This is a genomic window from Lacinutrix sp. Bg11-31, assembly GCF_002831665.1.
GTDB lineage: Bacteria > Bacteroidota > Bacteroidia > Flavobacteriales > Flavobacteriaceae > Lacinutrix.
In genome coordinates this window covers 2,537,545-2,768,230 of the sequence record NZ_CP025118.1, presented here as the reverse complement: position 1 = coordinate 2,768,230, position 230,686 = coordinate 2,537,545, and the positions used below count along the sequence as shown (strand labels likewise).

Sequence of the window (230,686 nt, the reverse complement as noted above, 5' to 3'; positions counted from 1 at the left end):
AATAAAATTAAAACGCGCTCAAAACTGAGTGCGTTTTTTATTTCATATAAATTTAGTAAACATTATTATTTACAATATTTTTGTAATTAACACACAACTCTCAACAACACAACAACAATGAGTGATGCTTTAAAACACGAATGCGGAATTGCGCACATTAGGCTTTTAAAACCATTAGAATTCTACAAAGAAAAATACGGAAGTGCTTTTTACGGAGTGAATAAAATGTATTTACTGATGGAAAAACAGCACAATCGTGGACAAGATGGTGCAGGATTTGCAAGTATTAAATTAGATACTAAACCAGGAGAACGTTATATAAGTCGCGTGCGCTCTATTGAGCAACAGCCAATTCAAGATATTTTTGCGCAAATTAACGAGCGTATTAATAATGAATTAGAAGCGCACCCAGAATACAACGATAGCGTAGCGCTTCAAAAACAACATATTCCATATATTGGCGAAGTGCTTTTAGGTCATGTACGTTATGGAACGTTTGGTAAAAATAGTGTAGAGAGTGTGCATCCATTTTTACGTCAAAATAACTGGCAACATAGAAACTTAATACTTGCAGGTAACTTTAACATGACCAATGTAAAAGAGCTGTTTAGTAGTTTAGTCGAGCTTGGGCAACACCCAAAGGAATATACCGATACTATTACCATTATGGAGAAAATAGGACATTTTCTTGATGATGCTGTTAGTAAAATTTATAAAAAATTAAAAAAAGAAGGTTATAAAAAAAGTGAATGCTCACCATTAATTGCAGAGCGATTAAATGTTGCTAAAATACTTAAAAGAGCCGCAAAAAACTGGGATGGTGGTTATGCAATGGCAGGAATGTTAGGTCATGGAGATTCTTTTGTTTTACGAGATCCTTCTGGTATTCGCCCAGCTTATTATTATAAGGATGATGAGGTTGTTGTTGTCGCTTCAGAACGTCCAGTTATTCAAACAGTATTTAATGTTGAGTTTGATGATGTTAAGGAATTAGACCCAGGTCACGCCATTATTACTAAGAAATCTGGCGAAGTTGCTATTACGAAAATTCTAGAGCCTTTAGAGCGTAAAGCTTGCTCTTTTGAGCGTGTTTATTTCTCACGTGGTAGTGATGCAGAAATTTACCAAGAACGAAAAATGCTTGGAAGGTTATTAATGCCAGAAGTTTTAAAAGCCATTGGAAACGATACAGCAAACTCTGTGTTTTCTTATATTCCTAATACAGCTGAAACTTCTTTCTTTGGAATGATTGAAACTGTTGAAGAGCATCTAAACGAGCGTAAAACGCAAGCCATATTAAATGGTGATGGAAAGTTAACAAAACAACAGGTTATTGATATTTTAAAAGAAAGACCTCGTATCGAAAAAATAGCCATCAAAGATGTAAAACTAAGAACATTTATTACAGAAGATAGTAGTCGAGATGATTTAGTTGCTCATGTTTACGATGTTACATATGGTGTAATTAAACCAACAGACAATCTTGTTATTATAGACGATAGTATTGTTCGTGGTACAACGTTAAAGAAGAGTATTATTAAAATGATGGATAGATTGCATCCTAAAAAAATAGTAGTTGTTTCTTCTGCACCACAAATACGCTTTCCAGATTGCTATGGTATTGATATGGCAAATTTAGAAACACTGGTTGCTTTTAACGCTGCTTTAGAACTATTAAAGGATAATAATAAATACGATTTAGTAGAAACTGTTTACCATAAATGTAAAGCACAAGAAAACTTAGCAGATAAAGATGTAAAGAACTTTGTAAATGAAATTTACGATCAATTTACACCAGAAGAAATTTCAGCAAAAATATCTCAGCTTTTAAGTGACGAGTCTGTGAGTGCAGAAGTAGAAATTATTTTCCAGTCTGTAGAGAATCTTCATAAAGCATGTCCTAAAAATTTAGGAGACTGGTATTTTACAGGAGATTATCCAACAGTAGGAGGAAATCGAGTAGTTAATAGAGCGTTTATTAACTTTTTCGAAGGCAATAAAGAGCGTGCTTATTAAGCGCTTATTTCACTTTAACTAAAATAGTTGCTTTTAATCTGAAAGATTTCCTAGCTAACTATCTTTAATATACATTTATATTACCATAACATAAGTAGGTTAAGTTCATGGTAGATTTGGGGCAAAAAAGTCGAACTCTCGTTCGGCTTTTTTCATGATTTATTGTTTATTTTATAGAAGTAGCGCTTTATATAGTTGAATATCAATTTATTCGAGAGTATCGACCAAGTGTAATTCAGCAGATATATTTACCATTTATCTAAAAAAATATTTTTATTAAAAACACTTCGTTATATTTGAGCTTACCATAACATAAGTAGGTTAAGTTCATGGTAGATTTGGGGCAAAAAAGGTGAACTCTCGTTCACCTTTTTTATTTGAAAAAAAATGAGATTCTCTAATATTTACAGATTCATTTTTAAATCAAAAAAAGCTGCTCTTGGAACAGAACTGCTTTTAAATAATTATTGGACTCTCAGTCTAATGAGGCACTAGTATCTCTAACCAACTAAAATAACCTAAAACTTATAACTAATACCTGTATAAACTCCAATAATATATGGTTTAAAATTACCTGAGGTTTCATTGTAAGCATTAATTTGATACTTGAAAGTAGGTTCTAAATTTAATTTAATAGCATCACTAAACTTGTAATCTATACCTATTCCAACATTTGCACTAAAGCTTACATTATTAATATTATTAGCCTCACCAATTTTTGTTTTTCTATTATCTACTTCGGTTACAACCTCGTTATCATTTAAAATGAATGTACTAAATCCGCTAATTAAATTTAATCCAAAACGGTTTCTTACAACTGCATATTCAAGTTCTAAAGGCACTTCTAGATAACTTAATCGCTGACTTAAAGATGAGGTTGTTATGTCGTTTATAAAACTAACTTGTTGAATAGAGATGCTATTAGAGCTTATAACAGAGGTGTTTAATGCTTGAGAAGTTGGTGTAAAATTTATATTACGCAAAGAGGAACTACTAGATGTACTAGCTACATTTTCGTATACAATTACGTTTGCTGTATCATAACTTAAGTTTAATTTATTAATTCCAGAACGTATTTTTAATTTGTTGTTTAAAGCATAACTTACATTAATACCATAACTAGTATTAATCTCTCCATTTTTAGGGTTGTCAATAAATTGATCGTGAATGTGAGAACCTTTGCCAAGAGTATTATAGTAAACAGGTGCAACATTTGTGTTTACCGACCACCTGTTTACTTTTTCTTCTTCTTCCTCATCAAGATCTTCATTCTTGGCAAGAGCCTCTTCGATAGTGTTAGACGAGTTTGCGCTGTCTGGTTCTATCAGTTTTTCTTCTTCTTCCTTTTCTTTTTCAATATTTGTTGTTGCAACAGTTTTATTAGGTGCTGCAATACTGTTATCTAAAACATCTAATGCTTTCGTATTTTTTTTAGTATCAGCAACAGTAGTAGTAGCAATTTTGTTTTCAGAATTATTGCTATTAGAAATTGTATTATTGGTTATTGTACTACTGTTAAGCGCATTGTTATTTCTAGTATTTATAGAACTAGCCTGCTCATGCTTTTTTAAATTGTTCGCAGTATTTAAAGCATTTTCTTTTCCTAAATTAATAATAACATTATTACTATTAGAGTTGTTATTCTGGTTAGTTAAATAAGTATTAGAATTTTTATTATTTTCTTTTGAATAGCCTTGTGTATAAGGAGATTTTGAACTTAAATTATTAACGTTAGTTTTTGTTTCTTTTGAGTTCTTATTACTTTTTGAATCATTTTCACTTGTAACAATTACTGTGTTATTTATTGATTGGTTTTCGTTGTTAATATTATTTTTTTTATTGTCTGAAATCTTTTTGTTTTTAGTTGTAACAGTGTTAGAAGAATTAGTAGGGTTTTCGCTTATGGAGCTGTTATTAGCATCTGTAACAATAGTATTACTATTTTCGGTGTTCTCGTTATTAAAAACTAAGTTTCCTACGGTAAATAGCAAAACTAATGCAGCAGCAATACCTGTAAAACGCAACCAAAAAGGTAAAACTGTTTTACTCTTTTCTTTTGGGTGTTCCATTTTATCTTGAATTCCAGTCCAAACATTAGCACTTGGTTTAGCTTCAAAATCCTTAAACTTTTCTTGAAAAAGCCTATCTATATGTTTTTTATCACTCATCATTATAATGATTGGGAATTTAATTCCATTTTATATTCAGTTATTTTATCTTTTAAAGTATGTCTAGCTCTTGCGAGATTAGACTTTGATGTACCTGTTGTTATTTTAAGCATTTCGGCTATATCTCTATGTGAATAACCATCCATTACATAAAGGTTAAAAACCAAACGGTAACGATCTGGTAATTCTTGAATTATTTGTAATAGGTAATCTATCGAAATATCATCTTCATCCTCTACTATAATAGCTTCATCTTTAATTAAATCTTCGTTTACAATATCAAAAACACCTTGTGTTCTATAACACTGCAATGCGGTATTTATAGTAACTCGTTTTAACCAGCCTTCAAAAGAACCTTTATTTTTATACTGTCCTATTTTTTTAAAAATAGTTATAAATGCATCTTGCAAATTATCTTCTGCTTCGGCATAGTTTCGTGAATACTTCAAGCATACAGAAAACAATTTGCTTGAAAAGAGCTTATATAGTTCACTTTGTGCTTTGGTATCATTAATCTTACAATTATGTATGAGTTGGTCTAAGCTCAAATTTAATTCAAGTGTTAGTTAATAATTTATTCTGTTACAGGTACTTCAATTGTTAAGTAAACGTCTTCATTTGTAGCACTTTCAGTATTTATACCTTGCCAAAACTTAAAAACATATGAGCCCAATTCTGTTGGTCTAAAATTAAATGATGTTTCTTCTTCTGTTATTGTTTCTTGGCAATCACTACTAGCAGGATATACGTCGCTCACAATTGCAACTGTACTTTGATTTGCATTAACAACATAATAAATATCTTTAAAAAGATGACAAGAGGTAGGTTTGTTATATGTTAAATAAATAGTATAAGTTTGATTTTTTATAAACTCATCAGGCATACTAACACTTTCAATAGGTAGAAATTCAGTATAAGAACGAGGAGTATCATCACTGACAGAGCAAGAAAGTACAGAAATTAATAATAAGAATATTAATGTTTTTTTCATTTTTAAATTTTGTGTTCTAATACGTGTATTTCCTTATAGATGCAAAAATGATTAAAAGGTTGCGTCTAAAAATAAAAAATCCCGAAAAAAATCGGGATTTATAATTTATAGCAAAATTAGAGAGGTCATTATTTAGATTCCATATCCTCTTTAATCGCTTGTTTTATTTTTTGTTCAAGTTCCTCAAAAAGTTCTGGATTGTCTTTTATTATTGCTTTTACAGCATCTCGACCTTGCCCTAATTTAGTATCTCCATAACTAAACCAAGAACCAGCTTTTTTAACAATTTCTTTTTCTACAGCTACATCTAAAATTTCACCTACTTTACTAATACCTTCTCCATACATAATATCGAATTCGGCCAATTTAAAAGGAGGAGCGACTTTGTTTTTAACCACTTTAACTCTTGTTTTGTTACCAAGAACAGCGCCATCTGTGTTTTTTATTTGAGTAGAGCGTCTAATATCTAAACGTACAGAAGCATAAAATTTTAATGCATTACCACCAGTTGTAGTTTCTGGATTTCCAAACATTACCCCAATTTTTTCACGTAATTGGTTAATAAAAATCACCGTACAATTTGTTTTACTAATAGAACCGGTTAACTTTCTTAGTGCTTGCGACATTAAACGTGCATGAAGTCCCATTTTACTGTCACCCATTTCACCTTCAATTTCACTTTTTGGTGTCAATGCAGCTACAGAATCTATTACTACAATATCAATAGCACCAGATCTAATTAAATTATCTGTAATTTCTAAAGCTTGTTCACCGTTATCTGGTTGGGAAATAATTAAATTATCTATATCTACACCAAGTTTTTCTGCATAAAAACGATCGAAAGCATGTTCTGCATCAATAAATGCTGCAATACCTCCTGCTTTTTGGGCTTCGGCAATAGCATGTAATGTTAAAGTTGTTTTACCAGAAGATTCTGGTCCATATATTTCAATAACTCGTCCTCTTGGGTAACCACCAACTCCTAAAGCAATATCCAAACCTAACGAACCAGAAGGTATAGCCTCAATATCTACAATTGCAGCGTCACTCATTTTCATTACTGTTCCTTTTCCGTATGCTTTGTCTAATTTATCTAAAGTCAGCTTTAATGCCTTTAGTTTCGCTTCTTTTTCACTGCTCATAGTATCTTTTTTTACTGTTAGTCGTGCTAAAATACTACTTTTTTAATCTTTTTTTTGATTTCTCACGCAACCTTTTAAACATTTCTGCATCTACTAATAAAGGTGGGAAAGTTTTAGCTATGAAAAAGAAAAATTAACCGCATTTTTTAAGAGTTCATGTTTAATTTTAAAAGTGTAACAACATGAAATATTTAAAAAAAGTATTAACATCAAATGCATTAGGTGTTTCAGTCTCTGTTTTAGTAAACAGTAGCTGTAAAGCCGATGGAGGTTAGCTCGTTTATTTTTTTAGAAATAAAAAATTAATAACGAGTTAGTCTATTAAAAGTCCTTTGCAGAGCGCAAAGGACTTTTTTTGATTTATATTTTAAAGCATCGCGTAAAAGATAAATCATCCCAATTTTAGATTGGGATCTTATTAAACAACCCAATTGTAACAATTATTTACTAGAAGTATTATTTTGGTCCTTGCCACTTTAATTTAAAATAATACCTTTGTAGTTATAACCCTAAAACACTTCCTTTTTGGAAGTTAAATAGGAATTCTTTAACCTTAAAAACTTAGTATAGCATGCAACTGTACAACAAATTAAGCGCCAAAGAAAGAGCAGAGCTTATAGAAAAAGCTGGAAAAGACCGTTTAACATTATCGTTTTACGTTTACGCTCAAATTGGCAACACACAACAATTACGCGACAATTTATTTATTAAATGGGACAGTTTAGACGTTTTAGGACGTATTTACGTAGCTCAGGAAGGAGTAAATGCACAATTATCTCTACCTGCAGATAGTTTTGAAGCGTTTAAAAATCACTTAGATAGCATAGACTTTTTAAATGGAATCCGTTTAAATATAGCAGTTGAACAAGATAACATGTCTTTTTTAAAGCTAAAAGTAAAAGTAAGAGACAAAATTGTTGCCGATGGTTTAAATGATGAGACCTTCGATGTTACAAACAAAGGAGTACATCTTTCTGCTAAAGATTTTAATGCTATGCTTGCAAACCCTAATACGGTTTGTGTAGATATGCGAAATCATTATGAAAGTGAAATTGGTCATTTTGATGGAGCAGTTACGCCAGATGTAGATACGTTTCGAGAAAGTTTAGATATTATTGAAGCCGATTTACGCGAACATAAAGAAGAAAAAAATCTTTTAATGTATTGCACAGGTGGAATTCGTTGCGAAAAAGCTAGTGCATATTACAAACACAAAGGTTTTAAAAACGTATACCAATTAGAAGGTGGAATTATAGAATACACAAGGCAAGTAAATGCTGAAGGGATAGACAATAAATTTATTGGTAAAAATTTTGTTTTCGACGATAGACGTGCCGAAAAAATTAGTGAGGATGTAATTGCAAAATGTCATCAATGTGGAGATGCTTTCGATATACATACAAACTGTGCTAACGATGCTTGTCATTTACTTTTTCTTCAATGCGATGCTTGTAAAGAAGAAATGAATAACTGCTGTTCAACCACATGTCAAGAAATCCATGCTTTACCATTTGAAGCTCAAAAAGAATTAAGAAAAGGACAAGGGAATAGTAACGACATCTTTAAAAAAGGTAGAGCAGATCATTTGCCGTATAAAAAGGATTTACGAAATATTTTTGAGACATTTAAGAAAGATTAATTCAATTTTTAGCGTCTGTATTGAGTCTATTTCACAATTGCTTTTTTTATAAAAGCTATTTATAAGTTAAATCACTTCCGAGTAAATCCATCTTCCCTTTTTCAAGGGAAAATGGATTTATATTTTTTTAGCTGAATTTGGAAGGGTTTATTTCTTAGCTTTTTTTATATTTCAAAGTCATAATAATAATCTTATCTTTACCGTTAGATTTTATTTTAAGCTAAAAAGCACAATACTTAAGCAAAAAATAAAATAATATTAATCGTCTTCTGATGCTTAATCTAGTTATTTAAACCGGATAAAGCATTCAGAATCAATATATCTACACATATGGCTTGCGCTAGTTGCACAACTAAAGACGGCTCACCAAAAGGCTGCAAAAATAATGGTACTTGTGGTACAGACAGTTGTAATAAGTTAACCGTTTTCGATTGGTTAGCAAATATGTCTTTACCAAACGGAGAAAAACCTTTCGATTTTGTTGAGGTTCGTTTTAAAAACGGAAGAAAACACTACTATAAAAACACAGAAAATTTAACGTTAGCAATAGGAGATATTGTTGCTACACAAGCACAATCTGGTCACGATATTGGTATGGCAACCTTAACAGGTGAGTTAGTTCGCGTACAAATGAAACGCAAAAAAATTAACGAAAAACCAGAAGACGTTTTAAAAATATACAGAAAAGCATCTCAAAAAGATATAGATATTTGGAGCGAAGCACGCGATAAAGAAGAACCAATGAAGGTTCGTGCAAGGCAATACGCTATCGACTTAAAGCTTCATATGAAGATTTCTGATATTGAATTTCAAGGTGATGCAAGTAAAGCAACGTTTTATTACACAGCCGAAGAGCGCGTAGATTTTAGAGATTTAATTAAAGTATTTGCTCGCGAATTTAGAACGCGAATAGAAATGAAACAAGTTGGCTTTAGACAAGAAGCATCAAGACTTGGTGGTATAGGTTCTTGTGGTCGCGAGTTATGTTGTTCTACTTGGTTAACAGATTTTAGATCTGTAAGTACAAGTGCTGCACGTTACCAACAACTATCTTTAAATCCACAAAAGTTAGCAGGACAATGCGGTAAGTTAAAATGCTGTTTAAATTACGAGTTAGATTCTTATCAAGATGCTTTAAAAGCATTCCCAAAAACAGACACCAAACTATACACGCAAAAAGGAACTGCAGTTTGCCAGAAAACAGATATTTTTCAAGGACATATGTGGTATGCATATGAAGGTGAGTGGATGAACTGGCACAAAATTACTACAGACCAAGCTAGGGAAATTATTGAATTAAACAAGAGTAAAGAAAAAATTGCTAGCCTTGAAGAATATGCTTTAGAGCTAGTAGAAGAGGTGAAAGTTGAATTCGAAAACGTTGTTGGTCAAGATAGTTTAACACGTTTCGATAGTCCAAAAGGCAATAAAAAACGTAACAACAATAAGAATCGTAATCGTAATAAGAAACCCGCTTCAAATAACAATACAAATAAAAAGCCTGAAAACACTCAACAGAGTGGGCAACAAAATAAGCCTAAACCTAAACCTAAACCTAAACCGAGACAAAAACCAAGGCCAAGACCTCAAGATAAGTCTCAAAACAAGCCTCAAAACAATGCAAATGATGCAAAGTAAATTGTTTTATTGTTTTTTATTATTAAGTTTAATTCTAGTGTCTTGTGACTCTAAAAGTGTTTTCGATAATTATGAAACTGTTCCAGAAGTATGGAATAAAGATAAAACTATAAGCTTTAAAGTTAGTCCACCAGACTCAACCAAAGCCTACAATCTGTTTGTTAATTTGCGTAATACTAATGCCTATAAATTCAATAATCTTTTTTTAATTGTTGAAATGAATTTCCCTCACGGAAAAAGAATTGTAGACACATTAGAATACAAAATGGCAAAGCCAAATGGTGAGTTTTTAGGTACAGGACTATCTAGTGTTAAAGAGAATAAATTGTGGTATAAAGAAGGTGTTGTATTTAGCGAAAGTGGAGAGTACACAGTAAACATAAAGCACGCTATGCGTGAAAATGGAGAGGTTAATGGTATTGCTAATTTGGAAGGCGTTACAGATATTGGCTTTAGAATAGAAAAAACAGAATAAAACAAAGGCTTCTAACGTTTTATTTTAGACTAAACGTAATCAAGCACATTATAACTTTAAATACTTTAGGCACTTATTTAAATGGCAAAGACAAAAACAAAACAAACACAGGATCATCAAGGCTTCGAAAAATACGTTCGTTGGTTTTGGATGATTTTTTTAGGCGGAATTCTTGCTGTCGCATTATTATTTTTATTAGCATCTTGGAGTGTCTTTGGTGAGTTACCAGATCACACACAATTAGAAAACCCTGAAACTAATTTAGCAACAGAAATTGTTTCTAGTGATGGTAAGACATTAGGTAAATTCTATTTCGATGATAATAGAACACCAGTAAAATATGAAGATTTATCGAAAAGCTTAGTTGATGCTTTGATAGCAACTGAAGATGCACGTTTTCACGAACATTCTGGTATCGATGCTAGAGGAACATTAAGAGCTATTGTTTATCTTGGCTCCAAAGGAGGAGCAAGTACTGTTTCTCAACAATTATCTAGACAATTGTTTGTAGGTGTAGCATCAAAAAACATTATCGAAAGAATTATTCAAAAAACCCAAGAGTGGGTAATAACGACAAAATTAGAACGTCAGTATACCAAAGAAGAAATTATCACTCAATATTTCAATATTTACGATTTTGGAAATAATGGAGATGGTATTCGTTCGGCTTCAAACATTTATTTTGATAGAGAACCAAATGAGTTAAGTATTAAAGAAGCTGCGATGTTGGTTGGGATGTTTAAAAATTCTTCATTATACAATCCAAGAAGAAATCCAGTTGGAGTAAAAAACAGAAGAAATGTTGTGTTATCACAAATGTATAAATACAACTATATAACAGAAACAGAGAAAGATTCACTTCAAAAAACAGAATTAGATTTACGTTATTCTCCACAATCACACAGAGATGGTACAGCTACCTATTTTAGAGAGTACTTAAGAAGTTGGATGAAAAATTGGACAAGTGATAAAGCAAATAAAAAGCCAGATGGCACAAAGTTCAATATTAATAGTGATGGTTTAAAAGTATTTGTAACCATAGATTCACGCATGCAGAAATATGCTGAGTTAGCTGTTGGTAGGCATATGCCAAGGTTACAGGCAGAGTTTTTTAATCAAAATACACCTAAAAGGAATAAAACTGCACCTTTTTTAGATTTAGATGATTCTGAAATTGATAATCTAATGAAAAACGCTATGAGACGTGGTGAACGTTGGAGAATACTTAAAAAAGAAGGAAAGAATAATAAAGAAATAGAAGCATCATTTGAGAAGCCTACAAAAATGACAGTTTTTAAATGGGTTGATGGTAAGGCTAGTGAAGTAGATACTATTATGAAACCTATAGATTCTATGCGTTATTATAAATCTTTCTTACGTACAGGAATGATGAGTATGGATCCACAAACTGGACATGTAAAAGCTTGGGTTGGTGGTATGAATTATAGACACTTTCAATACGATATGGTAAAACAAGGTAAACGACAAGTTGGTTCTACTTTTAAGCCCTTTGTTTACGCTACTGCAATAGACCAATTACACATGTCTCCTTGCGATAAATTGCCATTATCTCAAATAACAATTGAAGCTAATAAATATGGTAACCCAGAACCTTGGTCGCCAGAAAACGATGGAGGTGGTTATGGTGGAGAAAAAACACTTAAAGATGCATTAGCAAATTCTGTTAATACTGTTACAGCGCGATTAATGGATAAGGTTGGACCACAGCCAGTAGCAGATTTAGCAAGACGTTTAGGTATTACTTCAGAAATACCAGAAGTGCCTTCTATTGCGTTAGGAACACCAGATATTAGTGTTTACGAAATGGTTGGTGCATATTCTGCTTTTGCAAATCAAGGTGTGTATACTAAACCAGTAATGATTGAGCGCATAGAAGACAAAAACGGAACTGTTTTATATCAATTTACTCCAGAAACTAAAGATGTATTAAGTGCAGAATCTGCTTATGTTACCGTTAAATTAATGGAAGGTGTTGTACAATCTGGTTCAGGAAGTAGACTACGAGGGAAATGGAGAGGAAATCAAACCGTTTATAAAGAAATTATTACAGGTTACCCATATGAACTAAACAATCCAATTGCAGGAAAAACAGGAACCACACAAAACCAGAGTGATGGATGGTTTATGGGAATGGTACCAAACCTTGTTACTGGTGTTTGGGTTGGAGCAGAAGATAGAGCAGCACACTTTAAGAGTATAACTTATGGTCAAGGAGCAGCAATGGCATTACCTATATGGGGAATGTACATGAAAAGTTGCTACGAAGATGAAACTTTAAAAGTATCTAAAAAAGACTTCGAGAAACCTAAAGACTTATCTATAGAGGTTGATTGCGATAAATATCAAGAAGATAATCCAGATGGTGATAATGATACACCAACGGAAGAGACTCCTGATGGTTTGGAGTTATAAAATATACTAAGTAGCATTTAGATTAAAACAAAAAATTAGACATAAAGTAACATTTATATAAAATTTCACAAGCCATTCTTTAAAGAATGGCTTTTTTATTTCATAAATTTAAGCCACAATAAAAAATACAACAATGATTAACAAAAAAGTAAACTCGGTTAACGATGCTACAAAAGGCATAAGTGATAACATGACTTTTATGTTAGGTGGTTTTGGCCTTTCGGGAATACCAGAAAATGCAATAACAGCTTTAGTTAAAAGTGGAGTAAAAGGACTTACATGTATTTCTAATAATGCAGGTGTGGACGATTTTGGCTTAGGTTTATTATTACACCAAAAGCAGATTAAAAAAATGGTGTCTTCTTACGTTGGTGAGAATGATGAGTTTGAGAGGCAAATGCTTTCTGGAGAACTAGATGTAGAGTTAATACCACAAGGAACTTTGGCAGAACGTTGTCGTGCTGCACAGGCTGGTTTTCCAGCAATTTTTACACCTGCAGGTTATGGTACTGAAGTTGCCGAAGGTAAAGAAACAAGAGAATTCGATGGTAAAATGTATGTTTTAGAACATGCCTTTAAAGCCGACTTTGCTTTTGTTAAAGCTTGGAAAGGTGATGCAGCTGGAAACTTAGTGTTTAAAGGAACAGCAAGAAATTTTAATCCATGCATGGCAGGAGCAGCAAAAATTACAGTTGCTGAGGTTGAAGAATTAGTGCCTGTTGGCGAATTAGATCCTAATCAAATTCATATTCCAGGTATTTTTGTACAACGTATTTTTCAGGGTGAAAAATATGAGAAGAGAATTGAGCAACGAACGGTTAGAACAAGAGAGTAATTGTCATTCCTGCTAAGGTAGGAATCCGCAAATTAATAAAAATTTAAAATAGATTCCTGCTTTCGCAGGAATGACAAAACTAAAAAGATGTTAGACAAAACAGGAATAGCAAAACGCATTGCAAAAGAGGTACAAGATGGTTACTACGTAAACTTAGGAATAGGTATTCCTACATTAGTAGCAAACTATGTGCGTGACGATATAGAAGTTGAATTTCAAAGTGAAAACGGAGTCCTTGGAATGGGGCCATTTCCTTTTGAAGGTGAGGAAGACGCAGATATTATTAACGCAGGAAAACAAACGATTACTACGCTTCCAGGTGCAAGTTTTTTTGATAGTGCAATGAGCTTTGCAATGATTCGTGGACAACACGTAGATTTAACCATTTTAGGAGCTATGGAAGTAGCTGAGAATGGGGATATAGCCAACTGGAAAATACCAGGAAAAATGGTTAAAGGAATGGGTGGAGCTATGGATTTAGTTGCAAGTGCAGAAAATATTATTGTTGCCATGATGCATACTAATAAAAGAGGAGAGTCTAAAATACTTAAAAACTGCTCTTTACCATTAACAGGTGTAGGTTGTGTTAAGAAAGTAGTAACTAATTTAGCTGTTTTAGAGGTTACAGATAAAGGTTTTAAACTTTTAGAACGCGCACCAGGAGTATCTGTTGAAGAAATTAAAAAAGCCACAGAAGGGACTTTAATTATAGAAGGTGATATTCCAGAAATGAGCTTATAGATAGGTGTTTTTTAGGTGAATTAATAATAGGGGAAGTTATAGGTTTACTTAATTTATATTAAAGCTGAAACCTGCTAAAAGAGTGAAAAAAGGTATTAAATGTTAAAATTTAATGCATTTTGTCGAATAATAACGCTTTTAAGCCGATTATCGTAAAATCTCACTTATATTAGCAATCCCAAATCTATCAAATTTTATAACCTCAAATGTACCATTAGCTTAAATGCTTTTGTTATGTAATTCTAGATTTACTTTGAAATTATTGTAAAGTCAAAATGATGATTTCAAAGTAGAAATAGTATAAACCCAAATCTATCATAAACAACCTACCTATGAATTCAGATTTATTTTTATTAAAGCAGTACCAAAAAATAAAGAACACATTTAAATTTCTTAGAAGTATGATGTACTTAACAAAAAAGGTATTTATGTTATAAACCTTTTGGTATAGCGTCTATCAATTTTTTAGTATACTCTTTTTTTGGAGCATTATAGATAACATCAGCATCATCCAACTCTTCTATTTTTCCTTTATTCATTACCAATAATTGGTCACTCATGTATTTTACTACTGCAAGATCGTGTGATATAAAAACATAGGTAAACCCAAAATTTTCTTTCAATTCATTTAACAAATTCAATACTTGTGCTTGTACAGAAATATCTAGCGCAGAAACAGATTCATCGCAAACAATTAATTTAGGTTGCAAAGCAACAGTTCGTGCTATACCTATTCGTTGACGCTGTCCTCCAGAAAACTCATGAGGATATCTGTTAAAATGTGAAGCCTCTAAACCAACGCGTTCTAGAATTTCTATTACTTTTTCTTGTCTTTCTGTTGCATTAGAAAATAGATTATGAACTTTCATGGGCTCCATTATTGCTTGCCCAACAGTTAGTCTTGGATTTAATGAAGAATAAGGATCTTGAAATATTATCTGAATGTCTTTTCTAAGGGCTTTTACTTGAGTAGAGTTTAGTTTTGTAATGTCATTACCTTTAAATAAAATAGTGCCAGCTGTTGGCCTGTCTAAAAGCAATATAGCGTTACCTAATGTCGATTTTCCACAACCAGATTCTCCTACAAGACCTAAAGTCTCTCCTTCATATAGTTTAAAACTTACATTGTTAACAGCTTTAAAGTTTTCGGCTTTAGAAAACAAACCAGATTTAGAGATGTATTCTTTTTCAAGATTAATAACTTCTAATAAAGGTGCTTGATTATATATTTTTTCGTGCTGAATTGCTCTCATTTCTGAAGTAATAACAGAATTATTAACAGCATCATTCATTACATCGCTAATGGTTGGTAGTCGTTTTAATCTTTTGGTTAGCGAAGGTCTCGCGCTTATTAGTGCTTTTGTGTAATTATGTTGTGGCGATTTAAAAATGGATTCAACTGTATTTTGCTCTACAATATTGCCTTTGTACATAACGAGCACGCGGTTTGCAATTTGAGAAATCAACGACAAATCATGAGTAATAAATATTATACTCATTTTAGTCTTTGTTTGTAACTCCTTTAATAAATCTACAATATCATTCTGCACTGTAACATCTAAAGCAGTCGTTGGTTCATCTGCAATTAATATTTGCGGTTTACATGCAATCGCCATTGCAATCATGACACGTTGTTTTTGTCCACCAGAAATTTCATGAGGATAAGAAGAATACACGCGTTCCGGTTCTGGTAGTTTTACTTTTTCAAAAAGTAAGAGCGTTTCTGCCTTAACTTCTTTTTTAGATAATTTAGTATGTTGAAACAATATTTCTTCTACTTGATTGCCGCATGTTGTTGAAGGATTTAAAGAACTCATAGGTTCTTGAAAAATCATTGCTATTTTCTGTCCTCTTATTTGCTGAAAAGCTTTCGATGTTATTTTAGTTAAATCATTGTCTTCAAAAATAATACTACCAGAAGTTATTTTTGAAATCTTCTTTGGAAGCAATCCTAAAATGGCTAAAGATGAAACCGATTTACCCGAGCCGGATTCTCCTACTATACCAAGTATCTCATTTGTGTTTAAATGATAAGATATATTATGGATGATTTCGTTTTCTTTTCTGTTGGAAAAAAAAGAAATAGATAAATTCTCTATAGCTAATAAATGGTTCATATTTTGTAAATGTAGGAATTCTAGTTGAAAAAATTACGGTTAAAACCGTACTCTAGGCCGAACGTTATTTTTTATTAAGTATTTTATCGAAATAAGAAAAATTACAAGTATAAATTTGGTATTATTTTAATATTTTTGTTATCTATTTGATAATAATACCATTAATTTTTTAAATAATTCATATGAAAAAAGCAATTACTTTATCAGTTTTATGTTTTCTATTTGCATTTAGTATGCAAGCGCAAAATTACGAAAGATGCGCAGCTATGGAAAACCTAGAGTACAGAAAAAACTTGGACCCAACCTTAGAAAATAGGATGGCAGAAATTGAAGCTTTCACACAACAGAGAGTCTTAGAGCAAGGAAACTCACAAAATAAAATATCAGGAAGTATTATAACAATTCCTGTTGTTGTTCATGTATTATATAGAAATGCTACAGAAAATATTAGTTTGGCACAAATACAGTCTCAATTAGATGTTTTAAATGAAGATTTTAGACGTACAAATCCAGACGCAGATAATTCATGGTCTCAAGCTGCAGATACTCAAATAGAGTTTTGCCTATCTACAGTAGATGCCAACGGAAATGCAACAACAGGAATTACAAGAAAGCAAACTACGCGTCAAGATTGGAATGCGAATGACGATGCTAAACGTGCGTCTTCTGGAGGAATAGATCCTTGGAACACAAGTGAATATCTTAATATGTGGGTTGTGCCAAAAATGACAACTGTATCTCAAGGGCAAACTATTAATCTTTTAGGTTACGCGCAATTTCCAGGAGGAGCAGCTGCTACAGATGGTATAATTATGATTTATAATGCCTTTGGTAGAACAGGAGCAGTTACTGCACCTTTTGATGGTGGTAGAACAACTACTCACGAAATTGGACACTATTTTAACCTACGCCATATTTGGGGAGATAGTAATTGTGGAAACGATTTTGTAAGCGATACACCAACACACCAAACATCTAATAGTGGTTGTCCTATAGGTCAAACATCTTGTTCGTCTACAGATATGCCACAAAATTATATGGATTACACAAACGATTCGTGTATGAACTTGTTTACTCAAGGACAAAAAACGAGAATGCGTGCAGTATTAGATGCTGGAGGAGCTAGACGTACTTTAGCATTATCAGATAAATGTGGAGCAGTTGCACAGCCAACTTGTACAGATGGTATTCAAAACGGAACAGAAACAGGAGTAGATTGTGGAGGTTCTTGTACACCATGTACTACAGGTCCTCAATATTGTGCATCGCAAGGAAATAGTGTAAGTGACGAGTATATTTCTAGAGTTAAAGTAGGAAGTATTGATAATGCTTCTGGAGCGCAATTGTATTCAGATTTTACAAGTATTTCAACTAACTTAACAAAAGGAACTTCAAGCACTATTACAATTACTCCAACATGGACAGGTTCTACATATGCTGAAGGTTATGCTGTTTGGATAGATTATAATAAAGATGGAGATTTTACAGATTCTGGAGAACAAGTTTTTTCTAAAGCAGCATCTCAAACAACACCTGCATCAGGAAGCTTTACAGTGCCAACAGGAGCATCTTCTGGAGAAACTAGAATGAGAGTTTCTATGAAATATAATGGAGTGCCAACCTCTTGCGAGACTTTTTCTTATGGAGAAGTAGAAGATTATACCGTTAATATTATTGCAGGAGTTGCAGATACTGTTAAACCAGTAATTACGCGAACAGGAAGTGCTACTATTAATCTTACTGTTGGAGATACCTACAGTGAATTAGGAGCAACTGCTACAGATAATATAGATGGTAACCTTACATCAAGCATTGTTACTTCGGGAACTGTAAATACAAATTCTGCAGGTACTTATACAAGAAACTATAACGTAAGCGATGCGGCAGGTAATGCAGCAAACCAAGTATCTAGAAGTATTGTAGTAAGTCCTGCAAGTACATCTGGTTGTTCTGGAGCAATATCATCTTTCCCTTATAGCGAAGGTTTCGAATCTGGTTTTGGAGCATGGACTCAAGGTGGAGGAGACGATTTTGATTGGACAAGAAACTCAGGAACAACACCATCAAGTAATACAGGACCATCAAGTGCGGCAGCAGGATCTCAATATGTTTATATGGAATCTTCTGCACCTAACTATTCTACTAAGCGTGCTATTTTAGTATCACCTTGCTTTAATTTAACAGGACAAAATCAAGCAACACTTAGTTTTAAATATCACATGTATGGAGCAGCTGCAATGGGTAGCTTAGAATTAGCAGTAAGTACAAATAATGGTTCATCTTGGTCTGCTGTTTGGACTAATTCTGGAAATCAAGGTAACTCTTGGCAAGATGCAAGTGTAGATTTATCATCTTACGCTGGAAGTAATGTGCAATTGAGATTGGATGGTACAACTGGTACAACATGGCAAGGTGATATGGCAGTAGATGCTATTAGCCTTACTAATGGCTCTGCAGATAAGTGTGCTGGAGTCTCAGCATATAACAGTAGTCAATCTTATTCTGTTGGAGATAGAGTAACTTATAATGGGTCTTTATACGAAAGAGGAGCATCGAGCTGGTCTAACTTAGGAACTTGTGGAACAGCAAGAGTTTTAAATGAAGGTACAGTAGAGCACTTAGGTGTCGAAATTTCTGTATTTCCAAATCCTGTAAAAGGAAACATGTTATATGTAAAATCTAACATAGAAAACTTACCATTTACGGTTGTAAATATGTTAGGACAACAAGTAGCAAAAGGAACAGTTACACATGGTGTAAATGTTACAAACCTTGAGACTGGAATGTATATGATTCAGTTTAATGTGAATAATACAATAGAAACAAGAAAATTCATTAAGCAGTAAGTTTTATCCTTTAAACCAACTAAAATTATTGTAGAAAAGGCCTCGATTTATTCGGGGCTTTTTCATTTTTAAATATGTCTCGTCCTAAAATAAGTTGGCACAAAATCGACTTATTATGAAAAACCAATTAAACAGGCGAATTAAACGTACACAATGCGATTACAACTTAGGCTTTAAATTAGCCCTTGTAGCCGAAGTAGAAAAAGGCAATTACACTTACAAACAAATCCAAAAGGTTTACAGAATTCAAGGAAGAAGCACTGTTTTGGTATGGTTAAGAAAAGATTGAACATTAGATTGGAGTAAGCTTAATTTACGCCAAGTACTAAAATCTAAAGGAATATCATCTCAAAAGTTAAAGGTTTAGAACGTGAACTCTCTCATGAGAAACTAAAAAACATAGTTATGCAATATTCTAGAACAGTATAACAACAATAATTATCCTTATGAGGTTGTAAATTGTAAAAGATAAGTAGGCAATGCATTTATCAAAGATAAAAAGAGCAAAAAAGGAAGTTGTTAAAAAGAATCAAGATTAACAAAAGACCAGAATTTGAGTCTTAACATTAAAACACCTTGCTTTAGGTGTAATAAAAAACCAGAGAAGAAAACTTCTCTGGTTTTTTTAATTTTATAAAATCTGTTAACCTATTTACAGAGGTTCTATAGTTGGTTAAACTTGTTACTGTGCTTTAGTTAGAAGCAGGTCCACCACTCATAATTCTAAACTGAGTTCTACGGTTTTGTTGGTGTTGGTCTTCTGTACAATTATCACCACAATCTACTGCTAATTCTCTTTCGCCTTTTCCAGCTCCTGAGATTCTTATTGCATCGATTCCTTTGGAGATAATATACTGTACCGATGTTTTTGCTCTTCTGTCTGATAAAGCATCGTTATAACGGTCTGAAGCTCTAATATCTGTATGTGAGGTTGCATAAATAACCATGTTTGGATACTTATTCATCACTTGTACTAAATTGTCTAATTCAAAGGCTGCTTTAGCTGTAATGTTAGATTTATCGTAATCAAAATAGATTGGGTTTAATACTACACGCTCTACTTCTATAATTTTCTCGATTGGATCTAATGCAATTTCTACTGCTACTTCCTCTTCGTTACTACCTGCTATAGAAAGTTTGTTACTTTCGTAATCCTTCATAGTTACTTGTAGTTCTGTTTCTGTTTCACATTCTACAATGTATTCTACTATTCCTTCTGCATTTGCGGTTTTAGTAGACAAGATGTTACCTTTACTATCTACTAAAGATGCTGTTGCTCCTGCTAATGGTGCTTTTGTTTTGTTGTCTAATATTGTAGCTATAATTTGTACATCGCAAAGTGGTTGTATTTTTTTAATCGCATAAATATCATCATCTCCTTTTCCGCCTTCACGGTTTGAAGACACAAAACCTTCGCCTGTTTCCTCGTTCATTGAGAATGCAAAATCGTCTCCATTAGAGTTTATCGGTATTCCAACATTTCTAATCGGTGCCATTTTTCCATCGATTTCTTTTGTATAAAACACATCCATACCTCCAAGTCCTAAATGACCTGTTGATGAGAAATAAAGTGTGTTGTTATCACTTATGTGTGGAAACATTTCATGACCTTCTGTGTTTACTTTTTGTCCCATGTTTATAGGAGTACCTATTTGACCATTACCATCGATAGTGGCTTTGTAGATGTCGTACCTTCCAAAACCACCTGGCATATCACTTGCAAAGTATAATGTATTACCATCTGCACTTACGCTTGGGTTTTTTATAGAATAGTTTCTACTGTTTATTGTTAATGCTTCTATGTTAGAGAACTTGTCTCCACTTTTAGTTGCTTGGAACATATGTAATACACTGTACTTTGTGTTAGATACTGAATCTTTCTCGTAGATGTTTTCGTAAAAACTCTCTCTTGAGAAATATACGGTATTCCCGTTTGGAGAGAATGACATTAAACCTTCATGGTATTTTGTATTCATTTTATCTCCTAACATTGTTTCTTCTTGGTACGACCCATCTTCTGCTTTTGTAAAAGAGTACATGTCTAAAAACGGTTGTTCGTTCCATCCGTAATTTTTTCTAGCATCGTTTCTTGCCGAAGAGATGTATAATTTTCCATCTTTAACAGTGCCTCCAAAATCTGATACAGCCGAATTAATATCCATATTCTGAACATTAAATTTCTTCCCACCTTTTAAAATTTTTGGTAAGTAATCTGGGTTGGATAAAAACATTGCTGCTCTATCGTCTCCTGGACGCATAGATGCAAACTTTTTCATTTGTGTGTTTGAGACTTCGTATTTTCCGTTTGCTTTTAGCATTTCAGAATACTTATAAATCATTTCTGGCTCTTGTGAAGTTTCTAAGGCTTTTGCATACCACTTTTCTGCTTCTAGAGTATTAAAAACATTATAATTTGCTTCTGCTAAACGTCCGTAAACGTATGCATCTGCTGTTCCTTTTTCGGTTAGCTTAGTATAGTCCTCTATGGCTTCTACAAATTGATATTTCGCAAAATGTTTATCGGCTTTCTTTGTTGCCTTAGTTTGCGCTGTCAGGCTAAAGCTACTTAGAATGACTAGTGTTATAATTAGTTTTAAATGTTTCATCTGGTCGTGTCTTTTATGTTAGCTTATGTGGTTTAGAAATAACGTGGTGAGCGTGATACTTTTCTTGGTAAATCGATATCGAAGTTTATAAAGATCTCGTGAGAAGCATCTGTAACTACGTTTAATTCCGATTGAATAGCATCGTAAGCATAGCCTATTCTAAGTGATGGTGAAACCATAAAGTTTACCATACCACTAAATGAATCGTCTAGTCTGTATCCTGCTCCTATTTCTACAACATCGTACATGAAAAGATTTAGGTTTGCATCATAACTTATTGGTGCATCGAAAGCAAACTTTAATAAAGCGTGTGGCTTTAATTTAAAGTTTTCTGACAAATCAAACACATAACCTGCTGCTGCAAATAAATGTTCTGTTTCCGAACCTATTTTTCTACCATCTGAATCTAAATGTGTTCCATTTAGAATGTTTGGCATCGAAGCAGAAACATACCAAAGATTAGGTTGGTATAAATATAATCCTGCTCCTATATTAGCTGTAGTTTCATTAACATCTTGTGAGAAAAAAGGATCGTCTTCGTCTATAGTTTCAATACTTGCTAAACCAATATCGTGGAAAGTTCCACCAGCTTTTAAACCAAAAGCTAATTTAGTCGCATTGCCTACTGGTAATGTATAAGAGAAATCTACATAAACATTGGTCTCACTTACTGGCCCAACTTCATCACTAATTAGTGATAAACCTAAACCTACTCTGTTACCTACTGGAGAGTGAATGGCTAATGTTGCTGTACTTGGTGAACCTTCTAGGCCTACCCATTGACTTCTGTATAATGCACCTATGGATACACTCTCGCTTGATCCTGCATACGCAGGATTGATCACATTCATATTGTACATGTATTGCGTGTACTGTGGATCTTGCTGCGCTTGTACACCTATAGCTACTAGGAATACGATATATAGTATGTTCTTCATCTGTATTATTGTTGGTTTCTAGTTAGTTGGATTATTTGTTTTCTCTGTTAATGTATACCCAAGCGGCTTTTGTTTTATTGCCTTGGTAATTCATTACATAATAATAAGTTCCTACTGGTAACTCATCACCATCTAATGATTGTCCATGCCACTCATCTAAATAATTTGTCTTCTCGTAAACCTTAACTCCGTTTCTATTGAAAATCGTTAAGCTTTGAACATCATAACTACTTAAATCAAATGTATCATTCTTACCATCATTGTTTGGTGAAATACCTTGTGGGATAACACAGGTTTCTAACTCTTCAACCTCTATTGGTTCACTAGATGTACAGCCTGTTGCGTTAAACATAACTTCTATAGTATAAGTACCAGCAGTAAGTACATTATTTATACTTAAATCTGTTTGTCCAGGAACTATTACGCCTTCGTTATACCATGTAATGGTTACTTCAGATTCTGTATAGCTGTCTGCAGTTGCAGTTACAGTAATTGGAACTGTTGCATTTGGACATACTTCGTAAACTATAGCGGTGTCGAATGATGTCATTGGTGATATACCAAATGTTAAATCGAATATTGTTGTTTCGAAACAACCATTAGCATTTTCAGCTCTTACGTATATGGTTTGTGCACCACCATCAAAATCGGTAGGATTAGTAATAGCAGCTATACTTGTTTCAGCATCAGCTAAAGTGTTATGATATGTAAAAGTTAAATCTGTTTGGTTATTAGCTATTACAATTTCATTAGATGTTAAATCGTAATTTGAAACACCATCTTCGTCATCATCACAACCTAAAATATTATCAGCTTGAACTAAAATAGGCTTTGGAGCTAATACTAAGTTAAATGTAGATGTTTTAGCACAACCTGTCGTATTACTTTCAATTCTATAATAAATTGTAGTTGGAGGTGTGCTTTGGTATGCTGTTGTGTTTGTTATAGCATTAATTCCGTCTTCTGCATCTGTTTGCGTTTCATAATAAGTAACAGTTTCATCAGTTTGTGTACCAAGAATTAGTGCTTCATTTTCAGTTATATTAAAAATTGCTTGACCAGTATTGTCTGTATCACATCCAAGAATATCTGGAAGTGAATCTGGAAATACGGGATTAGGGAAGAATTCTACTAAAATTTCATCTATTACAAAACAAGAAGCGTTAGCATTAAGAACAATTTCAACAATATAATTATTAGTTTCTGTTACATCTAAAGTTGTTCCATTTTCAGGTGCTCCTGTAGCGTCAAGAATTGGTTCTTGTATTCCATTCTCCATAGTATACCAAGTTATGGTAGCATTGTCTCCAACAGGAACACCAATATCTAGAGTAACTTCGTCTCCTTCACAATTAGCAGTTCCACTAGTTAATAAGATATCATCTCCCAAATCTACTTCTCCAATTTCAAAACTTCCAGCTTTTAAGAATACTGCAGAATCGAAAGCTGTATCACCATCATCTGCAACTACTAGTTTTATGTGGTATGTTCTGTTTGGTACAACTGTAGAGGAAGCAGTTAATGGTACTGTTCTACCTATAAAGTTTGTTGGGTTTGTTAAAGCGGGTAATCCACCACCACCATAATAAGCATCAAATAATGCTGGGTTTGAAGAAGGACAACCGCCATTATACGCATCGTCCCTAATTGTAAATACGGATACAGGTGTTGTTGTACCAGGAATAACAGCGATATTGGTTGTGATGCCAGTTACTGTATCTGTTAGTAAAAATGCAAATGCATCAGAATATCCGCATTGGAAAGTACCATATTCTTCAGCTGCAAATATAAACTCGAAAGACATATCTTCAATAAAAGGTACGAAATCGAATTCAATAATTGAGGCGTTATTTGTCGGCCCTTCATTTATTACCGCTTCTAAGTCTGCGTCTCCTGGCCAAGTTGCGGGAAATCCACCTCCTCCATCACTCAATGTTCCTGTTTCTGGGCCAGGAGCATTTTCTGCATTACCAGTGGTCATTATAATACCGCTTTCAAAAGGGAATCCAGAGCCATTAGCTTCAAAATAACCAATACCATTGTCTGAACCAAAATCTGTTCCTGTAGATGATGTTACATTAGAAATTGTTGAACATGGTGAATTAACTAATATATCTTCAACCAATTCTGTAACTGTATATTGCGCAATATCTACAGTAATAGGAGGAGGAATAGAATATATACATAAGTCGAAGTTAACATCTTGAAAAGGAGTTCCATTAAAAGTAAAGACTCTTACGTAGTATGTGTTTCCTATAGTTAATCCATTTGCAATACTTTCGTCTGCTGTACTACAATATATATTTGTAAGATTATCGCAATCTGGCCCTTCGTATAAGCCATGAGATAAGAAGGTTGTAGGACCTATAATGTTACTAAAACTAACAGCGTGATCAGTATTTACTGCTGTAAATATGAACCAAACATCGTCATTTGCTGTTCCAGTACATGGATTAGCTTGTGGAGATGTTGTAGCTCCAAATAGAGTAGCGGTTACCGAGTTAGTGCAGTTTCCATCTGTATTAGCTATTACCGAAATTGCATTATCACAATTATCATTAGCAGGTGGACATGTAGGAAGGTTAATAGTTGGGCTTGTATTGAAACAAGTATCTTGCTCGCTACTTACCGTGAAAATAACATCTGTATTTAAAGGATAAGGCCCAAATTGAGTTACACCAGTTGTTGATGTTATAGAAATAGGTGTACTACCTTGGTTATCTTGTATTGAAACAGATGTTGCACCACCAAAATAGGTTACATCTATATCTACTAAAAATTGATCTCCATTAGCACAGTCGTCTATTATTGTATATGTTGCTTCTGGGTTAAAACAAGTTGGAGCTTCGTTAAAAGTTACATCGTCTATTGCGATATCATCATAAAAATCTCCTGGCTCTATTATTTCAGAAAAAACAAACCTTGCTTGCACAGGTCCTGTAATTGTAAGTCCGCTAAGATCTATAAATTTTTCTTCCCAACCATTAGTATTTGTATTGTAAGTTCCCATTGGGTTCCATACTGCTCCATCCCAAACTTCTACGTCTAAAGTAGAATTGGAATTCCCTTCATTATCACTAATTTCATAAAATGAAAGTGTTGGAGCTAATAGTGCTGAAACATCTATAAAAGGAGTTGTTAAAGTTGCAGGATTATCGGTTCCTGAAGAATCCACCCATGCAAAGTAATTATTTGTATCAGTTGTTCCTGTAATTACACCATCATTTCCAATGTGATCAAAACCAGTATCATCAGCAAACTCCCAATCTTCACCGCCATCCATTGTCCAACATAAAGGAATAATTCCTGCATTTTCAAAACCCTCTGTATATGGTGCGACAAAAGTGACACATTCTGTATCGAATGTTACTGGGCCTATCCAATCGCTATACTCAACTCCTCCACAGTCTGCTCTAACATAAGCTTCGTATGTTGTAGCTGGTGTTAATCCCATTGCTACATAAGGATTGGCTGCTGGCAATCCTGCTGCTGTTGGTATTCCTGATCCTGGAGCCTGAACTACTACTTCCCAAGCTGTTTCTGTTCCATTAGAAACCCAAGATAAATTAGCTGTAGTTGATGTTGTACTATTTGAAACTAAGTTAGATGGATTTACACATGAAGGCAGCTCATCGAAAGTAACATCGTCTATTGCAATATCATCGTAGAAATCTCCTGGTGCTAATACTTCAGAGAAAATAAATCTAGCTTGTACATCTCCTGTAATAGTAAGTGTACTTATATTAATTGTGCGTTGTTCCCAACCTGCAGTATTTGTATTATATGTTGCCATTAAATTCCATGCTGCTCCATCCCAAACTTCTACATCTAATTGTGAGTTGGCATTACCTTCATTATCCGAGATTTCATAAAAAGTTATAGCTGGAGTTGTTAATCCAGACACATCTATTAAAGGAGTCGTTAGTGTTGCAGGAGCATTAGTTCCAGAAGCATCTACCCAAGCAAAATAACCATTTGTTGCAGTAGAACCTGTTAGTGTTCCATCATTTCCAATATGATCAAAACCACCATTATCAGCAAATTCCCAATCTTCACCACCGTCCATAGTCCAACAAAGAGGAATAGCTCCTGCGTTTTCAAAACCTTCTGTATATGGTGCAATAAATGTTGTACATTCTGTAGCAAAATTAACTGGACCTATCCAGCTGCCAAAATCACCACCACATACTGTTCTTATATAAGCTTCATAATCTGTCGCAGGTGTTAATCCCATTGCTACGTATGGAGCATTATTTGTTGCTGTTGCGCCAGCAGCAGTTGGAATTCCAGTTCCTGGAACTTGAACGGAAACTTCCCATCCTGTTTCACCAGCAACAATATCCCAAGTTAAATTAGCGGTTGTTGCAGTTGAAGAATCAAATACGATATTAGCAACATCTGGGCAATTAGGTATTGCTCTAACTTGGAAATTATCAATAAAAGCTTCATTATCTTCTGCATCATCAACTGTTCCTTCAGATCCTAAAATCCCAAATTGTACATTTTGTCCTGCATATGCTGTTAAATCATAAACAGGGTGTAAACCTGTTAACGGAAAAACACTAGTAGAATCCCATGTCTCTAAAACAGTCCAGGTAGCGCCAGAATCTGTAGTAATTAAAAACTGAACGATATCATCAGAACCTAAGGTTCCTACATTAGTTGTACTTCCAAATGCCATTACTCCAAGATCAAATTCGGCTTGAAAAGGGCCTCCAGTTAAATCAAACAAAGGGGTTAACAACCAATCGCTTTTTGCTGCTAACCACAGATTAATACTATAAGAACCTTGAAAACCGTTATTTAAGAATCCATCTTGATTCCATGATCCAGCACCAATATCTCCTGGACCAGTAGTTGAATCTCCACTATCTGCTTCATCCCAACAGTCAGCTGGAATTGTTGCGAAGTCTTGTTGGTAATCAGGAATAAATGCTGCACATTCTGTTGTAAAGTTTAAAGGGCCGACCCAGATACTAAAATCTCCTCCACAATTTGCTCTTACATAAAACTCGTAATCTGTTATTGGTGTTAATACTGTAGCTTGAAATGTTGGAGTAGTATTAACCGCTGTACCACTTCCAGTTGGAGCTCCTGTTCCTATAGGTTGTGCTACAACTTCCCAATCTGTTTCTGTAGCTCCTGCTGTCCAACTTATATCTGCAGTAGTATCTGATACACTGTCTAATATTAAATTTTCTGGATTAGCACAAGTAGCATTGTAAACAATTACATTGTCAATTAACCAATACCAAGCCCAAGTATCGTTGTCATTATATATAAAACGAACTTGCATTGCGGCATTAGAATATGCTGTAATATTAATATGTTGTTGATCTGGTGCATTAAATGCACCTGCTGTTGCTGTTTGAGTTAACACCGCAATCCATGCAGTACCATCCCAAACTTCTACAGTAGCAGTATCTCCACCAATATTTCTGTAAAATTGATCGAAGTCTAAAAAAATTGCTGTAGCTCCTGAGGTGTCAAAAACAGGAGAGGTTAAAGTTTCAAGTAATATTGTGCCGTTTCCATTAGCATCACTATCTGCAATGACAACATTAGTACCATCAAGACTGTTTGCTCCTCCTTGTTGTCCAGAAATCCAAGAATCTCCTGTTGCTCCTCCAGCATCGTCAATTGTCCATGTTGCTGGGATGCTTGTGTCAAAATTTTCTGTTAAATACGTTTGTGCGTTAATTGATAAACTTAAACAAAGTAAAATCAACAATAAAGTAGTTTTTTTCATTTTATGGTTAGTGTTAGTATGTTGCTTACAAAATTAAAAGTTAAATATATACTAAAAATTCACATTAATAGATACGGATAGATATAATGCATTTTTTTTCGACGAAGTGACTAGTTGTTGAATAGGTATTCGAAGGGATATCCTTTTTTTTTTTTTTTTTTGATAAATTAGTTGCTAATTGTTAGGTTTCTTTTTATTTCATTTCCAAATTCATCTACAGCAGTAATCTTGTGTTTTCCTTCTTTAGGAATAATCGCTAAATCGTGGATATCACTTGTAATTCCAATAAATAGTTCATTTAAATACCAATAGATTTTGCTTTTAGGTTTGGAGTGTGCAATTTTTAAAATTAAAGAATTGGTTTTACCACCGAAGTCTTTAGGTAAAAAAATAACGCTATTGTTCTTAGGGTAAATGAATTGCATGCTGGTTTGTTTGTTTCCAACACAATCATTTCTAAAAGGAGGTAATGGTTTGTAAAACGGATTTTTAGACTTGTAATAAAATTCCATTAATGGAGGAAGAATAAACCATGATGTATTTGAAATAGCACTTAAATCTTCGCAAGAAGAATTTACCTGATGTCTTTTAGAGGCATCTAAATGCACTAATTTATGATAAGGACAAGGTTTTGTTTTTAGACCACTATTTTGAACAAATTTTTGAATATTATTTTCGCAATACTGTCCAGATCTGTAACCACTTTCTTTGCAAATACTTATTTCTTTCATTTCGTCAAATGGCTTTGCAAACCAATCGCTATTTGGTAGCAAATCAAAGACATCAAAAAGAATAGGAGCAGCAGCTTGTACACCAACTAAGCCTGGCCGTCCTTCTCCATCTGCGTTACCAACCCAAACACCAACCACATAATCTTTTGTTGTACCAATAGCCCAAGCATCTCTAAAGCCAAAACTTGTTCCTGTTTTCCAAGCTATTTGTTTAGAATCGTCAAAAAACTCCCAATTCTCATTGCCTTCTGGTCTATTTACTTCTTTTAAACTTTCGTAAGTTAAATAAATTGAAGCTGCATCGAATAGTGTTTTCTCAGTCGATTTTTTTCCGAAGTCAATAGTTTCCGAAGCAAAGAAAGTAGGTTCGCAAAATTCGTTAGCAAAATACTCGCTTGAAGAATCGTTAAAGTGATTTAAGGTTGAAGAAAAACTGGCGTAACTTTTACATAAATCCCATAAATTACTTTCTGCACCACCAAGAATTAAAGATAGTCCGTAATGGTTAGCATTGTATTTTATGTCTTTCAGTTTTAAATCTTTTAAATAATGATGAAACCTATCCAAGCCAAAATCTTTTAACATTCTAACAGCAGGCACATTTAAAGAACGCGATAAAGCACGACTTGCAGGTACAGCACCATCAAATTCTTTATGGTAATTTTCAGGAACATAATTACCATATTGTGTAGGCACATCTGCAACTAAAGCATTTGGTAATAAATCTCCCGCATCTAGCATTGCAGCATATAAAAAAGGTTTTAAAATACTTCCTGTACTACGTGGTTTATCTATTATATCAACGTCTTTTTGGTTTTCACTAGTTGTTGGAGTATTTCCAATATAGGTAAGTACTTTCCGTGTTTTAACATCTAAAACTAAGACTGAAATATTATGAATTTCATTTTGTTTCAATAAGTTGTAATGGTTGTAAACTACATTGTTTGCTTGCCTTTGGAGCTTGTAATCTATGGTTGTTTGTGTGCGCTCACCATAATTAGACTTTGCGATTTTTTGAAGTAAATGTGGAGCGATTTGTGGCAAAGGATAAGGTTTTTGTGGCAAACCTTCTGCAATGGATAGATTGTAGGTTAATGAATCTAGAATTTCTTTCTGAAGCAATTTTTCAAGTAATCTATTACGCTTTTTAAGTAAACGTTCTTGGTTTTTTCCTGGGTAAATTAAACTTGGAGCATTTGGTAAAACAGCTAGTGTTGCGCTTTCTGCCCAAGATAATTCGTGAGCATTTCTATTAAAATAACGCCAAGAAGCAGCGTCAATACCAACAACGTTACCTCCAAAAGGAGCGTAGCTTGAATAGAAAGCTAAAATATCGTCTTTGCTATCTCGTAATTCTAAACGTGTTGCTAAAATTATTTCTTTAATTTTCTCTAAATAGGTTCTCGATTGCCCTTTTCGTGATAAACGAATAACTTGTTGGGTTAATGTGCTTCCGCCACGTTTTACTTCTCCAGAATTAATATTCTGTTTAAGTGCTTTAAAAATTGAAATAGGATTGAAACCTGGATGTTTAAAAAAGTATTCATCTTCAAAATTTATAATACAGATTTTGAATTTTTGGGGGACACTATCGTTTTTAGGAAATCGCCATTGTCCATCTTTGGCAATTTTGGCACCTAATAAAGTATTATTGGAACTCGTAATTACTGTTGCAGTTGGATCATCAAATAATTGCTTAGGTAAACAGAAAAAGTAAGCAACTAACACCACAACAAGAGCTATTGATTTCTTTCTATTCCTATTAATTAAGTTAATTAACCTATACATAAACTATACAGTACTGTTTTTAGTGAGTTTAATAGTTGTGAATTTAAATAAATACATTTATAATTAGTTATTAATATTTATATAAACGTGAAAAACAACCTTATTCCTCTTAATATAATCATAATTTTTTGTGCTTTTTTTTCTTCGGAAATTACATTTGCTCAACTAGGCTTTTGTAATGGAAATTCTGGAGACCCAATCTTTATAGAAACGTTTGGTGCTGGAGTGGGTCAAAATGCTTTACCAGCAGGAACCACTACTTACGCCTATGCTAATGGTGTTGATCCTAATGATGGTTTTTATGCTGTAAGTAATACAACTAATTATTTTGATTGGTTCAGTATTCAGGATCATACGGCTGGCGATACTAATGGTAAAATGCTAGTAATAAACTCTGATTTTACTTCAGGAGAATTTTACAGAACAACAGTAAGTGGACTTTGTGCTAATACTTCTTACGAGTTTTCTTCTTGGTTAATAAATTTAAATTCTTCTAATGGATTCTGTGGTGCAGGTGTTATTCCTATAAATGTAAGTTTTGAAATTTGGGATAATACAGATACTAATTTATTGGCTTCTGGTAGTACAGGAAATATTGGTAGTACAACTTCTGCTAATTGGTTGCAATATGGTTTAGTTTTTCAAACACTACCAGGACAAGCTTCTGTTATTTTAAAAATGAAAAACAATGGAGTTGGAGGTTGTGGTAATGACTTGGCTATTGATGATATTTTTTTTAAAAGTTGTGGAGATAATATTACCACTAGTGATGATTCAAATAATAACAATGAAACCATTTGTAGCAGTCAAACACCATATTCTACGACTTTAACTGTAACACCAGATAATTCGGTTTTTGCGAATCATTTTTATCAATGGCAAGAAAGTGTAGATGGAATAACTTGGACAGATATTGTAGGAGAAACAGCTCAAACCATAACAGTTTCTGGAATTAATAACACGATGTATTACAGAGCGAAAGTTGCAGAGTCTGCTGTTAATTTAAATAATTCTCAGTGTAATGTGGTATCGGAAGTTTTTCAATTAACTGTAAATCAGTTACCACCTGAACCTGCAACCGAATGCTGGGAAACAGCAACAGTAAACGATACAACATGTTCGTGGGAAATTACAGGAGCTCAACCTTCTCCTCCCATAGGATTAGAATGTTGGGAAACCACTAGTTTTAACAATACAACATGTATGTGGCAGATTTCAGGTACACAACCTGCTCAGCCAACAGGATTAGAATGTTGGGAAACGTCGACTTTTAACAATACAACTTGTACATGGGAAGTCTCAGGAACACAACCAGCACAACCAACAACAGAATGTTGGCAAACTGCAGCTTTCAACAATGCGACATGCATGTGGGAATTATCGGGAACACAACCAGCACAACCAATAGGATTGGAGTGCTGGGAAACCTCAACCTTTAACAATACAACTTGTATATGGGAAGTCTCAGGTACGCAACCAACCCAACCAACAACAGAATGTTGGGAAACCTCAACCTTTAACAACACAACTTGTATGTGGGAAGTTACAGGTACGCAACCAACACAGCCCTCCGTAGAATGTTGGGAAACCACTACTTTTAATAATACAACTTGTATGTGGGAAGTTACAACGGGAACACAACCTGTAGAACCAACAGGATTAGAATGTTGGGAAACAACCACTTTCAACAGTACAACTTGTATGTGGGAAATTATTGGAGATCAGCCAATTGATAATATAGAAGAATTTGTAATGTTTTGTGAAGGTGAAACGATTACACTACAAGCTAATACCACAATTACAAACCCAACTTACCTCTGGAATACTGGTGAAATAACCTCCTTTAATACCGTTAGTATGCAAGGAATTTATAGTGTTGAAGTGACTGATGGTTGTGCAACTACAGTTATAACTTTTAATGTTGAACAAATAGATGTTCCAATAATTGAAACTATTTCATCCATAGGAACTTCTATTGTAATAACCACAGTTAATACAGGAAATTTTCTCTATTCTTTAGACGGAATTACTTATCAATCAAACACTGTTTTTTATAATGTAGAAGGTGGACAATACTCTATTTATGTAAAAGCAAATAATTGTATTGAAGTGGCAATAAGCACTTATTTACACTTTTATATACCACAATTTTTCACTCCAAATGGTGATACAATAAATAACACTTTTGATTTAAAAGGAATTGAGCATTATGGTTCTTCTCAAGTTCAAATTTTTAACCGTTTTGGAAAGCTTTTAAAAAGCACAAAAAACGCACCATTCTCTTGGGATGGTACGTTTAATGGTAATCCTTTACCAACATCAGATTATTGGTATGTAATAATTATTGAAGGTCAACGTCGCGTAGGACACTTTGCTTTAAAACGTTAATAAGCTTGATATGGAGTTTTCGTTATTTATTAAACTCATACTCGCGTTCTACTTTGCAAATACGCACATTATACCATGTGTACCAGTCTTTAATTCCTTTTTGTTGTGCTAAAAGATGATCGGTTTGTTGTTTCCAATTCTTAATTGCTTCTAAGTTTTCCCAGTAACTAACAGTGATTCCTATTTCGTTTTTAGCGGAATCTATGCTAATAAAGCCGTTTTGCTTTTTAGCTAAAGTTTCCATTAAATCTGCCATGTCGTTGTAGCCGTTGTCGCCTTCGGTTCTGGTAGAAGTAAAAATCACTGCGTAGTATGGTTTAAAGTTTTTCATAATTTATTTTCTATGAAATAATTGAGATTATTTCTCGTGTTTTGGTACTGTAAAGGTTATTGTTTTTTCTGTAACATTATCGTCAAAATCGGTTAAAATAAATTTTAAAAAGACCTGATTTGTGTCAACGTTAATAGGAAACTGATTAATATTAGAAATTTTATCAATTCGTTTAGACCAATCTTCTCCACATTTTTCTGTTACAATTGCTTTTAAATCCTCAATAGAAATTGGAACAAATTGTTTTGCATCAGCTTCAGTGTAAGTTAATGTTTGGAATCTTGTTTTGTTAATTTTTTTAATTGGCTTCCATTCAGATTGATATTGTTTCCATTCAGATAAATCACAACGTAGATCTTCACCTGTAATGTTCAAAGTGTTTTGGTAGCGCTGTAAAATTTTCACACTCTTATAGTTGTTATTTTTAACTTCAATGGTTTTTTTTCCAGGTGTATTTTTTACATGTATTCCAATATTTAGACTGTTATTAGTTGTTAAATCTAAAAGATCATCATCATTGTAAATGGCAAGATTTTTAATGTGAATATCTGCTTCTGCGAGTTTTATATTAACAATTTTTGCTAGTTTGTTCTTAGATAAAAAACCATTAAAGACATAGCCTTTTAAGTCTTGGTAGCCATTCATTTTTATTTTCACCCATTCTCCAGAAATTTTATTACCTTGGTCTATTACAACCAATTTTACATTGGTTTCCTCTACTACCTCAACAGCTTCATTGTACATAAGCTTTCCTAATTTTGAGGCTGCAATATCTGGTCTTTCTCTAACGGTTAAACCGCTATCTGCGTTTACATACGCATAATCTTGTGCGTAACTAAAAGTTACTAGTAATAATAAAATTGCTGTGATAAAATGTTTTGTCGTTTTCATAATGTTTTGTTTTAAAATTAATATGACATTTAAACATTTTAGTTGGTTTGTTATCACTTGAAAGTGTTGTAAATAAAGCGTCCTTTATTGTTATTCATATTCAAATCATATTGGTTTTTTTATATTAGATTCCTGCTTTCGCAGGAATTAAATTATTTTTCTACAGTTACCCATTTTCCTTTTGTACGTACTAGAAACTCGTTATCGTACATTGCTTCGGCTTGAACTCCAGGTAAATAGTAGGTTCCTAAATACGATGCGTTTAGCATAACATTAAAGGTGTTGGTTCCATACTGTCCTTTTTTATTTAAATCGAAATAGAAATTAACTCTGTCATCGCGAATGTCTGTAAATCTAGCATCGCTTCTTTTAGCAGCATTTCCAAAGGCTGTAAAGCGTGTGTTTACAATTTCCCAACCCGATGGGAATATTTGTGTTAATGCAACATCTGCCACGCGTTCATTTTTAAGGTTTGAAACCGTTACAGTTGCCACAAAATCTTGACCTTGTTTAAGATTATCGATTTCTATAGCATTTCCTTTTAAATCCTTGTAAACAACACTTGTGCTTAAGCCTCTTTGTTCTACTAATTCTTTTCCAAGAGGTAGTTTTCCCGAATTTAAAACACGAACGTAAACAATATTACCTTGCTTATTTTTAAAGCTTAATTTATTATTACCATCGTTAACTTTTAATTCTCTTTGCGCAATAGCACTTTTTGTGGTTATGGTTTCAGTTTTACCATTGATTGTGTATTCTAAATCAAGAGATTTTCCACCATTTTCTTTTACCATTTTTGCCATAGCGAGTAAACTGTAAGCTGTTGTTTGTGTGCTCATCCAACGGTTACTTGATAGATCTTTAGCTAAAGTTTTAGATAATTCCTGCATTCTATAATCTTTAGTTAACACCATAGTTTCTAATGCCATGGCACGATTTCTGTCTATAGATCCATAAGTGTAATAATTGTATCTAGGTGCTTTAAACTCTATATTGGCTGTTTTAGAAATAGCTTTACTTGCTTCTGTTTGTCCTGCTAATGCATATGCTGCAGCCAATCTCCATTTAGCTTCGTTAGAAATCTCACTAAACTCTTTTAGTCTGTTCATTGCTCCTAAATCTGGGCTTCCTGCCAACGCTAAAGTGTATAATCTGTAGGCTTGTGCTAAATCGCTATTGTACGTTTTATAGCTTGGTCTCCAGCTTCTAGCAGCTTCTCTTTGGTGTTTTATCCAATTGCTTTTAAAAGTAAGCGGAAGAACGAATCCTAGTTTTTCGGCTTCTATCATAAAGTGACCAGAATAGCTGGTTCCCCAATCATTGGCAGTATTTTCTCCCATCCAATAACTCATACCTCCATTTGGTCTTTGGAAATTCCCTAAACGTTTGATTCCATTTTCGATATTAGATTGAATTTCTTGTTTTTTCTTCAACGGAATATCAAAAATTTCATTTAAATATAACTGCGGAAACACTCCAGAAGTCGTTTGCTCTAAACAACCATGAGGATATTGTACTAAATATTGTAATCTACGTGAGAAATCCATTGGTGGCATGGTTGAAAATTCAACCGTTGCACTATTTGAACCAACAACACCAAAGGTTTTAAAATCAAGATTTGCTGAAGCAGATTTCTCTAAAGTTTTATCGAGTGATTTCGAGGTTATCGGATTCACATTCTCTACATCTAATTCTACTTTGTAAGTCGATTTTTCACCATTTCCAGTAGCAATAACCTCTACAGTATTTATGCCATTTGCTTGGCTTACGTCTAACTCAAAATAAGCCATTTGCTCATCTGGTTTAGCGAAAGTTAATTTTTTAGATTGCTCACCAATTATTTTAATGCCGTTACTTAATTTAAGTTTAATATCAACATTTTTAATATTAGGTTCCATAGCGAAAACGGTAACAGGAAGCGTTACTTTTTCACCAGGACTTAATTTCCTTGGTAATGTTGCTAAAACCATTAATGGCTTTTTAACTTCTACAGATTTGTCTGTGCTTCCATAAGCTTCATTCTTCGTGTTTCCTGCAACTACCATTGTTCTTACTGCTCCAATATAATTTGGCATTTTAATAGTATGCGTTTCTCTTCCGCCAGCCTCTAATTTAAAAGGACCTAATACTTTTACAACAGGCTTGAAACGGTTTGCTTTTTTGTTTTTTCCACCTGCAGCACTTCCATCTCCACCAATGGCAAATACTTGATCTATACTACCAGAATATGCACCAATAACATCATCAAAAACATCCCAAGTTTTTACACCTAAAGCTTCACGAGCGTAAAAAGCAGACCATGCATTTGGTGTTTTAAAACGTGTTAAATCTAACAAGCCTTCTTCTACCATGGCAATAGTATAGGTCATTGCTTTGTTGTTTTTTTCTGAAACAATAACTGTAAATTCTTCTTCTGGACGTAATACGCTAGGCATTCTAATTTCAGGTTCCAATTTGGTACTCGGATCTTCAACTAAAATTGGAATAACACCATATAAACGTAGTGGTAAGTCGTTAGCAGTTGTAGTATGTGGTTGTAATAATGAAATATTTACAAACACATTTGGAGCCATTTCTTTTGTAATAGGAATATCTACAACCGTTTCTCCAGCTTTCGTTTTTAGCCACTTCTGCTCAATAACTTCTGTGCCGTTTTCTATTGAAATTAATGCGCGACCTTCTGTTCCAGAAGGAAAAGTAATTTTTGCAGTTTCACCAACATTATAGTTTTCTTTATCTGCAGCAAATACTAACATTTTAGCAGCCTCTTTATCTCCTGTTGGTTGTTTTTTCCACCAGTTTTTGTAGAAGTATGCTGTACGACCAGTTGCGTGACCACTTTTAGGATCGTAAAGACGAATTAAATAACGTCCACCTTCTTCTTCAGGAACATTAATAGTTAAGCTTGCTTTTCCTTTAGAATCAGTATTAATTTTACTGTTCAGAAAAGGCTTGTGAAACGAGCTTGATGTGTATTTTGATAAGTTATCGTAAGATGAATTCCACCACCAACGCCATTCAACTTTATACACTTTTACTTCAAGTCCGTTACGTTTTATTGGATTTCCTTGATCGTCCACTACAACAATATCGAAAGTTTGGTTTTCGTCTGTATAAAAAGAGCCATAAGCACGACCTTTTGGAGAACGCAATCCAACAAACGATTTGTAAGGTGCATATTGCTTTGTAAATGCATCCATAGAGAAATCACCTCCATTTTCGAAAGCACGTACTAAAAACTGTACGTTTAACATGCCAGGCGCATTCTGTCCTACACTTAATTTATTGTTGATTTCGGCAAAGCCTTCTTCGTTAACATTACCTTCAAAAACATTTAATTCTTCTTGAGAATAAGAACGCGAAGGATCGTTAAATATGTATTCTTTATAGTTTTTAAAAGGCGAATAAGCGTTGCTGAATTTTGCTTTTATTTCAGTTTTAACGTTTTTAGCAGGTGCTCCATGTAGCCAATTAACATTAAGTGTTCCATTTAATGCTTCGCTTCCAGAGAGTATTTCATCTTTAAAACCTACTTTAATTTTTAATCGGTTTGGTTTTACTGTTTCAACTTTTAAGCCTTTGTAAAAAGTGGCGCCACCAACACTTACTTTCGCGTTCCAGTTACCTGTTTTGTTATTGGTAGAAGTAGGTATTGTAAAGGTGTAAAAACCGTTAACACTCTCGCTAGTTATTTTCTTGTAAGCTAGCTTTCCGTTAGGATCTGTAACTTCCATTTTTACAGGATGTTCTTTTGGTAATTTATTGCCATTATCGTCTAAAATAAAAGTAAGGTGTAATGAGTCTCCAGGTCTCCAAACACCGCGTTCTCCATAAATATAACCTTTTAAACCACGTTGTAAATGGTTTCCAGAAACATCGAATTTACTAAGCGATAAAGCGCGACCATCTCGTAGTTTTATATATGTTTTATTATTGCCTTTACTAACAATAACAAAAGCAGCATGACTATTAGTTTCTATTTTTGCTAAACCTTGACTGTCTGTGGTTGTGCTAGAGATTTCTTGTTGTTGGTAATTGTACAACGTTACTTTTGCAGCAGCCTCAATATTAGTGTTAAGGATGTTTGTAACGGCAAAATAGTAATTGTTGTTCGCTCCTTTTTTTACAATAACACCTAGGTTTGATGCTAATAAGTTTTGTGATACTTCACGATTTTCGTTATAATAAGCAGCATGACAAGGATTGTCGCGTTCTCTCCAGTTGTAGTTTCTGCCTCTATATCTGTAAGTTAGGTTGTCCCAATATTCTTCTTCTAGCTCATCTTCTGTTGAGCTTTCATTATAATTGTAATAATCGTCCTCGTAATATTCGTCTTCATAGTAATTGTCGTTGTCTTCAGAATTTGTGATATTTTGATTTACAGAGCAATCGTAAAAAGAGTAGTCCTTTTTAAAACTTAGTTCTATTCTATAAAGAGCACCAGGATCTGCTTTAAATATTTTAGATAAATCTGCACTGTAGGTTTTCCATTTGCCAGTATTCTCAACGCCATCGTTTACTAAAGTAATAGTTTGTTTTGCTATGCGTCGACCTACTTGTTTAATACTATTATCGTTTCCGCCTTGTAACTCATTATCTTGTAAGAACTGAAGCACATTGTCTTCGTATATTTTAATAACTTTTAAATCTACCTTTTTAAGGTTTACAGCTTCAAAATTGAATTTTAATTCTTGAGAATTTGGTAAAATTACTCCACTATTTACCAAACGTACTTCTGGTTTTACTTCTTGAAAAGAGATAGTTTCAGAAAAAGGTTTTTTTAGTTTATAACCTTCGGTATTTTGAATACCTTGAAAAACATCGACTTGCACGTTTCCTGTGATTTTAGAATCTGGATACGCTTTTAACACATTACCATCGACAATATATTTTGGATTTTTGGTATTCTGAATCGTTACCAATCCATCGAAATTTTGTTGCTTTTTAATAGGATCAGAAAAGTTGATTAACAGATATTGCTCAGGATTTTGAACCACATCTATTTTTGTAATCGTAAAGTTGTTTTTACCAGGAATAGCAAAAATATTTTCGCCAGAATTATCAGCACCAATCGCTCTTCCATTCCATTTTATTAAAATATCACTGTCTTCAATTTTACGATTAATACTATCAATTTTAAATTCGAAAACTCGTGACGGTAAGCGTTCTTCGTTCCACTCTATATTTAATTTTTTTCCACCTTGAGAGGCTTCAATTAATTGTTTTACTTGTTCTGTAGTAATGTTATCTGCGGATTTTACTACACCTAATAAATATTGCCATTCCTTATTGTAAGATTGTAAATCGTTTGTAACCACATTAAAATTAGGTGTAATGGTTTTAAACTGAAAGGCGTAATCTGAAAACTCAGTAGGCATCTCTGGATAAATTTCCCCTAATTTAACAGTAACCGAATATTCTGTATCTGGATCTAAGGACTCATTTGGAGTAAAAGTTAAAGCATGTTTATTGGCTACTTTTAAATTTCCAGAAACGTTAGGTTTTATAGAAACTAAATTGCCATCAATTTCATTGCCAACCTCCCAATTTTCAACTTCTTTAGCTAAACTAATTTGAATGCTACTTGTGGTAGATACTACACCAGAAGTTGTATAACTTATATAATCTCTAAATTTGAAAAGATTATTGGTTTCTGTTTCTTTTTTGTTACAAGACAGTGCTAAGGAGATACAGAAGATCAAGGCAAAAATTGATTTTAATTGCATAGTAGTTGGATTTAAAAGTTGAAATACGATAAAAAGAAAACAGGTAAGAGTATTCTTGTTAATGTAATTACGCTTGAAAGATTAGTTTTAGTCTTTGGTTAGTTGTTATGATTTTGTTAAAAATTTATTTAGAGTAAATTCCAATGGTTAACTCTCCTTTATCATTCATGCTTGCACGATACATTCCTGCTGTGTTGAAATCCATAACTATATTTCCATTTTTGTCTATTGCGATAACACCACCATTTCCTCCTAGGGCTGGTACTTTTTTTTGGATTACTTCTTTTGCTGCTGCTTCTAAACTCAAGCCTTTATATTCCATTAGTGCAGAAATATCGTGAGCAACAGTGGCACGAATAAAAAATTCTCCCCAACCAGTTCCAGAAACTGCACAGGTAGCATTATTGGCATAATTTCCAGCACCAATTATTGGAACATCGCCAACACGACCGTATCTTTTATTGGTCATTCCACCTGTTGAGGTTCCTGCTGCTAAATTCCCGTTTTTATCTAAAGCGACACAACCAACGGTTCCAAATTTACTATCTTTAATTTCTGCATCGTAAAAAGCCGATTTATTATCTGTCGTTTTTTCAAGCTCTTTCTGTTTTACACGTTTTAATGTGTTCATTCTGTTTTCTGTGTAGAAATATTCTGGTGCTACGAGTTCTAAGTTTTGCTCTTTTGCAAAAGTTTCGGCACCTTCTCCTGCCATCATAACATGTGGCGAGTTATCCATGATTGCTCTAGCTAAATTAATTGGATTTTTAACTATTTTAGTTCCAGCGGAAGCTCCTGCATTTAGGGTTTTCCCGTCCATAATGGAAGCATCTAATTCATTGGTTTCAGCATTTGTAAAAACAGCTCCTTTTCCAGCGTTGAATAAAGGTGAATCTTCTAGAATATTAATGGTTTTTTCAACAGCATCAAGACTGCTTCCTCCTTCTTTTAAAATAGAATAACCAACGCTAATAGCTTCTTCAAGTTTAGCTTTATATTCTGCCTCCTTTTCGTCTGTCATGTTTTTCTTTAAAATAGTTCCTGCTCCACCATGTATAACTATGGCAAAGTCGTTTACTTTTTCAGAAGCGCCATTTGGATTTGCTCTAGTGATATTTTCAGGATTTTCATCAGGATTTGGAACGAGTTCTCCGCAGTTCAATAGCAAGAAAAAGAGAGCGATTAAGGAGGTTAATTTTTTCATTGTTTAGTATGGTTTTGTACGCATTAAAGTTACTATTTTTAAGAAAGTTATAACTTATAAAGCGCATATTTATTAGTATATTCGCATAAAATTTAATAATTCGTAAAAAATCAAGATATAATATGGCAGTTTCAACTGATTTCGGAATAAAAGAAGCCTTACAAAAATTAGGTGTTAAAGATGTAAATGATGGAACTTCTACAGGTTTAAAAAACTTTGGAAGTGGAGAAACAATTTCTTCATATTCACCAACAGATGGTTCTTTAATAGGAAAAGTAACGACAACTACAAAAGCAGATTACGAGAAGGTAATGGATGCAGCAACGTCTGCATTTTTAACTTTTAGAACAATGCCTGCACCTCAAAGAGGAGAGATTGTACGTCAGTTTGGTAATAAATTAAGAGAATTAAAAGAGCCTTTAGGAAAATTGGTGTCTTATGAAATGGGAAAATCTTTGCAAGAAGGTTATGGTGAGGTTCAAGAGATGATTGATATCTGTGATTTCGCAGTAGGTTTATCACGTTCATTAAATGGGCAAACAATTCCATCTGAAAGACCACAACACGTTATGAGAGAACAATGGCACTCACTGGGTGTTGTTGGTATCATTTCAGCATTTAACTTTCCAGTTGCAGTTTGGGCTTGGAATACAGCTTTAGCTTGGGTTTGTGGTGATGTTTGTGTTTGGAAAGGTTCAGAAAAAGCACCTTTATGTTCAATTGCTTGTCAGAATATAATTGCGACCGTTTTAAAAGAAAATAACTTACCAGAAGGTATTTCTTGTATTATTAATGGAGACTACAAAGTAGGTGAAATGATGACTACAGATCATAGAATTCCATTAATATCTGCTACAGGTTCTACAAGAATGGGACGTATTGTTGGTGCAACAGTTGCTGAGCGTTTTGGAAAATCTCTATTAGAGTTAGGTGGAAATAATGCTATAATTATTACACCAACCGCAGATTTAAAAGTTGTTGTTCCTGGTGCTGTATTTGGTGCTGTAGGAACTTGTGGTCAACGTTGTACTTCAACAAGAAGACTAATTATTCACGAATCGGTTTACGATAAAGTAAGAGATGCTATTGTTGGTGCTTATGGGCAATTAACGATTGGTAATCCTTTAGATGAAAAAAATCATATTGGACCATTAATAGATAAAGATTCTGTAAATACATATTTAGCTGCAATTGAAAAAGCAAAAGCTGAAGGTGGAAATGTATTAGTAGAAGGTGGAGTTTTAGAAGGTGAAGGATACGAATCTGGATGTTACGTAAAACCAGCTATTATAGAGGCTAAAAATGATTTCGAAATCGTACAGTCGGAAACTTTCGCTCCTGTTTTATATTTAATAAAATACTCAGGAGACGTTGAAAATGCTATTGGTGTTCAAAACGGAGTTGCTCAAGGTTTATCTTCTGCAATTATGACTAACGAATTAAAAGAAGCTGAAAAGTTCTTGTCATTCGCTGGTTCAGATTGTGGTATTGCAAATGTAAATATTGGAACTTCTGGTGCCGAAATTGGTGGTGCTTTTGGTGGTGAAAAAGAAACTGGTGGTGGACGCGAGTCTGGATCAGATGCTTGGAAAGTTTACATGAGAAGACAAACAAATACAGTAAATTATTCAGACGAATTACCTTTAGCGCAAGGTATTAAGTTTGATCTATAATTAGAAATTAAATTATATTGAAAAGCCACATCGAGAGATGTGGCTTTTTTTATACAATATATAGAATAGATTTTTAATGTGACTTAAACGATAATTTTATAATTTTAGTCGATTTTTAACACGCTGATTACTAATTTATTAAAAAAAACGTTAAAATTTAGCTGTTTTTTAATAACTTGAGGCTCACTAACTTAAAATCAAAATTATAATGAGTAAAAAAACCAGTTATCTTCTTGGTATTTTGCTAACCATTATTCTAGGTACTATTCTGTACTACTTTTTTTGTTGCAAGCCATGTTTGGAAGCTTCAAATAAAGAGGCGGAAATCGAGAATAGTGTTGCAGAACCAGAAGTAAAAGCCGCAACAAAAAATGCCTTTTCGATAATAGATTCGAAAAGCAGTTTAAAATTTGATGCTAAAGAGAACTTTAATTTTAAAGGCTCTGCTTTTTCAATTTTAGAGCCAGTTTCAGAAGGCTTAAAAGGACAATTAGAAAGATTGTCGAAATACATAAAAGACAATCCTGGTAAAAACATTGATATTACAGGACATTATACAAGTGAAGAAAATAACAACTCTGCTTTTCCTAATCTTGGATTAGCGAGAGCAAATGCTGTGAAAAATTATTTTGTATCCCATGGCATATCTTCTAAAGTGATAAATACATTCGGAAAATTAGATGACGATTTAGTTCCAGACACATCTAATATTCATTTTGGGCCTTTATCTTATACAATTAAAACTAGAAACGCTAATGATACTAGTGAAGCCGATGAGTTAAAAGAGCTTCATGATGCTATGATAGCTAATCCTTTAGTATTGTATTTCGATACAGCATCAGCATCCATAAATCTTAATGCAGAGCAACGCGATAAAGTAGCTAAAATGGTTAGATATGTAGATAAAACAGACAACGCTTCTATAAAAACAATAGGTCATACCGATAATACTGGAAATCGAGAAAATAATGTAAGATTGGGTTTAGATAGAGCAGAATTTGCTAAAAGCTATCTAGTAAGAAACGGGATCTCTTCTAGTAATATTAATTCTTCTTCTAAAGGACCAGACGAGCCAATTGCAGACAATAATACAGATGAAGGTAAAGCAAAAAACAGAAGAGTAGTAGTAACATTAAACTAACAATTAAAAATATATATAATTATGACTTTATTAATATCAAACATACCATGTTGGTTAATACCATTATTAGTTGGAGCAATTTGTGGAATTTTAGGCTACTTATTAGGAAGGCTTTTAGGAGGAAATAATAACGAAACTAACAACGAAGTTGATGTAGATGTTTACAAAAACAGAATTTCTAAATTAGAGGCAGATTTAGCGGCTTGTAAAGCAAATAAAAAATCTACATTCTCTGGAGGTAATTCTTCTGGAGGAGGAACAGCAACTTCAGCAGCAAGCTTTGCAGCTGGAGTAGTTTCAGGAAAATCGAGCGGAATAACAGCTGTGGCTTTTGATGGAGCAGCAGCAAAAGCAGTATTTGGTAAAAAGGTTAACCAAGACGATTTAACAGTTGTAGAGGGTATTGGTCCAAAAATTAAAGAGCTATTCCATAATCATGATGTAACTACTTGGGCTGGATTAGCAGATTGTTCTGTGGATAAGTGTCAAGAGGTTTTAAAGAGTGGAGGAAAACGTTTTGAAATCCATAAGCCAGGTACTTGGCCAGAACAAAGTAAAATGGCTGCTTTAGGACAATGGCAGAAATTAAAAGATTGGCAAGATGCTTTAGATGGTGGAAAATAAATTTCTCACGCATAAATAATAAAAAACCGTTTTTCCATAGTTTTGGAGAAACGGTCTTTTTTATAAAATCTCATTTCAATGCCATTTTTGTAATGCGAGAAATAAGATTTATAGTATTGATTAATAGCATTATAAATATAAAACAATACTAGTGTTAGAATTCTACTAAATGTATAAGTGGTAGTTGATTTTGTGTAATTGGTTAATTTTTAATTAATTGTATTTCACTTTGCGTAATATTCTAAGAGATTCTTTATAATATGAATAGGCGATAACGCTATGTTTCTTTAAATAAGGTTTCGCATCGATTAGTTTATTTATAGCATCAGTAAAACCGTTTAAATAGCAAATAAGTAATGTAGCAGGTAAATTAATAATATCGTTTTCTTGAGAAGTTGTGAGTGAACTTTCTTTTTTTAATGTAGCTAACAGCACATTATTAGCATTGTAAATATGGTGTAATACTTTTTTATCGAATTTAGGAGGCTGAAAAATTAAAGTAGAATCAATAGTATAACTCGCATTGTCTTGGAATTTAATTACTGTTTCCTCCAATGGATAATACTTATAGTTATTCTGAAGTCCTAAAGATACATATTCTACAATTTTGAAGCTATTATCATTAAAGAAAATAGAAACTTCATCTAAAGTCGAATAAAATAAACGCACTTGTTCGTTAATAAGCTCTATGTCCACACGAGAGAAAAACACTTCGCCTTTTACTTCTTTTTTTTGTCCAGCCCAACACAGCACAAAATACTCTTTAAACACTTTGTATTGCGGATTGTAGTCTTTACGCTTATTCATGAAATCGAAAACGCCATCAAGCGTATGCTCTATATTATTGTGTGAGTTGCTTTCAATAGCGTCAACAATTTTAGAGTTTACATCTTTAATATTACTTTTAAAAGTCTTTGGCATACTTATACTTCCATCTCTAAAAAAGACTGTTCCTCCATAGTATTTCCAAATGTTTTTTCTTAAAGAAGTTAAGCCATAGATGGCTCTAATAGTGACTAAACCAACAACTTTATGGTCTAGCAAATGTGGAAACGGAATGTTTTCGTATTGTACAATTGGTGGATTGGTGAGATAGGCATTAATAAGGTTTTGAATTTTAGAATCGTCAAAAAAATCGACTCCACGAATGCTGTTGTCTTCATCTTCTACACCAATAACAATAAAAGAATTGTTTTTAGGATTGCTATTAGAGAGTGCGCAAACATGCTTTAAAAACTTAGCTTTACCTTCTTTTTGGTCAATATCTATTTTTCGTTTTTTATCATAAAAACTGTTCTCATCGTTGTGAGCGAGTAGGTTTTTAATTAAAAGACGTTTGTTAATCATATTCTGTCATTCCTGCGAAGGCAGGAATCTATTTAATTATTTATAGGTTTAGTTTGGGCAATAATAACACCAAACACACCTTCTAATTGTTTCCATTTTTTTGAAGGTAGATAAGTTTTAGACACAAAGCCATCTAAATATAGTGCATTCTCGCAACCTTTGTTTTTAAAAAAGGTAGCGAAGTCGTAAAAATTAATTTTCTCTTTAGACATTGCAAACAAAAGATCTCCATTTGGTAAAGCGCCAACACCATTTCTAATGTTTAAATTTGAAGAGCCTTTATTAAATTTTGGATGTAACGTTCCATCAATAACCAACATTGGTCCAGATTGGGTTGCGTAATAAATATCTTTATAGATTTTTAAATCTTGAGTTTTAGTAATTATTGGTGCACCATTCTCGGTAATTAAAAACACGCCATTTGGTTGTAAATAGAAGTTGCCAAAACCTTTATTAATAGTATCTAATTTAGATAATGTTTTGCCTTTTTCTACATATAAGCCTTGAGGCGAAAAGTCTTTTTTAAACATGCCTCCATTCATTGCGAAAAGGAGTTCTTGATTAATACTTTCAACTTCGGTTTTAAGATTTTTAAAGGTTCTAATGCTAGAGTTTTGACTATTTTTCCAATAGAATTTTAAAGATTGCTTTTTAGGATTTATTGTATAGCTTAGAATTGTAGAATCTTCGATGTTTTTAGCTGAAGTACTAGTAATAGCAACAGTGTTTTTGTTTTCTTTTTTACAAGACAAAATCACAAAACAAACAATTGAAATAAATACTATATTTCTTAATCTCATAACAGCCCTATTTCTTTTTTTAAGTTTTCTCTAGCTTTAATTTTATATTTCTTTCTAAAATCATCTGTAAAATACAACGTTTCTCTATCTAAAAAGTGTTTTAATACTTTTTTACGTCCTGGTTTGTACATGAAATCTGGATAGATTTTATATTCTTTTCTAATATTCTGAATGTACTTTTGGTAAGTTTCCCAATCTGAACCTAAAATGGATAGGTCTAAATCTAAAAGATAGGCATTATCTATGTTTTTTGGTTGATAAAATTAGTTTTTTGATAATTTGTATTCTTTTTTCATCAAAATTTAATGCATTTAATCGTTTTTCAGCAAAAAGAGCACTTTTCTCTTCATTATCCTTTTTCGAAGATTTATAGACAATATCATGATACCAAATAGCAAACTGTACAGCTTCTAAATCTTGAATTTTAGCCTTATAAGCTTCAGCTTGCAATAGCATATTATAGATGTGCGATAGATTATGGTAATGTCTGGTTTTGTGAGCGTAATAAGTTTCAATTTCAGTCCAAAGTTCTTTGGCTAAAGTGTTATTACAATATTTAGAAGCTAAGTTGTGCCACTCGGTTTTTAACCAATTTATCATATCTTTTTCTTAACAATAGTACTACTCGCTTGTGCTGTGCAAAACATCAACACATCTGCAATATTAACATGTGCAGGTCTTGAAATTGCAAAGTAAATTACATCTGCAACATCTTCAGGTTGTAATGCTTTGTATCCTTTGTAAGCATTATCTGCTAGTGTTTCGCCTTTAAATCGCACTTGCGAAAACTCTGTTTCCACCAAACCTGGATTTATGGCACATACTTTTATTCCAAACGGATTTAAATCTATACGCATACCTTCGGTTAAAGCAATAACAGCGTGCTTACTTGCGCAATACACATTGCCTTTTGGGTAGACCTCTTTTCCTGCCGAAGATCCAATATTAATAATATGCCCAGAATTACGCGCTGTCATTTGTGGAATCACAGCTTTGCTAACATATAGTAATCCCTTTACGTTTATATCGATCATTGCATCCCAATCGTCCAAGCAGCCTTCGTGAATTGGGTCTAAGCCATGTGCATTTCCTGCGTTATTTATTAAAATATCTATGTGTTTAAAATTTTCTGGTAGCGACTCAATAGCTGAGAAAACTGCTTTTTTATCGCGAACATCGAAATTTAATATATGTACTTCGGTATGTTTACTTAACGCTTTTTGTATGGTCTCTAAACGCTCTTGGCGTCTACCACAAATTATTAATCTAATGCCATGTTTGGCAAATTCGTGAGCAGTTGCTCTACCAATTCCACTAGTTGCTCCTGTAATTAATGCTGTTTTTTTCATATTTATTTCTTGCTAAAGCAAACGTTTTTAATATTCTTAAATTATTTTTTTTATGTATGAAACAGAAATTAGCTAAGCGACTTCGTGTCCTTGACTAGCTTCTAATATTAAAAACCAATCTTCTAAATCTAAATTAAGGTCTATTGCATTGACTGCATTTGTCATTCTTTTTAAATTGGTAGTACCAATTACAGGATGAATGTTTGCAGGATGTTTTAAAATCCAAGCTAAAAGCAATTGGTCTTCGGTTGCGTTATATTTTTCTGTTAACGTTCCTAATTGTTTATGTATGCGTCTTGATTGTTCGTTGTCTTTTCTAAATACAGAGCCTAAAGGCGACCAAGACATTGCTGCAATAGCATTAGTTTTCATATAGTTAAATGTACCATTATACAATGCCGAATGTTGTGTTAAGGAAAATTCAATTTGGTTTACAGAAACTTCTGCATGTTTTGAAACTAGTTCTATTTGCGACACAGTAAAGTTAGAGACACCAAAACGTTTTACTTTCCCGCTATCACGAAGTATTTTAAAAGCTTCAGCTATAATCTCAGGTTCCATTAACGGACTTGGTCTATGTAATAATAGTAAATCGAGATACTCGGTTTTTAGATTTTGAAGGGATTTTTCCGCGGAAGCGATAATATATTCTTTACTATAATTATAGTGTTTCACCTTGTTCTCTGGTCGTGAGTTACCTTGGAGTTGAATACCACATTTTGATATAAGCTCTATGCTGTTTCTATTTATACCGCTTTCTATAAAAGCATTACCAAAATCTTTCTCGGTTGTATAATCTCCATAAATATCTGCATGATCGAAGGTAGTGATGCCATTTTCTAAACAATGGTGTATGCGTTTTGTTATTTCTGATTTAGAAAGTGAGCTTCCCCATATTCCCCAAGTCATCGTGCCAGCAATAATTTTTGAGTAGTTGTTTTTTGTCATTAAAAATTTACTTTTAAGCAAGAATTATTTTATGAAATGCTAATAAAAGCTTAAAAATACCAAAGAAATTGCTATAAATTCCTTTAAATGCTTGAATTTTTAACCAATTCTTAACACGATTGCAAATATAAAAGCAACAATTTGCAGTTCTTAATTTGAGGTATTATATTCGACCTTTAAAATTTATAAAAAGATGGAAGAAACAGGTGCAATTGATATAAAATCAATTAATGAGAAAATTGAAAAAGAAAGTGCTTTTGTAGATTTACTAACATACGAAATGAACAAAGTAATCGTTGGTCAAACACATATGGTTGAGCGTTTACTAATTGGTCTTTTGGGTCAAGGACATATTTTACTTGAAGGTGTTCCTGGTTTGGCAAAAACATTAGCTATTAATACACTGTCTAAAGCGGTTGATGGTAGTTTTAGCCGTATTCAGTTTACTCCAGATTTGTTGCCTTCAGATGTTGTAGGTACTCTTATTTTTAATATGAAAGAGAATGATTTCACTATTAAAAAAGGACCAATATTTGCAAATTTTGTACTTGCAGATGAGATAAACAGAGCGCCTGCAAAAGTGCAATCTGCTTTATTAGAAGCCATGCAAGAAAAGCAAGTGACTATTGGAGATGAGACTTTTATCTTGGATAAACCATTTTTAGTAATGGCAACAATGAATCCTGTAGAACAAGAAGGAACTTACCCATTACCAGAAGCGCAAGTAGATAGATTTATGCTAAAAACTGTAATCGATTATCCTAAAAAGGATGAAGAGCAGTTAATTATGAGAGCCAATTTAAAAGGCTCTTGGGAAAAAGTAAATCCAGTGGTTTCTGTAGCACAAATTTTAAGAGCTCAAGAAGCAGTTCGAGAAGTATACATGGATGATAAAATCGAAAAGTATATCCTTGATATTATTTTTGCAACACGTTATCCAGAGCAATATAAATTAGAAAAGTTAAAACCATTAATCTCTTTTGGTGCTTCACCTCGTGGAAGCATTAACCTAGCTACAGCTGCAAAGTGTTATGCTTTTATTAGACGTCGTGGTTATGTAATTCCAGAAGATGTTCGTGCTGTTGTACACGATGTTTTACGACATAGAATTGGTATTACTTATGAGGCTGAAGCCGAAAACGTAACCAGCGAAGACATTATTAACCAGATTATAAATGTTGTTGAGGTGCCTTAGACTGTTATCATTTAACAATTAATACTGTTAAACTAAACTTATAATATTGATAACCGGTTATTGATAATTGATCAATGAAAAATGGATACTAAAGAATTATTAAAAAAAGTACGTAAAATCGAGATCAAGACACGTCGTTTGTCTGATCATATTTTTGGAGGTGAATATCATTCGACTTTCAAAGGTCGTGGCATGACTTTTTCCGAAGTTCGCCAGTACCAATATGGGGATGATGTAAGAAATATAGATTGGAATGTAACCGCAAGAACCAATCTGCCACATGTTAAGGTTTTTGAAGAAGAGCGTGAGTTAACCATGTTGTTAATGGTAGATATCTCGGGCTCAGAATTGTTTGGTACAGACCAACAATTTAAAAATGAAATTATAACAGAAATCTCTGCAACACTAGCTTTTTCGGCAACACAGAACAACGATAAAATAGGGCTGATTTTGTTTTCGGATGAAATAGAATTATACATTCCGCCTAAAAAAGGACGTTCTCATGTATTGCGTATTATTCGCGAATTAATTGAGTTGAAACCTAAAAGTAAAGGTACAAACATAGCAGAAGCTTTAAAATTCATGCGAAACGTCATGAAGAAAAAAGCCATTGTTTTTGTGCTTAGTGATTTTATTGCAGACGATTATAAGCAAACATTAAAAATTGCAGCTGGAAAACATGATGTTACAGGTATTCGTATTTACGATAAAAGTGAAGAAGCGATACCTAATTTAGGAATCGTACAAATGCAAGATGGAGAATCTGGAGAATTAATGTTAGTTAATACAGGTTCTAAAAAAGTAAGGCAAAATTACAGTAAATTTTACAACGAAAAGGTAGAGTATTATAAAGACAGCTTCGCGAAATCTGGAGCAGGAACCATAGACTGTCGTGTAGATGAGAGCTACGTTAAAAAATTACTAGGCTATTTTAAAAGAAGATAATTAAGCGAATGATGAATTATAAATTACGAATTACGAACCTCAAGGATAATCAATTAAAACAATTGGTTTTGTCTTGTGTCTTGGTTCTTTTTTCTTTGTTCTCTTTCAGTCAAGTTAAAACAACTATAGACTCTACTTCAATTAAGATTGGAGCACAGGTTACTTATAAAATTGAAGTTGATGTAGACACAACGTCTTTAGTTATTTTTCCTGAAGGGCAAACGTTTTCTCCTATGGAAATGATTGAATCTTACACCATAGATACTACAAAAAAGAACGATAGATATAACCTGATTAAAAAATACGGATTAACGCAATTCGATTCTGGAAAATATACTATTCCGAAGCAAAAAATATTAATAGGTTCTAAAGAGTACTATTCAGATTCTTTAAAAGTAGAAATTAGAGAAATTGTTGTAGACACTACAAAACAAGGCTTGTACGATATTAAGCCTGTAATTGAAGTTGATAAAAGTATTGGTAATTGGTGGAAATATCTATTGCTTACTATACTTGCAATTGCCTTAATTGGTTTTTTATTATGGTGGTTTATTTGGAGAGTAAAACCATTAACAGAAGAAGAAGAGATTGCTTTATTACCACCTTACGACCGTGCAAAACTAGCATTAAAACAGTTAGATGAAAGTAGTTATCTTCAAAACGAAAACTTGAAAGACTATTATTCAGACTTAACGTTTATTATTAGAAAATATCTAGACGAAAAAGTCTACGATCATGCTTTAGAAAGCACAACAGATGAGCTTGTTTCTAGATTAAATTTATTAAAAGATGGTAATCAAATAGAATTAAGTAAAGACGATATTAGAAAAATAGAAACCATCTTAAAGCGTGCAGATTTAGTAAAGTTTGCAAAAGGAACACCAGATGTTGCTTTAGCCGAAATAGATAGAAATACTATCGATCTAGAAATCGACCACGTTAAGGAAGCTTTGCCAGAACCAACCGAAGAAGAGAAACTTAAGGATAAGGAATATAAAGAAGAGCAAGAGCGTAAAAATAAAACTAAAAAAATAGTATTAACCGTTGGTATTGTTGCCTTTTTGTTACTAGGAACATTAGTTGGTTTAGGTTATAAATATGGTTTTAGCTATGTTAAAGACACTATTTTGGGTCATGAAAGCAAAGAGTTGTTAGAAGGCGAATGGGTGACTAGCGCATATGGTTCTCCACCAATAATTGTAGCGACTCCAAAGGTTTTAAAACGTATAGAGACTCCTGTTGTAGAAACTCAAGAAAATCAACCAAAATCAAGTAGTTTTTCTTACGGAACAATGCTTGACGTATTTAATGTAACAGTAAATACATTACAGTTTCCAAAGCAAGAAAGAACTGCAGAAACGCAAGAACAAGCAAGTGCTCCAGAGGTTGATTTAGCTGAGATTTCAGAAAAAGCATTACAAGGCATGGAGGCTCAAGGTGCAAAAAATATTGTAGCGTTAAAAGATAAATTTGAAACTGCAAATGGAGCAGAGGGCTTAAAATCTTATGGAACCATGAGTATTCCATCTGTAGGCAGTGATAAATTGAGAGCAGCCAAATTTGCTTTTGTACTATTTACAGCAGAGAATGTACTGCAACAAATAGTTGTTATATATCCAGAAAACGATACTTATGCAGACGATATGGTAGAACGTATATTAAATTCAATAGAACTAAATCCAAAAACTGAATAATGTTTGAAGGCATAGAATTTTTAAACAAAGGGTTTTTCTGGTTGCTGTTATTGCTACCATTAGCTTTGCTGTGGTATTTTTTTAAGAATAAACAACAAACAGCAGAACTTAAAATATCAAGCTTAAAAGGTTTTAAGGTTACCAACTCTTGGTTGCCAAAACTAAAGCATTTATTGTTTGCGCTAAGACTAGTTGCTTTAACGGCTTTAATTATTGCATTAGCAAGACCACGAACGGTTGATGTTTCTACAAAAACAAAAACAACACGAGGAATAGATATTGTTATGGCAATAGATGTTTCGGCAAGTATGTTGGCAAAAGATTTAAAACCAAACAGGCTTGATGCCTTAAAAGAAGTAGCAGCACAATTTATTAAAGGACGACCAAACGATCGTATTGGTATTGTGGAATACGCTGGAGAAAGCTATACAAAAACACCAATTACAAGCGATAAAAATATTGTATTAAGTTCTCTTAACGATATTCATTACAACACAGTTATAGAAGGCGGAACAGCTATTGGAATGGGTTTAGCAACGTCTGTAAACCGTTTAAAAGACAGTAAAGCAAAAAGTAAAGTTATTATTTTGCTAACAGATGGCGTGAATAATTCTGGTTCTATAAACCCGAAAATAGCAAGCGAACTAGCTGTAGAATTTGGTATAAAAACATACACTATTGGTTTAGGAACAAATGGTATGGCTTTGTCTCCAATTAGGATTAAACAAAACGGACAATTTCAATACGGAAGAGTTAAAGTAGAAATTGATGAAGAGTTGTTAAAAGAAATAGCAGAAGTAACAGGAGGAAAATATTTTAGAGCAACAAACAATAAGAAATTAGTTGAAATATACGACGAGATTAACAAGTTAGAAAAAACAGAAATCGAAGAATTTAAATTCTATAATTACGAAGAGAAATTTAGATGGTTTGTATGGGTAGCAGGAATTTTGCTATTGTTTGAATTACTATTAAGGATTACCGTTTTTAGAAGTTTTGTTTAATAAATTATAAAAGCACAAATTAAAGATTAGATGCAATTAGAAGAGAAAATATGGTTTTGGGCATTGCTAATTATTCCAATAATTTTGGTGCTATTTCTAGTGCTTCAACTTTGGAAGCGCAAAACACAAAATAAATTTGCAAATCAGGCTATTTTAAAACGATTAAGCCCTAATAAATCGCTCTTTAAATCTGTGTTAAAGATTGTGATTTTATGTTTGGCTTTTGCAAGTTTAACAATGGCTTTGGTAAACCCAAAAATTGGATCTAAATTAGAAACAGTAAAACGCGAAGGTGTTGATATAGTCTTTGCAGTCGATGTTTCTAAAAGTATGCTTGCCGAAGATATTGCGCCAAACAGACTAGAAAAATCGAAACAATTAGTTACACAAATTATAAATAACTTAGCAAGTGATCGTGTTGGGATTATTGCTTATGCAGGCAAAGCGTTTCCGCAACTACCAATTACTACAGACTATGGTTCTGCTAAAATGTTTCTTCAAAACATGAATACAGACATGATGTCTTCACAAGGAACAGCAATTAATGAAGCCATCGAATTAGCAAAAACATATTATGATGACGACCAACAAACCAATCGTGTATTGGTCATTATTTCTGATGGAGAAGACCATAGTGAAGCTGCAGCAAGTGTAGCCGAAGAAGCTAGTGAAGCTGGTATTAGAATTTTTACCATTGGTGTTGGAAGTGAAAAAGGAGGTCCAATACCACTAAAGCGTAATGGTGTTATTTTAAATTATAAAAAAGACAGGCAAGGTGAAACTGTTATTACAAAACTAAACGAAGACACGCTTAAAAACATTGCTAAATCGGCAAATGGTGTGTATATAAATGGAAATAATACAGGAAAAGTAGTTGATGAAATAAGAGATATTTTAAATAAAATGGATAAAACCAAATTCGAATCTAAGCAATTTGCAGCCTACGAATCGCAATTTCAATGGTTTTTAGGTTTTGGAATATTACTTTTATTTATCGATATTTTTCTATTAGAACGCAAAACAGCTTGGTTGAAAAAGCTAAACTTGTTTAATGAAAATTTATAAAATCCTTAACACCAATCAAATCAAGGCTTTCATATATTTAGAGGCTTAATACTATTAATTAAAAAGATTCTCATTTTTGTGAGAACTAGCATGAAAAACATAATAACTTACATATTAATATTAACAGTTTCTTACGCTTTTGCACAGCAAGAGGAAACTGAAAAGGCGCTTCAAAAGATAAATCAGAAAACTAACGATTTAATTAGTGATGCAAATGATTTAGCCAGTAGTGACGCATTTGTTTTAGCTGAAATGGAATACAGAAGAGCTATTTCTAATAAGCCAACAAGTGTTGCTGGAACATACAATTTGGGTCATACATATTACCAAAAAGGAAATTTTGAAGAAGCTTTATTTCGCAATCAACAAGCTGCTAAAAACGCCACAGATAAATTAGAAAAGCACAAAGCGTTTCATAATATAGGAAACATTTTAATGCAAGAAAAGAAATGTAGTGAAGCTGCAGATGCTTTTAAAAATGCACTTAGAAATAATCCTTTAGACGAGGAAACGCGTTATAATTATGCCTTAGCAAAAGAGTGTGCTAAAAACCAAGAGCCACCTCAAGAAGAAGATAACAAGGACGATAAAGACAAAGATAAAAAGGAAAACGAAGACCAGAAGGAACAAGATAAAAAGGAAGACCAAGGCGAGAATAAAGAAGATAATAAGGATAAAGGAGACGACGATAAAAAAGAAGGCGAGGATAAAGAAGATGAAGGGAAGCCAGATGAAGAAAAAGAGAAAGATGGCAAAGGAGACGACCAGAAAAAAGAGCAACCTAAACCACAACAACAGCCAGGAAAATTATCGCCACAGCAAATAAAAAATCTATTGGATGCAATGGATAACCAAGAGCAGAAAGTGCAGGATAAAATGAATGCAGAGAAAGCAAAAGGCGCAAAAATACAAACAGAAAAAGACTGGTAGATAAAAGTGAGAAGTTTGAATTTAGAAGTGAAGAGTTGCTTATTCGAACTTTAAAATCTTTGTCATTCCTGCGAAGGCAGGGATCCAGAATAAATTAGGAATGAAAAAAACAAAAAACATAGCAATGCTACTTATTATACTTTTTACAAGTATAGCAGGCGCACAAGTGCAGTTTCAAACTAGAGTGAGTAAAAAAACTTTAGGATTGAACGAGCGTTTACGTGTAGATTTTTCTATGAATAAAGATGGAGATAATTTCAATCCTCCAAGTTTTGATGGTTTCGATGTGGTTGGTGGCCCAAATCAATCGGTTAGTAATTCTTGGATTAATGGAAAACGTTCTTTCGAGAAAACGTATAGCTATTTCTTATCACCAAAAAGAATGGGAAGTTTAATGCTAGAATCTGCTAGTATAGAAATAGATGGCCAAACTTACAAAACCAATGCTATCGTTATTAAGGTTACTAAGGAAATACAGAAGCCTAAAGACCCAAACACAGCAGTTGCAAGTGATAATATTCATTTAGTAGCCGAGATTTCTAATGCAAATCCTTATTTAAACGAAGCCATTACTGTGGTTTATAAACTCTATGTTGCACCAAATACAGGAGTAAGCAATTGGAGAGAAACAGACGATCCTGAGTACGACGACTTTTGGAGTCAACATATTAACCCAAAAGGTTTAAAAATAGAAAGAGGCCAATACAAAGGCGAAGATTATCAATATGTAATTTTACGACGAACAGTTTTATATCCGCAAAAAACAGGAAAATTAATTATAGAACCTTTAAAGCTTGACGTTACTGCAGAAATACCAACTAAAAGGCGTGATATTTTTGGGCAACGATTAATGAGTAAAGTAAATGTTCCTGTAACAGCTGGAAGACGTACTATTAATGTTAAGCCGTTACCAGAAACAGGAAAACCTTTAGATTTTTCTGGAGCAGTTGGAGATTTTAAATTTAATTTAAGCATCTCTAAAAGCGAGCTTAATGCTAATGAATCTATGCAAGCTAAGGTAATAGTTTCAGGAAAAGGGAATTTAAAATTATTAGCCTTACCAAAACTAACACTACCTAATTCTCTTGAAGTATATGAGCCAGAGCATAACGAAAATGTGAGAACAAATTTAAGTGGTATGCAAGGTGAGGTTTCAGATAGTTATACTATTGTTCCTCAATATAAAGGCAAATACCCAATACCAACAATTTCTTTTTCTTATTTCGATTTAAAGACTGAAAGTTATAAACGATTATCATCTAACGAAACCATAATTAATGTACTCGAAGGTCCTGTTTATGGTGTTTCAGATAACAATTTAACAGCAGAAGGTGCAGAAAAACGAGATGTTGTTTTAAATAACGATCAATTTGCATTTATAAAAATGGATGCTAATCTGGTTTCAAAAAATAATACGCAATTCTTTAAATCTACGCTCTTTTGGGTAAGTTTATTGACACCTTTATTATTGATTCCGTTGGCTATTGTTTTCCGAAGAAAAAAAGAAGAACGTGATGGTGATATTGTAGGTAATAGACTTAGAAAAGCAGATAAATTAGCTAAGAAATATTTAGGTGAAGCTAAAAAAGCATTAGGAGAAAAAGAAGCCTTTTATGTTGCGTTAGAAAAAGCGTTACATAATTATTTAAAAGCTAAATTAAATATTGAAACTAGCGATTTAAGTAAGGATAAAATTCGCACTTTGTTACTAGAAAAACAAGTAGATACTACTGTTGTTTCAAATTTTGAAAATATTCTTAAAAACTGCGAAATAGCAAGATATACACCAATTACAAAAGTTGCCATGCAGCAAGATTATGATAAAGCTGCAAGCGCAATTAATTTAATAGATAAACAGATTAGATAAAATATTTTTCATTTCCATTATTATGGGAATACTTAAACAATGAAAAACACACTCTACATACTCTTGTTTTTTATAGGAAGTCTTTCGGCTCAAAACGAGAAAATTTTCGATCAGGCTAACGCGCTTTATAACGAAGGTAAATATGCTGAAGCTATAGATAGATATGATGTGATTTTAAATTCAGATAAGCACTCTGCCGAGCTGTATTTTAATATTGCAAATGCGCACTATAAGCTTAATAATATTGCGCCTTCAGTTTATTATTATGAAAAAGCATTAGCGCTAAAACCTAAAGATAAGGACATACAAGGTAATCTAGCATTTGCTAACAATATGCGAATTGATGCTATAGATAATTTGCCAGAAGTTGGTTTAACTAGGTTTGTGAAAAAGACAACCAATACTCTATCTTTCGATGGTTGGGCAAAGCTTTCTATTGTTTTAGTTGTGCTTTTTGTGTTATTTTATTTACTGTATTATTTTACTTTTGGTACAGAAAAAAAACGTTTTTATTTTGTGACTAGTACACTCTCTGTTGTACTAGCATTAGTGGCATTAGTTTTTACTTTTTATAGCTATAGTTTAGCGCAAAAAAAGAATCCAGCAATTATTTTTGCAAAAGAATCTAAAGTTAAAAGTGAGCCAAACTTGCGTAGTGACGAAGCTTTTGTTCTACACGAAGGCACTAAGGTTCAGGTTTTAGACACTGTAAAAAGTTGGAAAAAAATTAAACTTAGTGATGGTAAAACAGGTTGGATACAAGATGAAGATTTAAGATTATTAAATAAGATTTAGATTTTATTTAACATTTAAAATGTTTCTTTAATATTATATTTGCGTCTTGAATTATAACTTAAATATGCTTAAAAAACACATATCTATTTTCTTTACCATATTATTTTTGGCCATAATTACTGCGCCTTCTATAATTATGGTTTTAGATGATACTGTAGATATATCTGTTTTTTATAGCCTTTCTGAGGAAGAAGAAGAAGTTCAAAACTTGAAACTACTTTTTTCTAATAATGAAGAAGAACTAGATTATTTAAGTAACGTTTTAAAAACTAATAATTTAGGATATTTTTTTAAAAATTACTCAAAACCTCACTTAAACCTCATTTCTCCACCACCTGATTTTATTTAATATTTTGTCGTTTGGACATTTTTTGTCCCCAAAAAAATATTAAAATAACTATTGGTTTATTAACCAATAGAATAAAATCAAATTATAAATGTTTAAAACATTAAAAAACGACTTGCCTGCAAGTGTCGTTGTATTTTTCGTTGCATTACCTTTATGTTTAGGTATTGCTTTAGCTAGTGGTGCGCCACTTTTTTCAGGAGTAATTGCTGGAATTATTGGAGGAGTTGTAGTAGGAGCCTTAAGCGGTTCTAAAATTGGAGTTAGTGGGCCTGCAGCAGGTTTAGCAGCTATTGTATTAACAGCAATTGGTACTTTGGGAGGTTATGAAAACTTCTTGGTTGCTGTTGTTTTAGGAGGCGTTATTCAGTTACTTTTTGGCGTTTTAAAAGCTGGAATTATTGGATATTATTTCCCTTCATCGGTTATTAAAGGAATGCTTACTGGTATTGGAATTATTATTATTTTAAAACAAATCCCTCACTTTTTTGGATACGATGCAGAAGCAGAAGGAGCAGATAGTTTTATAGAAGCTTCTGGAGAGAATACTTTCTCTGCGATTTGGCATGTTTTTGATAACCTTATATTAGGTTCTATGGTTGTTGGTTTTATAGCCTTGGGTATTTTATTACTGTGGAGTAATGTTTTAGAAAAAAAAGGAAAGATTTTTCAAGTCATTCAAGGACCACTAGTTGCTGTTGTTGTAGGAATAGTTTTTTTCTTATTAACAAAATCTAATATGTCACTATCTATTGCAGAATCTCATTTAGTAAGTGTACCAGTTCCAGATGATTTAGATTCATTCATTGGTCAATTTAGTTTTCCTAATTTTGCAGTAATAACAAATCCTGAAGTTTGGGTTATAGCCTTTACAATTGCCTTAGTTGCAAGTTTAGAAACATTGTTATGTGTAGAAGCATCTGATAAACTTGATCCAAATAAAAACGTAACACCTACAAATAGAGAATTGTTAGCACAAGGAGCAGGTAATATACTATCTGGTTTAGTTGGAGGACTTCCAATAACTCAAGTAATTGTTAGAAGTTCTGCTAATATTCAATCTGGTGGAAAAAGTAAATTATCTACTATTTTACATGGAATGTTACTTTTAATATCTGTTGTTTTAATACCTTCTTTACTTAATAAAATCCCTTTATCTGTTTTAGCAGCAATTTTATTAATTGTGGGTTATAAACTAGCAAAGCCATCGTTATTTGTAAAAATGTATAAATTAGGATGGAAACAATCTGTTCCGTTTTTTGTAACAGTAATAGGAATTGTTTTTACTGATTTATTAATAGGTATAGCTTTAGGTTTAGCTGTTGGTATTGTAGTTATTTTATTAAAAAGTTACCAGAATTCTCATTTCTTACATATCGAAGATAATAGTAATGGAAAACATAAAATTAAAATGGAGCTTGCAGAGGAGGTTACATTTTTTAACAAAGGAGCAATCTTAAAAGAATTAGATAGCTTACCAAGAGACACTTACTTAGAGTTTGATGTCACTAAAACGAGATATCTAGATTATGATATTGTAGAGATTTTAGAAGATTTTGCTTTTAAAGCCAAAGAAAGAAATATTGATATTAAATTAATATCTAAACGTGGTATTGTTGAGAACCCATCAAGTTTTATAGAGTTCTTTCAGTTAAGACCTAAGTCTAATATTAGTTTAAGCTAGAATACTATGAAAAATAATAAATATAAAATACTAGTACTTTCAGATTTAAAGAAAAACACAAGTTCTTCTATAAAAAGTAGCATAAGCTTAGCTAATATGATTGGTGGAGAAGTAACATTATTTAATGTAAAAAAGCATATAGATATTGTAGAAGGAGACAATCAATTATCTGCAATTAGAACTTTAAATGAAGAGCATATTAATACTAAAAAGGAAATAAAAGCATTAATAGATCCTATTGCTAAAGAATATAATGTAGCAATAGATTACAGTTATTCTTTTGGAAAAGTAAAAGAAGAGATTCGTAATTACATTAAAGTTTATAATCCAGATATTATTGTTTTAGGACAGCGCGATTCTAGCCCACTTCAATTAATTGGAGATAGTATTACTCGTTTTATTTTAAAAGAATTTAAAGGCGCTGTGATGATTACGGCTAATGAAAATGCACTAGTACCAAACGAAAAAATGACTTTAGGCATTTTTAATGATTCGAATAGAGTATTAAACACTAAATTCTCGAAAGATTTAATAACGCATACTAAAGCTCCTTTAAAATCTTTTAAGATTATTAATAGCCAAAAGGAAATAAAAAAGGCTTCTGTAGAAAATGAAGAAAAAATGGAAGAGTATGTTTTTGAAGAAAACACTAACGCTATGAATACACTTTCTTCCTATTTATTAAAAAGTAATATTAATTTGTTGTGTATCGATAGAGTTCAAGATAAAACCAAAAACACAGCAGAAACACCATTAAATAAAATAATAAGTCAGTTAAATGTTTCATTATTAGTTTCTGAAGCATAGTAAAAAACAATTTAAATTTAAAAACAAGACATATGAAAGCACATACAAAAGAAACGCAATCGACAATGACACCTGAAAAGTCATTACAATATTTAAAAGAAGGAAACCAAAGATTTCAAAACAATTTAAAAGCCAATAGAAATCTTTTAGAGCAAGTAAACGATACTAGTGATGGGCAATTTCCTTTCGCTACTATTTTAAGCTGTATAGATTCTAGAGTTTCAGCAGAGTTGGTGTTCGATCAAGGTTTAGGAGATATTTTTAGTGTACGTGTTGCAGGTAATATTGTAAACGAAGACATTTTAGGTAGTATGGAATTTGCTTGCAAATTAGCAGGTACAGAACTTATTGTTGTTTTGGGCCATACTAGTTGTGGAGCTGTAAAAGGAGCTTGTGACCATGCAGAAATGGGTAACTTAACTAAGTTAGTTCAAAAAATAACACCAGCAGTTAATGCTGTTTTAGAACCTAAAGAAGAAGCTTTAAGAACTTCTAAAAACTTAGATTTTGTTGATGAAGTATCGCACATTAATGTAGAATTAATGATAGATAGAATTCATGCAGAAAGCCCAATACTTACCGAGATGGAAAAAGCCGGTGAAATTAAAATTATAGGAGCCATGTACAATGTAAATACAGGTGAAGTAAAATTTTATGAATAGAAGAATATCTAAAAATAAAATGAAAAAGAGAATAACTATGGCAGCACTAACATTATTGTTAGTGCTGCCTAATTTTATACATGCACAAGAAAGTGATTTCGGGAATTGGCTAGTATATATTGGGAACAAGAAGCTTGATAGTAAATGGAATATCCATAATGAAGTGCAGTATCGAAGCTATAATGCTATAGACGATTTAGAACAATTATTGTTAAGAACAGGTATTGGTTATAATTTATCAGAAAACAATAACAATATTTTGCTAGGATATGGTTATATTCTATCTCAAAATTATAGAGAAGGATTAGACGAGAAAATTGATGTAAACGAACACCGCATATTTCAGCAATTTACAACTAAGCAAAAAATTGGTAGCGTAGCTTTAAGTCATCGTTATCGTTTCGAACAACGTTTTGTTGAAACCGATTTTAAAATGCGTTTTCGTTATTTTTTAGGTTTTAATATCCCGTTAACCGGAAAAGAAGATAACAAGTATTATCTTTCAGCCTATAATGAGATTTTTTTAAATACAGAATCTTCTGTTTTCGATAGAAATAGAATGTATGGAGGTTTAGGTTACAAGTTTAATAAATCATTAAAAATAGAGATTGGTTATATGAATCAGTTTTTTGAAACGAGTAACAGAGATCAATTAAATGTTATTACATTCTTTAACTTTTAAGAAATACCAACAATACAAGAAATAAAACAAGATAAATGAAAAACTTTTTTTCCAATTTTAAAGGAGATGCCTTTGGAGGTATCACAGCAGGAATTGTAGCACTACCATTAGCATTGGCATTTGGAGTGTCTTCAGGTTTAGGACCAGAAGCAGGGCTTTATGGTGCTATATTTATTAGTTTCTTTGCTGCTCTTTTTGGCGGCACACCAACACAAATATCTGGACCTACTGCTCCAATGACAGCGGTAAGTATGGTTATAATTGCTGGTATTGTTGCGGCAAACGATGGTAGTATAGACAAAGCATTACCTGCAATATTAACAGTCTTTTTATTAGCAGGATTAATACAAGTAGGACTTGGTTTTTTAGGTCTAGGTAAATATATTAGATACATACCATATCCTGTTGTTTCTGGTTTCATGACTGCAATTGGAGTTATAATATTACTTACACAAGTTTTACCTTCTATTGGTTATTACCCAAAAGAAGATATGGAGTTTGTTGAACAATTTAAACCACAAGCCGAAGAAGTTATCCTTGAGAATATACTTAAAGATGAAGCTGGTCAAGGTATTTTAGTTTTAGAAAACTTTAAAGAAACAATAACACGAGCAGATTTAATTACACCAGAAGAGATTTTAAACGAATCTCAAACATTAGCGGCAAAAGAAGCTTCTGGTACAATTGGAGCGTTGAGAGTATTACCAAGAGCCTTAAAAAACATTAATTGGTTAGAACTAATGTTGGCCCTAGGAACGATATTAATTATTTATGGTTTTAAACGTATTACAACAGCAATACCAAGTACTTTGGTTGCTCTAGTTGTTATGTCTGGAATAGCTTATGGCTTTAGTTTGGGCTATAGACCAATTTCTGAGATTCCAGGAGGTATTCCAATTCCAAAATTAGAAATGTTTACTTCCTTCAGTATGGGTAGTATTACTCCATATATTTTTACTGCTCTTACATTATCTTTATTAGGGGCAATAGATTCTTTATTAACAAGTGTTGTTGCAGATAATATGACTAAAACAAAACACAAACCTAACAAAGAATTAATTGGTCAAGGAATTGGTAACAGTATTGCAGCGATTTTTGGAGGTATTCCTGGTGCAGGAGCAACTATAAGAACCGTTGTAAATATTAATGCAGGAGGAAAAACAAAGCTTTCAGGAATGATTGCAGGCATTATGTTATTAGTAGTTATGTTGGCATTAGGACCTGTAGCATCTAAAATTCCAGCAGCAGTTTTAGCAGGTATTTTAATAACTGTTGGTATTGGTGTTATGGATTATAAAGGACTTAAAGCTATACCAAGTTTACCAAGAGATATTAAAATAGGACCTTTAAAATTAAGTTCAGAAGTATTAATAATGATCATCGTATTATTACTATCTACTTTCTGGGATTTAATTTATGCAGTTGGTATTGGTCTTGTAATTGCTTCTTTAATGTTTATGAAGAAAATTGGTGATTTAACAGCAGAACGTTCAGATGTAAAATCATTAAAAGAAGAAACATGGGAAGACGAGACAAATTTCCCACAACAATTAAAAGAAGAGGTGTTTATTAAACATTTAAAAGGACCATTATTCTTTGGGTCGACTAGTGATTTTCAAGCATTAACATTGCAAATTCCTGATACAGCAAGATTTGTTATTTTAAGATTAGGACGTATGCAATATATGGATCAATCTGGTTTGTATGCTATGGAAGACATGCTTTTAGATTTAAAAAAGAAAGATATCGATGTCGTTTTTGTTGGACTTTTACAACAACCACGATATATGATGGAACGTATTGATATAATTCCAGATTTTATACCGAATGATCGTATTTTTAGTAATTTTAAAGCCTGTTTAAAATGGGTTAAAGATAACGTAGAAGACAAACATTAAAAACTTAAAATTATGAAGCTAGATAACGTTTTTGAAAACAATAAAGAGTGGATTAAGGCTAAGCTAAACGAAGACGATAAATATTTCGATAAATTAGGAGAAGGACAAAATCCAGAGCTTTTATTTATAGGTTGCTCAGACAGTAGAGTAACTGCCGAGGAATTAATGGGATTAGGACCTGGAGATGTTTTTGTACACCGTAACATTGCAAATATGGTTATTGGTACAGATTTAAATGCAATGTCTGTAGTAGAATATGCAGTATCACATTTAAAAGTAAACCATGTTGTTGTTTGTGGCCATTATGGTTGTGGTGGAGTTAAAGCAGCAATGCAATCTGCAGATTTAGGAATACTAAATCCTTGGTTACGTAATATTCGCGATGTGTACCGAATACACAATACAGAGCTAAATGCAATAGAAGATGAAGAAAAAAAGTACGAGCGCCTAGTAGAATTAAATGTACAAGAGCAATGTGTTAACCTAATTAAAACAGCTGCAGTTCAAAAAGCAGCTCGTGGAAGAGGTTTAGCAGTACATGGTTGGGTTTTCGATATTCATACAGGAAAATTGATAGATCTAAAAATAGATTTTGAAAACATTCTGGAAAGCATTCGTGAGATTTATCACTTAGATTAACACAGGTAAAGCCACTCAAATTTGAGTGGCTTTTTTCATTTTAATTAACTCTAAAATAAAATTTATTATAATAAACTATAAACAAATTCTGGGTAACCACGTTCTCCGGAAGCATCTGTTAAAGCTAAAAATTTAAGCTTATATAAATTACCATCGGTATCATTTACTATGTAAAACACGTTTTCTTTTAAAGAAGGTAATGTTCCTGGTCCACCACCATTTCTCCAGCTGCTTCCAATTGCACGTTGGTCGTTTGAGAAGTTTGTGTTTTCAACATCTGCTAACGTAAAATCGTCATAAGCTAAAGCTTCAGTATCTGTATCTATCATGTAAACAGTTGCGCTTGCTTTTGTATTATTAACTACAAAATCTGAATAACCATAAGCACCATAACCTGATATTTCATTTGTAAAAACACTAAAGTTTAAATCCCAGTTTGTTTTAACTGGTTCTACACTAACCTCTGTTTCAGTATTAAAGCTAAAGAATGTATAATTATAATCTGCATTTTTAGCAATAGTAACTACTTCATGAGTTGTAGCATCCAAATCAGCATATTGTAAAACGTAATTGTTTCCGTCTTTTAAAATTCTAATTTTTTTCCAACCTCTAGCAGCACCAGAAACTTCAACACTTCCGTTAGAAGGCGTTGCTGTTCCAACCTCAAAGCCTAAGTTTACTAAATAGACATGGTTTTCTACATCAGTTTCAGAAATAGCAGAAATAGCAGTTCCGCTAATTTCACCAGTTGGAGCATCTATAAATCCAGCAGTTTCAGCTTGAAAAGTACCAACAGCAACTCTTGTTTGTAAGTCTTGCACTTCTGCATTAGACGAATTCACAGCATCTATATCTGAAACCGTTAATTCAGCAGTTGCCATATAAATAGATCCATTTATAGCTACTCTAAATTCTGATTCAGAATAAAAACCTAAATCCCAAGAATCACGCTGTACAGCTGTACTTGTGTTTGTACTTAAGTCTACATAAACTTGATTTTGTTCGTTTGGACCTCCAACTAATGGAGATATGGCAGCACCTTCTATTACAACTTGTATTGGTTGTGTAGGTGTTGAGTCGTCATCGCTACTGCAGCTTGAGAACAGTAATACCGAGGCGCATAAAATTGAGGTAAAAAATTTGTTAATCATTGTAATTGGTTTTAAAAGTTTAAATTATATAATAGTTTTAAGTAATAAGAACGTCCGTAACCCAATAGTAATGCACTATTACTAGAGGAATGCACACCGTTTGTAGAATTATTACTAACATTTACATTAGTAACATCTAGTAGGTTTCGGCCGCCAATTGTTGCTTGAATTTTATTGTTTAAAAAAGATTTTTTTATGGAACCATCTAACCAGCTATAAGCATCGGTTGTGGTTTTTTCGAATACAGAATTGCCATTACCATCTGTTCCACTAGAGACATAGCCCTTTTGCTTCCCATTATGCTTTAATAGCAACGTGAAAGCAGTTTTCCATTTTTTAACATTATAAGTAGCACTTGTGTTTAATTGGTAAGAATATAAAAAGTCATTATCTATATTAACTTCATTACTTGCAACTCTAGAAATACCTTGTAATGTTCCACCTAGATTTAAAGTCCAGTTATCTTTTTTTATACTGTTCTCTTGTGTAATTCCCCAAAGCTTATAAGTATCAATATTTATGTACTCGTATTGTAAAGGTGCAGTGTTTACAATAGCAAGATCTATTTTATCTTTTAAGTCTATATAGCTAAGTTTTATTGTGTTTTGTAAAGAAGTATCCTTAAACCAACTTCTCTTTTTTAAGGTTAAAAATGCCGAATATCCTTTTTCAGGATTTAAGTTTTCATTTCCTTGTACATCGTGGTTAGAATCGACAAAGTAGTAGTATAACTCTTCAAAATTTGGTGTTCTGTAAGAAGTACCAACGTTGGCGCGTAACTCGAAACCTTTAGGCATTAAATAGCGTGTGCTTAATGAAGCTAATAATTTAGAATCGAATAAGGAATTATACTCATAACGTACACCAGGTCTTATCGAAAATTTATTAGTCAGTTTTAATTCTGAAGAACCAAACAACGCAACATTATTTTGCTTTCTAGTTTTATCTTTTTGTGTAATATCTCCCGAAGCTTGCGTATCGAAACCTTTTATAAAACGAGTTTCGTAGCCTAACTGAAAGTTGAAAAAATCACTTTTAACAAGATTATTTATATCTCCTTTAGAATAAAATACATGACTCGATTGGTAGGTTTCATCAATTTCATCGGTTTTATCTTTAGTAAGTATGTAGTAAGTAAACTCGTTTAAATCTCTTTTCTGAGTTTGATAAGAAAATGAAGCATTATAATTTGCACCAGAATTTAAACTTCCGCTTAAATTTAAATTGTTTACAAACCTGTTTGTTGTAAAAATTTTATCGGTTGACGTTGGATTACTTGTTTGGTTATCGGTATCAATATTAGCTCTAACGGTAACACCGTAGTTATTAATTATCTCATTAAAATATTCCGATTTGTATACTAGCTTAAATTTGTTAGTATTATAACTTAGTAAAGCATTGGTGTTAAATTGAGTTTTAGGTAACCAATCATGACCGCGTAAACTATCGTTTATATAGTGGTTTTGTCCTTGTCTGCCATTATAGAATCCTGCAAATTGATTTATATTAAAACCAACTCTAGCAAACAGTTTTTCGTTTATATTATGTCCAATACTAAGAGACTGTATGTGTCTTCCTTCATCAAACCATTCGTATTCATCGCTAACGGTTTCTTCTTGTACAAAAGCTTGAATTTTCCAATCGCTACTAATGGTTTTCTTTGTAATTATATTAATAACACCAGAAACAGCATTTGCACCATATTCAACTCCCATAGCACCTTCCACGATTTCTATACGCTCAATGTCGTCAAGATTTATTTGCGTTAAATCGATATTGTTTCCTAGACCATTATCACTCACCAATGGAATGTTATCTATTAAAACATTAAAGTATTGAGAGTCTAATCCAAAAAATGAAACAGTCGATTTTCCAGATTGCGCATTAGGTGTAACGGTAAGATTTAGATTAAAATTTAATAAATCGGCTAAATTATTAGCCGCCTGACTTTCAATTTGCTTTCTATTAATTACAGTAACATTATGAATAGACTTTTTTATAGACTGCGCATTGTATTGTCCTGTAATTACAACTTCTTCAAGAGATTGCGTTTTTACGGAGTCTTTTTTTATTTGAGCAAAAGAAATGCAGCTTAAAAAAAGTGAAAAATAAATGGTGATTTTATTTTTATTTAGAATCATTCTATTTTATATTTGTCGCAAATATATATCTTATTTTAATTCAATCTAAATAAGAATAACAAATTTTTAATATTTTTTTTAATATCATAATCAAACAACTTAATAATGAAACATTTAGTAGTATTAGCAGTAATTATTCTATCAATACCGTTTAGTGGAAATGCTCAAAACAAGAAAAAACAAGATCAAAAAGCCATAAAAGACATGTGTGGTTGTTATGAAGTAAGCTTCAATTTTGCTGAAACTTTTGAGTATTCTAAAGACTCTACTTATGTGCCTTCTAAAACAAAAACCGATAAAGGTTTAGAATGGGTTCAGTTAGTTGAAGACGATAGAAATAAAATTGCATTGCAGCATTTATTAATTGTTGGCTCTAAAGAAAAACCATACATAGTAAAACATTGGAGACAAGATTGGGAGTTTGAAAACACCAATTTATACGAGTTTGATCACGATAATAAATGGACGTTTGTTAGTCTTCCTATAAAAGAAGTAAAAGGACAGTGGACGCAAAAAGTATTTCAGGTAGACGATAGTCCGCGTTACGAAGGTTCTGCTACTTGGGTTCATGTAGACGGGAAAAGTTATTGGGAAAGCACAACTGCTGCACCTTTACCAAGACGTGAGTACACAAAACGTAGCGATTATAATGTAACACTTAGAACTAACCGTCACGAAATTGTTGCTAACGGTTGGATTCATGATCAAGATAACGACAAAGTTATTCGTGATGATGTAAAAGAGGATGTTGTTTTAGCACAAGAAAAAGGCCATAATACTTATGTTAAAGTAGAGGATAGCGAATGTGTCGCTGCACAAGATTATTGGAAAAATAATGAAGGTAAATGGGTTTTAGTACGCACAAAATGGGATGAAGTTTTTGCTAGAAATAAAGATTTAACCTTAGAAGAAAAAGTAGATAATAAAGTGTTGTTTAAGTATTTATTCGATAAAGAAAAGTATAAAACATCAGAAGAAATTAATCCATTAATTGAATCATTTGTAAAAAAATAAAATGAAGTATTTAAAAAAAATAGTAACAATTATTATATGCTTTATAAGCATACTAAGTTTTGCACAAGAGAATGTGTTTTTAGATAGGGATTTTTGGAATGCAAATCCAAAAGTTAAAACTGTAGAAGCTAAAATAAAAGAAGGTAATAATATAGCAGAAGCCAATAGCAATAATTTTGATGCGGTTGTATATGCTATTTTACAAGATGCACCATTAGAAACCTTAAAGCACATTCAATCTAAAAAAGGAAACGATGTCAATAAGTTAACGCACGATGGTAGAACCTATATTTTCTGGGCAGCCTATAAAGGTAATATTGCTTTTATGGAATACCTTTTAAACAAAGGAGCTAAAACTGATATTACCGACGATAAAGGAAGTACAATCTTAAATTTCGCTGCAGGTTCAGGGCAACAAAACACAAAAGTCTACGATCTTTGTATTGCAAATGGCGCTAATGTGAAAACGGATTTAACACCAAATGGTGCTAATGCGTTATTACTTGCTGCGCCTTACGATAAAGGTTTTAAACTAATTAGCTATTTTACTTCAAAAGGAGTAGATATTAATAGCGTAGATAGAGATGGTAATGGCATATTTAATTATGTTGCCAAAACAGGTAATATAGAGTTGTTAAATAAGCTAATAGAAAAAGGAGTAAAAGGTACAGATAATGCTTTTGTTTTTGCAGCCTATGGAACAAGAGGTAAAAGAAACACACTAGATTTTTATGAGTATTTAGAAAGTGTAGATTTAAATCCTAATAAAGCTTCAGTAAAAGGAGAAACGCCACTACATATCTTAGCGTCTAGAAGTAAAGATTTAGAACTTATTAGCTATTTAGTTGATAAAGGATTAGATGTAAATGCAATAGATAACAACGGAAACACACCTTTTATAAACGCTGCTAGTAGAAATACTACAGAGACAGTTGAACTATTATCTAAGGATTTAAAAAATATAAATCAGGTTAATAAAAAAGGAGAGTCTGCACTAGCTTTAGCTGTTGCAAATAACTCACCAGAAGTTGTTCGTTTTTTAATTGAGAATAAAGCAGATGTTTCGGTTTTAGATGCTAATAAAAATAATTTAACTGCTTATTTAATAGCATCGTTTTCAACTAAAAAAGAAGCTATTTTTAAGCAAAAATTAGATGTTTTAACTAAAAACGGACTAGATATCACTAAAACACAAGAAAACGGAAATACCTTATACCATTTAGCTTTACCAAAAAACAACAGCAGTATTTTAAAGCTTATCAAGCAATTTAATATAGATGTAAATGCTAAAAATAAAGAAGGAAACACAGCTTTACACCTTGCCGCTCTGCAAGCAAAAAACACAGAAATCTTAAAGTATTTAATTTCTATTGGAGCTAAAAAAGAAACTACAACAGATTTTGGAGAGACACCTTACGATTTAGCTTCTGAAAACGAAATTTTAAAAGCACAGAAAACTGATTTAGATTTTTTAAAATAAAAAGTAATTAATGAAAACATTAAAAACACTTTTAGTACTTGGAGTTTTAGCAATTTCAACGCTATCATTTACAACAGTAACAGAATCGACATCGTATAAATGTATGATTCAAATGATTAATTATTCTGGTGAAAGCGCCTACGTCGTTATTTCACTTATTAATCCTGAAGGCGAATACGAAAAAACATTATGCGTACAAGGTGATGATGAAGAGTGGTATCATGACATTTCAGAATGGTGGAAATTCTACGGTAAAAAACGAACAAAAATTGATGCTATTACAGGAGCTACAATTGCAGGAGGTGCAAGAAGTATTAGTGTAATAGATATTGAAGATTCTAAAATTGATGCTGGTTATAGTATTCGTTTTGAAACTGCTGTAGAAGATCAAGAATATTACACAAAGGATGTGGAATTTCCATTAACATCAGAAAGTGTTAAAAGCAAAAAAGAAGGTTCTGGTTTTATTCGTTATGTACGTTTAATGCCTAATTAATTCTATCATGTTACTTCAAGTGATCTGCGAGAAGTTTCAAAATAAAAAAATATGACCATTTCAATTTGGAGATACAGCCATCTTACACTAGCTGTATCTTCTTTTGTCTTTATTTTATTAGCTTCTATAACTGGAATCATCTTGGCTTTTCAGCCAATCTCGGAACAAATGGAACCGTATAAGGTTTCAGATTTTGAAAGTATAACACTTGCCGAAACACTTTCGAATTTAAAAACAGAATATCCCGAAGTTTTAGATCTTCAAATTGATGCAAATCAGTTTGTTTTAGCCTCAGTAATTACTAACGATGGCGAAAGTTTAAATGGTTATATAAACCCGAGAACAGGACAGTTTCTAGGAGACAAAATAGAAGTGTCCAAGTTTTTTAATTGGGTTACTAATTTTCATAGATCGCTATTTTTAAAGAGTATTGGTCGTTTTTTTGTTGGTTTATGTTCGTTCCTATTATTTTTAATTGCAGTTTCAGGAACGGTATTAATATTAAAAAGACAAGGTGGTTTTAAAAAGTTTTTCTCTAAAATAGTTAACGAGAATTTTAATCAATATTGGCATGTGGTTTTAGGACGTTTGTCTTTAATTCCAATTATTATCATTACTATTACAGGTGTTTATTTATCGTTAGAAAAATTCGATGTCCTTCCAAAAAACACAAGCTCCCATCAAATAGATTTTGAAACCTTATCGGAAACACCAAAAATAGATATTAAAGCGTTTCCAGTTTTTAAAAGCACAAAGCTTTCCGAAGTAAAAAGTATTGAGTTTCCTTTTTCTAATGATGTCGAAGACTATTTTACCATTTCACTTAAAGACAGAGAAATAGTAGTCAATCAATTTAATGGAGCTGTTTTAAGCGAAATAGAAACACCATTAGTAACCGTTTTTTCTACATTAAGTCTCAATTTACACACAGGAAAAGGTAGTATTTTATGGTCTCTTATTTTAGCAATTGCAACCGCAAATATTCTGTTTTTTATCTATTCTGGTTTTGCAATGACGCTAAAACGAAGGAAATCTAAACTAAAAAACAAGTATAAAAAGGACGCTTGCAAGTATGTGATTTTAGTAGGTTCGGAAAACGGAAACACCATGCCTTTTGCAAACCAATTGCAACAACAATTAATAAAAGCGGGAGAAATAGCTTACATCGCAGAGCTTAATAATTATAACACATTTAGTAAAGCAGAGCATTTTATAATAATGACTTCTACTTATGGTGAAGGTGAAGCGCCAACAAACGCAAGTGCATTTTTACAGCGCTTAAAGTCTATAAAACAAGAGCAAGAAATAAGTTATTCGGTTGTTGGTTTTGGATCATTAGCTTATCCCGATTTTTGCAAATTTGCTTTCGATGTTGATGCCGAAATGAAGCTTCAGTTTAAGCAAGAATTACCTGTTTTTACAATTAACGATAAATCGGTAGAATCGTTTCAAGAATGGATAAACCTTTGGAATAAGAAACGTGAGCTTCAAATTACAATTTCAAAAGAAAAACTGGCCATAAAACCTAGATTAAACAACACATTTACGGTTGTAGATAAAACCATAGCAGAAGACCATCCAGATAGCACCTTTTTAATCACCTTAAAACCGAATACCAATACATTTACTTCTGGAGATTTGCTCGCCATCTATCCAAAAAATGATTATAGAGAGCGTTTGTATTCCATTGGTAAAGTAAATGGTAATGTTCAATTAAGTGTAAAGCTTCACGATAACGGATTAGGCTCAGGCTTTTTAAATACATTAGAAATAGGTGCTCATTTTAAAGCACGAATTATTAAAAATAAGGCGTTTCATTTTCCTAAAAAAGCCTCAAAAGTAATCTTAATTGCCAACGGAACTGGTATCGCTCCCTTTTTAGGAATGATAGACCAAAACACGAAAAACACAGAAACACATTTTTATTATGGTTTAAGGCAAAATGCTTCATTTAACTTATATCGCGATGCTATTAAAGAAAATTATAATAGTAAAAATCTTACCAAATTAAAGTTAGCGTTTTCTAGAGAAGAACCTAAAACTTACGTGCAAGACGTCTTAAATCAAGACGCTTTGTTTATTGCAGAAACCTTAAAAAATAAAGGTGTGATTATGCTTTGCGGATCGTTAGCCATGCAAAACGATGTATTGGCTACCCTAAATACCATTACAACAGAAAACTTAAACCTTCCGTTAAGCAAGTTTATAGAAAGAAACCAAATAAAAACAGATTGTTACTAATCTAAAACACAAATTTATGTGCCATAATGTAAAGACAATATCAAAAGTTAGTAGTGGCGAATTATCAATATGTGAAAACTGCAAAATATACCATTTAGAGTTTAATAATATATGTTTTGAGTTTAATGTAGAGCAGTATGAGAAATTTAAAAACTACCTTTTAAATATAGAAACCAACTATTGGGAAACAAAATACGCACACTCGAAAGTTAAACGTAAAATACCAATACCATCTTTACAACCTAATCTGGTTTTAATGTTTAATAGGCAGGAAATAGAAGAGTTAAAGTCACTTTTTTGTAATAAAAAGAATGTCTTTTTAGCGTTAGATGATATAGACTACACTCTTATTCTAAATTAACAAAACTTAAAAATGTAACGCATATAAGTCACTTAAGTTTCTATTTGTTAAGCATCCAATGTACCAAATCTGTTTTGTCTACAATAGACCAACTGTGAGGATGTCGTTCTCCATTCGCACGATAACCTTTGTTTTCTGTAGGAATGTATTCAACAGCATTAAACTTCAATTCGCTTAATCTTTCGTGAAGCTTTTTAATATAGTAAGCGTTCATTTCATCATATTCAGAAAATCTATTCTTTTTCCACCAAAGTGTATCAGGTTCAGTATAAAATCTGATTTTAGTTTCCTTTAAATTTTTAATGTTATCAATGTTACCTGTTTTTAAAGTAGCAACAGAATATTCTTCGTATTTCGAAATGTCCTCTTCTGGTTTCCCTAATTGTTTCTCAAGAGTTTCAATTAACCACATGCTTTCTTGAACAGCAGGCTCTGAAAAATTACGTTCTACATTTTTTTTAGCAACTGTATGTAATGCATATAAATCTAAAGGAGAATCGACTATAAAAACACCTTTTGGAATTATGCTTGAATTCTCATGTGTTATAAAATTACTAATTAACAAAGCCATATTTCCTCCACTTGAAAAGCCTCCAATATATACATTATCACTCGGCAATTTATTTTCTTTAAATATGTTTTGAAGTTGCTCGCTTAAAAGTGTTTTTTCTTTTTTTGTAAGCCAAATTTTTCTGCTATAATTCAAATATAAAACTGCTATATTATTTTCTTCAGCATTTTCAATTATTTTAAACTCACGTTTAATGTCACCTGCATTTTCTGGAAAACCACCAAAAAGAACTAAGACAGCTTTTGCGTCTTTAACGGGTTTATTTAAGATATAGTCATCTTTAATTATTTCTATAAATTCAGTTTTTATTATGCTATCTAGTTTTTTATTTTCTTTGTTTTTACAAGAAAATACAAGCGTGAATATTAATAATGTTATTAGGTTTTTTTTCATTTATATAAATGTATAAAAGCATTTCTATTGTTACTAAAGCGCTTTCTTAAGCTATTACTAACATTTTTAGGAGTCTTTATTAATTACACATGTATAATCTCATCATCCTCAAGAATACTCTCACCACGTAACCTCAAGAAAATTTGAGCCACTGCAATAGTGTCCTTTTCGCAATAGACAATTATTCTGTCTATGTCGTTATCTTCATAATAGGTTTTATAAACTTCACTACCATCGATATCGTCTTTTGGAGATGGAATACCTAAAACGTTTGTCATCAATTTTAAAGAGGTGTAGGTTTTGTAATCTCCAAACTTCCATAACTCTAAAGTGTCTAGATGTGGTACTTCCCATGGTTTTTTACCAAAGAGATTAAGTTTGTATGGTAATTCTATATTATTAATAATCATGCGTCTCGCTATGTAAGGGAAATCGAATTCCTTACCATTATGAGCACATAGTAAGTGTTTGGCTTGGCTAAAATGAGAAATTAATAAGTTTTTAAAGTCTCTTAAAAGAGTTGGTTCTTCTCCATAAAAAGAAGTGGTACGAAACAAACGTGTTTCGCCTTGATTTGTAAAATACCCAACCGAAATACAAATTATCTTACCAAATTCTGCCCAAATACCTGCACGATCGTAAAATTCCTCAGCCGAAAATTCTTCTTTTCTTTGGTAGCGCGATTTTGCTTCCCAAAGTTCTTGTTTGGTTTTATCTAGCTCATTAAAATTTTGAGTTTCAGGAACCGTTTCAATGTCTAAGAATAAGATGTTCTCTAGGTTGAGTTTAGATATCATAGGCTTAGTTATTCATCATCTTATAAGCCTCATCAATATATATTGAAATATCATTAGTGAAAGCACCAACTCCTGCATCTGGAGACTTTTGGTGACCCAAACGCACAATAATTACATTATCTTCTGGTTGTACAATTACGTATTGGCCTAAGTGTCCACGCATCATTTTAAAATCTTTACCATTATGCTTTTTTAGCCACCAACCATATCCATAAACTGGGTCGAATTTTGGTGTTAAAGATTTAGCTACAAAAGCAGAATCTAATACTTGCTTGCCATTCCATTTCCCATTGTCTTTATATAATTTTCCAAAACGCGCAAAGTCTTTTGCGTTACTAGCAATACAGCAATACGCTTTTACTAAGTCGTGGTCGTCGCTATCTACTTGCCAAAGTGTTTGGTTTTCACTGCCAAGAGGTTTCCAAAAGCTTTCTTCAAAATAATCGTATAGTTTCTTGCCTGTAGCTTTTTCAATAACCATAGATAGCATTTGTGTGTCTCCACTTGCGTATTTAAAGCCTTTTCCTGGTTCGGTTACTACTTTAAGACCATTCATTACTTTTTCTAAATCGTCATCAAAATAAGCACGTGTAGTTATAGATAATGGAGAATAATAAGCTTCGTCCCAATTGGTTCCAGAACTCATGCTAGATAAATCTCCAACGGTCATTTTTGCTGCTTGTCCATCGCAAAAGGCAGGTAAAAAGTCGCAAACTGGTTGGTCTAAACTTTTAATATAACCTTCCATAATGGCTTTTCCCATTAATCCAGACACGTAACTTTTTGCCATAGAAAATGAGTTCGATTTAGAGTTTTCATTATACCCATCGTAATAGTTTTCGAACCAAATACTATCGTTTTTAATAATGACATAAGCAACGGTTCCGTAATCCGTATTGGCCTTGTTTAAAGCTTCGGTTTCTTTTGCAGAATTATAGTTTTTATGATTACTCCAAGGTTGAGGAGTTTCTATCTCAATTGTTCTGTTATCGAATTTTTTATAATCGTCTAAAAACGCTGTTGTATAACCACGCATATATATTGTGCGAACTGCTTTTATTAAATAATCAGTATCTGTGATGTAAAGGATTGCGATAAGTAAACCGAAAAGAACGACTAATACTTTAAAAAATTTTTTAAGGAATTTCATGGATTGATTTTATTAGAAAACTAAATATAGTAAAATTTAAAAGGATATCGAGTTATCGAGAGTTTCTCTGCTTAAGCTTTTCTTTATAAAACGCTTTTTCTGCGATGTATAATGTTTTCGAAAACTCTGCTACAGTTTTGTTTTTAGCGTTAACCAAAACCATGTCTTTAACAATATCAAGCTGTTGCTGTTGCAATACGTTAAGTTTTATAGTTTTTATTTCTTCAGCAGTAAAAATAAATTCACCATATATAGCGCCTTTTGCAGGACGTTTATATTTAGCGGTTACTGCTTTGTCCCAAACCACATAATCATCACCTAAAATTTGAATAAGCTGTATCATGTAAATTGGATCTGTAGCAGATAGCATACTGCCTCCAAAAATAGAACCTGCATAATTGCGGTTTTTCCAATTTAGTTTTAGTCTAATTTTTACAAAATGTAAATCGTCGCTAACTTCAATAAGTTTTGCAGTTGTGCGTCTATACATTGGAGACCAGTTAAAGCCATATTTATAAATGCTAGCTGGTTTTACAAAGCGTGTTAAAAATTTGGTTGCAATTTTATACATTAAAATAGACTTTGCTGTTTATAAGGGCTTTCATGTTCTAATAACCACTGTTTTCTATATAATCCACCAGCATAACCTGTTAAACTTCCATTACTACCAATAACGCGATGACATGGGACAATAATCCAAATTGGATTTTTTCCATTAGCATTTGCGACTGCACGAATGGCTTTTTCGTCGCCTAACTGTCTAGATAATTGTAAATATGAAGTCGTTTTTCCGTAAGCAATAGAGCTTAAAGCATCCCAAACACGTTCTTGAAAAACAGTGCCTTTAGGATTTAGTTTTAAACTGAATTGTTTACGCGCTCCTTCAAAATATTCGTTAAGTTGAATCACGCAATCTTCTAGGACTTCTGGAATAATATCTGAAACCTTTTCATTAGAATTTAATACAGAAACCGAAGCAATACCATCCTCATCACCAACAATTTTGGTAATACCTAAAGGCGAATTGATATAGCAGGTTTCTTCCATTATTGATTGTCTTCTATGTTTTCTATAATGCCTAATTTTTTAGCTCTCGCTTCCCAGTTTTTTCTAGCTTGATGTTGTAAATCGCTTACATTATCGCTTTCATCCATAATCTCTAAACCAAGTAGTGTTTCTATAACATCTTCCATTGTTACGATACCACTTACAGTTCCATACTCATCGACTACAGAGGCTAAGTGGTTTTTGCTTTCTACTAATTTTTCGAATAAAGTTGGAATTGGAGTATTACGCTCTACAATAATAATATCACGTTTTAATTCGGATAGTTTTTTAGAACCATTTCCTAAAGCCATTTCTTTATAGATTTCATCCTTAAGAACAACACCTTTTATATTATTTTCAGATTCTGAAAATACAGGAATTCTAGAAAATCTAAGGTTTATATTGTTGTTAAAGAAATCTGCAACGGTTGTGTTTTCGTTTTCAGTTTTCATAACGGTTCTAGGCGTCATGATATCCTTAGCATTAATATCTTTAAAGGTTAGTAGGTTTTTAATAATTTTGCTTTCGTTATCTACAAAAACACCTTCTTCGTGAGCCATATCTGCCATAACTAAAAAGCCTTCACGACTTAAAACGCTTCCATGTCCTTTGCCACCAATAAGCTTTGTAGTTAATTGCATTAACCATAATAAACCTGTCCATTTTAAAGGGAAAATTAAAATTTTCAAGGCTTTAGTTGTAAAATTAGTTAGGCTTTTCCAGTAGGTTGCACCAATTGTTTTTGGGATAATTTCTGAAGCAATTAATATTAAAATTGTCATTATTGCCGAAACAATAAATACACCATAACCCTCACCATTTCCGTACAATCCTTCTGCTTCTTTACCTACTAAAATGGCACCTACTGTGTGTGCGATTGTGTTTAAGGTTAGAATAGCAATTAAAGGTCTATCGACGTCTTTTTTTAAGACCTCTAAAGATGTAGCATACTTCTTGCCTTCTTTCTTTTTAAGATTTATAAATGTTGGTGTTACACTTAAAAGAACAGCTTCTAAAATAGAACACAAAAATGAAAAAAATATGGAGATAACTCCGTAAAATATTAGTAATCCCATGGTTTTTTTTAGTTTATTTGTGGCTAATTTACGATATTAATTTTACTACATCTTTAGCAAAATAACTCGCAATTATATCTGCTCCAGCACGTTTAATGGCTGTAATTTGCTCCATCATAACCGCATCATGATCTAACCAACCTTTTTCGGCAGCAGCTTTAAGCATAGAATATTCTCCGGAAACTTGATACACAGCAACAGGTACATCGACTTCATTTTTAATTTCGCGTACAATATCTAAATAGCATAAGCCTGGTTTTACCATAACAATATCTGCACCTTCGTCGATATCCATTTCGGTTTCGCGTAATGCTTCAAAGCGATTAGCATAATCCATTTGGTATGTTTTTTTGTCCTTAGGAATATCTTTTACAGCTGCAGGAGCAGAGTCTAAAGCATCACGAAAAGGACCATAAAAAGCTGAGGCGTATTTTGCCGAGTAACTCATGATTCCAGTATCTGTATAACCTTCGTCTTCTAGCAGTTCGCGAATAGCTAAAATACGTCCATCCATCATGTCGCTTGGTGCTACAAAATCTGCTCCAACTTCTGCGTGAGACAAACTCATTTCTGCTAAAACTTCAACCGTATCATCGTTTACTATTTTACCGTTTTCAATAATACCATCGTGACCGAATGATGAATATGGATCTAGCGCAACATCTGTCATCACTAGCATTCCTGGGCACACATTTTTAACGGTTTTAATAGCACGTTGCATTAATCCGTTTGGATTTAAAGCTTCAGTACCTTTGTTGTCTTTTAAATTGTCTGGGACTTTTACAAATAATAAAACAGATTTTAAACCCAATTTCCATAGCTCTTTTACTTCAGTTTCTAATAAATCTAAACTAAAGCGATAGTAATTTGGCATCGAGGCAATTTCTTCTTTTATACCTTTGCCTTCAACCACGAATAATGGTACTAAAAAATCGTTTGGTGAGATTATAGTTTCACGAACTAAACTTCTAATAGATTCGTTGGCTCTTAGTCTTCGGTTTCTTTTTATTGGATACATAAGTAATAGTTAAAAGTTAAAAAGTACAGAGTGAAATTTATTTGACTCCTACTTAAATATTATTTTTCAGATCTATTTATTGGCTTAATCCTAAATATTTCCAGTTATTATTTTCTTTTACAAAAACAGATTTTTCATAAATAACATCAACACTTCCGTTTTCATAAAATGAAGCATTAAATGTTACTGTTCCTTCTTCATCTTTCTCTAAACCTTTAGTAGTTTCAAGTACTTCTAGTTTTATCCATTTCACAGATTTTGCCCATTTTACAATTTCCTTTTTTTCGGATGTTGATCTAGTAGAACTATGATGTGTTTGCATTAAATAATCGCCATTAGCGAGCACAAAAGCGCTATATCTAGAACGCATCAATTGTTGTGCAGTTTCTGTTTTTCCATTGTTTAAATGAAACACTTCGCAGCATATTTTATACGTTTTATTGTTTCCGCAGTAGCAATTCATTTTAAGTCCAATCTTTAGGATTTTGTAATACTTTAATCAATCGTTCTTCTTCGCTGCCTACTTCTGGATTATGATCGTAAACCCATTGCACATGAGGAGGCAAACTCATTAAAATGCTTTCTATTCTTCCATTTGTTTTTAAGCCGAAAAGCGTTCCTTTATCGTGTACTAAATTAAACTCAACATAGCGACCACGACGTATTTCTTGCCAATCGCGTTGTATTTTTGTGTATTCTAAATCTTTTCTTTTTTCTGCAATAGGAACATAGGCTTCAAGGAAACTATCTCCAACTTCGGTAACAAAATCGTACCATTTTTGCATGCTCATGTCTTCTGAAGCTTTGCAATAATCGAAAAATAGACCTCCAATACCACGACCTTCGTTACGGTGTGCATTGTAAAAATACTCGTCGCAACGTGCTTTGTATTTTGGATAAAACTCTGGATTGTGTTTGTCGCAAGCAGTTTTACAGGTTTGATGAAAATGTGTTGCATCTTCATCAAACAAATAATAAGGCGTTAGGTCTTGTCCGCCACCAAACCATTGGTCTACAATATTTTGGTCTTTATCATACATTTCGAAATAGCGCCAATTTGCATGTACAGTTGGAACCATTGGGTTTTTAGGATGTAAAACCAGGCTTAATCCACAGGCGAAAAAATCGGCATCTTCCACACCAAAATACTTTTGCATAGAGTCAGGTAACTTTCCATGAACACCAGAAATATTAACGCCTCCTTTTTCAAAAACGTTTCCATTTTCTATAACTCTTGTTCGTCCGCCACCACCTTCTGGCCGTTTCCATATGTCTTCTTGAAAAGTTGCTTTTCCGTCAACTTTTTCTAGACCTGCTGTAATAGTGTCTTGTAATTGATGTATGTATTTGAAAAATTTATCTTTCATTTTTTATACCATTGATTTGTTACAATATGTTGCCTTTTCAAAATCTCTTATATTAATTGCAATAAAAGGAATATCTGGAAACATCGTTTTTAATTCGGTTACCATACTCTTAGAAAGCTTTGCTTTTTGTTCGATTGTTCTGCCTTCCATAATGTTTGCAAAAACATGAATAAAAGTTTCCTTTTTTCCGCCAACTAAATAGTTTTCTTTAAAAGGGTTTAAGCGTACTTTAATATCTGCCTCATCAAATAATAAGCTGTTATTTGCTGTGCTGTGTACTTTGCTTAAAACAGATTTTGCTTCAACATTATTTAAAATATTTTCAGAGCAATCTATTACAAAATGTGGCATAATTGTTTATTTATATAATTCATATAACTCCATATCTAGAGGTTGCTCGCCAGTTGGAGTGAATTCTTTTTCTAAAGTTTTTTGCCAAACAAAATCATTATTTAAAGCCACGTTTACACTTGGTAAATTATCTTTATGTGCTATTATTTGCAAAGTTTCTAACTCTAATGTTGTAAAAGCATGTTTGGATAGTGTTTTTACGACTTTCGAGATAAGGCTTTTACCTTTAAAATTATAATCTATGCAGTATGCAAATTCTCCTCGTTTTATAGACCAATCTAATGCTTTTATGTAGATGATTGCTGCAATTTTACGTGTTTCAGAATGTTTTAAAGTGAACAAAAATTCTTCTTTTTCATTGAATTGTTTCACTTTTGTTTCTACAAATAATTGGGATAAAGTTGGGTTTAGGTTTTCTTTTAAAGTGCCAGGAAAATAACGTTTAAAACGATCGGAATTTGTTACCATAAAGTCACAAAGTTTCCAAGCGTCTGTTTCTTTAATCGGGCTTATTTCGAAGTCGTTAAACTGTAGAATCATTATTTAATTTTACGCTAAGTACTTAAACTGTTGGCGTTTTTTGTTCTGTTAGTAATTTATTTTTGGCCTTAATAACTTCTACCGTTTTAGTGGTTGCTGCTGTTACAGAAAGTGGTAATACTATAATAATTCCAATAATAGGAATTAATAAAAACAGCATAAAAACAATACCATTTCCTATTGCTAAGCCTCTGTTTTTTCTAACAAAATTAACACTTTCTCCATATTTAAAATGACGTTCTAAGGTGTAGTCCATATTACCAAATCCAGCATAAAAAGCTTGAACTAAGAACATAAGAATAGTACCCAGAATACCAATAACTGGAATAAAGCTAATTATAATTAAGGGAATAGTAAAGAGTATTTCTTTAAAAAGGTTGCGAACATTAATTCTAATACCTCTCCAAAGTTGCTCTTTAAACGATGTTATTCTGTGTTCGTGTTTGTTTTCTCCAGTTAAGTGTGCTTCAATTTTTTCTGAAACAGGACTCATAAATGGTGCAGACAATGCCATTACAATGTGTTTGTATAATATGAAACCTAAAACAATAATAATTGCTCCACCTAAATAACTTGAAATAGAGGTAAAGGTTTCTATTCCTGTTTCCCAAGGCCAAATTTTAGCTATAAACCTTCCAATATTGTCTGATAAACCATAAGCTGTAAAACCAACAATTGTAGCAGTTATAATGCTAATAATGATTGGTACTAAAAAGTATTTCCAAAGTTTTAATTTAGAAATTAATGTAAATGTTCCTGTATAGGCTTTTATACCTTTTAGAATGTTTTTAATCATTAACTAGGTGTTTAATTAAACATACTTAAAAGACGCAAAAACCAAGATTAAGTTACAAGTTATATTAACTAATTAGCTTTATACTCTTTTACAGCATCTATAAATGCTTTAGCATTTTCTAACGGAATGTTAGGTAAAATACCATGGCCTAAATTTACAATGTATTTATCTTTACCAAATTCGTTAATCATTTGGTGTACCATTTTTTTAATTTCTGCAGGAGGAGAAAATAAACGAGTAGGATCAAAATTACCTTGTAAAGTAATGTTTCCTCCTGTTAAGTAACGTGCGTTTCTTGCAGAACATGTCCAGTCAACACCTAAAGCTGCAGCTCCAGATTTAGACATTTCATCTAAAGCAAACCAACAACCTTTTCCAAAAGCAATTACTGGTGTAATATCTTTTAAAGCATCAATTATTTGCTGAATATATTTCCAAGAAAACTCTTGATAATCTACTGGAGAAAGCATTCCTCCCCAAGAATCGAATACTTGAACAGCATTAACACCTGCTTTTACTTTTTCCTTTAAGTAAGCAATTGTTGTGTCTGTTATTTTTTGTAATAATTGGTGTGCAGCAACAGGGTTTGTAAAGCAAAATTCTTTTGCTTTATCAAAGTTTTTAGAACCTTGACCTTGCACACAATAACAAAGAATTGTCCATGGAGAACCAGCGAATCCAATTAAAGGAATATCATCGTTTAGTTTTTCTTTAGTCATTCTTATAGCCTCGTAAACATAGCTTAAGCTTTCTTTTACGTCTGGCACAATAACGTTATCGACATCTTTTTGATTACGAATAGGATGTGGTAAATAAGGACCAAAATCTGGCTTCATTTGTACTTCGATATTCATTGCTTGAGGAATCACTAAAATGTCACAGAACAAAATAGCAGCATCCATTCCATATCTTCGAATTGGTTGTACTGTAATTTCGCTTGCTAATTCTGGAGTTTGACAGCGTGTAAAGAAATCGTATTTAGCCTTTATTTCCATAAATTCTGGTAAATACCTTCCTGCTTGACGCATCATCCAAACTGGTGGACGATCTACAGTTTCTCCTTTTAATGCTCTTAAAAATAAATCGTTTTTCAACATATCTTTTCTTTTCATTCCTTTTGCCTCTAAATTTCGAGAACAAGATTTTTTTAATTGTACGTTTTCTTTTTGCTAAAAAGATTAGCTCATTTCATTTAAAATAAATAGGCTAATTATGTGCAGAGAGTAAGGGATTCGAACCCTTGGTACCTTTGCAAGTACACTACCTTTCCAAGGTAGCACGATCGGCCGCTCTGTCAACTCTCTATTAATCTATTAGGCTAATAATTGCTAAACATAATGCTCATTAACCAACTCAATAACACTTTCTACAGTTGGTACTTTTGCAATTCTAATATCTTTAAAATACTTACTAGCTTCCTTTGCTGTCGATTCTCCAATGCAAAAAGCAATGGTTTTGTCTTCAGCGTTGTTTTCTTGCTTATAACTTTTTACTGTTGATGGACTATAAAACATAAGACCTTCTACAGAACTATCAACCTTAATGCTGTCTAATTTTGTTTGGTAAGCTTCAATTTCTTTAACGTCTATGTTGTTTTCTTTAAGAACAGTTGGTAAATCGTCTAATCTTAAATCGCTACAAAAATATGTAATCTCACTACCATCCATAAACTCAATTAAGTGTTCTGCTAATTTTTTAGCATTGTTTTCGCTATGTTTTACTTCGCCAATTCTTCTCTCTATCATGCGTTTTGTACGACGACCAACACAGTAGATGTTTTTAAATTGTAGCTCTATTGCAGAAAAATTAGTAAGCAATGCTTCAACAGCATTTTTACTTGTTATTACTACGTTTTCAATTTCGCTTTTTAAGAATCTTGGTGCAATTCTATTTAAGTTGATTTTTACAAAATCACTACTATCAGGATTCACTTTTTCATGAAACAACAAACGTTGATCTTCTGTAAAAGATTTAGTAGAGTAAACATTTGTTGGTTTGCTAGTTTGCTTCATAGCATCCATTAAGCGTTTGCCACCTTTGTCTATTACGTAGTTTGCACACCACTCTGCAATATCTCTATGTTCTCCAAGCGCTTTTACACGTTCTACGGTAATTTTTTTAGTTCCATTTGGGCTTAATAAAATACCTTCGAAGTTTACTTCTTCATCTTTTATATAACACAAAGCACCAATAGGAGCAGTACAACCACCTTCTAATCGGTTTAAAAATTCGCGTTCTATTTGCGTGCAAATTTCTGTCTCTTCATCATTAATTTCAGCTAAAATTACTAAAAGCTCTTCGTCTTCTTCTAGAGCAGTTGTCATAATTGCACCTTGTCCAGGAGCAGGAACCATCCATTCTAAATTATCTGCTGTTTCTGGTCGTACATCTAAACGTCCAAGTCCAGCTGCAGCAAAAATAGCAGCATCCCAATCCTCACTAGTGTCTAATTTTTCTAAACGTGTATTTACATTTCCGCGAATATCTACGATAGTATGTGTTGGGTAGCGATTAAGCCATTGTGCTTTTCTACGTAAACTACTAGTAGCAATTACTGCTTCAGGCCCACCTAAAAACTCTTCGGTACCTTTAAAAACTATAGTATCACGCACGTTACCACGTTTCATAACAGCAGCTTGTACAATGCCTTTTGGTAAAACGGTTGGTACATCTTTTAAAGAATGTACAGCAATATCAATGTCACCATTTAACATAGCAATGTCTAAAGTTCTTGTAAATATTCCAGTAATACCAAGCTCGTAAAGTGGCTTGTCTAAAACTAAATCACCAGTGGATTTTATAGGAACAAGTACTGCTTTATGGCCTAGTTGCACTAATTGTTGTCTTACAGCTCTGGCTTGATAAAGCGCTAACTCACTATCGCGAGTTCCAATTCTTATTATTCTAGACATTTTTTATTGGTTCTAACTGAAACACTTTTTGAATAAGTTCCAGGCTATCGTTTGTAGAAATTGCTTCGTCTTTTAAATGATGAGCGAAGTGATTTGTTATTTTTTGAATGAGTTTATTACTAATTAACTCAGCTTGTTCTTCGTTAAAATTTGCGATTTTTTTACGTTGTGTATCTAATTCAGCTGTTTTAAACGATTGTAATTTTGTTTTTAACGCTTTTATTGTAGGTGCGAATTTTCTAGTTTCTAACCAGCTATTAAATTCAGTATTTACTTCTTGAATAATAGTTTCGGCTAATGGAATATGTTGTTTTCTGTTTTCTAATGTTTCATCGGTAATTTGCGATAAATCATCTAAATGTATAAGTTTAACGTTACTTAATTCTTGAACGTTTTCGTTTACATTCTTCGGAATTGATAAATCTAAGATCAACAATTCTTTTTTAGACTGAATAATATGTTTGTCGATTGTAGGATTTTGAGCTCCTGTTGCAACAATTAAAATATCTGAAGCATTAATTTCTTCCTGAAGATTCGCGTAATCTTTTACAATTAAATTAAATTTTCCTGCAATGGCTTCAGCTTTATCTTTAGTTCTGTTAACTAAAGTTATATGCTCATTTTTGGTATGTTTAACTAGATTCTCACAAGTATTTCTGCCTATTTTTCCGGTTCCAAAAAGTAGAATATTTTTGTTTGTAACATTCTCAACATGCTTCATTATGTATTGTACAGAAGCAAAAGATACAGATGTTGCACCAGATGAAATATCTGTTTCTGTTTTTATACGCTTACTTGCTTGAATAACGGCATTTACTAATCTCTCTATAAAATGATTAAGTAAATCGTGTTTTTTAGAAATTCTTGCGGCAGTTTTTAATTGACTAATAATCTCGAAATCACCTAGAATTTGACTATCTAAACCAGAACCAACACGAAACATATGAGAAATAGCGTCTTTATTTTTATAAACATAAGCCACTTTTTGAAACTCTTCAACGGTTCCTTTTGTGTTGTCACAAAGTAATTGAATAAGTTGAAATGGGTGTTCTGCAAAACCGAAAATTTCGGTTCTATTACAAGTAGAAGTCACTATTAAGCTTTCAATACCATTGGTTTTTGCTTGATCTAGCAAGTTTAACTTCGCTTCTTCGCTTAAACTAAAATTACCACGAATTTTGGCATCAGCTTTTTTGTAGCTCAAGCCAATGGCGTAAAACGTAGTACTTCTTGAAATGTTATATTGTTTCATAATCTTCGATAGCAAAAATACCAACTCAGTATGGTAGAAAACAACGCTAAAAGAACTAATAGTGTCGCTTGTGGTTTTTTTGCGTTGTTTTTTAATTAAAATTATGAAAAGCACTATATTTGCTAATGCTACAAGCGTTAATTGTTTTGTAGTTTAGAACAAATCTAAATAGAGTTATGCTACATTCGGAAAATAAAACAGACAAAAGTATCGCTAAAAGTTTTTTTGTTGAAATACGTGCTGATGATGGTGTTTATATTTTAACACATCAAAATGATACACAGGAGGTTAAGGTTATTGAACGAGAAATAGATAGTAGCTTTATTCAGTTTCATTTTTGTATAAAAGGTGAGAGTCAGTTTCTGTTTAATAATGGTAATTATAAATTAAATGTAGCCGAAGAAACGTCACTTTTACTATATAATCCTGAACGCGATTTGCCAATACATTTAGAGGTGAAACCTAATTCTTGGTTAGTTTCTGTGCTAATTTCAATTAAAAAATTTCATGGCTTGTTTTCTCAGGAAGCAGATTATATTACTTTTTTAAGTGAAGATAATCGCGATAAAAAATATTATAAAGACGGAAAAATTTCACCTTCTATGGCAATAGCATTAAACCAGTTGGTAAATTATAATTTAAACGCTTCAATTAAAAACATCTATTTTAAAGCAAAAGCTTACGAAGTGTTGAGCTTATATTTTAATAGAAATGAAGATGCAGATATTGAACAATGTCCATTTTTAGTGGATGAATCTAACGTTTTAAAAATTAGAAAAGCTAAAGATATCGTTATTTCGAGAATGGCAGAGCCACCAAGTTTACAAGAGTTAGCAGACGAAATTGGGTTAACGCTTAAAAAACTAAAAGAAGGTTTTAAACAAATTTATGGGGATTCTGTATTTAGCTTCTTGTTAGATTATAAAATGGAGTTTTCGAGGAAATTATTAGAGTCTGGTGTTCATAATGTTAATGAGGTTGGTTTAAAAGTTGGATATAGTACTTCTAGTCATTTTATTGCTGCTTTTAAGAAGAAGTATGGAACAACGCCTAAGAAATATGTGCAGTCTGTTGGTTAAATTTTTTTTACTAAAAATACGATTACAAATATCCAGCCTAAATACAATATAGTATATCCTAAAGAGTAAAGGGCCGAAATTCCAATATCTCCTTGAGTTGTTTTTGATTTTCTAAAGACTAATTTTAATGCTCTAAAAAACAACCAATAAAGCATCATAATTACTATAAAAATAGAAAACCAAAATGCTATTTCTATTAGAATAAGCAATAAAAAAATTAATATTGTCATTCCTATCCAAACTAAAAATGATATTATAAACCCACCTATTCCATCTCCTCCTTCAAAAAACGGAAGGTCTGGCATATCTCCAGAAGAGGAAATGTAATTTCCAACTTCATAATTTTTAAAATTTGGAAAATTATCTTTTAAACTAATTCCTTTGTAAAGGCCATAAGTCATAAATAGAAATAGAGAAGATCCAATTATAGCTAACGAAATATAAAAGTTTGAAGTAATAGACCGGTCATGATTTTCACCGTTTAAATAAACGATAAGAATAGTTAGTAGTATTACAATTATAGAAATAATGAATACCGATTGTCCTTTTAAGTATGTTTTTGAGGCTTTCAAATTATTTGCTATCTCTCACTAATACGTTTTCTCGTTTTATATTTCACTAAGTCTAAAACCTCCTCGATTAACTCATCTTCCTTCTCATTTTCATCCATATAATTGCCATTATAACCTGATTGGTAGTAAACATTTGTAACTAATTCCTTTTGTTTTTTGTGGTCTAAAAAAGCAGCATAAAAAAGCTTTTTAGAATCTCCATAATCGTTTTTAGTATCGAGTTTAAAAAAGTAGATGGTTCCTTTTTTGTCACTGTCTGTTTTAAAAGGTTTTTTAACTAAAAAAGAAATAGAATCTCTTCCTGTTTCAATTTTCACATTGCTAAATAAATACGATTTAGCATATTTTAACTGTGTAATTTCTTGAGTTAAGTACGGCTTTTTAAGATTTAAAGCATAGAGTGTGTTTACTAAAACAGCTTGGTTTCTATAGTCGTCTATAGTTTTGTTTTTAAGCTTTACAGGGATTTCCTCTTTTGCATTTTCTAATAAAGCATAGTAGGTTGTTAGCGCTTTTGCGTTTTCACTGTCTAGTAATTTATCGAAAAAAGCTTTGGCAGCAGATTCTTTTCTAAAAGGAAAAATTAACTTCACATAACTATATAGAGTGTTGTTCCTAGAGCTGTATACAGATTTCTTGCTTAAACTGCGTTTAATTTCAATTTTTCCATCATTAATAATCGACTTTTTATACTTTTTATAGACTTTAGGTTTTATAATACTACTGTCTTTTAATCGCGCTAATAAATTATAAATAGGTTCTTTGTATTCTTGAACATTTGTATATTCTAAAAGCTTTGGGAATAAATATTTTTTGAGTTCTAAAGAGTCTTTGTAAGTGTAGAAAAGAGATTGCACTGCGTACTGTTCTATTGGTAAATCCTTCTGCATTAAAACTAAGACATCTTTGTGGTATTTTTTATTTTTTTTGTTTAAAAGTGCCTTTAAAATGGTAGTTTGAATTTTAGGATTAGAATAAGAGTCTACATATAAATCCTTTAAAAAAGGTAGTACTTTAGTGTCGTCTAATTCAATAAGCTCGCTAATTAAATTCGTTTTTATGTTTTCTTTATTTTCTGGAAATTCGAAATTTTTAACCAGATCCATAATAGTATTGGAGTGCGATTTATTAAATTTTAATAAATCGTAAGTATTCATAACAATACTGTCGTCTTTTTTTAGTGCTTCAAAAAAAAGTTGGGTTTTATCTTTAAAAATAGTTTCCCCCATAATTGTATCTATGGGTTTAAATGTCTCGTAAAAGTTTGTGATAAAAGGAGATGGTTTGTTTTTAGAATCGTTTAAAGATTTAATAGTAAATAAGACTCCTTTTTTCACAATATGCTTCACTTTTATGGCTTTTACACTAAGCGAATCTGATAATGTATAACTGTAAGTATAGGTGTCGTCTTTTTTTGTTTTTTTCTTATTTTCAATATTAAATGGTCGATCATCATTACTTTTATATTTTGGCAATCTTGAATCGTCTAATTCCTGCCACAAACTATCAATGTTGGTATACATTTGCAGATCGTGAAACTTTGTTCTAATTACAAAAACCTGCTCGTTAGCTTTAGAGTAATAACTAGCTTGTTTGGTTTGTGCTTCGTAGTCTTTTTTCTTCTTTTTATTATAGCGATTGTAGTTTGAAATTACAGGTTTTGTGTTTGTTAGCACTGTAAAATGAAGCGATGTATCTGTTTTTTTTTCAAATCCATTGTGTTTAGTTTTATTAAATTTAAAAGAATTAAAAAAGGCTGTAGCTTTCTTTTGTTCCTTGCCAGAATAACCCAATAAGTAATAACTACCATCCTTTACAATGGTTTTTAGATGAATTTCCCTATCTGAAACCGAATCGAATTTAGCAACAGCTTCGTAACTTTTATAAGTTCCATTATTAAAATTACCAGACACGCTGTTTTCAATTTTTAAGTCCTTAAAAAAACTTTCGGTTATGTACTTGGCTTCAAACTCATCTTCTTCAATATAAAAAGTATCTTGGTTTACAGATTCTTTTAGGAAATAGAAATCATCACCAATATTGGCTTGAATTAATTTATTACCAGCATTTTTAAGATTGTCCTGCGTGTTAAATTTAGGTAAAAGCACTTCATATTTACCATAAGGAGATTTAAATATCTCTATAGTTTTAGAGGGCATTTTAAAGTTAATAGATTCGAAAACTTCTTTTTCATAATTTAAAACATAGTTTTTAGGACCTCCAAATTTTATAATAATAATTTCTAAAGGTGTTTTATAGATATGGTACTTTTGGTAGTCGTCTTTTTTTGTTTTATTTAAAATACTTAAACCAGGAAAAGGAGTGGTTATTTTTTCTTTTGAAATAATATCTCCAGGAATATCCTCGAACAGAAAGTTTTCCAAACGGTCTAAGGTAATTTCATCTTCACTTGGCAAAAAATCGAATAAATTAAACCTACTAATAGTTACAAAAGCACCATTAGTCATGTCTGGTGATATAGAAAATTTTTGACCATTATAAAAAAAATCTTTTAAATCGCTAAAGCTTTTTATTGTTAAAAAACCATCTGCAGTAGTGTGTTTTTTTAAAACTGGAGGCGCAATAAAATCTTCTATAGATTGTTTTTTTGTTTGTCCGTTCTGGGTTTGTTCACTCAATAACGTTTTTACAGTATAACCTTTATCTCTAAGCGATTTTAGCATACCACGTTCTCCAGGTAAATGTGCTGCTCCAACACCAGCAAAAACTGTTTGATTTTGCATAATACTATCTAAAACGGTTACCATATTATCGTTTCGAATATAAAGCATGTTTTCTCTAAAATACTGTGTATTAGATGCTTCTCCAATAGAATCTAAAAGTGCTAAATTTCGTTCACGATACGTGTTTTCTTGTAATAAATAGGGGCTTTCCTTTTCATAAATTTCGGTTAACCAAGGATCTATTTTTTTCTTGTAAGCATTTGTACTTGCTTTAGTGGTTAAATATTCAGCTTCATCTAAATTTTCAAGACTAACAATAGGTTTGTTTTTCTTTTTACCTGCTTGATAAATAAACATATCGAGGTAGGTTTCTTCTTCAAAATTATCTGAACGTGAGCTTTTTCTATACAAATAACCGTTAAGCATTCGATTGTCTTGGCGTATGGCACTTCTAATTAATAATTCGTTTGGATGTTTTAAGCTAAATTTAGACGAGTAAAAACCATCTCTATAATTGCCGTTTGAGTTTTGAGGAGACAAAATTGCGGTTTCATAACTGTGATTTAGCCATGTAGAAGGATCGCTTTCTAGCGCAATAGTTTCGCTTTTTTCTAGAGCATCAAAAAAGACATCGTCTAGTCTAAAAGCCACCTTTTTACTAACGTGCATTGTGCCATAGATGTAAGATGATTTTTGCAAACCATTACCAGAAATCTCCCAAAGCAAACTCTGTTCTTGTTCTTGAGAGAAACCCAAAAAACAAAAAAATGTAGCTAATATAATGAGGTGCTTGTGCATAGACGAAAATAAAATGAACTATAAATATATTTATTTAACTTAAACTACAAGTAAAATATAGAACTTTAACGTGTTTATAACATATGCAACGTTTTAATCTTTGGTTTAATATCTTATAGTATTGTATTTTTGCATAAATAATAGAGACTATAAATGAAAGGAGCATTACTTGTAAATTTAGGATCACCAGAAAGTCCAGAACCCAAAGACGTTAAAAAATATTTAGGCGAATTTTTAATGGATGAACGCGTAATAGATGTTCCGCTTTGGGCAAGAACATTACTTGTAAAGGGTATAATATTAAATACACGACCTAAAGCATCTGCTGCTGCGTATAAAAAAATATGGTGGGAAGAAGGATCGCCATTAATTGTATTGTCTGAACGTTTACAAGAAAAAGTACAAGAACAAGTAGATTTTCCTGTAGCATTAGCTATGCGCTATGGAAGTATGACCATTAAAAAAGGGTTGCAAGAATTGGTAGACAAAGGTTGCGATGAAGTGTTTTTAATTCCATTATACCCTCAATTTGCTATGGCAACAACCGAGACTATTTTGGTTTTAGCTGAAAAAATACGTGCTGATTTTTTTCCAAACCTTAAAATAGACTCACTTCCTGCATTTTATAACAATCCTGAATATATTTCTGTTCTAGCAAACAGTATAAAGGATGATTTAAAAGATAAAGAATACGAGCACTTATTGTTCTCTTATCATGGAGTTCCAGAACGACATATTCGTAAAAGCGACATTACAAAATCGCATTGCAAAATAGATGGTAGTTGTTGTGAAACAGCAAGTAAAGCTCATGAGTTTTGCTATCGTCACCAATGTAAAGAAGTAACACGTTTGGTTGGTGAGTATTTAAAGTTAGAGCCAGATACGTATTCTACATCGTTTCAATCGCGTTTAGGTTTCGATCCTTGGTTACAACCCTATACAGATAGAACTATCGAGCGTTTAGGTAAAAAGGGTATTAAAACAATGGCTATTGCAACACCAGCTTTTGTTAGCGATTGTTTAGAAACCTTAGAAGAGATTGCTATGGAAGGTGAGGAAATTTTCCATGAAATGGGAGGGAAAGAATTTTCAACAATACCATGCTTAAATATCGATAAGGCTTGGGTTTCTTTATTAGCAAAATGGATAAACGAGTGGTCTAAAGATACTGTTGAAGCTTAATTATGGAATACTATAATTACATAAAAGCATTACATCTTATTTTTGTAATTACTTGGTTTGCTGGTTTGTTTTACATTCCAAGACTATTTGTATATCAAATTGAAGCATCTCACAAACCGTCGCCAGACAAAGAAATTTTAGGAGAGCAATTAAAGTTAATGGCAAAGCGTTTATGGACTATTATCGCATGGCCTTCCGCTATATTAGCACTATTTTTTGGTTTAACATTATTTTATTTAAATCCATATCTTATTCAAAACGATTGGATGCAAGTAAAACTAGGTTTCGTAGTTTTACTTATTATTTATCACTTACAAACGCATGTTTACTTTAAACAATTGCAAAACGGTATTGTAAAAAAGACCTCTGGTTTTATGCGTTTGTGGAACGAAGGAGCAACTTTTATTCTTTTTGCAGTTATCTTTTTAGTACTATTAAAGAGTGCCTTTAATTGGATTTTTGGTGTCATTGGTGTTTTTGTTTTAGGACTGCTTCTTATGTTGGGTTTTAAGCTGTACAAAAGTATTCGCGATAAAAACCCGGAAGCTTAAAATTTGGGCGTTACCTAAAGGTCGCGCTATCCACTATATCTTTTTTTTGCATATATGCAACAAAAAAAAGGATGCCGTTGCTATCGCTAACGCAAAATAGTGGTGTGATTATTGCTATATTTAATAAAATTTAATCTATGAGATTTCTATTAATTACTGTAATTCTATCTTTTACATTTAGTGGTGCTATAGCTCAGAATGGTGATTTGCCAAAAAACCCAAAACCAGGAAAATGCTACGAACGTTGTTTTTATTACGATAAGCCTATAGAATGGGAAGAAGTCGATTGTAATAATATTAGGCAAGTTAGAACTAATAGAGTAACACATTTTACTCTTAAAAATATAGACGAACAAAAAGCTAGGTTTATTGCATATCAACAACAATTAATCGATTTAGGTTATAAGTTAGAGGCAAATGGATTCTTAGATAAAAAGACAGCAAACGCACACTATAAATATTTGAATTTTAAAAAGAAGCAAGTAAGAAAAGCTAAACGTAGAAACAGAAAATAATGATGAAATTAAAAAAACTGTCCTTACGTACCAGAATATTTGTAGCCATGATTTTGTTGGTATTATTATCTTCAATATTAATTGCTGTAGTTGCTATTTATCAATACAACGAAGAAACCCAAGACTACCACAAACAGCGTTTAGATAGAAAAGAAATAGCAATAATAAGAAGTTTAGACTTTGTTATTCGCGAAACCTCTTTTCCGGTTACTACCGAAAATGTTCCGCTTATTTTTAAAATGAAAATTTACGAAGTTTCCGAAGTTCATAATATTCAAATTAATCTATACGATTTGGAAGGTTCTTTGCTAATTTCATCTAAAGCAGGTTTACAACAAGCTACCGAAAAATGCTTGGAGCCTAATGTTTTAAACACACTTTCTAACACTGCAGAGCATCGTTACGAAGAACGACGTGTAGAAGATAATGAAACTTTTAGGTCGTCTTATCGTTACATTACAGATTCAAAATATAAAGACTTAGCAATTATTAATTTGCCCTATTTAGAAAATGACGATTTTCTTGCAAAGGAACTTAATGAGTTTTTAGGGCGTTTATTATACACCTCTTTAGTTGTTATGTTAATGGCAGTTGCATTAGCTTATTTTTTAGCACGATACATTACAAAACCAATTAAAGCGATTAGTGAGAAAATGAATGCTACGCGTTTAGAAAAGCGTAACGAAAAAATTAACATTCAAGACACAAGTGAAGAGATTTCGACACTTGTAGATTCTTATAATAGAATGATTGATGAGCTTGAGGAAAGTGCTGTGCAATTAGCAACAAGTGAGCGGGAACAAGCTTGGAGAGAAATGGCAAAACAAGTGGCGCATGAAATTAAAAACCCGCTAACTCCAATGCGATTAACAGTGCAAAGTTTTCAACGTAAATTTAATCCGGAAGATGAAAACATCCATCAAAAATTAGATGAGTATTCTAAAACTTTAATTCAGCAAATAGATACTATGAGCTCGATAGCAGGAGCTTTTTCTAACTTTGCAAAAATGCCAGCTCAAAAAAATGAAATGCTTAATGTTGTAGAGGTTGTCGATTTAACACTTGATATTTTCAATGAGAATTACATCACATTTCAATCTGATAAAAAAAAAATTATAGCAAAGTTTGATAGAACACAGCTTATTAGAGTGGTTACAAACTTAATTAAAAACGGTATTCAAGCAATTCCAGAAGGAAGGCAGCCTAAAATAGTTGTTAATGTTTCAGAAGAAAATGAAACAATAAAAATTACAGTTTCAGATAACGGAATTGGTGTTTCCGAAGAAAATAAACCTAAAATTTTCGAACCTAAATTCACTACAAAATCTAGTGGAATGGGACTAGGCCTGGCAATGGTTAAGAATATTGTCGAAACTTATGGAGGAACTATTACCTTTGTATCTCAAAAGGGCGAAGGCACAACTTTTACAGTTGCTTTTCCCATAAACTAAACTCCTGTGTAGGCAGAAATTCACTTTAACGAATAAAATATTTTTTTATGAATTACGAAAACATCATCTCAGCAAGTAAAAATGGAATCACAACCATTACAATAAATAGACCTTCAAAATTAAATGCTTTAAACAAAGCAACAATTGAAGAGCTTCATGAAGCTTTTAAAGCTGCAAATAAAGATAAAGGAGTAAAAGTAATTATCATTACTGGAAGTGGCGAAAAAGCATTTGTTGCTGGTGCAGATATAAGTGAGTTTGCAAATTTTAACATTGAAAACGGTGGAAAGTTAGCAGCAAAAGGACAAGAGTTATTGTTCGATTTTGTAGAGAATTTAAGTACTCCAGTAATTGCAGCTGTAAATGGTTTTGCACTTGGTGGAGGATTAGAATTAGCAATGGCAGCACATTTTAGGGTTGCAAGTGATAATGCAAAAATGGGATTACCAGAAGTGTCTTTAGGAGTAATACCAGGTTATGGAGGTACACAGCGTTTACCGCAATTAGTTGGTAAAGGTCGTGCTATGGAAATGGTAATGACAGCTGGAATGATAGATGCAAATACAGCTAAAGATTACGGTTTAGTAAACCACGTAGTGTCTCAAGAAGAACTAATCCCTTTAGCCGAAAAAATTGCAAGTAAAATTATGCGTAATTCGTCTGTTGCAATAAGCAAAGCTATTAAAGCTGTAAATGCAAATTATAAAGATGGAAAAGATGGTTATAAAGTAGAAATTAAACAATTTGGAAAATGCTTTGGTACAGAAGATTTTAAAGAAGGTACAACAGCTTTTTTAGAAAAACGTAAAGCAGAATTTCCAGGCAAATAAATTGCTTATTTTACAGAGATAAAGAATAGTAAATAGCATAAAAAAAGTGAGCTCTAAAGCTCACTTTTTGTAATTAACTAACTAAATTAATCTTAAACTCTAACTTATCACAGAGTCTAAAGGTTTATGCTATTTGAAAATGCCCGACCTTCTGTATTAATAGAAAAGATATAGCTTCCTGTTTTTGTAGCATCTAATTTGTAAGATTTTTGAATATTTACAGCATTAATTATAGTTTCTTTATGGATTAATTCCATAGAACCATCGTTATTATAGTAAATAGATAAGCTTACAGGTTTTGCGTCTAAAGTTAATAAAGAAACAAAAACAGTATTGTTTTTTAATGTTACAAAAGGCTTAAAAATTTCCATTTTATTATCCTTATTAAAAGTAACTACATTATAGTTTACTTTAAAAGGAATAACCTCTATTACAATATCTTTATTAAGTTCGAAATAGTAATCTCCATTTGGTAATGCAGTTAAATCAAATCCTTTTTTATAATCTCCAGACTTAGAAATAGCCTCTTTGTAAAGAATAACCTGATTGTCATCTTTAATTAATAATTGTTGTCCTTCTTTTACATTGTTTAAAGTTAGAACTATTTTTTTAATGTTTTCATCTTCATTTAATGGAGAAACATTGCTTGCGTAGTTTATCATTGTTACTAATACAGCAACTAATAATAGGCTTTTTTGAATTGCTTTTTTCATAATCTTAATTTGTTTAATATTTACTCTGCAAAGATATATACAAAGGTTAGTGTGGAAAACACCTATTTTGGCTTATTTGTATACTAAATTAACTACTATATTATTTTTAAGGCGCGTTAAGGTTAATTTAGTATATAAAAAAGTTAATTTAGTATAGATTTACAACCAACAGAATAATTAATTTTACATCTTAAAATCTACTTTTGAATAAGAAGCCTACATTAGAGAAAATATCACCTGGATTCGGGAATTCCATTCTTGCAGTTAATAAACTTAAGAAAAGGAAAAGAGATCAAGCATTTTGGCATTTCCATCCAGAGATAGAATTGGTTTATGTAAATAAAGGAAAAGGACGAAGACATATTGGTAATCACATGTCTTATTTTGATAACAGTCAACTAATTTTAGTGGGTTCTAATTTACCTCATAATGGATTTGAAAATAGATTAACGGCTAAAGGAAAAGAAACACTAATACAGTTTCATCCAGATTTTTTAGGTAAAGATTTTTTTAGCTTACCACAAATGAGTAGTATTTCGTTGCTTTTAGAGCGTGCCAAAAAAGGATTGCTTTTTAAACCAGAAACTAAAGAAAAAGTTGGAGAGAAAATAACAAAACTAACTAAATACGAAGGTTTTAAACGAGTTATTAAACTACTTGAAATACTTCATATTTTAGCAGAAGCTGAAGATTATGTGTTACTAAATGCAGATGGTTATGCGTTTGAAGCGCAATTACAAGACAACGCTAAGATTGATATTGTTTTTAAATATGTTTATAGTAATTTTAAAGAGCATATAAGTTTAGATACCATTGCTAAGCAAGTAAGTATGACAGTGCCAGCCTTTTGTCGTTATTTTAAAAAAGCAACAGGTAAGACATTTACAAAGTTAGTTAATGAATATAGAGTCGTGCATGCGACAAAATTATTGTCTGAAAGCAAAATGAGTATTACAGATGTTTGTTTTGAGTGCGGCTTTAATAACTTCTCTCATTTTAATAAGGTGTTTAAGGAAATAACAGGCAAGAATGCATCAAAATATAGGAGCGAAATAAAATTAATTATACAATAATTTTAGATTATGAAAAGTAGCGTTGAAGAAGCATTAGATTATTACTTTGCCAAAAGGAAAGAGATAATAGATTATGTTAATGGCAGTAAAACGTTAACAGCAGAAGAAATTATAGAAAATGGTGAAGAAATGACTATTCTAGAATATAAAATTACTGCATTAGAGGTTGCTAAGGAGGATTAAATTATTTCTCACCATCACATTCAGCAAAAAACTGCTTAAGAAACGCTTCCATATAATTGTGTCTCTCTAAAGCTATTTGTCTACCAGTTTTAGTATTCATCGTGTCTTTTAAAAGCAATAGTTTTTCGTAAAAATGATTAACTGTTGGAGCAGTAGAGGCTTTATATTCGGCTTTTGTCATATTAAGATTTGGCTTAATATCTGGATTGTAAATAGCTCTGTTTTTAAAGCCGCCATAGTTAAAAGCACGTGCTATACCAATAGCTCCAAGCGCATCTAAACGGTCTGAATCTTGAACAACTTGTAATTCTAAAGAGTTAAATGCATTTGTTTTTCCAATATTAGAACTAAAGGATATGTTTTTAATAATATTAACAACATGTTCAATAACTACAGAATCAACATTTTGCTCAAACAAAAAGGTTCTTGCTTTTTTAGGGCCAATAGTATCATCTCCATTATTAAATTTACTATCTGCAATATCGTGTAATAAAGCGCTCAAGGCTACTATCTTGGCATTCACGTTTTCGCCTTTAGAAATAAGTAAAGCATTGTTATAAACACGCTCTATATGAAACCAATCATGTCCACCTTCAGCATTTGCTAATTCTTTTTTCACAAATGCTTTGGTCGCTTCTATTAAAACAAGGTCAATCATGCTATAACTTTGCAGGTTCAACCCATTTAAATTGGTATGAGTTTTCAGGAATCTTTATTCTGTCTGCCAAACGTAACATTCTTGAAGGTAGTTTCATTAAATAATCACGAGCTTTTTCAGCTTCATCATTAAGGCCTGTAATTTTATCTATTTCCCAACGTTTAGTTAGCTTTTCTAATATTTCAATATAATCTAAAGAAGTATAAACACCAATACGTTGTGCTGTGTTTGAGAACTCTTCGAAAACAGATCCTATTTTCCCTCCAGATTCTCTTAAAAAATGAGCAGGCATTGTAATTTTTTGCTTCATCATGTATTGAAAAGCTAACATCATTTGGCTTGGATCTACAGCAAAAATACGCTCTACAAACTCACTGTAAGCATGATGATGTCTCATTTCGTCACCAGCAATAATCTTACACATTTTAGATAATTGTTTGTTACCTTTTTGCTTTGCTAATTTAGCAACACGATTATGAGAAACATAAGTTGCTAATTCCTGGAAACTAGTGTAAACAAAGTTTTTATAAGGGTCTTGAGCTGTACCAATATCAAAACCATCTGCAATAAGATGTTGTGTGGTTTGTTCAATTTCTCTCATATTTACACGACCAGAAAGATATAGGTATTTATTAAGTACATCTCCATGACGGTTTTCTTCGGCTGTCCAATGTCTAACCCATTTTGCCCAACCATTTCTACCACCTTGGTCTACACCTTCAACATCCATTAACCAAGATTCGTAGGTTGGTAGCGCTTCTTCAGTAATCATATCACCAACTAAAACCACCCAGAAATCGTAAGGTAATTCTTTAGAAAGCTCTCTAATTTCTTTAACTTCTTCAAGGAAGTTTGGGCCTTCAGAATTTGGTAAAAAATCCGTAGGTTGCCATATAGTTTCAGGAGGAATTAAATATTTTTCTATTAGTGTTTCTATGTCCTTTTCTAAAAACGACATTACTTCTAATCTTATATTTTTTAATGACATAATCTTAAAGTTTTATACTGTTTTTTATAGTAGTTTCAATATATGCTAATAATAATTCCTGTGTTTCAAAATCACTTAATTTAACAGGTTTATGAGCATTAATAATAATATTATTTCCTATTCCCAATGGAAATTTTCCATAACGTAAATTCTTCCAAGAATTATTAATCGTTACAGGAACAATAACTGCGCTTGGTATATATTTTATTAGTGTTTCCAAACCTTTAGTTTGAAATTTTTTAGGTCTTCCATCGCGACTTCTAGTGCCTTCAGGAAAAATAACTGCTGCTCTATTTGTAGATTCTATATAATCTGCAAATTTTCTAATAGCAACAATAGCTTGTCTCGGGTTTTTACGGTCTATTAAAGCCGATCCTCCATGGCGTAAATTGTAAGAAACACTTGGAATACCTTTTCCTAATTCCTTTTTGCTAACAAATTTTACATGATGTTTTCTAAAATACCACATTAATGGCGGAATATCTGCCATACTTTGGTGATTAGAAACAATAATAACAGGTTGAGATGTGTCTAATTTATAAGGATTTATAAACGTATGCCAAGTACCTAAACAGTTTAAGCAACGCATTAAACAAAACTGTAAAAGGTCTACGCTTTTTTTAAGAGCGTTATACCCAAATACATTAAAACAAAACCATTGTATTGGATGAAAAACAAGTAACGATAACCCAAAAAATAGGTAATAAATACAAGTTAATGGATATGCTAAAATTTTTCTCATTTTAATATAAAAATCTATCCTCCAAAAATAGAAAAACCACGTTTAAAAAACGTGGTTTTTCTGTAATACTTAGCTTAAAAAGCAAAGTAATTTTCTGTTATTTAACTCTTAGCAATGCTCGTTATAAGCATCTACAAGATTTTCTGCAATTAATTCTGCAGGACGACCTTCAATATGATGGCGCTCTAACATGTGTACTAATTCTCCATTTTTAAACAAAGCCATACTTGGCGAACTTGGAGGAAAAGGTACCATATGTGCTCTCGCTTGGTTAACCGCATCTTTATCTACACCTGCAAAAACAGTTACGATATTAGTAGGTTTTTTATCATTATTTAAACTCATTTTTGCACCTGGACGCGCATTTGCTGCTGCACAACCACAAACTGAATTTACAACCACTAACGTAGTTCCTTCTCTTTTTATCGCTTCGTCAACAGACGCTGCTGTATGTAATGCTTCAAAACCTGCGTTTGTTAAATCTTCGCTCATAGGTTTTACCATTTCTGCTGGATACATATCTTTCTAATTTTTATATTAATATTCTATTTGTACAAAGTTAATCAAAAACCATGCAATAATTATTATGGCGTTACCTTATGTCACTATGGTGCCATAAGGTCAGGCTATCACTACTCGCTTTTTTTGAGAAAAACAAAAAAGAGCTCAAACACGCCGTTCCATCCTTAACGCTCTTACCAGCTAATAGTCGTAACAAAACAAAGGAATTGACAACTAACAAAGTATTATATTTACAATCTTAAAAATAATAACAGGATAATGAGTGGATTAAAATGGATTGGTGCCACAATAGGTTGGTCTTTTGGAGGACCAATAGGAGCAATAATAGGATTAGCACTTGGTGGATTAGGAGATGCTTTAGCATCAGGAAAAGGAAACATATTTTTAGGTCAAGGCGATGATTCGCAACAGCAACAAGGCAGAAGACCAAACTATAGAACACAACAACAAAGAAGAGCACAAACAACCTCTGGAGATTTTGAAGTTAGTTTACTAATTCTAGCAACAGTAGTTATAAAGGCGGATGGCGTACAAGACCAAAGAGAATTAGACTTTGTGCGAAAACAATTTGTTGGTATGTATGGCAAAGATAGAGCCAACAAAGCATTCGAATTATTTAAAAAAGTGAGCCAGCAAACCGTTCCATTGCGTCAAGTATGTATGCAAATACAGCAAATGATGGATCACTCGTCTCGTTTACAACTTATGCACTTTTTATTCGGTATCGCAAAAGCCGATGGTATGGTAACCGATGACGAAGAACGACAAATCTTCACAATAGCAGGTTACCTTGGCGTTAGTTCTCGCGATTATAATAGTATAAAAGCGATGTTTTATAACAGTAGCGATAATGCTTACGAAATTTTAGAAATCACAAAGTCTGCTACTACAGGCGAAATTAAAAAAGCCTATAGAAATATGGCTAAAAAATACCACCCAGACAAAGTAGAACACTTAGGAGAAGAGCATAAAAAAGGAGCCGAAGATAAGTTTAAGCAAGTACAAAAGGCTTACGAGCAGTTGCAACAGGAGCGTGGGTTTTAAATAATAGTGTACAGTCGCTTACACAAAATGCTTGTTCGCATCTGTTATTGCGAGGGGATTTTTGCGACGTGGCAATCTTATAAATTTTGCTAAAAATAAAAACCCATTGCTTTTAATCTAAAGATCATTAGCTTAGGCTACTTACTCCCAAACTCCAACAACTGATTATAAATAACAGATTTAGACTCTGCATTAATAGCTTTAGCATCATGCTTTGTTAAGCCTTCGGTCTCAATAAATTTATGAATTTCAGCTCTCATTTGTCCTGGACTTCCGCTAAAAAATGTATAAGAAAAACGCTTTTTATTATCACCAAAAGTAATAGGCACTATGGGTATTTGATGATTAATTGCTAAGCGGAAAGCACCATCTTTAAAATCGGTTAAAAGAATGTGTTCTTCGGGAACTAAACCTTCTGGGAAAATACAAATACTTAAGCCTTGTTTTAGTCGTCTTTGCGCTCTTAAAAACACAGCTTGTCTGCTTTTTTGGTTGTTTCTATCTACTAAAATAGCGGTACGCTTATAGAAAAAACCAAATAACGGAATCTTTGCGAGTTCTGCTTTACCAACAAAAACAAATGGATTTTTAACAGTAACCAACATTAGCATAATGTCTACCATAGAGGTGTGGTTGGCAATAAACATATAACTCTTGTTTATTTCTGGCATTTGTTCTCTTGTTATTTTAGTATTAAAGCCCATGCCTATTAAAATACAACGTGCCCAAATACGCGCTAACTTAAAGAAATAGGGATACCAAGATTCTTTTAAAATAGAGACTATTAGAAAAGGAAACATGAAAATAATTGGTAATGCAACCATTATGTAAAACCAAATACGGTATAAAAACCAGAAAATGTATTTAAATACAACCATAAGCGTCAAAAATACATAATTGTTTTGAGCTATTTTAATTGAAAAAAAATACCTTTGTTTTTTAATTAACTAAAAAAAACTTCTACTAATGTTTAGGTAGAGTAGAGTTAAGGTATAGGTAAAATTATGGCAAGAATACTTACAGGAATACAAAGTACAGGAACACCACATTTAGGAAATATTTTAGGCGCATTAATGCCAGCAATGGCTTTAGCTAACGATACAGCGAACGAATCGTATTTGTTTATAGCAGATATGCATTCGCTTACACAAATTAAAGATGGAGAAACGTTACGTAATAACACATACTCTACAGCTGCAACCTGGTTGGCTCTTGGTTTAGATATTGATAAAACAGTGTTTTATAGACAAAGTGATATACCACAAACTACAGAGTTATCTTGGTACTTAAGTTGTTTTTTTCCATACCAACGTTTAACATTAGCGCATAGTTTTAAAGATAAAGCAGACCGTTTAGAAGATGTAAACGCTGGTTTGTTTACCTACCCTATGCTTATGGCAGCAGATATTTTGTTATACGATGCCGAAATTATACCTGTAGGGAAAGACCAATTGCAACACATAGAAATGACACGTGATGTTGCTTCTCGTTTTCATGCTAAAATGGGTGAAACATTTGTAATGCCAGAAGGGAAAATACAAGAGAGTACCATGCTTATTCCTGGAACAGATGGCGCAAAAATGAGTAAGAGTAAAGGTAATATTATCAATATCTTTTTGCCAGAAAAGAAATTGCGTAAACAAATAATGAGCATCGAAACAGATAGTACACCTTTAGAAGAGCCAAAAGATTGGGCTACTTGTAACTGTTTTACCATTTATAGTTTATTGGCTTCGGAAGAAGAGATTGCTGCCATGAAAGCTAATTACGAAAATGGTAATTACGGTTATGGTCACGCAAAACAAGCTTTGTTTGAGTTAATTTTAAAAACATTCGAAACAGAACGAGAGCGTTACAATTTCTATATGGATAATCTTGATAAAATAGACGAAGCACTTGCTAAAGGAGCAGAAAAAGCTAAAGTTGTAGCAAATGCTGTTTTAAGTCGTGTAAGAGCAAAGGTTGGTTATTAGGCCTTTGTTTATTTTGTAAAATTAGTTTTTAGAAGCTTTTAATTGCGTTAGCATTTCTTTGGTAATAGCTTCTAAGTCAAAACTATGTTTCCAGTTCCATTGTTCTCTAGCTTCAGTATCATCAATGCTTTGTGGCCAAGAATCAGCAATTTGTTGCCTAAAATCTGGTTTGTAAGTCATTTTAAAGTCAGGAATAACTTTTTGTATAGATGCCGCAATTTCTTTTGGCGTAAAACTAATACCAGATAAATTATAAGCAGATCTTATTTTTATAGTCTCCGGTTTTGCAGCCATAATATCTACTGTAGCTTTAATGGCATCGTCCATAAATAACATTGGTAATGCTGTGTTTTCAGATAGAAAACACTCGTATTTACTTTCTTTTAAAGCTTCATGATAAATTTCAACAGCATAATCTGTAGTGCCACCACCTGGTAATGTTTTCCAGCTAATAATCCCAGGATAGCGAATACTTCTAACATCTACACCGTATTTATTATGGTAATATTCACACCAACGCTCACCAACTTGTTTAGTAATACCGTAAACCGTTGTAGGCTCCATAGTTGTATATTGCGGAGTATTCTCTTTAGGAGTTGTTGGTCCAAAAACAGCAATGCTAGAAGGCCAAAATACTTTATCGATAACTTTTCCTTTAGCAAGATTTAAAACATGAAAAAGAGAATTCATATTTAAATCCCAAGCTTCCATTGGGTATTTTTCTCCGGTAGCACTCAACAAAGCAGCCATTAAATAAATTGTTTTCACATTATTATTTATACAGCAATCTTTAATAGCATTAAAGTTTTTAGCATCAAGAATAACAAATGGCCCAGCATTTACTAATTCTAGTTTTCGAGTATTTATATCGCTGGCAATAACATTATCAACGCCATAGATTTCTCTAAGTTTGTAAGTAAGTTCCGAACCTATTTGACCACAAGCGCCAATAATTAAAATTTTTGATGACATAGTATTGTTGTATATAAAGTGAATCAAAAATAATAAGATTTTATTCAACTTTTAGTTAAAAAGAGAATATTAATACCTTGAGTATATTTTTATGATATTACTAAGAACTTAAAAGCTTGAATACAATATATTTGTAATAATAAAGATACCCTAATTAATGAAAAAATTATTAATACTCATACTTCTAGTTTCGCTTTCAGCATGTAAAAAGGAAGTAAATACCTCGACAGAAACTACTGTAGTTAATAGCGATTCTACAAAAATAACTAAAGAAGACATTTCTAAAATTAACTATATAGAATATGGTATAGATAATAAAGCAAAAGAAACATTAGACTCTTGGATCGCCTATAATACTATTTCAAGTGCTATTGAAAAAGTGAAACAAGGTGATTTTACGTTCTTTAAAGCGGATGATGAAGTTTTTAATACTACTTTAAAAGACATAGAAGGCACAACTCCCAACGCTATAGATAGCGAACCAATTAAAGCAAGAGTGTTGATTTTAAGAACAAAACTATTAAAATTTAGAGAAGTGATTAATTTGAGTACCTCTAATAAAAATGAAAAGCTAATTGCTGTAAAAGAGCTCTTTCAATCCTTTTCGTACTTAACGCTTCAAATAAACAAGAAGTTTGAGAAAGAAGCTCAAAATATTATTAAACCAGATTCGTTATGAGAATAATTAAGTTTCTTTTATTAATTGCCCTTTTTGTGTCTTGCAAAACTGAAGTTAAAATAGATACAAATACGTTAGAAACTCAGGTTGTTTCAACAGAAGAGATAGAAAAGAATATTAACACCAGTTTAGATCTTTGGCATAAGGCTGCAGCCGAAGCAAATTTCGATAACTACTTTAATTTAATGACTAAAGATGGTGTGTTTATTGGTACAGACGCTACAGAAAACTGGAAAATTGATGCTTTTAAAACCTTTTCAAAACCTTATTTCGATAAAGGAAAAGCATGGAGTTTTACAGCTATAGATAGAAATATTTATGTTTACGAAGACCAAAAACTAGCTTGGTTCGATGAGTTGCTAGACACACAAATGAAATTATGTAGAGGCTCTGGAATTCTAAAATTAGTAGACAACCAATGGAAAGTAGCTCACTATGTATTGTCTATAGCTATTCCAAACGAAAATGTTTCAGAAGTTGTGAAACTGAAGGCGGATTTTGATAATTTATATACTAAAAACATTTTAGCCAAAGATTAAAGGTTGTTTTTTTACGACTAAATACATTACAATCTCTTATTTTTACTTTTCAAAAAAATTATAATGAAAAATTTACTTATCCTATTTTGTTTTTTCTGCTTTACTTTTTCTCAAGCGCAATACAACCAGAATGCGCCTTGGATGGAGACTATAAATGTTGAATCTCGAGCAAAAACAGACAACCCAGTACAATTTCAAGAAGTTGTAAATGCTTTTAATACCTATTGGGAAACAAGAGACCCTAATGTAAAAGGCAGCGGTTATAAGCCATTTAAGCGTTGGGAAAACCATTGGGGAAAATTTACAAAAGAAGATGGCACTTTACCAACCTCTCAAGAACTTTGGAACACTTACTTAAGTACGAAAAGCAATGCAACTTCAAAAAGTTTTATGGCAGACGAAAGTAATTGGGTTCCAGTTGGCCCATTTACACATACAAATACTGGTTCTTGGTCTTCTGGTCAAGGTCGTGTTAATGTAATAGTTAAAGATGAGGTTATTGCAGGAACATATTACGTAGGAGCTCCAGCAGGAGGTTTTTGGAAATCTACAGACAATGGTGTTTCTTGGGCTACATATACAGATCTTTTACCACAAATAGGAGTTTCTGGTATCGCTATAGATTATAGTAATCCTGGTACTATTTATATTGCAACAGGAGATGATGATGCAGGAGACTCGGTAAGTGTAGGAGTTATGAAGTCTATAGATGGTGGTTTAAATTGGAATACTACTGGTTTAAATGCAGGAAATACACCTGGAAGTATGAACGATATTTATGTAAGTTCTACAAATGCTAATATTGTTTGGGTTGCAACAAATAATGGTGTATACAAATCTATAGATGCTGGAACAACTTGGAGTAATACAAACAATACACAAGGACAAAACATTAGAGATATCAAAATTAATCCTCAAGACGACACTATAATATATGCTGTGTCGTCAAACCGATTTTTTAAGTCAACAGATGGTGGAGATAGCTTTACTATTTATAATTCTACAAGTTCAGGATTACCATTGTCTAATATTTCTAGATTAGCAATAGATGTTACACCTGCAAATCCTAATTTGGTTTACGTTTTAGCATCAGATAATGGTAATGGATTTAAAGGTATTTATAGGTCTATTGATTCTGGAGATACGTTCTCCACAATTGCAACACCAGCTACAGTTGGTGATATTTTTGAATCTACACAAAGTTGGTACGATATGGCTTTTGGGGTTTCTGCAACTAACGAAAACGAAATTTATACAGGTGTTTTAAATGTTTGGAAAGGTATTGTTGGAACTAATGGGCAGGCCACGTTTACAAACATAAACAGTTGGAGCGCACCTTTTAGTTCAACATATACACATGCGGATATTCATTTTATAAGATTTTATGGTGGAGAATTACTGGTTGGTTCAGATGGAGGTTTTTATAAATCGGATAATGCTGGAGTAAGTTTTACAGACTTAACAGGAGGCATGCAAATTGGTCAATTTTATCGTATTGCAGTTTCTAAGCAATCCTCAGATAAAATGGTTGGTGGTTTACAAGATAATGGTGGTCATGCATACAACAATAACACTTGGCAAAACTATTATGGAGCAGATGGAATGGATACAGCTGTAGACCCAGCGAATTCAAATATCTATTATGGTTTTATTCAAAACGGAAGTAGTTTATATATATCAAATACTTCAGGAGGAGGAATAAGTGGTACTGTAGGAAGTCCAGAAGACGGAAACTGGATTACACCATTAAAAATGAATAGCGATAGTGAGCTATTTGCTGGGTACAATTCAGTTTATAAATTAGAAAATGGCGCTTGGGTTCAGGTGTCTCAAAATTTTGGTTCAAGTGTAGATGTACTAGAAATAGACGACATTAATCCAGATAATATGTATGTAGGTATTAATAATGCACTTAGAAAAAGTACAGATCGAGGAGTAGTATTTTCTTTAGTCGAAAATTTTTCTAATAATATAACTTCTATAGAAGTAAATACTACTAACAATAACATTGTTTACGTTACTACTTCTGGAATAAATGGTCAGGTATACAAGTCTATAGATGGAGGTTTAAACTTTACAAATATTTCTTCAGGTTTACCAAGTGTTACCAAAAATAGTATTAAACATCAAAGTTTACATTCTAAAAACCCTTTGTTTTTAGGTACAAGTTTAGGTGTGTATCGTTACGATGATGATACGTTAGCCTGGGAGTTATTCAATATTGGATTACCAAATGTTGATGTTACAGATATAGAAGTTAATATTTTCGATAATAAAATTACAGCAGCAACTTACGGAAGAGGTGTTTGGCAATCTATAATTCCAACAGAATTAGCACCAACAGATGTTAAGCTGTTAGGTTTGTCTGGAATAAGTACAGCAATAGAATGTGATGCTAATATTACACCTCAAGTAGAAATTAGTAACAACGGAATTAGTACTATTTCATCGGTAGATATAACATACTCAGTAGATGGAACAGATACTGTATATAGTTGGATAGGTAGTTTAGCGTCCGAAGCAACAACAACAGTTACATTGCCTCAAATTGCTTTGGCTAAAGGAACGCATACGTTTGCAGCTTCGGTTAACACACTTAACGATGCCTATACTATTAATAACAATTCTGAAGAAAAAATAATCCTTGCCAACGCTTCAGCAGTAGTAGATGTAGTAAATACATTCGAAACAGTAAACGAAGAGTTGCTAGTTTCCGATGATGGAGCGACAACTCAATATTGGGAAAGAGGAGTACCTACAGGAACTGTTTTAAATGATGCTTCAAACCCAACTAATCAAGTATATGCTACCAATTTAGGCGGAGAATATATTGATAACACAAAAAGTTACTTAATAAGTGAATGTTACGATTTAACAACGCTTTCAAGTCCTATTATTCAATTTGATATGGCATTTCAATTAGAGTTAGACTGGGATATTGCATATATGGAATACTCAACAAACCAAGGAGTGAATTGGGATGTTTTAGGTACTGCTTCAGATTCAAATTGGTATAACAGTAGCACCTTACCAGGAAACAACTGTTTGAACTGTCCAGGAGCACAATGGACAGGGCAAAGTGTAAATTTATCTAATTATGCATACGATTTAACTGCATTTACAAACGAATCAACTATGATGTTTAGATTTGTTTTTCATTCAGATCAATCTGTAACCGAAGAAGGTGTAATTATTGATAATTTAGTAGTCACTCAAAATCCATTAAGTGTAGACGAATTTAATACAGATGGTTTTTCTGTATACCCAAATCCATCACATGGATTATTCAATATAAAAACAAAAACACCAGAAGCTTTTAGTTTTGATGTTTACGATGTTACTGGGAAATTAGTTCTTCAGCAAAAAAATGTAAAAACAAATAACAACCAATATAAAATAGATATTACTAGTTATGCATCAGGCGTTTATTTCTTAAATATTTATAATGAAAAGAGTAAAGTCACTAAAAAACTTATGCTAAATTAAAGCAAGAATAATTATTTTATTAAGCGTATTCATTAAGTTGGATGCGCTTTTTTATGTTAAATGAAATTGTAACATAAAAATATCTATGTAAATTACATGCTTATAATCAACTAAAGAATATTAATAAAATGAAAACTAACTTTAAAACAGTATCACTACTTGGTGTATTTGCTTTAGCAAGTATTGTAGCATGTAAAGAGGAACCTAAAGAAGATGTGGTTCAATTAGAAAAAATACCAGGTATTAATCTGGATTTTATGGATGCAAGTGTAAAGCCTAGCGATGATTTCTTTAAATACGTAAATGGAAAATGGTTAGAAACTAACGAGATTCCAGACGATAGATCTACTTGGGGAAGTTTTTCAGAACTTAGAAAAAATACAGACGAAGATGCTTTGGCTATTTTAAAAGCAGCGACGAATACAAATAAAGACTTCGAAACTATAGAAGTACTTCCTGGTTCAGACCAAGAAAAAGCGGTGCATTATTTTCAAACTATAATGGATACTTTAGGTAGAAATGAACAAGGCTTAAAACCTTTACAACCATACTTAGCTAAAATTGCAGCTATTAAAACAAGTGAAGATTTACAGGCTTACATGATAGAAATGGAGCCTAAAGGCGGTGGAGGTTTATATGGTTTTGGTGTAGGTAGTGATCCTAAAGATAGTAACAGAAATGTTGCTTATGTTGGAGGAGGAAGTACAGGTTTGCCAGATAGAGATTATTATGTAAAAGATGATGCAGACTCTAAAGAAAAAAGAGCAAAATATGTAGAGCATGTTGCAAGAATGTTACAGTATTTAGGAGATAATGAAACTGATGCAAAAGCACAAGCTGATAGAATTTTAGCTTTCGAAACACGTATTGCTGAAGCAAAAATGGATAAAGTAGAGAGGCGTGATGCACGTAAACGTTACAATCCAAGATCTATAGCAGACTTACAAAAAATGGTACCAGCCGTAAACTGGAGAAATTATTTTGATGGCATTGGTGCAACAAAATTAGACACTGTAATAGTTGGCGATTTAGGTTACTTTAATCGTTTGCAAGAAATATTAGCAGAAGGCAATGTAGAAGATTGGAAAACCTATTTAAGATGGGATGCTTTTAATGGAGCAGCAGGTAGTTTATCTACAGAATTAGACAAAGCAAATTGGGAGTTTTATGGTAAAACTTTAAATGGTTCTAAAAAGCAACGTGCTCTAGACGAGCGTGCTTTGGGACGTTTAAACGGAACATTAGGTGAGGCTTTAGGTAAATTATATGTTGATAGAAAGTTTCCGCCAGAAGCAAAAGCAAAAGCAGAAAAAATGATTAAGAATGTAATTTTAGCATTCGAAAACAGAATTAATAATCTGGAGTGGATGAGCCCAGAAACAAAGGTAAAGGCCATCGAAAAACTTAAAGCAACACAAATTAAAATAGCGTATCCAGATAAGTGGAAAGACTATTCTTCTTTAGATATTGCAAGTGCAGAAGATGGAGGTTCTTACCTACAAAACTCTTTAAATGCACAAGCATGGAACTTTAAAAAGAGCATCGATAAACTAGGAAAACCTGTAGATAAAAGCGAATGGTATATGGCACCACAAGTTGTGAATGCTTATTTTAATCCTTCGTATAACGAAATTGTTTTTCCAGCAGCTATTTTACAACCTCCTTTTTATAATTATACAGCAGACGACGCAGTTAATTATGGAGGAATAGGAGCCGTAATTGGTCATGAAATTTCTCATAGTTTTGACGATTCTGGATCGCGTTACGATAAAGATGGAAATTTAAACGATTGGTGGACTAAAGAAGATTTAACAAAATTTGAAGGCTTAGGTGCAGACCTTGCAGCACAATACAGTGCTATCGAAGTGTTACCAGAAGTTAACATTAATGGTAAATTTACTTTAGGTGAAAACATAGGTGATTTAGGTGGTGTATTAGCAGCTTATGATGCTTTACAACTAAGTTTTGGTGAAAGCGAAAGACCAGAAAACATAGATGGTTTTACTGCAGAACAACGTTTTTTTATGAGTTGGGCAACCGTTTGGAGAACTAAAATGCGTGATGATGCTTTAAAAACTAAAATTAAAACAGACCCACATTCTCCAGGAATGAATAGAGCAGTACAACCACTTTTAAATGTCGATTCGTTTTACGAAGCATTTGGTATTAAAGAAGGTGATAAAATGTACATTGCTCCAGAAGATCGTGTGAGAATTTGGTAAAAATAAACTTTGATAATATTGAAAAGCCTCGTTTTAAACGAGGCTTTTTTATGTTGTATTTTATTCTAAAGCTAATATTAAAGCGCTTGGTATTATTCTATAACTATCGTTTTTTTAAGTATTACAGCATCATTTAAAACAAAAGGTTTTGGAATCATGTTTAATTCGCGTTCCGGAACTGTAAACTGGCTATTTGTAAGTAAATCGAAAGAAGATTCATATAACTCTAATGTTGTGTTTTTTTGATTTTGTGGTATTGTAATTTCCATTTCTAAAGGTTCTTTGTCCACAATAAAATAACTAAAAAGCCTATTGTTTTTTCTTTCCGTAAAAACTAATGAAGCACCTTTTGTCTTTTCTACTAAAACACCATTAATTTTAAAGGTATTAAAACTGTTTTCAGAATTAGAAAACACATCAAAACGTTGAACCTCGCGTTGAGGTGTTACAGTAATTTTAAATTGCCTTTGACTATTAATTATAGTATCGCTTGTTATCTCTATAATAGGATTAGGTAGCGCTTTTAAAGGTGCTTCTTTTGTATAAGACAAAGTAGTTTTATACTTACTACTAAAAATAGTATTATTACTTGAAGAAGCTTTATTTGGCGTTTTACCTAAAAAGTTCGCTGTCCAAGAATCTAATACATGATCGTAAGTTGCCCAATGCGCTTTATTAGTGTCGGTATTTAAACTGTAAATTAAGCTATTAGGTTTTGGTGTATCTGGTTTAAAACTAGAGTTAATATGTGCTTTACAAAACATAATTATTCCGAAGAACAAAAACAGATAACTCCATCTTTTTTTGTGTTTAAAGTAACCAAAAACAGGTAGTAGGAAACCAAAAATTAAAACAACAAAAATGGCACTTACAAATAACATTTTTAAACCTAAACCAACAGGAAACATTTTTATAAAAGGCACCATAATAAAAAGCACAGGAATAGATAATAGTGCTAATAAAATAAGATCAGGTTTTTTCTGTCTTATTAATAGAAATAAAGAGAGTAAAGCAAAATAGACAGGAATAATAAAGAAGCTTGCGCCTTCAAGTTTTAAAGCAACAAAACCACAAATAATTAACCATATTGTAAGTGGTGCAATTAGTGTGTTTGTAACATTTTGTTTTATATCTGTTTTACTATATAAGTAGAAACAAATAGAAAGAGTTAAGAAAACAAAAAACCAAATATATGTGTGGCCATTATAGGTGAATCCATGTAAAATTTCGTTGTACTCTGGATAAAGTAGTAATATGCCTTCCCAACCTAAAAAAGTTACTAACCCACCAAATACTAAAGCTAAAATAAATACTAGAAAACCACGACCAATGGTTTTTGTTTTTAACACTTTTTGCCTAAACCCATAAATTAAAAGCCCAATAAAAATTAGTATAGCAATACATAACATTGGTAAAATCCACGAAAAAGGATAAATAACGGTTTTTACAAAAGGTGCATTAAAATAAATGTAATCCTCGTTAGCTTTAACGTTTTCTAGGTTAGAGTTGCTAAAATGTTCTAATAATGGCATTAGGTAACTACCTTGATGCTCTAATGTGTTTCTATCTAGTCTTTCGAAATTATCTTTTACAGTGTGGTAATCGAAATGGTCGTCTATAAACGCAAAGTTAAAACCATCTATGTTTTTATCGCGCCTAAAAACAGTTAAATCTGTATCGTTTGGCAGCATTTTGTAAATGCTGTAGGCTAACGAGTTTGCAACAGGATATTGCGGATTTGCAGCCACAAACGCTTTCATTAAATTGGCATTTCCGCCATTAGTTTCAATAAGCATATAACTTGGTCCACCACTACCACGTGCTTCAAAATTTAAAACTAAACCAACATCTTTTGCCCATTCATGTTGCTTTACAAAAAGATCTGCACCATTTAATCCTAGTTCTTCAGCATCAGAAATAAGAATAATTATATCATTTTTAGGTTGTTTACCTTCAGCTAAAAAAGCACGTAGGCTTTCTAAAATAGTTACAACTCCAGAGCCAGCATCGCTTGCTCCAATGGCAGAATGTGGATTGCTATCATAATGAGTTAATAACATTAACGCTTTACCATTTTCGCTTCCTTTTAGGCGAGCCAAAATATTTTTAGATTTGGTTAAGTTTCCCCAACTTGTAATAGAGTAACCTTCTTGAATTTCGGTTTTAATGCCTAGTTTTTGTAATTCTGAAACAATATAGTTTCTTACCTTTTTATGTTCTTTTGTGCCAACAAAATGTGGCTTTTGTGAAATTTTATCTAAATGAATTAATGCGCGTTCTGTTGAGAATTGTGTTTTTTCGGTAGATAAATCAGATATTTTTGAAGGTAATAATGCTTTAAAGCTAACGTAAATTGAAGCTATGATTATTAGTAAAGCGATCCCTTTTTTTAACATTTTGATAGTGATTAATTAGTTGATATAAAAGTAATAAATTATTAGGTATGTTAATGGTTTAGGATAAATGGTTTAAAATGAGTAACTTTAGTTCACTTCATAACGGTATTAAAAAACAGAAACATGGGAATAAAAAGTTTTCAAGGAGCCAGAAAAGAGACACAACAAAAGAGTAATAATAATCAAGCAAATTTTAAAGTTAGTGATTTTATGACGCGAGATTTAATTACATTTCAACCAACACAATCGGTTGAAGATGTTGTGAATATATTAATAAAACATAGAATTTCTGGAGGACCAGTTGTGAATGAAAAGAATGAGTTAATCGGTATTATTTCCGAAGGAGATTGCATTAAACAAATTAGTGATAGTAGATACTATAATATGCCAATGGATAATAATTCTATAGAAAAACACATGGTTACCAATGTTGAAACTATAGATGGTAACCTTAATGTTTTTGATGCAGCTAAACAGTTTTTAGACTCTAAAAGGCGTCGTTTTCCTATTGTAGAAGACGGAAAGTTAGTAGGACAAATAAGCCAGAAAGATATTTTAAAAGCAGCAATGCAATTAAAGCAGCAGAATTGGAAACCTTAACGTTGTCTTCTCGGTCTCAAAGCATCTGGACTATCTGTTATTAATATTTTAATTTTGTCTTTAGCAATTAATGAAGCAACACGAGAGTAGTTATAATCTGCAATAGGGTTTTCTAATTCCACCCATTTTACAAAACCAGCAACTGTAATACGCTCTCCAACTTCTATAATAGATTCGTGATAACGCAGTTGTTTATTAAAACCAAAGAAGCCTTCGGTCTCTATATTATATCTATCTAAAAGGGTCTTAAATTCTGGTGTTGGATCATTAAAAGAACCAGAGTTGGCTGTTTTGTCTGTAACTAGATAGTCGTAGTAGTTTTTAGGTTTTTTCTTAGGAAAAATTAACAATCGTTCGCCAGTTTGTTCAACAAAAAAATCTTGAATTATTTCTTCATCCACAATGGTATCCCAATGCGAGCTTTTACCAGAACTCACCTTTTTTTGAATCATTATTTTATAATAAACGCACTTTCTTTTGCTTAAAGGCGCAATTAATGGTGTTCTCACATTTAATGTTACACCCTCAATTTTAGAATATTTATGACTTTGTAAACTCCCGATTTTACTATAAGGCAATTTTTTTAAACGTCTTAGAATAATTGTTTTTGGAAGAAAATAATAGATTAAGAACGCTATTAAAGCGATTGCGCAAACTACAAGTATAATAATAAGTGGTGTAGGCATTTTTAAAATGAAAGATTAATTGGTTACAATTATAAGTAACGTATTTATACAAAATGTTACGTTTTTATTACTGTCGTTTTACCAACGCATAAAAATCGCCTTCTAAAGGCAAATAACCTTGATCGTAAACAAAGTAATACACTGTACCTATTTTGGTGGTGTAAATACTCGTAAAGTAATTAAAATCGAAACCTTTAGCTTCTAACTTTGTTTTAGAAGTCTTTGTTTTTTGGTCCGGATTTAAGCTTTCTAAAATGCGCCAATTTTTACGTAAGCGGTTATTAATATTACGGATTAAGTTTTTACCATCTTTATTTACTTTGTTATTATGTGCATTTCTACAACCATCGCTACAGAATTTTTTATCTATTCTACCAACAATTTTATCGCCACATTCAGGACATGTTTTTTGCATACTCTTCTTTTTTTAATTCGTACCAATTAATCATTTCATTTTTAAACGGAAATTGCTCTACATACTGCAAGCCTATTTTTTTAAGAATCTTATTAGATGCTATATTTCCGGTTTCAGCTGCACCTACAATTACGTCTAACTTTAACTCTTTAAAACCATAATCTAAAGATGCTATTGCAGATTCTCCTGCATAACCTTTATTCCAAAAGCGTTCAATAAGTCTGTAGCCAACATCGTAAAACTCTCTTTTGTCTCCTAAAGATTCTTTTTCTCCAGTATTAAACTTTAAGCCAGACCAACCTATAAATTGGTTAGTTTCTTTTTCAATTACAGCAAATCTACCAATACCAAGTGTTTTATATTGGTGTAATATTTTTTCGATGTTATGTTGCGCTTCTGCTTTAGTTTTAATTGGTTTCTTACCTAAATATTCGTGTACATTTGGGTTAGAATCTAAGGCAAACATGCCTTCTAAATCTTCAGCTTTAATGTCTCTAAGTAGCAAGCGTTCGGTTTCTATATTAAATGTCATTATTGTTTTTTGTAGTTAAATTTCAATTCTTCCGTTTTACTTTTTTCTTCCATTTCTACATAGATATTAATTTCAGAATCGCTTATTTTTTCGAAAGTAAACCCATCAAAATACGCACGATTATCTTCAATCTTAACCAATTTAGCATCTATTGTTTCATCTTTTTCTTCCCAACCTTTAAAGTCATTTTCAAAATGTTTTAGTTGAAATATTAAGGTGTCGTCCACTTGTCTAATACCTCCAAATTCGTAAAAAACAACTTTGCCTTCACTTACCAATTTAAAAGAAAACATCATAGAATCTCCAAGTGGAGGACTCCATATTTCTTCGGTAATGCCACCAAAAGCTTCACCTAGCCAACGACCTTCTATCCATGAAACCTGATTTAAATTGGCTTTTGGAGATTTTCCATTTTCTGGAAATTTTAGTATGTTTTGTTGAGCGTTACAGCTACTTAAAAACACGATAGCTATTATTAATGCTAGGATTTTCATTTTAAAAATTGTTTTTATGAAGATACGGTTTATTCGCGTACAAACGACTACAAATGTTTACAACCGACATTAAATGCGTAAATACCGTTTAACATTTGGAAGCTGTCGCATCTTTGCAGTGTTGAATTGAACTAATGAGATTCAATATATTAAAACTTATCTTATGAATACGTTAAGAAACAAAGTACAGTTAATTGGGAACTTAGGTAAAGATCCAGAAATAGTAAATCTAGAATCGGGAAAAAAACTAGCTAAATTTACTTTAGCAACAAACGAGAGTTATAAAAATGCACAAGGCGAAAAGATTACAGATACACAGTGGCATCAAATAGTTGCTTGGGGAAAAACAGCAGATGTTATCGAGAAGTATGTAACTAAAGGAAAAGAAGTAGCTATAGATGGGAAGCTTACTACTCGCTCTTGGGAAGATAAAGATGGCATAAAACGTTATACTACAGAAGTTGTTTGTAATGAGTTGTTAATGTTGGGAGGAAAGTAGTTTATTACTAATTCTAAAAAATAAAAAGGCTCACAATCGTGAGCCTTTTTGTTTAATTTTACTTTTTAGATAATACCATGTAAACAGGGAAATGATCACTATAACCACCTTTGTATCGCTTTCCAGCATAAGTTCGGTATGGACTACCTTTATACTTGCCTTCGGATTCTTTTAAATAATCTTCATCAAAAATATTAGCGTTAACATAGCGAAGCGAATTTTTCTTACGTTCAAAAAAATTAGGGCTAATTAAAAACTGATCGAATAAATTCCAATTATGGTTATAACTAGTCGTACCACGATCATTAGATATTAATGTACGCATTGGGTTAAAAAGCCCATGACTTAACTCTAAGGCTTTAAGGCTTTCGCTTTCGGGATCATCATTAAAATCACCCATAACAATAACTTTTGCATCAGGATTTTTCTCTTTTAAAAAACTAATAACCTCAGTTACTTTTTGTGACGCTTTCAAGCGTTTATGTTTGGTTTCAATATCACCAGTTCGTCTTGAAGGCCAATGATTAACTATTACATGTAGTTCTAAACCTTCAAACAATCCACTTACTAATAATATATCTCTGGTGTGGTCTGTTTCTCCATCGTTATCCAGCAAATCTACAGTGTATGTTTTAGAAAAAGCAATTTGAAATACGGTCTCGTCGTAAAGCAAAGCCACATCAATTCCACGTTCGTCCGGAGAATTATAATGTATAAATTTATAGTTAAACTCTTTTAAATGTTTAGAACCCACTAAATCTTTTAAAACTGCTTCATTTTCAACTTCTGCTAAACCTATAATTGCAGGATGTCTTTCTACCTCTTTTTTTCCAATATTAGAAATAACAAAACCTATTTTTCGTAGTTTGTTCTTGTAACGTTTTATGCTCCATTTTTTTTCAGAATTAGGTAGCATATCACTATCACGCGTTATTTCATCATCATAAACATCAAATAGATTTTCAATATTATAAAAAGCAATGGTGTGGCGTTTTTCTTTGGACTTAAAGAAGTTTAATTTCAATTTTTTTAGTTTTAATTGCGTTAAAAATAACAAATTTTATCTGCTTACAATTTTTAATAACCATAATAAAATGCCTTTTCTTTTTTTTATTTCAACATAAAAAGAAACCATAACCATTGCTACCCTTTATTTCTCTATTTTGTAAAAAGAAAAGGCATTTTATTTTATGATGCTTTAAAAGTAGAAATGCTATAACTTTGTACTTATGCTAGAAAAAAAAGATATAGACTTAGAAAGTGCTGTGCTAATTGGTGTGGTTACAAAACAACAAAACGAAGTTAAGTCTAAAGAATACTTAGACGAACTAGAGTTTTTAACCTATACAGCAGGTGGAGAGGTTAAAAAACGCTTCACCCAAAAAATGGAGCAACCAAACCCTAAAACCTATATTGGTACAGGGAAAATGGATGAGGTTCGCCAATACATTTACGATAATAAAATTGGTACGGCTATTTTTGATGATGAGTTATCTGCATCTCAAGAACGAAATATTAGTAAAATTTTAGAATGTAAAGTACTAGATAGAACCAATCTTATTCTCGATATTTTTGCACAACGAGCGCAAACAAGTTATGCAAGAACACAAGTAGAATTGGCACAATGCGAATACTTACTACCACGATTAAAAGGAATGTGGACACACCTTGAACGCCAAAAAGGTGGAATTGGAATGCGTGGACCTGGAGAAACAGAAATTGAAACAGATAGACGTATTGTAAGAGATAGAATCTCGTTATTAAAAGATAAAATTAAGGTTATAGACAAGCAAATGTCTGTACAACGTGGAAATCGCGGTAAAATGGTACGTGTAGCTTTAGTTGGTTATACCAATGTTGGTAAATCTACCTTAATGAATACCGTTAGCAAAAGTAAAGTGTTTGCAGAAAACAAACTCTTTGCAACCTTAGACACAACGGTTAGAAAAGTAGTAATTCAAAATTTACCTTTTCTATTAAGTGATACTGTAGGTTTTATTAGAAAATTGCCAACGCAACTAGTAGACAGTTTTAAAAGCACATTAGACGAGGTTCGCGAAGCAGATTTATTACTACACGTAGTAGATATTTCTCATCCTAATTTCGAAGATCATATTGCCTCTGTAAACAAAGTTTTAGGCGAAATAGACAGTGGTGATAAGCCGGTAATTATGGTGTTTAATAAAATTGATGCCTATGAAGCTAAACCATTTGATGAAACCGATTTAATTGCAGAGCGTACCGAAGAACATTACAGCCTTGTAGAATGGAAAAAAACATGGATGAATAGAGTAGGCGAGAACAACGCGCTATTTATTTCGGCATTAAATAAAGAGAATTTAGAAGACTTTAAAAAACGTATTTACGATGAGGTTAGAGATATCCACGTCACTCGTTTTCCATATAATAATTTCCTTTATCCAGATTACGATTATAAAAACATGGGAGAGGAAGAGTAAAGTAATTTGGGCGTTACCTAAAGGTCAGGCTATACGCTATATCTTTTTTTGCCATATATGGCAGCAAAAAAAGGATGCCGCTTCTATCCTTAACGCAAAAAAGCACTTCTAAAAAGAAGTGCTTTTTTTTTAATTACCCATTTGCCATGTTCCTAAATGTGTTTTTGGTCCAACAGAATATCCTAGTTTATAGTTTCCGAGTTTTATAATTTCAAAAACCTTTCCTGGAGTAGGAATAATTTTGTTTTGTAATAGCACAGTATTTAGTTTGCCTAAAAGGACTGTCGAAACTTGAGTTCCGTTTATGTAAGCCGTATTTCCATTAAGTTCTAATTTTACTTTTTTATTTGCTGAATCTAATATGTTTTTAGAAACAGCAGTATTAATAAAGCCTTTTAAATTAGCATTGTCATTAATTAAAACAATATGGGAGTCTGTTTTGTAAAAAGTAAAATAGTGAGAACTAGAAATATCATGTTTTACTAAAATACCATTGTATTTTGTTGCTTGAGTTCTTGATAAATGTTTGCCATTAACATGCATTCCTGTTTTTTTTTTATAAACACAACATCATTTTTGGTATGTATTAAATTATCCTTTTTAAAAGCATCAAGTAATTGGTTTTGTGCCTTAGGCCAAGTCCAATTAAAACCACTTTTTGTTGTGTTATTATAAGCCGTTTTCGAGTCTGCTAAAAGCTGTTTTACAATAGAACTAACAGCACCTTTATGTGCTGCTTCCAAATTTAAACCAGAAGCTTCATATGCAATTCTTATGGCATCATCTCTATATTGGTTAGATGTAGATGCTGCTTGCCTTTGTGCTTCACGTTGTATTCTGTCTGCTTCGCTTTGCATACGTTCGGCATCTCTACGCAATCTATCTGCTTCACGTTGTAAGCGTTCGGCATCACGTCTAGTTTCATTTTGCTCGCCAACAATTACAATACGAATAGTTGAACCCAAAGTTTCAAATTTTTTGGCTAGAGTAGAAGAGGCAATATCCTTATCTAAATGCATTGTTAGTTTCTTGTTACTTAAACTTACTTTGTAAACTTCTTCACCATTAGAATCTGAACTCCAAGTGTCTTTTCCTTTAGAAAGCGTATAGTTTTTACTGTTCATTTCCTTAGTTAAGATAGCTTTAATATCGTTGTATTTCTCCGAAGGAAATTTTGCGCGAAACGATTTAAAACTTCAGCTTTAGTAATACGGTTACTCTTATAATCGTTTAAGTGATTACGCAAATAAACTAGGTGGTTTTTTGCGTAATTTACTTATTTACCTAAAGGACAAAATTTTTACGATGCTCGTGTAAAACACAAACATTTTAATATTCTTGCGAAAACCGAATCCTTTTTAGAATACCAAACTAACAGGAATAAAAACCTAGCCTTTGCTGGTTACATTGTTTATGTTAACTATTTAAATCCCACTATTTATTCGCAAGAATTTATAGCAGGTTATGGTATTCGTGCTAGAATTGGTCATCATTTTTTCGCTAATTTTAATCAATCTTTAGAAAGTAAACCTAGCAAAGCAGGATTTATAGATAAGGTTGGAGATGATGTTGTTTTTGGACAACGTGCTGTTAAAGAATTAAATAATTCGTTAACACTTAATTATTCTATAACCTCTAAGTTTAATGTAAATGCTAGATTGCGCCATTATTGGATTCAAGTAGATTATAAAGATCAATTTACTTTAGAAGATAATGGAGATTTAGTAGCAAACAACTACGATATTAATCCTGATAATCCTGATAATTTTAATCAATTTAATATCGATTTTTTAGCCAAATGGCAATTTGCTCCAGCCAGCGAAATTAGTTTAGGATATAAATTAGGAAGTACCTTTTTTAATAACGATGTACGTTCTTCTTATTTAGATAATTTAGGAAATACTATAAAGTAAAATAGCAGTAATACAGTGTCGTTAAAAATGACTTACTTTTTAGATTGGAATAGATTTCAAAAGAAAAATAAATAAAAAAGTGCTTCAAATAATTGAAACACTTTTTAATAAATAATATGTTTAGTATTATAGGTTGTAGCTTAATCCTAATAACCAGTAAGACTGTAATTTGTTATCTACGTTTCCAAAAGTAGGAATAGGATTTGTTGATGTAGCATCATACTGTCCTAAAGTGTAGTTAAGCGCTTCTTGTTTGTTGCTTCTTAAACCAAAATCGAAACCAACACCAATCATTTTCCATAAAGTATAGCTAAATGAGTTTGTCCAAGTTACGTTAGATAAATCTCCACTCTTATAACTTTGGAAAGTAGATAAGTTAGACTTGAAGCTAATTGCACCAATTTGTCTTGTATAATCTGCAACAATTTTAGCACCTAAAGAAGATTCAAAAACAGCATCATTTTTAGAAAAAACAAAGTTGTAGTTTAATGGGTGAATAACAACTATTAAGTTTTCCATAGGAGTCCAAGTTCCACCAACACCAACGTCTAAATATCCAGGATCGTTAAAGTTGTCTAATAATGTAGTTCTGTATTCTGCTAATGTAGAAACTGCAAAGTTTTTAGCAATGTTTCTTCCGTATAAAGAAGAAATGTTAAAAACATCTGTAGTTGGGTTAAAATCATCACTATCTAAGTTAGTGTCTTTATTGTCTAATTTTACCCAGTTTAAATTAGAAGTTAAAGAGTTTCTCCAGAAAAATTTATCTTCAATTAAGTTTGCATATGAATTAATAGAAATACCAATGTTACCAGATGCATTATTTGGAGTTCCTTGAGAATACCAGTTGTTAAAATTAGAAAGCGTACCACCAATAGTACCAAACATTCCTTTTCTCCAACCTGGAAGTGCATCAATTTGAGCTTGTAAAGCATCTGCTTCACTTTGAGCAGCATCAGCAATGGCTTGCTTTTCAGTTTTTTGAGTGTGTAACTCCTCTTTTGTTTGCGCTTGTACTGATACAACACCAATACTAAAAGCTAATAATAATAGTAGTTTTTTCATTTTTTTAAAATTTTGAAATGCAAAAGTATGTCAAATAGATATAAAAAAAAGAATATAGAAATGCAATAAATCAAGATAAACGACCAATTGCTGATTTTACCGATAATTAACGCTTAAAAAGCGGAACAGAAGAGCAAGCTTCTCCAAACATAATAGATTTCGCAATAGGCTTTAATCTACTGGTAATCATTATGTAAGCGCTAGAAGGTACTGGTTTTTTAGAGCAGCCTTTAATAATTATTGGCCTATCTTTAAATGGAGTAGTGTTTAAATTAGAAATAATTTCTTGATATAGTGATGCTTCTAAGGTTTCTAAGTTTCCTAAAACAACCTTTTTTACATAAGGCTCTAATTGGATACTTAAAAGCATATAAGCCCAATCTGGAACTATAGCATCTGTTGTACAAGTTAGCGCAACAAAAGCATCTTGGTATTGCGACCAATTATGTTCTTTAACTAACGTTCTAAACTCTTTTTCTCTTAGTACGAAACCTTCGTAAAGCCAATCTTTTATATCAAAAAGTATGCGTTCACCTTTAGGATAATAATCCTCAAGATCAAAAACAACAAGTTTACTGGTTGCTACGCGATTTATAATTTCGTCTTTCAAATTTTTTAAGTAATCAGTCTACAGTCTGCAGTAAACTCAGGACTAAGACTTTAAATTAATTATTATTTTATTATATAGATTTTAGTAAATAGAGTTGAGTAGGTACTGCCTACTCAATCTAAAGCATGCCAAGCTCTAATTTGGCTTCTTCACTCATTAATTCTTGTGTCCATGGTGGATCGAAAGTTATTTCAACTTCAGCATTATTGACATCTTTAAGAGACTTGACTTTTTCTTCTACTTCTAGAGGAAGTGTTTCTGCTACTGGACAGTTAGGTGTTGTTAAAGTCATTAATATTTTTACGTCGTAATCTTCATTTACAAAAACATCGTAAATTAATCCTAGTTCGTATATATCAACTGGAATTTCTGGATCGTATATAGTTTTTATAACGGCTACTATTTTCTCTCCTAATTCTGTAGTATCTATTGTTGTATCGCTCATTTTTTTTCTTTTTATGCGTTAAGTTTTGTTGTTGTTTAGTCGTTAGTTCACACCTAGCTCTACAACAGACTACTAAACTATTTTACTTGCGTTTGGTACGCAATGGCATATAATTTAATTTGTTTTATCATGCTTACCAAGCCATTTGCTCGTGTTGGAGACAAATGTTCTTTTAAACCAATAGCATCAATAAAATCGGTATTGGCTTCTATAATATCTTTTGGGTGCTGGTTTGAAAATGTTCTAATTAAAATAGCAATAATTCCTTTTGTTATAATAGCATCGCTATCTGCAGTGAAATCAATTTTATTATCAATCATTTCTGCATGAACCCAAACTTTACTCTGGCAACCCTTAATAATGTTATCGTCGGTTTTAAATTGGTTGTCAATTAAGGGTAAATCCTTACCTAAGTCTATCATGTATTGATAGCGTTCCTCCCAATCTTCAAACATTGAAAATTCGTCTATGATTTCTTCTTGTATCTCTTGAATGCTTTGCATTTATAATATAATTTTTACTATTACAAATTTACGTAAATCTTTAATTCTTTTCTTTAGTTACTTCTGCAATCTTTATAACTAAATTAACCAAAGATTCAATGTCTTTATTTGGGTTTCCAGCATCAAAAGCAGGAGTTGTATACGTTTCGCCTTCTTTTGTTATTATCAAGTTAGCTATAGCAGCACCATCGTATTGGTGAGCCTTACTTGGAGCTTCTAAAGTCGCTAATGTTTTTAAATTAGTGTCTGAAACCATCTTTAATAGCATGTCCCAATCGGTATCATTACATGATAGAACAATAGGTTTACCATCATATTTGTTTTTAACACTAACCGTTTTGTTTTCTAAAATAATGTTTTTAAAATTTCCTCTTGCATGAGCTCTGTATTCTATTTTAATAGTGTCTTGAGTTAATTTTGATTCAGTACTTTTTGTAGCACTAAGTAATTCCTTTTTTGCATTAAGTAGGACTAATTTTTTATCCTTTATTTCAAAATTTGTGACTTCACCTAAAGCAGCCATTATTTTACTTTCAACCATATTTCCATTTTCGTCTGCACACATTTTTCTAGTTGAAGCTAAACCATTAAATTTAATAGTATTTCCATTAGCAGTATAGGTACCAAAAAAGCTATTACAACCGGAAAAACCTGAAACCTTACTATTGGCTTCATCGAAACTAATTGTTAAATCTTCAGTTAAATTTTTCATGTCCATTCCTAATACTGTAAATGTTCCATTTAAAGATTCTTGTGCGTTTTTCATATTATCGTCAGATAGTTTTGTTGCTACTTTATTAGAAGCGCCACATGCGTTTAATATAATTGCGAAAAGTAGTATTGTAGTTGTTTTCATTTTGTAAAAGTTGTTTGTTTATAGTATAATATTACAAAAAAGAAGCCAAACTTTAAGAAAGCATCATTTTTGCTTTTTTAACACCTTCTACTAAGGTATCAATTTCTTCTTTAGTATTATAAAAAGCAAAGGAAGCGCGAACAGTTCCAGGAATGTTATAAAAAGCCATTATTGGTTGTGCGCAATGATGGCCAGTTCTTACAGCAATTCCCATCTTGTCTAGTAAAGTACCAACATCGTAAGGGTGTATGCCTTCTAAATTAAAACTAATTACAGATGTTTTATTTTTTGAAGTTCCGTAAATTTTTAAACCTTCAATTTCTAATAACCTTTTTGTTCCGTAGGCTAACAATTCATTTTCATATTTTGAAATGTTATCGAAACCAATAGCATTCATATAATCTAAGGCTGCACCAAAAGCAATACCTCCACAAATGTTAGGTGTGCCTGCTTCAAATTTATGTGGTAAACCTGCGTAAGTTGTTTTTTCGAAACTAACTTGATCTATCATTTCTCCACCACCTTGATAAGGAGGTAGCTTAGTAAGCCATTCTTCTTTTCCATATAACATTCCAACACCTGTTGGACCACATATTTTATGTGCAGAAGCTACGTAGAAATCGACATCTAATTCTTGAACGTTTGGTTTAATATGCGGACAAGCTTGTGCGCCATCAATCAATACAGCAGCACCAAATTTATGTGCTTGTTCTATAATTTTTTCTATAGGATTTACAGTTCCTAGTGCATTTGAAATATGATTTACAAAAACCAATTTTGTTTTGTCTGAAAGTAATTTTGTATAACTATCCATTTCCAATTCACCTTTTAGATTCATTGGAATAACCTTTAAAATAGCACCAGTTTTCTCACATAACATTTGCCAAGGCACAATATTACTATGATGCTCTAGAGCTGAAACAATAATTTCGTCTCCTTTATTTAATAGAGAAGCAAAACCATGAGCAACAAGATTAATACTTTCTGTTGTTCCAGAAGTTAATATTATCTCGTAAGCGTGTTTAGCATTAAAATGAGTTTTAATTGTGTGTCTTGCAGCTTCGTATTTGTCTGTTGCTTCTTGACTTAATGTATGTACTCCTCTATGAATATTTGCATTGTAGTTACTATAATAATCTACAATAACATCTATTACTTGTTGCGGTGTTTGTGAGGTTGCTGCATTGTCAAAATACACCAAAGGTTTGCCATTTACTTCACGGTTAAGTATTGGGAAGTCTTTACGAATTTGGTTTATGTCTAGCATTAGATTGAATTTAGAATCATTTGTAAATTGTAATACTTACTTAAGGTATTACGTAAAGATAATCTATAGAGCGAAATAAATTTCTGGATAGATTACGAAAAAGAGCCTTTTCTGAATACAAAAAAGGCTCTTTTTTTTATTTAGAAAAAGGGTTTAGTTTATAAATCGAACCCAATATTAACACCTAGTTTGTTAGCAATTATATTAGTAATACGTTGTTTTAATTCTGGAATTTTAACAGAACTTAAAACGTTATTACTAAAGGCATACATTAACAATGCTCTAGCTTCTTTTTCAGGAATACCACGTTGTTTCATGTAAAACAATGCGCTTTCATCTAGTTGTCCAATTGTACAACCATGAGAACATTTTACATCGTCTGCAAAAATTTCAAGCTGAGGTTTTGTATTTATAGAGGCTTTATTGCTTAGTAAAATATTATTGTTAGATTGGAAAGCGTTTGTTTTCTGCGCTAATTTATCTACAACAACTTTACCATTAAAAACACCTGTTGAACTGTCTGCAAAAATACCTTTGTAATCTTGATGACTTTCGCAATTTGGTTCTATATGGTGTACTAATGTGTTGTGGTCTACGTGTTGTTTATCTCCAATAATGGTGATGCCTTTCATTGTAGAATCCATATACTCACCATTTTGGTAAAAGTTTAGATTGTTACGCGTCAACTTTCCTCCAAAAGAAAAAGTATGCACTAAACAATGACTTTGATCTTTCTGATTAACATAAGTACTGTCTATTAAAGATGCGTTTTTGTTATCATTTTGCACTTTATAGTAATCTACAATAGCACGTTTATTCGCAAAAATCTCAGTAACACTATTAGTTAAAACAGGATTATCTGTTAAACTTTGATGACGTTCCATAATCTGAACATGAGAATTCTCATCAACAACAATTAAATTTCTAGGTTGAAGCATTAAAGCAGCCTCATTACCTGTAGAAAAATGTATAATTTGAATTGGTTTTTGTACCAATTTGTTTTTTGGAATGTGAATGTAAGCACCTTCGTTTGAAAACGCTGTATTTAAAGATGTTAAACTATCTTTAGGTGCTATTTTATTGAAATAATTTTCAATAACCAACCTGTATTTTGGCTTGTTTAAAGCCGAAGACATTAAACAAACATCTATACCATCGTGAGTTGTTTGCGATAAGTTAGATGCGAACTTACCATCTATAAATACAATTTTATAAGTGTCGATATCGTGAATAAAATATTTTTTGATATCATTATATTCTATAGCATTCTCTTGTTTTGGAAATACGCTATAATCGTGTTTTAATACACTGTTTAACGACGTATATTTCCAAGCTTCTTCCTTTTTTGAAGGGAAACCATCGTTTTCGAAGGTCTTAATAGCTTCACTACGAATATCATGAATAGGCGAATCTATATCGATATTGTTTTCGAATGCTAAAAAGGATGATACTAATTTTTCTTTTAAACTCATTTTTTTAAGTCTTCAGTACTCAGTCTCCAGTCTTTAGTTCACTCAATCGCAAACAGTCCTACTAAATTTTGAATACTTTTTTAAACATTAAGAGTAATCGCACCAAAGCAAGCATACTGCCTACTGAAGACTGACCACTACCAACTAATTTTAAGCGTTAACCTCTTCTTTAATCCAGTCGTAGCCTTTTTCTTCAAGTTCGTGTGCTAATTCTGGGCCTCCAGATTTTACAATACGACCATTGTATAATACGTGAACAAAATCAGGCTTAATATAGTCTAGTAAACGTTGGTAATGTGTAATTAAAACGACAGCATTATCTTTAGATTTTAATTTGTTTACACCATTAGCAACAATACGTAAAGCATCGATATCTAAACCAGAATCTGTCTCATCTAAGATGGCTAATTTTGGTTCTAGCATTGCCATTTGAAAAATCTCGTTACGTTTCTTTTCTCCTCCAGAAAAACCTACGTTTAAAGAACGAGATAAGAATTTACGGTCTATTTCTAGCATTTCAGACTTCTCGCGAATCATTTTAAGCATGTCTTTTGCAGGCATGTCTCCAAGACCTTTAGATTTTCGTGTTGCGTTTATAGCTGTTTTTATGAAGTTTGTTACCGAAACTCCAGGAATCTCTACAGGATATTGAAACGACAAGAAAATACCTTTGTGAGCACGTTCTTCGGGAGCTAATTCTTCTAAATCTTCTCCATTTAAAAAAATTTGTCCTTTATCTACTTCATATTCTTCTTTCCCAGCAATAACTGAAGCTAAAGTACTCTTTCCAGAACCATTTGGTCCCATGATTGCATGTACTTCTCCTGCCTTAACTTCAAGGTTAATACCTCTTAAAATCGATTTATCCTCAACACTTGCGTGTAAATCTTTTATTTGTAACATAGTTTTATTTTCCAATTTTAATCACCTCACTTTTTACAGAAGGTTCTTTTACGCTAATAATTTCTTTAATATCAATATTAAAAGGCCAACCTTCTTCGCCTTCTTCTTTAGGTATAATCTTACCGCGAACTTGCACAAGAACACCATCTGTTGGTTCTGTTCTAAATGGTTCTCCCATATCGTGTAATTCGTGCATTTTTTCGTTTAAAACAACACCATATATAGAGCTGTTCCCAACTTGTAAAACGGCTGCATCTGCATAATATGAAAACTCACCACTAAGTAGTGTTAATCCGTCGTTTTGCTTTGCAGTTTTTTCTACAGCATCTGCACCAATTGTAGGTGTTTCTGGTTTTGCATCATTTTTACAACTTGTAAAAGCCGCAAATGTTAGTAATAAAATTAGTACTCTTTTCATAATTAATATTTTTATCCGACTGAGCCTTCAAGGCTAATTTCTAATAGTTTTTGTGCTTCTACTGCAAATTCCATTGGTAACTTATTTAGTACATCTTTACTAAAACCATTAACAATTAGAGCAATTGCTTTTTCTGTATCAATACCACGTTGATTACAATAAAAAATTTGATCCTCACCAATTTTACTTGTAGTCGCCTCGTGCTCAATCATGGCACTTTTATTCTTTACTTCTATGTATGGAAACGTATGTGCTCCACATTCGTTACCCATTAATAAACTATCGCATTGCGAGAAGTTACGCGCATTGTCTGCACGTGCACTTACTTGCACTAATCCACGATAAGAGTTTTGCGATTTTCCAGCCGAAATACCTTTAGAAATAATAGTCGATTTGGTGTTTTTTCCCAAGTGAATCATTTTTGTTCCAGTATCTGCCTGTTGGTAATTGTTTGTTACTGCAATAGAATAAAATTCGCCTACCGAGTTATCACCTTTTAAAATACAACTTGGATATTTCCATGTAACTGCAGAGCCAGTTTCAACTTGTGTCCATGAGATTTTAGCGTTTTTCTCGCATAAACCACGTTTAGTTACAAAGTTATAAACACCACCTACTCCTTCAGCATTTCCTGGATACCAGTTTTGTACCGTTGAGTATTTTATTTCTGCATTGTCAAGAGCAATAAGCTCTACAACTGCTGCGTGTAATTGGTTTTCATCTCTACTTGGTGCCGTACAACCTTCTAGGTAAGAGACATAACTACCTTCGTCTGCGACAAGTAATGTGCGTTCAAACTGTCCTGTTCCACCTTGATTAATTCTAAAATATGTAGACAATTCCATTGGACACTTTACACCTTTTGGGATGTAACAAAACGAACCATCACTAAATACTGCAGAATTTAAAGCTGCATAAAAGTTGTCTGTTGTTGGCACTATAGTACCAATGTATTTTCTAACTAGTTCTGGATGCTCTTGTATTGCTTCAGAAATTGGCATAAAAATAATACCTTTTTCTGCTAATGTTTTTTTGAATGTAGTAGCTACAGAAACAGAATCAACAACAATATCCATTGCTACGTTGTTCATTTTCTTTTGCTCATCTACAGAGATTCCTAGCTTTTTGTACATCGCTAATAAATCTGGATCTACATCGTCTAATGTTTTATTAGGATCTACAGCAACAGGAGCAGAGTAATAAGCAATGGCTTGAAAATCTGGCTTTGTATAATTTACATTTGCCCAATCTGGCTCTTCCATTGCTTTCCATACCTTAAAGGCTTCCAGTCTCCATTGCGTCATCCATTCTGGTTCATCCTTTTTCTTAGAAATGGCGCGAACAATATCTTCATTTAAACCAATAGGAAATGTTTCAGATTCTATATCTGTAAAAAAACCGTATTCGTATTCTTTGGTTTTAAGTTCTTCTCTTAAATCGTCTTCAGTATATTTCGACATAACTCGTTCTTTCAATTTTTATAATGAGAAACTTTCTCCGCAACCGCATGTACGGTTTGCATTTGGGTTATTAAATACGAAACCTGTTCCGTTTAATCCTCCAGAAAATTCTAAAGTTGTACCAATTAGGTATAAAAAACTTTTTTTGTCGACTATAATTTTTACACCATTATCTTCAAAAACTTTATCGTCATCCTCTTTGGCTTTGTCAAACTTTAAATCGTAAGACAAACCAGAGCATCCACCACTTTTAACACCAACGCGAACGTAATCTTCTGTTGGATTATATCCATCGTCTGTCATTAATTCAACGACTTTCTTTTTAGCTGTATCAGAAACTTTTATCATATTCTTATATAGAATTTATCTAAATAGTAGGCAAAGATACAATATTGGTCTGTTTTTTCCATGCTACCTAACATTATATTAGCATATGGTTTAATAGGAAATTGTTATAGATTGTTTTCTTCGGAAGTACTTACTCTTGAAAGTCAGGATTTGTAAGAAATGAAGGGTCAGATAATGTTAGTAGAAAAGCTTTTAAATCTGCTTTATCTTCTTCAGTAAGATTTACGCCTCCAAATTCTACTTTTTTCATTAATGTATCTATTGTCGACGAATATTGTAAGCCTGTGCTGTAAAATTCTATTACCTCTTCTATTGTGTTAAACCTGCCGTCGTGCATGTATGGAGCAGTATAAGCTAGATTTCTTAATGATGGACTTTTAAATTTTCCATTGTCGTTTGTGTCTCCAGTTACACCTCCTAAACCAAGGTCTGTAAAGTTAGAGTCTAAGCCATTATTATGAAATATATTATCAGTCCATAATGGATTATTTGGGTTGCCATGACAATGAAAACAATCTCCTTTAGTTTCGTCCATAAATACATTTAAGCCATTTTGTTCTTGAGGAGTCAATGTTGCAGTGCCTAAAGAAAATTTATCGAATTTTGAATTTGCAGAAATTAATGTGCGTTCAAATTGAGCGAGAGCCTTTGTTGTTAATTCTTTTGTGATGGTTGATGTTTTAAAAGCTAAACGAAACAATTCTGGATAGTCGTTATCAGATTGTAATTTATCTACGACATCGTTCCAATCGCTATGCATTTCTATTGGGTTTTGCACTGGTTCTAAAGCTTGACGCTCTATACTTAATTCTTTACCATCCCAAGTAAAACGTTCACCATAATTCCAAGCCAAGTTAAATAATGGCATAGAATTTCTAGTGCCAAAAAAACCATCTATTCCATCACTTGTTGGTGTGTTATCTGTAAAAGCATGTTGTGGTGAATGGCATGAAACACAAGCCATTGTTTGATCGCCTGAGAGTTTTTTATCGAAAAATAGTTTTTTGCCTAAAGCAACACCTTCCACTGTTTGCGGATTATTACTTGGTATTACAGGTGCAATTATATTGTCTGAAAATAGCTGAGGAATATTTAATGCTAAAGGTGTAGGTTCATAGGTTTCTGTTTCTGGAGCGTCATTCTTTGAGCAAGCCAAAACAGAAACAATAAGTAATAGGTATACGAACCAGTTTTTCATTATATATTATTGTGTAATAGCTTCTAAACTAAAAACAGAAGCTCCATTTTCATACATCATTATTTGAGCTGTAGAATTTGGCATAAGCATTTGATTAAATTGATTTAAATCCCAAAGGTTAGGACTTTTAAACCATTCTGCTATATTCATTTTTACTTTAAAAGTAGCATCGTTTGTTATAATAGTGGCACCTAAATCAACATTAAAAAAGGTGTCTTGAGGAAATGTAGGGTTTATTCCAGGATTATCTACTGCTCTAATGGCATGGTAGTTAAAACCTTGTTCTAAATCGCTTGAATTTATAAATTTTCCATCAAATTGCATGTAGTGATAACCACCACCAAGCATTGCTGGTACATTAAAAGATTCAGAATTAAGATCTAAATAGTTTTCTGCATTGTCTTCATTATCTAGTCCAAAAGTAAAAGATACATTTGTGTATTCTCCTGTAGGAATTTTTGTTTCTGGAGTAAAAGTTAAATTAGTATTATTGGTTACATCAACTAAATTGTAAACGTCTAAAACAATATCTTCTTCACCTTCACGAGAAAAAGTAATATCAGAAATCACATAACGCAATTTTTCAACACTTAGCATTTCACCATTTTCGTTAGTGTACTGTATAGTGTTAAAATCTGCATTAGTTATTTCAGTTTCATTCCAACTATGCGTAAAATTAAAAGTTGTTTCAGCTTCAGTTTTTAAAACCAAGTTATCATCTTGGTCTTCACCACAAGATGTAAATGCTAAAGTTGTGCATAATATTAAGGCAAAAATTCTTTTCATTTTTATCTGTTTTTAGTCGATAGTAATTACCAGTAAATCTGAGAATCCTTTATTTTCAATTATATCTTCGTCATCACTATAAGTATCTCCAACAACGACTACTTTTTTATTGTTCAATTGGGTAATTCCATAAGCGAAATCTATGTTTGTTCCTCCAACAGATGTTTCCCATTCAATGGTTCCATTACTGTCTATTTTTAAAGCCCAAGCATCGTTTTGACCGTTATTTTTTGAAACATCAACATCGTCACTTCTAGAGCTTCCTGCGAGTAAAAATCCGCCATCTTGAGTTGCTGTAATGTCTCTTGCAACATCAAAATTTGTACCTCCTAAGGTTTTTTCCCAAAGCAATTCACCTAAAGGAGAAATTTTTATAAGCCACAAATCTGCTGCTCCTATATTATTAGAGATGTCTACATTGTTACTTCTCGTGTCTCCAGCAATAAGATAATTTCCATCTCCAGATTTTACAATCGACCAAGCTTCATCTATTTCGTCGCCTCCATAAGATCTCTCCCAATCGACTATTCCTGTAGCCGAAATTTTAACTACCCAAAAATCGTAAGACCCAATATTGTTAGTAATGTCTGTATCCATACTGTCTGAACCGCCAACAATTATATAGCCATTGTCCTCTGTCTGTACAATACCTTCTGGAGTATCTGTTAATAATCCACCATAATATTTACTCCATTCTGTTGTGCCTGAAGCATCCAATTTTATAGCCCAGTAATCTCCACCAGCATGTTTGTTACTAAAACGGTTAGTATTACCTTGGCCATTAGAGCCTGTAACATCTAAAACACCAGTTACTAAATATCCAGAGTCGTTGGTTTGAATAACAGAAATACCATAATCTGCGCCTTGATAACCAAAAGATTTTTGCCAAGAAATATTTCCAGAAGCGTCTAGCTTTGCCAGCCAATAATCGTTTTGACCTTGATTTCCAGAAACGTCTTCATTATTACTAAAACTTGAGCCTAAAAGAGCATAGCCACCATCTGTTGTTTGAATAATGTCTTGTCCTTTATCATCTTCGGTTCCACCGTAGGTTTTATTCCACTGTATTTCGTTTTCTTCATTGAATTTTAATACCCAGAAATCGAAATCTTCGCTTTGTTTGTCTGTAATATCTCCATCCATACTTTGGGTAAAACCGAGTACAGCGTAACCACCATCATTAGTGCTTACAATTTCTTGTGCACTGTCGTTTTTAGAGCCTCCAAAAGTTCTTACAGAAGACACTAAATCTTTAGTGTTTACAATACCATCATCGTCGTTTTTACAACTGATTACAGTTATTAAAACGAATAGATTAACAAGTAGAGCTGTTTTATAATTCATTTAAGAAATAATTAATTACTTTTTCTAACAATAAAAAGCCCGCCTTCAATATCACTAATAATTATATTTCCACTAGCAAAATATGGGTAAACACTCCATACACCATTAAAGTTAGCACTGTTGCTCGATGGATACGTATCGAAAAAGGCAGTTTCTGTCATTGCATTAGTTGGTGCCGAAATGTTTGAAATATCTAATATTCTCATTCCAGCTCTATAATTAGCTAGGTAATATTCATTTCCTTTAACATATCCATTATGATCGATAGCTGCTGTAGGTCCTAAATATGTAGAAGATAGAGAAGGGTTATCTAAATCTGTAAAATCAAATATTAAAGTTTTTGTGTTGAAACCAAAGTTTTGTTCGTCTACCTCATCACCTAAAATAAAATAAGCATGATCGTCTGTAAACCAGCCCTGGTGAGCATACGCTGTTTGTGGATATGTGAAATCGCTAATTGGTATTACATTATTTTTATCTGTAACATCAAGTATTACAACCTTATCTGTGTTACCATTACTACCTACATATATTTGTTTACCAGTGTAATCTGTGTCTGGACCATTGTAAGTTACAACTTGCGCATCATGAGAATAACCACCAGCAGTGTAGTCTCCTAAAAGTGTTGGGTTTGTTGGGTTAGAAATATCCACAAAAATTGGTCCTCCACCATTTGTAGAGTTACAACCAACTAAATAGGCAACGCCTTCGTTTTCGTTTATTACAATGTTATGGCAACTTCCTACTCCAGAATAAACAGCATCTGCAGTAAACGTTTCTGGTGCATTTGTAACGTTTCTTAATCTTGTTAGATCGAAAACTTGCATACCATGTGCTCCTACATTATCGGCTACAATAAAAGCATGGTTACTATAAACTTTTACATCTCTCCAAGCGTTCGATCCAGCATTAGAGTTTAATCTTCCTAAAAATATTGGATTTGTAGGATTTGTAACATCTATAAAAGCTGTAGCGTTTGATAGTGCAATAATAGCATACTCACTATTGTTTGTTGGGTCAGTCCATCCCCAAATATCACTTCCTTCACTACTTGCACTACCTCCTAAAGTTTGTAAATCAATTACAGCTAATAAATCTATTCCATTACAAGGGTAATCTCCAGCCATTCCATTTTCGCATGGAAAAAGAGGGTTGAAGTCACAAACATCACCAATACCGTCTCCATCTGTATCTGCTTGGTCAGGATTTGGTGTTAAAGGACAATTATCTATAGCATCTTCAATACCATCGTTATCATCATCCGTATCACAAGCATCACCACTACCATCGTTATCTGTATCTAATTGCTCTGTATTTGCAATAGTAACACAGTTATCAAAATCATCTGGAATACCATCGTCATCCTCATCGTTTTCACAAACATCACCAATTCCATCGTTGTCTGAATCTAATTGATCTGGATTAGCAAAAAATGGACAGTTGTCAAGAGTATCAATAATGCCATCGTCATCACCATCTGGATCACAAACATCACCAACACCATTTCCGTCTAAATCTGCTTGGTCAGGATTTGCTGTTTCTAAACAATTATCACTTGAATCAGGAATGCCATCACCATCTGTATCTGCTACAGGAGCGTCGCTTGTAGTTTCATTAGAACAATTATTAAAAGCGAAGACTATTGCAAGGCAAATTAATAGAAGTGATATGCTGTTTTTTATGTTTTTCATTTTTAGTAATTTCATTTATAACTATTTTCTTGTTGCTATTAGGACTCTTTTGATAAAAAACCTAAAGCGAAATTAATAAAAAAAACGATAAAACGTTGATTTGTAGCGTTAAAATGCTAGCACCTAGGTTTCATTATTATTTATTTTTTTATAAACGCACCATGAGTCTAAGTATTGCATAAAATGAGTTTTTATTAAAGAAACAATTAAAAGTTATTTTGCCCTACTTTTTAATTCATCTTCTTATTTTTGCAATATGATAGAAGATAAAAATCAAGCACGTACACCATTAAGTGAATTAGGAGAATTTGGACTTATAGACCATCTTACTAAGCAGTTTGAAGTTAAGCAGAAATCTACCATTACAAGTATTGGAGACGATGCTGCAGTTTTAGATTTTAAAAACAAGCAAATTGTAGTAACTACAGATATGTTAGTTGAAGGTGTGCATTTTGATTTAAGTTATGCACCACTAAAACATTTAGGTTATAAAGCTGTGGTTGTAAATTTATCTGACGTTTATGCTATGAATGCTGAAGCGACCCAGATTACAGTATCAATAGCTGTTTCTAACCGTTTTCCTTTGGAAGCATTAGAAGAGCTTTATGAAGGGATTACCTTAGCATCAAAAATATATAATGTTGATGTTGTTGGAGGAGATACAACATCTTCTACCGCAGGATTAATAATTTCTATAACAGCAATTGGTGAAGTAAATACAGAAGACATTGTCCTTAGAAAAGGAGCAAAGCCAAACGACTTACTTGTTGTAACAGGTGATTTAGGTGGTGCTTATATGGGACTTCAAATTTTAGAACGTGAAAAAGAAGTGTTTAAAGTAAACCCAAATAATCAACCAGATTTGGATGCATACACTTATGTAATGGAGCGACAATTAAAACCAGAAGCGAGAGGTGATATTATTAAATTACTGAAAGATTTAGGCGTAAAACCAACTTCAATGATTGATGTTAGTGACGGTTTATCTTCAGAAATTTTACACATTTGTAAAGCTAGTGATGTAGGTTGCGATTTATATGAAGAGAAATTACCTTTAGATCCACAGGTTATTTCAACTTGCGAAGAGTTTAATATGGATAGTACAACTGTAGTATTAAATGGAGGTGAAGATTACGAGTTGTTAATGACAATATCACAAGAAGATTTTCCGAAAATAAAAGCCAATCCTAATTTAACAGTTATTGGATATATTACAGACAAAAGTGTTGGTGCAAATTTAGTTACTAGAGGAGAAACAAAGATACCATTGCAAGCGCAAGGTTGGAAAAACTTCGATAGTTAAGGTTTTTTAAATTGAGCAATACTTTAAGGAAGCTTAATAATTGTATCCTATTAAGATGTCATTTTATAAGCAACATGTAATTCTTCTTTGCGAAGTTTTGCCTGTTTTTTAGTATGTATTTTAGATAAAATAGAGTTTATTTCTATGTATTTTGGAGTAAGCTCTACTAGTTCTCCATTACTACTAGTGGTTAGTTGTTTATTGCATTTACAGCATTTATATTCTTTTACGTGATACGTTATTTTTTTAGAAACTTCGTATTTATGGCCAAATAGCTTACAAAACATAGATGTGATTAGTTTAAATTTTATTCTTAATGTTGGTTGTTAGGAGGTTAAAGATAAACAAAAAACATAACGCTCGACAAAACGTTACATTTTTTCGATGAAATGCATTATTTTTTGTTTTACCTCTTCTTTATTTTCAATATGGCTCATGTGGCCTTCAGAAAAAACGTGCGTTTCAATATTATGCCTATTAGTAAACAATAGCATGTCTTCAGTATTTAAAATAGTATCTTTCTTTCCTAATAAAACTGCTTTTTTAAAGGTAGCTTCAGTAAAGAAAACTGAAGAATCCTCTCGTAAACGCATGCCTTCATTTGCAGCCATGTAACCTTGAACAGGTGTTTGTAAAGCAATTTCTAATGCGTTATTGTAAGCTTCAATATATTTCAGTTTACTTTCAGCACTAAAAAGATTAGCAAAACTCATTCTAACCATATTTTCATAATTGGTTTGTACTATTTTATTAGCACGAGCTCTTAATTGTTTACGCTCCTTATCATCTGCTTCGTAAGTAGAATTTAATAAGCATAAACCTTTAATGTTTTCAGGATATAACTTTGCAAAAGCCAAAGCCACATAACCACCCATGGAGTGCCCAATAAAAATATATTTTCTAAGTTTTAAATGTTTTAAAACAACAGAAACAGCTTCTGCCATATCCTCCATTTTATGCACATAACCCAAACAACCTGTTTTTCCATGTCCTAACAAGTCTATAGCAATAACTCTGTTCTTTTTAATAAGTTCTGGTGTTATATTATCCCACATAGAATTGTCTTCTAGAAAGCCATGTAACAATACTATTACTTGTCCTTTACCAGAATCTGAATAAAAAAGAGGAACACCTTTATAATCTAAAATCATTTTTTAAAGTATATTGGTCAAAGATAATTTTATGCAATGAATAATAATAAAACAATATTAATAATTGGCTTCGCAATTTTTGCAAGCTATTTTGGAGCAGGAAATTTAATATTGCCACCACAATTAGGTTTTAATTCTGGACCAGATTGGTGGCTTGTAACACTCGGTTTTATTGCTTCAGCTATAGTAATACCGCTTTTAGCTTTATTTGGTCATGCAAGATTACAAGGTACAATGTTAGACTTTGGTAAAAAAGTATCACCATTGTTTAGTTTAATATATTGCTTAAGTGTATACATTATTGCTATAACGCTACCAATACCAAGAACAGCAGCAGTAACACATGAAATGGCAATTCAGCCTTTTTTCGATACATCGTCCTTATTAACAAGTTCTATTTATTTTGGTATTGCTTTTATCTTTATTATGAAAAGAGATCGCATACTAAGTATTTTAGGAAAATTCCTTACGCCTTTAATTGTTTTAATTCTTTTGGCTATAATAGGAATCGGACTTTTTTCTTCTCCAGAAAGTATGAATCCTTCAGTTTTAGAATCTCCAGCTTTAATAGCAGGATTGCTTGAAGGCTACCAAACTTACGATGCACTTGGAGGTGTAGTAATAGGAGGAGTAGTAATAATATCACTTAATTTAGAAGGAGGCGTTTCCTTTGAAGATAAAAAAGCAATCATTGCTAAATCAGGATTAGTAGCAGCCATTGGGTTATTTATAATATATACAGGAATGATAGCTGTTGGCGCATTACATAATACAGAGTTTGATGCTTCAATTTCTAGACCAGAACTATTAACAGGCTTAAGTATTAAAACTTTAGGAAACATTGGTAATGTGTTTTTAAGTGTATTAATCGCTTTAGCTTGTTTTACAACAGCAACTTCAGTAATTGTTGGTACGGCAGATTTTTTTAAAGGCCTTTTTAAAAATTCGCAAACAGTGTATACTGTAACAGCAGTTATTTCGTGTTTACTAGGTGTGTTTGTTGGGCAGTTTGATGTGGGTTATATTATAGTTGTAGCTGTACCAGCGTTAATGTTTATTTATCCAATTACTATTGTATTGATACTTTTAAATGTAATGCCCGAAAAATATGCATCGTCTGCAGTTTTTAAAGGTGTTGCATTGGTAACCGTTTTATTTAGTATTCCAGATTTCTTAGGGTTTTTATTGCCAGAAGGCAATTTAACAGGTGTTAAATCCTTTATTCCGTTGGCAAATCAAAATTTAGGATGGTTAATACCAGCAATAATTATGTTTATAGTGTTAAATATCAAAAATTTTACGACTAATAAAACTATTAGCGCGTAAACCAATGGCAATACAAGACATAACAGTACATACCTATAAAGATCTCTTTTCGTTAAGCGTCGTGCAATTCGAAAAAGCCTGCGTAGTCAATAAACCAGAGCAAGTAGATGTCTACAGTATTTATTGGATTAAAGAAGGAGTAGGGACCTATAACATAGATTTTAAAAGCTACTCTTTTAAAGAGAATGTATTGTTCTTTCTATCACCTGGTCAAGTATTCTCTGTAGATTCCGAAAAAATAAAAGAAGCCTATAAAATCACCTTTGTTAAAGACTTCTATTGCATACAAACACACGATAAAGAAGTTGCCTGTAACGGTGTGCTCTTTAATAATGTCTACGAAACACCTTTTGTAAAACCATGCGAAAACGATACTAAAAAACTTAGTTTTATATTAGAAAGCCTTATCGAGGAATTCAAAAACACCGAAACCGCCCAGTACGATATGTTGCAAACCTATTTAAAGCAATTTATTATCCATTCGGTACGCATACAAAAAGAACATCATCCTATAAAAACCGACATAGAAACTAAACTCTTTAAAGACTTTAGCACACTAGTAGAGCAAAACTATAAAACGCTGCACTCTGTAACAGACTATGCAAATAGGTTAGCAGTATCACCAAAATCGTTGACCAAAAACTTTCAAAAAGTAGGCGCAGAAACACCAAGTGATTTTATTAAAAACCGAATTGTCCTAGAAGCAAAGCGCCAACTTATCTATACAGACGAAGCCGTAAAACAAATTGCTTACGACCTTGGTTTTAATGACTCGGCATACTTCAGTCGTTTTTTCACCAAAGCAACCACAAAGTCTCCATTACAATTTAGAAAAGACTATTAGCGTCATTACGAATCTTGCTTTTATGCAAGATGTGGTAATCTCATCCTGATTTTTAAAATTTTAATGGCGTGCCCAAAACTCGCAAAAAGCCAAGTTTTGGTCAGGCTGTACGTTATATCTTTTTTTTCAAGCTGAATCTATTTTAGCAACTTTCCAATGCAGTACAATTACCTTTCTATTAATGGTATTTCTTTAAAAAAAGGATGCCACTTCCATCCTTCACGCTATAATTACCAGTTCTAAACCCAATAAAACCCAATAAAAATAGGCAAGTCCAAGTATAAGGAACCTTTGTCTATTTATTACTAGGCACTTACAGAGCATCTTTGCACTATAATTAAAACAACAACACTAAAATTATAGAACATATGGAGATTCAACTAAATCAAGCAGACTTTAAAAGCACAGTACTAAATAATAAAAAAGTAGTATTAGATTTTTATGCAGACTGGTGTGGACCGTGTCAAACATTATTACCAACCATTCACAAATTAGCCGAAGAATTAAACGACGATGTTATTATTAAAAAAGTAAACGTAGATCAAAATAAGGATTTAGCAGCATACTTTAATGTAAGAAGTATTCCAACACTTGTATTTTTTCAAGAAGGAAAAGTAGTAGATAAACACACAGGCTTAATAACAGAAAGAGAGCTTAGATTAAAAATAGACGAGTTAGAAGTGGCTGTAGCCCAATAAAAACGGGCTGTCCATGCATAAGGAACTTTTGTCCATTTTTAAAGGCAAGTTCTCGTCGCATCTTTGCAGTGTAATTAATTAGTAACCTAGTAAACACAACCAATTATGAAAACAACAGAAAACAAACAATGTCCAAATTGTTGGGGATATCAAACATATAACGAGCAAAAGCCAGAACAACAATTATGCGAATGCCCAAAAGAAAATAAATAATAATAACAAAATGTCACTTCGAGTAATTTTTGAAGCATGAAAAAATTGTATCGAGAAGTTTTCGATACTTCGTTTAAAAAGCCTCAACTCGAACAGACACTATTTAATATAAAATATAAAAATTATGAGCACAAGAATTAAAACATTAAATCCAGAAACAACAACAGGAAAAGCTAAAGATTTATTTAACGCAGTACAAAAGAAGTTAGGTTTTATACCAAACCTTATTAAAGTATTTGGTAATTCTCCAGCAACATTACAAACGTATTTAAGTTTAGGAGAATTAACAGCAAGCGGAGAATTTACAAACAAATACCGTGAACAATTAGCATTAGCAATTGCAGAAACAAACTCATGTAACTACTGTTTATCTGCACACACAGCTATTGGTAAAATGAATGGCTTAACAGAAGAACAAACAGAACAAAGTCGTAAAGGTTTTGCAAACGACAACAAAGCACAAGCAGGATTACAATTTGCACAGGCTGTAACATTAAATCGCGGACAAGTATCTACAGAAGCAATTAGCGAAGTAAAAGCTGCCGGTTTTAACGATGGCGAAATATTAGAAATTGTACTTAATGTTGTGTCTAACACATTAACAAACTATGTAAACCATATTGCAGAAACAGAAGTGGATTTTCCGTCTGTAGAAGCAGGAAAGTTTACAGTAGCACAATAATAACGTGTCATTTCGAGTGGTTTTTGAAGCATGAAAAAAGCGTATCGAGAAACTCTTGATATTTTGCGAAATCTCAACTCAAACAAACAAAATAGAATTAAACAATAACAAATAAATTAAAACAAATCACATTATGAAAAATTTAGTATTAGCAGTATTTTCAGTAGCCTTCACATTTGTATCTGGAGCACAAGACAAAATGAGTAAAGCAGTAAAAACAATCTCATTAGAGCAAACTGCTGGAGAGTTTACACAAAAAGCATTAACAGTATCTGAAGGTGTTTACGTGTTTAATTTAACAAACACAAATGCAGCACCAGAGGTAGGTTTAGTATTAATTGAAGCTGGTAAAGATGGAGCAGATGCTAAAAACCACATTGCAGATGCTTATGTATCTCAAATGGTAAAGCATGGTAAAACAGAATCTTCAAAAGAAGTAACACTTACAAAAGGAACATACACATATTTCTGTCCTTTTAACAAAACACCAGAATATACTTTAGTAGTAGAATAGTTTCACTAATAGAATTTTAAGAGGAAAAAGCGAGCTTTTACAGGCTCGCTTTTTTTATTTCGTTTATTGTTTCGTTGATAAAAAATCGTTTCAATGTTTTTTATCATACGATAAACGAAGTTAGCGGTTTTTTTGACAAAGTCAAGGCGAGTTTTTCACTAATTAAATTGCTTTTTATGGTATAAAAATCTACATATAAAACAATAACTTTATTCAGTAATTAATTCTGAAAGTACTTGCTTAAAAGTATCTACAGGTTGCGCACCAGTTACTGCACTTTTTCTATTAAAAACAATAGTTGGTACAGAGTTTACACCTAAACTTTTCCAATAGTTTTGTTTACTTCTTACTTCTTTTTGTGCTTCTTCGTTATCTAACTTAGCTAAACCTTCTTCAGCATTTAAACCAACAGTTTCCAAAGCTTCTTTTAAAATGCCTCTTTTAGAAACATCTTTACGGTCACTAAAAAATGCTTTTGTTAAAGTCATTTTTAAATCGGTTTGCTTGTCGAATGCTTTAGCATAGTCTAATAAAATATGAGCCTCAAAAGTATTTACCATACGCATGTCATCAAAATAATCGAAGGTAAAACCAAGCTCTTCTCCAGCTTCGGTCATGTGTTGTTTAGATTCCTTTTGCTGCTCTGGAGTAGATCCATATTTTTTTGTAATATGCTCGTCTACATTCTGTCCTTCGGCAGGCATGTTTGGATTTAATTCAAACGGTTGCCATTCTATTTCTACTTGATCTTGAACACCAAGTTCTTGTATTGCTTTTTCTAAACGCTTATATCCAATGGTGCACCATGGACAAACAACATCTGAAACGATATCTATTTTTAATTTTTCTTTCATTTTACAATTTATTTATAGGTAACAAGAATATCTGCTACTTTTTTTAAGTCTGATTCTTCAATTTCTGTTTTTGGCGCTAATGGAAATATTTGTTGTCCAGGTCTGCTTACAAAAGCAGCTCTCCAGCCAGCCCAAAGTGCACCAGCAACATCCCAACCGTGTGCTGCAATTAGCATACACTCTTCCAGTTTAACACCCATTTTGTTTGCTCCCCAAACATAAGTGTTGGTAAATGGTTTAAATTTCCCGGAGTCTTCAACACTAAGTCTTTCGTCAAAATAATCGGTTAATCCTGCATTTTCAAATTGCTTTTTTAAACCTTCGTTAGACGAGTTTGTAAAAGCAACTAATGTGTATCCTGCTTTTTTAAGCTCAGTTAAAGCCGTTTTTACTTCAGGATGTGCAGGTAAGTTTTGCATAGCTTCTATTATAACTTTACGTGCCTCTTCTTCGGAAATTGTAATGTTATTATTTGCTGCTACCATTTGTAATGCTGCCGCTCCAATATGTCCAAAAGGTTTATAATGTCCGCTAGCTGATGTAACTAAAGAGTAATGCAGCATTGTAGTAAACCATAAAGACAATAACTCTTCCTTGCCACCTAAAGCTTTACCAACATGCTTTTTCATTTTGGTAAGATCTAAAAGTGTTTCGTTTACATCGAAGAATAAAACTTTGGGTTTATTTATGGTTATACTTTTCATATTTAAAATGTTATTAATTCGCTAATTTGTAGTTCTCCTTTTACATTAGTATAATTCTTTAAATCTTCAGCAAATAATGCAACGTGTGGAGCAAATGAAGCTTTAAAAGTGTCTAAGTCATCAAATTTTAAGTGTGCAATTGCAACATAAGGTGCAGGTTCTCCAGGAACTCTACTGCCTAATCCTAAATCTAATTCTAGTCCTTTTAATGCTTCTCCAATAGCATTAGTAACCATTGGTAAATGTTTGTTTTTGTAATAATCTACATCGAATTTTACATCTTTACCGCTTGGGTACATTACAGATGCTTTTATCATAATTATATATTTTACGTTTTAAAAAAAAGCCTCCCATACAAAGTACAGAAGGCTCACAACAATTAATATGTAGTTTTCACAAAACTACAATTTATTTTTCCCAAGCAAAAGCTTGAAAAGGTGCATCTACAGGTGTATTTGCAATATGATTTGTGTAGTTACTAATTACTTTTTGAGATACAGCTAAAATAATTTCTAGTACTTGTTGCTCACCGTAACCAGCGCTATAAAAAGCAGTTAAATCTTCTTGAGAAACGTGTCCACGATTACGAACAACAGTTAAAGTAAATGTACGTAAAGCTTCTAATTTAGAATCTTCAAGAGGTGTTTCGTTACGTAATGCTTCAGTAATAGCATCATCAACTTTCATCATTTTTGCAATTCCTGTATGTGCAGGTACGCAGTAATGACAAGCATGTTCTACGTTTATTGTTTGCCATACTACAGTTAGTTCTTCTGCATTAAATGAAGACTCTGTAAATAATTTATGTAATACTTGGTAAGCTTCTAATGTTTTTGGAGCTCCAGCTAATACACCGTGTAAACCAGGTATCATTCCAAATGCTTTTTGAGAATTCTCTAAAAGTGGTTTACTATCTGTTGGTGCTGTTTCGATGTTGTGAACTTTTAATGTTGTCATAATTTTTTTTAATTTAATATTTATTTTATCTAAACGTTCGTTTAGTTATTTTGTAAAAAAAAGGTCTAAATGTTTACAAAAGTCATTTCAATATAATCTTCAATTTCTTTTGGACTGTTTACTCTAGCTGCGGCAGCTAAACCATGCTTCGCTAATAATAAATAATTTGCTTGTTTTATTACTGTTGCTTCATCTCTAGTGTCATCCTTTTGTAATTTTTCTATAAATAATAGTTTAAGATTATCCATAAAAGAATTCATGTGTTCCCTTATTAACTCATCCTCATTGTCTGAAAACTCATTATAAGTATTTGTTAAAAAACAGCCTTTCTCACTATTTTTTTTGAAATTAGAACTTATAGAATCGTAAAAGAATTGTTTAATATCTTCCACACCATTATCGGCATTTTTAAACTTTTCTAAAATAAGATTTACTTTCTTTTTATAGCTTTTTAAGCTTTCAAGAAATAAACCATGTTTGTTGCCAAAACTAGAATATATAGAGAACTTGTTAATGCCCATTTCTTTTTCAAGCATTTGCATAGATGTAGTTTCATAACCATTGCGCCAAAAAAGGTGCATTGCTTTTTCTACTACTTCATGTTCGTTATATTCTTTTTTTCTTGCCATCTTTTTTTCTGTAAAAACAGAAGTCATTTCTAATTACAGGACAAAACTAACCAATCGTTTAGATATAAAAAATCTTTTAACATTTATTTATATTTAAATCCTAAACTTTAAAAGATCAAATTTTAATTATTTAATTTTTTTATAGCCGAAAAGGCCTTGTCCACATTATTATCTTCCACTAAAACAGTAAACTCATTTGTAGTAGAAATAACTTCGTATAAAGAAATGCCTTCCCAAGCAAAACGTTTAAATATTTGGTAATACAAGCCCGATATTTTAGAGTTGTTTTCTGGCAATCGAATACTTATAGCAGATAGGTTTTCATGTAAACCAATCATTTCTTCACTTTTAAAATGGTCTTGAGTTTTTTGTTTTTCGGAATCCGAAATCACCATATTACTTTCATAAATACCACGAGAAAAACCATAAAAAGCATTACTATCTATGGTTTCTAGAAGTTTAGTATGACTATTAATAAGTGTTTTAGAGTTTTTAAAAGTAAAATCAACCAAGTTAGAACGTACAGTTATGTCTCCTAAGTTTTTTAAAACGGACTTTAACTGATTAGAATGCCTTAAATCTTTTGGTGGATTGTAACGACGTAAAGCCATCATTATCGCTCCAGTCTTAACTGGTTTTCTTAACATAGCACCAATAGGCGCTTGTAGTTCTTCGGCTAAAGCCGAGAAATTAATAATGCTTCGCGATAAAGCTTCTTCAAGAAAAGGCTGTGTAACTAATATCTCTTCTACGCAGGTTGCTATTGTTTTCATTTTGTTAAATATTTAACAATTTGTGTAAAAATAGAACAATTTTTTCATTTTTATGGCTGTTACAAGCTTCCGAATTAGCTTAGCACCATAAAATTGAAAAGAAATGTTAGTATTAAAATTTGGAGGTACATCTGTTGGGACAATAGAAAACATGATTAATGTTAAAAACATTATCAACGATGGACAAAAAAAAGTAGTTGTATTATCTGCAATGTCAGGCACTACAAATGCATTGGTTAAAATTTCGGAATACATAAAAAATGGAAATGTAGACGAAGCTTTAATTGTTATCGACGCACTTAGAAACAATTATAATACCACCATAAAAAGCTTTATTACAAATCAAGAATTGTACAAAACCGTTTTTGTTTATGTAAACGATGTTTTTAATACTTTAGAAGCATTGGTAAATAAGCGATTCGATACTTTAATGTATAACCAAATTGTGGCTCAAGGCGAATTATTGTCTACTTATATTTTTAGTCATTATTTACAGCAAGAAGGCATAAATGCAGCATTATTAACTGCTTTAGATTTTATGCGAATTGATAAAACTAACGAACCTGATAACTTTTACATTCAGCAGAATCTAAACAGAATCATGGCCGAAACGCCAAATGCAGATATCTACATTACCCAAGGTTTTATTAGTCGTGATGCCGAAGGTAGTATTGCTAATTTACAACGTGGCGGAAGCGATTATACCGCAACTATAATTGGTGCTATTTTAAAAGCTGAAGAAGTACAAATTTGGACAGATATTGATGGTTTCCATAATAACGATCCTCGTTTTGTAGACAATACTAAAGCCATTTCTAACCTCTCTTTCGATGAGTCTGCAGAGCTGGCTTATTTTGGAGCTAAAATATTGCATCCACAAACAGTTATGCCTGTTAGAGATCTAGATATTCCTGTGCGCTTAAAAAACACGATGTCTCCAGAGTCTTACGGTACTTTAATTACAAACCAAATACATGGTGAAGGTATTAAGGCAATAGCCGCAAAAGATGGTATTACAGCCATTAAAATTAAGTCTGCTAGAATGTTACTGGCTCATGGTTTTTTAAAGAAAGTCTTTGAGATTTTCGAGCGTTACGAAACGTCTATAGACATGATTACAACATCAGAAATTGCAGTGTCTTTAACTATTGACGATACTACACATTTAGACGCTATTGTAGAGGAGTTAAATAGATTTGCAGTAGTTGAGGTAGACGATTTTATGAGTATTGTATGTTTGGTTGGAAACGAAATAATATTTCATACAGACACGCCTAACTTATTCCAGATTTTACAAGATGTTAGCGTAAGAATGATCTCTTACGGAGGAAGTAATAATAATATTTCTCTATTAATAAATACTAGTGATAAAATTGAAACACTACAGAAACTACAACGTTACGTTTTTGAGAATAGTGGTGTTTTAGTTTAATAAGAAAAGCGAGCTTTTGGGCTCGCTTTTTATGTTTTATTTAATGTGTTTATTTATGACTAGTTGCACGTGTGCGGATCTAATTTAGTAAGTGAAAACTAAGCAGAGAAAATTCCGAAGGAATTTTATAAATAGGCAAGAACCTTGCAATTAAAGACGCACGATGTTGTAAAACGTTACTTTTTATTATTCAGCGGAAATGTAATACCAACTGCAAATGCTCCAACAAATTGTTTAACCAATGGTTGAAAATAATAAGAAAAAGCTAAATCAACATTGTTGTTTTTTCCTAATTCTAATCCTAATGAAAAAGGGATGTGATAAATAATCCCACCTTTATCGATGTTATCAATAACTGTAAATGTTTCAAATTTTCCAATTGAAGTTCCTATTCCAATTTCAAAGTATGGTGCAATCCACGGTATTGGCGCGCGAACTCTTGCTTTTCCACCAAGTAAAATGGCTTTGGATTCTGCTCTTTCGTTAGTTGGTTTGTTATTTATATCTTTTCCGCTTGAACTTGTCGAAATAAAACCTGCGTAAGGTCTTAATTCAAACCAAGAAGCTACTTTTAAAACTAATTCTCCTTGTAAAAATAAGCCATTATCAGCAATTTCATCAGCACTATTAAATGGTACGCTTACGCCGTATCCAATTTGAGCATTTATAGATTTTTCTTTTATAAACTGAGCTTCAGCTAAATTTGAAGTTAGAACTATTAGTAATAGTATTAGAATTTTTTTCATAATGTGCTACGGTAAAAATCGGTTCAATGTTTTTGTCATAGTACTCAGGCGTCAAAAGACATTGACATTACTAAATTCTTTATTCTTTTAGCTTTCTTTTTGCGTCTAAGAAGGTTGTTCCGCTTTCCTTTTTTAGAGATTTAATAATATCTATTTTATCCAATGTTTCTCTTTGTTCTCTAACAGTATCAATAAGTATTTTTAACCTATTCTTTTTGGTTATATCATTCTTTATTAATGTAGAACTCAAACTCTCAATATTTGATAATATTGCTAATTCATTAATGCTGGCCATATCTCTTATGTTTTCGCCATTTAAAACTTTTGTTGGATTTAATTCTCTCCATTGTTTAGATGTACAACCAAATAATGCAATATTTAACAAATCTGCTTCATCTGCATATTCTAACCATTCTTTAGCTGCGCTATATCTTGTTTTAGGTAATATGTGTTTTTTCACAGCATCAGTATGAATTTTGTAATTTGTTTTACTTAAAATTCTTCTTACATTCCATTCTAAACCATATTTATCAGTTTCAATTTCTTTGAGTCTTTGATACTCTTTTATAATATGAAGCTTAAATATAGGGCTAATAGCAGAGCCAAATTCAAAAGCTATATCTCTATGTGCATATGTTCCACCATATCTTCCTTTTACTGAAAATATACCTTTAGCATTTGTAGACTCAACCCAATTGGAAACACTCATGGTAAAAGTAGGAAGTCCTGCTTCTTTTCTAAAGTGGTCAAATTCGACCACTTTAAAATCTTTGTTGTATAAAGATTCCCAAGTGCCTAAAAACTCGATGGTTGATCTATTTCTAATCCAATTTTTTATAACATCAGCAGCTCTACTATCATCATCTTTACTTCCCGCCATATCTGTAAGGCATATATAATCTTCTTCATTAAAAGAAGTTATATTTATTTTTGTGCCTTCAACAACAATGCTGTTTCTTTTAGCCATTTTTTGTTTTTATAAATTTCAACTATTATTCAAAGATAAATTAAATTTTCAAAAATATATTTATTGAATAGAGCACGCTCTAAAGTATTATTACTAACGTTTCCTCAATATAAAATCATTTCAACGTTTTATATCATAAGTCAAACGAAGTTCGACTATTTTTTTTAGAAAGTCAAGTGTCAAGAAACAAAAAAAGCGAGCCTAAAGCTCGCTTTCTTTCTATAACAAAAGAGTTTATTTATTTATTCATCAAACTCTCAATCTCTTCAGCTTCAATCGGGATGTCACGCATTAAATTAAAAGGTTCTCCAGTTTTTTGTATTACCACATCGTCTTCCAATCTAATACCAAAACCTTCATCTGGAATATAAATTCCAGGCTCTACAGTAAACACATTGTTTGCTTGCATAGGCTCAGTTAAAATACCGTAATCATGCGTATCTAATCCCATATGGTGAGACGTTCCATGCATAAAGTATTTTTTGTATGCTGGCCAATCTGGATTTTCGTTTTTAACATCAGCCTTATCAAGTAAGCCTAAGCCTAAAAGTTCGCTAGTCATTAATTTACCAACTTCAACATGGTAATCTGCCCAAATAGTTCCAGGAGTTAACATTTTTGTAGCATCATTTTTCACTCTTAAAACAGCATTGTAAACTGCTTTTTGTCTGTCGTTAAACGTTCCAGAAACAGGAATAGTACGCGTCATATCACTTGCGTAATTTGCGTATTTAGCACCAGCATCAATTAATATTAAATCGCCAGCTTTACACTCTTGATTATTCTCTATATAATGCAAAACGTTAGCGTTGTTTCCAGAACCTACAATTGGAGTGTATGCAAAACCATCAGAACGGTTATTTAAAAACTCATGCATAAATTCTGCTTCAATGTTATATTCCATAACACCAGGTTTTACAAAATTTAAAACACGTCTAAAACCTTTGTTAGTAATATCGCAAGCGGTCTGGATTAAGTCTAATTCTATCTGGTCTTTTACAGAACGTAAACGCTGTAAAATCGGGTTACTTTTTGCAACACTGTGCGCAGGATATTTGTTTCTTATCCATGTAGTAAAACGGTCTTCTCTAGTTTCCGTTTCTACATTTGCTCTGTAGTGCTCGTTTGTATTTATGTAAACGGTTTCAGCTTGTGTCATCATTTCAAACACTACTTTTTCTAAATCTTGTAACCAGTAAACGGTTTTAATTCCGCTAGTTGTAAAAGCAGCATCTTTAGTTAATTTTTCGCCTTCCCAAACAGCAATATGTTCGTTAGTTTCTTTTAAAAATAAAACGGCTCTATTTTTAGGATTCGGACAATCTGGAAACAGTATCAAAACACTTTCTTCTTGATCTACACCACTTAAATAAAAGATATCTCTATGCTGCTCAAAAGGCATTGTGCTATCTGCACTAATAGGATAAATATCGTTAGAGTTAAAAAACGCAATACTTTTAGGCTTCATTTGAGACCCAAAATTTTTACGGTTTTTTATAAAAAGGGCAGAATCTATTTTATTGTATTTCATGAAAAACTTGTTTTTCATTCCCATGAAAATGGGAATCTTATTAATGTATGTTAACTATAATTTTTCCGTCAAGCGGAAATACTTAGCAAGTGTAAAAGTAACATTTTATTGCTTAAAAGCATTTCGGTTTTGCTCAGATTTAACATAATCATTACCTTCAAGCTTTTAAAAACACATATTATGAAATTCAATATTTTCTTAGCTTTATCTTTTCTGGTTATTCTTAAAACCGAAGCACAACAACCTCAAATAAATGCCGAAGCTGTACAACAAGCGCTTCTGCAAAAAGCAGTGTTGCAAAAGGAGTCTTTAGTAAAGAATGTACCTTTTAAAAATATTGGACCAACAGTAATGAGTGGTCGTGTTGTGGATTTAGCAGTAAACCCAGAAAATCCTGCAGAGTTTTATGCAGGTTATGCTTCTGGAGGTGTGTGGCATACTACAAATAATGGTACCACTTTTACACCAATTCTAGACAGTGCGCAAACTCAAAATGTAGGTGATATTGCTGTAGATTGGAACACGCGAACAATTTGGGTTGGTACAGGAGAAAATAATGCATCTCGATCGTCTTATTCGGGAATTGGTATTTTAAAGTCTACTAATAATGGTGAAACTTGGGAACATGTAGGCTTGCCAAACTCGCAGCATATAGGTCGCATTTTAATCAATCCAAATAATGTAAACGAAGTTGTAATTGGAGTTACTGGTGCTTTGTATTCTAAATCTGAAGACAGAGGAATTTATAAAACTAAAGATGGCGGAAAAACATGGAGTAAAAACTTATTTGTAGATAATGTTAGTGGTATTATAGATGTGCAACATGCACCAAATAACTATAATGTTATGTTTGCTTCGTCTTGGACTAAAAATAGAAAAGCATGGAATTTTGATGGTAGCGGAAATAATTCGGCAATATATAAAAGTACAGATGCTGGAGAAAATTGGGAAAAAGTTTCTACAGAAAATAGTGGTTTTCCAACAGGAAATGGAGTAGGTAGAATAGGATTAGCAATTTACGATGATAATATTATTTATGCAATTCACGATAGTCAGTTCAGGAGGCCTTCCGAAGGAGAAAAACAAGAAACTAGAGGTCTTAAAAAAGAAGATTTTAAAACCATGAGTACTCAAGCTTTTTTATCGCTTGAAGATAAGAAGCTTAATGGGTTTTTAAAAATGAATGGTTTCCAGGAGAAATATAGAGCCGAAAACGTAAAACAAATGGTTCGCAGCGGTAATGTAAAACCAATTGATTTAGCACATTATTTAGAAGATGCTAATTCTATGCTTTTTGAGACTCCAGTTATTGGTGCTGAGATTTATAAAAGTACAGATGGTGGGAAAACATGGAAAAAAACGCACAATGATTATTTAGACGATTTGTATTACAGTTATGGTTATTATTTTGGGCATGTTTACGTGGCTCCAGATAACGAGAATAGTATTTATGTTTATGGTGTGCCAATTTTAAAATCTAAAGATGGTGGAAAAACATTTACATCTATAAGTTCAGAAAACGTGCATGCAGATCATCATGCCTTATGGATTAACCCTAAAAACACAAACCATTTAATTAATGGAAACGATGGTGGCGTAAATATAAGTTACGATGATGGAGACAACTGGATAAAAAATAATGCACCAGCAGTTGGTCAGTTTTATGCAATAAATGTAGATAATCAAGAGCCTTATCGTGTGTATGGTGGATTACAAGATAATGGCGTTTGGGTTGGTGCTCATGATGCTCCAGAAGATAAAAGATGGCACCAAAATGGAGAATATCCATGGAAAAGTATAATGGGAGGAGACGGTATGCAAATTGAGATTGATAATCGTAATCCAGATATTGTTTACACAGGTTATCAATTTGGTAATTATTATAGAATAAATAGAGAAACAGGTGAGCAAAAATACATTCAGCCAAAGCACGAATTAGGTGAGACACCTTACCGTTTTAATTGGCAAACACCTATTCATTTATCAAAACACAATCAGGATATTTTATATTTAGGAGGTAATAAATTAATGCGTTCTATGGATAAAGGAGAGACTTGGAAAGCTATTTCTCCAGATTTAACGCAAGGTGGAAAAAAAGGAAATGTGGCTTACGGTACTTTAACGACAATTAGTGAATCGGCTTTCAAGTTTGGTTTAATTTACATAGGAAGTGACGACGGATTAGTGCAAGTAACCAAAAACGCTGGTGGCACATGGAATAATATTAGTAATGGCTTGCCTAAAGATTTATGGGTGAGTAGAGTTATTGCTTCAAAACATAAAAAGGAACGTGTTTATGTTACTTTAAATGGCTACCGATTCGACGATTTTTCAACCTACGTTTATGTTTCAGAAAACTACGGACAAACATGGAAGTCTATAGCGTCAAACATTCCTACTTCACCTGTTAATGTGATTAAAGAGGATTTTGTAAATGAAGGAATATTGTATTTAGGTACAGATAATGGAGCGTACGTTAGCTTTAATAACGGTGAAAACTGGGAGGCTTTCTCTAAAGGTTTGCCAGCAGTTGCAGTACATGATATTGTTTTACATAAAGAAAGTAATGATTTATTAATTGGAACACACGGAAGAAGTATTTATGAAACAAATATTAAAGCTTTGCAACAATTTGGAGCAGGTATGGTTTTAACAAGTCAACCAACAATTTTTAAAACCGAAAAAATAAAAGCTAATGGGCGTTGGGGAAACAGCTGGAGTAAATGGATGCAGCCTTACGAACCTGCTACGCAGATTAAGTTTTATGCTAACAATGCAGGTAAAAAAACGATTGAGATTAAAAGTGATAAAAATTCAGTTTTGCAAACTATCGAAGTCGATGTGGATAAAGGTTTTAATTATGTAGATTACGATTTAACGATCACAGAAAAAGGAAGAAAAAAACTATTAAAAGAGAATACTACAATAGATATTAATAAAGCTAAAAACAACAAGTATTACTTGCCAAAAGGTGAATATATTATTTCTATAGATAATGTTACTAAAGGCTTGGAAGTCGAATAATTTGGGTAAAACAGAACATAATAAAAAAACTTTTTAGGCTAGTTTTCTATTAGCCACAAGCTAAGTAAACTCATTCTAAATAAATTTTAAAAAACTAGTAAAACTTGTTTGGCTAAGCATGGCTCACTATATTTGTGTATATTATAATTTAACTTCATAAAATAATGAGCGGAATTTTAAATTCTTCAATAGGAAGGAAGTTTGCCATGGCACTTTCGGCACTCTTTCTAATGTTTTTTTTACTTCAACATTTTTCAATAAACATACTTTCGGTATTTAGTCCAGATACTTTTAACGATGTCTCTCACTTTATGGGAACGTTTCCGTTAGTACAATATGCATTACAACCGGTTTTAATTTTTGGAGTTGTTTTTCATTTTGTAATGGGATTTGTTTTAGAAATTAAAAACAACAAAGCAAGACAAATTAGTTATGCTAAAAACAATGGAGGAGCAAATTCTTCATGGATGAGCAGAAACATGATTTGGAGTGGACTAGCAATTTTAGCGTTCGTTGGTCTTCATTTTTACGATTTTTGGTTTCCAGAATTAAACACCAAATTTATTGTTGGTGATATGTCTGGTCTTATCGATCCAAATAATGCAGAAAGTGGTTTTAGATACTTCGAAGAGCTGCAACATAAATTTGTAGATATCTGGAGAGTTGTACTTTATGTAATTGCATTTGTATTCTTAGCATTACACTTATTACATGGTTTTGATTCAGCATTCCAATCAGTTGGAGCAAATAATAAATACACAAAAGGATTAAAGAGATTTAGTAAAATCTATGCAATTGGTATTCCATTAGGATTTATCTTCATTGCATTATTTCATCATTTTAATCATTAATATACAGAGAGATTTATGGCTTTAGATTCTAAAATACCTCAAGGTCCAATTAAAGATAAATGGACAGATTATAAAAATCATATCGATTTAGTAAATCCTGCTAACAAACGTAACATAGATGTTATTATTGTTGGAACAGGATTAGCTGGTGGATCGGCTGCTGCTACTTTAGCAGAGCTTGGATATAACGTAAAAGCATTTTGCTTTCAAGATTCTCCAAGACGTGCACACTCTATTGCAGCGCAAGGAGGAATAAACGCAGCAAAAAATTACCAAGGAGATGGTGATTCTACTTACAGATTATTTTATGATACTGTAAAAGGTGGAGATTACCGTTCTCGTGAAGCTAACGTATACCGTTTAGCTGAGGTGTCTGCAAATATAATTGACCAATGTGTTGCTCAAGGTGTTCCTTTTGCACGTGAATATGGTGGATTATTAGATAACCGTTCGTTTGGTGGAGTATTAGTATCACGTACTTTTTACGCAGCTGGACAAACAGGACAACAATTATTATTAGGAGCTTATTCTGCTATGAATCGTCAAATCGGTCGTGGTAAAATCAAAATGTACAACCGTCACGAAATGTTAGACGTTGTTAAGGTTGATGGAAAAGCTCGTGGAATTATAACACGTAACTTAATTACTGGAGAAGTAGAACGTCACTCAGCTCACGCTGTAGTTCTTGGAACTGGTGGTTATGGTAACGTATTCTTCTTATCAACAAACGCGATGGGAAGTAATGTAACAGCAGGTTGGAAAGCGCATAAAAAAGGTGCTTATTTTGCAAACCCTTGTTACACACAAATTCACCCAACATGTATTCCTGTTTCTGGAGATCATCAGTCTAAATTAACATTGATGTCTGAGTCTTTAAGAAATGATGGACGTATTTGGGTACCAAAACACATGAAAGATGTTGAGGCTATTAAATCTGGTGCATTAAAGCCTAGAGAACTAGCTGAAGACGATAGAGATTACTACCTAGAGCGTCGCTATCCTGCATTCGGAAACTTAGTACCTCGTGATGTTGCCTCTCGTGCAGCAAAAGAACGTTGTGATGCTGGTTTTGGAGTTAATGCAACAGGAGAAGCTGTATTCTTAGATTTTGCTTCGGCAATTCAACGTTACGGTAAAGAAACTGCTCACGTTAAAGGATTAGACGAAAATGATGCTGCTCTTGTTAAAAAATTAGGGCAAGAAGTAATCAAAAATAAATATGGAAACTTATTCCAAATGTATGAGAAGATCGTAGATCAAGATCCATACAACACACCAATGATGATTTATCCAGCAGTACATTACACAATGGGTGGTGTTTGGGTAGATTATAACTTAATGACAACTGTTCCTGGTTTATACTGTATTGGAGAAGCTAATTTCTCTGATCATGGTGCAAACAGACTTGGTGCTTCAGCTTTAATGCAAGGTTTAGCAGATGGATATTTTGTGTTACCATATACAATTGGTGATTATTTATCTGATGATATTAGAACAGGACCAATTTCTACAGATTCTAAAGAATTTGAAGAAGCTGAAAACGATGTTAGAAAACAATTAGAATTCTTTGTAACGAATAAAGGATCTCACTCTGTAGATTATTTCCATAAGAAATTAGGAAAAATCATGTGGAACAAAGTAGGGATGTCTAGAAATGTAAAAGGTTTAACGGAAGCTATTGCTGAAATTAAAGCGTTAAGAGAGCAATTCTGGAAAGAAGTAAAAGTACCCGGAACTAACGAAGAATACAACGAAGAATTAGCAAAAGCTGGTCGTGTTGCAGATTTCTTAGAATTAGGAGAATTATTCGCTAAAGATGCTTTAAATAGAGAAGAATCTTGTGGAGGACACTTTAGAGAGGATGCAGTAGAGTTAGATGGTGAGCAAAAAGGTGAAGCAAAACGTAACGATGAAGATTTTGCATATGTTTCTGCTTGGGAATATAAAGGAGAACCTAGCGACGCGGTGTTACACAAAGAAGAATTAGAGTTCAAGGATATAGAATTAAAACAAAGATCATACAAATAAGGAAAGCTATGGATATGAATTTAACGTTAAAAATTTGGCGTCAAAAAAACGCTAGTGATAAAGGAAGTATGGTTGATTATAAAGTCAGCGATATTTCTCCAGATATGTCTTTTCTTGAAATGTTAGATGTTTTAAACGAACAACTAATTAATAAAGATGAAGAGCCAGTAGCTTTCGATCACGATTGTCGTGAAGGAATTTGCGGAATGTGTTCTTTATATATTAATGGAGAAGCTCATGGACCAGATCGTGGTGTAACTACATGTCAGTTACACATGCGTATGTTTAAAGATGGAGATACAATTACTATCGAGCCATTTAGAGCAACAGCATTTCCTGTAGTAAAAGATTTAATTGTAGATCGAAGCTCGTTTGATCGTATTCAACATGCAGGAGGATTTATATCTGTAAATACATCTGGTAATACTATCGATGCAAACGCAACTCCAATAAATAAAGAAGATGCAGATGATGCTTTTTCAGCAGCAACTTGTATTGGTTGTGGTGCATGTGTAGCATCTTGTAAAAACTCATCAGCAATGTTATTTGTTGGTGCTAAAGTCTCTCAATTTGCACTATTACCACAAGGTAAAATAGAAGCTACAGATAGAGTTTTAAACATGGTTAAGCAAATGGACGACGAAGGTTTTGGTAACTGTACTAACACTGGAGCTTGTGAAGTTGAATGCCCTAAAGGAATTTCTTTAGAGAATATAGCACGTATGAATCGTGAGTATTTAGCAGCTAGCTTAAAAGGATAATAAGAACAGAAATGTCACTCAGAGCATTAGCGAAGAGTCCTAAATAAATATAAACCCAAGCCTATCGCTTGGGTTTTTTTATTAGCTTTACCTATAATTTTATTTTAAATGAAAACAGCATACCCACTATATATTTTAGCATTAAGCATCTCTCTTATAAGTTGTAAAACACAAACTGCTGAAGCGCTAAAAAAAGTTGAGAATACAACTCCAATTACAAATTATTCGTATTCAACTGAAGCGTTGCTAAAAAATATTAAAACCTTATCATCTGATGCTTTTGAAGGAAGAAGAACAGGGACAGAAGGCGCAAAAAAAGCAAAAGAATATATAGAAAAACGTTTTTTAGAATTAGAAGTAAAGCCTTTAAGTTTTGGTTATGGACAACCTTTTACTTTCGGAAATTATCAAGCTGAAAATATTTTAGGATTAGTTAAAGGAACAGAAAAAAATAGAAAATACATAGTATTATCTGCACATTACGATCATGAAGGTATTAAGGGTGGTAAGATATATAATGGAGCAGACGACGATGCTTCGGGTATTAGTGCTTTGTTTGCTTTTGCAGAATATTTTAAAAGCAATCTACCAAAGCATAACGTAATTTTAGCCGCTTTTGATGGTGAAGAACTAGGCCTTAAAGGCGCATATCATTTTGTAAAAGACAATACTATTCAGCAAAAAAACATTGTTTTGAACTTAAATATGGATATGATTAGCCGAAGCGATAGAAACGAACTCTTCGCAGTGGGATCGAGATATTATCCTCATTTAAAACCAACAATAGAAAACTTTAAGGATTTAGGTAAAGTAGATTTACTAATTGGTCACGAAGGATTGGGTGATGGAGATAATTGGACAAATTCTAGCGATCATGCAGTGTTCCATAAAGCAGATATTCCTTTTATCTATTTTGGAGTAGCAGATCATGAAGATTACCACAAACCAACTGATGATTTTGAGAAAATTGACAATCAATTTTACCAAGACGCAGTAGAAACAATTATTCAAATTTTTACAAAATTTGATGCTTTAGAATTATAAAACAATGCAAGATTCAACTCAATATTATCAACAACAACTCGAAACTTATAAAACAGAGGTTTCAAAATTACACAAGCAACTTACAGCTTTAAGTACTGGAAGACTATTAGCTTTTATGGCTACAATTGTAGTTGTTTATTTTACATTTAGCAATTGGCAAATAGCATTAGGTTGTGGCTTAGTTGGTGTATTTGTGTTTCTATTTTTGTTATCAAAACATACCGTTTTAAAATCAGAATATGCTTTAAAAAAAGCATTACTTGCTATAAATGCAGAAGAATTAAAAATTGGTTCAGGCGACTTTTTCGATAGAAGTGAAGGCTTAGAATTCCAAGATCCGCTTCATAATTATGCTTTAGATATCGATTTATTTGGTCGTGGTTCTTTCTTTCAATTTATAAACAGAACAGCAACTAAAATTGGTGCTTTAGCATTATCAAATGCACTTAAGGCTAACAATATTTTAAATATAGAACAAAGGCAAGAGGCAATAAAAGAATTGTCTGCAAAGCCAGAATGGAGACAGCGGTTTCAAGCTACTGCAAACTTAATAAAAGTAGAAACCAAACCAGACCAAATTATTTCGTGGCTACACAAACACAAATCGTTTTTACCTAAAACATTAAAACGATTGCCTATAGTGTTTGTTGGTGTTTCAGCATTGATTCTTATTTTAGGTATTACAAAAGTAATTTCTATAGAGTTTTTTGGATATTGGTTATTAATCGGGTTAGCGGTAACAGGTAAGTATTTAAAAAAGATAAACGATTTAGCTGCAAACACAGATAAAATTAGAGATACATTTAGGCAATACGCTCAACTTTTAAATGCTATCGAAAATGAAACATTTTCTTCAACATTACTTATTGAAAAACAGAAAGGAATACAATTGGAAGGAAAAAAAGCCTCTGCTATTTTAACAGATTTATCCAAGGCAATGGATGCTTTAGATAATAGAAACAATCTTATTTCTGCTATTTTTGGAAATGGTTATTTTCTAACAGATATAAAAAACAGTTTTGCTATTGAGCAATGGATTGAAACGTATCATGATAAAGTGGAAGATTGGTTTGAAGTGGTTACCTTTTTCGATGCTTATAATAGTTTAGGAAACTATACCTTTAACCATAAAGAGTATGTGTATTCTAAAATTTTAGAAGCTGGTAAAAAAACAACTGTAATAGAATTAGGTCATCCTTTATTAAAAAAGGAGAAACGTGTAGACAATGATTTTAATATAGAAACTGAACAGTTTTTTATTATTACAGGAGCAAACATGGCTGGAAAGAGTACATTTTTAAGAACAGTTTCTTTGCATATTGTTATGGCAAACGTTGGATTACCTGTTTGTGCAAAATCTAGTGAGTATGTTCCTGTAAAATTAATTACAAGCATGCGTACAAGCGATTCTTTAACAGATGATAGTTCTTACTTCTTTTCGGAATTAACACGTTTAAAATACATTGTAGACGCTATTAAAACGGATAATTACTTTATTATTTTAGACGAAATCCTAAAAGGTACAAACAGTACAGATAAAGCCATTGGATCAAGAAAATTTGTGGAGAAGTTAGTAGCAAGTAACGCTACAGGAATAATTGCTACTCACGATTTAAGTCTTTGTGAAATTGAAAAAGAATTAGAAGAGGTTAAAAATCATTATTTCGATGCGCAGATTATTGACGATGAGTTGTATTTCGATTATACCTTTAAAAAAGGAATTTGTCAGAATATGAATGCAAGTTTTCTGTTGAAGAAGATGGAGATTGTTTAAGTATTTCGTTTTGTCACTTCGAGTGATTTTTGAGGCACGATAAAATTGTATCGAGAAGCATTTTAAATAAAGATAAGTTCTCGATACAATGCTCCTTTGGTCGCATTACTCGAACTGACAGCGTGTTTCAATCTAAATTTATCACTTGTCACTTCGAGTGATTTTTGAGATACCAATGCGTAGCTTTAAAAATTGTATCGAGAAGTTGTTATTTCAAACTATTAAGCTTCTTTATTTTATCCACCATTTCCAATGCATTCTCATTATCTGGTATTATGCTTAGTACTTTGTAGTAATTTCTAAAAGCTTCAGAATAATTTTCTGCAATAAAAAAGGCTTCAGCTAAACTATCGTAAACACTATGTTTGTATGGATATAATTTTGTATTTAAATTAAAAACGTATAACGCTTTTTCAATTTGTTTACTTCTTAAAAGTACATAGCCAAAGGTGTTTAATTCGCTACTACTTTTTACGAATCTGCCAAGCTTTTGGGTTAAATCTGTTTCAATTGTTTTAAGAGAATCTATCGATTTTTCTACTAATAAAGAATGTAAGTAATCCACAGCAATATAGTTTTGTCTATAACGATCTGTCGTTATTATACTTTGTATATCACGCTCAAAAGTTTCTTTAGGGTGTTCCACAATTCGGTTTACTTCTTTACTATCTTTATAGAAAATAAAGGTTGGTACTCTGTGGATGTTTAATCCTTTTTCTTCTCCATTTGGGCCTTTTTTATAAGCAGTTTTACTGTGGTCTAAAGCAAAAACTTCTAATTGATTCATAGGGTAATTTGCAGCTTCCAAAACCTTATAAAACCTTGGCACTTCTTTTTTGCTATCTCCACACCAAGTGCCTAAAAAAGCTTTAATTGTATAGTTTTTCAAATCTTTTTTAAACGTTTTAACTAAACTTGAATTTACAATATAATCATCGTGGTTTTTGTTAAACCACTCATTAAAAGGAGCTGTTTGTAATCCGTTTTTATCTATCTTACCAAGAAGCATATCCTTATTACCTTCATCTTTTACAATATTATTTAAAGTTTGAGCGTACCCAAAAGAAAGACAAAGACTAAGGATTACTGTGATTACAGCTGTTCGTTTCATGATGATTGGTTTTATTGTTTTTTAATGGTCACATGTTACATCCATTTAGCGTTTTTTGCTAAAGTTTATATTTAAGATATGGATGGTTCATGATTGATTTGTTTTTAGATGAAATCAAAAGTAAATTGAGAATCAATAGTTTTCTAAAAATCTGTACAAACAACATACTTAAAGTAACAAACGAGATTAAACATGCCGTTTGCAATGTTTACATGGGTTTTTGTACTTTGTTTTTGATGGTTAAAGCATTTCTCACTACTTTTCAATTGTGAAACAAACCTTCTTTAAAAAACATGGCTCTCAACTATTGGTACACATCCTATTTTGGATGCTTTTTGTATTTGTATCATTATCTATTTTCTCAAGATATTATTGGAAAGAAAATCCGTTTTTACAGTATTTATCAATACTTGTAGTTATCGTTTATGTCAACAATTTCGTGTTATTACCTTTTTTCGTAAAGAAAAAATGGTACATCCCTTATGTGTTTGTATTTGCTATTATTTCCTTTTTTGCAACACAATTGTATTGTAATGTATTTGCGCAGTGTGGTTGTTCTATAATGAAATGCCTCAGCGATTACCTATGGCAAACCTTGGTGCCACTTATTTTCTTTTCGTTTGTATGGGTTTTGTATCGTTTTATCGACAAACAGGCTGAAGTGGAGCAGGTGAAAAAAGAACATGCAGAAATGGAACTAAAGTTTTTAAAATCGCAAATAAATCCGCACGTGTTATTTAATAATTTGAATACTATTTATTCTTATTCAATAGAAAAACCATCGGAAACACCAGAGCTTATTTTAATGCTTTCAGATAATTTAAAACATGTGTTATATGAAAGTAATGCTAAAACTATTTCACTTGAGAAAGAGCTTCAGTTTTTAGATAATTATATTAAGTTTCAACGCATTAGAACCGAAGGTGTAAAACAGATTTTTTATAAAACAGAAGTTCATTCTAATAGTGTGAAAATTGCACCTTTATTATTAATTACTATAATAGAAAATGCCTTTAAACATAGTACATTAAATAGCGATATTTCTATTGGTATTACTGAAGAGCATGGTGTTTTAGAATGTGTTTGTAGTAACGATTATAATAAAGAAAAAGTAAGTGCTACAGATTTTAAAATAGGTTTACAAAATTTAGAAAAACGATTACAATTAATATATAAAGACAACTATAGTTTCGATATTAAAAAGGCCGAACAATTTGTTGTGACTTTAAAATTAAATTTAAAATAAACGTTGTCAGTTCGAGTGAAATTGCTTTTTCGCAATTTTGTATCGAGAACCTTTAAAAGACTTCTCGATACAATTTTTTCATGCTTCAAAAATCACTCGAAGTGACATAAACATTAAACAATGACCTGTATAATAATAGAAGATGAAATTCCGGCTCAAAACATTCTAAAAAACTTTTTAGGTAAGCTGCCCAACGTGGAGTTAAAAGGCGCTTTTCAGTCGGCTACCGAAGCACGTTCGTTTTTAAAAAATGAAACTGTAGATTTTGTTTTTTTAGATATTAATTTGCCAGATATTTCAGGAATAGATTTTATTAAAACTATAAAAAATCCACCTGCTATAATAATGACAACTGCTTATCCTGATTATGCAGCAGAGAGTTTCTCTTTAGAAACAATTGTAGATTACTTAGTGAAACCATTTTCGTTTGATCGGTTTTTAAAAGCCATTAATAAAGCTGAAAAATTTATTGATAAATCACAAAACACTTCCGAAGAAACCAATAGTGAAATCTTATTTTTAAACGTAGATAAAACACATCATAAGGTTATTGTAGATGATATTTTGTTTTTAGAAAGCGATAGAAATTATATTACAATAGTTACAAAAACACAAAAGTTATCTTATATAGATTCACTTAAAAGTTGGGTTGAAAAACTACCAGAAACCAATTTTATTCAAATTCATAAATCGTTTATTATAAACAGTAACTGTGTGGATAAAATAGCTGGCAACACCATCTATATTGGTAGTAACAAATTACCAATAGGGAGAAGCTTTAAGCAAGAGTTATTAAAACGATTAAAAATTACTTAAGTCTAACTTCATTAAAGAATCTAGCTGTCTTTCGCTACCTAAATAAAAAGCATGAGTGTCGAATTGTTTAAAGCATAAGCGCTCGTAAAAACGAATTGCATTTTTGTTTTTACTCCAAACGCCTAACCATAAAAAGGAAGCGTTATGGGTTTTAGCTTGTGCAATTATTTCATTTAAAAACAGTTTCCCAAGTCCTTTATTCTGAAATTGAGAAAGTATATAAATGCGTTCTAATTCTATCGATTCTTGCTCGTAGATTTCATTTTGAGCATCTTTTACATTCAATTTAAAGTAACCAATAATTTGTTCTTCCGCGTAAGCGAAATAAAAAGTAGAATTAGGGTTTAATAGCTCCTTTTCTATTTGTTTTTTACTAAATGCTTTTTCTATGTAACTGTTAAATTCTTCTGGATTGTTAAGTGATCCAAAAGCATCAATAAACGTAGATTTAGAAATTGCTGTAAGTGTTTCTAAATTACTTAAATCGCATTTTTTATAGTTTATAATCATATAATTAAAGGTTCTCGATACAACGTTCCTTCGTTACGCCACTCGAACTGACAACTAGTTATATTTTAATATAACGTTTGTCATTTCGAGTGATTTTTGAAGCATGAAAAAACTGTATCGAGAAGCTAATAATTTACTTCTTTTTAGGATGCACCAATTTCATCTCATCAATCAATCTAGTAGCTCCTGCAAATTTATCTACAATAAATAGCACGTAACGCGCATCTACCATAATGTTTCGGCAAATTTCTGGATCGTAATTCATGTCACTCATTGTACCTTCCCAAACACGATCAAAATTTAAACCAACAAGGTTTCCATGTGCATCTATTGCAGGACTTCCTGAATTTCCACCAGTAGTATGGTTTGTTCCTAAAAAGCAAACTGGTACTTTTCCATTTTTGTCTGCATATTGTCCGTAATCTTTAGCGTCGTAAAGTTCAAGTAATTTCTTTGGTACATCAAACTCATAATCATCTGGTACAAATTTTTCAATCACACCATCAAGGTAACTTACAGGTTGATAATACACAGCATCTCTTGGTGCGTAACCACGAACTTGACCATAAGTAACACGAAGCGTACTGTTAGCGTCTGGAAAATAGCGTGCATCTGGTAATGCTTCCATTAAGGCAGTCATGTACTTAGTTTGTAATGCGGTTATTACTTCGTTTTTTTCTTGAAATTGAGCATCAATATTTTTATAATAATCTTCAATAATTGGCTTAGCATATTTGTAAGCAGCGTCTTTATTTAGTTTTTTTAATATACTTTTTTGGTCGCCTTCAAATAAAGTTAAAGTAGATTCTAAACTAGTAAAAGCAGTTCTGTCATAAATTGAAGCATCAATTTTAGACGAATACATTGGCATTACAGCTTTGTAAACACCTTTGTCTACAGTTGCATTAAAATTCTTATGAATTCCTTTTAATCTTGATATTGTTGATTCTTTTGCACGTTCAAAGTTATCTTCGTTAGCAATAATTGCAGCTTCCATTTGGTAGGCTCTAAATGTCATTTGCATTAACTCGTTGGTTACAATAAATACTTCAATAAAGTTTCTACGTTTAATGTTTACAGCTGAGAAGTCTTTGTAAAGCTTATCGAATTCAGGAAGGATATTCCCGTATTTATTAACCAAGTCTTTATTTTTTAAAGCAGTTGTAAATTCGGTTTCAAACTTGCGACGATTTGCAACAGCTTTACTTTTTTCAATACCTAAATTCTCACCAATCCACTTTTTCCATGCATTAGCAATTCTAGCTTGTTTAGATGCGTATTTAATACGTACATCATCACTAGATTTCATTGCAGCATCAATCACTTTTAAAGCCGCTTCGCGAATGGCAATATTACTAGGATTAAATTCTTTTGTAATATGCTCGATAGCAGCAGCTGGTAAATACTCGTTTGTACGTCCTGGAAAACCAAAAACAAGTGTAAAGTCGCCTTCTTCAATACCATCTAAAGAAATTGGTAAAAAATGTTTTGGCTTATATGGCTTGTTGTCTTTGCTATATTTTGCAGGTCTGTTATTTTCATCTGCATAAATTCTAAACATAGAAAAATCTCCTGTATGTCTTGGGAAAACCCAATTGTCTGTATCACTACCAAATTTCCCAATACTTGTTGGTGGAGCACCAACTAATCTAATATCTTCAAAACGTTCTGTTACAAATAAAAAGTACTGATTACCTTTATAAAAAGACTTTACTTTCGTGTCTTCCCAAGCTTCTTTAGTAGCTGCGCCTTCAACAGTATTACTGTTTTTACTAATTTGAGACTGTTTTTCTTTCTCACTCATAGTGTCTGTTACGCCAGATAATACTTGAGAGGTTATATCTTCAATACGCACTATAAATTCTATAAAAAGACCTTCGTTTGGTAATTCGTCTTCCAGATTCATTGCCCAAAAACCATCTTTTAAATAATCGTTTTCTAAAGATGAATGTGCTTGTATTTGCCCAAACCCACAATGATGATTGGTTAAAATTAATCCTTGATCACTTATTATTTCACTAGTGCAGCCTCCATTAAAATGGCCAATAGCATCTTTTAAACTTGAGTTATTAACGTCATAAATATCTTTAGCAGTTAATTTACTACCAAGATTTGTCATTTCGTCTTCGTTCATGCCCTCTAAAAGTGAAGGAATCCACATACCACCTTGTTGAGCGGAAACGTTAATTGTAATAAATAGTAAAATGAATTTTAAAAATTTCATAGTTGTTCTGTTTTTTTAATAGTCTCAAATATAAAAAATTGAGTGCTAAAAATTGTTAAAATGAAGCAATAAATAAGATGTTATCTACAAATATTAATCTGAGTAGCTCTCCTCTTGTTGCAAGCTGAGTAATGAATTCATATTCTTTTAAAGAATTTGAAGATAGAGGAGTTAATTCATGTTTTTAAATCAAACTATATAAGGGCTTACTAAAGCTACATTTGCACAAGTCTCCTTTCTCGCAAGCTATCCGAGTTTCATTAAAACGAAACATCATTATCCTTCAACCGAAGGAGGGAACTATAAACATTATAATTTTCTAGTTATATTTATAAAATGAAACACCAGTCTAAGCTTCCAAACGTAGGCACCAACATTTTCTCTGTAATGAGTATGTTAGCAAATAAGCACAATGCTATTAATTTATCTCAAGGGTTTCCTAACTTTAAAAGTGACCAAAAACTTATAGATTTAGTATCTCAAGCCATGAATTCCGGTTACAACCAATATGCGCCAATGCCAGGAAATATGGAGTTGAGAGAAGCCATTGCGAAGAAAATGGATTTATTATATAGTGCTACTTATAATCCAGAATCTGAAATAACAGTAACTGCTGGAGCAACACAAGCTATTTATACTATAATATCTACTTTTATAAGACCAAAAGACGAAGTGATAATTTTTCGCCCAGCTTATGATTGCTACGAACCAGCAATAGAACTTAATGGCGGAAAAACCATTTCTATACAATTAGAAGCTCCATATTATAAAGTGAATTGGGAAGCCGTAGCAACCTGTTTTTCTGCCAAAACAAAAATGATAATAATAAACACGCCACAAAACCCAAGTGGCTCTGTGTTTTCTAAAACTGATCTATTAGAACTTCAAAAACTAACAGAGAATACAAACTGTATAGTTTTAAGCGACGAAGTTTACGAGCATATTATTTTCGATGGTTTAGAGCATCAAAGTGTTTGTAAGTTCTCAGATTTGAAATCACGAAGTTTTATTACAGCTTCATTTGGTAAAACATTTCATAACACAGGATGGAAAGTTGGTTATTGCTGTGCTCCAAAAGAATTGATGGACGAGTTTAAAAAAGTGCATCAGTTTAATGTGTTTAGTGTAAATCATCCAACTCAAAAAGCATTAGCAGACTATTTAAAAGATCCAAATAACTATATGGGTCTTTCAGAGTTTTATCAATCCAAAAGAGACTTGTTTTTAAGTTTAATAAAAAATTCACGCTTCAAGTTTAAACCTGCAAAAGGAACGTATTTTCAGGTATTAGATTTTTCTGAAATTACACAAGTAAGTGATATTGAGTTTGCAAAACGATTAACAATAGATCATGGTTTAGCGTCAATACCATTATCGGTTTTTAACGATAATAATAAAGATGATAGGGTGTTGCGTTTTTGTTTTGCAAAAACAGATGAGACACTTAAAAAAGCAGCAGAAATAATTAATAATATATAGCAATAATATTATTTTGGCAAAATATTTGATTAATAAATTGTAACTAAAATAACAAAACAAATAATAATGAAAAATGTAATTTTACTAGCTTTCTTTTAGGATTAAACTTTAGTATTAGTGCACAAGAAGTTTTAAGTAATGGAAAGACTTACCAAGTTGTAAAGAGTGAAATTCTTTTAGATGGAGAAGATGTGTCTTCAACTTTTACCGAAGACCAAAAAGTTGAAATGTTTAAGCAAGCAGAAAAAGTAACCGACGCTGTTAAAATGAAAGAAGATGCTATTGAGAAAGCTAAAGAAGAAGTAGAGAAGCAGGAAAAGGAATTAAAAGCAAAAGAGAAGGAAGAAAAAAAGTTAAAAAAAGTAGAAAAGAGTAGAGAAAAAGAGCTTAGAAATGCTGAAAAAACACAGATAAAAGCAGAAAAAGAGAAGAAAGCAATAGAAAAAGAGCTAAAAAAGAAAGAAAAGGCTGAAAACAAGAGGGAATCTGCTGAGAAGAATGTTAGTAAAGCTAAAGATCGATACGAGTCTCAAAAGAAGAAATTCGAAAAGCTTAAAAGAAAAGGTAAGCTTTCACCAGGCTACCATGAAAAGTGGGAGAAGAAATTCGAAAAGCTAAGAAGTAATATAGCTAAAGCAGAAAAGCGTTTAGGTAAGCTTTAAATATGTTAGAAATTTTTAAATGTCGTATTAAGAAATAAATATTTTTTAATACGACATTTTGGTTTTAAATTGTAATCATTATGAATGAAAATTTTAAAATAGCGATAGTACAATCTAATTTAGTTTGGGAGAATGCGGTACAAAATCGCATTAACTTTCAAACTAAAATAGATGCTATTGTTGAGTATGTAGATCTTATTGTTTTGCCAGAAATGTTTACTTCTGGTTTTAACATGAATGCTAAAGCCATTGCTGAAACTATGAAAGGAGAAACGGTTGCTTGGATGCAAGACTTGGCCAACCAAAAACGAACAGCAATTGTTGGGAGTATTGCTGTTTTAGAAAATGATAAGTATTATAATAGATTACTATTTGTAAAACCAAATGGCGAAATATTACAGTATAATAAAAGACATAGCTTCTCACTCGCAGGTGAAGATAAAGTCTTTACTGCAGGAGCTAAAAAAGTAATTATTGAGTATAATGGCTGGAGTATTTGTCCGCAAGTATGCTACGATCTTCGTTTTCCTGTTTGGGCTAGAAATACAGAAGATTACGATGTATTGCTTTATGTTGCTAATTGGCCAAAACAAAGAATTGCAGCTTGGGACGCTTTATTAAAAGCACGTGCAATTGAGAACATGAGTTATTGTGTTGGTGTAAACAGAGTAGGATTAGATGGCAATAGTTATGAATATCCTGGGCATTCTGCAGTTTACGATGTTTTAGGTAAAAAACTAACTACCGAAAACAGCAATAAAGAAGTCACTGAAATTGTAACATTAAATAAATCTCACATCGAAAAAAACCGAAGACATTTAGGGTTTTTAAACGATAAGGATTCTTTTAATCTAACAATTTAAGTGTTGTAATTTCATCGAAACCAGCAGTGCCTTCAATAACATCTGGATGATAACTTACGCGTTCTGGTTGGATACCTTTTAAGTAATCTCCAGTATCGTATTTCCCGTTTTTATTAGTATCGTAAATTACACGTAAAAAGAAATTTTTAGGATCTAAAAAGTTAAAATCTACAGGTTGTGCTTTTTCAATGTATTGTTCTGCAATGACTTCATATTTAGAATCTGTAAGCTGAACAATTACAGGATATTTTGCATTTACCAATATAATTCTAGAGTTAAAGTATTTGTATTCAGTTTGCGTTTTAACGCTGTAATTAAGTGTGTCGTTTGTGTTATTAAACAAATCGGTTAAAGCATATGGAAGCACTTGTATTTTATACTGGTTATCTACCGTTTTATTAAACTTAAGAGCGTAGCTGTTTTTTAAGCTATTATACTCCGTTTTAAAATCTACTAAAGCCGAATCTTTATCGCGAATTGCAATTTTATTTTCATCTATTTTTTCAAAAGGAATATTGGCAGTAATAAAAAAATCTTTTTCTACACCAATAGTGCCTTTTGGATCGGAATTTACTATTAGAGAATCGCGCTCTTTGTCTTTTATTCTTACTGTAAACGTGTCTATAACTTTACGATTAGTGACTTTAAAAATTAAAGAATCGACCGTCAATTTCGGATTGTAGTAGTACAAAAGCGAATCGGTTTTTTCATCTTTATAATAACGACCTTTAAAACTATCTATTACTTTCGAGAGTAATTCTATTTTAGTGTTTTTGTAATCGCCTTCGTATCCAAAAATTATTTTTTCGCCAGCAACTAAGCTTGGTTTTGAAGCTCTGTAGTTTGGTGCTTCAGCAAATAATTTAAGCTCAAAAGTTTTAGATGTGTCTTGAGGTAGTGTTATTGGTGTTTCATAAAATGCTATTTTTTCATTTTTTTGCTGAAACTTATTATCTCCGTTTTCATCTTTTAAGGCGCGAAGCATATATTTACCTGCTTTTATATTTTCAATTTTAAAATTTGTTGTACTGTCTAGTGTATTAGTAATATAATTTGGCTCTCTTTTATATAGCAACGAATCAGAATAAGTAGAATCCATTTCATATAAAGCAACCGAAACAAAATCATCAACTTCAGGATTTAAAGCATCTTTAATATTTCCTTTTACAGAAAGTGAATCTATATAGGATCCTGTTGAAAAAACATATCTGTAATATTTAAATGGGTTTTCCTCGTTGTTATCCACAATACTATTTCCAAAATTAAAGGCATACGTAGTATTTGGTTGTAGTGTGTCGAAAATTTTAATTGTAATATATTTACTAGCAGAACCAAGAGGTGTAATGTCTGGTTGCGTTTTCATTGGTGGTGAAATAACGAGTTGCTTCGTAAGGTTTTTAGTTTTTATATACTCATCGAAATAAATTCGAATCTCTTTACTATTAAAATTAGTAGTGTAATTTTCTGGGATAGATTTAACAATAACAGGTGGTAAAATATCTTTTTCTCCACCATCTGGTGTACCTCTATTGGCACAGCTAGCAATAATTAGCGTAATAGAAATAAAAAATAAAAAATTGTAAAACCCGTTTTTCATGCTTGAATTTATTGTTCGCAAAATAACAACATATTTGTAAAGTAACACAAATAGTGTTCTATTAAACGTAGTATTTATAAAGAATTTAACATAAAACCTACAGTCTTAAGCAATTGCCATTGTAGCAATACTGATTTTTATGTTTTCGGCTTTGTTTAACTCTAGTATGCAGGCTTCTAAAGTTGCTCCAGTAGTAATGATATCGTCTACTAAAAGAATGTGTTTTCCTGCTATTTTTTGTTTGTTAGATAGTGCAAACGTATCGTTTTTACCTGTCCAACGCGAAAACCTATTTTTGGTAACTTGAGATTTTGTATTTGTTACTTTAATTAATATATCGTCTATATATTGAGCTTGTAAAGCAGTTGCTATTTCTTCGCCAAACTTAGTGACTTGGTTGTAGCCTCGACTTCTCAATTTCTTTTTGTGTAAAGGTACAGGAATAACAATATCTATGGAAGAATAGTCTTCGCAATCACTTAGTTCTGCACCTAACCAAGTGCCTAATAAAGCGCCAACTTGTTGCTGTTCTTTATACTTTAATTGATGTATTAGCTGTTGTGTAATCCCTTTTTTTTCGAACCGTAGTAAAGCTGTTGCAGTTTCAATTTTAGCTCTTCCATAAAACAATTTTGAAATAAAGTTGTCTTGAGTTAAATGATAATTTGTTAATGGTAGTTTATGTCTACAAGTTGTACATAAGTGTTTTTCGTTATCAATTAGTTGTAATTGACACGTTAAGCAAACTTTTGGAAAGAATAGGTTTACAAGAGCTTTAAGCATTTCAAGCTCTAAAGTAAGCTAAGTATTTGTTTTTTAGATGTATTATCTTTTTTATTATAACTTCAACAATTAAATTATCGTTTCATCGATTTTAATCATCAATCAAAATCTATTTATTTAGTTTTGATGATTAATTAAATTAAGATGATAGTTAACCCTCAATTATTTAACTATAGATTAATTATTGGTTCATTGGTTATAGCAATTGTAATTCTAGGCTCTTTTAGCTACACGAGTTACAATATTTTAAAAGAAAATCAGGTGTTTATTGAACAAGAAAAAATTCTTGTTGAAAGTGAATTATCCGAAATGATTTCAAGTTACGACGCAGTAGATGTAAAAAGTGCCTTTATTGCGAAACAATTAGAAGAGACAAAATCTAAAATTTCAAGAATTTTAGATTCTGTAAAACTTATAAAACCCAATGCGTCTTTAATATCTAAATATAGAGCACAAATAAAAGTGCTTAAGCAAGAGAATGTGCAAATATTGGCCTTAGCAGATAATTTGGCAGCCGAAAACACTTCACTTAAACAGCAAACTAAGGAAATTACAAGTCACTTAGTCGAGACTAAAACTATTGCGAATACACTTAAAACAAAAAACGAAACACTTGCAGAAACAAATCTCCATTTAAAAGAAGATTTAGAGAAAGCAAAGCAATTAATCGTTACAAATATTGTTGCTAAAGGCGTAAAAAGAGTAACATCTTCTAATAGAATTGTAAATACCAGAAACGTAAATAAAACAAATAAATTTCAAGTTTGTTTTACACTTGCTAAAAACGAGTTACTCCAAAAAGGGAGAAAAGAACTCTATATTCAAGTGTTAGATTCTAAAATGAATGTTGTTGCAGATAAAGGCACATTAAATTTCGGAAAAACATCTTTAATATATTCTGCTATTGAAACAGTAGATTATAATAACGAAGATATGGATATCTGCTCTTTAATAGATAAGGGAACAGAAAAGCTAACAAAAGGGGCTTATTTTATAAGTGTATTTTACCAAGGAAAAAAATTAGGAAGAACAACCATAGAATTAGAATAAGAATATCCTTTAATATTATTAGAAAAACCATTCCATATTTGGAATGGTTTTATATTTTTGTAGTTATGGCAAATCAAGACGATCAATTTAAAAAAGTAATCTCTCATGCAAAAGAGTATGGTTACGTATTCCAGAGTAGTGAAATTTACGATGGACTTAGTGCAGTTTACGATTACGCACAAAATGGAGCAGAATTAAAGAAGAACATTCGCGATTATTGGTGGAAAGCCATGGTGCAAATGCACGACAATATTGTTGGTATCGATTCAGCAATATTTATGCATCCAACCACTTGGAAAGCCTCTGGACACGTAGATGCCTTTAGTGATCCATTAATAGATAATAAAGATTCTAAAAAAAGATATCGTGCAGATGTTTTAGTTGAAGACTATTGTGCTAAAATTGAAGCTAAAATTGATAAAGAAGTTAAAAAAGCAGAAAAACGTTTTGGCGATACTTTTAATAAAGATGAATTTATAGCGACTAACGGAAGAGTTCTTGGTTATCAAGAAAAAATTGATAGCATTTTAAAGCGTTTAGGAAAATCTCTAGAAGCAGAAGATTTAGCAGATGTTAAAGCATTAATAGAAGAGCTAGAAATAGCTGATCCTTTAAGCGGAAGTCGTAATTGGACAGATGTTAAGCAGTTTAACCTAATGTTTGGTACTAAGTTAGGAGCAAGTGCAGAAACAGCAATGGATTTATACTTACGTCCAGAAACAGCACAAGGTATTTTTGTAAACTTCTTGAATGTGCAAAAAACAGGAAGAATGAAAATTCCTTTTGGTATTGCACAAACTGGAAAAGCTTTTAGAAATGAAATTGTTGCAAGACAATTTATTTTCAGAATGCGTGAGTTTGAGCAAATGGAAATGCAATTTTTTATCAAACCAGGAACACAACAAAAATGGTTTGAGCATTGGAAAGAAACGAGAATGAAATGGCACCTTTCTTTAGGGATGGGAGAAGATAACTATCGTTTTCATGACCATGAGAAATTAGCGCATTATGCAGATGCTGCAACAGATATTGAGTTTAAATTCCCTTTTGGGTTTAAAGAATTAGAAGGAATACATTCTCGTACAGATTTCGATTTAAAAGCACACGAAGAATTTTCTGGTAAAAAACTGCAATATTTCGATCACGAAGAAAATAAAAGTTACACACCTTATGTTTTAGAAACTTCTATTGGTTTAGACAGAATGTTTTTAGCAGTATTCTCTAATGCCTTAATGGAAGAAGAGCTAGAAAATAATACAACAAGAACAGTTTTAAAATTACCAGCAGTTTTAGCTCCTGTAAAAGCAGCCGTTTTTCCTTTAGTAAAAAAGGATGGCTTACCAGAAGTAGCAAAAGAAATTATTGAAGATTTAAAATGGGATTTTAATGTATTCTATGATGAAAAAGATGCAGTAGGAAAACGTTATAGAAGGCAAGATGCTAATGGTACACCTTTTTGTATTACTGTAGATCACCAAACTTTAGAAGATAAAACAGTTACTATTCGCCACAGAGATACTATGGAGCAATCTCGTGTTAAAATTGAAGATTTAAAAGATATAATTAAAGCTGAAGTTGATGTTAAGCATTGGCTAATGCGCATGAAGTAATCTATTTCTTTGTTTGCGCTGAATTGACTTCAGTAAAATAAATGATTTAAAATAAATGCCCAAACTGGTAAGTTTGGGCATTTTTATATGTACACGTTTTAGATTAGAATCTATAGCCTAAGTTAAAACCAAATTTGCCAACTAATTGGGTACTGGTGTTTTGGTTATTAAATAAATTTCTTCCAAGCCCTCCATTAAGTTCAAAAACAAATCCGCTTTTTGAAACCCATTTACCTCCTAAACCAAAACCTAGAGCAAAATCTGAAACGTTTTTACTTCTAAAAGAATTAGAGCCACCACCTATTAAAGCCTCTCTTTCTTCAATAGAGTTTAACATTCCAAAACCTTCCACAAAAAAACCAGCTGCATATTTTTCGCCAAAAAAGATTCTGTAATATGGAGAGATATAATAATTTAATCTAGTGTCTAGATTTTCTTTGTCAAAAGGAAAAAGAACAGAGATGCCAGCAGAAGACTCTTTATTAAGATTTCTTTCGTAAACAGCTTCAAAAGCTCCAGCTAAAAGCATAACACCATTAAGTTTTAATTCGTTATGTTTTTCATAGTTAACAGTTGTTTTAATTTCTTCTTGTGCTTTAACAGTGATTATTGAAAACAATAAAGTAGAGAATATCAATAATTTTTTCATTTATAAGGTGGTTTAGTTTATTAATAGGTGCCAATGTCTAGAAAAGGTTGCTTACAAAGATGTTAAATTTTCATAAAAAACGGACTTTAAATTGTGCGTATCTGGTGTGTATGGTTTTGTTAATTTTCCTTGTAAGCCAGCAAACGCAAAGCATTTAAAACTACAATAACAGTCGAGCCTTCATGAAATAAAACGGCTAAACCAATATTGGTTAGTCCAAAAATAGTAACAGGAACTAGTATGGCTACAACACCTAAGCTTATAAAAATATTTTCTTTTATAATCCGTTTGGATGCTCTACTTAATCCAATAACAAACGGTAGATTTTCAATTTTATCAGACATTAGTGCAACATCTGCAGTTTCTAAAGCTACATCACTTCCCGCAGCTCCCATTGCAACACTAACTGTGCTTAAGGCCATTGCTGGAGCATCGTTTACGCCATCGCCAACCATTGCTATTTTTCCATCTGTTGCTAATAAGTTTTTAATAGCAGCAACTTTATCCTCAGGCAGTAAGTTTCCTTTTGCTTCTGTTAAACCAATTTGCTTTGCAATAGCATTTCCAACATTTTGATGGTCTCCAGTTAGCATAATCATACGCTTTATCCCAATTGCTTTTAGTTTTTTAAGCGTATCTGCTGCTGTTTTTCTTGGTACATCCATCACGCTTAAAACACCTATAATTTCTTTTTTAAAAGCCACTAACATAACCGTATGTCCGTTTTGTAAAAGACTGTCCATTTGTGTGGTTATAGAATTTGCAACAGCAATACCTTCATCTTGCATCAATTTTAAATTACCAATAAAAACGGAAGCATTTTCGTATTTAGCCGTAATTCCTTTTCCTTGAATGGCTTTAATGTTTGTAGCAGTGTTTTTATAACTAATGTTATGTAGTTTTGTAATGTCTTTTGCTATAGCTTTTGCGAGTGGATGATTACTTAAGCTTTCTACTTCTAAAACTATTTGTAGAAATTTATTTTCTTCAAAATTATTTAGAGCAATAACGTTGGTTAGCTTCGGTTTCCCTTCGGTTAAAGTTCCTGTTTTATCAAATGCAATGGTGGTAATGCTTCCTAAATCTTCTAACGCTTTCCCGCCTTTAATTAAAACACCTTTTTGTGCTGCTCGCGCAATTCCGCTAAGTACAGCACTTGGTGTGGATATTGCTAAAGCACAAGGACTGGCAGCTACTAAAACGGTTATTGCTCTGTATAAACTTTCGTTAAATGTTTCGTTTATAATTAGATAAGCAAAACATAAAATTATGACAACAATTATTACAATTGGAACATACCATTTTTCAAATTTTTTGGTTAAACGTTGCGTTGGTGATTTCTGCGTTTCTACCTCACTCACCATTTTAATTAATCGAGCAACTGTAGAGTCTTGACTTAGTTTTAAAACATGCACTTCAATGCTGCTATCTCCATTTATGGTGCCAGTAAAAGCTATATGTTTTTTATCTATATGTTTAAATTCTGGTAAATTTTCTGTTGAGGCAATTGCAGATTTATCTACAGGCATACTTTCTCCAGTAATAGGTGCTTGATTTACACTACTATTTCCAGTTACAATAACGCCATCTGCGGCTATTTTGGTGTTAGGTTTAACAACAATTACATCTCCAATTTTTAAATCTTCAATGGGTGTTTCTGTTATTTGATGTCCTTTTTTAACTAATGCTGTTTTAGGAGATAAATCACTTAAAGCTTCAATAGATTTTTTAGCTTTATTCATAGCATAATGTTCAAGTGCATGACCTAAACTAAATAGAAACAGAAGTAAAGCACCTTCAGCCCAACTACCAATATAAGCTGCGCCAATTGCAGCAGCAATCATTAAAAAATCTATATCAAAACTACCTTTACGTATTTTTTTAAAGGCTTCAATTGATATAAAATAGCCGCCAAAAAAGTATGCGATTATGTAACTGCTTAATGATGTCCAATCTGGAAAATTGCTTAGTTTTTTAATAGTAAAGCCAAGCACTAAAAAAATACCACAAAGTATAGCAAAATAGAGTTCTGTTTTTTTACCAAAAATGAGGTTAGGACTATGGTTGTGTACTTCCATTTTATGAGTATTCATTTATTTTATGTAACTATTAATGACTGTGCTCACTTTCGTTATCATTTAGTAGCATGCTTGTACCTTTAACCAAAACTTGTTTATCTTTTAAGGTCGCTATATTTAAAATTTCTACATTAGTTTCTGTTTGCTTTCCAAGCTCTAATTTAATCTTTTCTAATTGAAATCCCTCACCATGTTGTTCTTCTAAAATTAAAACAAAATGGTCGTCACCAATTTCTATTATAGCTTCTTTTGGTAAGCCTAATCCTTTTTTGCTGTCAATAATAATATCGGCATCCACAAACATGCCTACTATAAAGTTTTCCTTGTCGTTATCTACATGTCCATGTACTTTTACACGTCGTGTTTGCTCGTCAATTGTAGTACCAACTAAATGCACCTCTGCTTCGTATTTTTTGTTTGAAGCTTCAGGTATTTTAAATTCGATTTTTTGATCTTTTTTAATTTTCATAATATCCTTTTCAAAAACAGATAATTCTAAATGAATATGATCAATATCTATAATTTCCATAATCACATCACTTGGCGAAACATACGTGCCGTTACTTACGTTAACCTTAGTGATATGGCCATTTATTGGAGCATACAAGTTTATAGTTGAAGAAATTCGGCCTTGTTCCACAGTGCTAGGATTAAGATTTAGCATTTGTAGTTTTTTACGTAATCCGTTATAATGTGCTAAGTTACTTTTGTAAGCGCTTTTGGCTTTTAGATAGTTTTTTTCTGAAGTAATTTTTTCGTCAAACAGAGTTTTTTGTCTCGTGAATTCCGATTTTAAATAGCTTAATTGCTCTGAAACTTCTAAATAGTTTTGCTGAATCTCAACAAATTCTGTGTTTTCTAAAGTAACTAAAAGCTGCCCTTTTTTTACTTTGTCTCCAATTAATAGTGGTGTTTTGGTAATATAACCACCATTAAAAGTAGTGACGCTAGATTTATTATGCGGTGGCACATCTATCATTCCGTTTACTTTTACAGTTTCGTTAAAATTGTATTCTGTTAACGTTCCAAAAGCCATTTTTTCACCTTCAAATTGTGCTTTGGTTATAATTATTTCATTATTATGTGTTTCCGTTTCAGGAATTGCTGTGTCTTTTTTTTCTGAATTTCCGCAGGCTGCAAAAAGCATTGAAAATAGTACTATATATATGTTTTTCATGTGTTATTATTTTTAATGGTAACATGTTGTTCGAAATTAATCATTTAGTTAAATGAGGAACTTTTTAACATGCTCGTTTCTTCTTTATAATGTTAAGTGATTGATGGTAATAACCGTTTGGTTGTATTGGTTTAATTGCTCTAAATAATTAAGCTGAATATCTTTTGCCGTTTCTAAACTTTGAATGTATTGAAAGAAATCAATCTCACCTTCCTTAAAGGTTCTGTTTGCTGTTTTTATAATTTCTTCGGAAAGTGTTTGTCCTTGTGTTTTATAATAGGTTATAGCTTCTTCATATTGCTGAAGCTTTGCCAATAAGGATTGGTGTTCTGCGTTTAATTGCGCTTTGTAATCTTGCTTTTGCTCAACAATCACTTCTTGTGCAATTTTTGAAGCTTTAATTTTCGAGCGTTGACCACCAAACAGAATAGGGATTTTAAGACCTAATTGATAACCTTTAATATTATCGTTTAAACCATCGTTGGTTCCTTGAAAATATTCAGCATTGAGATCTGGTAATAAGTTTTGCTTCTCTAATTTGGTTTGTGCTTTCTGATAATTAATAGAGGCATCGAAAACCGATAAGCCAACATTTTGATTCACCGATAAACTCTCTATTTCTAGTTTTTCAAGTAAACCATCTGCAATAGTAATAGAATCTACTTGCACTACTTTTTTAAGATGCGCTGTAGATAATTTTACTTCTTGAAGTACTTGTTTATAAAGCGTTTCTAATTGTTTTTGTTTGGATTGTGCTGTAATCATTTCTAAGTAATTAGTTTCACCCAAATCAAACCTTCGTTCTGCTTTTCTTGCAAATTCTTGATAGAGGCTATCTAGATATTTATAGTTTTCTGCTTTATTCTTCGCATAGCTTAATTGATAATAATTAGTATAGACTTGCTTTTTGATGTATTGTAACTGCAAGCTGTAATTAGCTTCTTGTACACTTACTTTAGATTGGTTTAATTTCTTTTCTGCAAAATAAACTGTCGGAAATTTAAAGTTTTGCGAGATTCCAAAAACCTTAAGAGGCTTATTGTTTACAGCTAAATTGCTTTCGTCATAATTATAATATATATTGGTTTTGTCGAAAGTAAAAGCAGAACGAACAAACATATTTGCTTGATCAATTTTTAGATTTTCAGCTTTTAAACTCGCGTTGTTTTCTATTGCTAATTCTAAAGTTTCGTTTATTGTTAATGGTTTATTTTGCGCTTGAATATTAAATGTTAGCAGTAAAATAATAATTGTTGTAGCTGTTTTTTTCTTCATTTTAAAGTCTTTTTTTTCTTCAAACCAAGCGTACAAAACAGGTAAAACTACTAAGGTTAATAAAGTTGCAGTAACCAATCCTCCAATAACGACTGTTGCCAAAGGACGTTGCACTTCTGCTCCTGCATTTGTAGAAATAGCCATTGGTAAAAAACCTAAAGCAGCAGCAGCTGCAGTTAATATAACAGGGCGCAAACGTTCGCTTGTTCCTCTTTTAATCCGTTCGTTAATGTTGGTGATGCCTTGAGATTTTAATTCTTTAAAATGTTCTATTAATACAATTCCGTTTAAAACGGCAATTCCAAACAATGCTATAAAGCCAACACCAGCAGATATACTAAATGGTAAATCTCTAAACCAAAGCAACAATACACCACCAACAGCAGATAGCGGAATAGCAGAGTAAACAATAAGTGCTTCTTTTACAGAGTTAAAAGCGAAATAAAGCAAGATAAAAATTAGTAATAAGGCAATAGGAACTGCTACTATTAATCTGTCTTTTGCACTTTGTAAATTTTCAAACTGTCCACCATAGGTAATACTATAGCCAGCTGGTAATTTTAGTTTGCTGTCTATTATGTCTTGAATGTCATGAACCACAGATTGTAAATCTCGATTCCTCACATTTACACCAACTACAATACGTCTTTTTGTATCATCACGCGATATTTGAGCAGGTCCAGTTGTATAGCTTATTTCGGCTAATTCGCTAAGCGGAATTTTATTTCCACTTGGTGTATCTACGTATAAGTTTTGAAGACTTTCTATGTTTTTTCTATTATTCTCTTGTAAACGAAGCACTAAATCGAAGCGTTTTTCACCTTCAAAAACATTTCCAACTGTTGCACCAGCAAATCCCATGGAGATAACACTGTTAACATCAGAAATATTGAGTCCGTAACGTGCAATTTTACTTCTATTAAATTTCACGCTCATTTGTGGTAAGCCTTCTACCTTTTCAACAGAAAAATCTGTAGCACCTTCCACGTTTTCAATGAGTTCTTTAATTTCATTTGCTTTATTAGCTAAAACGGCTAAATCTTCCCCAAAAATTTTAATAGCAACATCTGCTCTAACACCTGTAACTAACTCGTTAAATCGCATTTCTATGGGTTGTGTAAACTCAACTTCCATTCCTGGAATTACGGATAAGGCTTCTTTAAATTTATCGGCTAATTCATCTTTGTTTTTCGCAGACGTCCATTCGTTTTTTGGTTTCAGTTTTATAATAACATCACTTTGTTCCATAGACATAGGGTCTGTAGGTACTTCTGCTGCACCAATCCTGCTGACTACTTGATCTACTTCTGGGAAATTATCTAACAATATTTGTTCAATTCTTGTTGTAATTTCAATAGTTTTTCCAAGCGAGGTTCCTGTTTTTAAAACAGGTTGAATAACAAAATCGCCTTCATCTAAAGTTGGAATAAATTCACCTCCCATTTTACTGAATACCCAAATACTAGAGGCTAATAAAATAGTAGAAAGAATGATTACTATTTTTTTACTACCTAAAGCCCAATTAATAATAGGTTGGTAAGCATTGTTTAGCCATCTCATTAGTCTAGCTGATATATTCTTGTCAGACAGTATGCTGGGTTTTAAAAATAACGAAGACACCACAGGAACATAGGTTAAGCACAAAATCATAGCTCCTATTAACGCGAAACTAAAGGTCATTGCCATGGGTTTAAACATTTTGCCTTCAATACCACTTAAAGAAAGAATTGGAATAAACACTATAAGGATTATTAATTGTCCAAAAATGGCAGAGTTCATCATTTTTGAAGCACTTTTTAGTGTTATTTGGTCAATTTCAGCTTGTTTTTTGTTTTTGCTTATTCCAGAAAGATGTGCCGATTTGGACATGATTTGAAACGCAATAAACTCGACAATAATAACTGCGCCATCTATTATAATTCCAAAATCGATTGCACCTAAACTCATTAAATTTGCATCCACACCAAATTGACGCATAAGAATAATAGCAAATAATAAACTTAAAGGAATCACGGAAGCAACTACTAAACCAGAACGCCAATTACCAAGTAGTAACACCACTACAAAAATGACGATTAAAGAGCCTAGTATTAAGTTTTCGGCAACCGTAAATGTTGTTTTTCCAATCAGTTCACTACGTTCTAAAAAGCCATTAATATAAACGCCTTCTGGCAATGTGCTTTGTATCGAGGCAACACGTTCTTTTACGGTGTCGATGACCTCTTTAGAATTCCCATCTTTAAGCATCATAATTTGACCTAATACTTTTTCGCCTTCACCATTTCCAGTTATTGCTCCAAAGCGCGTCGCGCTACCAAAACCAACTTTGGCAATGTCTTTAATATAGATTGGTGTACCATCGTTTTTTACAACAATGTCTTCAATGTCTTTTAGTGAACCCACTAAACCTTCACCACGAATAAAAAAAGCTTTGTCATTTTTTTCAATATAACCACCTCCAGAGACACTGTTGTTTTTTTCTAAAGCCTCATAAATCTCTGCAATAGAAATGTTCATGGCTGTTAGTTTGTTTGGGTTGATTGCAACTTCGTATTGTTTTAAAAACCCTCCCCAAGTATTAACTTCTACCACACCAGAAATTCCTGATAATTGGCGTTTTACTATCCAATCTTGAATGGTGCGTAAATCGGTTGTGGTATACTTGTCTTCATAACCAGGTTTTACATCTAAAATGTATTGATAAATCTCACCTAAACCTGTGGTTATTGGACCCATTTCTGGCGAGCCAAAACCTTCTGGTATTTGCTCTGAAGCAGATTTTATTTTTTCTGCAATAAGCTGACGTGGTAAAAAAGTACCCATATCATCATTAAATACAATAGTAACAACAGATAATCCGAATTTTGAAACAGAACGAATTTCTTCAACACCTGGCAAATTTGCCATTTCTAGCTCTACAGGATAGGTAATAAATTGCTCTACATCTTGTGTAGAAAGATTGCTAGAAGTTGTAATAACCTGCACTTGGTTATTGGTAATATCTGGTACTGCGCCAATTGGTATTTGGGTTAAAGAGAAAATACCAAAACCCACAATAAAGGCAGTAAATAAGAAAATAATCAGCTTGTTATTTAAGCTGAATTTGATAATGTTTGTTAACATAATTCATAATAATTTAAGAAATAATAAATGCCTATTTTGTAAAACAGGATTAAAATCTAAAATAAATTATGCGTATTTGGGCGGTTGAAAAATAGATGTTTTTTCCGAATCTGTTAGTGTTTCAGTATAATGAAAGTTAAAAGGAATTTCGATAAACTCGTAATAGGTAAATTCGAAATTATTAGCAACGCTTATAAAAGAAGTATTAATATGCGTGCACATGTGATGACCATCCTTAAATGGTAAGTCTTCATGTTCTTTGTGATTATTTTCGTGGGTGTCTCTAGCGTCTCCATAATGTTCAGCTAAAAACTGAAAAAACGTATCTCCATACATTTCTTCATGAAAATTGGCATGTTCTAGCAATACACTAAACTTAGAAATGTCTTCCAAGTTTATGTTGAAACTCTGAATGAGAATCAAAAATGAATATGTGATGGCTAAAATTTTGCTCATAATTAAATACAAATTTACAAAAATAGATTAGTCAATTGGTAACAAAGGTTACAAATGTCTTAAAAATAAGCTTTTAGTTGCACATTTCCGGTGTGGATGGTTTTACTAGTTTCTGTTTTCCTGCCATAATAGGTAAGATTCAAATCTAAAAACTTAGTAATTTTTTGTTGTGCTAAAACACTCCAAGTTAAGTTTTTTCCTGGTTGTAAACCTTCAAGCATTTGGTAGCCAACAGGTGAATTGGCATTGCCTTCGAAAGTGTTGGAAAACACATTAAACTCTCCAGAAATAGCAGACTTTACGTTTTTAGTAATAGCAAAAGAGAAGCCATATTTTTGTTGGTTTAAAGTTTCTAAATCACCAATAGTATTTCCTTTGTTTGTATATTGGTAGAAAACATCGAAACGTACATTATCATTTAATAAATAAGATAGTTTTGGGTTGAAGCGTTCTTCATCTATATTAAAATTTTTAGACACAAAGTTTTCACTTTCGCTTTCGTTTTTATCGAAACCTGCAAGAAAATTAGCGAGCCAACTTGTAGCAAATTTATGATTGAAATTTAATTGATGACTCTTTAAGCTATTTGCAATAAAGCCTACAGATAATACATTTCGAGATTGGTTGCTTAAATACGTGTAAGAGGTTGTATAATGTTGCTTTCCACGATTGTAACTTAATACATTTCTAAAATTAAGTTGAAGCCCTAATTGGTTGTCTTTATCGTTTTCAAACGGATTAATATTAAAAGCATTGCCTTCGCGTTTAATTTTTCGATCTATTAAATAACTACTTTGGTTGTAAAAGTGAGACAAGAACTTTTTGCTTTTACTCTCTTCGTTTATCCAATTTGCTGGATTTAAAGTTAATGCTTGGCTTAACCTGTTTTGATGTGTTTTTATAAAAACCTGATTAGGTAATAATACTCTAATATATTGACCTTGATCTTGAAACTGTGCTATTTCAAATTCTTCTAATTCTTGAATGCCATTGCCATTATAATCGTTCCAGGTATAAGCACCTTGACCAGGTTCCACTTCTACGTAGGTGAAATCTTGTTGCGCTAAGGTTCCCGAATTGGTTTCGAAAACGGTATTCCAATTTATAATATTTTTAAAAAATTGTTGACTAAATAGTAGCCTAGAATTTATGGATTGTTCGTCCTCAATATTTTCATCAGTATTTTTTAAAGTTCTGTAATTAGCAAATAAGGACAGGTTTGTACGTTCGTTTTTTATTAGCCTAGAGTTTAAGTAATAGGTGTTAGATTTATTTACACGTTGCAAGCTGTTATCTCGTAAGCTATCGTTTACTCTATATTTATAGCCAATTTCGGCAAAAACACTTGTGCTATCTCCAACACCAGTAAAAATTTCATAGGCCTTAAAACGCTGACTTAACTCTGTAAAACTATCGGTTGCAACTTCTTTTTGTTCGTTGTTTTCGGCAGATAGTCTTCCGCCAACCCAGCTCTTTTTAAAGTTGTAACGCGCTTCATTGTAAGTACGAAGAAAAGTGGAAGTGTTTTCTGTAGCATTACTGTTTAAAAGACTTGTGTTTGTTGTTAGTGCTAGTTTTTCATTTAAAAACAATTTTGCATTTACAGTGTGTTTGTTTCCACTAAAACTGTTAGAAAATCCAAGATGCTCGAACAAATAATTGGCTTTTCCTTTTTTATTATGAAACGCTCTCGTGCCAGCAGAAAACAAAACTTGATCTCCAAAATTAGAGTTTAACCCGTTGCTTGTTGTGGCATTAATGTTCCAATCGCGATTAAATTCTGGATTGTATAAACCTTGAATGTTTCTAAATTCTTGCTGAATAAAATCGGTATCCACAAAAGCATCCAAATTCCATAAACTGTCTTGTTTAATAATAGATTGGTTAAAGTTAAGTTTTACAGCGAAACCATTATTATCGTTGTCATCTAAACTGGAAAATAAGTTTAAATCGTTCTTGCTTCCTGCTAGTTCAAAATTTACTACTGTTTTTTCTGAAGGCGTATAACTTCCATTAATCACTGCTACTTGAAGTTTTACAGGTGAAACCAATTGTATAATAGGCTCAAAATTACCTTGAGACACACCTGAAATTGGTGTAACATACTCGTAAATAGTATTGATAGCGTTTATGCTACTTATTACATAATTACCAAGATTATCTCCAACATTTGTAAATCGTACGCTAAACAAAGTATCGTCTGCATTGTTAGAAAACTCAAAAACTTCTATGCCATTAATAATTTCTTTTTTATATAGAATACGGTTTTCATTAAAAGCTTCTTCAACACTAGAAGGTGCAACCATTTGTGTTCTATCGTCTCCAGCTGCGCTTAAAACACTAACCTGATCTGACGATAAATTTTGTTGTAACGGATTGTTTTTAGCATCATTTTCAGAATAAATTGAAGCTCCAATTTTAAGTTTTTCAGATTGGTAATTCCCGCCAGCATAAGCAACCAAACGCGAATAATTTCTATCACTAAATTGGTAATCTACAGTAACTCTCATTTCGCTAGTTATCGGGAAAGTAGAATTGAAGATAATTTCTCCTGCATTGTAATCAATAATATAATCTTCATTTTCTCCACGCTCAGCTACAATTCCATTAACGTAAACGGTTTCACTTCCAGAAACGATGAGCACAAATAATTCACCATTTTGGCCTTGTAATTTATAAGGGCCTTGGTTCCCTTCTTGTGCAGTAAATTGGCTCGTTGTAAATTGCCCGCGTACCAAAGCTCCTGCAGCAAAAAGGTTAGTTTTATTATCTTCATCGCCTAATTGCGCTTTTAAAGAAAGGCCTTGAACACGTTTGGAGAACTCAGCAAAATAAGAATTGTTGTTTTCTAAATCTACATCTCCAGCTCTAATATTCCAATTTTCGCTAAAAATTTCAACAAAAACTTGATCAAATTCATCTAAACGTTGCGAGTAACCACTTTCCTGTAAAGGAATATTTGCATCTTGAATAGAGGCACGAAGCGAAACGTTATCGTTTAATTTCCCTGTAATTTGGAGGTCTAACTCACTATTTAATACCGAGTTTTGGTTGTTTCCAATAGTAACGCCTCGAGAAATACTTCCGCTAGTCGTTAAGCCATCAAAAGGCGTGAATTCATTTTCTGTGTTGGATTGTTTTATTTTGTATAGTTTATTGATTTCATCATTGTTCTCTACAATAACAGCTTCATTAAATTGCTGGTATATTCTAGTAAGATATTCTGGATATTTAAGGTAGTTTATTATTAAAGAATCAGCTTTAATGGGCTTTTTAAAAGTTAAAACCGCTTTAGAGAAGTCTACAGAATAAAAGGTAGTATCTATAGTAGTGGAATCCTTTAATTTAATAGAAAAGCTTTTAGGGTTTATGCTTACACTATCTATTGTTATAACCATAGTTTTGGCTACAGTCTTCTGCCTGAAATTAGAATTACGCTCTTGTGAGAACGCAAGAATTCCGAAGAAAAAAATAAAAAGAGTAGTTGTAAACTTCATATAATAGTAAAACTAAAAACTTGACAATATATTTTGTTAATAGTTTATGTTTAATTTAGGAATTATTTAATGTGGTAAAAGTAATGCATTATTTATTTTAGCAGAAATAACAATTACTTATATATGAAACGAGCATGTTAAAAACGCTATCATTTAATAGAATGACTAATAGCGAACAGCATGTGACAGTTGAAAAACAATAAAAATAGATACATGAAAATCATCTCTTACAACGTAAATGGTATACGTGCTGCAATTAAAAAAGGTTTTATAGAATGGCTAATAGCTTCTGATGCAGATGTTGTGTGTTTGCAAGAAATAAAGGCTATGGAAGAGCAATTAGATCTTTCGTTGTTTGAAGACGCTGGTTATAAATATAACTATTGGTACAGTGCGCAAAAAAAAGGATATAGTGGTGTTGCTATTTTAAGTAAAACTAAGCCAAACCATTTAGAATACGGAACAGGAATTGAAACCATGGATTTCGAAGGACGTAATATTCGTGCAGATTACGATGGTGTTTCTGTAATGAGTATGTATTTACCTTCTGGAACCAATATAGAAAGGCTTGAGTTTAAGCTTAATTATATGTCAGAAATTCAAGATTATATTACAGAACTAACTTCAAATATTCCAAACCTTGTAGTTTGTGGAGATTATAATATTTGTCACGAAGCCATAGATATTCATAATCCAAAAATGAAAAACGTTTCAGGTTTCTTACCAATAGAACGTGAGTGGATTGGAGCTTTTATAAACAGTGGATTAATAGATTCATTTAGACACCTAAATCCAGAACGCGTAGAATATAGCTGGTGGAGTTACAGAGCAAATTCAAGAGCAAATAATAAAGGTTGGCGATTAGATTATGCAATGGTTACAAAACCATTACAAGAAAAAATAAAAAGAGCCGTTATACTAACAGAAGCTAAACATAGTGACCATTGTCCTATTTTAGTAGAAATAGAAAACTAAAAAATAATACCCAAATGAAAACTAAATTCACAGTTATAGCCTTGTTGCTAATTGTCTCAACATCATGTGTGTCTCCAAAAGTGTTTAAAAACTTAGAAGATAGATATGCAGCATTAAAAAAAGAAAATAGAAGCTTACAAGACGAGTATAACGAATTACTTAAAGCAAAAACAAAAGCAGATAATGAGTTAAGAGAGATTACAGATAATTATGCTGCTGCTGTAGATGATAAATACATTTTAAAAGGCGAATACGAAGCATTAATAAACGAACACGAAAATCTTAAAAACTCTTACAATGCTTTAGCATCTAATAGCTCAACAGCAATTGCAGCTAATTCCAAAAAGAATAGAGAATTATTAGCGAAACTAGAAGCTAAAGAACAAGCATTAGTTTCCGAGAACGCAAGATTAGAACAATTAAAAAAAGAACTAGAAGCACGTTCTAATAGAGTAGCAGAATTAGAAAGTGTTATTGCAGCAAAAGACGCAGCAATGACTAGCCTAAAAAATGCAATTTCAAATGCATTAACAGATTTTGAAGGCAAAGGTCTTACTATCGAGCAACGTAACGGAAAAGTTTACGTCTCTATGGAAAACAAGCTATTGTTTAATTCAGGAAGTTGGGCAGTAGGAGTAGAAGGAAAAAAGGCAGTAAAACAACTAGGAAGTGTATTAGGCGATAACCCAGAAATAGCCGTTTTAATAGAAGGTCATACAGATAACGCGCCCTACACAGGAACAGGGCAAATTAAAGGAAACTGGGATTTATCTACCAAAAGAGCAACCGCAATTGTAGATATTCTTAGAGAGAATAATAGTATCAACCCAGAAAACCTAACAGCAGCAGGACGTGGAGAATTCGCGCCAATTGCAAGCAATAATACAACCGAAGGTAAAGCTAAAAACCGACGTATAGAAGTTATTTTAACACCAAAGTTAGATGAACTTTCTAAGTTGTTAAGCGATAATTAAATTTTGGGCGTTACCAAGCCAATGCTAAAAAGCATTAGCTTGGTCAGGCTCTCGGCAGTCGCTCTCTTCGAGGAGCTCCAACAATGCCTCCATCCTTAACGCGGGAATATTAACAAATATTTAGACCAAAACAATAAGCATTTTGTTTTGGTCTTTTTATATTTATAAAAAAAAAGAAACGATCTACACTATGAAATACACAACACTACCAAATACAGATATAAAAGTGAGTAAAATTTGTTTAGGTTCTATGACTTGGGGAAACCAAAATACAGAAGACGAAGGGCACTTACAATTAGATTACGCCATAGATCAAGGTGTTAATTTTATAGATACTGCCGAAATGTATCCTGTACCTGCAGCCAAAGAAACACAAGGAGCAACAAGTAAAGTTATTGGAACTTGGTTAAAGAAAACAGGAAATAGAGACAAAGTCATTTTAGCATCTAAAATTGCAGGAAACGGAGATTATACAGCACATATTAGAACTACAGGCTTTAGTAAACAAAGTATTAAAGACGCTGTAGATAATGAGTTAAAAAGATTGCAAACAGATTATATCGATTTGTTCCAGTTGCATTGGCCAGAAAGAGAAACAAATACCTTTGGAGTTAGAGATTATAAACATAATCCAAACGATAAGTGGGAAGATAACTTTAAAGAAGTTTTAGAAAGTTTGGATACCGTTATTAAAGAAGGTAAAATTAGACACATTGGTTTGTCTAACGAGAAAGCTTGGGGAACCATGCGTTATCTTGAAGAATCAAGAAAAAACAATTTACCAAAACCAGTTACTATACAAAATGCGTATTCACTTTTAAATCGTGTTTACGAAGGTGATATGGCAGAAGTGTCAATGCGTGAAAATATTGGGTTATTAGCATACTCGCCTATGGCTTTTGGAGTTTTGTCTGGAAAATATATTAAAAATACTGCAGGAGAAAACTCTAGATTAAAATTATTTCCAAGATTTGCCAGATATAGTAGTGATCAAGCTACAAAAGCAACACAAAAATATTTAGAATTAGCAGAGGTTAATAATATGTCTTTAGCGCAAATGTCTTTAGCTTTCGTAAATCAAAGAGAATTTATAACAAGCAATATTATTGGAGCAACAAATTTAGAACAACTTAAAGAAAATATTAGTAGTGTTAATATAGATTTAAACAACGATATTTTGAATAGCATTAACGAGATTCATAACGTAATTCCTAATCCAGCTCCATAAAGTGATAATTTAACAGTTATGTGTGTTTTGAAGAGGTTTGTGAACGCTTTTAAAATTAACGCTTTTAGTCGTTAATAAATGTACTTAATCTATAATAAGAAACTTATAGATGCTACAATTGGAATTTTAATTAGTTTAGTGCATAACTTAAACTAATTGAAATTAGCAATGATGAAAAAAATTACACTTTTATTGGCTATTATAACCATACTACTGGGTCTAAATGTCAATGCGCAAATTACTACTTTTCCATACTCTGAAGATTTTGAAGCAGGTGATGGTGGATGGACTGCAGATAATGCAACAAATGGAACTTGGGCTTTAGGAACACCTACAGCAACTGTTATTAGTACTGCTGCTTCAGGAGCAAATTCTTGGGTAACAAATTTAACTGGAGATTATAATAATTCAGAATCATCAACAGTAACTAGTCCTATTTTTGATCTTTCAACATTGGCTGCGCCAGCTATATCTTTTAGTTTATGGTGGGAGTCAGAAAACAGTTGGGATGGAACAGTCTTACAATCATCAATAGATGGAGGTACAACATGGGTTAATGTTGGAGCCTTTGGAGATGCAGGTAACTGGTATACAGATGGTACAATAAATGGAAATCCTGGAGGACAACAAGAGGGTTGGACAGGGCGTAATGGAACTGGATCTAACGGTTGGGTTGTCGCTAGTCATGCATTAACAGGGTTAGCTGGGCAAACTAATGTGCAATTACGTTTTGCGTTTGGTTCAGATGGTTCAGTACCTGATGAAGGTGTTGGTTTCGATGATATATCTGTATTTGAAGTAACATGCGCAGAACCTTCAAATATTACTTTGGTTAGTGTGTCTTCTTCAACGGTTGATCTTTTATGGGTAGCAGGAGGAGCAGAAACAACCTGGGAAGCTATAGTGCAAACTGCAGGAACAGGTATTCCAACTGGAAACGGTGTATTGGTAAATACTACTCCTACATATCAAGATGCTACTTTAGCTCCAATAACCGATTACGAATTTTACGTAAGAACAAGTTGTGGTGGAGACTTTAGTATATGGTCTGGACCATTTAACTTTACAACAGAATGTGCTGCATTTATTCCTGACTATATGGAAGATTTCACAACTATTCCAGCAGATTGTTGGGATGAAGCAGATAGTGGAGATGCTACCACTGGTCCTGGAAATGTTGGTGCTGGATCTTGGAATCAAGATGGTTTTTTAAATAATGGATTTCAAGGCGCTTACAGTATTAACCTATGGTTAGCAGCAAAAAGCGACTGGATATTATCTCCTTCGTTTGATTTAACAGGAGGCCCATTTCAGGCAGAGTTTGATTTAGGAGTTATGGAGTATGGTAGTACTACCAATCCAGGGACTTTAGGATCAGATGATATCGTGCAGTTTTTAATCTCAACAGATTTAGGTGTAACATGGACAATATTAGAAACTTGGGATTCTACTTCTACTTTTCCAGTAACAGGCCTACACCCTGTATATGACTTAACAGCTTATTCTGGACAAAACGTACAATTTGGAATTTTAGGATCTGAAGGAACGGTTAATGATCCAGAAGATAATGAAGCATTTGTAGATAATTTTCAAGTTAGAGCAATTCCTAACTGTCCTGATGTTGCTAATTTAGCTTTTGATTCGTCAACTGCAACAACAGCTAACTTATCTTGGGATGTTTTTGGAGGTGAGACAGGATGGGAAGTTTCTGTTCAAACACCAGGAACGGGTATTCCTACAGTTGCTGGTACAGCAACTACAGATAATGCGCCATATGTAGAAATGGGATTAACACCTGCTACAGATTACGAAGTATATGTAAGAACAGTATGTGGTACAGATTTAGGTACTTGGGTTGGACCAATTAATTTTTCAACAGAATGTACAACTTTTGTAGCACCATATACGGAAGGTTTCGAAAATGGAGGAACAATTCCATTATGTTGGACAATGGATGGTGGAGAAGATTGGGAATTTAATCTTACAGGACCAAATCACGTTGGTAATTTAGGAGTTATTACAGGTACTACTGCAACTAATTTATATTACGCTGTAGTTGATGCTTCAGGTAATGATGGTCCATCAACTTTATACACACCTTTAGTGGATGTCTCTCCATTAGCAGCACCAACACTTTCCTTTTATGAAATTAGTGATAATGAAGGCAATGCCAATTCTACCTTAGACGTAGAAGTTTGGGATGGAGCAGCATGGAATCCAATGGGAACTTACAATACAAACACCAATGGTTGGGAAGAAAAATTTATAGATCTTAGTGGGCTTACAATTACTGGAGATGTTCAAGCTAGATTTATATTCTCTGAAACTGTAACTGGAGATTTTTATGATGATATCGCAATAGACGATGTTACTTTTAGCGAGGCTCCAACTTGTTTTGATCCTGTAGCTACTTACGCTATAGTAGATGATTGTGCAAATGGTGATCAGTTTTTAGTAGATGTAGAAGTCACTTATTTTGGTGGTGCAACATCTGTTCAAATACAAGATAATCAAGGAGGTGCGCCTACATTAGGAGTCATGTCTACAACAGGTGTTATACAATTTGGACCATATCCTTTTAATACTGATATTATTTTCACAGTAACTAGTGAACAGGATACTTGTTCATCTACAAGTCCAGTATTAGTATTAGCAGCATGTCCACCAGTTAATGATAATTGTGAATTTGCTACTGTAGCAGTTGTAAATGATAGTTTTATATGCGAAATGAGTACTCCTGGAACACTACAGGAAGCTACACCTTCTGGAGTAGCAGACCCATCATGTGGTGGTGATCCTGATGATGATGTTTGGTTTCAGTTTGAAGCTACAAGTGAATATCAATTAATTGCTTTAGCTAATTTAGCAGGAAGTACTACTTTTAATATTGGTCATGCAGTTTATGAAGGAACTTGTGGAGCGCTAACAGAAATTAGTTGTACTTCTGGTTTCGATTTACTTTCAAGTGTGACACCTCAATTAGTTATTGGAGATACTTATTATATTAGAGTATACTCTAATAATAGTGATGAAGAAACAACAACGTTTGATTTATGTATCACACCATATGAAGCACCTGTTAACATAACATGTGATACAACAGAAAACCTTTGTCCAGGTGGTGATGATTTATATAGCTACAATACTATAGGTGTTCTTCCAGGATTAGGTCAAATAGATTGTTTAGGAAGTTCTCCAAATCCAACATTTAGTATTATAGAAATTGGTACTTCTGGAGATATTAATATTGAAATGGTTCAAAATACTGCTTTCAATGTTTTAGGAGATCCTATAGGACAAGAATTAGATGTCGATTTTGCAATTTGGGGACCTTTTAACGCAGGAGACGATTATTGTAATGGTGGCGATTACCCATCAACACCAGTAACAGCTTGTAGTTTTTCTGCTGCAGCAATAGAAAATTTTGAAATTATTGGAGCAGTGGCAGGAGATATTTATATTGTCCTTATTACTAACTACGATCAAGACCCAGGGATTATTCAAATAAATCAAACTAATCTTGATCCAAATAATCCAGATCCTAACGCAGGAACATTAAGTGGAGAGATAACTGTAGATATTGTAAGTAATGATACTGCTTTTATTGATGACGATAATGACGAAACAACACCATCAGTAACTAATTTATGTGGTTTTGATTCTATTACATTAGAAGCAGATTCTCCTTTTGCAGATACTTTCGAATGGTCTGTAAACGGAATCTTTGATCCTACTTTAACAACATCTTCAATTACTGTAACAGAATCTAATACTTATTCTGTTACTGCATACGATGCACAGTGTATGGGTAATGCTACTAATGCTGTAGTAGTTAACTTATATCAAGAAGCAGTAGTAAATAGTGTTCCTCAAGATGAGGTGTCAATTACTACTTGTGATGACGAGTCTGGAGATGGAATTGAGGACTTTAATTTAAATGGATTATCTAGTGTTATTTTAGATTCTGCTGGACAAAATGCTGCGGACTTTTTAGTAACATACCATGCAACTTTAAATGATGCGCAAACTGGAGCTAATGCTTTAATTTCACCTTATTCTGCTGTAGATGGAACAATTATCTTCGTAAGAGTAGAGGATGTAGATTCTGTAGGAACAGGATCTGGATGTGCGAGTACTAATACAACATTTGAATTAGTGGTATTAGGAGCACTTCCTGAAATTACAGGAGTAGATGACTTAGAGTTATGTGATGATGAGTCTCGTGACGGAACTGAAGATTTCGATTTAGAGCAAAACACGTCAGCTATGCTTAACGGTCAAGATCCAGCAGTATTTATAGTTACTTATCATGAATCTCAGTTAGATGCAGATGCAGGAATGAATGCTCTAGTATCTCCATATTCTAATACTTCTAATCCGCAAACAATTTTTGCTAGAATACAGAATAGTGCAGCATCAGACTGTTATAAAACAACAACTTTCAGTTTAATAGTTAAAGATGTTCCTGTTACTACTTTCGATACAGATGTAGTTTACGAAGTATGTCCAAATGCAACAGTTCCAATTACTGTAACTGCAACTGCAAACAACTATACAGAATCTGAAGTAACAATAGAATGGCTATATGAAGGAGTTACAATTGCAGGACAAACAGATCTTACATTAAACACAGTGCTCTTAGCTGGTGATTATGAGATAATGGTAACTTTTAATGGAGCTACTCTTCAATGTACTTCAACAGAGATGGTAACAGTAGAAGAATTAGCTACCTGTGTTATACCACAAGGTATTTCTCCAGGAACAGATGGATTAAATGACACCTTCGATTTAAGTAGTTATGATGTTCAAAGCTTAACGATTTTCAATAGAAACGGAGTTAAGGTTTACGAGAAGACAAATTATTTAGATGAGTGGCATGGACAATCATTAGATGGTGATGAGTTACCAGTAGGAACTTATTATTATGTAATGAATTACCAAGGCAATAAAACAAAAGCCGCTTGGGTATACATTAACAGAGAAAACAAATAATCCAACTAACTAGAAACCAACAATAATACAGATGAAGAACATACTATATATCGTATTCCTAGTAGCTATAGGTGTACAAGCGCAGCAAGATCCACAGTACACGCAATACATGTACAATATGAATGTGATCAATCCTGCGTATGCAGGATCAAGCGAGAGTGTATCCATAGGTGCATTATACAGAAGTCAATGGGTAGGCCTAGAAGGTTCACCAAGTACAGCAACATTAGCCATTCACTCTCCAGTAGGTAACAGAGTAGGTTTAGGTTTATCACTAATTAGTGATGAAGTTGGGCCAGTAAGTGAGACCAATGTTTATGTAGATTTCTCTTATACATTACCAGTAGGCAATGCGACTAAATTAGCTTTTGGTTTAAAAGCTGGTGGAACTTTCCACGATATTGGTTTAGCAAGTATTGAAACTATAGACGAAGACGATCCTTTTTTCTCACAAGATGTTAATGAAACTACAGCTAATATAGGAGCAGGATTATATTTATACCAACCTAATCTTTGGTATGTTTCTGCTTCGATGCCAAACATTCTAAATGGAACACATTTAGATTCAGATGGTAGAAAAATAGGTTCGGAAACAGAACATTTATTTGCAGCAGCAGGTTATGTGTTTGATTTGTCAGAAAACTTTAAATTAAAGCCACACGCTTTATTAAAGTTTGCTTTCGATGCACCAATAAGTTATGATGCAAACCTAAATCTTTTCATGTACGATGTTGTAGAAATAGGAGCAGGATACAGACTAGACGATTCATTTAGTGGTATGGTAAACTTTATGGTTTCACCATCACTTAGAATAGGCTATGCTTACGATGCTATTCAATCGGAATTAAACGTAGTTACAGATGCTTCTCACGAGATCTTTATAAACTTCGATATCGATTTACCAAGAAAAGTATCACGCTCACCACGTTATTTCTAAACCACATAAGCTAACATAAAAGACACGACCAGATGAAACATTTAAAACTAATTATAACACTAGTCATTCTAAGTAGCTTTAGCCTGACAGCGCAAACTAAGGCAACAAAGAAAGCCGATAAACATTTTGCGAAATATCAATTTGTAGAAGCCATAGAGGACTATACTAAGCTAACCGAAAAAGGAACAGCAGATGCATACGTTTACGGACGTTTAGCAGAAGCAAATTATAATGTTTTTAATACTCTAGAAGCAGAAAAGTGGTATGCAAAAGCCTTAGAAACTTCACAAGAGCCAGAAATGATTTATAAGTATTCTGAAATGCTAAAAGCAAACGGAAAATACGAAGTCTCAAACACACAAATGAAAAAGTTTGCATCTATGCGTCCAGGAGACGATAGAGCAGCAATGTTTTTATCCAACCCAGATTACTTACCAAAAATTTTAAAAGGTGGGAAGAAATTTAATGTTCAGAATATGGATATTAATTCGGCTGTATCAGATTTTGGAGGCACTGTTAAAGATGGAAAATTATACATCTCTTCGGCAAGAAACGATGCTAGAAAAAATTACGGATGGAACGAACAACCGTTTTTAGACATGTACTCTTTTACAAAAGCAGAAGATGGGTCGTACCAAGAAGAAACAATGTTAGGAGATAAAATGAATACAAAATACCATGAAGGTTTAATGTCATTCTCTCCAAACGGGAATACCGTATATTTCTCAAGAGAGAGTTTTTACGAAAACATCTACGAGAAAGATTCAGTATCTAACACAAAGTACAGTGTATTACATATGTTCCAAGCAACTAAAAGTGGAGACAAGTTCTCTAACATAGAAGCATTAACAATAAACAGTAGAAACTATTCTATAAAAAACCCAAGCGTAAGTGCAGATGGTAATACATTATACTTTGCAAGTGATATGCCAGGTGGTTTTGGAAGGTACGACATCTACAAAGCCACTATCGATGGTAATGGTCAAATAGGTACTCCTATAAACATGGGACAAAAAGTAAACACAGAAGGTCATGAAATGTTTCCACACATAAGTGATAACAACACACTTTATTTCTCATCAACAGGTCATTTAGGACTTGGAGGTATGGATGTGTTTTATACAAAAGAAATCGATGGAAAAATGGCACCGATTAGAAATGTTGGAATACCGATAAACTCTAATGGAGACGATTTTGCATTCTCAATGAACGAGGAAACAGGCGAAGGTTTTGTGTCTTCAAACCGTGAAGGCGGAAAAGGAGATGATGATATTTATGCGATTAAAAAAATACAACCACTTTGCGATGTACAAATTATAGCTACAATATTAGACAACAAAACAAAAGCACCATTAGCAGGAGCAACAGCATCTTTAGTAGATAGTAAAGGTAACATCTTGTCTACTAAAACCGCAAATGCAGAAGGAATAGTAGAATACATTGTAGAATGTGAAACAGAAACAGAACTACAAGTAACTATGAAGGATTACGAAAGTAACAAACTTTCTATAGCAGGTAGTAACGAAGAGGAAGTAGCAGTAGAAATTGCATTAGATCCAATCGAGAAAATTATAGAAGTAGAGCGTGTAGTATTAAACCCAATCTATTTTGATTACGATAAATCTAACATTACAGCTAAAGCAGCCTTTGAATTAGACAATTTAGTACAAGTGATGAATAAGTATCCAAACATGGTTATTTATGCAACCTCACATACAGATATTAGAGCTTCAGACCGTTATAACGATGCTTTATCAGACAGAAGAGCAAAAACATCGGTACAGTATATTATCTCCAAAGGAATCGATGCAATAAGAATCTCAGGAGCTGGAAAAGGCGAAAGAGAATTAGCAGTAGATTGTGGTGATAATTGTACAGAAGACCAACACCAACAAAACCGTAGAACTCAGTTTAGAATTATGAGTGGTGGACCAAGTAATAATTAAAAAGGAGTAAAATAGTCTAAGCTATAATAGCTTCATTAAAACAAAAAAAAGGTGCAACATATGTTGCACCTTTTTTTTGTTTTAATGTTTTATGTGATGAGAAATCTGTTTCAAGCGCTAAAAATATAATTTAAATCTATCTATATGTTCTATACTAATAGCAATGATTTGTAAAGTAAAAAAACAAAAGAATTTAATTTCTCTGGTTTTGTTATGCCTTTATTTTAGTATAAAACCAAAAAAGCCGCAACGTAAGTTGCGGCTTTTTTCTATTTAATTTGTTCACCATTTTTATCTAAAAAATGATATTCTAAGTATGTGTAAGCATCTCTGGGTTGTATTTTAACCCATTTTTTGTGTTCAAAAAACCATTTTGAACGAATAGATGGAAAGCCTTTTGTTAAGAAGGCTGCTATAAAAGGATGTGTGTTTAAAGTCACCTTAGTATAGTCTTTTTTTAATAATACCTCTAAATCATGATTGATTTTAGTTAGTATTCCAATTGGAGCTTCAACCTCTTCTGTATTATTACCATTAGGATCTTCCTCTCTGGTTTTAATGTTCATTTCTGGTCTAACTCTTTGTCTTGTAATTTGAATCAATCCAAATTTACTTGGAGGTAATATTTTGTGTTTAGCTCTATCATCTTTCATTTCATCACGAAGATGATTAAAGAGTTTTTTTCTGTTTTCAGCTTTATTAAGATCAATAAAATCTACAACAATAATTCCTCCCATATCTCGAAGGCGAAGTTGTCTTGCAACTTCAGTAGCAGAAATCATATTAACCTCTAAGGCTGTTTCTTCTTGGGAATTAGCCTTGTTAGACCTGTTTCCACTGTTTACATCAACTACATGTAAAGCTTCTGTGTGTTCTATAACTAAATAGGCACCTTTTGCCATTGAAACCGTTTTTCCAAAAGCGGTTTTAATTTGTCTATCGACTCCAAATTTTTCAAAAATAGGAGTGTTAGATTGATGTAGTTTGACTATTGATTCTTTATTTGGTGCAATTTCTTGCACATAATCTTTAATTTGAGCGTAAAGCGCTTCATCGTCTACTTGAATACCCGTAAACGAGTCGTTAAAAATGTCTCTTAACATTGAAGAGGCTTTATTTAACTCGCCATGTACTTTAGAGGGATGATGTGCTTTATGTAGCTTTTTACACATTGTGGTCCAACGACCTAACAAATTTTGTAAATCTTTATCTAATTCGGCTACTTTTTTTCCCTCTGCCACTGTGCGTACAATAATTCCAAAACCTTTTGGTGTAATACTTTTTACCAAACGTTTTAGTCTGTCTTTTTCTGCTTTGTCCTCAATTTTTTGTGAAATAGAAATACGGTCGCTAAAAGGTACTAAAACTATGTATCTACCAGCAATAGAAAGCTCAGAGCTTATTCTTGGGCCTTTTGTAGAAATAGGTTCCTTTACAATTTGTACCAACATGGATTGATTTGACTTTATAACATTGGCAATTTTGCCGTCTTTGTCAATATCTTTCTCAAATGGGAAATCTTTTAATGAGAAGTCGTTTAATTTACCTGTGCTTACACGTTTTGTGAATTGTAAGAGAGAAGATATTTTTGGCCCTAAATCGTGATAATGCAAGAATGCATCTTTCTCGTAACCTACATTTACAAATGCAGCATTTAGTCCAGGAACAGCTTTACGTATTTTGGCAATAAACACATCACCAACAGCAAAGTTGTTACTATCTTCTTCCTTATGTAATTCAATAAGTTTTCCATCTTTTAATAAGGCAAAATCAACACCGTCAGAATTAGATCTGATAATCAATTCTTTATTCATACTGTTAATTTTAATCTATTATACACTAGGTATAACAGATGGATTATACATTATTTTGTTTGGTAAATTTTACCAAACAGGATGTCTTAAATAAATAAGACATTCACAGGATTTTTTAATAAAAATCCGAAGAACTTATACTACACGCAAGGTTTTTACATGTTTATAGTTAAGTTCGTTTTCAAAGAACGTTGTTTCTAATAAACCAAAAAAGTAGTTATAAAAACTACTTTTTTGAATTACTTCTTCTTTTTGTGACGGTTAGCACGTCTTCTTTTTTTACGCTTATGCGTTGCAACCTTGTGTCTCTTTCTTTTTTTACCGCTTGGCATAAGATGTCTGGTTTTAAATTAATAATTCGTTTTATGTTGTAATTACTTTACGTCAACATTAGTTTTTACACCTTCTACAAATACTTTTGCAGGTTTAAATGCTGGTATGTTATGTGCTGGAATTTTAATAGTCGTATTTTTTGAAATATTTCTACCTGTCTTCTCAGCTCTCTTTTTAATTATAAAACTTCCAAAACCACGTAAATAAACATTATCACCACCTTCTAAAGATGTTTTTACTTCTTCCATGAATGTTTCTACAGTCGCTTGAACGTCTCCTTTTTCAATTCCTAATTTCTCAGAAATTTTTGATACTAAATCAGCTTTAGTCATTGTCTTTCTCTTGTTTGTGTTATTACTATTCTTAAGGGTTGGCAAATATAGGGATTAAATATTCAATATTTCAAACCTAATTCATTAAAATTTAATGCTATAAAGAATTACTTTTGTTTGTGAATTTTATAGGATAAATGAATATAACAAAAAAACTAATCACTTGGTACTCAGTAAATAAGAGGGGTTTACCATGGCGCAACACTACAAATCCATACTTTATTTGGCTGTCGGAAATCATCTTACAACAAACACAAGTTGCTCAAGGGCTTCCATATTACGTCGCATTTACCACTAAATACCCAACTGTTTTTGATTTAGCTAATGCCCAAGAATCTCAAATTTTAAAACTTTGGCAAGGCTTAGGTTATTATTCTAGAGCCAGAAATTTACATGCTTCGGCAAAATATATAGTAGAAGAGTTAAATGGAACGTTTCCTAATACACATAATGAGATAATAAAGTTAAAAGGAGTTGGCGATTATACTGCAAGTGCAATTGCTTCAATTTGTTTTAATGAAAAAACAGCAGTTGTAGATGGTAATGTCTATCGTGCGTTATCTAGAATTTATGGTATTTCCACACCTATTAATACAGGTAAAGGTTTTAAAGAGTTTAAAGCCTTAGCACAAGAACTTATAGATAAAAAAAAGCCGGCAACATTTAATCAAGCTATTATGGAGTTTGGTGCTATACAATGCAAGCCTAAGAATCCAGATTGTAGTGTTTGCCCATTTAATAACAAGTGTGTTGCGCTTCAAAAAGAGAGTATAGGCGATTTACCAGTTAAGCTGAAAAGTTTAAAGGTGAAGAAAAAATACTTCAATTTTATTGTGATGTTATCATCAGATCAAAAAACGATTCTTGAAAAAAGAGAAGGCAAAGGTATTTGGCAAAATCTGTATCAGTTTCCTTTAATTGAAACATTAAAACCTTCAGAAATAACAGAAATTGAAAAAGAACTGAAGGGCTTTTCGATATTAGAAAATAAAAATTTTAGTGTGTCTTTATATAATGAAGACGATATTATACACAAACTCTCTCATCAACATTTATTTACTAAGTTTTGGATTGTTACAACAAATAAAAAGTTTCCGGAAGGTGTTTCCGTAGATAAAATAACCAACTTTCCTGTGCCAATATTAATAGGTAATTTTATAGAAAAATTTAATTTTTAGTTATTTAAGATAAATTAGCCTTTCTTTTTCTTAGTTAAAATTAGAGAAGTTAATACGGGCTATATTTGAAAGTTTATGCCTTGATAAAAGAAAAAATAAATGCATTAAATTCTTCAAAAGCCTAAATGTTTTGAGTATATTTAAGTTTATCAATAGGTAAAAATGTAATTTTGCAGTGTAATTAAATAATAATATGGCAGGAACGTTAAATAAAGTGATGCTAATTGGGCATTTGGGAGATGAAGTTAAAATGCACTATTTCGAAGGTGGTGGCTGTGTTGGGCGATTTCCGTTAGCAACAAACGAAACCTATACTAACAAAACTACAAACGAGCGTGTTACTACTGTAGAATGGCATAATATTGTTTTAAGAAATAAAGCTGCAGAGATTTGTGAAAAGTACCTAACCAAAGGTGATAAAGTATATATCGAAGGAAGAATTAAAACTAGAAAATGGCAAGACGAAACGGGTAACGATCGTTACAGTACAGAAATTCAAGCTACCGATTTTACTTTTTTAACTACAAAAAAAGATAGTCAAGCTGCTGCTGTGCAAACTGCACAACCACAAAAACAGGTGGAAAACAATCCGGAAACTGCAGGAAAAGCTGCTAGTGATGACGATTTACCATTTTAATCTTAATTTATAAGCATTGGACCCTGAACCCACGAGTTTATTAATACATTTTTTAGCAATAGATTTTTCTTTAATCTCTGGCTTTGTTTTGCTTTTTGTATTGCTATTTTTTTCAGCATTAATTTCTGGAGCAGAAGTAGCATTATTCTCTTTAACCAGAACAGATTTAGAGCAAGAGGAGTTGCAGTCTAGTAAAGCAATTCAGATAATTAATAAATTATTAGAACGACCAAAAAAATTATTAGCAACGATATTAGTAGCCAATAATTTTATAAATATTGGCATTGTAATTCTCTTTGCATTTCTTGGTAATTACATGTTTCAAAGTATTACTAATACGGTTGTAAAATTTGTTGTAGAAGTAGTAGTAGTTACCTTTTTAATATTACTTTTTGGAGAGATTTTACCAAAAGTATATGCTAGTAGAAATAATTTAAAGTTTGCGTCTTTTATGGCGTATCCATTAAAAGTATTAGATTTTGTTTTTTCACCTATAAGTTTACCAATGCGCGCAATAACACTTGGTATTCATAATAAATTAGGAAAGCAGAAATCTAACCTTAGTGTCGACCAATTATCGCAAGCTTTAGAACTTACTAGCGATGAAGATACCACTCAAGAAGAGCACAAAATACTAAGAGGAATTGTTTCTTTTGGTAATACAGATACAAAGCAGGTTATGCGACCTCGACTAGATATTTTTGCTTTAAATATAGAGCAATCGTATAACGATATTATAAAGGAAATAACCTCTAATGGGTATTCTAGAATTCCAGTTTTTAAAGACAATGTAGATACTATTGAAGGTATTTTATATGTAAAAGATTTATTACCACATATCGATACAAAAGATTTTGATTGGACAACCTTACTTCGTGCACCATTTTTTGTACCTGAAAACAAGAAGTTAGACGATTTAATGTCTGAGTTTCAAGAAAAGAAAGTGCATTTAGCTGTGGTTGTAGACGAGTATGGAGGAACCTCTGGTTTGGTTTCTTTAGAGGATATAATTGAAGAAATAGTTGGAGATATTAGCGATGAGTTTGATGACGAAGATGTCCATTATTCTAAACTAGACGATAACAATTATGTTTTTGAAGGAAAAACAGCTTTAAAAGACTTTTATAAAATTTTAAAGCTTGAAGCAGAAACCATTTTTGAAGGTAAAAAAGGTGAAGCCGAAACACTTGCAGGATTTATTTTAGAAATCTCAGGAAGCTTCCCAAGGCAAGCGAGTAAAATAAATTTCGAAAACTATGTTTTTACTATAGAAGCTTTAGATAAAAAACGAATTAAACGTGTAAAAGTCACGATACCATAAACCTCAAGCAGTCTTAGCTTGTTCGAGCGCAGTCGAGAACTATCTTATATGAAACAAAAAATATTATTTCTCCTTGTAACATTAGTAATTATAATAAGTTGCAACGATGACCCAAGACCAAAACCCAAAGCTTACCTAGCTTTAGAATATCCTGAAGCAATATATAAAACCGAAGACATTACAAAAATGCCTTTTACCTTCGATCGTAATGCATTAGGCAAAAACTTGAGAACTAAAACACTTAAAGGCGAAACTACTAGTTATGGTATTAATATAGAGTACCCCAATCTTAAAGGCACAATTTATATTACTTATAAAGCGATTGATAAAGATGAGAAGTTGTTAAGAACCTTTTTAATAAACGCTCAAAATTTTACAGAAGAGCATACGCAAAAAGCAGATGCTATAGATGGAATTGTATACGAAAATCCAGAACGTAGAGTTTACGGCATGTTTTACAATGTTGGTGGCAATGCTGCATCACAATCGCAGTTTTATGTAACCGATAGTATTAATCATTTTATTACAGGTTCTCTCTATTTCTATGCTAAGCCAAATTACGATTCTATTTTACCTGCTGCCAACTATTTGCAAAAGGATATTATGAGAATTATGGAAAGTTTAGAGTGGAGGAAATAAAACGCTAACTTTTAATTATCAATCTAGTTTGTGGTTTGCCAATAGAGCGTAGATGAATATTAAGGAAAATAAACCAAAAAGAGTAAAGAAGCCCTGGCCAACTAAGGACGCTATGGAGCAGGTTTATAAAATGAACCTTTGGGGAAGTAACGAAGCTCGTTTTTATTCTGGTTTAGGATCACATCATCCAGATGTAGTAAACCCATATATTGACGTATTAACATCCTTTTTAACCTCCTTTAAAAAACCTCTTACTGTATGCGATTTAGGTTGTGGAGATTTTAATATAGGAAAACAATTAGTAAACCATACCAAGCAATATATTGCAGTAGATGTAGTCCTAGATCTTATAAAACACAATAAAGAGCAATTTAAAGCAGAAAGCCTAGAATTCCAGTGTTTGGATATTGCTATAGATAATTTACCTTCTGGGGATTGTGTTTTATTAAGGCAAGTTTTGCAACATGTATCGAATACAGAAGTGCAAAGCCTTATCTCGAAACTTAAGGTGTATAAGTACGTTATTATTACTGAGCATTTACCGCAAGGAACGTTTATTCCGAATAAAGATATTATTTCTGGTCAAGGCATTAGATTAAAAAAACAAAGCGGTTTAAACTTATTAGAAGCACCATTTAATTTTAAGGTAAAAGCGGAGAAATCATTATTAACTGTTAGCTTACCTGAATTTAAAGGTGAAATTGTAACAACATTGTATGAGGTTTTTTAGAAGAGTGTTTCTTAATATTCTTGTTTAAAAGTCAAAAACAAATAGATAAAAACAAAACTAGTTTTTTAATTTTAGTCTTTATTCTGAAGGAGCCATCTAGATCTAAACGTTTATCAGTTCTAGATTTGTATTTATAATACGCATCACGTTTAAGTTCAAAACAATTTAGGTATAGTAGTTAAAGAAGCAAATCCCTTAGATTTCTCTTTAGCTTTTTTTTAGTTCCACAAAAGATCTATAGTCTAAAACTATGGTGTCTAGATTTTTTTTATGAAAGCTTTTTAAGCTGTTCAATCTCTTTTTGAAGTGCTTTAATTCTAGGCTTTTTGTCTTTAGTTTACACTTTAACTCTCATGTTCATTAGGTATTTACGATTGTATTTTTAATACATACATTAATTGTTGTAGGTGCAATAAAAAAGAATTTGAAAAGTTCTCGTTTTCTATGTTATCTAGTACTAAGTTCGGCTAAAATATTTAATTTTAAAGGTTCGCTGTAACGCCTAATTATTTTGTCGTTTTTTTAAATAGTTGTTTTTTAGTTATATAGCCTTAATTCAGGATAGTAGAAAATTACTCAAAACTATGGAGGACCATTTAGTAGTAATGTAGTAGAAGATGAGTGAATTGTAGGACAAGGAAACAACAACGTAACTTCAACCAACAATCTAAACTGTTCATATTGAAACTTACAGATGAAAACAGCAGTAGTAATAATCTAGTTTCTTTTAAATATAAATAATAAAAGATAATATAATGTTTCTTGTCAAGAAAAAACTTACATTTGGCAAAAATTACTCCTTTAAGTATCATAATTCTAGATACTTCCAAATTATAATAGTTATAAATAGGATACTATTATTAACCAGCTTGAATACTATTATTACCTAACATGGAGACTATTATTAGTTAACATGAATATTATTATTACCTAAACATGGACACTATTATTAGTTAACATGAATACTATTATTACCTAACATGGACACTATTATTAGTTAACATGAATGCTATTATTACCTAATATGAATACTATTATTAATCAAATTAAATACTACCTAATTATGAAAAAAATTACATTACTTTCGATTACAACTATTTTACTACTGCTGTTTTCATCTATAAGTTTCAGTCAAACGGCAAACCTAGGGATACTTTCTACTTTTGAAAGTTTTACAGGTGCTGGAAGTGTTGCAAACTCAGGAGGAACCATTAATGGCGATTCCGGTACATTTTTTGGATCTTTAAGCGGAGGAAATAACGGAGACCAATACATTGGTGATGCTGTAACTGACCAGGCTAGAAAAGATTTAATGAGATTGTATATTCACCTTAACGATCTTTTTGTTGACTATCCTAACACTCACGCTGCCGCATTTGGAGCTATTGGAGCTGGTGAAACGCTTACTCCTGGAGTATATTCAATTGCTTCTGCTGGATCGGTTGGAACCATTCTTAATCTTGATGGAGGAGGAGATCCTGACGCTTTTTTTGTTATTAAATTTGCGGGAGCATTTACAGTTGGAGCAAATTCAATTGTAAATTTAACTAATGGTACACAATCATGTAATGTTTTTTATATCGCTGCTGGAGCTATATCTGTTGCTGCAGATGCCGATATAAAAGGTACCTTATTTTCAAAGGGAGGAGCTGTTGGTCTTGCGGCAAACGTTATTCTTGAAGGAAGAATGCTTACCACGGCTGGAGCAATAACTCTTGCAGGTGGTGCAAGTGCATCTCAACCACCTTGTACAACAGCAATTGAAATATTTTGTGAAGCGGCCTGTGTTCCTGCCGCTGCTGTTGATGTTTTAGGATCTGTTTCAGATTTTATGCTTTTTTCTAGTGCTGGTAATGTGGCAAACACAGGTATATCAGGAGTTAATGGTAATATTGGTACAAATTCAGGAACTATAGCTGGTTATACTACTGGAATTCATATAGGAAATGAGGAGACTCCAAGTACTCTTACAGCAACAGCAGCAGCAGATTTAGACAATGCTTATACTGCACTTATGGCTTTGACTGTTACAGGAACGCATGCGGCAGCTTTTGGAGCAGGAGAAACATTATCTGCTGGAGTTTATGATATGGCAGCAGGATCTTTAGGAGGAACAATTACTCTTGATGGCGGTGGAGATAGCGATGCAATATTTGTTATGAGATTTGCGGGTGCATTTAATGTAGCTTCAGGATCAAAAGTAATTTTAGCTAATGGTGCTAGTCGTTGTAATATTTTTTGGATCGGAGGAGCTGGTGTTGTCACTGGTGCAGTTAATATAGGAGCAAACTCTATTGTAAAAGGAACATTTCTTTCTCATGGTGGAGCCTGTAACTCAGGAGTGAATGTGTTTCTTGCAGGGCGACAATTTTCTACAGGAGGTGCAGTTAATACTAATGCAGCTATACTTTATACTAATCCAGAATGTGTTACTTCTACGCCTTTGTTAGACACTGATGGTGATGGAATTCCAGATTTCACAGATACAGACGATGATGGTGATGGAATTAACGATGCTGATGAAGCGTTAATTGGTACAGATCCTTTATTAATCGATACAGATGGTGATGGTAATAGTGACGGTGTGGATGATTTTGATGATGATGGTATTGATAATGCAACAGAATCAGATGAAAATTCTGAAATTGTAACAGATACGACTCCAGCAGATGGATTCCCAGATATTACAGATGGAGTAGACACTGATAGTGATGGAACTCCAGATATTACAGATACAGACGATGATGGCGACGGAATTAATGATGCAGATGAAGCGTTAATTGGTACAGATCCTTTATTGTTCGATACAGATGGTGATGGTAATAGTGACGGTGTGGATGATTTTGATAATGATGGTATTGATAATGCAACAGAATCAGATGAAAATTCTGGAATTGTAACAGATACGACTCCAGTAGATGGAAACCCAGATATTACGTTTGACAACACTACTTTAAGTGTTGATAATTATAGCATTAGAAATGTTGTAATTCACCCAAACCCATTTAATGATAGAATTTCAATTCATTTATCTTCGGATTTTGATAACGATTCTTTTGAAATTAAATTATTAGATTTAAACGGAAGAGTGATCTCAAATAACAAATCTCAAAGTGTTAACGGTTTAATAAGTATTGAGAATTTAAATAACCTAAAACAAGGCGTATATTTTATTATGATTACAAATAGTAGTGATGGTGAAAGCAATGTTTCAAAATTAATTAAAAACTAAAATTTTTAAACTTAATTTTAAAAAGCCACCTTAATTGGTGGCTTTTTAATTTTCTTTAGGCAACACCCTTAAACTGTATAAGTTTTATAATCTCAGATCAAATTATGATCTGAGATTTTTTATTTTTTAATATTAAATTTCACACACTTATACTTGAGTAAAAAACTCCAATAGTAAGCGAAAACCAAGCTAGATTAATCAGTTTATAATTAGGTTTAGAAGGAGAACTCATATTTCTTCGCGTATTATCTACAATAAAAATTAGTGCTAATTATATTGAATATTCCATCCCGAAAATTAGGTCAAATAGACAAAAAGGAGGCTGTAAATTTTAATCTATATCTGAGTTTCAGAAACTAATTTTATCTTTGATTTATTAACTGAATAATAAGAAGGCTCTGTTGGAGAGCAACCTTTCTAAGGAATAAGTTAATGACCGACAAAAAATGTCAAATGAAAGAGTTTATTCAATAGGCTCTTTTGTATTTTTAGAGGCCTTTATGCCTTCAAAAACTCATCAATGAATTTTATTTTTCGTAAGAAAGATAATCCATTGTGATTCCTTAATTTATTTTTTAAATCTGAAAAATGGCCATCTACTGCATTCGTTGTATTTAGTATTTTTAATTCATAGAAGTCATACCAAGTAAATAGCCATTTAAGATTCGTTTTTAAACTCCTGTAAGCACTTCTTAATCTTTTGTGAGTGTAATAGTTTCACCTTTTTTTTTCATTTAAGCTACGTTTATTTAGAAACGGCTCCATTTTGTAAACCAATCATTCAATAAGCCTTCAAATGATTCTTTGTCCGTTTGCTTTAATAAAGCTACAATCTCTTTAAGCTCAATACAAGCAGGTAGTTTGGGATTCTTTGTAATGTATCTCCGTATAATGGCACTTTATGAAATTGACACATTTGTAAAGGTATATTGTCAAACAATTGAAACAGTCCTTTCCTTCCACCGCACACTATTGCTAGTACTATAAACTCTTTGTTTTGTAGTTCATTTACTGCTCTTAAATAAAGATTGTTCTTTTCAGTTTTTACATAATACTTAAGTAGGTTTTCTTTTGTAATCGAATCCTTAAAAAGCATCAAGGCAAAACCTCTTTTTCAATAAGTGGTATCCATCAAAACAATAACTGCTCTTGATGATATTTCTCCGTGCTGAATTGTATGATTATCTATTTTTCTTTGAATCGTTCTCTTAGAACATTCATACTTCTTTGCCAGTTGAATGAAAGTTTGCTTTCCTCTAACATATTCTTGCCATGATTAAGCTGAATATATACTGATTTTACTTACAAATTGTCTTTTTCAGATATGGAATTTGTGCTTTTTATTTAGTGCAAAGCTAACAATATCAGGACTTTTAGTGTTTTCATCCTCCTTTTTGTTCATTACGGCGAAAATTAGAATTTCTTTAGCTTTCAATTGTTTAAACCGAAGCAAACTCTATACATTTGCTTCAGCAAATGCTAGATTTAACTATGTTTAGAATGCCAATCGTTTTGTAAAACACACAATTAATCCTAATTACACCACATTATCCAATACCTCAGAAGTATCATAATTCTAGATACTTCCAAATTATAATAGTTGTAAATAGAATACTATTATTACCTAATATGAATACTATTATTACCTAATATAAATACTATTATTAACCAAATTTAATACTACCTATTATTATGAAAAAAATTACATTACTTTCGATTACAACTATTTTACTACTGCTGTTTTCATCTATAAGTTTCAGTCAAACGGCAAACCTAGGGATACTTTCTACTTTTGAAAGTTTTACAGGTGCTGGAAGTGTTGCAAACTCAGGAGGAACCATTAATGGCGATTCCGGTACATTTTTTGGATCTTTAAGCGGAGGAAATAACGGAGACCAATACATTGGTGATGCTGTAACTGACCAGGCTAGAAAAGATTTAATGAGATTGTATATTCACCTTAACGATCTTTTTGTTGACTATCCTAACACTCACGCTGCCGCATTTGGAGCTATTGGAGCTGGTGAAACGCTTACTCCTGGAGTATATTCAATTGCTTCTGCTGGATCGGTTGGAACCATTCTTAATCTTGATGGAGGAGGAGATCCTGACGCTTTTTTTGTTATTAAATTTGCGGGAGCATTTACAGTTGGAGCAAATTCAATTGTAAATTTAACTAATGGTACACAATCATGTAATGTTTTTTATATCGCTGCTGGAGCTATATCTGTTGCTGCAGATGCCGATATAAAAGGTACCTTATTTTCAAAGGGAGGAGCTGTTGGTCTTGCGGCAAACGTTATTCTTGAAGGAAGAATGCTTACCACGGCTGGAGCAATAACTCTTGCAGGTGGTGCAAGTGCATCTCAACCACCTTGTACAACAGCAATTGAAATATTTTGTGAAGCGGCCTGTGTTCCTGCCGCTGCTGTTGATGTTTTAGGATCTGTTTCAGATTTTATGCTTTTTTCTAGTGCTGGTAATGTGGCAAACACAGGTATATCAGGAGTTAATGGTAATATTGGTACAAATTCAGGAACTATAGCTGGTTATACTACTGGAATTCATATAGGAAATGAGGAGACTCCAAGTACTCTTACAGCAACAGCAGCAGCAGATTTAGACAATGCTTATACTGCACTTATGGCTTTGACTGTTACAGGAACGCATGCGGCAGCTTTTGGAGCAGGAGAAACATTATCTGCTGGAGTTTATGATATGGCAGCAGGATCTTTAGGAGGAACAATTACTCTTGATGGCGGTGGAGATAGCGATGCAATATTTGTTATGAGATTTGCGGGTGCATTTAATGTAGCTTCAGGATCAAAAGTAATTTTAGCTAATGGTGCTAGTCGTTGTAATATTTTTTGGATCGGAGGAGCTGGTGTTGTCACTGGTGCAGTTAATATAGGAGCAAACTCTATTGTAAAAGGAACATTTCTTTCTCATGGTGGAGCCTGTAACTCAGGAGTGAATGTGTTTCTTGCAGGGCGACAATTTTCTACAGGAGGTGCAGTTAATACTAATGCAGCTATACTTTATACTAATCCAGAATGTGTTACTTCTACGCCTTTGTTAGACACTGATGGTGATGGAATTCCAGATTTCACAGATACAGACGATGATGGTGATGGAATTAACGATGCTGATGAAGCGTTAATTGGTACAGATCCTTTATTAATCGATACAGATGGTGATGGTAATAGTGACGGTGTGGATGATTTTGATGATGATGGTATTGATAATGCAACAGAATCAGATGAAAATTCTGAAATTGTAACAGATACGACTCCAGCAGATGGATTCCCAGATATTACAGATGGAGTAGACACTGATAGTGATGGAACTCCAGATATTACAGATACAGACGATGATGGCGACGGAATTAATGATGCAGATGAAGCGTTAATTGGTACAGATCCTTTATTGTTCGATACAGATGGTGATGGTAATAGTGACGGTGTGGATGATTTTGATAATGATGGTATTGATAATGCAACAGAATCAGATGAAAATTCTGGAATTGTAACAGATACGACTCCAGTAGATGGAAACCCAGATATTACGTTTGACAACACTACTTTAAGTGTTGATAATTATAGCATTAGAAATGTTGTAATTCACCCAAACCCATTTAATGATAGAATTTCAATTCATTTATCTTCGGATTTTGATAACGATTCTTTTGAAATTAAATTATTAGATTTAAACGGAAGAGTGATCTCAAATAACAAATCTCAAAGTGTTAACGGTTTAATAAGTATTGAGAATTTAAATAACCTAAAACAAGGCGTATATTTTATTATGATTACAAATAGTAGTGATGGTGAAAGCAATGTTTCAAAATTAATTAAAAACTAAAATTTTTAAACTTAATTTTAAAAAGCCACCTTAATTGGTGGCTTTTTAATTTTCTTTAGGCAACACCCTTAAACTGTATAAGTTTTATAATCTCAGATCAAATTATGATCTGAGATTTTTTATTTTTTAATATTAAATTTCACACACTTATACTTGAGTAAAAAACTCCAATAGTAAGCGAAAACCAAGCTAGATTAATCAGTTTATAATTAGGTTTAGAAGGAGAACTCATATTTCTTCGCGTATTATTTACAATAAAAATTAGGGCTAATTATTTTAAATATTCCATCCCGAAAATTAGAACTTCTTTAGCTTTCGATTATTTAAACCGAAGCAAACCTTGTGCATTACCTTCAGCAAATGCTAGATTTAGCTATAGAATGCAAATCGTTATGTAAAACACACAATTAATACTAATTACACTACATTATCGAACACCTCTGAAGCATTTTAAACTATTTTAGATGGCAATTTACTTTTTAAAGTGCAGTTTTAGTAAAGAGTTTATTTCAGGATTAACCTATTCTTTTACTTATAATAAATTGGTGGATGCTAATAAAATGCGTCAGTTTTATGTAAATTTAAATTTTGATATTGCTGGAAAATCAATCTATTTGGTAAATAACAAAAGCCTAACAAACCAAAGTGAATTTTCGCTTTAGAATGTGCATAATATGCAAAAGTAGATATCAATTTAAGCTATTATTTTAACTTTGAAAAAGAACAAAAAATAGCCACAAGTCCGTTTGCAAGATGTAATTTGGCTTATAGGAATTCAGATTTTTTAACATTTGCACAACAATATTACTCTGGTGAATCTTAAAGTGTGCTTGCTTTTAGGGTTCGTTCACTTTAATTTATAACAAATTAGGCGCAGACGATGTTGCATTTTTAGGCGAAACAGGAAACAATCGTTTAAAAGCAAATATAGAATATCGTTTTCCAATTTTTTGATTATTTTTAAAGGTGCTTTGTTTTGCAGATGCAGGAAACATTTGGCATTAAGAAGAAAATATTGCTTTACCTAAAAGCGACCGTTTCTATTTTAAGATTGATGAACTAATTCTTAGCTTTGCTATCGTATATTCTTTTAAAATAGAAGCGTTTAAACGAATCTCATGCGCTTAAGAACGCCCTTTTTTTACATATACTTGGGTTTTTGTGTATACATATTTTAGGACTATTAAGTATATGGTGTACAAGACTATAGCGAGTTAAGTTTATATTAAAAAAGAAAACTAGCTGAAGGAAAAGATAAAATACTAGCTATAAATAATGTTAGAAATAAATTAATAGCTAGAGCTTTTGCACTTGTAAAAGCAATTAATTATACACGTCTTAAGTTTCCAATTTAAATATTTCGTAAACTCTTTTTTAAATCCGTTTTCAGATTCTTGACAAACGAAACAGTTCCTATTTCTTTTTCCCAAGACTAATCAATTTTTTAGCAGTTACTTGTTAAGAAGTTTGGCTATAATCAATATAAAAAACTGAGTTTCAAGACTAATTCCTCCCGCTTGGGAAGAATGTATTCCTTTTACATACATTGAAATACTGTTTAAGACAGCATCGAATGCATTTCGCTTCACTGTCTTTCTCATAACTGTTTTGTGCTTGTTTCTCATTTCTTCTTGAAATCTAGCTTTTCTTCATGTTTCTCGCCCAGAGTCGGGTCACTAAGTAAACTTCCATTGCTGAATGCACACCGTTTTCTCTAAAACCATATAAAACTTTGTTCTGTTTTTTCTATAAGCTGTTACTTTCGAATTTTTAAACATACGTTTAGAAACTTGGTACAATATAAAAAGTGTAATAAATTGAGGGCTTAAAAACCACGACACAAAAACTTGAAGTAAAGTAAATATTGTTTTTAAAATTATTGCTGCATTTCTCTCACTTTTTCCGAAAAGCGATAAGATTAAATTTTAAAAACGAGAAGTTTATTCTGGTCGCTGCGATAGCGCAATATAGTGAAGTCCAGTTCCCGTTACTGGATTTCAATAAATAAATTTTTTTTATTTCTATTTGTAGGGTATAGGTGCTGAATAACTCGTTTTTCAAACTATTAATTTGCTTTCAATACTATGCTTTATAACTAACTAATTTTCTATATTTTAGCATTCTAAAACTTAGTAAAGCGTTATTTATAGTTAAAACCTGTGATTTGTGTAAATTTATCAAAAAAGTATGTAACTAAAAGTTGTGGTTTACAATTATCTTTATTGTTATAAATATAGCGATTGAAATGGTAATTAAAAATCCAAAATCCGCTTTAAATTTTATCTAAGAAATCTAAGATAGCATTTGTAAATTCCTATTTAATCCAAAGCTATAGAAATACTTATTCTTTCCTTTATAACTTAAAACAGTATACGTTTTTTATTACCTAATTAAATAATACATTTATGAATAGCCAAGATGAATCTAAAAAAGAAATTAGAAATGAAATAATAGAATTACAGCAGGAATTTTTAAGCACAATAAAAGACATTGACCCTAAAAGGCGTAATATACTAGAGCAAGAATTAATGATGGCTATGCAAGGTGTTTCTTTAAAAAATAAAGAGAGAGCAAAGCGCGCAGCTGAATTGATAATAGCTAATTTGGAGCTTAAATTCATGAATCAAGAAAAAGCAAAACGCGCAGCCGAGCTGGTTATTGCTAATATAGAATTAGTCTTTCAAAATGATGAAAAATCAAAACGAGCTGCAGAATTGGCTATTGCTAATAAAGAACTTGTTTATCAAAACGATGAAAAAGCGAAGCGAGCGGCAGAATTAATTATTGCAAACATTGAGTTGGTCTACCAAAATCACGAGAAATCAAAACGTGCCATAGAATTACATATTGCTAACAAAGAACTTTTATTTCAAAATGAAGAGAAAGAAAAACGTGCCGCAGAGTTAGTTATTGCTAACAAAGAACTTTTATTTCAAAATAAAGAGAAAGAAAAACGTGCAGCAGAATTAGTCCAGGCAAAAGAGAAAGCAGAATATAGCGACTTATTAAAATCTGCATTTTTAGCAAATATGAGCCACGAGATAAGGACACCTATGAATGGTATTCTTGGTTTTGCCGATTTACTGAATGAACCTGAACTTACTGGAGAAACGAAGCAAGAATATATAGATATTATTAAAGAAAGCGGTACTCGAATGCTCAATATTATAAATGATATAATAAGTATTTCGAAAATTGAATCAGGATTAATGGAATTAAATATACGGGAATTAAATATTAACAAGCAAGTTGATTTTATTTATTCGTTTTTTAAACCCCAAATCGAAGAAAAAGGTATACGTTTTATTATTAAAAACTCGTTATCCGAAGAGGAGGCAATAATTAATTCTGACAGCGAAAAAATCTACGGTATTCTTACCAATGTGATTAAAAACGCTATTAAGTATACAGAAAAGGGAACTATAGAATTAGGTTATGGTTTGAAAACAAAAAGAGAGCCAAAAGAGATAGAATTTTATGTGAAAGATACAGGAATTGGAATACCAAAAAGTAGACAGGAAGCAATATTTGAACGCTTTATACAATCCGATCTTTCAGACGAAAAATCATTCGAGGGAGCAGGACTAGGCTTATCAATTTCAAAAGCTTATGTAGAATTACTTGGTGGTAAGATTTGGGTAGAAAGCAAAGTAAAAAAAGGTTCAACGTTTTATTTTACTATACCTTGTAAATTAAAAGAACGAGTCCAGACTATTAAACCCATGGCTTTACCTAATAAAGTTAAAAAAAATCTTGATCCTAAAGATTATAAATTAAAAATATTAATTGCTGAAGATGACAATATATCAACAATGCTCTTATCGGCACTTATTGAGATATATTGTTTAACAATTCTTCGAGCTAAAACAGGTTTAGAGACTGTAGAATTATGTAGAGCTAATCCTGACATTGATTTAGTTTTGATGGACATTCAAATGCCTAAGCTAGGTGGACTTGAAGCCACCCGAGAAATTCGAAAATTTAACAATAACATTATTATTATAGCACAAACAGCTTCTGTAATAGCTGGCGATCAAGAAAAGATAATTGAAATGGGATGTAATGACTATATATCGAAACCAATTAATAAAAACAATTTATTTAATTTGGTTGAAAAATATTTCGACGTATCTCATGCAAACTAAAAAACATTGATTAAGCATAAAGGTTAAGACTTCTAATTTTAGTTATAGAAGGAATTAAATTCGTGATTACTAAATTATCTTTGAATCAAGTTAGACAGTTGCCTAGAAAACCTAATTAAATAATTTTCATAAATAGTATCAATAGAAGACTTAAAAATTTGCTTTTTTAAAACAGTAAACTACTTACTTCTGTAATAGATAAAATGTGTTTAATTCAAAAAAAAAATGATTTTAGAGCAACAAACATTGAAGCCATTTTGAATAACACAAAAAGCCATTTACAATATCTATATTAATAAATGAATAATATCTCATTTTGAACATTGCCTTATATATAGTGCGTACATTAGCGATTGAAATACCCATTCAATAACACCTAACCAAAAAACCTATATCATGAAAAAAAACGGATTTGAAATGGAGAAAGCAACTCCCCATATTATAGTGGAAATTATACAATATATTCCGAATGCCGTTGTTAGTAAAACTATTATCAAGAAAATCAGTGGTAATATTACTGCGGTTTCTTTCGATATTGGAGAAGAACTGGCCGAAAAAACATCTCCATTTGATACTTATATACAGATTATAGATGGTAGAGCTCATCTTACTATTAATAAAAAAGAATATCAGCTAGATCTTGGAGAAGGTCTCATCATTCCTGGTAATCAATCACACTACTTTACAGCAAATGAGCAATTTAAGATGATATCTACAGTAATTAAGAGCGGTTACGAAGATTTTGATTAGTTATGGCATCTAAATCCATTTTTAGTTATGAAAGTTTGAGTTGAATAATTTTATTTAAAAGTGTCTAAAACAAGTTGTTAGCTTTAATTGTATCTTGTATAATAGTAAGACTTAATAGGATGTGACTCGCAGTGTTTAGTGTGACGATTTGTTGCATTACTAGTTAAATAAGGTAAGCCCTTCTTTTTTGAAGCGTTTTTTTGTAAAAAAGGCATCCCATTTATGTGTGTCTACAAGTCAATTAGTTAAACGTTGTAATAAAGTTTTAATATATAGAACAACTTATTGCAACTAAAACTAAAAGCCTAATTATATTAACCAATATGCAATAAAATTAATCTCTTGAAATTATATATAAAGTACATGGTAAGTTTGAGGTGTAAGCTCATGGTTAAACAAGAGTTGGAAAGACTTGGATTACACTATACTAGAATTGATCTTGGTATGATTGAAATTTTAGAGGATATTGACGAAGAAAAGAAACTACTTCTAAAAAGCAATTTATCATCGTCGGGTTTAGAGTTACTAGATGATAAAAAAAACATTCTTATTGATAAAATTAAAAATGTTATTATAGAAATGGTTCATTATACAGATGAAGTGCCCAAAGTCAATTTTTCAGATTATATTAGTGAAAAACTGAGCTATGATTATACTTATTTGTCCAACTTATTTTCAGAGGTTAAAGGCATAACCATACAACACTTCATTATAAAGCATAAAATAGAAAGAGCCAAAGAACTTATTCTATATGACGAATTAAACCTTACAGAAATATCTTGTAAATTAAATTATAGCAGTGTTGCACATTTGTCCAATCAATTTAAAAAAGTAACAGGGCAATCACCATCTTTTTATAAAAAAATAGGCAAAAAAAGGAAGAAAAATTTAGAGAACCTGTAAGATATGTAATCCTTCACTTTAGTTTTGTAATACCAAATATTGAATTTTGAATCACCGTTTTATAGTATTGGAGATGAATTCATTATATGTAAAAAAAATAAGATAAAAATAAATTCTAGAGCTGCAACGAGACGTTTAAAACACCATTAAATAGGATATATCTTGTCCTGAAATACAGCTACAGGTTAAAATTGATTTTACGCTGATAATTTATATACCATATTTGGTGTTTTATAGTCTAAAGATAAATGTAATCTTACTTCATTGTATAAATTAATTGCAGCTCTCTTTGCGTGTGCTACGTTTTCAAAGGTCTGGTCTAGATAAAATTCGTCTTTTAGTATTCCGTTTAGGCGTTCTGCCATCGCATTTTCGTAGCAATGATTTTCTTCAGTCATACTAATATCTATCTTTTTTCTTTTGAGTATTTGTGTGTATACATTGCTACAGTACTGTATGCCTCTGTCTGAATGATGAATAAGCTGTTTAATATTTTTAGCTTGATATATGGCCTTATTAAGGGCTCTAACGCATCCATTGAGTTCAAGACTATCACTAAGGTTATAACCGACAATTTTTCTAGAATGCATGTCTGTAATGAGCGCGAAATAACAAAATCCTTTTACGGTTCTAACATTTGTGATATCACTTACCCATATTTGATTTGGTCTAGTAACTTCTATATCTTTTATAATATTACTGTACTTATAAAAGCGATGGTATGAGTTAGTTGTTCTGGCACTATATTTCTTTCTGAGTGTTAGCATTTGATGTTTTCTAAGGACATTAAACAATGTGTCTCTACCAACTTTAATATTAGCTTTAGTAAAATCTACATTTAAGGATTTTATAAGTTTTCTGACGCCTTCTCTAGGAAGGGATTTGCGTCTTTTTCTAACAATATTTATAATCTGTTGTTCGAGAATTAAACGTTTATCAGCTCTTTTTTTATACTTGTAATAAGCATTACGTTTAAGTCCAAAACCATTAGATATAGTAGTTAAAGAGGCAAATCCCTTAGTTTTTTATTTAGCTTTAATTAAGGCTTTATACTTAACTTTTTTTTTAGTTAAGCAATAGATTTGTAACCCAGATCCTCAGCAGCAACTTCTAGATATGATTCTTCTACCATTGCATCGAGATCCTTTTTAAGTAGTAATTTTTTAAGTTGTTCCACCTCTTTTTGAAGTGCTTTAATTCTAGATATTTCGTCTTTAGTTTCCACTTTTACTCTGGTGTTCATTAAGTCTTTACGATTGTACTTTTTAATCCACTCATAGACTGTTGTGGGAGCAATAGAGTAGAGTTTACAAAGTTCGCTCTTTGTGTGTTTTCCGATAGTAAGTTCGGCTAAAATTTTTAATTTAAAAGGTTCACTGTAACGTCTAATTACTTTGTCATTTCTGTACATAATGTTTAAAATTATGTAGCCTTATTTCAGGATGGGTCAAAATTATTGCCAACGTTGTTGTGTATGGTTAGTTTCGTGGTTAAGCAACTAAATTAATAAACAAATACTGACCAAGAAAGTAGGCAAGAAGCCAGCAATAAATTATATACGGTGTTGCCAGCAGTTTTTATTTTTTCGGTAAATATAATTTCATCTTTTCTATTTCTACATCGTCTAAATGTCCCATTTTACTTTCGTCTTTTGTTATTAAGTGTAAATGAATGTTTGAGTCGTGATGTGTAAAAACTCCTTTATGTTCAGTTGAGAAAAAACCAATAATTATTGCTTCTTCATTTTTCAACTCGTAATTAGTTTGTCCTTTATGAGCCTCTTCTGGTGAAGAAACCTTTGTTCCTTTAGGTAAATTTTGAATATGAATAATTGCTTTTGATATTCTTCCTGTTAGTTTGAAAGCAAAAGGTCTTTTAAAGTCAGTCGTCTTTTCGTCAACTAAATTTTCAATGTCTTTAATAGACTTTATGTTTGAAGCTAATTCTATTTCATTCCATTCGGTTACATTGGCATACACCAAGAAAGGTGCTGAGATATCAAATGTTTTTTCAACTGTCATAGTTGAATCTGACGTGACTTTTGAAACGTAACTATTCCCATCGTTAATAAGTATTTCTCCAGTCAGATAACTTTCTGGCCCAAGTCCATAAAGGCCTTTTTTATTAGAAATAGTATCGAGACTAATACTTCCACCTAATTCTCCTTTCCACATAACATTTTTCATTGCACCTACAATATTAATGTCTGAATAGGTTTCATTAGAGTTGGTTTTCTTGTGGTCAGAATTGCAACCAAATATTCCGATTGTTAAAATTCCAACTATTACTTTTTTTATCATAATTTCGTTTTTATCAAATTATTGTAACGTGTTCCTTTAGTTTGTAATAAATATCTTTAGATAGAAAAAGAGGAGAACTATAACGTGTTTTAGAATAACGCTCCCTTACACGTACGAGTCCTCTCTTTCTATACTGTTGCCAAGAACCATTTGGAATACCAGGAGTCAAAATCTCCCGATAAAGGAAGTAGTTAACGCAACATATTTATTCACTCTAATTGTAAAAATATGAAAAATTACAAAGAAGTCGTTGGAATCGATGTTTCAAAAAAAACAATAGATGCCTTTTGTTATCAAGCAGAAGTACATAAGGAGTTTATTAACGATGTAGTAGGTTATAAAAGTCTTTTAAAATGGGTTTCAAAGTATACCAATGAAATTGACGTTTTTTATTGTTTTGAGAATACAGGATATTACTCATTAAAATTAGCGCTTTATTTCGCTAGTCAATCTATAGTTTATGTAGAAGAAAGTCCTTTAAAAATAAAACGTTCATCGGGAATTGTAAAAGAAAAGACAGACAAGCTTGATGCGGCTTTAATAGCACGTTATGCTTGGCTTTATAGAGAAGAGTTGGAACCAAGTACAGTAAAAAGTATGTCTCATTTAGAGCTTGGAAGACTGTTAGCTTTACGGGATCAATTAGTTAGAAATAATGCAGGTCTTAAAGGTACTTTAAAAGAAATGAAAATACTTTTATCTAGTCCAACCACAGATTCTGGTTGCATAAGCTTAAAACGCAGTATAGACTATTTATCTAAGCAAGTAAAATCAGTAGAGGATAGGATAAAAGAGATTATTTCTCAAGATGAATCGATGCAAAAAAATTATGAATTATTATCGAGTTTAAAAGGAGTAGGTTTAGTAGTTGCTAGTCAATTAATTTACCATACAGGAAACTTTACACGCTTTGCAAGTTGGCGTGCTTTTTCTAGTTATTGTGGAACAGCGCCATTCGAGCATCGTTCTGGAACCAGTATCTATAAGCGAAAACAATGTCATTATTTAGGAGACAGAAAAATGAAAAGCTTATTAAGTATGGCAAGCGTTTCTGCAATACAACATGATAGTGAATTAAGACAATATTATAAGCGAAAAGTAGCAGAAGGAAAAGATAAAATGTTAGCCATAAATAATGTTAGAAACAAACTAATTGCAAGAGCTTTTGCTGTTGTGAAAAGAGGAACACCTTATGTTGTTTTACAACAGCATGCAGCTTAAAAAAAAACAGAATATTTATTAGGAAATGATCTTGGAATACGTGTATGGTTAGTTGCGTTGGCTAACAACTAAATTAGTAAAAGAAAACGAACCAGAGGAAATTCCGAAGGAATTTCCAAGTAGGCGATAACCAAGCAATTGATTATACACGTTGTTGTAACCAGTTATTATTCTATTATCTTTTCTGTACTTGCTCCAAGCCAGTATTCAATTAATGAATCAAAACTGAAAATTAATACAATAAATAGAATAGTAATTCCAAAAGTGATTAATCTTTTTTTAATAGGAACACTAGTTTTTGATTGAAAGTTGGTAAGCTTAATGACTATCTCTTTTACTATTTCTCTATTGAAAAATAGAATTAAGAATAACATTAAAAGAACTATTATGGCATTGGCTAATGCTGGATATACATCAAGAAAAATAATATCGAATATAATTATGTTTACCATTATAGGTAATAATATCAATACTCCTGTCAATTTTGTTTTATTCCATAATAGAAACCAAGCTCCTAAAAGTTGAAAAACACCAACGAACAAAATATAAAAATATGAGTGTCCCATAAATGTCCAAGCCAATGAAAATCCACTAGCTTCTCCTAATGTTGTATTTGCAATTTCATCAGGTATTTTTCCTTTCATATAGAATTGACCGCCTAACAATTTAGATATTGCATAAATATTAAGAATAATAAAAACGCATTGACGCAAGACAAGTTCCAATGTTACTTTGTAGTTTGATTTATTCATTAGTTCTTTATTTAATTAACTTAAGAATTTAAATACTGATGGATACTTTACAGATTTGCCATTATGGTATTTTAGGGTATTAGTTATTACAACTACAAAATTTAGAAAATACATTGCACTGATAGTTATTAGCATTCCAGCAAAAGAAATGGTTGTTAGTTCAAGTTTTGAGGTAATAAAAAGACCAATAACTAATAAAAACAAAAGTAAGGTCCAAGATATTTGAAAATTTAAAATGGATTTTCCAACTTGGTCTATATCTTTTATCTTATCCTTTTTTGAAGTCCAAATAATTAGTGGAATTAATATACCAAGTAATGGAAATGCTATAAACCCTAGTTGTGACAAGTTTAATAGTAATAAAGCTTTACTATCTTCAATAATTTGCCAATCTATTAATTCGTTAGGTGTAACATTTAAGGCACTAGATAATCTTTTAATAGAATCTCCAGTAGGTTGGGTTTCTCCATTTTCAATTCTTTGAACTGTCCGTAAACTTAATCCAGAATTTTCTGCCAAGAGTTCTTGTGACATTCCGTTTCGCTTTCTTAATTCTTTTACTCTTTTTGCTAAATCTTTATTCTTCAATTGAGAGATGTTTAATTGTTGAAAGCAAAGCTAAATAAAAGCATTGGCATTGGTGTCGTCATCCATATGACATCTTTACGTCATCTGTGTTTTAATTGGTTACAACGGTTTTGTATATGGAAAGTTGCGGGTTTGCGTGCGAGGAATTTCCGAGGGAAATTCAGACGTAGCAAACGTGCAACGACCTTTGTTTAAGCCTAACACAAGCAATTTTTTATATACGGTGTTGTGCTTAGTTTTTATTCAGTTCCTTTTCGCTTTTTGTTTTATCGTTCAATTTTTTTAGTAATAATTCCGCACTTTTAGTCGAATTCAATTTTCCACTTTGAAATTCCGAAATAATAGCAAAATTCGGCAAAATTTCTAAATCCTTTGATGGTTTTAGTAATGAATCAATTTCCGCTTTGGTATTGAATTCCGTTATCGTGTTCAGTTTATTCCTCAAGTCAGTTTTTGCATATTCAAATTGTTCGACTAATTTTTTCTTCTCTAAATCTTTTTCTCCAATTGATTTGAGTTTTAAAATTAGTGAATCAACAATTCTATTATGTTTGATTGCAGAATAATAAATCATTGCGGAATTCTCTCCGTCATATTTTTTTATTCGTTTTGAGTTAATTTCATTAAAATGTTTTTCAATCTTATTTTCCTCAATTTTATTCAGGCTATCCAGTTTAATTCCAATGGTCGAAAATGAACTTTCAACTTCTTTTGTGAGTTGATTGCAAGAAATCAAAGTCAGGATTATTAATGTCAGCAGTATGTTTTTCATAAATTAAGCACAACGTGTTCCTTTAGTTTGTAATAAATATCTTTAGATAGAAAAAGAGGAGAACTATAACGTGTTTTAGAATAACGTTCCCTTACACGTACGAGTCCTCCTTTAGTTTGTAATAAATATCTTTAGATAGAAAAAGAGGAGAACTATAACGTGTTTTAGAATAACGTTCCCTTACACGTACGAGTCCTCTCTTTCTATACAGTTGCCAAGAACCATTTGGAATACCAGGAGTCAAAATCTCCCGATAAAGGAAGTAGTTAACGCAACATATTTATTCACTCTAATTGTAAAAATATGAAAAATTACAAAGAAGTCGTTGGAATCGATGTTTCAAAAAAAACAATAGATGCCTTTTGTTATCAAGCAGAAGTACATAAGGAGTTTATTAACGATGTAGTAGGTTATAAAAGTCTTTTAAAATGGGTTTCAAAGTATACCAATGAAATTGACGTTTTTTATTGTTTTGAGAATACAGGATATTACTCATTAAAATTAGCGCTTTATTTCGCTAGTCAATCTATAGTTTATGTAGAAGAAAGTCCTTTAAAAATAAAACGTTCATCGGGAATTGTAAAAGAAAAGACAGACAAGCTTGATGCGGCTTTAATAGCACGTTATGCTTGGCTTTATAGAGAAGAGTTGGAACCAAGTACAGTAAAAAGTATGTCTCATTTAGAGCTTGGAAGACTGTTAGCTTTACGGGATCAATTAGTTAGAAATAATGCAGGTCTTAAAGGTACTTTAAAAGAAATGAAAATACTTTTATCTAGTCCAACCACAGATTCTGGTTGCATAAGCTTAAAACGCAGTATAGACTATTTATCTAAGCAAGTAAAATCAGTAGAGGATAGGATAAAAGAGATTATTTCTCAAGATGAATCGATGCAAAAAAATTATGAATTATTATCGAGTTTAAAAGGAGTAGGTTTAGTAGTTGCTAGTCAATTAATTTACCATACAGGAAACTTTACACGCTTTGCAAGTTGGCGTGCTTTTTCTAGTTATTGTGGAACAGCGCCATTCGAGCATCGTTCTGGAACCAGTATCTATAAGCGAAAACAATGTCATTATTTAGGAGACAGAAAAATGAAAAGCTTATTAAGTATGGCAAGCGTTTCTGCAATACAACATGATAGTGAATTAAGACAATATTATAAGCGAAAAGTAGCAGAAGGAAAAGATAAAATGTTAGCCATAAATAATGTTAGAAACAAACTAATTGCAAGAGCTTTTGCTGTTGTGAAAAGAGGAACACCTTATGTTGTTTTACAACAGCATGCAGCTTAAAAAAAAACAGAATATTTATTAGGAATTGATCTTGGACGGTTTTGTGTATGATTAGTTGCGTGTTTTAAGCACTAAAGTTAGCAAATAAAACACAGATAGAAAATCCGCGAGGATTTTCGTAAGTAAGCTAGAACTAGCCATTAATTATACACGGTGTTCTACGCAGTTTTTATTCAGGTTCTAATTCCGTTTCTTTTATTTCTCCGTTTTTTATATCATCAAATTCGATGATTTCAACTCCATAAATATTATTCGTATTCTCTGGATGTATCTTTTTCATTGTCTCAAAATAGTCAGCCATAAACATATTTAAATCGCCTAAACCTTTAGTGAAATAATGAATTTTATTTCCATTGTATGAAACTTGTAGAGTTCCATATTCTTTTTCTTCAGATTTTTTTCGGTTAGAATTCCGTTTAAAGAATTCCTCCATTTTCCAAATCGTATCAGTAATTGGTATTTGTTTTTCGTACACAATTTTCCATTCAGGATTTTGGTCAAAAGTATCTTCCTTAAATTCAGTTCTTATTTTTATTAAATCAGATTTTTTTGTTATTTCAATTCGTTCAGCTCCTTGATATGTACAAACAGAATGGTTAAACCAAATTTTGATTGTGTCCGATTCAGTCATTTTTTTCTTAAAATCGGTTATGTCCGTTTTGAGATTAAATTCAGGTTTTCTCAATTCCGTTTTCTTTTCAGTTTCTTTTTTACAAGAAGCCAAAATCAAAGTCAGAATTAATATTTTGAGTAAGTTTTTCAAATTGCGTAGAACGTTTATGTATAAGAATAGTTGCGGGTTTGTATGCGAGGATTTTCCGAAGGAAAATCAGACGTTACAAACACGCAACGACCTTTGATTAAGCACTAAACCGCAATTATTTTTATACGGTGTTGTGTGCCGTTTTTATTTTTATTTTCCATTCGTTTGTGTCTAATTCCATTATTTCATTTCTACTCCAATTAGTAAATTCCTCACACTCAAATTCCAATATATTTCCGTTCCATTTTCTAAATCGGATGTCATCCATTTTAAATGGACTTTGGATTTCAGTCAAGTCAGATAATGAACTGTTCATTTTTTCAATTTCATAGTAATTATGAAAAAAGAAAATTCCATCAGGTGAAACTTCTAAATCCTGATATTGAGGTTGACTTTCCGTTTCTATTATGTTCAAGTCAGAAGCGTTTAGTCTGTAAACATAATCAGAAGTCAGAACAATAATTTCATTCCGATTTTCCGAATACTTCACTTCTTTTGGCGTTCCACGAAATTGTCCAACAGTTTCATTTAAATTTTCATCGATAAACTTAATCCAAGTCCAAGATTGAGAATTCCAAGGACTTTCAATATCATAAATCCTTTCTTTAAATTCTCCAGAATATGGTTGGTTTATAATTTCAGTTTTCAATGTATTTTCGGTTTTTCTCAAATGGCACACAACGTGTTATATGTGGATAAATATACTAATTATCCCTTGTTATTTTCCGGATAAGAGGAAGTTTTGTTCGTCTTTATCGGTTTTTTTTAATTGTTCTACAGCAAAATCTAATGGGCTTTTAATAGATAGTAGATCTTTTCTGGCAACATGTGTGTAAATCATTGTGGTTTCAGGTTTACTGTGTCCTAAAAGCTCTTGAATGTGTCTTAAATTAACGCCATTTTCTAATAAATGAGTTGCATAACTATGTCTTAGCGTATGTGGTGTAACGTTTGTTTTTATGCCACATTCATTTTTATATTTTTTTATAAATTTTCTAACACTACCAGCAGTATATTGTTGCTTTATTTGGCCTTCTACAAAATAATGCTTTGGAGAGTAGGTAACTAGATAGTTTTGTAATAAAGGTAAAAAACTTTCAGCTAATGTAACATACCTGTCTTTTCTACCCTTACTGTTTCTTATAAAAATTTGTCTTCTGTTAATATGGAAATCTTCAATTCTTAAATTTATTAACTCACTTATACGTAATCCGCCAGAGTATAGTAAGGCTATTATAGCACGATGTTTTAAATTTTTTGCTTTACTAATTAGATGTATTATTTCTTTTTGAGATAAAACAGAAGGTAATGCGCGATCTCTACTTGGTCGTGTTAATTCTAGATTGCTTATTTTAGTAATAGGCTCAAAAATAATAAACAATTTTAGAGCACTAATAAATTGACGTTGTGTACTAACACTGTAATTTCGCTTTATATATACAGTCTCTATATAAAGCTCGACATCTTTATTGGTTAGTGTTTCTAAGCTTTTATTTGTGTGAAACTCAATAAAATCTGCAATAGAATACGAGTAGGTATTTATGGTGCTTTGGCTGTAGCGCTTTCCTTTTAAATATTTGTAAAAATTATTTAGTAATAATTTTTGTTCTCTATTTAATACTCTTTTATGCTTTGGGATTATTACTACTTCTTGTTTAACAATGACTTTACTAAAAAACGTGTCTCCATCTATAACGGCCTTGCCTTTAAAGTTTTTATAGATAAGTTTTAAATTTGATGGATTGTTTTTAATATACCATACTTTATGTGTATTACTCCACTTTGCACGTGGTAATGTTCTAACGATAGCAGTTAAACTAGAATTGTGGTCGAAATTAATACCAATACTATGTTGTGCTCTGTGTAGTAATTTTTAAAGTTTAATTTTATGTATATCAGTCATGTAGATTGTAAATTTAAGAAAAATTAAACTATTAAAAACAAAAAAGCGAAGTATTAAACTTCGCTTTTACAATTCTATATTCTAAAACAATCTACTCCTTCTTCTCAAGAACTGAGTCTGCTTTTTTTGCTTTAGCTAAACCTTCAAAATATTTTTTAAAAGTGTTAATGTCTTCAGGTTTACCAATAATTTTTTTGTCTTTATCTAATACAAAATAACTAGGTGTTGCTGTTACATTGTATTGGTCGCCTATTGGGTTATCCCATTTGCCTTCTCCAAAAACGTGTAGAAAATCTGGATAATCGTATGTTAGTTCTTTCCAACGGTATAAATCGTTATCTAATGCTATTGCAATAACTTGGATGTCTTCTTTTGTTTTAGATTTTATAAATTCTTTTAACTGAGGTATTTCATCTAAACAGTGAGAACATGTTGTACTCCAAAAGAATAATAAATAGTTGTTAGAACCTTCTAATTTGCTAAGTTTAGATACTTTTATTTTGTCTTTTTCGTCTTTTATTTCAATGTTAAAATCTGGACCTATATTACCTATAGACGCATTTTTAAAATAGATAATGTTATTTGCTAATTCGTTATCATTATTAGCGCGAGCGCTATTTAACAAGTATTTAGAGCCAATATAATTAGCTACAACCTCATTATTTTCAATAGAAAACTGATTCCATAAAACTTCTAAAAGAATTCCTTTAATTTTCGGGTTATCTCCAATCGCTTTTACAACTGTATCTACGTTTTCCATGTAAGAGGCATCAGGATTTTTTCGGTCTATAAAACCAATAACATAATCTATAGTAGTTTTAATTAAAAAGTTAGAATCCTGAAGTGTTTTGTTACCAAAATTGATATTCGAGAAATAATTAGATTTTATGTTTTTAGAAAATGTAGAAACATCTTCTAATCCGTTTGGAATATATGGGCTACAGGCTTTTATAAAGTTATTAGCTATCATGCCATCTGAAGCTTTTTCGAACTCTTTTTGAGTGTCTTTTAAAATATTAAAAATCTTAGAATAGCCAGTTTTATCTTCTTTACCAGAGCCGTAATAATTGCGTATACTCTTGTTTACTAAAGCCATGCTACGGTTGTAAGAGTTGTACATTTTGTTTTCTGTAGATTTATCGAAAGTTAATCCTTTTTCTAAATCGAATTTTAAAACAATATCTTCTTTATTATTTATTATAAAATCGAAATTAAATTGCTCTTGAGGTTGCGAGTAAACTAAGCGATAAGTTCCAGGAATAGTAGCTTCGTCTAATGCCATTTCGAAAGTGCCATCTTCTGCCACATCTGCATTAGCCACAAATAATGAAGTTTCTGCAGTTACGCGATATAAGAATGCGAATTTAAAATCTTCGGCAGGCGTAAAAGTGCCTTTAATTGTATGTTGTGCGAATAATACCGAAGGTAATATAGCGAGTAAAAAAAGTAATTTTCTAGTCATTGTTAATGGTTTTATATTGTGTAAGGCAAAAACTTTGCCAAAGATGTTTTTTTAATTCAATATAGGTTTAAGTACTGCCAATGCTTGTTCTACGGTTTTAATGTTATCAAAGGTAAGTAATAAACGCAAGCCTTTTCTAGTTTGTTTTTCTTTCATTTTACCAGCTCTAGGATTTTGCTGTACGTATTTTAATAGTTTATTAAAATTTGTACTTTGGTAAAAGCGACTTTGC

General features: G+C 32.3%; 191 protein-coding genes, 1 tRNA gene and 3 pseudogenes (2 of these 195 running past the window's edge). 91 read left to right on the top strand and 104 right to left on the bottom strand.

What is annotated here, in order from left to right; all coding sequences use genetic code 11:
- Both CW733_RS12415 and CW733_RS12410 read left to right on the top strand, forming a co-directional pair.
- Window positions 1-5 carry the 3' portion of a PfkB family carbohydrate kinase gene (locus CW733_RS12415; protein ID WP_100997479.1) on the top strand. The gene continues 925 nt to the left of window position 1, outside the view, so only the last 5 of its 930 coding nucleotides appear in the window; its start codon lies off the left edge, out of view; the stop codon is at window positions 3-5.
- Window positions 6-117: 112 nt separating this feature from the next.
- Window positions 118-2,016, top strand: coding sequence for a hypothetical protein (locus CW733_RS12410; protein WP_100997478.1), 1,899 nt, complete (start codon window positions 118-120; stop codon window positions 2,014-2,016).
- Window positions 2,017-2,534: 518 nt separating this feature from the next.
- On the opposite strand, the gene CW733_RS12405 is transcribed toward CW733_RS12410, so the two are convergent.
- The 4 genes from CW733_RS12405 to recA all read right to left on the bottom strand — a co-directional run bounded on the left by CW733_RS12405 (window position 2,535) and on the right by recA (window position 6,317).
- Complete coding sequence (locus CW733_RS12405; RefSeq protein ID WP_100997477.1) at window positions 2,535-4,184, bottom strand: hypothetical protein; 1,650 nt, start codon at window positions 4,182-4,184, stop codon at window positions 2,535-2,537.
- Between the two features lie 2 nt (window positions 4,185-4,186).
- Window positions 4,187-4,732 (bottom strand): RNA polymerase sigma factor, encoded by a 546-nt coding sequence (locus CW733_RS12400; RefSeq protein WP_100997476.1) that lies wholly within the window; start codon window positions 4,730-4,732, stop codon window positions 4,187-4,189.
- A 26-nt stretch (window positions 4,733-4,758) separates the two neighbouring features.
- Complete coding sequence (locus CW733_RS12395; RefSeq protein ID WP_100997475.1) at window positions 4,759-5,175, bottom strand: hypothetical protein; 417 nt, start codon at window positions 5,173-5,175, stop codon at window positions 4,759-4,761.
- Between the two features lie 128 nt (window positions 5,176-5,303).
- Window positions 5,304-6,317 carry a recombinase RecA gene (recA, locus tag CW733_RS12390; protein WP_100997474.1) on the bottom strand — a complete coding sequence of 338 codons (1,014 nt, stop codon included), beginning with the start codon at window positions 6,315-6,317 and terminating at the stop codon, window positions 5,304-5,306.
- A gap of 571 nt (window positions 6,318-6,888) precedes the next feature.
- Here recA and CW733_RS12385 point away from each other — a divergent pair.
- From CW733_RS12385 to CW733_RS12360, 6 genes are all read left to right on the top strand, one after another.
- Window positions 6,889-7,956: a rhodanese-related sulfurtransferase gene (locus tag CW733_RS12385; protein WP_100997473.1), complete on the top strand. Its 1,068-nt coding sequence runs from the start codon at window positions 6,889-6,891 to the stop codon at window positions 7,954-7,956.
- A gap of 330 nt (window positions 7,957-8,286) precedes the next feature.
- Window positions 8,287-9,594 (top strand): regulatory iron-sulfur-containing complex subunit RicT, encoded by a 1,308-nt coding sequence (locus CW733_RS12380; protein ID WP_100997472.1) that lies wholly within the window; start codon window positions 8,287-8,289, stop codon window positions 9,592-9,594.
- Complete coding sequence (locus tag CW733_RS12375; RefSeq protein WP_100998828.1) at window positions 9,584-10,069, top strand: gliding motility lipoprotein GldH; 486 nt, start codon at window positions 9,584-9,586, stop codon at window positions 10,067-10,069. The genes CW733_RS12380 and CW733_RS12375 overlap by 11 nt, the downstream gene beginning before the upstream one ends.
- Before the next feature lie 81 nt (window positions 10,070-10,150).
- The gene (locus CW733_RS12370) at window positions 10,151-12,502 is read left to right on the top strand and encodes a penicillin-binding protein 1A (protein WP_100997471.1); all 2,352 of its coding nucleotides are present in this window, start codon (window positions 10,151-10,153) and stop codon (window positions 12,500-12,502) included.
- 133 nt (window positions 12,503-12,635) lie between these two features.
- Window positions 12,636-13,337, top strand: coding sequence for a CoA transferase subunit A (locus CW733_RS12365; protein WP_100997470.1), 702 nt, complete (start codon window positions 12,636-12,638; stop codon window positions 13,335-13,337).
- Between the two features lie 87 nt (window positions 13,338-13,424).
- The gene (locus CW733_RS12360; RefSeq protein WP_100997469.1) at window positions 13,425-14,078 is read left to right on the top strand and encodes a CoA transferase subunit B; all 654 of its coding nucleotides are present in this window, start codon (window positions 13,425-13,427) and stop codon (window positions 14,076-14,078) included.
- Between the two features lie 431 nt (window positions 14,079-14,509).
- Here the strand turns inward: CW733_RS12360 and CW733_RS12355 are convergent, their stop codons facing one another.
- A complete protein-coding gene (locus tag CW733_RS12355; protein ID WP_100997468.1) occupies window positions 14,510-16,195 on the bottom strand; it encodes an ABC transporter ATP-binding protein in 1,686 nt (561 codons plus the stop codon).
- A 182-nt stretch (window positions 16,196-16,377) separates the two neighbouring features.
- On the opposite strand from CW733_RS12355, the gene CW733_RS12350 reads away from it, so the two are divergent.
- Window positions 16,378-19,041 carry a GEVED domain-containing protein gene (locus CW733_RS12350; RefSeq protein ID WP_100997467.1) on the top strand — a complete coding sequence of 888 codons (2,664 nt, stop codon included), beginning with the start codon at window positions 16,378-16,380 and terminating at the stop codon, window positions 19,039-19,041.
- Window positions 19,042-19,156: 115 nt separating this feature from the next.
- Window positions 19,157-19,324, top strand: a pseudogene (locus CW733_RS16455) (IS3 family transposase); the annotation flags it as partial.
- A gap of 409 nt (window positions 19,325-19,733) precedes the next feature.
- On the opposite strand, the gene CW733_RS12345 reads toward CW733_RS16455, so the two are convergent.
- The 4 genes from CW733_RS12345 to pbpC all read right to left on the bottom strand — a co-directional run bounded on the left by CW733_RS12345 (window position 19,734) and on the right by pbpC (window position 30,853).
- Window positions 19,734-21,647 (bottom strand): OmpA family protein, encoded by a 1,914-nt coding sequence (locus tag CW733_RS12345; protein WP_100997466.1) that lies wholly within the window; start codon window positions 21,645-21,647, stop codon window positions 19,734-19,736.
- Between the two features lie 32 nt (window positions 21,648-21,679).
- Window positions 21,680-22,585, bottom strand: a complete 906-nt coding sequence (locus tag CW733_RS12340) for a type IX secretion system membrane protein PorP/SprF (protein ID WP_100997329.1) — start codon at window positions 22,583-22,585, stop codon at window positions 21,680-21,682.
- 31 nt (window positions 22,586-22,616) lie between these two features.
- Complete coding sequence (locus CW733_RS12335) at window positions 22,617-28,334, bottom strand: choice-of-anchor L domain-containing protein (protein ID WP_100997465.1); 5,718 nt, start codon at window positions 28,332-28,334, stop codon at window positions 22,617-22,619.
- 167 nt (window positions 28,335-28,501) lie between these two features.
- Window positions 28,502-30,853 carry a penicillin-binding protein 1C gene (gene pbpC / locus CW733_RS12330; protein ID WP_100997464.1) on the bottom strand — a complete coding sequence of 784 codons (2,352 nt, stop codon included), beginning with the start codon at window positions 30,851-30,853 and terminating at the stop codon, window positions 28,502-28,504.
- 87 nt (window positions 30,854-30,940) lie between these two features.
- Here pbpC and CW733_RS12325 point away from each other — a divergent pair, with 87 nt between their 5' ends.
- Window positions 30,941-33,241 carry a T9SS type B sorting domain-containing protein gene (locus CW733_RS12325; RefSeq protein ID WP_100997463.1) on the top strand — a complete coding sequence of 767 codons (2,301 nt, stop codon included), beginning with the start codon at window positions 30,941-30,943 and terminating at the stop codon, window positions 33,239-33,241.
- A 22-nt stretch (window positions 33,242-33,263) separates the two neighbouring features.
- Here CW733_RS12325 and CW733_RS12320 read toward each other — a convergent pair whose 3' ends face one another.
- The 4 genes from CW733_RS12320 to CW733_RS12305 all read right to left on the bottom strand — a co-directional run bounded on the left by CW733_RS12320 (window position 33,264) and on the right by CW733_RS12305 (window position 41,393).
- A complete protein-coding gene (locus CW733_RS12320) occupies window positions 33,264-33,572 on the bottom strand; it encodes an antibiotic biosynthesis monooxygenase (RefSeq protein WP_100997462.1) in 309 nt (102 codons plus the stop codon).
- A 27-nt stretch (window positions 33,573-33,599) separates the two neighbouring features.
- On the bottom strand, window positions 33,600-34,463 hold the full coding sequence (locus CW733_RS12315; protein ID WP_100997461.1) for an SH3 domain-containing protein: 864 nt from the start codon (window positions 34,461-34,463) through the stop codon (window positions 33,600-33,602).
- A 152-nt stretch (window positions 34,464-34,615) separates the two neighbouring features.
- Window positions 34,616-40,189: an alpha-2-macroglobulin gene (locus CW733_RS12310; RefSeq protein WP_100997460.1), complete on the bottom strand. Its 5,574-nt coding sequence runs from the start codon at window positions 40,187-40,189 to the stop codon at window positions 34,616-34,618.
- Between the two features lie 124 nt (window positions 40,190-40,313).
- Window positions 40,314-41,393, bottom strand: coding sequence for an isoaspartyl peptidase/L-asparaginase family protein (locus CW733_RS12305; protein WP_100997459.1), 1,080 nt, complete (start codon window positions 41,391-41,393; stop codon window positions 40,314-40,316).
- Window positions 41,394-41,515: 122 nt separating this feature from the next.
- Between CW733_RS12305 and CW733_RS12300 the strand changes: the two genes are divergently transcribed.
- The 3 genes from CW733_RS12300 to CW733_RS12290 all read left to right on the top strand — a co-directional run bounded on the left by CW733_RS12300 (window position 41,516) and on the right by CW733_RS12290 (window position 44,831).
- Window positions 41,516-43,066 carry an aldehyde dehydrogenase family protein gene (locus CW733_RS12300; RefSeq protein ID WP_100997458.1) on the top strand — a complete coding sequence of 517 codons (1,551 nt, stop codon included), beginning with the start codon at window positions 41,516-41,518 and terminating at the stop codon, window positions 43,064-43,066.
- A 208-nt stretch (window positions 43,067-43,274) separates the two neighbouring features.
- Window positions 43,275-44,207 (top strand): OmpA family protein, encoded by a 933-nt coding sequence (locus CW733_RS12295; protein ID WP_100997457.1) that lies wholly within the window; start codon window positions 43,275-43,277, stop codon window positions 44,205-44,207.
- Window positions 44,208-44,228: 21 nt separating this feature from the next.
- Window positions 44,229-44,831, top strand: coding sequence for a hypothetical protein (locus CW733_RS12290; protein WP_198520075.1), 603 nt, complete (start codon window positions 44,229-44,231; stop codon window positions 44,829-44,831).
- A 213-nt stretch (window positions 44,832-45,044) separates the two neighbouring features.
- Here the strand turns inward: CW733_RS12290 and CW733_RS12285 are convergent, their stop codons facing one another.
- The 6 genes from CW733_RS12285 to CW733_RS12265 all read right to left on the bottom strand — a co-directional run bounded on the left by CW733_RS12285 (window position 45,045) and on the right by CW733_RS12265 (window position 49,275).
- The gene (locus tag CW733_RS12285; protein WP_100997455.1) at window positions 45,045-46,178 is read right to left on the bottom strand and encodes an ATP-binding protein; all 1,134 of its coding nucleotides are present in this window, start codon (window positions 46,176-46,178) and stop codon (window positions 45,045-45,047) included.
- Window positions 46,179-46,210: 32 nt separating this feature from the next.
- On the bottom strand, window positions 46,211-46,978 hold the full coding sequence (locus CW733_RS12280; RefSeq protein WP_100997454.1) for a phosphodiester glycosidase family protein: 768 nt from the start codon (window positions 46,976-46,978) through the stop codon (window positions 46,211-46,213).
- Window positions 46,975-47,109, bottom strand: a complete 135-nt coding sequence (locus tag CW733_RS16720) for a hypothetical protein (RefSeq protein WP_255411459.1) — start codon at window positions 47,107-47,109, stop codon at window positions 46,975-46,977. The genes CW733_RS12280 and CW733_RS16720 overlap by 4 nt, the downstream gene beginning before the upstream one ends.
- Before the next feature lie 106 nt (window positions 47,110-47,215).
- Window positions 47,216-47,578: a hypothetical protein gene (locus CW733_RS16655; RefSeq protein WP_232730364.1), complete on the bottom strand. Its 363-nt coding sequence runs from the start codon at window positions 47,576-47,578 to the stop codon at window positions 47,216-47,218.
- Entirely contained in the window at window positions 47,575-48,327 is a 753-nt protein-coding gene (locus CW733_RS12270; RefSeq protein ID WP_100997453.1) for an SDR family NAD(P)-dependent oxidoreductase, read from the bottom strand. The genes CW733_RS16655 and CW733_RS12270 overlap by 4 nt, the downstream gene beginning before the upstream one ends.
- A 72-nt stretch (window positions 48,328-48,399) precedes the next feature.
- A complete protein-coding gene (locus CW733_RS12265; RefSeq protein ID WP_100997452.1) occupies window positions 48,400-49,275 on the bottom strand; it encodes an aldo/keto reductase family oxidoreductase in 876 nt (291 codons plus the stop codon).
- Window positions 49,276-49,468: 193 nt separating this feature from the next.
- Here CW733_RS12265 and CW733_RS12260 point away from each other — a divergent pair, with 193 nt between their 5' ends.
- The 15 genes from CW733_RS12260 to CW733_RS12190 all read left to right on the top strand — a co-directional run bounded on the left by CW733_RS12260 (window position 49,469) and on the right by CW733_RS12190 (window position 65,488).
- Window positions 49,469-50,470, top strand: coding sequence for a MoxR family ATPase (locus CW733_RS12260; RefSeq protein ID WP_100997451.1), 1,002 nt, complete (start codon window positions 49,469-49,471; stop codon window positions 50,468-50,470).
- An 81-nt stretch (window positions 50,471-50,551) separates the two neighbouring features.
- Window positions 50,552-51,415 (top strand): DUF58 domain-containing protein, encoded by an 864-nt coding sequence (locus CW733_RS12255; protein WP_100997450.1) that lies wholly within the window; start codon window positions 50,552-50,554, stop codon window positions 51,413-51,415.
- Window positions 51,416-51,423: 8 nt separating this feature from the next.
- Entirely contained in the window at window positions 51,424-53,109 is a 1,686-nt protein-coding gene (locus CW733_RS12250; RefSeq protein WP_232730363.1) for a hypothetical protein, read from the top strand.
- Window positions 53,109-54,113 carry a VWA domain-containing protein gene (locus CW733_RS12245; protein WP_100997448.1) on the top strand — a complete coding sequence of 335 codons (1,005 nt, stop codon included), beginning with the start codon at window positions 53,109-53,111 and terminating at the stop codon, window positions 54,111-54,113. The genes CW733_RS12250 and CW733_RS12245 overlap by 1 nt, the downstream gene beginning before the upstream one ends.
- A gap of 30 nt (window positions 54,114-54,143) precedes the next feature.
- Window positions 54,144-55,178 (top strand): VWA domain-containing protein, encoded by a 1,035-nt coding sequence (locus CW733_RS12240; RefSeq protein WP_100997447.1) that lies wholly within the window; start codon window positions 54,144-54,146, stop codon window positions 55,176-55,178.
- A gap of 90 nt (window positions 55,179-55,268) precedes the next feature.
- Window positions 55,269-56,108, top strand: coding sequence for a tetratricopeptide repeat protein (locus CW733_RS12235; RefSeq protein WP_100997446.1), 840 nt, complete (start codon window positions 55,269-55,271; stop codon window positions 56,106-56,108).
- 100 nt (window positions 56,109-56,208) lie between these two features.
- Window positions 56,209-57,975, top strand: a complete 1,767-nt coding sequence (locus CW733_RS12230) for a BatD family protein (protein ID WP_100997445.1) — start codon at window positions 56,209-56,211, stop codon at window positions 57,973-57,975.
- A 39-nt stretch (window positions 57,976-58,014) separates the two neighbouring features.
- Window positions 58,015-58,770 (top strand): tetratricopeptide repeat protein, encoded by a 756-nt coding sequence (locus CW733_RS12225; RefSeq protein ID WP_100997444.1) that lies wholly within the window; start codon window positions 58,015-58,017, stop codon window positions 58,768-58,770.
- A gap of 64 nt (window positions 58,771-58,834) precedes the next feature.
- On the top strand, window positions 58,835-59,119 hold the full coding sequence (locus tag CW733_RS12220) for a hypothetical protein (protein ID WP_100997443.1): 285 nt from the start codon (window positions 58,835-58,837) through the stop codon (window positions 59,117-59,119).
- Between the two features lie 88 nt (window positions 59,120-59,207).
- On the top strand, window positions 59,208-60,800 hold the full coding sequence (locus tag CW733_RS12215) for a SulP family inorganic anion transporter (RefSeq protein ID WP_100997442.1): 1,593 nt from the start codon (window positions 59,208-59,210) through the stop codon (window positions 60,798-60,800).
- A 6-nt stretch (window positions 60,801-60,806) separates the two neighbouring features.
- Window positions 60,807-61,607: a universal stress protein gene (locus tag CW733_RS12210; protein ID WP_100997441.1), complete on the top strand. Its 801-nt coding sequence runs from the start codon at window positions 60,807-60,809 to the stop codon at window positions 61,605-61,607.
- 32 nt (window positions 61,608-61,639) lie between these two features.
- The gene (locus tag CW733_RS12205) at window positions 61,640-62,269 is read left to right on the top strand and encodes a carbonic anhydrase family protein (RefSeq protein ID WP_100997440.1); all 630 of its coding nucleotides are present in this window, start codon (window positions 61,640-61,642) and stop codon (window positions 62,267-62,269) included.
- 19 nt (window positions 62,270-62,288) lie between these two features.
- Window positions 62,289-62,951, top strand: coding sequence for a DUF2490 domain-containing protein (locus CW733_RS12200; protein WP_100998826.1), 663 nt, complete (start codon window positions 62,289-62,291; stop codon window positions 62,949-62,951).
- A 35-nt stretch (window positions 62,952-62,986) separates the two neighbouring features.
- Entirely contained in the window at window positions 62,987-64,849 is a 1,863-nt protein-coding gene (locus CW733_RS12195; RefSeq protein WP_100997439.1) for a SulP family inorganic anion transporter, read from the top strand.
- Window positions 64,850-64,861: 12 nt separating this feature from the next.
- Complete coding sequence (locus CW733_RS12190; RefSeq protein WP_100997438.1) at window positions 64,862-65,488, top strand: carbonic anhydrase; 627 nt, start codon at window positions 64,862-64,864, stop codon at window positions 65,486-65,488.
- Window positions 65,489-65,553: 65 nt separating this feature from the next.
- Here CW733_RS12190 and CW733_RS12185 read toward each other — a convergent pair whose 3' ends face one another.
- Together CW733_RS12185 and CW733_RS12180 are read right to left on the bottom strand one after the other, a co-directional pair.
- Window positions 65,554-66,639: an HmuY family protein gene (locus CW733_RS12185; RefSeq protein WP_100997437.1), complete on the bottom strand. Its 1,086-nt coding sequence runs from the start codon at window positions 66,637-66,639 to the stop codon at window positions 65,554-65,556.
- A gap of 11 nt (window positions 66,640-66,650) precedes the next feature.
- Window positions 66,651-68,780 carry a TonB-dependent siderophore receptor gene (locus tag CW733_RS12180; protein WP_100997436.1) on the bottom strand — a complete coding sequence of 710 codons (2,130 nt, stop codon included), beginning with the start codon at window positions 68,778-68,780 and terminating at the stop codon, window positions 66,651-66,653.
- Window positions 68,781-68,885: 105 nt separating this feature from the next.
- Between CW733_RS12180 and CW733_RS12175 the strand changes: the two genes are divergently transcribed.
- Genes CW733_RS12175 through CW733_RS12155 form a run of 5 tightly spaced genes read left to right on the top strand, consistent with a single transcriptional unit; the run spans window position 68,886 to window position 74,372 of the window.
- Complete coding sequence (locus CW733_RS12175) at window positions 68,886-69,794, top strand: DUF6607 family protein (protein WP_100997435.1); 909 nt, start codon at window positions 68,886-68,888, stop codon at window positions 69,792-69,794.
- A gap of 1 nt (window position 69,795) precedes the next feature.
- Window positions 69,796-71,274: an ankyrin repeat domain-containing protein gene (locus tag CW733_RS12170; RefSeq protein WP_100997434.1), complete on the top strand. Its 1,479-nt coding sequence runs from the start codon at window positions 69,796-69,798 to the stop codon at window positions 71,272-71,274.
- Between the two features lie 10 nt (window positions 71,275-71,284).
- On the top strand, window positions 71,285-71,770 hold the full coding sequence (locus CW733_RS12165) for a DUF2271 domain-containing protein (protein WP_100997433.1): 486 nt from the start codon (window positions 71,285-71,287) through the stop codon (window positions 71,768-71,770).
- A gap of 51 nt (window positions 71,771-71,821) precedes the next feature.
- Window positions 71,822-74,011, top strand: a complete 2,190-nt coding sequence (locus CW733_RS12160) for a PepSY domain-containing protein (RefSeq protein WP_100997432.1) — start codon at window positions 71,822-71,824, stop codon at window positions 74,009-74,011.
- A gap of 16 nt (window positions 74,012-74,027) precedes the next feature.
- Window positions 74,028-74,372: a DUF6686 family protein gene (locus tag CW733_RS12155; RefSeq protein ID WP_100997431.1), complete on the top strand. Its 345-nt coding sequence runs from the start codon at window positions 74,028-74,030 to the stop codon at window positions 74,370-74,372.
- 40 nt (window positions 74,373-74,412) lie between these two features.
- Here the strand turns inward: CW733_RS12155 and CW733_RS12150 are convergent, their stop codons facing one another.
- The 16 genes from CW733_RS12150 to hemA form a co-directional block, all read right to left on the bottom strand.
- The gene (locus tag CW733_RS12150; protein ID WP_100997430.1) at window positions 74,413-75,336 is read right to left on the bottom strand and encodes a hypothetical protein; all 924 of its coding nucleotides are present in this window, start codon (window positions 75,334-75,336) and stop codon (window positions 74,413-74,415) included.
- Between the two features lie 83 nt (window positions 75,337-75,419).
- Window positions 75,420-76,133: a 3'-5' exonuclease gene (locus CW733_RS12145; protein ID WP_100997429.1), complete on the bottom strand. Its 714-nt coding sequence runs from the start codon at window positions 76,131-76,133 to the stop codon at window positions 75,420-75,422.
- Window positions 76,134-76,137: 4 nt separating this feature from the next.
- Window positions 76,138-77,283, bottom strand: a complete 1,146-nt coding sequence (locus CW733_RS12140; protein ID WP_100997428.1) for a serine hydrolase — start codon at window positions 77,281-77,283, stop codon at window positions 76,138-76,140.
- A gap of 52 nt (window positions 77,284-77,335) precedes the next feature.
- On the bottom strand, window positions 77,336-77,854 hold the full coding sequence (locus CW733_RS12135) for a DUF4442 domain-containing protein (protein ID WP_100997427.1): 519 nt from the start codon (window positions 77,852-77,854) through the stop codon (window positions 77,336-77,338).
- Window positions 77,854-78,330 carry a methylated-DNA--[protein]-cysteine S-methyltransferase gene (locus CW733_RS12130; protein ID WP_100997426.1) on the bottom strand — a complete coding sequence of 159 codons (477 nt, stop codon included), beginning with the start codon at window positions 78,328-78,330 and terminating at the stop codon, window positions 77,854-77,856. Before CW733_RS12130 ends, CW733_RS12135 begins: the two co-directional genes overlap by 1 nt.
- Window positions 78,330-79,406, bottom strand: coding sequence for a CNNM domain-containing protein (locus CW733_RS12125; RefSeq protein WP_100997425.1), 1,077 nt, complete (start codon window positions 79,404-79,406; stop codon window positions 78,330-78,332). The genes CW733_RS12130 and CW733_RS12125 overlap by 1 nt, the downstream gene beginning before the upstream one ends.
- 28 nt (window positions 79,407-79,434) lie before the next feature.
- Window positions 79,435-80,424 (bottom strand): porphobilinogen synthase, encoded by a 990-nt coding sequence (gene hemB, locus CW733_RS12120; protein WP_100997424.1) that lies wholly within the window; start codon window positions 80,422-80,424, stop codon window positions 79,435-79,437.
- Window positions 80,425-80,500: 76 nt separating this feature from the next.
- Entirely contained in the window at window positions 80,501-80,887 is a 387-nt protein-coding gene (locus tag CW733_RS12115) for a YchJ family protein (RefSeq protein ID WP_100997423.1), read from the bottom strand.
- Between the two features lies 1 nt (window position 80,888).
- The gene (gene hemF / locus CW733_RS12110; protein ID WP_100997422.1) at window positions 80,889-81,791 is read right to left on the bottom strand and encodes an oxygen-dependent coproporphyrinogen oxidase; all 903 of its coding nucleotides are present in this window, start codon (window positions 81,789-81,791) and stop codon (window positions 80,889-80,891) included.
- Window positions 81,792-81,794: 3 nt separating this feature from the next.
- Entirely contained in the window at window positions 81,795-82,142 is a 348-nt protein-coding gene (locus CW733_RS12105) for a 5-carboxymethyl-2-hydroxymuconate Delta-isomerase (RefSeq protein ID WP_100997421.1), read from the bottom strand.
- 6 nt (window positions 82,143-82,148) lie between these two features.
- Window positions 82,149-82,682, bottom strand: a complete 534-nt coding sequence (locus CW733_RS12100) for a GNAT family N-acetyltransferase (RefSeq protein ID WP_100997420.1) — start codon at window positions 82,680-82,682, stop codon at window positions 82,149-82,151.
- A 22-nt stretch (window positions 82,683-82,704) separates the two neighbouring features.
- Window positions 82,705-83,478, bottom strand: coding sequence for an EI24 domain-containing protein (locus CW733_RS12095; RefSeq protein ID WP_100997419.1), 774 nt, complete (start codon window positions 83,476-83,478; stop codon window positions 82,705-82,707).
- A 68-nt stretch (window positions 83,479-83,546) separates the two neighbouring features.
- Window positions 83,547-84,575, bottom strand: a complete 1,029-nt coding sequence (gene hemE, locus CW733_RS12090; protein ID WP_100998824.1) for a uroporphyrinogen decarboxylase — start codon at window positions 84,573-84,575, stop codon at window positions 83,547-83,549.
- 120 nt (window positions 84,576-84,695) lie between these two features.
- Window positions 84,696-84,782 (bottom strand) — tRNA-Ser (locus CW733_RS16450).
- 24 nt (window positions 84,783-84,806) lie between these two features.
- Window positions 84,807-86,390, bottom strand: a complete 1,584-nt coding sequence (gene hemC / locus CW733_RS12085) for a hydroxymethylbilane synthase (protein WP_100997418.1) — start codon at window positions 86,388-86,390, stop codon at window positions 84,807-84,809.
- Window positions 86,383-87,642, bottom strand: a complete 1,260-nt coding sequence (gene hemA / locus CW733_RS12080; protein WP_100997417.1) for a glutamyl-tRNA reductase — start codon at window positions 87,640-87,642, stop codon at window positions 86,383-86,385. Before hemA ends, hemC begins: the two co-directional genes overlap by 8 nt.
- Window positions 87,643-87,818: 176 nt before the next feature.
- Between hemA and CW733_RS12075 the strand changes: the two genes are divergently transcribed.
- Window positions 87,819-88,721 (top strand): helix-turn-helix transcriptional regulator, encoded by a 903-nt coding sequence (locus CW733_RS12075; RefSeq protein WP_100997416.1) that lies wholly within the window; start codon window positions 87,819-87,821, stop codon window positions 88,719-88,721.
- Here the strand turns inward: CW733_RS12075 and CW733_RS12070 are convergent.
- A complete protein-coding gene (locus tag CW733_RS12070; RefSeq protein WP_232730362.1) occupies window positions 88,718-89,122 on the bottom strand; it encodes a hypothetical protein in 405 nt (134 codons plus the stop codon). The genes CW733_RS12075 and CW733_RS12070 overlap by 4 nt on opposite strands.
- 179 nt (window positions 89,123-89,301) lie before the next feature.
- The gene (locus CW733_RS12065) at window positions 89,302-92,775 is read right to left on the bottom strand and encodes a TraB/GumN family protein (RefSeq protein ID WP_100997414.1); all 3,474 of its coding nucleotides are present in this window, start codon (window positions 92,773-92,775) and stop codon (window positions 89,302-89,304) included.
- A gap of 153 nt (window positions 92,776-92,928) precedes the next feature.
- Between CW733_RS12065 and hemH the strand changes: the two genes are divergently transcribed.
- The 5 genes from hemH (at window position 92,929) to CW733_RS12040 (ending at window position 97,304) form a co-directional block, all read left to right on the top strand.
- Window positions 92,929-93,957, top strand: a complete 1,029-nt coding sequence (gene hemH, locus CW733_RS12060; protein ID WP_100997413.1) for a ferrochelatase — start codon at window positions 92,929-92,931, stop codon at window positions 93,955-93,957.
- Window positions 93,958-93,959: 2 nt separating this feature from the next.
- The gene (locus tag CW733_RS12055) at window positions 93,960-94,508 is read left to right on the top strand and encodes a CopD family protein (RefSeq protein WP_100997412.1); all 549 of its coding nucleotides are present in this window, start codon (window positions 93,960-93,962) and stop codon (window positions 94,506-94,508) included.
- A 137-nt stretch (window positions 94,509-94,645) separates the two neighbouring features.
- On the top strand, window positions 94,646-95,023 hold the full coding sequence (locus CW733_RS12050) for a hypothetical protein (RefSeq protein WP_100997411.1): 378 nt from the start codon (window positions 94,646-94,648) through the stop codon (window positions 95,021-95,023).
- A gap of 2 nt (window positions 95,024-95,025) precedes the next feature.
- The gene (locus tag CW733_RS12045) at window positions 95,026-96,474 is read left to right on the top strand and encodes an ATP-binding protein (protein WP_100998822.1); all 1,449 of its coding nucleotides are present in this window, start codon (window positions 95,026-95,028) and stop codon (window positions 96,472-96,474) included.
- 47 nt (window positions 96,475-96,521) lie between these two features.
- Entirely contained in the window at window positions 96,522-97,304 is a 783-nt protein-coding gene (locus tag CW733_RS12040; protein ID WP_100997410.1) for an enoyl-CoA hydratase/isomerase family protein, read from the top strand.
- A 116-nt stretch (window positions 97,305-97,420) separates the two neighbouring features.
- Here CW733_RS12040 and CW733_RS12035 read toward each other — a convergent pair whose 3' ends face one another.
- Window positions 97,421-98,017 carry a hypothetical protein gene (locus CW733_RS12035; protein ID WP_100997409.1) on the bottom strand — a complete coding sequence of 199 codons (597 nt, stop codon included), beginning with the start codon at window positions 98,015-98,017 and terminating at the stop codon, window positions 97,421-97,423.
- A gap of 203 nt (window positions 98,018-98,220) precedes the next feature.
- On the opposite strand from CW733_RS12035, the gene CW733_RS12030 reads away from it, so the two are divergent.
- Both CW733_RS12030 and CW733_RS16545 read left to right on the top strand, forming a co-directional pair.
- A complete protein-coding gene (locus tag CW733_RS12030; RefSeq protein ID WP_100997408.1) occupies window positions 98,221-99,090 on the top strand; it encodes an AraC family transcriptional regulator in 870 nt (289 codons plus the stop codon).
- Window positions 99,091-99,099: 9 nt separating this feature from the next.
- Window positions 99,100-99,273 (top strand): hypothetical protein, encoded by a 174-nt coding sequence (locus tag CW733_RS16545; protein ID WP_198520074.1) that lies wholly within the window; start codon window positions 99,100-99,102, stop codon window positions 99,271-99,273.
- A 1-nt stretch (window position 99,274) separates the two neighbouring features.
- On the opposite strand, the gene CW733_RS12025 is transcribed toward CW733_RS16545, so the two are convergent.
- From CW733_RS12025 to CW733_RS12010, 4 genes are all read right to left on the bottom strand, one after another.
- Window positions 99,275-99,931, bottom strand: coding sequence for an HD domain-containing protein (locus CW733_RS12025; protein WP_100997407.1), 657 nt, complete (start codon window positions 99,929-99,931; stop codon window positions 99,275-99,277).
- 1 nt (window position 99,932) lies between these two features.
- Window positions 99,933-100,919: an acyl-ACP desaturase gene (locus CW733_RS12020; protein WP_100997406.1), complete on the bottom strand. Its 987-nt coding sequence runs from the start codon at window positions 100,917-100,919 to the stop codon at window positions 99,933-99,935.
- Window positions 100,920-100,923: 4 nt separating this feature from the next.
- Window positions 100,924-101,661 (bottom strand): 1-acyl-sn-glycerol-3-phosphate acyltransferase, encoded by a 738-nt coding sequence (locus CW733_RS12015; protein ID WP_100997405.1) that lies wholly within the window; start codon window positions 101,659-101,661, stop codon window positions 100,924-100,926.
- A gap of 108 nt (window positions 101,662-101,769) precedes the next feature.
- The gene (locus CW733_RS12010) at window positions 101,770-102,180 is read right to left on the bottom strand and encodes a BrxA/BrxB family bacilliredoxin (protein ID WP_100997404.1); all 411 of its coding nucleotides are present in this window, start codon (window positions 102,178-102,180) and stop codon (window positions 101,770-101,772) included.
- Window positions 102,181-102,441: 261 nt separating this feature from the next.
- Here CW733_RS12010 and CW733_RS12005 point away from each other — a divergent pair, with 261 nt between their 5' ends.
- Entirely contained in the window at window positions 102,442-103,227 is a 786-nt protein-coding gene (locus CW733_RS12005) for a TerB family tellurite resistance protein (protein ID WP_198520073.1), read from the top strand.
- Window positions 103,228-103,364: 137 nt separating this feature from the next.
- On the opposite strand, the gene CW733_RS12000 is transcribed toward CW733_RS12005, so the two are convergent.
- Window positions 103,365-104,105 (bottom strand): 1-acyl-sn-glycerol-3-phosphate acyltransferase, encoded by a 741-nt coding sequence (locus CW733_RS12000; protein WP_100997402.1) that lies wholly within the window; start codon window positions 104,103-104,105, stop codon window positions 103,365-103,367.
- A 126-nt stretch (window positions 104,106-104,231) separates the two neighbouring features.
- Between CW733_RS12000 and trpS the strand changes: the two genes are divergently transcribed.
- Complete coding sequence (gene trpS / locus CW733_RS11995; protein ID WP_100997401.1) at window positions 104,232-105,200, top strand: tryptophan--tRNA ligase; 969 nt, start codon at window positions 104,232-104,234, stop codon at window positions 105,198-105,200.
- Window positions 105,201-105,221: 21 nt separating this feature from the next.
- On the opposite strand, the gene CW733_RS11990 is transcribed toward trpS, so the two are convergent.
- Window positions 105,222-106,172, bottom strand: coding sequence for an NAD-dependent epimerase/dehydratase family protein (locus CW733_RS11990; protein WP_100997400.1), 951 nt, complete (start codon window positions 106,170-106,172; stop codon window positions 105,222-105,224).
- A gap of 157 nt (window positions 106,173-106,329) precedes the next feature.
- Between CW733_RS11990 and CW733_RS11985 the strand changes: the two genes are divergently transcribed.
- The 4 genes from CW733_RS11985 (at window position 106,330) to CW733_RS11970 (ending at window position 113,098) form a co-directional block, all read left to right on the top strand.
- The gene (locus CW733_RS11985) at window positions 106,330-106,851 is read left to right on the top strand and encodes a hypothetical protein (RefSeq protein ID WP_100997399.1); all 522 of its coding nucleotides are present in this window, start codon (window positions 106,330-106,332) and stop codon (window positions 106,849-106,851) included.
- Entirely contained in the window at window positions 106,848-107,390 is a 543-nt protein-coding gene (locus CW733_RS11980) for a nuclear transport factor 2 family protein (protein WP_100997398.1), read from the top strand. Before CW733_RS11985 ends, CW733_RS11980 begins: the two co-directional genes overlap by 4 nt.
- Window positions 107,391-107,453: 63 nt before the next feature.
- Entirely contained in the window at window positions 107,454-110,876 is a 3,423-nt protein-coding gene (locus CW733_RS11975) for a T9SS type A sorting domain-containing protein (protein WP_100997397.1), read from the top strand.
- A gap of 128 nt (window positions 110,877-111,004) precedes the next feature.
- Window positions 111,005-113,098: a M13 family metallopeptidase gene (locus CW733_RS11970; RefSeq protein WP_100997396.1), complete on the top strand. Its 2,094-nt coding sequence runs from the start codon at window positions 111,005-111,007 to the stop codon at window positions 113,096-113,098.
- Window positions 113,099-113,190: 92 nt separating this feature from the next.
- Here CW733_RS11970 and CW733_RS11965 read toward each other — a convergent pair whose 3' ends face one another.
- Window positions 113,191-115,494 carry a M20/M25/M40 family metallo-hydrolase gene (locus CW733_RS11965; protein ID WP_100997395.1) on the bottom strand — a complete coding sequence of 768 codons (2,304 nt, stop codon included), beginning with the start codon at window positions 115,492-115,494 and terminating at the stop codon, window positions 113,191-113,193.
- A 123-nt stretch (window positions 115,495-115,617) separates the two neighbouring features.
- Between CW733_RS11965 and CW733_RS11960 the strand changes: the two genes are divergently transcribed.
- Complete coding sequence (locus CW733_RS11960; protein ID WP_100997394.1) at window positions 115,618-116,094, top strand: CBS domain-containing protein; 477 nt, start codon at window positions 115,618-115,620, stop codon at window positions 116,092-116,094.
- On the opposite strand, the gene CW733_RS11955 is transcribed toward CW733_RS11960, so the two are convergent.
- From CW733_RS11955 to CW733_RS11940, 4 genes are all read right to left on the bottom strand, one after another.
- Window positions 116,091-116,780, bottom strand: a complete 690-nt coding sequence (locus tag CW733_RS11955; RefSeq protein ID WP_100997393.1) for a hypothetical protein — start codon at window positions 116,778-116,780, stop codon at window positions 116,091-116,093. The genes CW733_RS11960 and CW733_RS11955 overlap by 4 nt on opposite strands.
- A gap of 67 nt (window positions 116,781-116,847) precedes the next feature.
- Window positions 116,848-117,195, bottom strand: coding sequence for a hypothetical protein (locus tag CW733_RS11950; RefSeq protein ID WP_100997392.1), 348 nt, complete (start codon window positions 117,193-117,195; stop codon window positions 116,848-116,850).
- A complete protein-coding gene (locus tag CW733_RS11945) occupies window positions 117,176-117,727 on the bottom strand; it encodes a GNAT family N-acetyltransferase (protein WP_100997391.1) in 552 nt (183 codons plus the stop codon). Before CW733_RS11945 ends, CW733_RS11950 begins: the two co-directional genes overlap by 20 nt.
- Window positions 117,727-118,221 (bottom strand): DUF6265 family protein, encoded by a 495-nt coding sequence (locus tag CW733_RS11940; RefSeq protein WP_100997390.1) that lies wholly within the window; start codon window positions 118,219-118,221, stop codon window positions 117,727-117,729. Before CW733_RS11940 ends, CW733_RS11945 begins: the two co-directional genes overlap by 1 nt.
- 163 nt (window positions 118,222-118,384) lie before the next feature.
- Between CW733_RS11940 and CW733_RS11935 the strand changes: the two genes are divergently transcribed.
- Window positions 118,385-118,720 (top strand): single-stranded DNA-binding protein, encoded by a 336-nt coding sequence (locus CW733_RS11935; RefSeq protein ID WP_100997389.1) that lies wholly within the window; start codon window positions 118,385-118,387, stop codon window positions 118,718-118,720.
- A gap of 58 nt (window positions 118,721-118,778) precedes the next feature.
- Here CW733_RS11935 and CW733_RS11930 read toward each other — a convergent pair whose 3' ends face one another.
- Window positions 118,779-119,744 carry an endonuclease/exonuclease/phosphatase family protein gene (locus CW733_RS11930; protein ID WP_100998820.1) on the bottom strand — a complete coding sequence of 322 codons (966 nt, stop codon included), beginning with the start codon at window positions 119,742-119,744 and terminating at the stop codon, window positions 118,779-118,781.
- A 205-nt stretch (window positions 119,745-119,949) separates the two neighbouring features.
- Between CW733_RS11930 and hflX the strand changes: the two genes are divergently transcribed.
- Window positions 119,950-121,179 (top strand): GTPase HflX, encoded by a 1,230-nt coding sequence (gene hflX / locus CW733_RS11925; protein ID WP_100997388.1) that lies wholly within the window; start codon window positions 119,950-119,952, stop codon window positions 121,177-121,179.
- A 129-nt stretch (window positions 121,180-121,308) separates the two neighbouring features.
- On the opposite strand, the gene CW733_RS11920 is transcribed toward hflX, so the two are convergent.
- A complete protein-coding gene (locus CW733_RS11920; protein WP_100997387.1) occupies window positions 121,309-121,722 on the bottom strand; it encodes a hypothetical protein in 414 nt (137 codons plus the stop codon).
- Entirely contained in the window at window positions 121,662-122,303 is a 642-nt protein-coding gene (locus CW733_RS11915; RefSeq protein ID WP_100997386.1) for a hypothetical protein, read from the bottom strand. Before CW733_RS11915 ends, CW733_RS11920 begins: the two co-directional genes overlap by 61 nt.
- Before the next feature lie 174 nt (window positions 122,304-122,477).
- Between CW733_RS11915 and CW733_RS16650 the strand changes: the two are divergent.
- A pseudogene (locus CW733_RS16650) lies at window positions 122,478-123,092 on the top strand (DUF5916 domain-containing protein); the annotation flags it as partial.
- Between the two features lie 126 nt (window positions 123,093-123,218).
- Here the strand turns inward: CW733_RS16650 and CW733_RS11905 are convergent.
- The 15 genes from CW733_RS11905 to CW733_RS11835 form a co-directional block, all read right to left on the bottom strand.
- Window positions 123,219-124,157 (bottom strand): DUF3078 domain-containing protein, encoded by a 939-nt coding sequence (locus CW733_RS11905; protein ID WP_100997384.1) that lies wholly within the window; start codon window positions 124,155-124,157, stop codon window positions 123,219-123,221.
- Window positions 124,158-124,263: 106 nt separating this feature from the next.
- Window positions 124,264-124,767, bottom strand: a complete 504-nt coding sequence (locus CW733_RS11900) for a DUF2480 family protein (RefSeq protein ID WP_100997383.1) — start codon at window positions 124,765-124,767, stop codon at window positions 124,264-124,266.
- A gap of 118 nt (window positions 124,768-124,885) precedes the next feature.
- A complete protein-coding gene (locus CW733_RS11895; protein WP_055436366.1) occupies window positions 124,886-125,212 on the bottom strand; it encodes a DUF59 domain-containing protein in 327 nt (108 codons plus the stop codon).
- Window positions 125,213-125,289: 77 nt separating this feature from the next.
- Window positions 125,290-125,715 (bottom strand): SufE family protein, encoded by a 426-nt coding sequence (locus CW733_RS11890; protein WP_100997382.1) that lies wholly within the window; start codon window positions 125,713-125,715, stop codon window positions 125,290-125,292.
- 40 nt (window positions 125,716-125,755) lie between these two features.
- A complete protein-coding gene (locus CW733_RS11885; protein ID WP_100997381.1) occupies window positions 125,756-126,571 on the bottom strand; it encodes an META domain-containing protein in 816 nt (271 codons plus the stop codon).
- Window positions 126,572-126,623: 52 nt separating this feature from the next.
- Window positions 126,624-127,838 (bottom strand): aminotransferase class V-fold PLP-dependent enzyme, encoded by a 1,215-nt coding sequence (locus CW733_RS11880; protein WP_100997380.1) that lies wholly within the window; start codon window positions 127,836-127,838, stop codon window positions 126,624-126,626.
- Between the two features lie 158 nt (window positions 127,839-127,996).
- Window positions 127,997-129,310 carry a Fe-S cluster assembly protein SufD gene (gene sufD / locus CW733_RS11875; RefSeq protein WP_100997379.1) on the bottom strand — a complete coding sequence of 438 codons (1,314 nt, stop codon included), beginning with the start codon at window positions 129,308-129,310 and terminating at the stop codon, window positions 127,997-127,999.
- 150 nt (window positions 129,311-129,460) lie between these two features.
- Window positions 129,461-130,213 (bottom strand): Fe-S cluster assembly ATPase SufC, encoded by a 753-nt coding sequence (gene sufC / locus CW733_RS11870; RefSeq protein ID WP_100998818.1) that lies wholly within the window; start codon window positions 130,211-130,213, stop codon window positions 129,461-129,463.
- A 4-nt stretch (window positions 130,214-130,217) separates the two neighbouring features.
- Window positions 130,218-130,631 (bottom strand): hypothetical protein, encoded by a 414-nt coding sequence (locus CW733_RS11865; protein WP_100997378.1) that lies wholly within the window; start codon window positions 130,629-130,631, stop codon window positions 130,218-130,220.
- 11 nt (window positions 130,632-130,642) lie between these two features.
- Window positions 130,643-132,091, bottom strand: a complete 1,449-nt coding sequence (sufB, locus tag CW733_RS11860) for a Fe-S cluster assembly protein SufB (RefSeq protein ID WP_100997377.1) — start codon at window positions 132,089-132,091, stop codon at window positions 130,643-130,645.
- A gap of 18 nt (window positions 132,092-132,109) precedes the next feature.
- The gene (locus tag CW733_RS11855) at window positions 132,110-132,439 is read right to left on the bottom strand and encodes an iron-sulfur cluster assembly accessory protein (protein WP_055447106.1); all 330 of its coding nucleotides are present in this window, start codon (window positions 132,437-132,439) and stop codon (window positions 132,110-132,112) included.
- A 130-nt stretch (window positions 132,440-132,569) separates the two neighbouring features.
- On the bottom strand, window positions 132,570-133,637 hold the full coding sequence (locus CW733_RS11850) for a cytochrome-c peroxidase (protein ID WP_100997376.1): 1,068 nt from the start codon (window positions 133,635-133,637) through the stop codon (window positions 132,570-132,572).
- 6 nt (window positions 133,638-133,643) lie between these two features.
- Window positions 133,644-134,423, bottom strand: a complete 780-nt coding sequence (locus tag CW733_RS11845; protein ID WP_100997375.1) for an MbnP family protein — start codon at window positions 134,421-134,423, stop codon at window positions 133,644-133,646.
- A 12-nt stretch (window positions 134,424-134,435) separates the two neighbouring features.
- Complete coding sequence (locus tag CW733_RS11840; protein ID WP_100997374.1) at window positions 134,436-135,767, bottom strand: hypothetical protein; 1,332 nt, start codon at window positions 135,765-135,767, stop codon at window positions 134,436-134,438.
- Between the two features lie 11 nt (window positions 135,768-135,778).
- The gene (locus CW733_RS11835) at window positions 135,779-137,473 is read right to left on the bottom strand and encodes a choice-of-anchor B family protein (protein WP_100997373.1); all 1,695 of its coding nucleotides are present in this window, start codon (window positions 137,471-137,473) and stop codon (window positions 135,779-135,781) included.
- A gap of 241 nt (window positions 137,474-137,714) precedes the next feature.
- On the opposite strand from CW733_RS11835, the gene thiL reads away from it, so the two are divergent.
- Window positions 137,715-138,761 carry a thiamine-phosphate kinase gene (gene thiL / locus CW733_RS11830; protein ID WP_100997372.1) on the top strand — a complete coding sequence of 349 codons (1,047 nt, stop codon included), beginning with the start codon at window positions 137,715-137,717 and terminating at the stop codon, window positions 138,759-138,761.
- 50 nt (window positions 138,762-138,811) lie between these two features.
- Here the strand turns inward: thiL and CW733_RS11825 are convergent, their stop codons facing one another.
- Complete coding sequence (locus tag CW733_RS11825) at window positions 138,812-139,048, bottom strand: DUF1660 family phage protein (RefSeq protein WP_100997371.1); 237 nt, start codon at window positions 139,046-139,048, stop codon at window positions 138,812-138,814.
- 84 nt (window positions 139,049-139,132) lie between these two features.
- Window positions 139,133-139,912: an alpha/beta fold hydrolase gene (locus CW733_RS11820; protein ID WP_100997370.1), complete on the bottom strand. Its 780-nt coding sequence runs from the start codon at window positions 139,910-139,912 to the stop codon at window positions 139,133-139,135.
- A gap of 36 nt (window positions 139,913-139,948) precedes the next feature.
- Here CW733_RS11820 and CW733_RS11815 point away from each other — a divergent pair, with 36 nt between their 5' ends.
- From CW733_RS11815 to CW733_RS11795, 5 genes are all read left to right on the top strand, one after another.
- Window positions 139,949-141,238, top strand: coding sequence for a branched-chain amino acid transport system II carrier protein (locus CW733_RS11815; RefSeq protein WP_100997369.1), 1,290 nt, complete (start codon window positions 139,949-139,951; stop codon window positions 141,236-141,238).
- A 4-nt stretch (window positions 141,239-141,242) separates the two neighbouring features.
- On the top strand, window positions 141,243-142,082 hold the full coding sequence (locus CW733_RS11810) for a helix-turn-helix domain-containing protein (RefSeq protein ID WP_100997368.1): 840 nt from the start codon (window positions 141,243-141,245) through the stop codon (window positions 142,080-142,082).
- A gap of 368 nt (window positions 142,083-142,450) precedes the next feature.
- A complete protein-coding gene (trxA, locus tag CW733_RS11805) occupies window positions 142,451-142,780 on the top strand; it encodes a thioredoxin (protein WP_100997367.1) in 330 nt (109 codons plus the stop codon).
- 337 nt (window positions 142,781-143,117) lie between these two features.
- On the top strand, window positions 143,118-143,675 hold the full coding sequence (locus tag CW733_RS11800) for a carboxymuconolactone decarboxylase family protein (protein WP_100997366.1): 558 nt from the start codon (window positions 143,118-143,120) through the stop codon (window positions 143,673-143,675).
- 133 nt (window positions 143,676-143,808) lie between these two features.
- A complete protein-coding gene (locus CW733_RS11795) occupies window positions 143,809-144,189 on the top strand; it encodes a cupredoxin domain-containing protein (RefSeq protein ID WP_100997365.1) in 381 nt (126 codons plus the stop codon).
- A gap of 209 nt (window positions 144,190-144,398) precedes the next feature.
- Here CW733_RS11795 and CW733_RS11790 read toward each other — a convergent pair whose 3' ends face one another.
- The 6 genes from CW733_RS11790 to CW733_RS11765 all read right to left on the bottom strand — a co-directional run bounded on the left by CW733_RS11790 (window position 144,399) and on the right by CW733_RS11765 (window position 148,106).
- Window positions 144,399-145,043 (bottom strand): DsbA family oxidoreductase, encoded by a 645-nt coding sequence (locus CW733_RS11790; protein WP_100997364.1) that lies wholly within the window; start codon window positions 145,041-145,043, stop codon window positions 144,399-144,401.
- Between the two features lie 8 nt (window positions 145,044-145,051).
- The gene (locus CW733_RS11785) at window positions 145,052-145,747 is read right to left on the bottom strand and encodes a haloacid dehalogenase type II (RefSeq protein ID WP_100997363.1); all 696 of its coding nucleotides are present in this window, start codon (window positions 145,745-145,747) and stop codon (window positions 145,052-145,054) included.
- A 2-nt stretch (window positions 145,748-145,749) separates the two neighbouring features.
- A complete protein-coding gene (locus CW733_RS11780; protein WP_100997362.1) occupies window positions 145,750-146,064 on the bottom strand; it encodes an EthD family reductase in 315 nt (104 codons plus the stop codon).
- 91 nt (window positions 146,065-146,155) lie between these two features.
- On the bottom strand, window positions 146,156-146,704 hold the full coding sequence (locus tag CW733_RS11775) for a carboxymuconolactone decarboxylase family protein (RefSeq protein WP_100997361.1): 549 nt from the start codon (window positions 146,702-146,704) through the stop codon (window positions 146,156-146,158).
- A gap of 65 nt (window positions 146,705-146,769) precedes the next feature.
- The gene (locus CW733_RS11770; RefSeq protein ID WP_100998816.1) at window positions 146,770-147,333 is read right to left on the bottom strand and encodes a TetR/AcrR family transcriptional regulator; all 564 of its coding nucleotides are present in this window, start codon (window positions 147,331-147,333) and stop codon (window positions 146,770-146,772) included.
- A 122-nt stretch (window positions 147,334-147,455) separates the two neighbouring features.
- Window positions 147,456-148,106 carry a hypothetical protein gene (locus CW733_RS11765; RefSeq protein WP_100997360.1) on the bottom strand — a complete coding sequence of 217 codons (651 nt, stop codon included), beginning with the start codon at window positions 148,104-148,106 and terminating at the stop codon, window positions 147,456-147,458.
- A 103-nt stretch (window positions 148,107-148,209) separates the two neighbouring features.
- Between CW733_RS11765 and CW733_RS11760 the strand changes: the two genes are divergently transcribed.
- Entirely contained in the window at window positions 148,210-149,538 is a 1,329-nt protein-coding gene (locus tag CW733_RS11760) for an aspartate kinase (RefSeq protein WP_100997359.1), read from the top strand.
- A 176-nt stretch (window positions 149,539-149,714) separates the two neighbouring features.
- On the opposite strand, the gene CW733_RS11755 is transcribed toward CW733_RS11760, so the two are convergent.
- The 3 genes from CW733_RS11755 to CW733_RS11745 form a co-directional block, all read right to left on the bottom strand.
- The gene (locus CW733_RS11755; RefSeq protein ID WP_100997358.1) at window positions 149,715-150,284 is read right to left on the bottom strand and encodes a hypothetical protein; all 570 of its coding nucleotides are present in this window, start codon (window positions 150,282-150,284) and stop codon (window positions 149,715-149,717) included.
- A gap of 79 nt (window positions 150,285-150,363) precedes the next feature.
- Window positions 150,364-151,251: a KilA-N domain-containing protein gene (locus tag CW733_RS11750; protein WP_100997357.1), complete on the bottom strand. Its 888-nt coding sequence runs from the start codon at window positions 151,249-151,251 to the stop codon at window positions 150,364-150,366.
- 238 nt (window positions 151,252-151,489) lie between these two features.
- A complete protein-coding gene (locus CW733_RS11745) occupies window positions 151,490-152,782 on the bottom strand; it encodes an aminopeptidase P family protein (RefSeq protein WP_100997356.1) in 1,293 nt (430 codons plus the stop codon).
- Window positions 152,783-152,962: 180 nt separating this feature from the next.
- Between CW733_RS11745 and CW733_RS11740 the strand changes: the two genes are divergently transcribed.
- The 6 genes from CW733_RS11740 (at window position 152,963) to CW733_RS11715 (ending at window position 162,264) form a co-directional block, all read left to right on the top strand.
- Complete coding sequence (locus tag CW733_RS11740) at window positions 152,963-155,806, top strand: sialidase family protein (protein WP_100997355.1); 2,844 nt, start codon at window positions 152,963-152,965, stop codon at window positions 155,804-155,806.
- 164 nt (window positions 155,807-155,970) lie between these two features.
- Window positions 155,971-156,657, top strand: a complete 687-nt coding sequence (locus CW733_RS11735; RefSeq protein ID WP_100997354.1) for a succinate dehydrogenase cytochrome b subunit — start codon at window positions 155,971-155,973, stop codon at window positions 156,655-156,657.
- A 15-nt stretch (window positions 156,658-156,672) separates the two neighbouring features.
- Entirely contained in the window at window positions 156,673-158,685 is a 2,013-nt protein-coding gene (locus CW733_RS11730) for a fumarate reductase/succinate dehydrogenase flavoprotein subunit (protein ID WP_100997353.1), read from the top strand.
- Between the two features lie 14 nt (window positions 158,686-158,699).
- The gene (locus CW733_RS11725; protein ID WP_100998814.1) at window positions 158,700-159,446 is read left to right on the top strand and encodes a succinate dehydrogenase/fumarate reductase iron-sulfur subunit; all 747 of its coding nucleotides are present in this window, start codon (window positions 158,700-158,702) and stop codon (window positions 159,444-159,446) included.
- Window positions 159,447-159,554: 108 nt separating this feature from the next.
- Window positions 159,555-160,490: a M28 family peptidase gene (locus CW733_RS11720; RefSeq protein ID WP_232730361.1), complete on the top strand. Its 936-nt coding sequence runs from the start codon at window positions 159,555-159,557 to the stop codon at window positions 160,488-160,490.
- A gap of 4 nt (window positions 160,491-160,494) precedes the next feature.
- Complete coding sequence (locus tag CW733_RS11715; RefSeq protein ID WP_100997352.1) at window positions 160,495-162,264, top strand: hypothetical protein; 1,770 nt, start codon at window positions 160,495-160,497, stop codon at window positions 162,262-162,264.
- A 208-nt stretch (window positions 162,265-162,472) separates the two neighbouring features.
- Here CW733_RS11715 and CW733_RS11710 read toward each other — a convergent pair whose 3' ends face one another.
- Window positions 162,473-163,375 carry a thioredoxin family protein gene (locus CW733_RS11710; RefSeq protein ID WP_100997351.1) on the bottom strand — a complete coding sequence of 301 codons (903 nt, stop codon included), beginning with the start codon at window positions 163,373-163,375 and terminating at the stop codon, window positions 162,473-162,475.
- 268 nt (window positions 163,376-163,643) lie between these two features.
- On the opposite strand from CW733_RS11710, the gene CW733_RS11700 reads away from it, so the two are divergent.
- Entirely contained in the window at window positions 163,644-164,621 is a 978-nt protein-coding gene (locus CW733_RS11700; RefSeq protein WP_232730360.1) for a sensor histidine kinase, read from the top strand.
- A gap of 120 nt (window positions 164,622-164,741) precedes the next feature.
- A complete protein-coding gene (locus tag CW733_RS11695; protein WP_100997349.1) occupies window positions 164,742-165,437 on the top strand; it encodes a LytTR family DNA-binding domain-containing protein in 696 nt (231 codons plus the stop codon).
- On the opposite strand, the gene CW733_RS11690 is transcribed toward CW733_RS11695, so the two are convergent.
- Together CW733_RS11690 and CW733_RS11685 are read right to left on the bottom strand one after the other, a co-directional pair.
- Window positions 165,423-165,947, bottom strand: coding sequence for a GNAT family N-acetyltransferase (locus CW733_RS11690; RefSeq protein WP_100997348.1), 525 nt, complete (start codon window positions 165,945-165,947; stop codon window positions 165,423-165,425). The genes CW733_RS11695 and CW733_RS11690 overlap by 15 nt on opposite strands.
- 133 nt (window positions 165,948-166,080) lie before the next feature.
- Window positions 166,081-168,171, bottom strand: a complete 2,091-nt coding sequence (locus CW733_RS11685; RefSeq protein WP_100997347.1) for a S46 family peptidase — start codon at window positions 168,169-168,171, stop codon at window positions 166,081-166,083.
- Between the two features lie 336 nt (window positions 168,172-168,507).
- Here CW733_RS11685 and CW733_RS11680 point away from each other — a divergent pair, with 336 nt between their 5' ends.
- From CW733_RS11680 to CW733_RS11670, 3 genes are all read left to right on the top strand, one after another.
- A complete protein-coding gene (locus CW733_RS11680) occupies window positions 168,508-169,650 on the top strand; it encodes a methionine aminotransferase (RefSeq protein ID WP_100997346.1) in 1,143 nt (380 codons plus the stop codon).
- A gap of 266 nt (window positions 169,651-169,916) precedes the next feature.
- Entirely contained in the window at window positions 169,917-170,312 is a 396-nt protein-coding gene (locus tag CW733_RS11675) for a hypothetical protein (protein ID WP_157811572.1), read from the top strand.
- A gap of 80 nt (window positions 170,313-170,392) precedes the next feature.
- Entirely contained in the window at window positions 170,393-171,175 is a 783-nt protein-coding gene (locus tag CW733_RS11670; RefSeq protein WP_100997344.1) for an amidohydrolase, read from the top strand.
- Here CW733_RS11670 and CW733_RS11665 read toward each other — a convergent pair.
- Together CW733_RS11665 and CW733_RS11660 are read right to left on the bottom strand one after the other, a co-directional pair.
- Window positions 171,159-172,772, bottom strand: a complete 1,614-nt coding sequence (locus CW733_RS11665; RefSeq protein WP_100997343.1) for an Ig-like domain-containing protein — start codon at window positions 172,770-172,772, stop codon at window positions 171,159-171,161. The genes CW733_RS11670 and CW733_RS11665 overlap by 17 nt on opposite strands.
- Before the next feature lie 105 nt (window positions 172,773-172,877).
- A complete protein-coding gene (locus CW733_RS11660) occupies window positions 172,878-173,555 on the bottom strand; it encodes a ComF family protein (RefSeq protein ID WP_100997342.1) in 678 nt (225 codons plus the stop codon).
- A 144-nt stretch (window positions 173,556-173,699) separates the two neighbouring features.
- Here CW733_RS11660 and CW733_RS11655 point away from each other — a divergent pair, with 144 nt between their 5' ends.
- A complete protein-coding gene (locus CW733_RS11655; protein WP_100997341.1) occupies window positions 173,700-174,605 on the top strand; it encodes a hypothetical protein in 906 nt (301 codons plus the stop codon).
- A gap of 65 nt (window positions 174,606-174,670) precedes the next feature.
- Window positions 174,671-176,215, top strand: coding sequence for a glycine--tRNA ligase (locus CW733_RS11650; protein WP_100997340.1), 1,545 nt, complete (start codon window positions 174,671-174,673; stop codon window positions 176,213-176,215).
- 103 nt (window positions 176,216-176,318) lie between these two features.
- On the opposite strand, the gene CW733_RS11645 is transcribed toward CW733_RS11650, so the two are convergent.
- From CW733_RS11645 to CW733_RS11620, 6 genes are all read right to left on the bottom strand, one after another.
- Window positions 176,319-176,864, bottom strand: a complete 546-nt coding sequence (locus CW733_RS11645; protein WP_100997339.1) for a DUF3575 domain-containing protein — start codon at window positions 176,862-176,864, stop codon at window positions 176,319-176,321.
- Window positions 176,865-176,983: 119 nt separating this feature from the next.
- On the bottom strand, window positions 176,984-178,957 hold the full coding sequence (locus CW733_RS11640) for a heavy metal translocating P-type ATPase (protein ID WP_100997338.1): 1,974 nt from the start codon (window positions 178,955-178,957) through the stop codon (window positions 176,984-176,986).
- A 16-nt stretch (window positions 178,958-178,973) separates the two neighbouring features.
- On the bottom strand, window positions 178,974-180,119 hold the full coding sequence (locus CW733_RS11635) for an efflux RND transporter periplasmic adaptor subunit (protein WP_100997337.1): 1,146 nt from the start codon (window positions 180,117-180,119) through the stop codon (window positions 178,974-178,976).
- Window positions 180,120-180,203: 84 nt separating this feature from the next.
- A complete protein-coding gene (locus CW733_RS11630) occupies window positions 180,204-184,517 on the bottom strand; it encodes a CusA/CzcA family heavy metal efflux RND transporter (protein WP_100997336.1) in 4,314 nt (1,437 codons plus the stop codon).
- Between the two features lie 66 nt (window positions 184,518-184,583).
- Window positions 184,584-184,910: a hypothetical protein gene (locus CW733_RS11625; RefSeq protein ID WP_232730359.1), complete on the bottom strand. Its 327-nt coding sequence runs from the start codon at window positions 184,908-184,910 to the stop codon at window positions 184,584-184,586.
- Between the two features lie 122 nt (window positions 184,911-185,032).
- Window positions 185,033-188,470 carry a hypothetical protein gene (locus CW733_RS11620; RefSeq protein ID WP_100997334.1) on the bottom strand — a complete coding sequence of 1,146 codons (3,438 nt, stop codon included), beginning with the start codon at window positions 188,468-188,470 and terminating at the stop codon, window positions 185,033-185,035.
- 213 nt (window positions 188,471-188,683) lie between these two features.
- Between CW733_RS11620 and CW733_RS11615 the strand changes: the two genes are divergently transcribed.
- The 6 genes from CW733_RS11615 (at window position 188,684) to CW733_RS11590 (ending at window position 199,522) form a co-directional block, all read left to right on the top strand.
- Window positions 188,684-189,445 (top strand): exodeoxyribonuclease III, encoded by a 762-nt coding sequence (locus CW733_RS11615; protein ID WP_100997333.1) that lies wholly within the window; start codon window positions 188,684-188,686, stop codon window positions 189,443-189,445.
- A gap of 14 nt (window positions 189,446-189,459) precedes the next feature.
- On the top strand, window positions 189,460-190,419 hold the full coding sequence (locus CW733_RS11610; protein ID WP_100997332.1) for an OmpA family protein: 960 nt from the start codon (window positions 189,460-189,462) through the stop codon (window positions 190,417-190,419).
- 190 nt (window positions 190,420-190,609) lie between these two features.
- Window positions 190,610-191,647, top strand: a complete 1,038-nt coding sequence (locus CW733_RS11605; RefSeq protein WP_100997331.1) for an aldo/keto reductase — start codon at window positions 190,610-190,612, stop codon at window positions 191,645-191,647.
- 168 nt (window positions 191,648-191,815) lie between these two features.
- Entirely contained in the window at window positions 191,816-196,639 is a 4,824-nt protein-coding gene (locus CW733_RS11600) for a gliding motility-associated C-terminal domain-containing protein (protein ID WP_232730358.1), read from the top strand.
- Window positions 196,640-196,670: 31 nt separating this feature from the next.
- Entirely contained in the window at window positions 196,671-197,576 is a 906-nt protein-coding gene (locus CW733_RS11595) for a type IX secretion system membrane protein PorP/SprF (RefSeq protein WP_100997329.1), read from the top strand.
- 32 nt (window positions 197,577-197,608) lie between these two features.
- Entirely contained in the window at window positions 197,609-199,522 is a 1,914-nt protein-coding gene (locus tag CW733_RS11590) for an OmpA family protein (RefSeq protein ID WP_100997328.1), read from the top strand.
- A 269-nt stretch (window positions 199,523-199,791) separates the two neighbouring features.
- On the opposite strand, the gene CW733_RS11585 is transcribed toward CW733_RS11590, so the two are convergent.
- Together CW733_RS11585 and CW733_RS11580 are read right to left on the bottom strand one after the other, a co-directional pair.
- Window positions 199,792-201,336 (bottom strand): ribonuclease E/G, encoded by a 1,545-nt coding sequence (locus CW733_RS11585; RefSeq protein ID WP_100997327.1) that lies wholly within the window; start codon window positions 201,334-201,336, stop codon window positions 199,792-199,794.
- 374 nt (window positions 201,337-201,710) lie between these two features.
- The gene (locus CW733_RS11580) at window positions 201,711-202,001 is read right to left on the bottom strand and encodes an HU family DNA-binding protein (RefSeq protein WP_055447926.1); all 291 of its coding nucleotides are present in this window, start codon (window positions 201,999-202,001) and stop codon (window positions 201,711-201,713) included.
- A 137-nt stretch (window positions 202,002-202,138) separates the two neighbouring features.
- On the opposite strand from CW733_RS11580, the gene mutY reads away from it, so the two are divergent.
- The 11 genes from mutY to CW733_RS11520 all read left to right on the top strand — a co-directional run bounded on the left by mutY (window position 202,139) and on the right by CW733_RS11520 (window position 219,397).
- Entirely contained in the window at window positions 202,139-203,179 is a 1,041-nt protein-coding gene (gene mutY, locus CW733_RS11575) for an A/G-specific adenine glycosylase (protein ID WP_100997326.1), read from the top strand.
- A 193-nt stretch (window positions 203,180-203,372) separates the two neighbouring features.
- The gene (locus tag CW733_RS11570) at window positions 203,373-203,816 is read left to right on the top strand and encodes a single-stranded DNA-binding protein (RefSeq protein WP_100997325.1); all 444 of its coding nucleotides are present in this window, start codon (window positions 203,373-203,375) and stop codon (window positions 203,814-203,816) included.
- A gap of 16 nt (window positions 203,817-203,832) precedes the next feature.
- Window positions 203,833-205,137: a gliding motility-associated protein GldE gene (locus tag CW733_RS11565; protein ID WP_100997324.1), complete on the top strand. Its 1,305-nt coding sequence runs from the start codon at window positions 203,833-203,835 to the stop codon at window positions 205,135-205,137.
- Window positions 205,138-205,185: 48 nt separating this feature from the next.
- Window positions 205,186-205,776: a gliding motility lipoprotein GldD gene (gene gldD, locus CW733_RS11560; RefSeq protein ID WP_100997323.1), complete on the top strand. Its 591-nt coding sequence runs from the start codon at window positions 205,186-205,188 to the stop codon at window positions 205,774-205,776.
- 52 nt (window positions 205,777-205,828) lie between these two features.
- Window positions 205,829-206,506, top strand: coding sequence for a methyltransferase domain-containing protein (locus CW733_RS11555; protein WP_100997322.1), 678 nt, complete (start codon window positions 205,829-205,831; stop codon window positions 206,504-206,506).
- Window positions 206,507-207,569: 1,063 nt separating this feature from the next.
- Complete coding sequence (locus tag CW733_RS11550; RefSeq protein ID WP_100997320.1) at window positions 207,570-209,738, top strand: ice-binding family protein; 2,169 nt, start codon at window positions 207,570-207,572, stop codon at window positions 209,736-209,738.
- Window positions 209,739-211,430: 1,692 nt separating this feature from the next.
- Complete coding sequence (locus CW733_RS11540) at window positions 211,431-213,599, top strand: ice-binding family protein (protein WP_100997320.1); 2,169 nt, start codon at window positions 211,431-211,433, stop codon at window positions 213,597-213,599.
- Window positions 213,600-214,063: 464 nt separating this feature from the next.
- Entirely contained in the window at window positions 214,064-214,261 is a 198-nt protein-coding gene (locus tag CW733_RS11535; RefSeq protein ID WP_100997319.1) for a hypothetical protein, read from the top strand.
- Window positions 214,262-216,004: 1,743 nt separating this feature from the next.
- A complete protein-coding gene (locus CW733_RS11530; protein ID WP_232730357.1) occupies window positions 216,005-217,744 on the top strand; it encodes an ATP-binding protein in 1,740 nt (579 codons plus the stop codon).
- 396 nt (window positions 217,745-218,140) lie between these two features.
- On the top strand, window positions 218,141-218,494 hold the full coding sequence (locus CW733_RS11525) for a cupin domain-containing protein (protein WP_100997318.1): 354 nt from the start codon (window positions 218,141-218,143) through the stop codon (window positions 218,492-218,494).
- A 363-nt stretch (window positions 218,495-218,857) separates the two neighbouring features.
- A complete protein-coding gene (locus tag CW733_RS11520; RefSeq protein WP_100997317.1) occupies window positions 218,858-219,397 on the top strand; it encodes an AraC family transcriptional regulator in 540 nt (179 codons plus the stop codon).
- A 197-nt stretch (window positions 219,398-219,594) separates the two neighbouring features.
- On the opposite strand, the pseudogene CW733_RS11515 reads toward CW733_RS11520, so the two are convergent.
- The 3 genes and pseudogenes from CW733_RS11515 to CW733_RS11505 all read right to left on the bottom strand — a co-directional run.
- Window positions 219,595-220,395 (bottom strand): annotated as a pseudogene (locus CW733_RS11515) (IS3 family transposase); the annotation flags it as partial.
- Between the two features lie 71 nt (window positions 220,396-220,466).
- Window positions 220,467-220,808 (bottom strand): transposase, encoded by a 342-nt coding sequence (locus CW733_RS11510; RefSeq protein ID WP_100997315.1) that lies wholly within the window; start codon window positions 220,806-220,808, stop codon window positions 220,467-220,469.
- A 166-nt stretch (window positions 220,809-220,974) separates the two neighbouring features.
- Window positions 220,975-221,697, bottom strand: coding sequence for an acetolactate decarboxylase (locus tag CW733_RS11505; protein WP_232730356.1), 723 nt, complete (start codon window positions 221,695-221,697; stop codon window positions 220,975-220,977).
- Window positions 221,698-221,925: 228 nt separating this feature from the next.
- Here CW733_RS11505 and CW733_RS11500 point away from each other — a divergent pair, with 228 nt between their 5' ends.
- On the top strand, window positions 221,926-222,918 hold the full coding sequence (locus CW733_RS11500; RefSeq protein WP_100994760.1) for an IS110 family transposase: 993 nt from the start codon (window positions 221,926-221,928) through the stop codon (window positions 222,916-222,918).
- 167 nt (window positions 222,919-223,085) lie between these two features.
- Here the strand turns inward: CW733_RS11500 and CW733_RS11495 are convergent, their stop codons facing one another.
- The 3 genes from CW733_RS11495 to CW733_RS11485 all read right to left on the bottom strand — a co-directional run bounded on the left by CW733_RS11495 (window position 223,086) and on the right by CW733_RS11485 (window position 225,030).
- The gene (locus CW733_RS11495) at window positions 223,086-223,670 is read right to left on the bottom strand and encodes a hypothetical protein (RefSeq protein ID WP_100997314.1); all 585 of its coding nucleotides are present in this window, start codon (window positions 223,668-223,670) and stop codon (window positions 223,086-223,088) included.
- Window positions 223,671-223,685: 15 nt separating this feature from the next.
- The gene (locus CW733_RS11490) at window positions 223,686-224,258 is read right to left on the bottom strand and encodes a helix-turn-helix domain-containing protein (protein ID WP_100997313.1); all 573 of its coding nucleotides are present in this window, start codon (window positions 224,256-224,258) and stop codon (window positions 223,686-223,688) included.
- Window positions 224,259-224,490: 232 nt separating this feature from the next.
- Window positions 224,491-225,030, bottom strand: coding sequence for a hypothetical protein (locus CW733_RS11485; RefSeq protein ID WP_100997312.1), 540 nt, complete (start codon window positions 225,028-225,030; stop codon window positions 224,491-224,493).
- Window positions 225,031-225,333: 303 nt separating this feature from the next.
- On the opposite strand from CW733_RS11485, the gene CW733_RS11480 reads away from it, so the two are divergent.
- Window positions 225,334-226,326 (top strand): IS110 family transposase, encoded by a 993-nt coding sequence (locus tag CW733_RS11480; RefSeq protein WP_100994760.1) that lies wholly within the window; start codon window positions 225,334-225,336, stop codon window positions 226,324-226,326.
- 169 nt (window positions 226,327-226,495) lie between these two features.
- Here CW733_RS11480 and CW733_RS11475 read toward each other — a convergent pair whose 3' ends face one another.
- The 5 genes from CW733_RS11475 to mfd form a co-directional block, all read right to left on the bottom strand.
- Window positions 226,496-227,089 (bottom strand): hypothetical protein, encoded by a 594-nt coding sequence (locus CW733_RS11475; protein WP_157811571.1) that lies wholly within the window; start codon window positions 227,087-227,089, stop codon window positions 226,496-226,498.
- Window positions 227,090-227,210: 121 nt separating this feature from the next.
- Window positions 227,211-227,738, bottom strand: coding sequence for a hypothetical protein (locus CW733_RS11470; RefSeq protein WP_100997310.1), 528 nt, complete (start codon window positions 227,736-227,738; stop codon window positions 227,211-227,213).
- Between the two features lie 69 nt (window positions 227,739-227,807).
- A complete protein-coding gene (gene xerA, locus CW733_RS16640; RefSeq protein WP_369806634.1) occupies window positions 227,808-228,728 on the bottom strand; it encodes a site-specific tyrosine recombinase/integron integrase in 921 nt (306 codons plus the stop codon).
- A 355-nt stretch (window positions 228,729-229,083) separates the two neighbouring features.
- Window positions 229,084-230,454 (bottom strand): TlpA disulfide reductase family protein, encoded by a 1,371-nt coding sequence (locus CW733_RS11460; protein WP_100997309.1) that lies wholly within the window; start codon window positions 230,452-230,454, stop codon window positions 229,084-229,086.
- Between the two features lie 51 nt (window positions 230,455-230,505).
- On the bottom strand, window positions 230,506-230,686 hold the final stretch of the coding sequence (gene mfd / locus CW733_RS11455) for a transcription-repair coupling factor (protein WP_100997308.1). 3,167 nt of this gene lie beyond the right edge of the window; the window shows 181 of its 3,348 coding nt (coding positions 3,168-3,348); its start codon lies off the right edge, out of view — the gene reads right to left on this strand; the stop codon is at window positions 230,506-230,508.

Excerpts from the sequence above, each read along its gene's own strand:
- CW733_RS12335 (WP_100997465.1), bottom strand. The coding sequence starts at position 28,334 with ATGAAAAAAACTACTTTATTGTTGATTTTACTTTGTTTAAGTTTATCA.
- CW733_RS11855 (WP_055447106.1), bottom strand. The coding sequence starts at position 132,439 with ATGATAAAAGTTTCTGATACAGCTAAAAAGAAAGTCGTTGAATTAATG.
- CW733_RS12130 (WP_100997426.1), bottom strand. The coding sequence starts at position 78,330 with ATGGAAGAAACCTGCTATATCAATTCGCCTTTAGGTATTACCAAAATT.
- CW733_RS12165 (WP_100997433.1), top strand. The coding sequence starts at position 71,285 with ATGAAAACATTAAAAACACTTTTAGTACTTGGAGTTTTAGCAATTTCA.
- trpS (WP_100997401.1), top strand. The coding sequence starts at position 104,232 with ATGGCAAGAATACTTACAGGAATACAAAGTACAGGAACACCACATTTA.
- sufD (WP_100997379.1), bottom strand. The coding sequence starts at position 129,310 with ATGAGTTTAAAAGAAAAATTAGTATCATCCTTTTTAGCATTCGAAAAC.
- mutY (WP_100997326.1), top strand. The coding sequence starts at position 202,139 with ATGAATATAACAAAAAAACTAATCACTTGGTACTCAGTAAATAAGAGG.
- CW733_RS12075 (WP_100997416.1), top strand. The coding sequence starts at position 87,819 with ATGCTACATTCGGAAAATAAAACAGACAAAAGTATCGCTAAAAGTTTT.
- CW733_RS11865 (WP_100997378.1), bottom strand. The coding sequence starts at position 130,631 with ATGAAAAGAGTACTAATTTTATTACTAACATTTGCGGCTTTTACAAGT.
- CW733_RS12200 (WP_100998826.1), top strand. The coding sequence starts at position 62,289 with ATGAAAAAGAGAATAACTATGGCAGCACTAACATTATTGTTAGTGCTG.
- hemC (WP_100997418.1), bottom strand. The coding sequence starts at position 86,390 with ATGTCTAGAATAATAAGAATTGGAACTCGCGATAGTGAGTTAGCGCTT.
- CW733_RS12010 (WP_100997404.1), bottom strand. The coding sequence starts at position 102,180 with ATGTATCCAGCAGAAATGGTAAAACCTATGAGCGAAGATTTAACAAAC.
- CW733_RS12240 (WP_100997447.1), top strand. The coding sequence starts at position 54,144 with ATGCAATTAGAAGAGAAAATATGGTTTTGGGCATTGCTAATTATTCCA.
- CW733_RS11770 (WP_100998816.1), bottom strand. The coding sequence starts at position 147,333 with ATGGCAAGAAAAAAAGAATATAACGAACATGAAGTAGTAGAAAAAGCA.
- CW733_RS12055 (WP_100997412.1), top strand. The coding sequence starts at position 93,960 with ATGGAATACTATAATTACATAAAAGCATTACATCTTATTTTTGTAATT.
- CW733_RS11605 (WP_100997331.1), top strand. The coding sequence starts at position 190,610 with ATGAAATACACAACACTACCAAATACAGATATAAAAGTGAGTAAAATT.
- CW733_RS12385 (WP_100997473.1), top strand. The coding sequence starts at position 6,889 with ATGCAACTGTACAACAAATTAAGCGCCAAAGAAAGAGCAGAGCTTATA.
- CW733_RS12310 (WP_100997460.1), bottom strand. The coding sequence starts at position 40,189 with ATGCAATTAAAATCAATTTTTGCCTTGATCTTCTGTATCTCCTTAGCA.
- CW733_RS11640 (WP_100997338.1), bottom strand. The coding sequence starts at position 178,957 with ATGAATACTCATAAAATGGAAGTACACAACCATAGTCCTAACCTCATT.
- CW733_RS12255 (WP_100997450.1), top strand. The coding sequence starts at position 50,552 with ATGGATACTAAAGAATTATTAAAAAAAGTACGTAAAATCGAGATCAAG.
- CW733_RS11890 (WP_100997382.1), bottom strand. The coding sequence starts at position 125,715 with ATGCAAAGCATTCAAGAGATACAAGAAGAAATCATAGACGAATTTTCA.
- CW733_RS12230 (WP_100997445.1), top strand. The coding sequence starts at position 56,209 with ATGAAAAAAACAAAAAACATAGCAATGCTACTTATTATACTTTTTACA.
- CW733_RS11695 (WP_100997349.1), top strand. The coding sequence starts at position 164,742 with ATGACCTGTATAATAATAGAAGATGAAATTCCGGCTCAAAACATTCTA.
- CW733_RS11520 (WP_100997317.1), top strand. The coding sequence starts at position 218,858 with ATGGTAAGTTTGAGGTGTAAGCTCATGGTTAAACAAGAGTTGGAAAGA.
- CW733_RS12140 (WP_100997428.1), bottom strand. The coding sequence starts at position 77,283 with ATGAAATTCCTTAAAAAATTTTTTAAAGTATTAGTCGTTCTTTTCGGT.
- CW733_RS12015 (WP_100997405.1), bottom strand. The coding sequence starts at position 101,661 with ATGAGAAAAATTTTAGCATATCCATTAACTTGTATTTATTACCTATTT.
- CW733_RS12350 (WP_100997467.1), top strand. The coding sequence starts at position 16,378 with ATGAAAAAAGCAATTACTTTATCAGTTTTATGTTTTCTATTTGCATTT.
- hemH (WP_100997413.1), top strand. The coding sequence starts at position 92,929 with ATGAAAGGAGCATTACTTGTAAATTTAGGATCACCAGAAAGTCCAGAA.
- CW733_RS11775 (WP_100997361.1), bottom strand. The coding sequence starts at position 146,704 with ATGACAACATTAAAAGTTCACAACATCGAAACAGCACCAACAGATAGT.
- thiL (WP_100997372.1), top strand. The coding sequence starts at position 137,715 with ATGATAGAAGATAAAAATCAAGCACGTACACCATTAAGTGAATTAGGA.
- CW733_RS12295 (WP_100997457.1), top strand. The coding sequence starts at position 43,275 with ATGAGTAAAAAAACCAGTTATCTTCTTGGTATTTTGCTAACCATTATT.
- CW733_RS12280 (WP_100997454.1), bottom strand. The coding sequence starts at position 46,978 with ATGAGATTAAGAAATATAGTATTTATTTCAATTGTTTGTTTTGTGATT.
- CW733_RS11945 (WP_100997391.1), bottom strand. The coding sequence starts at position 117,727 with ATGACATTTAATATAGAAACCGAACGCTTGCTACTTAGAGACATTAAA.
- CW733_RS11670 (WP_100997344.1), top strand. The coding sequence starts at position 170,393 with ATGAATGAAAATTTTAAAATAGCGATAGTACAATCTAATTTAGTTTGG.
- CW733_RS12195 (WP_100997439.1), top strand. The coding sequence starts at position 62,987 with ATGAAAAACTTTTTTTCCAATTTTAAAGGAGATGCCTTTGGAGGTATC.
- CW733_RS11500 (WP_100994760.1), top strand. The coding sequence starts at position 221,926 with ATGAAAAATTACAAAGAAGTCGTTGGAATCGATGTTTCAAAAAAAACA.
- CW733_RS11835 (WP_100997373.1), bottom strand. The coding sequence starts at position 137,473 with ATGAAATTACTAAAAATGAAAAACATAAAAAACAGCATATCACTTCTA.
- CW733_RS11735 (WP_100997354.1), top strand. The coding sequence starts at position 155,971 with ATGAGCGGAATTTTAAATTCTTCAATAGGAAGGAAGTTTGCCATGGCA.
- CW733_RS11680 (WP_100997346.1), top strand. The coding sequence starts at position 168,508 with ATGAAACACCAGTCTAAGCTTCCAAACGTAGGCACCAACATTTTCTCT.
- CW733_RS12300 (WP_100997458.1), top strand. The coding sequence starts at position 41,516 with ATGGCAGTTTCAACTGATTTCGGAATAAAAGAAGCCTTACAAAAATTA.
- CW733_RS12370 (WP_100997471.1), top strand. The coding sequence starts at position 10,151 with ATGGCAAAGACAAAAACAAAACAAACACAGGATCATCAAGGCTTCGAA.
- CW733_RS11485 (WP_100997312.1), bottom strand. The coding sequence starts at position 225,030 with ATGAAAAACATACTGCTGACATTAATAATCCTGACTTTGATTTCTTGC.
- CW733_RS11570 (WP_100997325.1), top strand. The coding sequence starts at position 203,373 with ATGGCAGGAACGTTAAATAAAGTGATGCTAATTGGGCATTTGGGAGAT.
- CW733_RS16545 (WP_198520074.1), top strand. The coding sequence starts at position 99,100 with ATGAAAAGTAGCGTTGAAGAAGCATTAGATTATTACTTTGCCAAAAGG.
- hemE (WP_100998824.1), bottom strand. The coding sequence starts at position 84,575 with ATGTTGAAAAACGATTTATTTTTAAGAGCATTAAAAGGAGAAACTGTA.
- CW733_RS11610 (WP_100997332.1), top strand. The coding sequence starts at position 189,460 with ATGAAAACTAAATTCACAGTTATAGCCTTGTTGCTAATTGTCTCAACA.
- CW733_RS12125 (WP_100997425.1), bottom strand. The coding sequence starts at position 79,406 with ATGGGATTACTAATATTTTACGGAGTTATCTCCATATTTTTTTCATTT.
- CW733_RS12040 (WP_100997410.1), top strand. The coding sequence starts at position 96,522 with ATGAATTACGAAAACATCATCTCAGCAAGTAAAAATGGAATCACAACC.
- CW733_RS12380 (WP_100997472.1), top strand. The coding sequence starts at position 8,287 with ATGGCTTGCGCTAGTTGCACAACTAAAGACGGCTCACCAAAAGGCTGC.
- CW733_RS12025 (WP_100997407.1), bottom strand. The coding sequence starts at position 99,931 with ATGATTGACCTTGTTTTAATAGAAGCGACCAAAGCATTTGTGAAAAAA.
- CW733_RS12320 (WP_100997462.1), bottom strand. The coding sequence starts at position 33,572 with ATGAAAAACTTTAAACCATACTACGCAGTGATTTTTACTTCTACCAGA.
- CW733_RS11660 (WP_100997342.1), bottom strand. The coding sequence starts at position 173,555 with ATGCTTAAAGCTCTTGTAAACCTATTCTTTCCAAAAGTTTGCTTAACG.
- CW733_RS12245 (WP_100997448.1), top strand. The coding sequence starts at position 53,109 with ATGTTTGAAGGCATAGAATTTTTAAACAAAGGGTTTTTCTGGTTGCTG.
- CW733_RS11555 (WP_100997322.1), top strand. The coding sequence starts at position 205,829 with ATGAATATTAAGGAAAATAAACCAAAAAGAGTAAAGAAGCCCTGGCCA.
- CW733_RS11585 (WP_100997327.1), bottom strand. The coding sequence starts at position 201,336 with ATGAATAAAGAATTGATTATCAGATCTAATTCTGACGGTGTTGATTTT.
- CW733_RS12220 (WP_100997443.1), top strand. The coding sequence starts at position 58,835 with ATGCTTAAAAAACACATATCTATTTTCTTTACCATATTATTTTTGGCC.
- CW733_RS11780 (WP_100997362.1), bottom strand. The coding sequence starts at position 146,064 with ATGATAAAAGCATCTGTAATGTACCCAAGCGGTAAAGATGTAAAATTC.
- CW733_RS12050 (WP_100997411.1), top strand. The coding sequence starts at position 94,646 with ATGAGATTTCTATTAATTACTGTAATTCTATCTTTTACATTTAGTGGT.
- CW733_RS12405 (WP_100997477.1), bottom strand. The coding sequence starts at position 4,184 with ATGAGTGATAAAAAACATATAGATAGGCTTTTTCAAGAAAAGTTTAAG.
- CW733_RS11950 (WP_100997392.1), bottom strand. The coding sequence starts at position 117,195 with ATGCAAAAAACATGTCCTGAATGTGGCGATAAAATTGTTGGTAGAATA.
- CW733_RS12100 (WP_100997420.1), bottom strand. The coding sequence starts at position 82,682 with ATGATTCTACAGTTTAACGACTTCGAAATAAGCCCGATTAAAGAAACA.
- CW733_RS12070 (WP_232730362.1), bottom strand. The coding sequence starts at position 89,122 with ATGACTTATGGCCTTTACAAAGGAATTAGTTTAAAAGATAATTTTCCA.
- CW733_RS12105 (WP_100997421.1), bottom strand. The coding sequence starts at position 82,142 with ATGCCACATTTTGTAATAGATTGCTCTGAAAATATTTTAAATAATGTT.
- CW733_RS12115 (WP_100997423.1), bottom strand. The coding sequence starts at position 80,887 with ATGAATTGCTACTGCGGAAACAATAAAACGTATAAAATATGCTGCGAA.
- CW733_RS11740 (WP_100997355.1), top strand. The coding sequence starts at position 152,963 with ATGAAATTCAATATTTTCTTAGCTTTATCTTTTCTGGTTATTCTTAAA.
- CW733_RS11650 (WP_100997340.1), top strand. The coding sequence starts at position 174,671 with ATGGCAAATCAAGACGATCAATTTAAAAAAGTAATCTCTCATGCAAAA.
- CW733_RS11620 (WP_100997334.1), bottom strand. The coding sequence starts at position 188,470 with ATGAAGTTTACAACTACTCTTTTTATTTTTTTCTTCGGAATTCTTGCG.
- CW733_RS12265 (WP_100997452.1), bottom strand. The coding sequence starts at position 49,275 with ATGACAAAAAACAACTACTCAAAAATTATTGCTGGCACGATGACTTGG.
- CW733_RS11970 (WP_100997396.1), top strand. The coding sequence starts at position 111,005 with ATGAAAACTAACTTTAAAACAGTATCACTACTTGGTGTATTTGCTTTA.
- hemB (WP_100997424.1), bottom strand. The coding sequence starts at position 80,424 with ATGTATCCAATAAAAAGAAACCGAAGACTAAGAGCCAACGAATCTATT.
- CW733_RS12045 (WP_100998822.1), top strand. The coding sequence starts at position 95,026 with ATGAAATTAAAAAAACTGTCCTTACGTACCAGAATATTTGTAGCCATG.
- CW733_RS11630 (WP_100997336.1), bottom strand. The coding sequence starts at position 184,517 with ATGTTAACAAACATTATCAAATTCAGCTTAAATAACAAGCTGATTATT.
- CW733_RS11535 (WP_100997319.1), top strand. The coding sequence starts at position 214,064 with ATGGCAATTTACTTTTTAAAGTGCAGTTTTAGTAAAGAGTTTATTTCA.
- CW733_RS12155 (WP_100997431.1), top strand. The coding sequence starts at position 74,028 with ATGTGCCATAATGTAAAGACAATATCAAAAGTTAGTAGTGGCGAATTA.
- CW733_RS11820 (WP_100997370.1), bottom strand. The coding sequence starts at position 139,912 with ATGATTTTAGATTATAAAGGTGTTCCTCTTTTTTATTCAGATTCTGGT.
- CW733_RS11800 (WP_100997366.1), top strand. The coding sequence starts at position 143,118 with ATGAGCACAAGAATTAAAACATTAAATCCAGAAACAACAACAGGAAAA.
- CW733_RS12205 (WP_100997440.1), top strand. The coding sequence starts at position 61,640 with ATGAAAGCACATACAAAAGAAACGCAATCGACAATGACACCTGAAAAG.
- CW733_RS12365 (WP_100997470.1), top strand. The coding sequence starts at position 12,636 with ATGATTAACAAAAAAGTAAACTCGGTTAACGATGCTACAAAAGGCATA.
- CW733_RS11590 (WP_100997328.1), top strand. The coding sequence starts at position 197,609 with ATGAAACATTTAAAACTAATTATAACACTAGTCATTCTAAGTAGCTTT.
- hemF (WP_100997422.1), bottom strand. The coding sequence starts at position 81,791 with ATGAAAGATAAATTTTTCAAATACATACATCAATTACAAGACACTATT.
- CW733_RS12305 (WP_100997459.1), bottom strand. The coding sequence starts at position 41,393 with ATGAAAAAATTAACCTCCTTAATCGCTCTCTTTTTCTTGCTATTGAAC.
- CW733_RS11460 (WP_100997309.1), bottom strand. The coding sequence starts at position 230,454 with ATGACTAGAAAATTACTTTTTTTACTCGCTATATTACCTTCGGTATTA.
- CW733_RS11540 (WP_100997320.1), top strand. The coding sequence starts at position 211,431 with ATGAAAAAAATTACATTACTTTCGATTACAACTATTTTACTACTGCTG.
- CW733_RS11480 (WP_100994760.1), top strand. The coding sequence starts at position 225,334 with ATGAAAAATTACAAAGAAGTCGTTGGAATCGATGTTTCAAAAAAAACA.
- CW733_RS11920 (WP_100997387.1), bottom strand. The coding sequence starts at position 121,722 with ATGCATGTTAATGGCAAACATTTATCAAGAACTCAAGCAACAAAATAC.
- CW733_RS11955 (WP_100997393.1), bottom strand. The coding sequence starts at position 116,780 with ATGCCTACACCACTTATTATTATACTTGTAGTTTGCGCAATCGCTTTA.
- CW733_RS11675 (WP_157811572.1), top strand. The coding sequence starts at position 169,917 with ATGAAAGAAGATGCTATTGAGAAAGCTAAAGAAGAAGTAGAGAAGCAG.
- sufC (WP_100998818.1), bottom strand. The coding sequence starts at position 130,213 with ATGTTACAAATAAAAGATTTACACGCAAGTGTTGAGGATAAATCGATT.
- CW733_RS11720 (WP_232730361.1), top strand. The coding sequence starts at position 159,555 with ATGAAAACAGCATACCCACTATATATTTTAGCATTAAGCATCTCTCTT.
- recA (WP_100997474.1), bottom strand. The coding sequence starts at position 6,317 with ATGAGCAGTGAAAAAGAAGCGAAACTAAAGGCATTAAAGCTGACTTTA.
- CW733_RS12235 (WP_100997446.1), top strand. The coding sequence starts at position 55,269 with ATGAAAAACATAATAACTTACATATTAATATTAACAGTTTCTTACGCT.
- CW733_RS11825 (WP_100997371.1), bottom strand. The coding sequence starts at position 139,048 with ATGTTTTGTAAGCTATTTGGCCATAAATACGAAGTTTCTAAAAAAATA.
- CW733_RS12360 (WP_100997469.1), top strand. The coding sequence starts at position 13,425 with ATGTTAGACAAAACAGGAATAGCAAAACGCATTGCAAAAGAGGTACAA.
- CW733_RS11730 (WP_100997353.1), top strand. The coding sequence starts at position 156,673 with ATGGCTTTAGATTCTAAAATACCTCAAGGTCCAATTAAAGATAAATGG.
- CW733_RS11760 (WP_100997359.1), top strand. The coding sequence starts at position 148,210 with ATGTTAGTATTAAAATTTGGAGGTACATCTGTTGGGACAATAGAAAAC.
- CW733_RS12135 (WP_100997427.1), bottom strand. The coding sequence starts at position 77,854 with ATGTATAAAATTGCAACCAAATTTTTAACACGCTTTGTAAAACCAGCT.
- CW733_RS12410 (WP_100997478.1), top strand. The coding sequence starts at position 118 with ATGAGTGATGCTTTAAAACACGAATGCGGAATTGCGCACATTAGGCTT.
- CW733_RS11755 (WP_100997358.1), bottom strand. The coding sequence starts at position 150,284 with ATGAAAAAAATTCTAATACTATTACTAATAGTTCTAACTTCAAATTTA.
- sufB (WP_100997377.1), bottom strand. The coding sequence starts at position 132,091 with ATGTCGAAATATACTGAAGACGATTTAAGAGAAGAACTTAAAACCAAA.
- CW733_RS11600 (WP_232730358.1), top strand. The coding sequence starts at position 191,816 with ATGATGAAAAAAATTACACTTTTATTGGCTATTATAACCATACTACTG.
- CW733_RS12395 (WP_100997475.1), bottom strand. The coding sequence starts at position 5,175 with ATGAAAAAAACATTAATATTCTTATTATTAATTTCTGTACTTTCTTGC.
- CW733_RS11685 (WP_100997347.1), bottom strand. The coding sequence starts at position 168,171 with ATGAAATTTTTAAAATTCATTTTACTATTTATTACAATTAACGTTTCC.
- CW733_RS11710 (WP_100997351.1), bottom strand. The coding sequence starts at position 163,375 with ATGAAACGAACAGCTGTAATCACAGTAATCCTTAGTCTTTGTCTTTCT.
- CW733_RS12065 (WP_100997414.1), bottom strand. The coding sequence starts at position 92,775 with ATGCACAAGCACCTCATTATATTAGCTACATTTTTTTGTTTTTTGGGT.
- CW733_RS16720 (WP_255411459.1), bottom strand. The coding sequence starts at position 47,109 with ATGTACAAACCAGGACGTAAAAAAGTATTAAAACACTTTTTAGATAGA.
- hemA (WP_100997417.1), bottom strand. The coding sequence starts at position 87,642 with ATGAAACAATATAACATTTCAAGAAGTACTACGTTTTACGCCATTGGC.
- CW733_RS11785 (WP_100997363.1), bottom strand. The coding sequence starts at position 145,747 with ATGAAAAGTATAACCATAAATAAACCCAAAGTTTTATTCTTCGATGTA.
- CW733_RS12185 (WP_100997437.1), bottom strand. The coding sequence starts at position 66,639 with ATGATTAACAAATTTTTTACCTCAATTTTATGCGCCTCGGTATTACTG.
- CW733_RS11960 (WP_100997394.1), top strand. The coding sequence starts at position 115,618 with ATGGGAATAAAAAGTTTTCAAGGAGCCAGAAAAGAGACACAACAAAAG.
- CW733_RS11795 (WP_100997365.1), top strand. The coding sequence starts at position 143,809 with ATGAAAAATTTAGTATTAGCAGTATTTTCAGTAGCCTTCACATTTGTA.
- CW733_RS12095 (WP_100997419.1), bottom strand. The coding sequence starts at position 83,478 with ATGATTAAAAACATTCTAAAAGGTATAAAAGCCTATACAGGAACATTT.
- CW733_RS12355 (WP_100997468.1), bottom strand. The coding sequence starts at position 16,195 with ATGAACCATTTATTAGCTATAGAGAATTTATCTATTTCTTTTTTTTCC.
- CW733_RS11690 (WP_100997348.1), bottom strand. The coding sequence starts at position 165,947 with ATGATTATAAACTATAAAAAATGCGATTTAAGTAATTTAGAAACACTT.
- CW733_RS11525 (WP_100997318.1), top strand. The coding sequence starts at position 218,141 with ATGAAAAAAAACGGATTTGAAATGGAGAAAGCAACTCCCCATATTATA.
- CW733_RS11530 (WP_232730357.1), top strand. The coding sequence starts at position 216,005 with ATGAATAGCCAAGATGAATCTAAAAAAGAAATTAGAAATGAAATAATA.
- CW733_RS11635 (WP_100997337.1), bottom strand. The coding sequence starts at position 180,119 with ATGAAAAACATATATATAGTACTATTTTCAATGCTTTTTGCAGCCTGC.
- CW733_RS11665 (WP_100997343.1), bottom strand. The coding sequence starts at position 172,772 with ATGAAAAACGGGTTTTACAATTTTTTATTTTTTATTTCTATTACGCTA.
- CW733_RS11885 (WP_100997381.1), bottom strand. The coding sequence starts at position 126,571 with ATGAAAACAACTACAATACTACTTTTCGCAATTATATTAAACGCATGT.
- CW733_RS12250 (WP_232730363.1), top strand. The coding sequence starts at position 51,424 with ATGATGAATTATAAATTACGAATTACGAACCTCAAGGATAATCAATTA.
- CW733_RS12260 (WP_100997451.1), top strand. The coding sequence starts at position 49,469 with ATGGAAGAAACAGGTGCAATTGATATAAAATCAATTAATGAGAAAATT.
- CW733_RS11655 (WP_100997341.1), top strand. The coding sequence starts at position 173,700 with ATGATAGTTAACCCTCAATTATTTAACTATAGATTAATTATTGGTTCA.
- gldD (WP_100997323.1), top strand. The coding sequence starts at position 205,186 with ATGAAACAAAAAATATTATTTCTCCTTGTAACATTAGTAATTATAATA.
- CW733_RS12215 (WP_100997442.1), top strand. The coding sequence starts at position 59,208 with ATGTTTAAAACATTAAAAAACGACTTGCCTGCAAGTGTCGTTGTATTT.
- CW733_RS12285 (WP_100997455.1), bottom strand. The coding sequence starts at position 46,178 with ATGATTAACAAACGTCTTTTAATTAAAAACCTACTCGCTCACAACGAT.
- CW733_RS11815 (WP_100997369.1), top strand. The coding sequence starts at position 139,949 with ATGAATAATAATAAAACAATATTAATAATTGGCTTCGCAATTTTTGCA.
- CW733_RS11975 (WP_100997397.1), top strand. The coding sequence starts at position 107,454 with ATGAAAAATTTACTTATCCTATTTTGTTTTTTCTGCTTTACTTTTTCT.
- CW733_RS11985 (WP_100997399.1), top strand. The coding sequence starts at position 106,330 with ATGAAAAAATTATTAATACTCATACTTCTAGTTTCGCTTTCAGCATGT.
- CW733_RS12270 (WP_100997453.1), bottom strand. The coding sequence starts at position 48,327 with ATGAAAAAAACAGCATTAATTACAGGAGCAACTAGTGGAATTGGTAGA.
- CW733_RS11645 (WP_100997339.1), bottom strand. The coding sequence starts at position 176,864 with ATGAAAAAATTATTGATATTCTCTACTTTATTGTTTTCAATAATCACT.
- CW733_RS11745 (WP_100997356.1), bottom strand. The coding sequence starts at position 152,782 with ATGAAATACAATAAAATAGATTCTGCCCTTTTTATAAAAAACCGTAAA.
- hflX (WP_100997388.1), top strand. The coding sequence starts at position 119,950 with ATGCTAGAAAAAAAAGATATAGACTTAGAAAGTGCTGTGCTAATTGGT.
- CW733_RS16655 (WP_232730364.1), bottom strand. The coding sequence starts at position 47,578 with ATGATAAATTGGTTAAAAACCGAGTGGCACAACTTAGCTTCTAAATAT.
- CW733_RS12345 (WP_100997466.1), bottom strand. The coding sequence starts at position 21,647 with ATGAAACATTTAAAACTAATTATAACACTAGTCATTCTAAGTAGCTTT.
- CW733_RS11615 (WP_100997333.1), top strand. The coding sequence starts at position 188,684 with ATGAAAATCATCTCTTACAACGTAAATGGTATACGTGCTGCAATTAAA.
- CW733_RS12375 (WP_100998828.1), top strand. The coding sequence starts at position 9,584 with ATGCAAAGTAAATTGTTTTATTGTTTTTTATTATTAAGTTTAATTCTA.
- CW733_RS11790 (WP_100997364.1), bottom strand. The coding sequence starts at position 145,043 with ATGAAAGAAAAATTAAAAATAGATATCGTTTCAGATGTTGTTTGTCCA.
- CW733_RS11845 (WP_100997375.1), bottom strand. The coding sequence starts at position 134,423 with ATGAAAAGAATTTTTGCCTTAATATTATGCACAACTTTAGCATTTACA.
- CW733_RS12190 (WP_100997438.1), top strand. The coding sequence starts at position 64,862 with ATGAAGCTAGATAACGTTTTTGAAAACAATAAAGAGTGGATTAAGGCT.
- CW733_RS12315 (WP_100997461.1), bottom strand. The coding sequence starts at position 34,463 with ATGAAAACGACAAAACATTTTATCACAGCAATTTTATTATTACTAGTA.
- CW733_RS11505 (WP_232730356.1), bottom strand. The coding sequence starts at position 221,697 with ATGATAAAAAAAGTAATAGTTGGAATTTTAACAATCGGAATATTTGGT.
- CW733_RS12210 (WP_100997441.1), top strand. The coding sequence starts at position 60,807 with ATGAAAAATAATAAATATAAAATACTAGTACTTTCAGATTTAAAGAAA.
- CW733_RS12005 (WP_198520073.1), top strand. The coding sequence starts at position 102,442 with ATGAGTGGATTAAAATGGATTGGTGCCACAATAGGTTGGTCTTTTGGA.
- CW733_RS11905 (WP_100997384.1), bottom strand. The coding sequence starts at position 124,157 with ATGAAAAAACTACTATTATTATTAGCTTTTAGTATTGGTGTTGTATCA.
- CW733_RS11965 (WP_100997395.1), bottom strand. The coding sequence starts at position 115,494 with ATGTTAAAAAAAGGGATCGCTTTACTAATAATCATAGCTTCAATTTAC.
- CW733_RS12145 (WP_100997429.1), bottom strand. The coding sequence starts at position 76,133 with ATGATATCTAAACTCAACCTAGAGAACATCTTATTCTTAGACATTGAA.
- CW733_RS12170 (WP_100997434.1), top strand. The coding sequence starts at position 69,796 with ATGAAGTATTTAAAAAAAATAGTAACAATTATTATATGCTTTATAAGC.
- trxA (WP_100997367.1), top strand. The coding sequence starts at position 142,451 with ATGGAGATTCAACTAAATCAAGCAGACTTTAAAAGCACAGTACTAAAT.
- CW733_RS11725 (WP_100998814.1), top strand. The coding sequence starts at position 158,700 with ATGAATTTAACGTTAAAAATTTGGCGTCAAAAAAACGCTAGTGATAAA.
- CW733_RS11765 (WP_100997360.1), bottom strand. The coding sequence starts at position 148,106 with ATGAAAACAATAGCAACCTGCGTAGAAGAGATATTAGTTACACAGCCT.
- CW733_RS11550 (WP_100997320.1), top strand. The coding sequence starts at position 207,570 with ATGAAAAAAATTACATTACTTTCGATTACAACTATTTTACTACTGCTG.
- CW733_RS11915 (WP_100997386.1), bottom strand. The coding sequence starts at position 122,303 with ATGAACAGTAAAAACTATACGCTTTCTAAAGGAAAAGACACTTGGAGT.
- CW733_RS12175 (WP_100997435.1), top strand. The coding sequence starts at position 68,886 with ATGAAACATTTAGTAGTATTAGCAGTAATTATTCTATCAATACCGTTT.
- CW733_RS11840 (WP_100997374.1), bottom strand. The coding sequence starts at position 135,767 with ATGAATTATAAAACAGCTCTACTTGTTAATCTATTCGTTTTAATAACT.
- CW733_RS11850 (WP_100997376.1), bottom strand. The coding sequence starts at position 133,637 with ATGAAAAACTGGTTCGTATACCTATTACTTATTGTTTCTGTTTTGGCT.
- CW733_RS12020 (WP_100997406.1), bottom strand. The coding sequence starts at position 100,919 with ATGTCATTAAAAAATATAAGATTAGAAGTAATGTCGTTTTTAGAAAAG.
- CW733_RS11940 (WP_100997390.1), bottom strand. The coding sequence starts at position 118,221 with ATGAAAATCCTAGCATTAATAATAGCTATCGTGTTTTTAAGTAGCTGT.
- CW733_RS11895 (WP_055436366.1), bottom strand. The coding sequence starts at position 125,212 with ATGAGCGATACAACAATAGATACTACAGAATTAGGAGAGAAAATAGTA.
- CW733_RS12000 (WP_100997402.1), bottom strand. The coding sequence starts at position 104,105 with ATGGTTGTATTTAAATACATTTTCTGGTTTTTATACCGTATTTGGTTT.
- CW733_RS11990 (WP_100997400.1), bottom strand. The coding sequence starts at position 106,172 with ATGTCATCAAAAATTTTAATTATTGGCGCTTGTGGTCAAATAGGTTCG.
- CW733_RS11810 (WP_100997368.1), top strand. The coding sequence starts at position 141,243 with ATGGCAATACAAGACATAACAGTACATACCTATAAAGATCTCTTTTCG.
- CW733_RS12160 (WP_100997432.1), top strand. The coding sequence starts at position 71,822 with ATGACCATTTCAATTTGGAGATACAGCCATCTTACACTAGCTGTATCT.
- CW733_RS11750 (WP_100997357.1), bottom strand. The coding sequence starts at position 151,251 with ATGGCTAAAAGAAACAGCATTGTTGTTGAAGGCACAAAAATAAATATA.
- CW733_RS12180 (WP_100997436.1), bottom strand. The coding sequence starts at position 68,780 with ATGATTCTAAATAAAAATAAAATCACCATTTATTTTTCACTTTTTTTA.
- CW733_RS12150 (WP_100997430.1), bottom strand. The coding sequence starts at position 75,336 with ATGAAAAAAAACCTAATAACATTATTAATATTCACGCTTGTATTTTCT.
- CW733_RS11935 (WP_100997389.1), top strand. The coding sequence starts at position 118,385 with ATGAATACGTTAAGAAACAAAGTACAGTTAATTGGGAACTTAGGTAAA.
- CW733_RS11495 (WP_100997314.1), bottom strand. The coding sequence starts at position 223,670 with ATGAATAAATCAAACTACAAAGTAACATTGGAACTTGTCTTGCGTCAA.
- CW733_RS11595 (WP_100997329.1), top strand. The coding sequence starts at position 196,671 with ATGAAGAACATACTATATATCGTATTCCTAGTAGCTATAGGTGTACAA.
- CW733_RS11715 (WP_100997352.1), top strand. The coding sequence starts at position 160,495 with ATGCAAGATTCAACTCAATATTATCAACAACAACTCGAAACTTATAAA.
- pbpC (WP_100997464.1), bottom strand. The coding sequence starts at position 30,853 with ATGTATAGGTTAATTAACTTAATTAATAGGAATAGAAAGAAATCAATA.
- CW733_RS12290 (WP_198520075.1), top strand. The coding sequence starts at position 44,229 with ATGACTTTATTAATATCAAACATACCATGTTGGTTAATACCATTATTA.
- CW733_RS11580 (WP_055447926.1), bottom strand. The coding sequence starts at position 202,001 with ATGACTAAAGCTGATTTAGTATCAAAAATTTCTGAGAAATTAGGAATT.
- CW733_RS12035 (WP_100997409.1), bottom strand. The coding sequence starts at position 98,017 with ATGAAAAAAGCAATTCAAAAAAGCCTATTATTAGTTGCTGTATTAGTA.
- CW733_RS11880 (WP_100997380.1), bottom strand. The coding sequence starts at position 127,838 with ATGCTAGACATAAACCAAATTCGTAAAGACTTCCCAATACTTAACCGT.
- CW733_RS12340 (WP_100997329.1), bottom strand. The coding sequence starts at position 22,585 with ATGAAGAACATACTATATATCGTATTCCTAGTAGCTATAGGTGTACAA.
- CW733_RS12225 (WP_100997444.1), top strand. The coding sequence starts at position 58,015 with ATGAAAAACACACTCTACATACTCTTGTTTTTTATAGGAAGTCTTTCG.
- CW733_RS11980 (WP_100997398.1), top strand. The coding sequence starts at position 106,848 with ATGAGAATAATTAAGTTTCTTTTATTAATTGCCCTTTTTGTGTCTTGC.
- CW733_RS11510 (WP_100997315.1), bottom strand. The coding sequence starts at position 220,808 with ATGTACAGAAATGACAAAGTAATTAGACGTTACAGTGAACCTTTTAAA.